This window comes from Cupriavidus sp. SIMBA_020 (assembly GCF_046535395.1).
Classification (GTDB): Bacteria; Pseudomonadota; Gammaproteobacteria; order Burkholderiales; family Burkholderiaceae; genus Cupriavidus; species Cupriavidus campinensis.
Genome location: NZ_JAWRWU010000006.1, coordinates 55,349 through 284,184 on the forward strand (window position 1 = coordinate 55,349; position 228,836 = coordinate 284,184).

Consider the following 228,836-nt stretch of genomic DNA (forward strand, 5'->3'; position numbering starts at 1 on the left):
CACGCATTGAGCGGCGTGACGATGGCCCCCGCCAGCAGCGCGCCGAAGAACGCCACCGGCCATTCCGGCAGGTTGCGCATGGCCACGGCCACGCGGTCACCCTTGCGCACGCCGTCCTGGATCAACTGGTGTGCCAACGCCGTGGCGGCCAGCGCGAATGCGCGGTAGCTGACGCGCTCTTCCTCATAGACGACGAAGGTCTTCTCGCCCCAGGCGGCGGCCACCAGGAACAGGTCGCGCAGCGTGGGCGGGGCGTTTTTCCAGACAGTCGTGGGAATGCCGCGGATCACGCGCGTCTCGGTTTCGAACGGCGCGCCGGGCGCGGTCAGGCGGGCGTGGGCTTCGGCGAGGGACATCACCGGCCACGCGGCGGTTTGCTGAGGATGTTGCGACATGACTGCCTCCGGGGCTGCATTGCAGGTGGACGTGCAGAAACGCGAGGGGCGGCAGGGGCCGGAGCCACCGCCGCCCGGGAGGGGTGTGGGTCAGATCGTGACGCCGCCGTCCACGACCATCGCCTGGCCGGTCATGAAGGTGCTGGCGGCCGAGGCCAGGAAGCAGGCAGCGCCGGCAATCTCGATCGGCTCGCCGATGCGGCGCAGCGGGGCGCCCTGGGTCGACTGCTTGTAACGCTCCGGATCTTCCCACAGCGCGCGCGCGAAATCGGTCTTGATCAGGCCCGGGGCGATGCAGTTCACCCGCACGTTATGCGGCCCGAACTCCACGGCCAGGTTGCGCGCGAGCTGGAAATCGGCCGCCTTGGAGACGTTGTAGACGCCAATCGTCGGGGAGCCGCGCAGGCCGCCAATCGACGACACGATGATGATCGAGCCCTCGCGGCGTTCGATCATCTGCGGCGCCACCATCTGGATCAGCCAGTGGTTGGAGATGACGTTGTTGTCCAGCACCTTGCGGAACTGGTCGTCCGTGACGCCGCTCATCGGCCCGTAGTAGGGGTTCGAGGCGGCGTTGCAGACCAGGACGTCCACCTTGCCGAAGGTGCGGTTGGTCTCGTCCACCAGGTGCTGGAGGTCTTCCTTCGACGAGATATTGGCCGGCACGGCGATGGCGGTGCCGGCGCCGTGGCGCGCGTTGATGGCGTCTACCACTTCGGCGCAGGCCTCGGCCTTGCGCGACGAAATGACCACCTTGGCGCCTTGCACGGCCATCTGCTCGGCGATGGCGCGGCCGATGCCGCGCGACGAACCGGTGATGATGGCAACCTTGCCCGACAGATCGAACAATGACATGGTGTCTCCTGAGGATCGCGGCGGTCCTGCCGTCGCTGGATATATGAGGTGCCGGCACATTATGGGGACGCCGCCCCCCTCAGTCCACCCGCAAAACGCCACGCCGGGGGTGGTATCAGCAAACTTTCTGCGGGCAATTCACGCGATGCATGACGCGTGCCGCAGCGTGGAACGCTCGGCCCCTTATGCCCCTCATGCCTCCTTGTCGGCGGCGAGCACGCGCGGCAGGGTGGCGGCCAGCGCACCGCGCAGCGGCGCGTCCAGGGGGATGCCGAAGCGGTGGATGAGCAGGTCGATGACGGCCTCGGCGTCGTCCAGTTCCTGCTTCTGGACGCTGCCGTCGGCGGCGCGCGCGGCGAACTGGCCGTTGCGAAGCGCCAGGCGCACCCCGTCCACCACCCGCGCCACCATCAGCGTCTGTGTGAACTGGCTGTCTGGATGGGTCGACACGTACCAGTTGCGCGCCACGTAATCGATCTTCGGCTGCGGGGTCAGGTCGAAGCGGTACATCACGCGCCAGTCGTCCGCGCCGGTGCCGTCATCGGACCGGAATTCGAGGTCGTAGGCGTGGAACGCGCTGCTGGCCGACTGCGCCGCCGGCGTGGGCACCAGCCGGAACGGCTGGGCCGGGTCGATCGGCAGAGACAGCGGCAGCGCGCGGTCGGGCGTGGTGCCGCCGAAGCCGACATCGGCGAGATAGCTCTCGTGCGCCACCTCCACGCGCAGCAGCATGTGCGACAGCCCGGTGGGCGGATGGTCCGGCGGCAGCTGCCAGCGCACGCGCGCGGCCAGGGGTACCACGGCATAGCCGAGCGCCTTGAGGGCGGCGCAGAACAGGGTATTGAGCTCGAAGCAGTAGCCGCCGCGCCCTTCGGTGACGAGTTTTTCGAACACGTCCGATAGATCGATCCGTACCGGGCGGCCCGTCAGCGGATTCAGGTTCTCAAACGGGATATGGGCGAGCTGGGCCGCGATCAACACGTCCAGCGCGGGGCGGTCCGGGGTGGCCGGCGCGGTATCGAGGCCGATCCGCGCCAGCCATGCCTGCAGCTGATCGGGCGAGAGCGGGGAGATTTCATCGACGGGAAGCATGGGTATCGCTGTCTCCGTAGGGGGGGCCGGCAGCGGCCCGACGGCGGTTGGTTTGGCGAGAATGCCAGGCTGCGCCGACGGATTCCGCTTGGATTCCGCTTGGATTCCGCTTTGTCAGCGGTGGGGTGGACCCGGGCCGGCGCGCCCACTACTATAAGTCCACAACGCCACCGGCACCGATGCCCCACGCATGACAGGGTCATCCTCAGCCGGGCACCTCTCACAGGAGACGCCCCGTGAAAACCCTGATCGAGCATCTGTCGCACTACGCGGCCTATCACCGCGATCGCCGCAACATCGTCACCCATTTCGTCGGCATCCCGATGATCGTGCTGGCGGTGACCACGCTGCTGGCGCGGCCCGCCATGCCGCTTGGCGAGGGGGCGGCGTTCCTTACCCCCGCCATGGTCGTGTACGCGCTCTCGTGCCTGTTCTACCTGCGGCTGTCGTTCGGCTTCGGCCTCGCCATGGTGGTCATTCTGGCCGTATTCCTATGGGTTGGGGCATGGATTGCCGCGCTGCCCACGGCGGCCTGGCTTGCCTCGGGCATCGGCCTGTTCGTGGTGGGATGGATCATCCAGTTCGTCGGGCACTACTACGAAGGGCGCAAGCCGGCCTTCGTCGATGACCTCGTCGGGCTGCTGATCGGCCCGCTTTTCCTGGTGGCGGAGACCGCGTTCGCGATGGGGCTCGCCCGCGACACGCACGACGCGATGGCCGCGCACGTGCACTGATCGGGTCAGATTCCGAATCTCCGGACACACGCCGCGCACGCCAAAGTGGGGGGACGTACCCCCTCTGCGCGTGCGCAAGGCCTGCTTGCAAGGCCGTTGCTGACGCAAAGCAGCGACAAAACCCGGGGTTTTCACTGGGTTTGACGTACCTCATGTACGAAAACCCCTTGACTTGCGGTACTTTCCGCTATGATTCAGTGCGTACCGGCACCCGTGATTCGCAACGTGCCACTGCGGTGAGACGCAGCGATACGCAGCGATACGCAGCGATACGCCGGGACACATTCTTCAACTCACGTATATCGATATGGCGACCAAAGCGAAACCGACCACGAAGACTGCAACCAAGCCCGCTGCCAAGAAGGCACCGGCAACCAAGGCACCCGTGAAGGCTGCCGCCAAGAAGGCCGCTCCGGCCAAGAAGGCTGCTCCCGCCGCTGCTCCGGCCCCGAAGCCGCTGAAGGACACCTTCAACAAGTCGAGCCTGGTCGCTCACCTGGTAGCTCAGACCCAGCTGGAAGCCAAGGCCGTGAAGTCGGTGCTGGCCCATCTGGAAAACACCATCGTCAGCGCGCTGAACAAGAAGGGCGCCGGCGAATTCACGCTGCCGGGCCTGCTGAAGGTGACCGCGCAGCAAGTGCCGGCCAAGAAGAAGCGCTTTGGCAAGGACCCGTTCACGGGTGAAGAGCGTTGGTTCCCGGCCAAGCCGGCCAGCGTCAAGGTCAAGGTCCGTCCGCTGAAGAAGCTGAAGGACGCCGCGGCCTGATCGCCACGCATCTTTGGTAGTCCTGAAAACCCCACCCGCTCCGGCGCGTGGGGTTTTTTGTTGCCTGGATGCCCGGACGATGAGGGCGGATCAGTACGCCTTGAAGTTGGCCGCCACGCGCTGGCGCAGGAAATCGCCTGCCGAGATGGCCGGGTACAGCCGCGCAGGGCCCTCGATCACCGCCTCGCGGTTGGCCTGGCAGAAGAACGCCAGGCTGTAGCGCGGGCCCATGTACTCGCCCGGCGCGGGGTTGCGCACACGGTGGAAGTTGGACGGCAGGCGGTCATCGCTCCAGCGCATCAGCATGTCCCCGATATTGCACGTGATGACGTCCTCGTCCGGAGCGATGGGCGTCCACGCCTGCGCCTCCATCTCCTTGCCCGGGCAGACCTGCAGGCCGCCCTGGCCCTGGCGCTGGAACAGCAGCGTCAGGCAGTCGAAATCCGTATGGGCGCCGGCGCGCCAGAGTTCGAGCTTGTCCTGCGCCTCGGGCGGAATCGCGTAGTAGTGGAGCAGCCGCAGCGTGCTCTGGTAGTCCGGCGCGGCCGGGTCGTGGGCGCGCGTGAAGAAATCCGGATCGAAACCGAGCTTGTCGGCGAAGCAGGACAGGATCTTCATGCCCACCTCCCAGCACTGGCGCTCGAAGGCCAGCATCGTGGCCTGGAAGCCGGCCAGCTCCGCCTCGCTGGGCCACAGCGGCGCCATGTGCGGGCGGGTAATCTGGTAGGACTCCTTCTGGTCCGGCGTGCCGGTGGACGGCCGCACCTGCGCGCGGGACTCCCAGCCCGCGTTGAGGGCCTTCTGGAGCGGATACTGGCCCTTCACGGCCTCCGGCAGCGCGAAGAAGCGTTCGGTCATGGCGAAGGCTTCGCGCACGGCGGCGAGGTCGATCCCATGGTTCGCTGCCTGGAAGAAGCCGACGTCCACGGCGGCATGCCAGAGTTCGTCGGCGATCTCGGCTTTGCGGCGGGGGTAGTCGGAGAGGTCGATGCGGCGGATCTCGCGCGCGCTGGTCTCGTGGCCTTGCGCACCCATGCGGGATTCGCGGGCCAGTTCGTGGAGGGAGGCGGTGCTGGTCATGATCGTTCCGGAGTCAGGAAAGGTTGGGTGCGGCCCTGCCTTTCGCGCGATGACTGCCGGGGGATCTGACCTGCGGACGATCTCTTGAGCCCCGGTGCCAGTCGCGCAAGGGCGGGGCACGGACGTCAAGAGCAATTTCCTGCCGCGCACCGGGGGTGGGCGGTTGAACGCTTCTACTCTTCGGGGGGTGAGATTGCAGGTTTCGGGCCAGGGGGATGGCGCCGATTTTGGGCCAATTGCGGGCCGATTTGCGCCGGGGTGGCGCACGCCATGCCGCAGGATGGTGCGGCGCGCCCAAAAAAACGCCGGCGCAAAGGCCGGCGTTCAGTTCTTTCCTCCCGCAGCGGGGAGGGCACCACATGACCGCTTACTGCGGTCCCAGCTTGCGGATCAGGGCGTCCAGCTTGCCCATTTCCTCTTCGTTCAGGTCCGTCAGCGGTGCGCGCACCGGGCCGGCGTCGTGGCCAACCAGCTTGGCGCCGGCCTTGACGATCGACACCGCATAGCCTTGCTTGCGATTGCGGATGTCCAGGTACGGCAGGAAGAAGTCGTCGATCAGGCGACCCACGGTAGCGTGGTCGTCCGCCGCGATGGCGCGGTAGAAGTCCATCGCCGTCTTCGGGATGAAGTTGAACACGGCCGACGAGTACACCGGCACGCCCAGCGCCTTGTAGGCAGCGGCGTACACCTCGGCGGTGGGCAGGCCGCCCAGGTAGGCCAGGCGGTCGCCGAGCTTGCGGCGCACGCGCACCATCGCCTCGATCTCACCCACGCCGTCCTTGAAGCCGATCAGGTTCGGGCAACGGTCTACCACGCGTTCCAGCAGGTCGGCGCCGATGCGCGAGTTGGCGCGGTTGTAGACGATCACGCCGCACTTGGTGGCCTTGCAGACCTCTTCAATATGGTTGGCGATGCCTTCCTCGCTGGCTTCGGTCAGGTAATGCGGCATCAGCAGGATGCCGTGCGCGCCCAGGCGCTCGGCTTCCTTGGCGTATTCGATGGCCACGCGGGTCGGGCCGCCGGCGCCGGCCAGGATGGGTACCTTGCCACGGCAGGTTTCCACCGCGGTGCGGATCACGTTCGAATAGTCCTGCTGCGTCAGCGAGAAGAACTCGCCCGTGCCGCCGGCTGCGAACAGGGCCGAGGCGCCGTACGGGGCCAGCCATTCCAGGCGTTCGATATAGGTCGATGGGCGGAAATTGCCCTGTTCGTCAAAGTCGGTCACGGGGAACGAAAGCAGGCCGTCCGAAATAATCTGCTTGAGTTCTTGCGGTGTAGTCATGTCGCTCATCCTGATCGCCACATGGCGAAAATGGTGTGGTTTGTTAATGGGGCAAGGCCCGTTCGATGACCTCGCACCCAACTGCTGAGTGGATTCGAGATAAGTCATCGTACAACTAACAACTTGACGGTGCAAGGGCTAAGGGCACGATTGAGGGAAAACCCCGGCATTTTTGCTGGCACCGGGGGCGGGCACGCGGGGGCTGGCGTCGCCTCGCCCAACCCGGCCGATCGCCCGCCAGACCGCAAGGAGATTGAAAGGGGCGGCAAGTGGCCCGATGCCCGAAAGCAGGGCGGTTCGCACCGTTCTAGGGTAAACGCGCACTGTGTCTGACGGAACCACGTCCCTATAATCGGAGTCGTACGACGACATATCACAAGCCGGTTCCACGCATCCTGCACCCGGTCCCCGGCTGTGAGGAGACCCGATGAACGCAAGCCCCACTTCCAGCGCCGCCGCCGCGACTTCCGCCGAAGGCGCGCGCCGCACCAACGTCCGCTACTGGATTCTCCTGCTTATCTTCATTGTGACCACGGTCAACTACGCCGACCGGGCCACGCTGTCGATTACCGGCCCCGCCATGCGCGAGGAGTTCGGCTTCAGCGCCGTGCAGATGGGCTATATCTTCTCCGCCTTCAGCTGGGCCTATGTGATGGCGCAGATCCCGGGCGGCTGGCTGCTCGACCGCTTCGGCGCCCGCCGCATCTACGCGGCCAGCATCTTCGTCTGGTCGTTCTTCACACTGCTGCAGGGCTGGCTGGGCGTGTTCGCCACCATCGGCTCGGCCATGACCGTGCTGTTCGCGCTGCGCTTCGCCGTGGGCCTGGCCGAATCGCCGGCTTTCCCGGCCAACGCCAAGGTCGTGGCCAGCTGGTTCCCCACCGCCGAGCGCGGCACGGCGTCGGCCATCTTCAACGCCGCGCAGTACTTTGCTGCCGTGGTCTTCACGCCGCTGATGGCCTGGGTCGTCCATAGCTGGGGCTGGCACCACGTGTACCTGTGGATGGGCCTGATGGGCATGGCGCTGGCGCTGGTATGGCTCAAGATCATGCGCAGCCCGGCCACGCACCCGGCGGTGAACCGCGCCGAACTCGCGCATATCGAGCAGGGCGGCGGGCTGATCCATATGAACGAGGGCGCCGGCCAGGGCTCCGAAAAGGCACCGGCGGGCTGGTTCTACGCCAAGCAGCTGCTTTCCAACCGCATGCTGGCCGGCGTGTACCTGGGCCAGTACTGCATCAACGTGCTGACGTACTTCTTCCTGACGTGGTTCCCGGTGTACCTGGTGCAGGCGCGCGGCATGTCGATCCTGAAGGCGGGCTTCGTGGCCTCCCTGCCGGCCATCTGCGGCTTCCTCGGCGGCGTGCTGGGCGGCGTGATCTCCGACAGCCTGCTGCGCAAGGGCTACTCGCTGACCTTCGCCCGCAAGCTGCCAATCGTGGTCGGCATGCTGCTGTCGGTGTCGATGATCGCCTGCAACTACGTAGACGCCGAGTGGCTGGTGGTCGGCATCATGGCGCTGGCCTTCTTCGGCAAGGGGATTGGCGCGCTGGGCTGGGCGGTGGTGGCCGATACGGCGCCCAAGGAGGTCATGGGCCTCGCCGGCAGCATTTTCAACACGTTTGGCAATATCGCCGGCATCGTGACGCCGATCGTGATCGGCTATATCCTCAGCGTCACGGGCTCGTTCAACGGCGCGCTGGTTTTCGTGGGCATCAACGCCCTGGTCACCGTGGTGAGCTACCTGGTGATCGTGAAGGACATCCGGCGCGTGGAACTGAAGCACGCCTGATATAGAGAGAAGACAAGGACCCCCAACATGTCTGAACAGGATTCCCCGGTGGCCGCCCAGGCCGTGGCTGCCGACCCCAAGCCGCTGTACATCCGCATCCACGCCGACGACAACGTGGCCATCATCGCCAATGACGGCGGCCTGCCCGCCGGCACGGTGTTCCCGTGCGGCCTGACGCTCGTGGAACGCGTGCCGCAGGGCCACAAGGTGGCGCTGGTGGACCTGAAGCAGGACGACGCGGTCATGCGCTATAACGTGGTGATCGGCTACGCGCTGAAAGACCTGCCGCGCGGCAGCTGGATCAACGAACGCGTGCTGCGCATGCCCGAGCCGCCGGGCCTGACCGACCTGCCGATCGGCACGCGGGTGCCGGCGCCGCTGCCGCCGCTGGAGGGCTATACCTTCGAAGGCTTCCGCAACCCGGACGGCTCGGTGGGCACCCGCAACATCCTGGCGATTACCACCACGGTGCAGTGCGTGTCCGGCGTGGTCGAGCACGCGGTGCGCCGCATCAAGGCCGAACTGCTGCCGCGCTACCCCAATGTCGACGATGTGATCGGCCTGGAGCACACCTATGGCTGCGGCGTGGCCATCGACGCCCCCGACGCCGTGGTGCCCATCCGCACGCTGCGCAACATCGCCCTGAACCCCAACTTCGGCGGCCGCGCGATGATGGTGAGCCTGGGCTGCGAGAAGCTCCAGCCGGAACGCCTGATGCCGCCCGGCACGATCCCCATCCAGACCGGCGCCGGCGAGGTGCAGGTGGGCGTGGTCTGCCTGCAGGATGACCAGCACGTGGGCTTCGGGTCGATGATCGACTCGATCATGGCCATGGCGGAATCGCACCTCGACGTGCTGAACGCGCGCCAGCGCGAGACCTGCCCGGTCTCGGAACTGGTGGTGGGCGTGCAGTGCGGCGGCAGCGACGCCTTCTCGGGCGTGACCGCCAACCCCGCCGTGGGCTACGCCACGGACCTGCTGGTGCGGGCCGGCGCCGCCGTGATGTTCTCGGAAGTGACCGAGGTGCGCGACGGCATCGCCCAGCTCACCGCACGGGCCGCCACGCCGGAAGTGGCCGAGGCCATGATCCGCGAGATGGACTGGTACGACCGCTACCTGGACCGTGGCCGCGTGGACCGCAGCGCCAACACCTCGCCCGGCAACAAGAAGGGCGGGCTGTCGAACATCGTGGAAAAGGCGATGGGGTCCATCGTCAAGTCGGGCAGCTCGGCTATCTCCGGCGTGCTGTCGCCGGGCGAGAAGCTCAAGCAGAAGGGCCTGATCTACGCCGCCACGCCCGCCAGCGACTTTATCTGCGGCACGCTGCAACTGGCCGCCGGCATGAACCTGCACGTGTTCACCACCGGCCGGGGCACACCGTACGGCCTGGCCGAGGTGCCGGTGATCAAGGTGGCCACCCGCAACGACCTGGCGCGCCGCTGGCACGACCTGATGGACGTGAACGCGGGCCGCATCGCCACCGGCGAGGCCACCATCGAGGATGTGGGCTGGGAGTTGTTCAACCTGATGCTGGACGTGGCCAGCGGCCGCAAGAAGACCTGGGCCGAGCACCACAAGCTCTACAACTCGCTCGCGCTGTTCAACCCGGCGCCGGTGACCTGAGCCGGCCTTACTCGCCGATGATCTGCTTGGTGAACACGGCGCGCTCCATCTCCTGCACGTTCACACTGACCTGCACGCTCTGGCCGGCGCCGGGGCGCACCGCATCGGTGAGGACACCGCACACGGCCTGCGCGATCTGCTTGCGCACGGCCTGCTCGCGCCCATCCAGAATCCAGACCGTGGCGTGCACGAAGGCGCGGTCGCGGTTTTCCGTACCCTGGCGGTAGGTGGTCAGCGTCACGCAGCGGGACTTGATGTCCGGCTCGCCAAACTGGCCGGTGGCCAGCAGCGCGGCGTTGGCTTCATCCAGCAGCTCGTCCTGCGAGCAGGTCAGGCGGGTGTTTTCGGTGATTTCGATGATCAGTTGCGGCATGGCGGGAGCGTCGAAGGATCGGAGGGAAAGCCAGCATCGTACGGCAAACCGGCGCCCTCCGGGGAACCCCTCGGCTCAGGCCGCCACGCCGAACGCGGCCTCGATGCGGCGAATGTGGTCGCGCAGCAGCGGCCGCACCTTTTCCAGCAGATGCGCCGGCGGCACGATGGCGTTCGGGCCGCTGCAGCTGAGCGTCATCGGCGGCAGGGACTGGCCGGGCCGGAAGGCGAGGGCGATGGAGTTGATGTCCGGCAGCCATTCGCCGAACGATGTGGTGCAGCCGAGCCGGCGCGCCTCGTCACGGCTGGCGGAGAGCACGCCCTCGGCGTGGGCCGCGCTGACGCGGTCGTCGGCGCGGAACGCGGTCAGCGCCTGGCGCTGCTCGGCCGGCGGCAGGGCCAGGAGGTAGGCCCGCCCGGCAGCCGTGTTGAGCCCCGAGACGCGGCTGCCCACGGCCACGCGCAGCGTGAGGTAGCTCTCCGACTGGCAGTTCTCGTAGATCAGCATGCGGCCCCGGTCGCGCACGATCAGCGAGGTCACCCCCTGCGAGAGGTCCGCCAGTTCCTGCATGTAGGGCCGCGCCACGGCCAGCACGTCGGCGCCGGGCTGGCCGGCCGGTACCAGCGCCAGCGCGGAACTGCCCAGCCGGTAGCGCACCGGCTCCGTGAGCGCCTGCAGGTAGCCGAGTTCGGTCAGCGTGTGCGTGAGGCGCGAGACGGTCGACTTCGGCAGCCCGCAGCGCTGGGCCAGTTCGGCATTGCCGAGCTCGCTGTCGAAGGCGCGGAAGCACGCCAGCACGTCGAGCCCGCGCGCCAGCGCAGTCACGAAATGGCGGTCTTCCTTGCGGTTGTCCGCCTTGGGCGCGGCGGGCGGGAGGTCGGAGAGGGAATCGGCCTGGCTATCCATGGTGCGTCGCTCAAAGGTTGCCGGCGGCAAGCTGCTCGCGCAGCTTCGCCTTGAGGATCTTGCCGGAGGGCGCCGCGGGCAGCTGCGCCACCACGCGGATTTCGGCCGGCATCTTGTAGGGCGAGAGGCGGTCGCGCAGGAAGGTGCGCAGCGCGGGCTCGTCCAGCGTCATGCCGCCGCGCACCTCGACGAAGGCGATCACTTCCTCGTTGCCCTCGGTAGCCCGGCCCACCACGGCCGATTGCAGCACGGCCGGGAACGCGTTGAGCGACTGCTCGACTTCTTCCGGGTACACGTTGAAGCCCGAGTGGATGATGATTTCCTTCGAGCGGCCGACGATGGACACCGCGCCGTCCGGGTCGATGCGCGCGAGGTCGCCCGTATGGAGCCAGCCGTCGGCATCGATGGTCTGCGCCGTGAGGTCCGGGCGCCGGTAGTAGCCCTTCATCACATTGGGGCCGCGTACCAGCAGTTCGCCGCTGCCGTCGGGCAGCGGGGAGCCCAGGCGGAGCTCCACATCCGGCACCACCGGGCCGACCGAGCAGTCGGTGCGCGGCGCATCCACACGGGTCTGGCACACGGTGGGCGAGGTCTCCGTCATGCCGTAGCCGTTGTGCAGCACGATGCCGAAGGCGTCCTCGAACGAGGCCTTGAGCGACGCCGTGAGCGGCGCGCCGCCCGACTGCGCCATGCGCAGCGACGGCGTGCGCAGCGATTGGCCCTGCGTGCGGCTCCATTCGATCACTTTCGCGTACATGGCCGGCACGCCGTGCAGCACGGTGAGCTGTTCCTCGACCAGCGTGCGCGCCAGCTTCTCCGGGCGGAAACGCGGCTCGTAGTAGACCGTGGCGCCGTTGGACACCGGGCCCACCAGCAGCACGGACAGGCCATAGACGTGCGAGATCGGCAGCACGCCATAGACGCGGTCGCCGGCCTGCACGCGGGCCTGCAAACGGTTGGAATGGCCGATGAACATCAGGTTGGCGTGCGTCAGCATCACCGCCTTCGAGGCCCCCGTGGTGCCCGTCGTATAGATCAGCGCGGCCACCTGTTCGCGGGCCTCGGCGGCCACCGGCTCGGCCACGGCGCTCTCGTCGATGGCGCTGACCAGCAGCTTGCCGACGTGCGGCCACGCCGCCGTATCGGCCCACTGCGCGCCGCGCGCCAGGCCGTGCTCGCGCGCTTCAGGGAAATCGTTGTCCAGATAGAAGGTCACGCGCGCGCCGGCGTGCTCGACGATATTGGCGATCTCGCGCGCCGACAGCCGGGCGTTGACCGGCACCGACCACGCGTCGATGGCGCTCAGCGCCAGTAGCAGCACGGCGCAGCCGACGCTGTTCTCGGTGACCAGCACCACGCGGTCGCCGCCGCGCACGCCGAGCGCGGTCAGCGCCTGGGCGGTCTCGCGCACGGCCAGGTCCAGTTCGCCATAGCGCAGCGCGCGGTGGGCATCCATCACGGCCACACGGTCAGGATGGCTGGCCACCCACGGCCCCATGGTCTGGTGCAGGCGCTGGAAGGCAGGGCGGAAAGCGTTGGATTGGGTGGGGGTGGACGCGTGACCAGAACGGTCCGCGGGCAAGGCGGTACTACGCATGCGTGTCTCCGGGCAAGGCTTCCGGCGTGAAGTCGCCGGTATTGATGCGTCGCATCGTCCCATCGATCCGCGGAAGCTGTCAACCGCAGCGTGGAATCATAGTTCTGCATAGTGGAATTTGCGTTTGGGCTTTTCGCGACATGTCTTCAATGTCTGCGCCCCCGGAACCCGCCAAAATGCGATGCCTGAAAGACAATGCGGATGAGAACGCTTATCATTGCGGCTTTTACGGGATTCGCAGCAACATGAAGCAGGGCATTTCGACCAGTTACCGCGTGGCGGTCGCCTCGCGGGCGATCGCCGGCATCCTGGGCGGCTACGGGCTCGCGGCACTCGCCACGGGCTGCGTCGCGCTCGCGCTGGCTCGCTGGACCGGCATGGCGCGCGCCGAAGCGGTGGTCGCCGCCTCCCTGCTGTCGTTCCTCTGGTACGCGCTGGCCGTAATCTGGGTGTTCGCCGTCGATTCGGCATGGCGCGCGTGGATCGGACTGGCCGTGCCCTGCGCGGTCCTGGGACTGGGCTGGCTGGCCCTGCGGAGCGCGTAATGGCCGAATTGCGAAAGGGGCAGGGGCTGCGCCAGTCGATGGCGTGGCTGCATACGTGGTCGGGCCTGCTGGTCTGCTGGGTGCTGTTCCTCGTCTTCTGCGGCGGCACCGCCAGCTATGTGAAGGACGAGATCACGCTGTGGATGAAGCCCGAGTTGCACGCGCGGCTGGGTGGCGACATCTCCGCCGCCACAACCAGCCAGGCCGCCGAGGGCGCCATCGCCTTCCTCCGCGAACAGGCACCGAATGCCGAGCGCTGGTTCATCAATCTCCCCGACGACCGCCGTTCCACCACCACGGTGTCCTGGCTGCGCCAGCCGCGCCCCGAGGATGCCGGCAAGGGCAACCGCGCCCGGCTGGAGATGCGCACGCTGGACGCGGTGACCGGCACACCCGTGCCCGGCGCCCGCGAGACGCGCGGCGGCGAGTTCCTCTACCGCCTGCATTTCGACCTCCACTACATGTCGGCGATCTGGGCGCGCTGGATCATCGGCTTCTGCACCATGTTCATGCTGGTGGCCATCCTGAGCGGCGTGATCACCCATCGGCGCATCTTCGCGGACTTCTTTACCTTCCGTAGCCGCAAGGGGCAGCGTTCGTGGCTCGATGCGCACAACGCCACCGCCGTCCTGGCGCTGCCGTTCCACCTGATGATTACCTACACCGGCCTCGTGACGCTGCTGTTCATGTACATGCCGTGGGGCGTGCAGGCGGTCTACCAGGGCGACCCGAAGCGGTTCGATGCCGAACTGGGCCTCCGCGCGCCGCGCGTGCAGGCGGCCGGCGTGCCGGCGCCGCTGGCCCCGGTGGGGCCGATGCTGGCGCAGGCGATTGCCCGGTGGGATGGCGTGGCCCCGGCACGGATCAGCGTGGAGCGCCCCAACGACGCCAACGCCATCGTCACGATGACCCGCGATGCGGGGCACAGCCTGTCTTCACTCCGTCCTACCGTCGTGTTCGCCGGCACCACCGGCGCATTCAAGGAAACCTTCGGTGACGATCCGGGCAATGCCAGCGCCACGCGTGGCGTGATGGTGGGCCTGCACGTCGCGCACTTCGCGCCGCCGCTGCTGCGCGCGCTGTTCTTCGCCTCCGGGCTGGCCGGCTGCCTGATGGTGGCGACCGGCGCGCTGCTCTGGGCCGTGAAGACGCGCCAGAGCCATGCACGCACGATTGCCGCCACCGGCCGCACGCCGTTCGGGCTGCGGCTGGTGGAAGCGCTCAACCTCGGCGTGATTGCCGGTCTGCCGATTGCGTTCGCCAGCTACTTCTGGGCCAACCGGCTGGTGCCGGTGGGTATCGCGCAGCGGCCCGACATGGAAATCCGCATGTTCTTCACGGCCTGGGCCATCGCGGCGCTGGTCGCCCAGATCCGCCCGACGCGCGGCATGTGGCGGGTGCTGCTGGGCACCGGCGCCGTACTGTTCGCGGGCCTGCCGCTGCTGAACGCGCTGACCGGCACCGCCCACCTGGGCGTGACGCTGCTGCATGGGCCGGCAGTACTGGCGGGCTTCGACCTGACCGTGCTGGCGATTGGCCTGGGGCTGGGCGCGGCGGCATGGTGGCTTGGGCGCCCGCGTCCCGCGGCACGTGGCGCCGGTGCGTCGGCGCGCACGGGCGCCATGGGGGAGGCGTCATGAGCGCACCCGCCATGTGGCCGGTCTGCGTGGCCGGCATCGGATTTGCCGTGGGCGGCTTTACCTGGCTGGCCCAGACCATCGACCGGCATCACGCCGACATCTTCGGCCGGGGCGTCGAGCCTCTGCCTTCCCGCGTGCGCCGCCTGCGCTGGCAGGGCTGGATCGCGCTCGCACTGGCGCTGGCCGCCTGCGTGGTGGCCCAGGGCTGGGCCTTCGGCGTGATCTATTGGGCCGGCCTGCTCACCGTCAGCGCCCTGACGGTGGTGGGCGCCTTCTCTTATGCACCGCAGGTCACGCCGCGCATCGCGCGCGGCGCGATCGGCATCGGTGTGGCTGCCGCGCTGGCCGCGATCCTGATCGTGCAGGCGTAGCAGTACGAACGAGCGCCGCCGTCAGAGCGACGCCACCATCCAGACGGATACGGGAAAAAACCCGCCCGCCGCGATCCGCGGCGCGGACGGGCATGAAATCGTTTTACTTTGGGAGTGTCACCTTGTCTTATTCCGTACCGCGTGCCGGACGTGCGTCCCGCACGCCGCTGCGCCATCTCGTGGCCGCATTGGCCGCTGCCGGCGTGTTGCCGACCATCGCCTTCGCCCAGGAGGCGGCCCAGCCAGCCGCCACGGCGGAAAGCGCCACGCTGCCCACCGTGACCGTGCATGCCGACGCCTCGGCAGACCAGTTGCCCGCCCCCTATGCCGGCGGCCAGGTTGCGCGCGGCGGCCACCTTGGCGTGCTGGGCAACCAGGACTTCATGGATGTGCCGTTCAGCGTGACGTCGTACACGTCCCAGCAGATCCAGAACCAGCAGGCGCGCAGCATTGCCGGCGTGCTGGCCGACGACCCGGCGATCCGCACCGCCTACGGCTTTGGCAACTTCGCGGACACCTTCGTGGTGCGCGGCTTCCAGCTGACGACCGACGATATCCAGTACAACGGCCTGTTCGGCATCGCGCCGCGCCAACTGGTGGCAACGGAAGGGCTGGAGCGCGTGGAAGTGTTCCGTGGCGCCAGCGCCTTCCTGAACGGCGTGTCGCCCGGCGGCACCGGCACGGGCGGCATGATCAACCTCGTGCCCAAGTACGCCACGGCGACGGACATCACGCAGGCGACCATCGACTATACGAGCGACTCGCAGGTGGGCGGCCATGTGGATGTGGGCCGCCGTTTCGGCAAGAACCGGGAATTCGGCGTGCGCGTCAATGCCATGGCGCGCGGCGGCGATACCCCGGTGGACAACGAAAGCCGCCAGCAGCGCCTGTTCACGCTGGGCCTGGACTACCAGGGCGACGCGTTCCGCGTGAATGCCGACTTCGGCTACCAGAAACAGCGCATCAACCAGGGCCGCAGCACGGTCCAGCTGTCGGGTACGGCCCTGCCGGCGGTGCCGTCCGCCTCGACCAACTTCGCCCAGCCCTGGACGTATTCCGAGCTGGAGGACACCTACGGCACGATCCGCGCCGAGTACGACGTCACCAGGGACTGGACCACCTACGCTGCCTTCGGCGCGCATCACACCAACGAGTTTGGCAGCTACAGCGGCGCGAACGTCGGCAACAACGGCTTTGGCACGGCCACGCGGCTGACCACCCCGTTCAAGCAGGATACGTACACCGGTGAAGTGGGCGTGCGCGGCCGCTTCGTGACCGGCCCGGTCAAGCACACGGTCAACCTGAGCTGGTCCGGTCTGGAGCAGGCGAAATCCAACGCCTTCCAGTTCTCGCCGTCGTTTGCGACCAATCTCTACAACGCGCCGACCGTGCCGTACCCGGCCGCCCCGACCACCGGCAATATGGCCGATCCGTACGTGACGGGCCGGGTCAACATCAATGGGGTGTCGTTCTCGGACACGCTGTCGTTCCTGAACGACCGTGTGCTGCTGACCGGCGGCGTGCGCCAGCAGGTGATGAACATCCGCGGCTACGCAACGGCCACGGGCGTGCAGACGGCGAACTACAGCGAGTCCGCCACGTCGCCGATGTTCGGCCTGGTGGTCAAGCCGCTGCAGAACGTCTCGCTGTACTACAACTACATCGAGGGGCTGGCGCAGGGCGGCACCGCGCCGTCCAATACGGTCAACGCCGGGCAGGTGTTCGCGCCGGCCAAGTCGAAGCAGCATGAAGTGGGCGCGAAGTACGACGCGGGCAGCTTCGGCACCACGCTGGCGTTCTTCCAGATCGAGCAGCCCACGGGCGTGACGCAAGGCAATGTGTTCGCTGTGCGCGACCAGCGCAATCGCGGCGTGGAGTTCAGCGTGTTCGGCGAGCCGCTGCGCGGCGTGCGACTGCTGGGCGGCGTGTCCTATATCGACTCCAAGGTGTCGAACACGGGCAGCGCCAGCACCGAGGGCAAGCCGGGTGTGGGCGTGCCGATCTACACGCTGACCCTGAGCGGCGAGTACGACCTGCCGTTCCTCCCGGGCGCGACGGTGTCCGGCCGCTATATCCAGACCGGCCGCCAGTCCGCCAACACCACCAACACCATCAGCCTGCCGTCGTGGAACCGCTTCGACCTTGGCGCGCGCTACACGTTCAAGGCCTCGCAGCTGCGCTATACGGTGCGCGCGGGCGTGGAGAACCTCGCGGACAAGGACTACTGGGCGTCGTCCAGCGGCGGCGTCCTGGTGATTGGCCAGCCGCGTACCTTCAAGCTGTCGATGACCGTGGATTACTGAGTCCGCAACCAGTCGCGCGGGGACTGGCCGACCTTGGCCAGGAACGCGCGCGACAAGGCTGACGGGTTGGCGTAGCCCAACTCGTCGGCCATCAGTTTCAGCGGCATGCCGTCGCGCAGGCGGGCCTGCGCGAGACTGATGCGCCAGTCGGCCAGATAGTCGGCTGGCGTCTGTCCCACCACCTCCCGAAACGTCGCCGCGAACGCGCTGCGCGACATCCCGGCACAACGCGCCATCGACTCCACGCCCCATGCTTCGCCCGGTGCCTCGTGTACAGCTACCAGTGCCCGTGCCAGGCGCGCATCGGACAAGCCCGTGATCAGGCCCGGCTGGATGCCGGCCTGCCCGGGATGGTCGAGCAGCCAGCGCAGCAGCTGGATCAGCACCACCTCGAACAGCCGGTCGGCCAGCAGGCGCTGGCCGCAGCGCACGCGCTCGGTCTCGGCGAACAGCAGCGCGAGCGCGGGATCGAGCCCCTCCACCTGTGCCAACGGCAGCACGATCAGCGGCGGCAGGGCGCGTGCCAGCGGATTCATTGCCCCGCCATCGAAATCGAGCGTGGCGCAGGTGAACTGGGAGCCTTCCGCCGGCGGATTGTGGAAGGTGTGGACGGTGTAACGCGGATAGAACAGCAGCGATGGCTCCTCGATCACCAGCCGGGTGGGCAGAGCGCTCGCGCCGTGGGTGACTTCGGTGCGCCCCTCGCGCAACACGTGGAGGAAGCCCCGCCCGGCTTCATCGAAGCGGGTGACACCGCAGAGTGGCCCGGCGTGGAACAGGTGCGCGCGGATGCGGAAGCGTTCAAGCAGCGCGGAGAGGCGATCGGGCTGGGATTCTGGCAGTGCGGACATGGGCCTGGACGAAAAGGATTGTTTCGTGGACGAATTGTATCCTTTCGTACGGCGTCTGCGCCCATAGTGGAGACACCCCGGAGGCAGGCGATGAAGCCGGCGCCCGGGAGCCAACCCACTCTTTCTCTATATATATAGGAGTTCATCATGACCGCACGTGTTTCCCTGCCCGACGCCAGCAACGCCCCCGCCGGCAGCACCGCCGCCCTGGCCCAGATCCAGGCCGCCTTTGGCGCGACCCCGCAGATGTTCCGCGCCGTGGCCAATTCGCCGGCCGCACTGCAATCGATGTGGGGCGCGTTCGGCGCGCTCGGCAGCGGTGTGATTCCGGCGCATCTTGGCGAGAAGATCGCCGTGGCCGTTGCCGACCGCAACCGTTGCGAATACTGCCTGGCCGCCCATACGGCCCTGGGCCGCAAGGCCGGCGCCACCGCCGAGGAGATGGTCGCCGCCCAGGCCGGGCGCGCCGAAGATCCCCGCACCGCCGCCGCGCTGACCTTCGCGCTGAAGCTGGTGAACGACCGGGGTCAGGTGACCGACGCCGACGTGGCCCAGCTGCGCGGAGTCGGCTTCGGCGACGAAGAGATCGTGGAAATCGTCGCCCATGTCGCGCTGAACCTGTTCACCAACTACATCAACGTGGCGCTGAACGTGCCGGTGGACTTCCCCAGCGTGAAGCTCAACCCGCGCTAAGCCGTTAAAGCGCGTCTAGCGCAGCAGATTCGACCGCGCCAGTTCGATGACCTCGTCGGCGCGGCCGTTCATCACGGCCTTCATCGCCCACAGGCTGAAGCCCTTGACCTGCTCCGCCTTCAGGGACGGCGGCATTGCCAGTTCCTGCGTGTTGGTCACCACGTCGAGCAGGGCCGGGCCGTCATGCGCGAGCATGGTGGCGATGGCCTCCGGCAGCAGCAGCGGGTCTTCCACGCGCTGGGCATGCACGCCGATGGCGCGCGCCATGGCGGCGAAGTCGGGGTTTTGCAGCGACGTGCCCGACTCCAGGTAGCCAGACGCCTTCATCTCCAGCGCGACGAAACCGAGCACGCTGTTGTTGACGATCACCACCTTGACGGGCAGGCCCTGCTGGGCAAGCGTCAGGAAATCTCCCATCAGCATCGCAAAACCGCCATCGCCGGACAGGCTGATGACCTGCCGCCCCGGATAGGCGGACTGGGCGCCAATCGCCTGCGGCAACGCGTTCGCCATCGACCCATGCGCGAGCGAGCCGATCAGCCGGCGCTGGCCGTTCATGCGCAGGTAGCGGGCGGCCCAGATCGTTGGCGTGCCGACGTCGAAGGTGAAGACCGCGTCCTCGGCGGCCTGCTCGCTCAGCAGGCGGGCCAGGTACTGCGGATGGATCGGCTTGCGGCCGCTGTCGCCGGTGGCCAGGTCGTCCAGTTGGCGGCGCGCGTCACGATAGTGGCGCAGGCTCGCCGCCAGATGGGCCTCGTCGGCCTCGTCGGCCTTGGGGACGAGGCGCGGCAGCAGGGCGTCCAGCGTGGCGCCGACATCGCCGACCAGCCCCATGTCCAGCCGCGTGCGGCGCCCGAGGTTTTCCGGGCGAATATCGATCTGCACGACCTGCGCGCCCTCGGGGTAGAACTGGCGATACGGGAAATCGGTCCCGAGCATCAGCAGCGTGTCGCATTCCTGCATGGCGTGGTAGCCCGAGCTGAAGCCGATCAAGCCGGTCATGCCGACGTCGTACGGATTGTCGTACTCGATGTATTCCTTGCCGCCCAGGGCGTGCACCACGGGCGCCTTCAACGTGGCGGCAAGTTGCACCACCTGGTCGTGCGCGCCGGCGCAACCGCGCCCGCACAGCAGCGTGGTGCGCTGGCTGCCGCGCAGCAGGTTGGCCAGCGCGTCGAGCGAGGCGGCGTCCGGCGTGACCACCGGCGGGCGCAGGGCGATTGCGGCGGGCGCGGACTCGGCGAACGTGCCCTCGCGCAGCGCCACGTCGCCTGGAATCACGATCACGGCCACGCCCCGGCGGCCCACCGCCGCGCGGATCGCGGATTCGAGCACACCGGGCAACTGCTCGACGCTGGTGACGAGTTCGCAGTAGTGGCTGCACTCCCGGAACAACTGCTCGGGGTGGGTCTCCTGGAAGTAGCCACGCCCGATTTCGGCGCTCGGGATATGGGCGGCGATGGCCAGCACCGGCACGCCAGACCGGTGGCAATCGAACAAACCGTTGATCAGATGCAGGTTGCCGGGCCCGCAGCTCCCGGCGCAGACGGCCAGCTTGCCGGTCAGGTGCGCTTCGGCGCCCGCCGCGAAGGCGGCGGTCTCCTCGTGGCGGGTGTGGATCCAGTCGATGTCGTCGCGCTGGCGCAGTGATTCGGTAATGCCGTTGAGGCTGTCGCCGACGACGCCGTAAATGCGTTCGACGCCCACCGCGTGCAGGACGCGGGTGATGAGGTCGGCTGCGTGGTTGGCCATGGTGCTCTCCTTGTGCGATCGGTGCCTGCGAGCGAGGCAGATTTCCAAGGTACAAGGGTAGGCGGTGAGCGACGGCGAGGATAGCGCGCGGGGCCGGTCCTGTCCGATCCGCACGGCGCATCATCGGACAGGACAATAAAAAAGGCCGCCATGGAGGCGGCCTTGCGGGGGCGCGAAGTGTACGTCAGGCGTGCAGCGCGGCCGGTTGCAGCGATTGGCCGGTCAGGCTGGCCACGGCGATGGCCATGGCCTGCTCGCGGGCCTCGGCGGCGGCCGGCGCGGGCATGAAGCGCTCGGGGGCTTCGCGCGCCAGTTGCTGGAGGTGGCGCAGCTTGGCCTGGAGGCCGGGTTCCACGCGCGAATCGGGCGTCACCGTCGACGGGCAGGCCACGCCGAGGATGTCCAGCGCCTGGCGGAAGTTCTCCACCGTCAGGCCCTCGGCCGGGTTCACCTGCACGAGATGGCGGCGCTGCGCTGCCGTCATCGAGGCCGGCGCGGCCGTCGACAGGATCACCCAGCTACCGGGTGCGGCGCGCTGCGTGAACCAGGCATCGATCTCGGCGCCATGACCGCCCGCCACGCGCGGGGTCATGCCTTCCACCTGGAGGTCGAGCTGTTGCAGGATCGCAGCGGGTGTGCCACGACGCCACGCGTCGGACACCACCACGCGGGCGCCGGCAATGCCGAACAGCCGGCGCAGGAAGCCCAGCGCGATCGGATCGAAGAAACGGACATCCCTCAGGGTGCCGCTCGTTGGCGTACCGCCCAGGCGGGCAGCGGAGCGGTCCGAGTAGAGGACGCCGGGTACGTCCAGCATGATGAGGCGTTCAGACATGATTTCCCTGTGGTAGTCGGTGCTGTTTTGGTCGAGACAAGCGTACTCGGCAATTCGGCCTCTGCGGCGCCACAAAACGTGCGTAAGTGCAACAGTTCTGTAACTTCTACACCGGAGGCGTAAATGCCCGTTACCCCTTGTTCTCAAATGTTTCTGCCCGACACACCTGCCTGATGCCGGGGTCGATTCCGGCGCGGATGCGGGCTCAATGAAGAAGAAAACGAGCGCACCTGCGCATCGGTTGACACAAGGCGATTAGGGGAATTACTAGGATTTACCCGAAGCGGGAAGGGGCGGTGGGAATGGCGTTGAAACCCGAGGGCGTGGCTTACCGCTTGCGCAGTAAACGCATTTCGAAATGCTCGAATGATTGCTGGCACGCTGCGCTGCAGAACAGCACGGCGGGGCCCACGGGCTGCTCGCAGCCATGGCAGGCGCCGCACGGCTTGAGCCGTGGCGCCCAGTCGCGGCCCGCCGCGTCCAGATCATCATCAAAGGACGAATCGTCCTGCACTGCCTTGCGTAGCGCCATGCCAGTCCTTGCTGTGCGTCTCGATTGAGAAGCAAGCGAACATGCTAGCCGGGCTGTGGCCCGGAAAGAATCAGCATTCGCTTATTTACGACAGCAAAGACCGGAAACTTTAACAATGGCGTGACATTGGTGCGGTGCAGCGTAGCCGGGCTACTGGAACTGGAAGCGGGACACGTCAGATTCGAGTGCGGCGGCTTCCTCGTCGAGCCGGTTGGCGTGCAGCGCCACGGTGTCCACCAGCGCGCCGTTCTGCGCGCCGGTCTGCTCGAGTTCCGCGAGGGCATCGCCCACGGTGCGGATGCCGGCGGCCTGTTCCTCGGCCAGCGCACGCAGATGCCCCGCGAGGCTGTGGCTGCGGTCGACGGCCGATTCGATCCCTTCCATCGCCGCCACCACGCTGCTGCTGAGGGTGGCGCTGCGTTCGATCTCGCGCGTGGCGTCGCCGACGATGCCGCTGATTTCGCGCGCGGCGTTGGCGCTGCGCTGGGCCAGCGCGCGTACCTCCTGCGCGACCACGGCGAAGCTGCGTCCCGCCGCGCCAGCGCGCGCGGCTTCCACGGCGGCGTTGAGCGCGAGGATGTTGGTTTGAAACGCGATGCCCTCGATCACCGTGACTACCTCGGCAATATTGCGCGAGTGGCCCAGCACGTTGGCCATGGTCCCGTTCATGTCGCGCACCACCGCCATGCCGGCGCCCGATGCGGCGCGTGCCTGGTTGGCCATCGTGCTCGACTCGTTGGCCTGCTCATGCACCTGTTCGACGAGCGCGGTCAGGCGCGTCATGCTGGCCGCCGCGTGGCGCAGGGCCGCGGCCTGCTGCGCGGTGCGCGCCGCAAGCTGCTGGTTGCCGCCGGCAATGTCGCCGCTGGTGGCTGTGATCTCGTGGGCGGATTCCTGAATGCGGGCCAGTACGCCGGCCAGTTCGTCGCGCATGCCGGCCAGGAAGTAGAGCAGGCTGGTCTGATCGTCCTTGCGCAGGGCGATATGCGCGGTCAGGTCGCCACTGGCGATGCGATTGGCCGCCGCTGCCGCGTCGCGCGGCTCGCCGCCGAGTTCGCGCGTCAGGCTGCGTGCCGCGAACCACGCCAGCGCGCCAGCCGCCACGAAACTGGCCACGAGCAGTGCGGCCATCAGCGTCTGCGCGCCGAGCTGGCTCGCGGCAACGCCGGCCACGGTGTCGGCAGCCTGCCGCTCCAGGCCGGCGCGCGTGGTTTCCATCAGCGCGCCGAGCTTTTGCAGTTGCTCGCCCAGGAAGTGGCCATCGACGGAGACGGCGCTGTCGAACTGGAGGGCGTCCAGCGGTTGCTTGTTGATCAGCGCCACATAGCCTTGCATCAGCTCGCCTGCCGCCGCGCGCTCCTTTTGCAGCGCCTGTGCCTGGCGCGGCGCGGCCTGGCGCACGCCGTCCACGGCGGCGTCGAGCTGGCGCATGGCCATCTGGATGTCCGTGCCGGCGGCATCACGCTCGCTGGTGCTCGTGGCCAGCGTCAGCGCGAGTTGCGCGCGGCCCAGTGTGGCCAGCGCGGCCTGCGCGCGTTCCGCCGAGATGGCGCCGCGCATGTCGCGTTGATACAGCGTGTCAGTGTCCTGCTTGAGGGAGACCAGATTGAGGATGCCAATCAGGCCGACCACGGCCCCGAAGACATAGACCAGAATGAACGCCGCGGACAGCCGCGCCGCCAGCGGCAGTCGCACCAGCCGTTGCCACACGGCTTCGCCGCGTGCGCGCGGCAGACTCAGTTGGATGGCTTGCAACACGAAACAGACTCCTGCCGGGATTGGCCCGGCCTTGCCATGACCCGATGCCCGCCGCGTGGCTGCCTGGCCGTGCCGCCCGGTTGTGGTCGGCCGGGGCATGTTCCCGTTGCGGTGCGCCGCCATGCTCGGCGAACGGTGTGACGCAGGCGTGACACCCTCGCACAAGCAGGGGAGAAGCACAGGCCGGGAGGGCCGGTTACGTCTGGAGCAGGGGCTGTCCGGGCGGGGCCGCCAGGTCGGCGCGGAAGGTCTGGTCGAGGATGTCGAGCCGGTAGCCCTGCGCGTAGACGACGTTCACGGTAACGCCGTTGGCCGGGCAGAGGTCGAGCGTGCGCCGCATGCGCGAGACCAGCCCCGCCAGCGCGCGCGAGAGCGGCGGCAGGTCATGGCCCCAGATCATGTGTTCGATCCGCTTGCTGGCCAGGATGCGGCCCGCGTTGGCAAACAGCAGCGTGGCCAGGTCGAACTCCTTCGGCGTCATGGCGATGCGGCGCCCGTTCAGGATGGCAAAGCGGCCCGGGCTGTTCAGCTCGTAGGGGCCGGCGCGCATCGGCAGGTTGTTGCGGAAGCGTGCGCCGCACATGCGCCTTCGCAGGGCGGAGATGCGCGCCAGCAGCACGCGGTTGCTCAGGGCTTCGAGCACGTAGTCGTCGGCGCCGGCGTCGAGCGCCTCGACGAGATCGTTGTCGTTGTTATGCTGCCCGCCGATCATGATGATCGGCATGTCGCGGGCCCGCACGGCGCGCACGGCACGGATCACGTCGATCGCGGAGATGTCGTGCAGGTCGCGGTCGACCAGCAGCATGTCGTAGCTGTCATGGCTGAGGCCGTGGATCAGGTCCCGGCCGGCAAGGAAGAGGGTGCACTGGAAACCCGCAAGGGAGAGCAGGTCCTGGATGGGGTGGAGGCGGGCCGCACGGCTGGCCAGCAAGGCGATGTTGGTCGAAACACTCATGCTACGACTACCAGAAAACTGAAACGGATTGACGGAGAGGAACCGTCAGAGCGTAGCGGCGGCATGCCGGGGCGGACAATCGTCATTCCCTTAAATGTGGGACCGCTGGGAACCGGGTCAGGCTTATCCACAGAACGTGTGGATAACTGGCAGGCGGCCGCAGGCACACCGGCGCCGGCGCGCCATTGCATCGGCGCGCCTAAAAATGAGGCAGGCCAACCGGCATATGGCGATCGGGGGATGCCCTCATGTGACGGGTATGCCAGAATACGGATCAATCCATGTACGGGCCCGCAGCGCCGAACCATCCGCCTATGTTGATGAGTCCTAGCGTGATCGCCGCAGTGATGGTCGCCTTCCATATCGTTGGCGTGATGGCCGCGCTGCATGCCGTGATGACGGTCCGCACCGCACCCGGTGCGATTGCGTGGGCGGGGTCGCTGGTGATGATGCCGTACTTCGCGCTGATTCCGTACCTGATCTTCGGCCGCAGCACCTTCGCCGGCTACGTCAACGCGCGCCGTTTCAATAATGACCGCCTGCGCGAGATCCGCCGTGGCATGACCGCGTCCGAGCGCGAGGCCCTGTCGGCCTGCGTGGTGACGGCACCGGCGCAGGCGTGCATGCGCGCGCTGCCCGGGCTGACCGGCATGCCGTGCCTGGCCAATAACGACGTACGCCTGCTGATCAACGGCGAGCAGACCTTCGAGGCCATCTTCGCCGCCATCGACGCCGCCACGCAGGTGGTGCTGGTGCAGTTCTTCATCGTCCATGACGATGAACTGGGCCGCGAACTCCAGCGCCGCCTGTGCGAGCGTGCCCGCGCCGGCGTGAAGGTCTATTTCCTGTTCGACAGCATCGGCTGCCACGGACTCGGACGCGCCTACATGCGCACGCTCCAGCAGGCGGGCGTGGAGGCGCGGCCCTTTGCCACACATCCCGGCTTTGTCAATCGCTTTCAGTTGAATTTCCGCAACCACCGCAAGCTCGTGGTCGTGGACGGCGCGCGTGCCTTCCTGGGCGGGCACAACGTCGGCAACGAATACCTGGGTGCGCGGGCGCCGCTCTCGCCGTGGCGTGATACGCATATCGAAATTCGCGGCGCGGCGGTGCTGGAGTTGCAGATGGCGTTCGCCGAGGATTGGTACTGGGCCGCGCGCGAGGTGCCGTACCTGATGCTGCCGCCGCAGGGCGATGTGGGCGAGATGATCTGCCAGGTGGTGCCCTCCGGCCCGGCTGACGCGCAGGAGACCTGCTCGCTGTTCTTCGTCGAGGCGATCCAGTCGGCGCAGAAGCGGGTCTGGATCACCTCGCCATACTTCGTGCCGGACGAGGCAGTATTTGCGATGCTGCGCCTGGCCGTGCTGCGAGGGGTGGACGTGCGGATTCTGATTCCGTCGCGCCCGGACCACCTCGTGGTGTACGCGGCGTCCACCATCTACGCCTACCAGGCGGTGTGCGCGGGCGTGAAGGTCTACCGCTACCAGCCCGGCTTCCTGCACCAGAAAGTCATCCTGATCGACGACGAGGCGGCCGCCGTGGGCACCGCCAATCTCGACAATCGCTCGTTCCGGCTCAATTTCGAGATGATGGTGATGACCGCGCATCCGGCATTCGCGCGGGACGTCACGCGCATGCTGGAGGCCGACTTTGCCGAGGCGCGCGAGATCAGCCGCGACGAGTTCCTGGCCTCGCCCGCGCTGCTCCGGGTGGCGATGCACGTGGCCAAGCTGTTCGCCCCCATTCTCTGAACGGCGCCGCTGCCGACGTTGTCCACGTTGGCGCTGGCGCTATTTGTGTACACTGTCTACTATACATAGCAGAATGAGTGGACGATGTCCACATGGGAGTTTGACATGAGCCGAGTCGCCGCCACGCCGCCCACGCGGAGCACTTATCGACATGGCGATCTACGGCGTGCCTTGCTCGAGGCCGGGATCGACCTTGCACGCACCGGTGGCCCGGAGGCCGTGGTGCTGCGCGAAGCCACGCGCCGCGCGGGCGTGGTGCCGAATGCCGCGTACCGTCACTTCGCAAGCCGGCAGGACCTGTTGCAGGCGGTGCGCGCCGCCGCGCTGTCCGGCCTGGCCATGGCCATGGAGACCGAACTGGCCACGCTGCCCGCCAATGCCTCCGCCGCCGAGCGCGCGCGCGGGAGCCTGCGCGCGGTCGGCGCGGGCTACCTCCGCTACGCACTGGCCGAGACCGGCCTGTTCCGCACCGCATTCTCGGTGCCGGACGACGTGGAGGATGACCCGGACCCCGCCAAGGCCGGTAACAGCGGCCTCAACCCTTTCCAGTTGCTGGGCGCCGCGCTAGACCTTTGGGTCGATGCGGGCCTGCTGCCTGCGGCCCGCCGGCCCGGCGCCGAGTATGTGGCCTGGTCCGCCGTCCACGGGTTAGCCATTTTGTTGATCGACGGCCCCCTGCGCAGCCGCGCGCAGGAACAGGCCGGCATCATCGGTGCGCGGCTGCTGGACATGGTGGAGAACGGCCTGACAGTGGCCTGAGACCAAAAAAAATGCCACGTGGCGGGGACCACGTGGCATCCAAGTAAAAGAATGCCAGCGAGGGGTCAACTCTGGCACTCCATCGGGTGCCTGCATTGCACAGGCGGGGCCAGTGTAAGAAGACGATTCTGATTCGTGAATAGGAATAGTCCGAAAATGGATTTTCGCCGCGCAAATACTGTCTAATCCCCATGGGGCGACGGTCGAAGTCGCCCTCGGCTTTGATGCAGGTCAATGGGAGTGCACGATGAATCGGGCGCGCGGTTGGATGATGGCGGGCATTGCGGGCGCCACATGGTTGCTGGGCGGCTGCGTGGCATATCCCGGCTATGACACGACGGGCTACTACAGCAGCTATCCGTCCGGCTATGCGTCGTCAGGGTATTACGGCGGCTATTCCAGCGGCTATCCCGCCTATGCCTACGGCTATCCGTATGGCGGGTATCCGTACTACCGGCCCTGGTATGGCGGCTTCTACGGCAGCGTCTGGTATGGCAGCGGATATCGCGGCTACTACGGGCGTGGGTATCGGGGCTATTACGGGGGCTACCGCGGCTACCGCGGGGGAAACGGTGGTTACCACGGCGGCTACCACGGCGGCTATGGCGGCTACCGTGGCGGTGGCCATGGCGGCGGAGGAAGAGGTGGCGGTGGCCGTGGCGGTGGCGGTGGCGGTGGCCGGCGCTGAGAGCCAGTGCCCCGGCGCGATCCCGCCTACGGCAGCTGCCGCAGCTGGCCGATCACGGACATCAGCCGCCCGTGCGCCACGATGACCGACGATTCATCCTGCAACGCCTCCTGATAGCGCTTGCGAAACGCCTCGTCCCCGCGCTCGCTGAACAGCTTCTGCGCGGCGCCGGCCACGGCCCGGCAGGTATCGTCATGATGTTCGTCGCCCTCGAGTTCCTCGTCGATCTCGATGATGAGGCGCGACAGCGGGTCCAGCCAGCGAAAGAAAGATTCCTCGGTGACCAGCTGCACGAACTGCCCGGCCGGAATCGGACCGTGCAGACGCTCGTATTGAACACGGTCGTAGCCGATGACTTCCTTGTGCACCTGGAGCAATGCCGCGCGCAGGGCGCGCAGGCCTAAGCGGCGGGTTTCCTGGGTGGCAAGGAACTGTTCGCTGGGCATGCCTTTTCTCCACATTCCTGTTCCGGGACAGGGCGTGTCGACATGACCCGTCGGCGGGGTCCTCCCGGGAACCGCCATCGCCTGCCCGATCGTTTTCGGTGTTGCATCGCCATGCGGCATGACATGGCGTCTGCGAGAGTCAAGTATAGGAAGCGAGCGTGGCGCAGACCAGCGCGCAAGCCTAGCGAGATACCCGTATTGCGGCCCTGCGGCAAACCGTGGCGGCCATGTGGGTGAGCCTGAAACAAGATGCCGATGCTGCGATGCAAGGCGCTGTTCAGGCACCCGGCTCCTGCAACGGTGCACCCGTTGTGGCGACGATTTCCTCGGGGGAAGGATGGGCGCGCGCGGTCAGCCGCAGGCGCGCGAGCAGCGGAAGATGATCGGACGCCAGGCGCGTCAGCGCGCTGCGATGGCCTGCCACCGACACCAGGTGCGCGCGTGGCGAAGTCCAGATCCGGTCCAGCGCGAGGAAGGGCCAGCGCGACGGAAATGTCGAGACATGGGGCGTGCGTTCGAAGTACGCATGCAGCCAGCGCAGCGGCCTTCCCCACAGGAACCACTCGTTCACATCGCCGAGCAGGATGGTGGGCTGCTCGGGCGCCTCCGCCAGCGCGGTGAGCAGGCGGCGCACCTGCCAGCGCCGCTCGCCGGGCATCAGGCCGAGGTGCGTGGCAATCACGCGCAGCGCGAAGGTGTCGTGCTCCACGGCGTTGCATTCGAGCATGGCGTCGATGGCGCCGCGCGGCTCGTGCCCCTTCACGCTGAGGTCGATATGGCGGATGCGCAGCGGCTGGTAGCGCGTGAGCAGGCCGTTGCCGTAGTCGCCGTCCTCGCGGACCAGCGTGGGGCCGGGAATGGCGTGCAGGCCGGTGTGCGCGGCGAGGAAGCGCAGCATGTCGAAGCCGGTGGTGCGCGACTCCACCTCCTGCAGGGCGATCAGGTCTGCGCGCAGTTCCGTCACCACATCCGCGATGCGCTTTGGCACGAAATGCCCATCGGTGCCCACCCCGCCGTGGATGTTGTAGCTGGCCACGGCGATGTCGGCATGCAGTGACCCCGAGGGGTCTTGGGGGAAAGGCAATGGCGCGTGCATCAGGCCCCCTCGCGCGAGGGCGCGCTGGTGCAGGCTGGCGGGTGCCGCGCCGCCGCAGTCGCAGTCGCAGTGGCTGCCGCATGGCGTTCGGCGTTGGCTGCGCGCTCCCGACGCTTGCGCCGCCGGCGCAGCAGCACCGCCACGGTGATCGGAATCAGCAGCACCAGCGCCAGCAGGGCGAAGGTGCCCGCGCCTGGGTCCTTGGCCACGGCGGCAATCCGGTCCACCAGCGAGGCGGTGATGAGAATGCCCGGCGTCATGCCGATGGCGGTGCCGAGCAGGCAATCCCGCAGCCGGATGCGCGACGCGCCCACCACCAGGTTGACCAGCGTGAACGGCGCCACCGGCACGAGCCGCAGCACCACCATCGCCAGCACGCCATGCTGCCGCACCTTGTGGCTCAGCCGGTTCAGCCGGCGTCCGCCCAGGCGCCGCACCGCATGGCGGCCCAGCAGGCGGCCCGCCGTGTAGCCACCGGCGGCACTCAGCACCGTGCCACACAGCGCCAGCACCGCGCCATACCACGGCCCGAACACCACCAGCGTGACCACGATCAACAGCGTTACCGGAAACATCACCAGTCCACCTGCCACGAAAGCGGCCATCATCGCGCCCGGGGCAAACGGCATGTCGCGCACGTGCTCGACCATGGTCAGCAGATGGCGGAAGTCGGCCCATTCGCGCAGCGGCGTGTAGCGCCACGCGAAGGCCATGCCGCCCAGCACGAGCACCAGCAGCACGAATACCGCCACGCGGTTGGCCGCGTGGGGGCGGGCCTCGTGGCTGACGAACTCGCCCATGATCTGATCGCTGTCAATGGGTTCGATGGGGTCCAGCAGCCGCGCATCGGGCAGCGCGGCGTCCACTTCGTCCGGCACGGTCGGCGAGAATCGCTCCAGCGTGCGGCCGTCGCTGCGGTGCAGGGTCTCGATGGCGGCGTGCAGGCCGCCGGCGTCCGCCAGCGCGGCGTCGAGCTCGTCCGGCGTGACGGCGAGGTGCTCGCTCAGCAGCTGCCCGCGCATCGCCCGGATGCCGGCAGCGATCTTGGGATCGCCATTGGCTTCCACCACGAGGTTGCATTCGGTATCGAGCCCGAACGAGCGATTGCTGAGATTGGCCGACCCGATCGTCAGCAGCTGGTCGTCCACCACCATGACCTTGCTGTGGACGTTGACACAGGCATCGCCAAGGTCCGGCACATGCGGGCAGTACAGGTGGAACCGCGCGTGCGCGTCCGCGCCGCGCAGGCGCCGGCAGAGCCGTGCGCGCAGCACCCCCATGCTCGCTTCCTCCAGCCAGCCGCTCTCGGTGCGCCGGGACACCAGCGCAATCTCGGGCCCCTCGGGCTCGCGCAGGCGCTTGGTGAACGCATCGGCAATCAGGCCGGAACTGAAATACTGGTTCTCGAGGTAGATGCCCTGGCGTGCCGCGCCGATGGCATCCAGATACAGCTCGCGGATCTCCGACACGCCGGGCTCGTCCTCGCAAGCCGGCGAGGTCCGGCTGATGCCGACGTCCACATTGGTCAGATCGGGTGCGATGCTCTCCGGCCACGCATCCCCCAGCGGCCGGTCCGGCACACGCGGCTGGCGGCCCGTGGCGCGCAGCCAGCGCGCCGCCGCCAGGTCGCCCAGCGCAGCGGCGGCATCGCCATCGACCACGCACTGCACGTCATGGAAGGGCGGGTAGGGCTTGCCGTCCAGATCCACGCGGCGCGGGTCGTCGCCCAGATGATGATGGGTGTCCCAGCGCCGGATGGTCAGGTCCAGCCCGCCCACGAAGGCCACCTGATGATCGACCACGACCACCTTCTGATGATGCGAGGCCCCGGGCGGATGGTTGCCATCGAGCCGGAAAGACAGCCGCCGATGGGTCTGCCAATGCATCTTGGCGGACGGCAGCCACTCGCGCTCCAGCGCGAACACCATCGCGAAATCCCAGCTCAGCACGTAGATCCGCAGGCCGCGCTGGCGTTTGCACAGCGCGTTCAGGAAGTCGCGCAGCGTGGGCGGCAGGCCATCGGCATGGTCCCCGCCGCCCGGGGTCATCACCATCCGGCTGTCGATATCCCAGCCGAGGATGAACACGCTGTGCGTGGCCTTGGCCAGCGCCTCACGGAGTGCGGAAAAGTACGCATCGGCATCCACCAGCATCGAAAAACGCTGGCACGGCTCCACCCGCCAGCAGTTGTGGCCGGGGCGCAGGAGCGGGGCATTGGGAAGGGCGTCGGGCATCACCCGGCCACAGGCGCAAGTTTTGTACCGGATGGGGCGTTGGCGCCAGGACTGGCTTCCGAGGGTGGCTGCCCGCTGTTGCCGGTGTGCGCCTTACTCGGCTTTGTAATTCTGACAATCGATGGCGAGCGCTTCAGCGCGCCGCGCCGCCTCACGCCAAGCCCCCGGCGGCAGGCCGAAGCGGCGGGCAAACGCACGCGTAAAGGTGGTCTGGTCGGGATAGCCGACGCCGAAGGCGATGTCGGCCAGCGGCATCGTGCCGGCCATCAGCCACTGCACGGCCTGATCCAGGCGCAGGCGGGTCTGGTAGCCGTGCGGGGTGTCGCCGAAGGCTTCGCAGAACAGCGTATGGAAGTGGCGGGCGCCCCAGCCGAAGCGGCTGGCGAGTTGGTCGGCGCGCGGCGGCTCGGCGAGGCTGGCGCGCAGGCAGGCGTCGATCGCCAACACCGGGAAGCGGGCGGCGTCGTGCCGGGCGAGATCCTGGCCGAGCGAGGTGGCCAGATTGCCAGCCAGGATGGCCGCGCGCTGCCAGTCGTGCTGCGGCGGGGCGCCCGGGCGGGTTTTGGGGATGGCGACGAGCGTGCGCACCTGGGCGGCGAGTGGGCCGTCCAGCGCAAAGGTGCGGGGGCGGGCCATCAGCCGGGCCGGGAGGGCCACGGAGCTGGCCGGGAAGTCGGCCACCAGTTGCAGGTTTTCGGTCAGGCCCACGCAGACATGGTGTTCGCCGCCGGGCACGACGAGGCCGTGTTCGGCATCCACGCGATAGGCGTGACCGTCGATCTCCAGTTCGATGGCGCCGTCCACGCCGAACAGCAACTGGTGGTAGTCGTGCGCATGGCCGAGCGGCTGCGGCTGGAACCGCCGGGGCTCGACCAGCGGGGCGGCGTGATCAGCGCGCTTCGGCACGTTGCGTCCGTCCCTGGGTCTGGCACAGCCACACGCCGGCGCCGGCCACCGCCATGCCGAGCCACTGGAGCGGCACCAGATGGTCGCCAAACAGCAGGGCGGCCTGCACGGCGGCCAGTGGCGGGGCCAGGAACATCAGCGCGGCGGCGTTGGCGGCGCGTCCGCGGCGCACCAGCGCCAGCAGCAGCCACGTGCCGAGTCCCGACAGCACCAGCGCGGCATAAGCCAGCGAGGCCCAGAGCGTGGCGCCTGGCTCCCAGTGCAGCGCACCCGGGCCGCCATTGACCATGACCAGCGTGCCGGCCACGAGCATCGCGCCGGCATTCTGCCAGGCCGAGCTGGCGCGAATGTCGGCCTTGGCGATAGAGGTCTTCTGCAACAGCGTACCCATGGTGATGGAAACAATGGCCAGCAGGCCGACCAGCACGATCCACGGCGACACCGCGTGTGGCGCGCCGGCCCGCATCGCCGGCAGCACGACCAGCCCCACGCCGGCCGCGCCGAGCGCGAGCCCGCGCCAGGTGCGCATCGAAGGTAGCTCTTTTAATAGGGGGATGGCAAGCAGCGCGGTCAGCAGCGGCTGCAGGGCGCCCAGCAGCGCCATCACGGACGGCGACAGGCCGTGCGCCACGGCGCCGTAACCGGCACACAGGTAGATGCCCTGCATCAGCGCGCCGGCCAGCAGGTGGCGCGGCACCTCGCGCGGGGCCGGCCACGCCGCGCCGGACAGCAGCGCCGCCAGCATAAACATCAGCCCGGCCAGCGCGAAGCGGGCGAGCAGGAACAGGCTGGTGTCGGCCACGGGCACGACCGCCTTGCCGACGATAAAGCCGGTGGACCAGATCAGGACGAAAGCCAGGCCAGGCAGCCAGGCGGGCAGGGGGCGCGACATGGGAGCAGTACTCGATCAGATTCCGGGGCGGCCGGCATTGGCCGCAATTGGGGGGATTGTCTGGCAGCGTAGCGGGGCGGAAATCGGCTGTCTTGGCGATTCCTGCAATCGGCGGCGGGCCGATGCCATCGATCATCGGACAAATCCGATAGACCTCATGGACAATAAGCGCCTCGTCCCCGTCTTTCGGCCCCGATTGGGCCGCTTCCTGCCATGCAACCGACCGCGCCCCATCACCGCCTGATCCAGGACCTCGGCCTTGTGCCCCATCCGGAGGGGGGATTCTACCGGGAGACGTACCGGGACGCCGCGCGGGTCCGCCGGGCCGATGGCGCGGCGCGCTCGGCCTCCACGGCCATCTATTACCTGCTCTGCGATGACGCGTATTCGGCGTGGCACCGCATCCGCGCGGACGAAGGCTGGCATTTCTACGCCGGCGGGCCGCTCGACGTGCATGTGATCGATGGCGCAGGCCGGCTGCACACCCACCACCTCGGCAACCCCCTGCACGACGCCGGCACCGCGTTTCAGACGGTGGTGCCGGCCGGCTGCTGGTTCGCGGCCGAGCGCGTGGCGGGCTACGCCGGCGGCTATTCGCTGGTGGGCTGCACGGTGGCGCCCGGGTTCGAGTTCAGCGAGTTCGAACTGGCCGACGCGGCGGCGCTGGCCGCCGCCCATCCGGACCACGCCGAGGTCATCGCCCGGCTGGCGCCCCGGCCCCCCAAGCAGCCCCCGTCGCGGCCCCCGTCGCGGCCACGGCAAGGCTGACCGCCTCGATCCCTACGTTCGCCGGCAAGTTTTACGCGTAGCAGGTGCGCCCCGCCCCCGCCGCGCGCCGATGTTGCGGCGCCGGGCGGGTCGGGAACGGCTTTTGCAGAACCGGTCCACGGACCCGTTTTCGCATGTCCGCTACCTACCCCGCAAAACCCCACAGAACGAGGAGTCATCATGGATAAATCCAAGATCCCGGTCGGCCAGCGCCCGGCCCTGAGCCTGTTGCTGGACGACCACCGCGCCGTCAAGAAGCTGTTCAAGCAGTTCGAGGAAGCCAAACAGGACAGCGCCAAGCAGTCGATTGCGGCGGAAACCTGCCACGCGCTGACCATTCACGCCCAGATCGAGGAAGAGATCTTCTACCCGGCCCTGCGCGGGGTTTCGGACAAGATCGACGACATGCTGGATGAAGCCAAGGTGGAGCACATGGTGGCCAAGGCGTTGATCGCGAAGATCGAGTCTGGCGACAAGGACATGCTCGACGCCAACTACAAGGTGCTGACCGAGTACGTCGGGCACCACGTGGAGGAAGAGGAAGGCGAGCTGTTCAAGGCCGTGATCCAGGCCAAGATCGACCTGAAGGCCGTGGCGGCGCAGCTTGAGGAGCGCAAGCACGAGCTGGAAGGCGTGACGGTCTGACCCTCGGCGCGGAGAGAAAAAGGCCCATCCATGACGGATGGGCCTTTCTTAGGGTTGCGATACGTGGTGTTTAATCCGCTTTTTCGCCTTCAACCCTGATTCGCGAGCAGATCGGCCAGCTCATCGGCGTGTTCTTCCTCCACGGCCAGGATCTCTTCCATCATGCGGCGTGTGGTCGGGTCCTTGTCGCCCAGGTACTGGACGATCTCGCGATAGCTGTCGATCGCGATCCGCTCGGCCACGAGGTTCTCGCGGATCATGCTGGCGAGGTCGTCCCCCTCGCTGTACTCCGAATGGCTGCGCGTCAGCAGGCCGTCCGGCGACAGGTTGGGCTCGCCGCCCAGCTGGACGATGCGCTCGGCGATCTGGTCGGCGTGGCCTTGCTCCTCGTTGGAATGTGCGAGGAATTCGTCGGCAACGCTCTTCGAGTTCGGGCCCTTGGCCATGAAATAGTGGCGGCGATAGCGCAGCACACAGACGATTTCCGTGGCGAGTGCGGTATTGAGCAACTCGATCACGGTGTTGCGGTCGCCATCGTAGCCCTCGGTGACGGCGCCGTCTTCGATCTTCTTGCGGGCACGTTCGCGCAGGGTCTTGATGTCGGTGAGGAAGGGTTGGGATTGCATTGTGATGGACTCCTTTGCCAACCGTGAGCGGGGACTTGTAGGGGGACAGACGTGGGGAATTGGTGCGTATCTATCTTAGAGTTCCGCACACGCCGCGCGGCGTCAGCCCGTGCCCCATTCTGCTATCGGGTTCGGTCCTACAACCCGCCAGCGGCCTGCCAATCGGCATGCAGTTCGGGGCGGGATTTGCGGGGAGTGGGAGATCAGTAGCCCGAACGGCTGTAACCCGGGTTGTAACCCTGGTCGTAACCCTGGTCGTAACCCCGCTGGTAGGGCGCGTACTCGACCTGCCCGTAGCCCACCGGGGCAGCCGGCGCGCATGGCACGTAGGCACGCTGGTAGTTGCTGTAGCAGTAGCCCGGCGGCACCTGCGGGGCGGCGTAGGCCACCGGTTGCGGCGGCGCGTAGACCGGCGCCGGCGCAGCTACCACGGGCTGGCTGTAGACCGCCGCGCCGATGGCCAGCGCCGCGATGGCGCCCACGGCCAGCGCAGCCACCGCGCCGTCTGACCCGCCGCCACCGTGATGGCGGCCGCGGGCCGACGCCGGCCCGGCGGCCAGCATGGCGGCGCAGAGAACGGCAATACCGGTGTAACGAATCGATTGGCGCATGTCGGGCTCCTTGTCGGCCGATGATCGGCCTTGCTCGATGGGAGCCATCATGCCCTGCGGCGCATTACAGTGGGTTACGCCATGGTGAGCAGATGTTACGGCTGCAACATCTGGCGCGGCTTTGGCGCGAGTTACTCGCTGGCTTCGGCCAGGAACCAGGCGCGGCGCTGGGCTTCGTCGATCCAGTTCTCCAGCAGGCTCGCGGTGGCCACGTCGCCGTGGTCGTCGCAGACGCCATGGGCGTCGAGCATGATTGCGGCCAGTTGCAGATTGTCGGCGCGAAGTTCCGCCAGCATGTCGCGCGGAGCCACGCGGTCGGCGTCGTTGTCGCGCAGGCGCTGCTGGCGGGTCACGTCGCCGATGGAGCGCAGCGTGGTGGTGCCGAGCTTGCGCACCCGCTCGGCGATGTCGTCGGTGATGGCGAAGATCTGCGCCGACTGCTCGTCGAGCATCAGGTGGTAGTCGCGGAAGTGCGGGCCGGACATGTGCCAGTGGAAGTTCTTGGTCTTCAGGTAGAGCGCGAAGACATCGGCGAGCAGCGGGTTCAGGTGCGCGGCGATGGCGGCGACGCCCTTGGCGTCCGGGACGGACGGGGCGACGGTGGCGGTGACGAGGGAGGGCGCGGGCATCATGGCTCCTGGCGATCGGGAAACATTCGGGGGAATCCGGGCAAGGCTCGGGGTGTCTTGCCGCCATGATCGGGCTGCATGCCGCGCCGCCGTTGCCGCCCGGCCCCGGAATTGTCGATAACGCACGCTGGCGCGCCGGGCCGGGGGGGAGCCGGGCCAGACTATACATACATATAGTTACGCCGCCGGAGCGGGCCTCGTATCATGCCTGCACGCATCCCGGCATGTCGCTCCGGGCATCGCTGCGTGTTTCAGTCGGGTCGAGGTAGTCGCTTTGCACAACAAACAGTTACTGGCCATCGTCGACGACGATGACTCTGTCCGGGTCGCCACATCGCGCCTGGTTCGCTCCCTGGGGTGGGAAGTCATCCTTTTCGACACCGCCACGGCGTTCCTGAACTCCGGCTGTGCGGCCGAGGTGGATTGCGTGATCTCCGATGTCCAGATGCCCGGCATCACCGGCATCGAGATGCATCGCCGGCTGACCGAAGCCGGCGTACACGTGCCCGTGATCTTCATCACCGCGTTTTCCGTGGAAGCCACGCGCAGGCAGGCGATGATGAACGGTGCGCTGTCCTTCCTCAGCAAGCCGGTGGACGGTGCCGCGCTGCAGGCGTGCCTGGACCGGATCGGCAAGGCGGCACCCAACGCATAAGTGCCGTACCCTGCCGTACGTCACTTCTGCCACCTGCTATGTATAATTCCTGCGCACACATCCAAGGTGGATCGATGGCACATCCGTGCCCGCCCGCACCACGACTGTGCACGCGACCGCCCCGCAAGACACTGCCGACGGCCAGCGGTAGTTGAAACCGCGAAGTCCCCCGAGGAGCCACCCCGAGCATGTCCCAGCCAACCGCCGTGCACAGGCCGAAATCCGAGAATCCGCGCGCGCTGCTGGCCCTGGCGGCCCTGCTGACGCTGGCGATTTTCCTGATCGATATCCTGACGCCGCTGACGATTGCCGTGGCGGTGCTCTATGTTGTGGTCGTGCTGCTGGTGGCCGCCACCGGCTCGCAGCAGGCCACGCTGTATTCGGCCATCGGCTGCGCCGTACTGACCATCTTCGCCTTCCTGTTTCAGCGCACGGTCACCGAGGACGCCGGCCCGCTGGCGCGCTGCGTGTTCAGCCTGCTGGCGGTGGCCAGTACCTCGCTACTGGCCATGCGCAATCTTGCCAAGACGGCCCAGCTGCAGGAAGAGATGCAGATCCGCGCCACGGCCGAGGCGGCGCTCGCGCGCAGCGAAGCCTTCCTGGCGGAAGCGCAGCAGCTGAGCCAGACCGGCAGTATTGCCATGCGCGTGCCCGACGACACCATGACGTGGTCCGACGAGGCCTACCGGATCTTCGGCTACGACCGCACCGTGACGCCCGCCGCGGACCTGATCCTGGCACGCGCCCATCCGGAAGACCTGCCGCTGGTGGTCTCAGTGCGCGACCAGATGCGCCGGGGCGCACCGCTGATCGACGTGCGGCATCGGCTGCGCATGCCGGACGGTACGATCAAGCACGTGCACCTGGTGTCGCGCCGGCGCGCGGCGGCGCCGGACTATACCGAATACGTGGGCGCGCTGATGGATATCACCACGGCCGTCCAGACCCAGCAGGCGCTGCAGCGCACCTCCACCGAACTCGCGCATGTGATGCGCATGACCACGCTGGGCGAGCTCGCGGCGTCCATCGCCCACGAGGTGACGCAGCCGATTGCGGCCATCGTCACCTGTGGGGATTCCGCGCTGCGCTGGCTGAACCGGCCGCAACCGGACGTCGGCGAGGCCACCCAGTCCATCGACCAGATGATCCGCGATGCACGGCGCTCCAGCGACATCATCCGGCAGATCCGCTCGATGGCGCAGAAGCGCGATCCGGTCTACGCCGAGACTGCGCTTGACAGCCTGGTGCGGGAATCGATCGAACTGATGCGCCGCGAGCTGCAGGATCACCATGTGGAATCGGTGATCGACCTGACGCTTCCGGACGCGATGATCTGCGGCGACCGCGTGCAGCTTCAGCAGGTGCTGATCAACCTGCTGATGAACGCGGTGCAGGCAATGGAAGGCGCTGGCCGTCCCCGCAGGCTCTGGGTCAACACCGCGCTGGCCGAGTCGCGCCAGGTGCAGGTCACCGTGCGGGACGCCGGCAAGGGCATCGCGCCGGAAGATGCCGACCGGCTGTTCAGCGCGTTCTTCACCACCAAGGCCGAGGGCATGGGCATGGGCCTGTCGATCTGCCGCTCCATCGTGGAGGCGCACGGGGGCCGCATCTGGGCCGACTCGCCGCCCGAGGGCGGCGCGGCCTTCCACATCATGCTGCCGTTGCATCTGGCCGATGCGGCGGACGGCGAATGCGCGGCGCTTCGGCACGCCGCGGAAGCAGGGAGCGAACATGGGCAATGAGTCGGGCGCCGCCAACGAGGTGGCAGGTGGCGTGGTCTATGTGGTGGATGACGACGAGTCGATGCGGGTTGCTGTGGCGATGCTGCTGCGCTCCGTGGGCCACCAGGTGCAGACATTTGCCTCCGCGCAGGAATTCCTGGCGTGCGAGCGGCCCGATACGCCAAGCTGCCTGATCCTCGATGTCCGGCTCAAGGGCCTGAGCGGCCTGGCCGTGCAGGAGCAGATCGGCGCGGGCCAGATCAGCATTCCCATCGTCTTCATGACGGCGCATGGCGACATCGCCATGTCGGTCAAGGCGATGAAGGCGGGCGCGACGGACTTCCTCGCCAAGCCGTTCCGGGACCAGGACATGCTGGACGCCGTGAACAGCGCCCTGGCGCGCGACGCGCAGCGGCGCGTGGCCGACCAGTCGAGCGCGGACTTGCGCCAGCGCTATGCCACGCTGACCCAGCGTGAACGGGAAGTCATGGCCCAGGTGGTGCGCGGGCTGATGAACAAGCAGATCGCGGCGAACCTGGGCCTGAGCGAGATCACGGTGAAGATCCACCGCGGCCAGGCCATGAAGAAGATGGGTTCGCGCTCGCTGGCCGACTTCGTGCTGAAGGCCGAAGCGCTCGGGATGACGTCCGACGCTTCGCAGTAAGCCGTCGCGTCAGGCCGGCCCCCACGCCGAGATCAGGGCCGCCATGCCGCAGCAGGCGGTGCAGACCCCAATCCAGCAGCAAATCAGCTTGCGTTCGCGCCACGTGATATGGGCGGGATAGGACACGTGCTGGGCGGGCATCGTCGAGGTCTGGATGGGCATGATGGGCTCCGGGGGCCTGGACTCAGGCGTCCGACTTCTCGGGCGAGGCCGAGACACCGGTCAGGTCGCGCCCGGCCAGTTGCAGCCTGGCGGCGGCATCCACGGATTGATCGAAGCGCGCGCCATCGGTGTACGGGTCGCGCGGCGAATCCACGCGGGCGCCATCGGTGTAGGGGTCGCGCGGCGAATCGACGCGGGCACCATCGGTGTACGGGTCACGCGGCGAGCTGACGCTGGCGTGGGCCACGGTGGCGAAGCTGCCGAGGCTGCCCAGCACGAGCAGGGCGGTTGCGGCGAGGGTGCGTTGGGTGCGTTGGGTGCGTGTGGTCATGGGAATCTCTCCATCAGTGAGGGTGCAGCTTTTGGTTTCCTGGCGGCGCGCCGCGCATTGCCGGCTGCCTGGAATCAAGCTTAGAGACTCACGCCCCGGAAATCATTTGTACATCCGTCGCCGCCGATAGCGCATTCGTTGCGCGGCCTCATCCTTAGGTTTAACTCGCCGCAACGGCGGCCACCACGGACTGCGCCAGCAGGACTTCGGCCAGGATCATCGCATCGGCATTGCGCGCACGGGGGCGCTGCGGCCGGGGCTTGTAGATGGCATCGCCGGGCTCGATCTCGCGGCCGCTCATGGCGCAGAAGCCCGCCACGCGCGCGAAGGCGGTGCCCCATTGCTGCTCGCCGTAGCGGCAGTGGGTGGCATCGTTCCACGACAGCACGGCGGTGTGCGCATCGGGCAGGTCGATGATGCGGATCAGCACGCCGGCCAGGTCCTGGCGGCCGCAGCGATGGTAGGACATGGCGCTGCCGGCGGGCTGGTCGGGCTGCGCAAACAGCAGCCCGAGTGCCTGCTGCCAGGGGTCGGGGCGGTTGCGCGTCGGCGCAACCTGGTCTGTCACGAGGTTGTCTGCAAGCATGATGGGGCTCCGGGTTGAGGGCGACGGCCGCTCAGGCGGCCTTGCGTTCCAGGCTGCGTTTCACGCGCCAGTTGTAGGGGGTTTCGCCCACAAAGCGCTTGAACACGGTGGTGAAGTGCGATTGCGAGCGGAAGCCGCAATGCATGGCCACGTCGAGAATCGTCTGGCCGGTGGCGGTCAGCAGCGACTGCGCGTGTTCCACGCGCCGCCGCAGCAGGTATTCGTGCGGACGCAGGCCGGTGGCGCGACGGAACTGCGCCGCGAAGTGCATGCGCGTGAGGCCGGTGCTTTGCGCGATATCGGCCAGGCCAATCGCTTCGGACAAATGAGCGTCGATGTAGTCGGTGGCGCGGCGCAGGCGCCACGGCGGCAGCGGCGCCAGGCTGCCGCCCGTGGCTTCCGTCGCACCGGCCTGGAAGTGCCGCGCCACCAGGCGCGAGACGATGGCCAGGCTCACGCTCTCCACGAAGATGCGGCTCGCGCCGGCGTCCTGCACCTGCGTCATCGCCAGGGCCTGGCCGAGCCGCTCGAGCGCCGGGTCCTGCAGCAGCCTGGGCGAGTCCAGCACGATGTCGCCGGCATGGGGGCGATCGAACAGGTCGGCGTGGCATTCGGCCAGCACCGCCTGCGTGGCATACAGGTGGAGCACGTCGGCGGGCGCCTGGAAGGTGGCGCGTACCGGTACGCCCGGCGCGGTCACCTGCACCGCGCCGGCGGTGATGCGCCCGTCCACCAGCGGCCGGCCTGCATGCACGAACGCCAGCGTGGTGCAGCGCAGGTTCATGGCGATGCAGTGGTGGGTGTCGGCGCCGGGGTGGTAGACCTGGAGCGGTTCGCTGGGCTCGAGCGTCCAGCGCGAGACCGGGATCTGGGCGCCCGTTTCGTGGGAGGGTGCGCGCCACTGCTGCTCGGCGCCGATGAGCCCTGGTGGCGCGGACGGGCGGGCGGTACTGACCGGGATGAGCGAAGCGTGATGCATGACGGCCCCTTTTGAACTGAACGTTGAAGCGGTTCCGGGCCGCTAGACCCAGCATGGCTTCAAGGTATATCAGGCAAAGAGGGCCGAATAGCCCTACAAACGGTTGCGCACGGTGTCAAATGGTTTGCGCAATTCATACCTTGGTTTAGTCGGCCAGGGGCGCTGGCCACCAAGAAAAACGGGCTTCCGAGGAAGCCCGTCGCCCGCTGGATAGTACGCGGTCTCGTGCGAAAGTGCTTTCAGGCGCTGACGGGCGCGCCGCCCGCCGCCGACTCCTTGGCGAACAGGCTCTTGGAGGCCGCCACATGGCTGGCCAGCACCGGCCGCAACACCACCACGGCCAGGAAAGCCGCCGTCAGATCCATGCATGCCACGGTGTAGAGCACCGTGGACCACGTGCCCGTGGCCTCCATCATCAGGTTGCCGATCGGCACGAACAGCGCGCCAATCCCCTTCGCCGTGTAGAGCACGCCGTAGATCTTGCCGATGTGCTTGGTGCCGAAGGCGTCGCCTGCCAGTGCCGAGAACAGCGAGTAGACCTCGCCCCAGGCCAGGAACACCACGGCGGACAGGATCAGGAACGCGTACGGGTTGCTGCCGAAATACCCGAGCGCGATGATCCCAATGCCCTCCAGCGTGAAGGCGATCACCATCGTCTTCTCCCGGCCGATATGGTCCGAGATCCACCCGAACAGCGGCCGCGAGATGCCGTTCATGATGCGGTCCAGCATCAGCGCCAGCGGCAGGGCCGCCATCACGAAGAAGTGGAGATCGACCTTGAAGTCCTTGACGCCGAGATCCTTGGCGATGACGCCGAGCTGGGCCACGGCCATCATGCCCCCGGTCACCACCAGGATGAACATCATGAACATCAGCCAGAACAGCTTGGTGCTCATGGCCTCCTTGAGCGTGTAGTCGCGCGTGGCCTGGGCCAGCTTGTGCGACGCCCGGGTTTCCTGGGCACGCGGCGAGCGCAGGAACCACGCGGCCACAAAGGCGATGGAGCCCTGCAGCACGCCGAAGAAGAAGAACGTGTCCTGGAAGCCGGACGACTCGATCATCGCCGCAATGGGCAGGATCGTGGCCGCCGAGCCCGCGCCGTAGCCGCCGGCGGTCAGGCCAACTGCCAGCCCGCGCCGGTCCGGGAACCATTTCAGGGCGTTGTTGATGCAGGTGGCATAGATCGACCCGACGCCAATCCCGCCCACTGCCGCGCCGAAGTAGAAGCCCGCCAGGGTGGTGGCCTGCGAGTTGATGATCCAGGCCGCGCCGATGAACAGCGCGCCGAACGCCACCATCAGGCGTGGGCCAAACTTGTCGATGAAGTAGCCCTCCACCGGCGCGAGCCAGGTCTGGACCAGCACGAACAGCGTGAACGCCACCTGGATCTGGGCGCGTGGCCAGCCGTAGGTCTGCTGGATTTCCGGCACGAACAGCGTCCAGGCGTACTGGATGTTGGCCGTGGCCACCATGCAGACGACGCCAAAGGCGAGCTGGATCCAGCGGGTCCGTTCCGATGTCTGCTGGTTCGGGGTGAGTGCGGCGGAGGATGGGCTAGTCATGGCGCGCTCCCTGGGTCGTTTGTTGTGGCATGTCCGGCTGCATGTTTGTCTCCTGTTTCCTGGTTGCGATGTGCGCTCGCGAAAGGAATAAATCGTATGCCAGCCCATTTATCGCTTGGGCGGTCAAATACAAAGTATGTGATATACCAGGGCAGCGCAAGATAAAGACGCAGCAGGGTTTTCACCAAATACAGTGATTATCGGAATCAATGCTGCCGGCTCAGATGAGGGAGGAATCAATAATGGCCAAAAAAAATGCCCGCAGGCGTCCCGGCGGGCGGAGGCACGTTGCGTGACACCAGTCCGCAGCATGTAGCTGCAGTTATACGCACAAAATAAAGGGCGCGTACGTGGTTTTCCGCCAAATGACAGAAATGTAATGCAGATAATCCACACGGTGCGATGGATTAATCTCAGGATTGACGCGATGCGGAAAAATGAAAATGTGTGGGAATAAGCGGCAGGACGCCGCCCGGGGATAAATGCCGCGAGTCTGATTGATGGATTATCTGCGGGGATGAATCAGATTAACTCATGAATCCGCGCGAAGGCCGCGCGGGATCGTACGGGGAAAATCAACCCCAGTGCCGCACCCGGCCGGTATCCATGTGCACGAAGTTGTCGCGCGTGTAGATGCCCACGCCGCCGCCGCCCAGCGACACCGCCGCATCGCGCAGGTCTGCCAGCGGCACGCCGGGCAGGCGGATGTCGATGGCCATGCCGTCCATGTGCAGGCTGCGCCGGGCCACGCCACCGCCCCGGGTCTTGCGCAGGCGCTCATTGGTGACCGGGCTGCGGTAGCCGGAAATTACCTCGAACGCCTGGTCGGCGCCCAGCACGCCGCGCAGGTCGGCGAGCAGTCCGAGCAGCTTCGGATCGATGTCGCCGACGTCGCCGGAGTAGTGGTCGCGCAGGAAGCGGTTCAGCGCCTGCTGGGCGTCCGGCAGCACGTGGTCGCCCATCGCGTAGACCAACGAGATCTGCTCGCCGGTATGCGTATGCGAGAACGACAGCGCCCGGGCCCCGGGCACGCTGGCCAGCGCCAGACGCGGCACCGCCAAGGCGGACAAGCCAGCGGCAAGGGCCACAGCGCTGGACTGGCGAAGGAAGCGGCGGCGGGCTGGCGTGTTGCGGGTATGCGTCATGGCGATGGGGGCGAAAGGGGGCGAAGGGGTCGATCCGCGCGATCGGTGGTCAGGAAGGACGCGCCGGACTGGCCGCAGCATCCGTCGTGGGGCTTTGCCGCCGCACGGCACGCTGCTGAAGCGCCTGTTCGAGCACTTTGTCCTGCCCATATATGTCAGCGAGGAAGTATACCCGGCCATCGGCCCGCGCAATCGCCGTGCCATAGGCCAGCACCACCGGCAACGGCGCCTGCAGGGACACCGTGTTCGAGCTGCCCTTGGTCATCGCCTGACGGATGCGCGCCTCGGTCCAGTCCGGCTGGTCCTGGAGGACAAACTTTGCGAGTTCGACCGGCGCCTCCACGCGGATGCAGCCATGGCTGAAATCGCGCCGGTCGCGCTCGAACAGCTGCGGCGACGGTGTGTGATGGAGGTAGATGTTCTGGTTGTTCGGAAACACGAACTTGATGTCGCCCAGCGCGTTCAGCGGCCCGGGCCGCTGGCGGATGCGCATCTTGCCGGCCAGCACCGCGCTCAGGTTGGCCTCGTTCAGCGTCGGCACGGCCGTCGTGCCGGACACGAATTCGAAGCCCTGCCGCGTGAAATAGCCCGGATCGCGCCGGAAGCGCGGCACCAGCTCCGCCCGCGCGATGGAGGGCGGCACGTTCCAGTACGGGCTGAACTCGATATAGCGCATGTCCTCCTCGAACAGCGGCGTGCGGGTGTCCAGCGCCTTGCCGACGATGACCTTCATCTCCAGCCGGATGTCGAGCTTGCCGTCGCGGTAGTCGTAGGCGCGCAGCACGAATTCCGGCACGTTGACCACGATCATGCGCGGGCCGTCGGCCAGCGGGGTCCAGCGCAGCCGCTCCATGGTCAGCGCGATCTGCCTGACGCGCGCCGCCGGCGGCGTATTCAGCTGGGCCAGCGTGCCCTTGCCGATTACGCCATCGGCGGTCACGCCATGACGGGACTGGAAGGCCTTCACGGCTTCCACCAGCGCGCCCTTGTAGCCGTCCGTCGCAGGCGTGCCCGCTGGCAGGTCGCCCAGTGCCGCCAGCCGCTGGGCCAGCTGGGGCAAGGCGCTGTAGGGCTGCCCCGGCGTCAGCTTGCCACCGGGCGGCGCGGGTAGCGGCGCAGCCCACAGCGGCTCGGCGGCTAGCGCGCGATAGCGGGCCAGCGCCGTGCGCAGCGTGCCATAGAGCGGGAACGACGGCGGCGCCTCGCGGATCGCGTCGGGCAGCCGGTCGGCCGCCAGCGCGGCGCGCAGGGTGGCGTCCGGATCGAACGGCTTTTCCTTCGAGACATCGAAGCCCGCATGCACCTTGCGCGGATCCACGCGTCCCCGGCGCAGGTCGGACAGAAAGTGTTGCATCGACTGGGTCAGTGCGCCGTCGATGCGCTCCACGGCCTCCGGCGCCAGCGCGGGGCCGGCAGCGGCCTGCGTGACCGCGCGGCCCAGCGATTCGGCGTCGTAATCCTGGGCCTCGAGCCCGTCCGCGCCGGCATCGCTCAGTGCCGTCACGGCCTGCCGCGCGGCCTGCGTCGGCTTGCCATCGACAAACCAGAGCGGCTCCGCCCATGCGCTGGCCGCGCCGCAGAGCAGCCACGCCACGCAGGTCGCGGCAAGGCGGTGGCGGGCACGGGAGGGGGAAGGGGCGGGCGGGATCGGCGGCGTTACGGCAAATGTCATCGTCATTGGCATGGGCGAGTGCATTGCGGGAACGGGGTATCGTACCCGATCGCCATGCGACGGTCGCTCACCCGGGCGGCAATCTCCTCGTCGTGCGTAACCAGCATCAGCGCCGCGCCGGTCTCCGCGCAGGCTTCGAGTATCAGCGCCAGGGTGTCTTGCTGCGTTACCGGGTCCAGCCGCGAGGTGGGTTCGTCGGCGAACAGGAAGGCGGGCGTCAGCAGCAGCGCACGCAGCAGCGCAAAGCGCTGGAGTTCGCCGCCAGACACCGCGCCCGGCCGCCGCGCGAGCAGGTGCGGCGCCAGTTTCAACCGTTTGAGCAGCGGCGCGATGCGCGTCCGGTCGATCCGGTGCAGCGCGGCCAGATCCTCCAGCGCGCGGCCAATGCTGGCATGTGGGGCGAACGCGCCGGCAGGGTCCTGGTAAAGCTTCTGATAACGCACTTTTTGGATCCGATCCGGCCGATGCACCGTCCCGGCGTCCGGCGCGACCAGCCCCAGCAGCACGTTGCCGAGCGTGGACTTGCCGCTGCCGCTGGGCCCGGTCACCGCCAGCCGCTCCCCGGCGTGCAGGGTGACGTCGAGGGACCGGAACAAGCTGCGGTCGCCGAATTGCTTGCTCACGCCGCACGCGCGCAGGATTTCATCGCCACCGGGCGACGGCGCGCGCACCGCCGGCCAGTTCGCCGGTTCGGCGGCCACCAGCGCGCGGGTATAGGCATGGCCGGGAGCGCCGAGGACCGCCGCGGCATCGCCCCGTTCGACCAGCCTGCCGTCGAGCATGACCGCCACATCGCCCCCCAGCGCGCGGGCCACGGCGATGTCGTGGGTGATCGTCAGCAGCGCGCAGCCTTCGCCCAGCGCCGCCTGCAACCGGGCCACCAGTTCATCGCGCCAGACGCGGTCGAGGCCCTTGGTCGGCTCATCGACAATCAGCACCGGCGCGCCGCCCGCCCGCGTGATGGCGAACGCCACCCGCTGCGCCATGCCGCCAGACAGCGTCGTCGGCCACGCCTGCGCCGCGTGCGCCATGCCCAGCCCGTGCAGGTCGTGCAAGGCACGGCGCCACGCCTGCGCGTTGCCGAGTCCGGCCAGCGCATGCGTCTCCGCCAGTTGCCGGCCCACCCGCATGGTCGGATCGAGCGCAAACCACGGCTCCTGCGGCAGTAGCGCCAGTTGGCGGCCCCACATTGCCCGCCGCGTGGCGGGGTCGGCGGCGTCGCAGCGGCGGCCATCGACGGTGAGCGTGCCGCCCGCGCGCAGGCCGCGCGGCAGCGTGCCCATCAGCGCATGCGCCAGCAGGCTCTTGCCGGAGCCGCTTTCGCCGAGCAGCGTCAGGGCGCGTCCCGCCTCCAGCGTGAACGACACCGGCGCAAGCAGCTGGCCATCGGCGCTGGCTACGCTCAGCGCATCCACGGCCAGCAGGGGATGGGTGTCGATGCGGGTCATGCGGCGGCCTCCGCCGGCGCGCCGGTCGATACCAGCACCAGCCCCAGGATGGCGAGGCCGAGCAGCAGGATCGGCCAGGCGATGATCCACGGCGCCTCCGCCGCGTAAGGGAGCAGCTCGGTCATCATCAGTCCCAGTTCAGCCGCCGGCGGCTGCGCGCCCAGGCCGACAAAGCCCATTGCCGCCAGCGCCAGCACCGCCGCGCCGGCGCCAAAACTCATCAGCGTGGCCAGCAGCGGCGCCAGTTCCGGCAGCAGGTGCCGCCGCACGATATAGCCCGGACCAAAGCCGAGCAGCCGCGCCGCTTCCACATGATGGCTGGCCAGCACCACGCGCGCCGTGGCCCGCGTCACGCGGTAGTACTCGACCCACAGCACCAGCGACAGGCCGACATAGAGCGGCCAGTAGTCGCCCGGCGCGAACGCGCTCAGCAGCAACACCAGCAGCAGGCCCGGCAGCGCCAGCACCGCGTCCGCCACGGCGCCGGTCAGGCGCTCGGTCCAGCCGCCGCGCCACGCAGCCAGCAGGCCCAGCAGCGTGCCCGGCACGGCGGCGGAGGCCACGCTCAGCAGCGCCAGCCCGAGCGAGAGCCGCGCCGCGCTGGCCAGCCGCGCCAGCATGCTGCGGCCCAGATGGTCGGTGCCGAGCGGCTCGGCCAGTTGCGGCACCTGGAGAATGCCGTAGAGGTTCTGCTCGAACGGCGCGCGCGGCGCCAGCCAGGGGCCGACGATGGCAAACAGCGCCAGCATCAGCAGCAGGGCGGCGCCGGCTTTGCGGCGGGGATGCCAGGTCATCGGCCCCTCCCGATGCGCACGCGCGGATCGATCGCCGCGCAGGCCAGATCCACCAGCGTATTGAGCGCCACGAACAGCAGCCCCATGACCAGCGCCGTGCCCTGGATCATCGGTACATCGCGCCCGAAGATCGCGTGCACCAGCGCATGGCCGATGCCGGGCCATGCGAACAGCGTCTCGATCACCACCACGCCCTCCACCAGAAAGACCAGTTGCACGCCGAGGTAGGCCACCAGCGGCACGGCGGCATTACGCACGCCGTGGCGCAGCAGCGCGGCCCGGTCAGAGAGCCCCTTGGTGCGCGCGAACAGGAAATACGGCGAGGCGGTCACCGTGGCCATCGCATCGCGCGCCACGCGCATCGCCGTGGCGGAGAGGCCCAGCCCCAGCGTGAGCGCCGGGGCGATCAGCGAGCCGTGCGCGGCATCGCCGCCGGCCGGAATCAGGCCGAGTTGCACCGCCAGCACGGCCACCAGCACGATGCCGAGCACGAACGGCGGCAGCGCGCGCAGCAGCACGGACAGCCACAGCGTCAGCCGGTCCAGCCGGCCAGCGGGCCGCAGACCCGCCGCGAAGCCGAGCGGCACGGCGATGGCGCACGACACCGCCAGCGCCGCCAGCGCCAGCGACAGCGTATGGCCCAGTTGATGGGCGATTTCGGCGGCCACCGGCGCGCCCGTCACCGCCGAGACGCCCAGGTCCATCCGCAGCAGGTGCCCCCACCACGCCACGAGGCTCTCGAACCACGGCAGGCCGAGTCCCAGCTCCATGCGCACCGCTTCGGCGGCCTGCGCGGTGACCATGTCGTAGCCATAGCGGCCGGCGGCGATCCGGAACGCCATGTCGCCGGGCAACAGCCGCATCATCAGGAAGCTCACCGTGCCGACCAGCGCGGCCACCACGAGCGCCTGCACGCCGCGCTGGAGCACGATGCGGGCAAGCTGGCGCGCCGTGTCGCGCCGGAAGGTGGCGGTAGGCTCGGCCACCGGGGCGGCGCCGGGCAGGGCGGCGCGGGTCAGGTTTTCCATTGCAGTTGCGTCAGCCGGTAGGAACGTTCGAAAGGATCGATGGACACCCCCGCCAGCCGGGGGCTGGCCGCCAGCGTCTGGCGATACCAGACCACGGGGATCAGCGGCATCGCGTCGTGCAGGGTGTCCGCCACCTGCCGGCGCAGCGCCTCGGCGCGCGGGCCTTCCGGCGTGGACGGCAACGCGGCCAGCGCCGCCGTCACCACCGGCGACGACCAGCGCATCGGCCCCCAATCCCCACCCTGGCCCGCAAAGTCCTGCGCCACCGCGCCGAAGGCGTCCGGCACCACGCCAAAGTTGCGCGCCAGCAGGCCCACTTCGAGCGTGCCGTCGCGATGCCCGAACGGAATGTCGCTCGAATTGCCCACCGCCACGCGCACCGCCACGCCCACCTGCCGCCACTGCTCCTGGATGGCGGCGGCGATCACCGGCAGCTCGGGGCGGTCCGGGAAGGTGCGCAGCGTCAGCGCGAGCCGATCCGGGCCGCGCCGCAGCAGGCCGTCGGCATCGGGCCGGAAGCGGGCCTCAGCCAGCAGGCCGCGCGCGGCGGCAGGGTCGTAGCCCAGCGCGGGCAGGCGCGGATCGTGCCAGGCGGGCAGGGCGGGCGGGAACAGCTGGCCTGCCGCCAGTGAAGGGTCCCGCAGGATGGCGCTGGCAATGCCGCGCCGGTCCAGCGCCAGTGCCAGCGCGCGGCGCACCCGCACATCGGCCAGCAGGGGATGGCTGGCATTGAGTTTCAGCAGCGTGGTCCGGGGAACGGTCACGGCATGCACGGCCACGGCGCGGCCACGCTGGAGCCGTGCGATGCTGCCCGGGTCGAGCCCATAGGCCAGATGGGCTTGTCCGGCCTCGGCCATCAGCGCGCGCATCTCGGCGCGGCCCACTGACAGATACTCGGCATGCGTCACGGCCGGCCGGGCGCCGTGCCAGCCGTCGAACGCCTCCACGGCGAAGTGCTGCGGCGGCGCGAGTTCGGTCACGCGGTACGGGCCCGATCCGATGATCGCGCGCACCGTGCCATCGGCGCCGAACGAGGCCGGCGCCAGCACCTGCGTGCTGCTATGGGAGAGCAGCGCCAGCAGGGGGGCGAAGGGGCGCGCGAGACGGATGTGGACCGCATCGGCCTCTGCATCGGCCTCTGCATCGATCCCCGCGATAGGCGCGGCACCCAGCACCCCGGCGGCGTGACGGGCGCGCCCGAGGGCAGCGACCACATCGGAGGCCATCACCGGCGTGCCGTCATGGAAACGCGCGCCCGGCCGCAGCGCGAAGCGCCATTGCAGGCCGTCTGGCGACATCTGCCAGCCAGCCGCCAGCCCCGCTACCGGCACGCCGGCCGCGTCGTAGTCGACCAGCGTCTCGGTGACCTGCATGCGCGAGAACAGATAGCCGTTGCGCAGCGGATCGAGGCTGGAAAGCTCCCATGGCCCGATCACGCGCAAGGTGGGCAGCGGCTGGGCGAACACGGCTTTCCCAGCGCCCACCGTCGACACAATCGGCGCCGCCAACGCAGCCTTCAGCAGCCGCCTGCGCTTCCCAATGTTCCCCATGGCGTCAGTAGCTGAGCCGCAGGCCCAGCCGCACCGTGCGGCCCGCGCCCGGCAGCACCCAGACGCTGCTGTACGAACTGGCGTACCAGGTCTTGTTGAACAGGTTGTCCACGTTCAGCGTCACGCGCACGGTCTTGCTGTACTGCCAGTAGGCCAGCAGGTCCGCCAGCGTGTAGGCGGGCAGCGAGAAGCTGTTCTGCGCATCGCCCGACCGCTTGCCGACGTAGCGCACGCCGCCGCCCACGCCATAGCGCTGCCCAATGGGCGCGGCGTCCTCGTAGACCGCCATCAGGCTGCCGCTGGTACGCGGGATATTGAGCAGCGGCGTGCCGGCGGCCAGCGTGCTGTCCTCGGTGATCTCCGCATCGGTATAGGCCAGATTGCCGCTCAGGCGCCAGTGCTTGCCAAGCTGCCCGGCCACGTCGAGTTCCACGCCCCGGCTGCGCGCCTCGCCGGCAGCCACCGAGTAGGACGGATCGACCGGGTTCGCGGTCAGCACGTTGCGCTTGCGGATCTCGTACACGGCCAGCGTGCCGCCGATGCGGCGGTCGTCGCTGTCCACCTTCACGCCGGCCTCCACGGCGCGGCCGTGCTCGGGCGAGAACGCGTTGCCTGCGGCGTCGCTGCCGGCGTTGGGCCGGAACGAGCGGCTGGCGTTGGCGAACAGCGACACATTGTGGCTGGCCAGATAGGTCAGCCCCACGCGCGGCGACACCGCCGTCTGGTGCTGGCTGGTCTCCGTGCCGCGCAGCCGGTTGTCGAGCGACTGATTGAACGTATCGAAGCGCACGCCCGCCAGCAGCCGCCAGCGCTCGCCCAGCCGCAACTGGTCCTGCGCATAGAGGCCGAGGCTGGTCTGGCGCTCGTAGGTGTCGGTGTTGGGGGCCAGCGCGGGCGGCGTCTGGCCGTACACGGGCTGGTAGATGTCGATGGCGTAGGGCGCGGCGGCGCTGGGGTTGCGCCGCAGCTGCACCTGCGTATTGGCGAAGCGGTAGGTGTCGAGGCCGACGATCACCTCGTGCCCGACCGGCCCGGTGGTGAACTTGCCGGTCACATCGGCCTGCAGCGACACATCGTCGGACTGATAGTCCCGATAGCGCCGCTGCCGCGTCAGCGTACGGTTGTCCGCCTGCAGCGCGCTCGCCTCGGTCGAATAGCCTTCCAGGCTGCCACCGCGATAGGCCACGGCCAGCCGGCCCTTCCAGTCGGGCGAGAACTGGTGCTCCACGCTCAACTGGTGCGACTGGCTGTCCAGCCGCATCGCGCCGTCATCGGGCTCGCCCAGGAAGCGCGAGCGCGGCACCGCGCCGAGCCGGCCCTGCACCGCCACCACGCCACGGTCCAGCGGCGTGGTGAAGCGCTGGAATTCGCCCGCGTACTGGACGATGGTGTCGGCGCCGAGCATCCACGTCAGGGACGGCGCCACCAGATAGCGCTGGCTGTCGATGAAGTCCCGCGTGCTGCCTTGGTGGTCGGCCACGGCCACCAGCCGGCCTGCCAGCGTCTCGGTAATCGGCCCGGTGAGGTCGGCGGCGGCGCGGTAGCCATCGCGGCTGCCCACCTCCAGGTCATAGGTCTGGCCGGGCTGGAAGCGCGGCTGCTTGGTGACGATGTTGAGGCTGCCGCCGGGCTCGCCGCTGCCATAGAGCGACGAGGTCGGCCCCTTCAGCACCTCCACGCGCTCGATGGTGGCGGCATCGCGCGGGGCGGTGAAGCCCCGGTTCGCCGTGAAGCCGTTGACCAGATAGGCCGCGCCGGTGTTCTCGTTGCCGGAGAAGCCGCGGATCGCGTAGTTGTCCCAGAGGCCGCCGAAGCTGTTCTGGCGCGCCACGCCGCTCGCGTAGTCGAAGGTCTGGTCCAGCCGCGTGGCGCCGATATCGTCCAGCAGCGCGCGCGGCAGCACCCGCACAGACTGCGGCACCTCACGCAGCGGGGTTTCGGTCCGCGTGGCGCCGCTGGCCAGCGCCGGCGCGTAGGCGTCGTCCAACTGGCTGACCACGGACACCTCGGGCAGGAGCGGGGCGTCGTCAGCCTCGGCGGCGGATGCCATGGCGGTTGCCGTGGCGGTGGTCGTGACAAGCGCGGCGTAGCGCAGCCGGTGGCGGCGGGCGGAAAAATAGCGGGTTCGCATCGATGAAAACGGTTTGGCGGAGCGGGCGGGGCGACTTCCTTTTTGCAACAGGGTTGCATTATAGGGAGGTTTGAGACGGATACGCCACCACTTTTTCCGCAGATCGACATGCGAAACGTCCGCAACAAAACTATTGAAAAGGCGCCCGAAAAAATTGACTTCAGCCGCGCGGGCCGGCGGCGTAGCCTGTGCGGATCCCTATCCTGACCGCCCCCATGCCCGAGCTGGCCGACCTCGTCACGCCTTCGCCGCCCTCGTGGATGCCGCAGACCACGGGCTGGCTCGTGGTGGCGTTGATCCTCCTGGCCGGCCTTGCCTGGCTGGGCTGGCGCGCCGGGCGGCGCTGGTACGCCAACCGCCATCGGCGCGCGGCGCTGGCGGAACTGGCGCGCTGGACGCCCCGGCTGGCTGGCGACGATCGCACCCGGGCCCAGGCCCTGCTGGCGCTGGCCGAACTGCTCAAGCGGGTGGCCCTGGCCGAATGGCCGCGCGAGGCCGTCGCGTCCTTGTCCGGCGCCAGCTGGCACCAATTCCTCCATGCCCATGCGGGCACCGCCACTGACGCCGTGCCCGGTCTCGCCGCGCTGGTCGATGACGCCGAGTACCGGGGCGCCGTCGTGCTGGCCGCATGGCCGCCGCAACAGGCCCATGCCACTGCCGATGCCTGCCGCCGGTGGATCGCGGCCTACCGTCGGGATAGCCGGGATAGCCGGGATAGCCGGGATAGCCGGGATAGCCGGGATAGCCGGGATAGCCGGGATAGCCGGGACTCGCCGCCCAAGCGCCGATGATCGTCTTCGCCTATCCGTGGCTGTTCACGCTATTGCCCCTGCCGCTGCTGGTCTGGTGGCGGCTGCCGCCGTACCGGGAGCGCAGCGCCTCCGTGCGGCTGCCGTTCTTCGAGGAAGTGGCCGATGCGGTCGGCCTGAAGCCGGCCACCGGCGCCCACGTGCCGCGCCGCAACCTCGTCCAGCGCGTATTGGCCCCGATTGCCTGGGCGCTGGTGGTGACGGCGCTGGCCCGGCCGCAGTTCCTGGAGCCCCCGCTATATAAGAAGGAGCCCGTGCGCGACCTGCTGGTGGCGCTGGACCTCTCCCAGTCGATGGATACCCGCGATTTCCGCGACACCGCCGGCGCGCTGGACACCCGCGTGCACGCCGTGCGCCAGGTGGTGGGGGATTTCGTCGCCCACCGCCCCGGCGACCGCATCGGCCTGATCGTCTTCGGCGATGCCCCGTACCCGCTCGCCCCCTTCACGCTGGACCACGCGCTGGTGGCTACGCTGATCGCGGACATGGTGCCCGGCATGGCCGGCGCCAGCACGTCGCTGGGCGATGCCATCGGCCTCGGCATCAAGCTGTTCGACCACAGCCACGCCGCCGAGAAGGTGATGATCGTGCTGACCGATGGCAACGACACCGCCAGCCGCATGCCGCCGGCGCAGGCCGCCGAGATTGCCCGCACGCGCGGGGTGGTGGTGCATACGGTCGGTATCGGCGACCCGGCGGCCACGGGCGAGGCCAAGGTCGATCTGGACATGCTCAAGCGCATCGCCAGCAGCACCGGCGGGCGTTATTTCTTTGGCGCGGACCAGAACGCGCTGGCGGCGATCTACGCCACGCTGGACCGCGTCACCCCGCATCAGGAAAAGACCCTGAGCTGGCGCCCGCGCCGCGAGCTGTTCATGTGGCCGCTCGGCGTGGCCGTGCTGATCGTGCTGGGCTACCAGCTGGCGATGGCCGCCTATGCGCGCTGGACCCTGCGCGGCGCCCGGCAGCCCACTCCGCGCACCACCCGGCAGGAGCCTGCCGCATGAGCGCGCTGTTCGAATCGCTCGCCCAGTTCCACTTCCTGCGCCCGTGGTGGCTGCTGGTGCTGCTGGCCGCCGTGTGGCTGCCGTGGGCGGTGGGGCGGCAGGGCGATGTGCGCCGGCGCTGGCGCGGCACCATCGCCCCGCATCTGCTCGATGCCCTGGTGGTGGGCGAGACCCGCCGCCGCGCAGTGCGCCCGGTGCATGGGATTGCCGCGCTGCTGGCGCTGGGCGCCATCGCGCTGGCCGGCCCCACCTGGGAGCGCGAGCGCCCGCCGTTCCTCGCCGACAAGGCGCCGCTGGCCATCGCCATCGACCTCGGCACGACCATGGACGCCATCGACGTCAGCCCCACCCGCCTGGAGCGCGCCAAGCTCAAGGTCAAGGCGCTGCTTGCCCACCGCGACGGCGGCCGCACGGCGCTGTATGCCTACGCCGGCTCCACGCATATGGTTCTGCCGCTGACGGATGACGCGGACCTGCTCCAAACCTTCGTCGATGCGCTCCAGACCCGCATCATGCCGGTGCCGGGCAAGGACACCGCGCAGGCCGTGCGCACCATCGACACGGCGCTCGCCAAGGAGCCGGTGCCCGGCACGACCCTGCTGCTGACCGATGGCGTGGAAGCCGGCGCCGCCCGTGCCATGCAGGCGCAACGCGGCAGCCGGCGCACGCAGGTGGTGGTGCTCGCCATCGGCACGGCGGAGGGCGGGCCGCTGCGCGCGGGGGACGGCACCGCGCCCGGGCTCGATGCCGACGGCCTGCACGCCTTGCGGGACAGCGGCATCCCGGTGGCCACGCTGACCACCGACAGCGACGCCGACGTGGCCTGGGTGCAGCGCCACGTGCAATCGCATGTGGAGCAGACCCACGCCAGCGACACGCAGCGCTGGCGCCACGCCGGTTGGCCGCTGACCATCCCTATCGCGCTGCTGGCCGTGCTGTGGTTCCGGAAGGGCTGGTCCGTGCGATGGATCGCCGGGCTGGCCGTGGCGATGGCGCTTGGCGCGCCGCCGATTCCCGCACAGGCCCAGGCTCCAGCCCAAGCCGCAGAGAAATCATGGACCTGGGCCAACCTCTGGCTCACCCCCGACCAGCAAGGCCGGCGCGCCTTCGAACGTGGCGATTACGCCACCGCCGCGCAGCGCTTCACCGATCCGATGTGGCGCGGCGTGGCCTACTACCGCAACGGCCAGTACGCGGAGGCCGCGCGCGCCTTCGGGCAGGTCAACACGACGGATGGACAGTTCAACCTCGGCAACGCGCTGGCGCGGCAGGAAAAATATAAAGAAGCCTCGGCGCGCTATCGGCTGGTGCTGCAACAGCGGCCCGGCTGGCAGCCGGCGCAGAAAAACCTCGCGCTGATGACGCAGATGCTGGCGCGCAAGCCGCCCCCGCAGAGCGACGAGGAGTCGCCCGACATCCCGCCAGACAAAATCGTCGACGACCCGAGCAAGCCCCCGCCGCCGCCCAGCGACCAGACCCAGCAGATGGGCCGCGTGCAGCAGAACGCCGAGATGTGGATGCGGGCGATCCAGACCTCGCCCACGGAGTTGCTGGCGCGCAAGTTCGCGCTCCAGGAGGGCAAGCCATGAGTGCGTGCCGGATGCGTCACGCCGTGGGCGTGCTCCTGCTGTGTGCCGCTACGCTCGCCCACGCGGCCGGGCCCAGCGTGCGGGTCAGGGTGGTCGGGCCGCAGCCGGTGGTGGCGGGCCAGTCGGTACAGGTGGAAGTCACCGTGCTTGCCCCGAACTTCTTCCTGTCCGCGCCGGCCTTCCCGGTGTTGCAGATCCCGGGCGCCGTGGTGACCATGCCGGACGACCGGGGCATCAACTCCACCGAGACCATCGACGGCGCCAGCTTCGCGGGCATCCGCAAGACCTACGTGGTCACGCCGCAGGGCGCGGGGGACTTTGCGCTGCCGCCCATCGAGTTCCGCTTCACCCACGCCGGGAACGATGGCAAACCGCAGACGGCCACCGTCACGCTGCCGCCGACGACGATCCACGCGAGCGGGCAGGCCGGCAAGAGCGGGCAGGGCACGCAGGACACCGTAGCACTGCCGGCTGGCGCGCTCCAGGTAACCCAGCAGTTCGACAAGCCCATCGACGACGACAGCAAGCTGCGCGCCGGCGACGCACTGGTGCGCACCATCACCATCGTCGCGCCGGGCACCCCAGCGATGATGATCGCCCCGCCGGCCCCGCCCGCCCTGCAGCCTCCGCGCGGCGTGCGGCAGTTCCGCGCTGATCCGGTCCTGCAGGACGACGCCTCCGGTGGGCGCCGCATCGAAACCATCACCTATGTGTTCGAGGACAGCGGGCGCCACACCTTGCCGGCGGTGCCGGTGAGCTGGTACGACGCCGCCACGGGCCGGCGCGCTGCCTCGACGGCCCCGGCGGTGACCGTGAACGTGGCGCGTGCGGCACCCGGGTTGGGGCTGTCGCCGTCGGGCGGGCTGGCATGGCGTGCGCCGGCGTGGCTCGACGACATCGACTGGCGCATGACCGGTGCGATCGTCCTCGTGGCGCTGGTGCTGGGCTACGGGCTTTGGCGATGGCGTAGGGAGCACGGTGCCGCGAGCGCCGCATGGCGCGCGCGCTGGCATCGCACCACGGAGACGTGCAGCAACCTCTGGCACCGCTCCGGCCTGCCGCCGCTGAATCCCGGCCAAGGTCCCGGCCAGGACTAGTTCTTTTCCGAAATCATTCAGATCGCACAAAAAAAGTTTGCATTCCTTTCGCTGCATGGAGCCTGCAAACTTCTCAGTGTTCACTGAAGTGCACTGGACGAGGGGTGGCATGTCACAGGGGCAGCGAGGGAAAGCTAAGTTGGGCGCGAAGGTGGCCCACGAATCCACATGGCGCGGCCGACTCTTGCTGGTGGCCCTGGCCGGCGCGATGGCGCTGGCTGGCGCGGGTGGCTCGTACTGGTATGCCTCGCGCAGCGGTCCGGGCCAGGGCAGTGGGGCCGGCGTATCGGCGGTCAAGCCGGGCGATGGCGTCAGCGGTCCGCTCGGCATGGTCCACGTGCCCGGCGGCGAATTCCTGATGGGCAGCGACCACAAGATGGCCCAGCCCAACGAGCGTCCGGCCCACAAGGTGCGCGTGCAGGGCTTCTGGATGGACCAGCACCACGTCACCAATGCCGAATTCCGCAAGTTCGTCACGGCCACGGGCTACCTGACCACGGCCGAGCGCGCGCCCGACTGGGAGACCATGAAGGTCCAGCTCCCGCCCGGCACGCCGCGCCCGCCCGATAGCGCGATGGTGGCCGGCGCGATGGTCTTCGTCGCCACCAACGGCCCGGTGCCGCTGCGCGAGAACTGGCGCTGGTGGCGCTTCGTGCCCGGCGCGGACTGGCGCCATCCCACCGGCCCCGGCAGCAGCATCGAGGGCAAGGACGATCATCCCGTGGTGCAGGTGTCCTACGAGGACGCGGAGGCCTACGCCAAATGGGCCGGCAAGCGCCTGCCGACCGAGGCCGAATGGGAATTCGCGGCGCGCGGCGGGCTGGAGCAGGCCACCTACGCCTGGGGCGACCAGTTCGCGCCCGATGGCCGCCAGATGGCCAACGTCTGGCAGGGCCAGCAGGTACAGCCGTTCCCGGTGGTCAGCGCCAAGGCGGGCGGGGCGGCGGGCACCAGCCCCGTGCGCACCTTCCCGGCCAACGGCTACGGGCTCTATGACATGACCGGCAATGCGTGGCAGTGGGTGGCCGACTGGTATCGCGCCGACCAGTTCCGCCGCGAGGCCGCCGAGATGAAGACCGTGGTGCTCAACCCGGCCGGCCCCCGCGACTCCTGGGACCCGAGCGAGCCCGGCGTGCCCGTGAAGGCGCCCCGGCGCGTCACGCGCGGCGGCTCCTTCCTCTGCAACGAGGACTTCTGCCTGAGCTACCGCCCCAGCGCGCGGCGCGGCACGGACCCGTACACCAGCATGTCGCACCTCGGCTTCCGGCTCGTGATGGATGACAGCCGATGGACGGCCCTGCGCAAGCAGCCCCCGCCCCAGGACAGCGCGATGCCCCTGTCCGCCCAACTTTCCTCAACCGGAGTCAATCGATGAACGCGAAAGGACTTCCCTCGCAGCGGGCCACGGCGCGCCGCTGGCAACTCGCGGCCACGGCCGTCGTCGCGGCGCTCGCGCTAGCGGGCTGCAAGCGGGCCGATGAGAACAAGCCTGCCGAGACGCAGGCCCCGGCCGCCCCGGCTGCTCAGGCCCCGGCCCCGGCTGCGCCACCGCCCGCGACATCGACGACACCTGCCCCCACCACCCCTGTCCCGGCCACAGCCCCGGCGCAGGGCGCCTCGCCAGTGGCCGCCGCGCCGGCTGGCGCGCGCGGCGGCAAGCCCAACATCGTCGTGATCTTTGGCGACGACGTCGGCCTCGGCAACGTCAGCGCGTTCAGCCACGGCGTGGTCGGCTACAAGACGCCGAACATCGACCGCATCGCCAAGGAAGGGATGATGCTGACCGACTACTACGCCGAGAACAGCTGCACGGCGGGCCGGTCCACCTTCATCACCGGGCAGACCGTGTTCCGCACCGGCCTCTCCAAGGTGGGCCTGCCCGGCGCGCCGGTGGGCCTGCAGGACCGCGACATCACCATCGCCCAGGCCCTCAAGCCGCTGGGCTACAACACCGCACAGTTCGGCAAGAACCACCTGGGCGACCAGGACCGCTTCCTGCCCACCAAGCACGGCTTCGACGAGTTCTTCGGCAACCTGTACCACCTGAACGCCGAGGAAGAGCCCGAGCGCCCGTACTGGCCCAAGGACAACCCCGACTTCCTCAAGTACTACAACCCGCGCGGCGTGATCCACAGCACGGCGGACGGCAAGATCGAGGACACCGGGCCACTGAACCGCAAGCGCATGGAAACCATCGACGACGAAACCACCGGCGCGGCGATCCAGTACATCCAGAAGCAGGCGCAGGGGGACAAGCCGTTCTTCCTGTGGATGAACTTCACCCGCATGCACCTGTTCACGCACGTGCGCCCCGAGTACCGCGGCAAGGCCGGGCTGGGCGGCGGCCACGAGTACGCGGACGGCATGTGGGAGATGGATCAGAACGTGGGCAAGCTGCTCAAGTCGATCGATGACGCCGGCATCACCAACAACACCATCGTGGTCTACACCACGGACAACGGGCCGAACTTCTTCACCTGGCCGGACGCCGCCAATACGCCGTTCCGCAGCGAGAAGGATTCGAACTGGGAAGGCGCCTACCGGGTCCCGGCGATGATCCGCTGGCCGGGGAAAATCCAGCCGGGCACGGTTTCCAACGGGCTGATGTCCGGGCTCGACTGGTTCCCCACGCTGCTGGCCGCCGCCGGTGATGGTGATGTGAAGGATCGGCTGGTCAAGGGCACTACGCTGGGCGGCAAGAGCGCCAAGGTGCACCTGGACGGCTACAACCAGTTGCCGATGCTGACCGGCCAGACCGATAAGAGCGCGCGCAACGAGTTCTTCTACTTCAACGACGACGCCGAACTCGTGGCCATGCGCTACGACGTGCTCACGCAGGGCGCCACCCAGCCCACGGCGTGGAAGGTGGTGTTCTGCGAGCAGCGGGCGCGGGGCGGTTTCGAGGTCTGGAAGGAGCCGTTCACCTGCCTGCGCGCGCCAAAGTACTTCAACCTGCGCATGGACCCCTACGAGCGCGCGGACACCGGGCCGACCAACCTTTACCACCAGCTCGAGACCGAGAACCCGTACCTGTTCATCGAGGGTAACCGGCGGGCCATCCAGTTCCTGCAGACCTTTGTCGACTATCCGCCCAGCCAGTTGCCGGCCAGCTTCACGATTGACCAGGCCGAGGCAAGCGTGAAACGCAAGGTGGCCGAGCAGATGGCCAAGGCGCAGTCCGCCCAACCGCAGAAGAAGTGACGGCGGCAGACCGGAAGCTGGAACCCGCCATGGGCGCGCGCCAGAGTCGTGGCACGCGCACCGCCGCCCAGGCGGCGGTGCGCGCCGGCACGGCCTGGCGGGTGCCCGCCGCGCTGCTGGTCCTGTCCGGCGCGGCCGGGCTGGTCTATCAGGTCCTGTGGGTCAAGCAGCTTTCGCTGGTGCTCGGCGTGGATGTGCACGCCGTCACCGTTGGCGTCAGCGCGTTCTTCGCCGGGCTGGCGCTGGGCGGCTGGACCATCGGGCGATGGGCCGACCGCGCTGCCTCGCCCTGGCGGCTCTACCTGTGGCTGGAATGCGCGATTGCCGTGCTGGCGCTGGGCGCCACAGTGGCGCTGGCCCACGCGGCGGCGCCGTTCGCGTGGCTGGAAACCCGCGCCGGGATCGTGGCGTGGGCCTTGCCCGTGCTGCTGGTGGCTCTCCCGGCCGTGGCCATGGGCGGCACCATGCCCGTGCTGCTGCGCGCGATCCGTCCTTCCGGAGAACTTGGCGCCCATGGCGGGCGGCTGTATGCCGCCAATACCGCCGGGGCGATTGCCGGCACGCTGCTGGCGGCCTTCGTCGCCATTCCGCTGCTCGGCGTGTTCGGCAGCGCCTGCACGGCGGCAGGGCTGAACCTGCTGGCCGGTGCCGGGGCGCTCTGGCAGAGCCGGCGGGTGCCGACTGTCGCTGTTGCCTCTCCTTCGCCATCCACCGCACCCACCCCGGTCCTCGCGCAGCGGCGGCTGGCGCTGGGGCTCTACGCCGTGGCGGGCGGCATCGCGCTGGGCTACGAAGTGGTCTGGTCGCAGGCCATCGTCCAGTTCCTGAGTACGCGGGCGTTTGCCTTCGCGGTGGTGCTGGCCACCTATCTCGCCGGGCTGGTGCTCGGCAGCGCGCTGGTGGCGCGGCGCGTGGACCGTTCGCGCGACCCGTGGAGCGCCTTCGCGCTGCTGGTGGTCGGGGCGGGGCTGGTGGCGCTGGTCGAATTCGCGTGGCTCGGGGAATGGCTGCCGGCCCTGCAATCCGCCGCCTATGCACGCGTGCTGGAGGGCACGGGCAACCTGCTCGCCGCCTCCAGCGCACGCTTTACCGTGGCGGCGCTGTGCATCGTCTTCGTGCCCACCGTGCTGCTGGGCGCGGCATTTCCGTACGCGGTGCGGCTGTCGGTCGATCCGGCGCGGGTCGGGGCCGGGCTGGGCGCCGTGCTGGCGCTCAACACGCTGGGCGGCATCGCCGGATCGGTGCTGGCGGGCGTGGTGCTGGTGCCGTGGATTGGTGTGGTGCATACGCTGGGCGTGCTCGCCGCCGCCAGTGCGCTGGTGGCTGTGCTGGCGATGGTCTTCGGCGATGGCGTCACGCGCCGTGCCCGCGTGGCGATTCCGCTGCTGGCCGTGGTCACGCTGATGGTGGCCGTGGCCACGCCCGCAGATCGTCTGGCCCGCCTGCTGGCACAGGCGCGCGGCGGCGAGCTGGTGTTCTACGAGGAAAGCCGGGGCGCCACGGTGGCCGTGGTCGAGCAGTCCAAGGGCACCCAGAGCTTCCGCCGGCTCTATATCCAAGGGGTGTCGAATTCGGGCGATACCATGACGTCGCTGCGCTACATGCGCCTGCAGGCGCTGTTGCCGCTGATCGTCCACAACGGCACGCCGCGCTCGGCGCTGGTGATCGGACTCGGCACCGGCATCACGGCCGGCGCGCTGCTCCAGTACCCGGGCCTCGAACACCGCGTGGTGGCGGAACTGCTGCCCGCCGTGGTGCGCGCCGCGCCAAGCTTCCAGGGCAATTTCGACGCCAGCCACGACAAGCGCATCGACATCCGCCTGCGCGACGGCCGCCGCGAGCTGCTCCAGGGCACCCAGCGCTACGACCTCGTCACGCTGGAGCCGCCGCCGCCGTCCGCCAGCGGCGTGGTCAACCTGTATTCGCGCGAGTTCTACCAACTGGCCGCCAGCCGCCTGCAGCCGGGCGGCATCGTCGCCCAGTGGCTGCCGCTGCCGACCCAGAATCGCGATGACACCCGCTCGCTGGTGCGCAGCTTCCTCGACGTCTTCCCGCATGCCTCGCTCTGGACTACCGAACTCCACGAGATGCTGCTGGTGGGCTCGGCCGAGCCGCTGGCGCTCGATGTGCCGACGATCGCCGCCCGCTTCCAGCAGCCCGAGGTCGCCAGCGCGCTGCGCGCCGTGGGCGTGGCCTCGCCGGCGGCACTGCTGGCCACCTACATCACCGACCGCGATGGCCTCGACTGGTTTGCCGGTGACGCGCCCGCCGTGACCGATGACCGCCCGCGCATCGAGTACACCGGCTGGGTGCGCCAGAAGGCGTTCGTGCCGGTGTTGCGCGAGCTACTGGCGCTGCAATCGGACCCGCCGCTCACCGGCGCCGACGATAGCCTGCAACAGGCCATCCGCCGGGAGCGTGACAACCTCCAGACCTTCTACGCTGCCGGCCTCGACGCCTACGAGGGCAACCGGCAAGCCTGGAGCCACCACATCACGGAGGCGATCCAGGCCGACCCCGACAATCCCTACTACCGCTGGTTCACCGGAGGCGGCCGATGAGCGCCCGCGACGACATCCTCACGCTGCAGGCCCGCATGGGCGAATCCATCGTCGGGCAGGCGCGCATGATCGAACGGCTGCTGCTCGGCCTGCTGGCCGATGGCCACCTGCTGGTGGAGGGCCTGCCGGGGCTGGCCAAGACCCGGGCGATCAAGAGCCTGGCGCGCCATCTGGACGCGCGGCTCTCGCGCATCCAGTTCACGCCAGACCTGCTGCCGGCCGACATCACCGGCTCCGATATCTATGTGACGGACGCTGGCCGGGGCGACTTCCGCTTCCAGGCCGGGCCGATCTTCGCCAACCTGATCTTGGCCGACGAGGTCAACCGCTCTCCGGCCAAGGTGCAGGCGGCGCTGCTGGAGGCCATGGAGGAGCGGCAGGTGACCGTGGGCGGCCAGACCCACAAGCTGGAGCCGCTGTTCCTGGTCATGGCGACGCAGAACCCGATCGAGCAGGAGGGCACCTATCCGCTGCCCGAGGCGCAGATGGACCGCTTCCTGATGCATGTGAACGTGGGCTACCCCGAGGCCAGCGCGGAGGCCGAGATCATCCGGCTGGCGCGCAGCGAGGAAGCGCCGCCGCCGCAGGCCGCTGGTGGCGCCCCGGCGGACAAGCTCTCGCCCGCGTCCGTGTTCGCGGCGCGGGCGGCCATCCACGGGATTGCCGTCAGTGAGCCGGTGGAGCGCTATATCGTCGCGCTGGTGCAGGCCACGCGCGACCCGGGCCGGTTCGACGATGACCTCAAGCGCTGGATCCAGGTGGGCGTGAGCCCGCGCGGGTCGATCGGGCTGGACAAGGTGGCGCGGGCCATCGCCTGGCTGCGCGGGCGCGGCCATGTGACCCCGGACGACGTGCAGGCCGTGGTGCACGACGTGTTCCGCCATCGGCTGATCCTGTCCTACGAGGCCCACGCCGCGTCCGTCAGCGCCGATGCGGTGATCGACCGCCTGCTGCAACGCGTGGCCGTGGCCTGACAGCTTCGCCGCCATGCCGCTCGATTTCGCCGCCCGCGACCGGGCCGCCACCGGCGCCGGGCCAGCACCCTCGACCGCCACGCCGGGCGTCAATGTCGACATGAACGCGCTGGCCGCGCTGGAGGCCACCGCCCGCGACTTCCATTTCCGCACGCGCCAGCCGGTGCACAGCCTGCTGTCCGGCCGCCACGGCTCGCGGGTGCGCGGGCGGGGGCTGGCCTTCGAGGAGGTGCGCGGCTACCTGCCCGGTGATGACGTGCGGACAATGGACTGGCGCGTGACGGCGCGCACCGGCAAGCCGCACGTGCGCGTCTATGCCGAGGAGAAGGAGCGCCCGGTGCTGCTGGTGGTGGACCAGCGCATGAACATGTTCTTCGGCAGCCGGCGGGCGATGAAATCGGTCGTGGCGGCAGAAGTGGCCGCACTGGCCGCGTGGCGCATCGTGGCCGATGGGGATCGCGTCGGCGGCATCCTGTTCGGCGATACCAACCTGACCGCCAGCGCGCCGCGCCGCAGCCGGGACGCCGTGCTGCACCTGCTGGGCGACCTCGTCGCCCATAACCGCCGCCTGCATGCCGAGGCCGAAGCCCGGCGCGGCGCCGGCCAGTTCAACGCGGCGCTGGAGCGCGCGGTGCGGCTGGCCGGGCACGACCATCTGGTCATCGTCATCAGCGACTTCGATGGCGCCGACGACCGCACGCGCCGGCTGATGCTGGCGCTGCGCAGCCGCAACGACGTGCTGTCGGTGCTGGTCTACGACCCCTTCCTGCTGGAGTTGCCCGATTCCGGCCACCTCGTGGTCAGCGACGGCGAGCTGCAGGTGGAACTGGGCTTCGGCCGCGCCGCGCTGCGCGACCAGATCGGCAGCTTCGCCAGCCAGCACAGCCAGGCGCTGTTCGACTGGCACCATGGCATTGGCGTGCCGCTGCTGCCGGTGTCCGCCGCCGAGGACGTGGCGGTGCAGCTGCGGCGGCTGCTGGGGTAGGCGGGACGGCGATTACAGCCCGTAATAGGGCCGGTTCGCCTCGATCCGCGCGCGCTCCGACTCCGGAAACGCCCCATCGGCGAGCAGCCGGATCAGCGCGGCGCGGCCCTGTTCCTGGGCGCCGATGTAGTAGGCGCAGACCGTCAGTTCGTCCAGCGCGCGCCAGCGGTAGACCGAGGTATCGACGAACAGGGCGTCGGCGGGGAGCGGCATGGCCGCCGCCTGCTGGGCGTAGAGGTGCCCGAGCGCGTATTCCCCGCGCTGGCGGTGCCAGCGGGCGAGGTCGCACAGCGGCTCGGCGCGGGTGGGGCGGGCCTGATAGGCGGCCAGGTAGGCCGCGGTCACCGTCTCGGCCGGCGCGCCGTCCAGCGCGAGCATCGCCGCGCACTGGTAGGTGGCGAACCACTGCTCCTCGTCCCATCCCCCCATGGCGGCCCGCGCGCGATAGTGGCGCAGGGCTTCCGCCGGCCGACCAGCGTCCCGGCAGCTTTGGGCGAGGTAGAAACGGTAGCGCGTGTTGTCCGGGGCGTCGGCCACGGCGCGCTCCAGTACCTCGATGTCGCGCAGATAGGTGTTCGGGTCGCGGGCCCGCGCGCCGTCGCGCGAGACCACGATGGCCGGGCCCTGCAGGTCGTCCCAGACCGCCGGGGTATCGCAGGTCAGGTATTCGTGGATCACGCCCTCCCAGCGCCATGGCACCCCCGCCCGCACCAGCGCGTTGCGCTGGTACTGCCAGCCGCTCAGCTCGCAGCGCAGCCGATAGCCATCGGTGCCGAGCGCCGGCCAGCGGAAGCCGTCCGGCACGCCCAGCGTTTCGTCGGCATCGATGAACAGGATGTAGTCGTCCGGCTGGCACTGCGCCCGGGCCAGGGTGAGCGCCTCGTTGCGGTTGTGGGCGAAGTCCTGCCAGGGCCGCTCGTGCACCGCGCCCGGCAGGCCCGCCATGCACGCGGCAATGCGCTGCTGCGTGCCATCGGTGGAGCCGGTATCGACGATCAGCCAGCTATCGATCCATGGGCGCACGGACGCGAGGCAGCGCGCGATCACCGGCGCCTCGTTCTTGACGATCATGTTCAGGCAGATGCGTGGCATGGGGATTGGGATGGACGGTGGGTAGTGTCTTGCGGCCACGGCGGCGTGGGCTGCCGTGGCCGGGGGCGGGCGGTGGCCCGTCAGTTCACCGTCAGATGCGCGACGGGTACAGGCCCTCGGTACAGATCATATAGGTCAGGTTCGCCGGCGCCTGGCCGGTCAGGTTCGGCAGGGCGAAGTTCGTCGTGCCGTCGCCGCCAAACGTGTTGCCGATGAGCGAGAACAAGGGCGCATAGAGCTGGATCGGCAGAAGCTGGCCCTTGGCCACCATGCCGCCCATGTCGTAGTTCTCCGGGTAGGGCAGGGCGGTCAGCCAGACGTCGCCAATCGTGCATACACCGCTCGCGCCGTCCTGGCCTTGATTGCCGGTCGGGCCTTGGGCACCCGTTGCGCCTGTGGCGCCGGTCGCCCCCGTCGCGCCGGTTGCCCCCGTGGCGCCGGTCGCGCCTGTGGCACCCGTGACACCCGTAGCTCCGGTGTTGCCGGTCGGGCCTTGCGGGCCGGACGGGCCGGTAATGCCCGTGGCGCCAGTGGCACCCGTAGCACCGGTAGCGCCCGTCGTACCCGTGGGGCCTGCGGCGCCGGTCGCGCCCGAGGGGCCGGTGCTGCCGGTTGCCCCGGTGGCGCCCGTGGCGCCGGTTGCGCCCGTGGCACCCGCGGCGCCCGGACTGCCCACATCGCCACGCGCCACATCCTGCGAGAGCGCGGCCAGCGTGGTCTGGCGGGCGGTCAACTGCGTGGCGAGGGCCTCGAGCGTGTCGTCATAGGCATCGCCGAACACCGGCTTGAACGGCTGGTTCAGCAGGCTCAGGCCGGTGGTGTTCACGCCCAGGTTGACCAGGCGGGCGCGCACGAGGTTGAGCGTGGTGGCCAGGTTGGACTGCATCAGGCTGGCCAGCGTGGCGTTGAACGCGTTGAACACCGTGGCGGTGTCGGGGTTCTGCGCGGCGGCGGCCACCACCAGTTCCGTGATCGGCGTGATGTTGGTCGTGCCCGGGCTCTGAATGTAGGAATGCAGCGTCAGCCCGGCGGGGCCGGTTACGCGCGCCACGCAGGGCAGGGCCAGACCGGCGGACGAGACCGACCATGCGCCGTTGGCGTCACTCGTGGTCGAGGCCGTGCCCGCGGCGCAGCGCAGGTCGATGGCGCCGTTCTGGACCGGCGCGCCGGTGGCCGCCGTGCCCGAGAGCGTGGCCGCCGCCGGGGCGGCCGCCACAGGGGCGCTGGTGCCCGCATCGTCGCCGCCGCCGCAGGCGGTCAGCAGTTGGGCCGTGGCCATGGAAAGGGCGAGCGCCCACCGGTTCTGTTTCATCGGATTCCCCTGGGAATGGCGCGTCGCCGGCGTGCGAGTCGCCGGTCCGGAGCCTGTTATGTATCGAATGGAAAAGAGGCCGAGACCAAACGGCCGTGGCGCTCGCGGGGTGGATTCACCCGGGATGCACCCGGGATTCCCCCGCTACGCCGGGCGTGATGATAAGTCAACATTGCCAGGTTTTCTGCCACCGATAAGGGGCAAGGGGAAGTGCTAGGACCTGCGGGAGGTCGGGGTCGCGCATGCGGGGCGTGTGATGTTTGGAGCGCTTTTCACAGCGCCCCGCATGGCTGGTGCGGATGACAGCGGGCTTACAAACGGGCTTAGACCGTGCTTACACCGTACCCATCGCCGGGTCGGTGATGGTGTGCTGGCCGGTTTCCACGCGGCCGGCAAAGCGGCGGTAGTACGCGGTGTCGCTGGGGGTCGTCACCGCGAAGTCGTACCACTGCCCGCTGTCCTTCAGCGACCAGTGCAGCGTCTGCGTGGCGCCGGCCGCCACCGTGGCTTCCCACGGGCCGTCCGTGCGATACGCCAGCGGCGCCACCCGGAAGGTGCAGGCCGCCTTGCCGGTGTTCATCAGATCGACATAGACGTCGCCATTGGCGATGTCGTAGCAGACGCGCACCTCCGGCACGCCCAGCGCGCCGCCCAGCACGGTGGTATCGCCCTTGAAATGGCGATGGAAACCGTTCGGGCCGAGCACCCACAGGTCGTACTGGCCCGGCGCGGCGGCCGACGTGCCCCAGCTATCGGACAGACTCTTGCCGGCCTCCACCATGTAGCGGCGCGGAATGCTGTTCAGGTCGTTGCGGTCGTACACGTGGAACACCGCCGCCTGCGTGCCCGAGTTGGCGAACAGGATCTCCACCTGGCCGTTGACGTGGGCGCGCGCGCTGGCGTGCAGCTCGTAGGGCAGGGCGCGCGACGGACGCGTGCCGGTGGCCTGCTCCGGCAGGTTGATGTCCGACGGCACGGGCACCGCCGGCAGCGCCTGCTGGGCCACGCGCAGGGCGTCTGCCGACGCGCGCGTGCCGCGGCCGGCCAGCGTGGGCAGCGCCTCGCTGTTCGGCGTCTTGAAGTTGAACGCCGAGGTCAGGTCGCCGCAGACCGCGCGGCGGAACGGGCTGATATTGGGCTCCTGCACGCCGAAACGGGTCTCCAGGAAGCGCAGCACCGAGGTGTGGTCGAACACCTGCGAGTTGACCCAGCCACCCCGGCTCCACGGCGAGATCACGAACATCGGCACGCGCGGTCCCGGGCCGAACACGCGGCCATCGCGGGGCGGCTGGCTGGTGCTGCCGTCCGGCGGGGACTGCGTGTAGTACTCGGCGGCGAGGTCGGCATCGGCCAGCGTGGTCTTGCCGGCCAGCGAGCTGTCGGCATTGCGCGACGGCGCGGACGGCGACGGCACGTGGTCGAAGTAACCATCGTTCTCGTCGAAGTTGACCAGCAGCACGGTCTTGCTCCACACCTCCGGGTTGGCGGTCAGCGCGTCCAGCACTTCCTGGAGGAACCACGCGCCCTGCACGGGTGTGGACGGCCCCGGGTGCTCGCAGTAGATCGACGGCGCGTTGATCCAGGAGACCTGCGGCAGCTTGCCATTGGCGATGTCCTGCCTGAAGGCGTCCAGGTACTGCTCCGGCTGGGTGCCCGGCAGCGTGTTGGCGATGCCCTTGTAGAGCGGATTGGCGGCGTTGTCGGTGGCCGCGTCGTAAGCCTTGTACGGCACGGCCTGCCCGGTGTTGGTGTACGGGGCGCCCGGCGAGCCGCCGCTGGACACCGGGAAGCCCGAGTTCAGGTTGGCGCGGCGGAAGGTCTGGAACGCGCCCAGCATGTTGTCGCCCCATTCGTCGGGCATGTTCTGGTAGCTGATCCAGTTGATGCCGGCTTCCTCGAGCCGCTCGGCGTAGGTCTTCCACGTGTAGCCGATGTTGGCGTCGGCGGCCACGCCGTTGATGGCATCCCACTCGTTGTTCACGAAGGCCCGGTTCAGCGGCATCGCGCCGTTGGTGCCGGAGATGTGGAAGGCGCGGTTGGCGTCGGTGCCGGTGTGCATCGAGCAGTGGTAGGCATCGCACAGCGTGAAGGCATTGGCCAGCGCGAACTGGAACGGGATTTCCTGTTCCTTGAAGTAGCCCATCGACGTGTCCGTCTTGGCCACCGGCCAGCGCGACATGCGGCCGTGGTCCCAGGCGGCCTGGCTGTCGGCCCAGGCGTGCGGCGTGCCCGCGGTGCGCTGGGCGTTGTTGGCGCTGCCGTTCAGGTGGTACGGCGTGATCAGCGAGCCGTTGGTGCGCGCCTGCTGCCAGACGTTGCGGCCATTCGGCATGGGGATGGTCAGGCGGTCGCCAAACCCGCGCACGCCGCTGAGCGTGCCGAAGTAATGGTCGAACGAGCGGTTTTCCTGCATCAGGATGACCACGTGCTCCACATCGGCGATGGTGCCGGTGGCGTTGTTGGCCGGAATGGCCAGCGCGCGGCGGATGCTGGGCGGAAAGGCGGCCAGGGCGGCGGCGGAGAAAGCCGTGCCCATGCTCGCCTGCAAGAACTTGCGGCGGGAGATCATTGTTCGGGTTCTGGGGAGTGTTGGGAGGAGGCGTGCCCGGCGGGGGCTCAGGGGGCGCAGCGCTTGTCCGGGGCCGGCGCGGAGGCGGGGGGCGGATCGCCGGCGGGCGGCTGGCTCGGGCTCGGCTTGTTGTCGTCACCGCCGCAGGCGGCCAGCAGCAGCGCGGCAAGGCACGCGGCCGCGAGGGCGGTCGTCAAACTGGCTTGTTTCATGGGGTCAGGGCTGGTTGGATCGGGTCTGCCACATCAGCAGACCCGTAAGCCTATGTGTCAGGGATGACACAATCGTGACCCTCGCTGCACTAAGTGATGTATGCAGCATGAGGAGGAGACGCCTACAACGGTCCTCGGAGTGACTTGAGTCCCACCCAGATGACCCCGATCACCAGGTTGATTGGCACGCTGAGCACGCTCGGCACGTAGAAGATGGCCGACAGCGCGGGCGCGCTCATCATGGTTTCGGCGATGCCGCCGAGGGCGAACAGGATCAGGCCGCACCAGAGCCAGCGCCGCATATAAGTGGGCAGCCAGTGGGCGCGCGACTGGTTGAAGCGCCACGCCGCGGAGCGCTCGAACAAGTCGCCCCGGCTGGCGTCCTTGAACAGCCAGCCGAAGAAGAAAAAACGGTATAGCAGCGTGCGGAACGCAAGCTCTTGCATGATGCGCGGGCAGCCGGGCTGCCAGGTTGCCGATTCAAGAAAACGGGGCTTCCTGACGTAATAGGCCGAATAGGCGGGTTTCGCAATATGGATGCGAGCCCGGATAAACGGCGCCCCAAAATGGGGACCGGGCCGGGCTGCAATCCGGTTTTTCCCGCCGGGCGCTGGGCGCTGGGCGCTGTGCCCGCCAGCCCCCCGCTTGTCGCCCCCCGCTTGTCGCCCCCCGCTTGTCGCCCCCGCTTGACCCTGCTTGTCCCCCCATTTGGGGACAGTCAAAACGTGACAGCGCTGTTACAGTCGCGCGCAATGCTCCGGTCGACAAGTCCGGGCTAAACATCAAAAAAACGGGTCGGGTCCATGTTTTCACACTTCTCCGCTGGCGCACGCGCGTTCGGCATGGCTTTGCTTGCCGCTGCGGTGCTCACCGCCTGCGGTTCCGATGACAACGCTGCGCCGGCCACGCAGCCCACGCCAGCGGCCACCAAGGTGGTGGTCGATACGAGCAGCGCCACGCCGGTTGCCGGCGGCACGCTGACGCTGAAGGCGACGCTGCTGGCCGCCGACGGGAGCGAAGTCAAGGGCGCCAGTTTCGCCTGGACGTCTTCCGATGAATCGGTGGCCGTGGTCACCGCGGCTTCGGACAAGGCGCCGGCGGGGGTGTCGGCCTCGGTCTTCGTCGGCACCTATGCCACGGTCCAGACCCGGAATGCCGGGGAGGTCGATATCACCGCCACGGCGACGCTGGCCGATGGCACCCGGGCCACCTCCGTCACCCATCTGGTGGTACAGGCCGCGCCGGCCAAGTCGTACACGCTGACCCTGTCGCCGGCCAACCTGACCCTGACCGCTGGCGCGGCTGCACAGACCGTGACGGCAGCGGTGCGGCGCTCGGATGGCGTGGATGGCATCGCCGACCTGACCAACTGGACATGGACCACCGCCGATGCCACCTTCCCCGTGACGCCGGCAGCAGACGGCCATTCGGCACAGGTCAGCAGCCCGTCTTCGGCCACGCTGGCCGGCTCCGCAGTGCTTGCCGCCTGCGCGGACGCGCCCACCGGCACCCGCCTGTGCGCCAATGCCGCGCTGGCCCGTCCGGCCGCGCCGCCGCCGCCGACCTACACCGTAGGCGGCACGGTGTCCAACCTGGCCGTGGGCAAGAGCCTGATGCTGGGCGGGCCCAACGGCGATACGGCGCTCGTCAGCGCCAGCGGGGCGTTCTCGTTCCCGACTGCGCTGGTCGCCGGGGTGCCGTACGCGGTCACCGTGACCGGCCAGCCCGCCGGCCAGACCTGCACGGTCCAGAACGGCAGCGGCACCATCGCTGCCGCCAACGTCACCAACGTGGCGATTACCTGCGTGCAGGCCCAGTTCGTGGTAGTGGCCAACCGCCATGAACTGACCCTGTCGGTTTATCGGACGCATCCGGAGACCGGGGCGCTGACGGCCGTGCCGGGCAGCCCGTTCCCGACCCTCGTGCCGGTCAGCGACATCGCCTTCCTGCCGTCCGGGCGGATCGGGTACGCGGTGATGGCGGACAACAACTTGATCTTCCCGTTCGAACTGAATGCCGCCACCGGCGCGCTCACGCCCATGCCCGGCGCCAGTGTCCCCAGCACGCCGGCGCCGCAGGTCGTCGCGGTGGACCCGACGGGCCGGTGGCTCTACGTCGGCGCCCTTGGAATGCTGACGAGTTATGCCATCCAGCCCCTGACGTATGGCCTGACCAGCACGTCTGTCATTCCCGCCAGCGTGCCGACGATGCCGGCTGGGATCGCCGTGTCCCCGAACGGGCAAAACGTCTATGCCACGAACATTGACCTGGGCCATGTGTGGCGTCTGGCGGTCGATCCGGCTACCGGTGGGCTGGCGTCAGGCTCCGCGCTGTCATCGTTCGGCGTGCAGCCGACGGGAGTGGCCGTGTCGCCCAATGGCAGCACGCTGTACTTCACCAACCTGGACACCGGCACCCTCGGCATCGGAACGCTCAATGCCGCAGGCGAAATCGTCAACGACTTCGTGATGCCGACTTGGGGAACGGCACCCATCGACATTGCACTCGCGCCGTCCGGTCAGTTTGGCTATGTGCTCGACTCGGCGAGCGGCCGCATCGAGACGTTCCAGCTTGGCGGCTCGGGCGCTCCGGTGTCGCTCGGCGTGACTAACGCCAGTGCCAACGGCCTGCGCCTGCGCATCACACCGGATGGGCGCTTCCTGTACACGCCGTCCTTCAACGGCACGCTGTACGGCTTTGCGATCAACGCGGCGAGCGGCGCGCTGACGCCGGTGCCGGGCAGCCCGTTCGTCACGGGCAATAACAACGTTGCCATGGCGATCGTGCAGCCGACGCCCTAAGCCAGTCGGATTCATCCATTCAACACAGATTACGGGTCGGGTCTCATGTTTCCACGCTTCTCCGCTGGCGCACGCGCGTTCGGCATGGCTTTGCTTGCCGCTGCGGTGCTCACCGCCTGCGGCTCCGATGACAACACCACGCCGGCCCCCTCGGCCACGCCAGCCGCTACCAAGGTGGTGGTCGACACCACCAGCGGCGCGCCGGTGGCGGGCAGCAACTTGACGCTCAAGGCGACGCTGCTGGCCGCCGATGGCAGCGAGGTCAAGGGCGCCAGCTTCGCCTGGACGTCTTCGGATGAATCGGTCGCCGTGGTCACGGCGGCGTCGGACAAGGCGCCGGCGGGTGTTTCCGCTTCCGTCTTCGTCGGCACCTATGCCACCGTGCAGACCCGGAATGCCGGGGAAGTCGATATCACCGCCACCGCTACGCTGGCCGATGGCAGCCGCGCCACCTCCGTCACCCATCTGGTGGTACAGGCCGCGCCGGCCAAGTCGTACACGCTGACGCTGTCGCCCGCGAACCTGACCGTGACGGCTGGCGCAGCGCCGCAGACCGTGACGGCAGCGGTGCGGCGCTCGGATGGCGTGGATGGCATCGCCGACCTGACCAACTGGACGTGGAACACCGCCGATGCCACCTTCCCCGTGACTGCGGCAGCGGACGGCCATTCGGCACAGGTCAGCAGCCCGTCTTCGGCCACGCTGGCCGGCTCGGCCGTGCTGGCGGCCTGTGCGGACGCGCCCACCGGCACCCGGCTGTGCGCCAACGCGGCACTGGCTCGCCCAGCGGCGCCGCCCCCGACCTACAGCGTGGGCGGCACCGTGTCCGGGCTGGCGGCGGGCAAGAGCCTGCAACTGGCCGGGGTGAATGGGGATGCGGCGGTTGTCAGCGCGGATGGTGCCTTCACGGTGTCCAGCGGGCTGGCCGATGCGTCGAACTACACGGTCACCGTGGCTGGCCAGCCCGCCGGCCAGACCTGCACGATCCAGAACGACAGCGGCACCATCGCCGCCGCCAACGTCACCAACGTGGCGATCACCTGCGTACAGGCGCAGTTCGTGGTGGTGGCCAACCGCAATGACCGGACCCTGTCGGTCTATCGGATCGACCCCGTTACCGGCGCGCTGGCCGCCGTGCCGGACAGCCCGTTCCCGACCGTGAATGAGGTCAACGACATCGCCTTCCTGCCGTCCGGGCGGGTGGGCTATGCGGTGATGGTGGATAACAACGCGATCGTCCCCTTCCAGCTGGATGCCGCCACCGGCAGGCTGACCATGATTGCGGCGGCGAGTGCCCCGACACCGCTCGCGCCTCAGGTCGTCGCGGTGGATCCGACAGGCCGGTATGTCTATGTCGGCGGCGTTGGTACGCTGACGAGCTTTGCCATCAATCCCGTGACGCAAGCCGCAGAGTTGACGTCAAGCCTGTCCGCAGGCGGGTCGGCCAGTGCGGGCGGGGTCGCGGTGTCCGCCGACGGGCAGAACGTCTATGCCACGAGCATCGCGGCGGACGCGTTGTGGCACGCCCCCGTCAGTGCGGCGACGGGCTCGCTTACGTTTGCCTACACCAGGTCATCGCTTGGCTTAGGGCCGATGGGGGCGGCCCTGTCACTCAATGGCAGCGCGCTGTACTTTGCCAACCGGGACACCAATAGCTTCGGCAGCTGCACGCTCGATGCCACAGGCGCGATTACGAGCGCCATGGACATGCTGATTGGGGTGTCGCGTCCCGTCGACGTCGCCGTCACGCCGTCGGGCCAGTTTGTCTATGTACTCGGTACAGGGAGCAACAACATCCAGACGATGCGGATCGACCCCACGTTTGGCCCCTTGCCGCTCGCCATCACCCCCGCCAGCATCAACGGCCAGCGCCTGCGCATCGAGCCGAACGGGCGCTTCCTGTACACGCCGTCGCTCAGCGGCACGCTGTACGGCTTCGCCATCGATGCGACGAGTGGCGCGCTGACACCGGTACCGGGCAGCCCGTTCGCCACGGGGAATATCAACGCCGGCATGGCGATTGTGCAGCCTACGCCATAAATCGGCGGTGTGACTAAGCCGTCCAGGCCTGCGCCGGGTTGCAGGCCAGGTAGCGCGCCGGTTCGGCAATGCCGAGCCGCGCGCGGGCCGCATCCAGCGGTTCGTGCAGCAGGGTTTCGTAGTCTTCCCCCAGCAGCCAGCCGGCACGGCGGCCCCGGCGGTAGCCTTCCAGCACCGCGCGGGCAAAGGCCGTGCTGCGGGAGACGCGCAGGCTTTTCAGGGCAGCGGCCACGGCGATGAAGGCCCAGCCGGTGCCGCCGGTCTGGGCGTAGCTGAAGGCCACCAGCGCCGCCTCGCCCAGGCTTTCGTCGGCGCGGTAGCCGGTCAGGACGTGCCAGATATCGTGGATGTCCCGCGTGCGGCGCCCAAACCACAAATAGGCGTCCTCCATCACCGGCTCCTGGTTCAGGTTCGACACCTTGGCCAGCCCGTCGGCGCTGTAGCCGGTTTTTTCCAGAAATTGCCGATAGGCGGCGCCCACGGTGCCCGGCGCGAAGCTGGCGATATAAGCCGGGTCGGTGAGACGCTCGGCCAGTTCGATGCGCTGGTAGGCCAGCCGCCGACCCTGCCGCGTACTGAGCAGGCGGCGGTAGTTCTTCGGCATGGCGGGGCCGTTCAGCGCCCGCATGATGAGGAAGACCTGCTCGGTGTCGTTGCCGTCCGCCAGCAGCTTGCGCACGGCGCGGAAGGCGGTGAGCAGGTCGCGCTGGTAGGGATCGGACGTGGTCGACGGGGAGGGGGAAGGCGAGGGGGAAGCAGAACTGGCCATGGCAGGCTCCTCGGTCATCACGGTCAGGCGGGCACGGCCGCGCGCAGGCTGGCGGCGGCGTTGCGCACGAAATCGACACTGGCCTCCACGGCCGTCACCGGCAGCATATGCCCGCCGGTCACCAATGTCAGCCGGGCTGCCGGCAGCTTGGCGACCAGCGCCTCGCCGTTCTCGCGGTAATCGAGAATGCGGTCCTCGCGGCCGAACAGGATGCTGACCGGCACCTTCAGATCGCCGTAGGTGGGCAGCAACGGCGGCAGGCTGTGCGCCACGCCGTGCAGGTCTTCGGACGCCCCGAGGAAATGGCCAGGCCGCAGCCCCAGCAGGCCGCCGCCGCGCGTGGGGAAGTCCGCCGGCGCCGCGTCCGGGCCGAAGACGATCTGCATGACCTGCTCGCGGTTGCGGATCGACATCGGAATCAACAGCGTCCAGGCGATCAGCTTGCGCATCAGCGCGCTCTGCATCGTCATGGCCTTGAATACCGGCGAGACCACCTCGGGCAGATGGGTGAGCGGGGCGATCAGCGCCAGCCCGCCCACGCGGGCCGGATGATAGGTGGCCAGCGCCAGCGCGATGGCGCCGCCGAGCGAATGGCCGACCACCAGCGGCTGCTCCAGCCCGAGCTGGTCGATCAGTGCGGCCAGCGTGTCGGCCTGCGCGCGCAGGTCCGCCGGCGCGCCGGGGGCGCGGGTGGAATACCCGGCGCCGGGGCGGTCCACCGCAATCACGCGGTAGTCGCGCGCCAGCGGCGCGATCATGCCGTAGTCGAAATTGGCGAGCTGGCCGGCCAGGCCGTGCACCAGCAGCACCGGCTGCCCTTCGCCACGCTCCACCACGTGCAGGCGGGCGCCGGGCACCTCGACGAACCGGCCGGTGGGCGGCAGGGCCGCCTCGATCTTGCGCGCCGTGCGCCAGGTGAAGAGGAACAGCAGTGCCAGCGGCACCCCTAGCGCTATCGCTAGGACAAGTACGAGGATCAGCAGCATGTTCATGATTGGGCTTCGGCGAGGGGGTCTGGGGTGGGCATCGTGGTGGCCTGCGTGGTGTCGAAGCGGAGCACGCCATCGTCGATGCGGCCATGGCGGATGGTCAGCATGTCCATCAGATAGTTCTGATACACGCGCCACGGCTTGCGGTGGCCCTGGCGCGGCAGCACGGCGGCGGCGCGCTGCACGTAGCCGGAACTGAAATCGAGGAAGGGCACGCGCTGCACGTCCGGCTCCACCTGCGGCAGGGCGTAGCGATGGCCATGGCGATCCATGTACTTGAGCAGCCGGCAGACGTACTCGGCGGTCAGGTCGGCCTTCAGCGTCCAGGACGCATTGGTATAGCCGAAGGCCAGCACCAGGTTCGGCACGTTGCTCAGCATCATGCCCTTGTAGGCAAGCAGCTCGGACGGCCGGCGCGGCTGGCCATCCACATGGACGGCGATGTCCCCGAGCATGTTCAGCTTGAGCCCGGTGGCCACCACCACCAGATCGGCCGGCAGCGTCTGGCCGGACTTCAGCACGATGCCATCGGCGGTAAAGCGCTCGATCTGGTCGGTGACGATGGAGGCGCGGCCATTGCGGATCGACTGGAACAGGTCGCCATCGGGCACCAGGCAGACGCGCTGGTCCCACGGGTTGTAGCGCGGGGTCAGATGCGTGGCGACGTCGAAGCCCGGCTGGAGCTGCGCGGCGGCCATGCTGACCAGCCGCTGCTTGACGCGCTCGGGCCGGCGGCGGGCGAGCTGGAAGAAGAACATCCCCAGCAGCACGTTTTTCCAGCGTGTGGCGCGGTAGGCCAGCCGCTCCGGCAGCACGCGCCGCAGCTGGTTGGCGATGGCATCCTCGCCGGGGCGGGTCACGATATAGGTCGGGGAGCGCTGGAGCATGGTCACGTGCGCGGCGGTCTCGGCCATGGCCGGCACCAACGTCACGGCGGTGGCGCCGCTGCCGATCACCACCACGCGCTTATCGGTGTAGTCGATCGACGGATCCCAGAACTGCGGATGCACCATCTGGCCCCGGAAGGTTTCCTCGCCGGGGAAGGCGGGGCGGTGCCCTTCGGCATAGCTGTAATAGCCGGCGCAGACGTAGAGGAAGCGGGCGCGCAGCCGTATGTGGGTGGCGTGGGTGCCGTCGGGCGCACGTTCGGCGTCAATGGTCCAGCAGGCGTCACGGCTGTCCCACGCCGCGCCCACCACCTTGTGGCCGAAGCGGATGTGGGGCGTGATGCCGGCTTCCTCGGCGGTTTCCTGGATGTAGCGCAGGATCGACGGCCCGTCCGCAATGGCCTTGGCGCCGCGCCACGGCTTGAAGCGGTAGCCGAGGGTGTACATGTCGGAGTCCGACCGGATGCCGGGGTAGCGGAACAGGTCCCAGGTGCCGCCCAGGGTCTCGCGGGCTTCGAGGATGGCGTAGCGCTTGTCGGGGCAGCGCTGCTGGAGCTGGCGGGCGGCGCCGATGCCGGACAGGCCGGCGCCGACGATCAGGACATCGAGGACTGCGTCATCGGAAGTGGGGGCGGTCATGACGGGCATCCGGATCTTGGGAGTTCTGACAACATAGGTTGTCAGACGCCATCTGACAATAGGGAATGTCATACTGGCGCCCATGACTGCCGAGCTGATCCCTGCCCGCCGCTATCGCGGCGCCGAAGCCGAAGAGCGCCGCGCCCAGCGCCGTGCCCAACTGATTGCCGCTGCCGTGCAGGTCTACGGCGAGCGCGGCTACCAGAACGCCACGGTCAAGGCCGTGTGCGAAGCCGCCGGCCTGACCGAGCGTTACTTCTACGAATCGTTCGCCAATAGCGAAGCGCTGCTGCTGGCTTCGTTTGAAACGGTCACGCATCGGCTGCTGCTGCGCATCGAGCAGGCGGGCGAGGATGCCGGCGGCGACGGCGAACATCGCGCGCTGGCCATCCTGCGTGCTTATTTCGGCACATTGCAGTGCGAGCCGCGCTCGGCCCGGGTGTTCCTGGTGGAGATCCGGGGTGTGAGCCGGCTGGTGGACGAAGCGCTGGGCCGGTCGCTGCGCGAATTCGGCGGACTGCTCGCCCGTACGCTGCTCCCGGGTGCCCCGGAGCCCGATCCGATGCTGCTGGCCGGCGTGGCGGGCGGCATCATCCACGTGGCGCTGCACTGGATTCGGCACGGGCACGTACCCGATGTGGACACCGTGGCGGCCACAGCGCTCCAGTTGGCGCTGGTACTGAGGGCAGGCGCGCGGAACTGAATCGGAATTTCTTGATTTATTTGCCTGGGGCAACAAATAATTTGCCTCAGGCAAATAAATCGTCCTCGACATGTCTCCCAATCCGCAAGTGCTGGCGCGCGCCGAAACCGTGCGCCGCTTCAATCGCTTCTACACCCGCCAGATCGGCCTGCTGCACGAGCATCTGCTGGAAAGCGAGTTTTCCCTCACCGAAGCCCGCATCCTCTATGAGCTGGCCCATCGCTCGGGCCTGACCTCGTCCGACCTGTGCCGCGAGCTGGGGCTGAACGCGGGCTACCTGAGCCGCGTGATTGCCGGCTTCGAGAAGCAGGGGCTGGTGGCCAAGACCCGCTCGCAGGCGGACGCACGCGTCAGTGAACTGGCGCTGACCGATGCCGGCCGGGCGACCTTCGAGGTGCTGAACCTGGCCTCGCGCAACGAGGTGACGGGGATGCTCGGCCGCATGACCGAGTCCAGCCAGCAGCAGTTGGTGGAGGCCATGACGCAGATCGAAGCCCTGCTAGGCGAATCGACCCCGAGCTACATCCTGCGCGACCCGCAGCCGGGCGACATGGGCTGGGTCGTGCGCCAGCAGGCGGTGCTGTACACGCGCGAGTACGGCTGGAATAGCGAGTTCGAGGCGCTGGTGGCGGAGATCGTCGCCAAGTACCTGCGCGACTACGACCCGAGCGGCGAGCGCTGCTGGATTGCGGAGAAGGACGGCAAGGCGGTGGGTTCCGTCTTCGTCGTGCGGCACGACGCGGAGACCGCCCAGCTACGCATGCTCTATGTGGATGCCAGCGCGCGCGGGCTGGGTATCGGCCATCGGCTGGTGGATGAGTGCCTGCGCTTTGCCCGGACGGCCGGCTACAAGCGGATGATGCTGTGGACCAACAGCATCCTGACCGACGCCCGCAAGATCTACGAAAAGGCCGGCTTCACGCTGGTGGAGGAGGAGGCCCATCACAGCTTCGGCAAGGATCTCGTCGGCCAGATCTGGGCGCGGGACCTGTGAGGGGCAGCCACTCGGCCATCGTCGCTGCCGCGCTGACCGGCATCCTGGTGGGGGCGGCGATGGTGTCGACCCGGGCGGTGTCCGCCGATGCGTCGCCGGCCACGCTGGCCTTCCTGCGCTATCTGATTGGCCTGTGCGTGCTGGCGGGGCCGGCCTGGCTCGGCACCCGGACCCCGACTCGATTCGCCCGGAAAGATGCGGCGGTGCTCGCCGCGCTGGGCGTGTTCCAGTTCGCCGTGCTGATCGTGTTGCTGAACCACGCGCTCGGCGTGCTCTCGGCCACCACCTGCGCGCTGGTGTTCTCGACCATGCCGCTGTTCACGATGCTGCTGGCCGTGCTGAGCGGGCAGGAGGCGTTCAGCCTGCCCAAGCTGACGGGGCTGGTTTGCGCCGTCTCGGGCGTGGCGGTGTTGCTGCATGGGGCGCCCCTCGGTGGCACCGCTGGCGTAGGCGGCGGCACGCATCTCGGGGCGATGGCCGCGCTGATCGGCGCGACCGTGATCGGCGCCGTGTGCAGCCTGCTGGTTCGGCCCTTGCTCCAGTGCTATCCCGCCTTGCCGACCAGCGTGCTGGCGATGTGCGCGGCGGTGGTGTTCCTGCTGGCGCTCTGCGCGACGACCGGGCAGCCGCTGTGGCCGTCCTTGTCGTCGACGCAGTGGGGGCATGTCGCCTTTATCGGGCTGTCCAGCGGCGTGGGGTACTTTTGCTGGCTCTGGGCGCTGACGCGGCTGGAGGCGAGCCGGGTCGTCGGCTTCCAGGCGCTGGGACCGGTGACGGCGGCGGTGCTGGAACTGCTGGTGGGCCGCCAGTGGCCCTCGTGGTCACTGCTGATGTCGATTGCGCTGGTGGTCAGCGGGCTGCTGATCACCCAGCAGGGCCGCCGCCCCTCAGGATCAGGTGCCCGCCGCCAGCCGGGCCTGCTCGAGGAAGGAGCGGATCACGCTGGCCCCGGGCGACGTCCGGCGCCATAGCAGGCCGAAGCGGCGCGGCTCCGGCTCGATCGGCAGATGGAGCTTGGCGATATGGAGCCCGGCGGTCAGCGGCGAGGCGATGTCCGGCACCAGCGATACCCCGAGCCCACGGTCCACCATCATGGCGATGGCCAGCAGCGAACTCAGCTCGAAGCGCTCCTGCGCGGGCGTGATGCCGGCGCGGCGCAGATAGTCGCTGGCCTGCTTGCCGCCGCCCAGGCTGCGGTCATAGCGGATCAGGGGCCGGGTGCGCAGGAGTTCGTGCGGATCGGCGTCGCGGTCCTGCGCGGGCGCCAGCACCACCAGCGGCTCCTGCCGCAGCAAATCCCAGGCGAAGGTCTTGGGGAGGGCGAAGGGCGGATGCAGGCAGACCGCGGCATCGAGTGACTCATCCTTCACCGCATCGAACAATTCGTGGGACAGCGCCGAGCGGATATGCACCGACACCCCGGGGTGCACCGCCGCGAACCGCGCGAGCGCGTCTGGCAGCAGGCTGTGCAGCGCGGTGTTGATCGTGCCGATGCGCAGTTCGCGCACGGCATCCGCCTGATTCACCCATCCCCTCAGTTCATCCACTTCCCGCAGCAGCGTTACGCAACGCGCCGCCAGCCTTCGCCCGGACTCGGTGGGCGCCACGGTACGGCCGGCCCGCCCCAGCAGCGTGGTGCCGAGTTGCCGCTCCAGCACCTGGATCTGCTGCGAGATCGCCGCCGGCGTCACATTGAGCCGCCGCGCGGCTTCTGCCAGCGTGCCGGTCTCCACCACCAGCGCGAAAGCTTTCAGGTAAGCGGTTTCCATAGAATTTCTAATGTACGAACGTAGTAAAGGATAGTTTATCTTTTTCATCGATTCACGGACACTGCCTGTCACCCCCACGGAGATACGGTATTCGCCATGAGAAGCAAGCTGTTCGTGCCCGGTTCCCGCCCCGAGTTTTTCGCCAAGGCGCTGGCCAGCGATGCCGACGCGCTGTCCTTCGACCTGGAAGATGCGGTGGCCGAGGAGAAGAAGGGCGAGGCCCGCGCGCTGCTCTCCGGCCTGCTGCGCGCCGCCGAGACGCGCGCCAGTACCAAGACGCTGATCGTGCGCGTGAATGGGCTCGATACGCCACATTTCGAGGCCGATCTGGCGGCGGTAGTCGTACCGGGTTTGCATCTGGTCAACCTGCCCAAGCCGGAGAGCGCCGATGACGTGCGCCGTGCGGCGGCAGCCATCGAGCAGGCCGAGCGGGCGAATGGGTTTGGCGATGGCCAGGGCACCGTTGGCAAGGTCGGGCTGCTGCTGAATATCGAAACGCCCCGGGCGCTGCGGCTGGCCGCCGAGCTGGCCGGCGCCCATCCGCGCGTGGCGGGCCTCCAGCTTGGGCTGGGCGACCTGTTCGAGCCGGCCGGCGTGCATCGACGCAACACGGCGGCGATTGCCTCCGCCATGTTCGCCGTGCGGATGGCGGCTGCCGAGGCCAATGTCTATGCCTACGACACGGTGTTCGCCAATATCCGCGACACCGAGGGCTTCCGTGCCGAGGCCGAGATGTCCCGCCAGATGGGATTCCTGGGCAAGAGCTGCATCCACCCGAGCCAGATTGCACTGGCCAACGAGGTCTACCGGCCGTCCGACGAGGAAATCGCCCACGCGCTGCGTGTGGTGGCCGCTGCCGAAGAGGCGGACGCCAAGGGCGTGGGTGCCTATGTGGTGGACGGCAAGATGATCGATCCCCCGTTTGTGCGCCGCGCGCAGGCGATCGTCGAGATTGGGCGGAGGCTTGGATTGATCCCCGCCTGATCGGATTCCCCCCGCATTCCTACATAAAAAACACAGGAGACAAACACCATGACGAATCCATCGTCGCTGCGTGCCGTGGTATGCCTTGGCCTGATCGCCGCAACCGCCTCTATGACCGCGCCGGCACAGGCCGCCGAGGGCGCCTACCCCTCCAAGCCCATCACCCTGATCGTGCCGTACCCGCCGGGGGGCTCGAACGACATCTTCGCGCGCATCGTGGCCAAGGAGATCGGCGAGGAACTGAAGCAGCCCGTGGTCATCGACAACCGGCCCGGCGCGAGCGGCAACACCGGCACCGGGCTGGCGGTCAAGGCCGCGCCGGACGGCTACACGCTCGTCGCGGTGTCCTCCAGCATGACCACCAACGCGGCCATCCAGAGCAAGCTGCCGTTCGATGCCGTGAAGAGCTTCGCGCCGGTGGCGATGGTGGCCCACGGGCCGTTCATCGTGGCGGTCAGCAATGACTTCCCGGCCAAGACGCCGCAGGAGTTGATCAACGCCATCCGCGCCAATCCCGGCAAGTACAACTACGCGTCGTCCGGCCCGGGCAGCGTGAACCAGTTCGGCACCGAGCTGCTCAAGGCGCAGGCCGGCAAGCTGGCCATCACGCACGTGCCGTACCGGGGCATGGGCCCGGCCGTGACCGACCTGATCGGCAACCAGACCCAGCTGCTGATTTCCAGCGGGCCCTCCCTGCTGCCGATGGTGCGCGCCGGCAAGGTCCGCGCCGTGGGTATTACCAGCCTGAGGCCGAGCCCGATTGCGCCGGATCTGGTGCCGATGGCCACCGCCGTGCCCGGCTACGAGTTCGAACTCTGGTGGGGCTTCCTGGCGCCCGCTGGCACCCCGCCGGCGATTGTCGCGCGGCTCAATGCGGCGGTGAATCAGGCGCTGGCCAAGCCCGCCGTCAAGGAGGCGATCCTGAAGGAAGGCGCCGAGGTCACGCCGGGCACGCCGCAGAAGTTCGGCGAGACGATTGCCGCCGATGTGACCCGCTGGAAGGCGCTGGCCAAGCAGCAGAACATCGTCGCGGATTGAGTATTGAGAGATTTTTCGGAGCAAGTATGCAACCCAACACCAATGGCCAAGCCACGAGCCAAGCCACGGGCTTCGGCACGCAGCGGGCAGGACAGCCCGGCCCGCTGAGCGGCGTGCGCGTGCTGGACCTGAGCGCCTATATCGCGGGGCCGTACGGCTGCTCGCTCTTGGCGGATCAGGGCGCGGACGTCATCAAGGTGGAGCCGCCCGTCGGCGACAACCTGCGCAAGTACCCGTCCACGCTGGAGTCGGAGTCCCGCGCATTCCTGGGCGTGAACCGCAGCAAGCTGGGCGTGGTGCTCGACCTGAAGGCCCCGGCCGATCTGGACCGGCTGCTGGCGCTGGTGCGCGAGTCCGATGTGCTGGTGCATAACTTCCGGCCCAGCGTGCCGGGGCGGCTGGGCATTGGCTACGCGCAGCTGGCCGCCGTCAATCCGCGCCTGATCTACTGCGCGGTCACCGGCTACGGCGAGGCCGGGCCGCTCAAGGACAAGGCCGGCTACGACCAGGTGCTGCAAACCATGACCGGCATGTGCACGCTGCAGGGCAAGCACGGCGGGCCGCCCGAGATCCTGTACGGCTCGGTGGTGGACTACTACGCCTCGGCGCTGGTGGCGGGCGGCGTGGCGTCCGCGCTCTATGAGCGGGAGAAGAGTGGGGTGGGGCAGTACGTGGGCGTGTCGCTGCTGCGCGCGGCGCTGACCATGCAGTCAGCCCGCATGGTCTGGGCCGACTCGGAGCCGCGCGACGTGGGGCGCGACATGCGCTCGGGCGGCATCACCGGCATCCATCCCACCCGGGACGGCTATCTCTACATCTCGGCCAACACCCCGCACTTCTGGCGCGCCCTGTGCGAGAAGACGGGTTTGGGGGAGTTGCTCTCGACCGACCGCTACGACAGCGTGCGCAAGCGCGCCCAGCATCAGGGCGAAATCCTGCCCAAGCTGCACGCGGCCCTGCAGCAGCGGTCGGCGCTGGAATGGGAGGCCGAGTTCGGCGAGGAAGTGCCCTGCGCGGCGGCGCGCTCGGTGGAAGACATGTTCGATTTCCCGCAGGTGCTGGCCGAAGAGATGGTGACCACGTTCGACCACCCGGTGGTGGGCCGCTATCGCGGCTTTACGCGCGCCGTGAAATTTGGCCGCACGCCGGGGCCGGAGCCGTTTGCCGCGCCGGCGCTGGACCAGCATGGGGACACCGTCCGCGAGGCGGCCGACCGGCTGGCCGGCCGTGGCTGAGGGGGAGACCGAGGCTGGCTTCCAGCCCGTGCCGAACAGCACGGCCGGCGCCGCGCCACGCAGCACGGCATGGCCGGACGCCTGCGACGCCCATCTCCATATCTACGACGCACGCTTCCCGGCCATCGCCCCGGCTGTGGCCAACGCCACCGTGGCGGACTACCGGCGGGTGCAGGCGCTGCTGGGCACGCGTCGCGCGGTGATCGTCCAGCCCCGCTGCTACGGCACCGATCACAGCTGCACCCTCGATGCGATCCGCCAGCTTGGCCTCGCCAACACGCGCGGCGTGGGGGTGGTGCGGCCCGATGTGTCCGATGACACCCTGCAGGCGCTCCATGCCGGCGGCATCCGGGGCATCCGCTTCTCGTTGTACACCCCGGCCCACGCCGTGGTGGGCTTCGAGATGGTGGAGACGCTGGCGCACCGCATCGCCGAACTGGGCTGGCATCTGCAACTGCACTGGACCGCCGACCAGATCGTCGCCCATGGCGACCTGCTGGCGCGGCTGCCCACGCCGCTGGTGTTCGACCATCTGGCCCGCCTGCCGCTGCCCGGTGGCACGGCGCATCCGGCGTTCGCGCTGGTGTCCGGGCTGCTGGCGAAGGGCCGTGCGTGGCTGAAGCTGTCCGGCGCCTATCTGGATTCGATGGTCGGCGCCGGCGGTGGGTATGCCGATATCGCCCCGGTGGCCCGGGCGTGGGTGCAGGCGGCGCCGGAACGGCTCGTCTGGGGCAGCGACTGGCCCCATTCCACGGAGCCGCACGCCAAGCCGGACGACGCCTTGCTGTTCGACCTGCTGGCCGATTGGGCCGGCACCGAGTCGGCGCGCCGCCGCATCCTGGTGGACAACCCCGCCGCGCTGTACGGATTCGAGGCGCCATAAACGCCAACACAATAAAACTTCGGAGACATTCATGAGCAAGACCCTGCAGCGCCTCGGCAAGGCCGTGGCCACCCTCGTCGCGGCCGTGCCGCTCGCCGCTTTCGCCTTCCCGGACAAGCCCATCCGCATGGTGGTGCCGTACTCGGCCGGCGGCGGGGCGGACAACACCGCGCGGGTAGTCGCCCAGAAGGTGGGCGAACTCCTCGGCCAGACCGTGGTGATCGACAACAAGCCGGGTGCCGGCGGCGTGATCGGTGCGGATGCCGTGGCGAAGGCCCCGGCGGATGGCTACACCGTGCTCTACGACGCCTCCGCCTTCGCCGTGAACGGCGCGCTGCGCAAGCTGCCGTTCGACCCATCGGCCGATTTCATCCCGATTTCGCTGGTCGCCACGGCGCCGCAGATCCTGGTGGTGGCCACCAACGCGCCCTACAAGACCGTGGCCGAGTTCATCGCTGCCGCCAGGAAGACGCCCGGCAAGCTGACTTACGCGTCCGCTGGCGCCGGCACGGGCTCCCACCTGGCCGCCGAGATGTTCAACGAGCAGGGCAAGATTGAACTGCTTCATGTGCCCTACAAGGGTGGCGCGCCGGCGCTGACCGATGTGATGGGCGGGCAAGTGGCGTCCTACTTCGGCAACACCGCCTCCACGCTCCAGTACGTGACGGGCGGCAAGCTGCGCGCGCTGGCGGTGACCTCGAAGACGCGCCTCAAGGCGCTGCCCGATACGCCGACGCTGGCCGAGAGCGCCATGCCGAACTACGAGGTGCTGGAGTGGAACGGCGTCTTCGTGCCCAAGGGCACGCCGCCGGACCGTGTGCAGGCCATCGCGAGCGCCGTGCAGAAGGCCGTGGCGGACCCGGCGGTGCGCGCCAAGCTCCAGCAGGCCGGGCTCGATCCGGTGGGCAACACGCCGCAGGCGTTCAAGAGCTTCCTCCACACCGAATCGACGCGCTGGCAGGCGCTGGTCAAGGCGCGCGGGATTCGGGTGGAGTAAGTTCCTGGCGCTCGGCTTCGGCAGCGGGCACGAAGCGCCGCTGCCGCATCCACTTCGTCGCCACCCATTTCTCGCCGGCCAGCACTTCGGCAGCCGCATGCAAGGTGCGGCCATCGAGTTGGCCGTGGTCGTCGCAGTACTCGAAGTACAGCGCATTGCCCTTGCGCGGCACCACGGACAGGCCGATCTCGGGGAAGAGCGTTTCCCCGCCCGCTGGCACGTCGTTCAGGTAGATCACCATCGTGCTCACGCGCTGCCCGCTGCGGGCGATCGACGCCTGGTTGGCGGCGTTGTTCGGCATCAGGAAGTCGAAGTGCGGGCGGCTCTGCGCCCCCGGCGCATAACGCAGCACCTGCAAGCCCTCGCCGTTCTCCATCGGCATCTGCATCAGGGCGGAGATGCGGGCGTCGAGGGTGGCCAGCCACGGCGCCTCGGCCAGGCGGAAGAACATGCCCTCGCTGGTGCGGTCCGGGCTCACGATGTGCTCGCCGGTGCGCGGATCGACCAGGGTCGATAGCGCGAGCCGCGGCCGTGCCTCGGCCATCAATGCATCGCACTCCTCATCACTGAGCACGCCTTCGAGCACGGCCACCACGGGGCGCTCGGTGCGGGACAGCACGGGTATGTTGCGGTCGCCGCCGTGCAGCACCGACGCGCGCGGCAGCCGGGGTTGGGCGGGCGTCGTGGCCGGGGCGGCGCGCGCCACCGTGATGCTGCCCTCCGGCATCGGCAGCCCCTCGCGCAGCACGCGGGCGAAGGCCTCCACCAGTTCCCGCGCCACGTCCGGCGCAAAGCGCTGCGCGGCCAGCGCGCGCACCAGCTCATCCGGGCGGCCGCCGCGCTGCAGGGCCTGGACGATCCAGTCGCGCAACTCGGCGGTGAAATGCAGCGTGGCAAGCTGGCGCGGCGGGGTGGCCGCAGAGTGAGCAGAGGCGGGTGCAGAGGCGGGGGCCATGGGTTGGGGCGAGGCGTGCATGGGACGGCATGGGTAGCGGGCGGCGCCAGTATCCCGGCATTGCATACGGGTTGCAACCCGTTGCCGGCTTGAAATTTTCTGTAACTTTCGCGTGGTGCCGGGGCAATCAAACGGTCATATTTGGCTCCTAGGATCAGAGCCGCTGCACACATGACGAGGGATCGCGTACAGGCTTTCCCCCGTCGAAAACTCCCTCGCGCAGGCGGCCCACCCGCTCGAACCATCGCGACGGGGCGGGCTTTTTGGGTGCGGCACGCCAACGATACCCACTACATATCGCCCTAGCCCGGCGAGCCAAAAAAACATGCACCCAAGACACCACAGCTTTGTTCCGTTACTCACGGCGCTGGCCGCAGCCGCCATGCTGGCCGCCTGCGGCGGCGATGGCGGCGGCACCCCGGCCGCGTCCAATCCCGGTGCCACCCCGGCCACGGTCAGCGGCAGCGTGATGGGCACGGCGCTCAAGAACCCCACTGGCGTCGCCATGTCGTCCGCCGCGGGCGTGGACTACGCCAAGAGCAGCACGGGCGATGACGTCCAGCAGACCATCGTCCCCATCGCCTACGCCAATGCCACCGTGTGCGCCGATACCAACGGCAACGGCGTGTGCGACAACGGCGAGGCCGCCACGCGCACCGGCGCCGATGGCCGCTTCACCCTGGCCACCGCAGCCGCCAGCCTGGTGGCCGTGGTCGGTACGGACGCCACCTACACCGACGCCAGCGGCGCCCCCGCCAAGGTCGCCAGCAAGCTGGTGCTGCGCAGCGCGGCCGAGCAGGCGGCAAATGGCGCTCAGGTAGTCATCAGCCCGTTATCGACGGAAGTGGTGCGCCTGACCGAAGCCGAATCCCTGACCGTGGCCGACGCCAAGACCGCCATCGCCAGCCGCCTGAGCCTCACCGGCGGCACGGCCGATGTCACGGTCAAGGCCGACGACGTACTGGCCCTGCCGGCCAGCGTGGCCGATGCCCACGCCGCCACGGCGCTGCTGACCGAGTCGAACACGCTCGCCGGCCGCTACACCCTGGCCTCGAAGATCCTGGACCGGGGCTTTATCAGCGATGCCGCCACCGATCCGGTCACCACGCTGAAGGCCGCGCAGGACGCCGCGTTCAACCCGGAAGGCATTCCGCGCTATGACCACCTGTTCGTGGTGGTGTTCGAGAACCACAGCAACCAGACCATCGACGATCCGGCCTACCCGAACTTCTACAAGTACCTGAACCAGGAGGGCAACAAGGCGGCCAACTATTTCTCCACCGGCAACCCCAGCGAGCCGAACTACATCTCGCTGGCCAGCGCCGACGACTGGGGCGTGGCCGACGACAACCCCTGGAACTGCCTGCCGGCGGGCGATACCGCCAACCAGCCCACCGACGTCTACCAGCCGCTGGCCGCCTGCAACGCCGACACCAAGGTCCACAACCTCAAGGGCCACCGCAACCTGTTCACGGCGATGTACAACGCCGGCATGGGCACGCGCGTGTACAGCGAGTCGATGGACCCGGGCCAGGACCCGCGCCGGGATGGTGCCGGCAACGCCACCATCACCGCCGTCAACGTGACCTCCGGCGCCGGTGCCACCGAGCCGATGATTTCCAGCCTGTACAAGACCAAGCACCACCCGGCGGTGAACTTCGACGAGGTGCGCAACCGTCCGGACTTCTTCAGGAACCTGAACCGTACCGTGGGCGGCGGCCAGTGGGATGCGGCCATCCAGACCTATGCGCAGGGCCATGGCATCACCTGGAACACACACCAGTTCGAGGATGACCTGAAGAGCGGCGACATCGGCGCGCTGAACTACATCGTCCCCGACCAGTGCGATGACATCCACGGTACCGGCTCGGCGGTGGCGGACTGCACCTCGGGCGTGCCGGGCATCAAGCGCGGCGACGCCTACGCCAAGTACCTGGTGGAGACCATCAAGGCATCGCCGGTGTGGCAGAACACCAGCCGCCGGTCGGCCATCGTCATGCTGTTCGATGAGGGTTCGAGCTTCTTCGGCAGTTCGTCGTGCTGCGGCTGGAACGTGGGCGGCGGCACCACCAGCGGCGCGCCGCTGGGCGAAGGCATCACCACGGCGATTCCGCGCTACAACGGCGGCAACAAGGGCGATGGTCCGACCATTTTCGGTCTGCTGACCAACCAGCCGGGCGCGCCGAAGCAGGTGATCGACTCGGACGCCTACAGCCACTTCTCGTTCGTGCGCACGATGCAGGACATGTTCGCGCTGGCCGACCCGGGCGTGCCGACGTCGTACATGAACCGCTCGAAGTACACCGAGCAGTACATCGCCCAGAACCTGGCCAACCTGGCCGAGTACTCGGGTAGCGCCAACACCCACTTCGATTCGGTGCGTCCGATGAACCACAACTACGTGGTCAAGGCCGGCGATATCGTCTCGGGCGGCGCCACGCCCGGTGTGAGCGGCAGCGGCACGCTGAGTGGCGGCAACACGGCCAGCGGGCCGGATGCCACGCAGACCAATATCTGGGCGATCAAGTCCTGATGTGGCGGGGCGCCGGGCGCGCGGCGCAGGCCGTCGCCCGGGGCCCCGATCTTCTTATGGTGCGCAACCGGGCCTGGCCCGACTGTGCGCCCGGCTGCCACCGCTGATCCAGACCATGTCCCACTCCATTCTTGCCGCCAGCCTGCTGGCGGCTGCGTGTGCTGTCACGCTAGTCGGCTGCAAGCCGGCGACCGAGACGGCGCCGCATGCTGCCACGCCAGCCCAGGCCGCCGTGCAGACGGTTGCCGCGCCGGCATCGGCGCCGTCATCGCCTCTGTCACCCGCCGCACAACTCGGCGCGAAGCTGTTTTTCGATCCCTCGCTGTCTGGCACGGGCAAGATGTCGTGCGCCACCTGCCACGACCCCAACCACGCCTACGCGCCGGCCAACGACCTCTCCGTGCAGCTGGGCGGCGCCGACGGCAAGGTGCCGGGCACGCGCGCCGTGCCCACGCTGATGTACAAGGAGTACACCAACGCCTACTCGGATACCTTCGAGAACCCCGACATGGTCAGCCCGCCCGGCCCCGGCGGCGGCCTGACCTGGGACGGGCGCGCCAACACCATCGCCGAGCAGGCCGCGATTCCGCTGCTGGCGTCCAACGAGATGGCCAATGCGAGCAAAGCCGCCGTGGTCGAGGCCGTACAGCACGGCGCCCACGCCGACGCCTTCCGCCAGACCTACGGCGCCACCGTGTTCGACGACACCGGGCGGGCCTTCACGCTGGTCGGCGCCGCCCTGCAGGCGTTCCAGGTGGAAGACCGCAGCTTCCACCCCTACAGCAGCAAGTTCGACCGCTACCGCAACAACAAGCTGGGCGGCGCGCTGACCGATGCGGAGATCCGTGGCCTGCGCGTGTTCCTGGACCCCAACAAGGGCAACTGCATGGCCTGTCACCTGATTGGCGGCGGCAACGACGGCAGCCAGGACATGACCAGCGACTACTCGTTCGCCGCGATCGGGGTGCCGCGCAATATGGAGATCCCGGCCAATGCCGATCCGAAGTATTTCGACCTCGGCCTGTGCGGCCCGCTGCGCACCGACCATCGCCCCGGCAAGGACAAGGGCGCGGCGGCCACCTGCGGCATGTTCAAGACGCCGGTGCTGCGCAACGTGGCTACGCGCCACGTGTTCATGCACAACGGGGTGTTCAAGTCGCTGGAGGAGGTGGTGCGCTTCTACAACACCCGGGATACCGCGCCGGAGAAGTGGTATCCGCGCGATGCCAAGGGCCGCGTGAACAAGTTCAACGACCTGCCGGCGCCATACCGCGCCAACCTGGACGACCAGATGCCGCTGGACCTGCGCAAGCCCGGCAGCGCCACGCCGATGACCGACCCCGAGATGCAGGACCTGATCGTTTTCCTGAAGACGCTGACCGATGGCTTCGTGCCGCCGGCGGGCACCGCCGAGAGCGGTCCGCAGGCCCACACGGTGGCGGAAGCCGCTGCCGTGAATGCGGCCGCGAACGCCGCGCACAAGCCAAAGACGCCATGACCCGTTATTTCACCGACACCCAGACCATGAAGCCCATTCTTTTCGCCAGCCTTGCCGCGCTGGCCGTGCTCGCCGGCTGCAGCGCCCCGGACGCCCCCAATGAGGCCAATTTCCGCGCCGCGCTGGAGAAGCAGCTCGAAGCGCACGGCGACCTCTGCATCGGCCGCCATCGCTGGCCGGTAGATGTGCCGGACCTGCCCGTGGCGGGGACACTGCGCGACGGCATCCAGATGCCCGCGCTCGAACATGCCGGGCTGGTGGCGCACACCCGCGCGGAAATGACGCTGCGCCACCAGAATGGCGAGACGGAAACCGTGAAGGCGCTGCGCTATGACCTGACCGACAAGGGGCGCGGCTTCGTCAACGCCCATCCCAAGACGGCTGCGAAAGGTGCGGACACCGCCGAGCCGGATCTTTGCTACGGCCACGTCCGCGTGAACAAGGTCACCGGCTGGGATACACCCAAGGCCAGCGGCAGCGGCAGCGACGACAAGCCGGCGCACGCCACCGCCACCGTCCGCTACACCTATATGCTCGATCCGGCCCCCTGGGCCAGTGATGCGGCGGTGCAGGGCGCCTTCCCCGTGCTGGCCCGCGTGGTGCGGGGCAGCGGCACGATGGCGCTGACGCAGCAGTTGGTGGCTACCAGCGGTGGCTGGCAGCCGATGCAATAACGAGGGATCAGGCGTTGACGACGCGGCGCGCGAAGCGCTCCAGGTAGTCCATCAGCCGCTCCGCGCCGTCGGCGGCTTCGGCTTCGTTACCGCTGGCGATGGCCTGCGCCATGACCAGGTGCGCCTGGGCGCCTTCGGCAATCTCGCCCTCGTGCTGATAGGCGTACCAGAAGCGCCGGCATTGCACGATCAGCGGGATCACCGCCTTGACCGCCGAGCGGTTGCGGCAGGCCGCGTGGTTCACGTGGTCCAGCGCCTGGTCGGCGGCCATGTATTCGTCGAGGTTGCCGCGCTGGGCGGCCTTGACCATCTTCTGGGCGCAGGCGATCAGCGCCTTGCGCTGGGCGTCGGTGGCGCGGCGCGCGGCGTTGGCGGCAATCAGCCGCTCCAGCACGCGGCGCGTGGCCAGCACGTCCAGATGGTCCATCACGTCGATGGTCGAGACAATCAGCCCGCGCCGGGGCTGCTGGAGCACCAGCCCCATCGACACCATGCGCACCAGCGCCTCCCGCACGGGCGTACGGCCCAGCCCGGTGAGTTCGGCCAGCTCGGCCTCCACCACGGGGCTGCCGGGGGCGATCTCGAGCTTGGAGATCAGCGTCTCGATGCGGTCGTAGGCCACGTCGGCGGCGCGGCGCTTTTCACGATTGTCAGTCTCGGCGCTCTGGTTTCTGGAAGGTGTCGGCATCTCGAACAGGTTGGCAGCGGGGGCGGCGGTCGACATTATGCCGTGACCGCCCCCGCGGGGCTCAGAGCGCTCAGGGCGCTTAGTGCGCTCAGTGCGCTTACAGCGTGGCGCCGATCTTGCGCAGCTCGGGAATCGCCGGGGCCTTGGCCACCCACAGGGCGTCGAACTTCTGGATTGCCGGCGCCGGGTCGTAGTTGGCCACGCTCTTGAAGTGGACCGACGACTGCTTGAGCTTCTCGATCAGCCCCGCCTCGGTGGTGACGATGTCGTTGATCTGCGCGGTCAGGGACTGCGTGACCAGCGCGCGCACGAGGTCCTTGTCCTTCGCGTCCAGCCCTTGCCAGATTCGGCCCGAGACCAGCGGCGCGAACGGCATGAACAGCGCGTTCATCGGCAGCAGGGACTTGGAGATCTTGTCGTAGCGCTGGTTCCAGGACAGTTCGATGTCGGCCTCCAGCCCATCCACCTGGCCGTTGGTCATGGCGTCGAACACAGCCGGGGTGGGGATCGGGGTGGGCGCGGCGCCCAGCATCGAATAGAAGTCGCGGTAGACCGGCGTGGGGTTGATGCGCAGTTTCATGCCCTTGAGGTCGTCCGGCGAATTGATGTCGCGCGTGGCGAACACCACCCGCATGCCGGTGATGCCCCAGCCCAGGCCGATGGTGCCGGTTTCGCGCGGCAGGGCGTCCAGCAGCTTCAGGGCCGCCGGAGTGCGCACCAGCTTGGCCACGCTGCTGGTGGAGCGCACCAGATAGGGCGCGTTGATGGCGGCCACGCTGGACACCCGCGAGCCGAGTTCGGCCGCCTGGATCCAGCCCATGTCGAGCGCGCCGGATTGGAGCTGCTGCATCATCGCGGACTCATTGCCGAGCTGGCCCGAGTGGAACACGGTCACGGTCAGGCGGCCGTCGGTTTCCTTCTTGAGCGACTCGCCGAAGGCCACGGCGGCCCGGTTCCACGAATGGCCGGCGGGCGTGATCAGGCCCAGGCGGAATTCCTTGGTGGTGGCGGCGCGGGTGGTGGAGGTGATGACCATGGGCGCGGCAACGGTGGCCAGCGCGGTGGTCTTGAGGAAACGGCGGCGGGTGATGAGGGTCATGGCGGCTCCAGTGCGGTTCGATGGGTAACGGCGAGGCGGATGGGACAGCAAGGGATCGGGTTGGATCGGGTTGGATCGGGCGGCTAGTCCAGCAGGCCGATGGACAGGCTCGGGAACAGCGAGAGCAGCACCAGGGCCACGCAGCTGATCAGGAAAAAGGGCAGCGTGACCATGAACATCTTCCCCGGCTTGGCGCCGGTGACGGCGGAGGCCACGAAGAAGCTCAGCCCCACGGGCGGGGACATCAGCCCGAGCACGAGGTTGATGACGATGACCACGCCGAAGTGGCGCGGGTCGATGTGGTAGACCTCGGTGGCGATCGGCAGCAGGATCGGCACGGTCATGATCAGCCCCGGAATGCCGTCGATCACCGTGCCGATGATCAGCAGGATCACGTTGGCCAGCAGCAGGAATTCGACCGGGCTGTGGGCGATGGTCTGGATCCAGGCCGCCACCATCTGCGGAATCTTGCCGTAGATCAGCAGCCACGAGAACACGGCGGCAGCCGCCACCAGGAACAGCACGATGGCCGAATAGATGGCCGAGCGCAGCAGGATGGCCGGCATCGTGCGCAGGTCGAACTCCTTGGTCACGTAGCGGCCGACCAGCGCCGCGGCCAGCGCGCCCACGGCGGCGGCTTCGGTGGGATTGGCCACGCCGCCGAGGATGGAGCCGACGATCACCACCGGAATCAGCAGCGTCGGGCTGGCCTGGATCACGGTGGTGGCACGCTCGCGCAGGGTCTTGCGCGCGCTGCGGGGGTAGTTGTAGAAGACCCCCATGATGGCGATGATGATGAAGAACAGCACCGTCAGCAGCAGCCCGGGCAGGATGCCGGCGATCAGCATGTCGCCCACGGCCACCTGGGCCAGCACGCTGTAGACCACGAACATCACCGAGGGCGGGATGATCGGCCCCAGCATGCCGCCGTAGACGGTCAGCCCGGCCGCGAAGGTCTTGTCGTAGCCCTGTTTCTCCATCTCGGGCACCATCACCTGCGACATGATCGCCACCTGGGCCGTGGCCGAGCCGATGATCGACGACACCAGCATGTTGGCCAGGATGTTGACGTAGGCCAGCCCACCCTTGATCGAGCCGACGAAGGCCATCGACAGGTCCACCAGCCGGCGCGTGATGCCGCCGCTGTTCATGATCTCGCCGATCAGGATGAACAGGGGGATGGCGATCAGGCCGTAGCTGTCCACGCCGGCGAACATCTGCGAGGGGAACGATTGCAGCAGCACGGTGGCGCCGGTGCTGAAGATGAACGCCAGCCCGGCCAGGCACAGGCAGATGCCGATGGGCACGCCAACCAGCATCACGCCGCAGAAGAAGAAGGTTGTCGGCATGTCAGTTCACCGTCTCGGAGTTGCCCACCTGGAACTCGGGAAAGGCGCGGCGCGGGGCGAGGTCCAGGTCTTCGAGCAGGTTGGCCAGCGCGTGCAGGCTCAGGGTGCAGGAGAACAGCGGCATGATCAGCTGGAGCACCCAGACCGGCCATTCCAGCGTCTGGGTGTGCTCGGTGTAGAGGAAGTTGAACGATTCGGCCGCGTACTCGCGGGCGTCGAAGCCGTAGCGGGCAATGCCGACCGGGTCCATCCAGACCCAGCACATCGCCAGCAGCGCCAGCCCGAACACCAGCACGCCGCCCGTGGCGATGGCCTTGGCGGCGCGGGCGGCCTTCGGGGGCAGGTGCTCGGTGAGCAGCCCCACGGCGAAATCGAGCCGCAGGCGCGTCATGACCGAGGCGCCGACGAAAGTCAGCCACACCACCGCGTAGACCGATGCCTCGTCCACCCAGTACAGCGGCAGCCCTGCGTAGCGCGTGACCACGTTGAGCAGGATCAGCAGCACCAGCAGCGTCATCAGGCCGCCGAGCACGTAGCGCTCCACGGCGAGCACGGCGTCCGAGGCGCGCAGCACCCAGCGTACCGGTCGCGCAACGGTGGCCGTGGCGGGCGCTTCGGCCGCGGTGAGGGAGGAAAGGTCAGGCATGGCAGGCAGACTCCAGGACGAAGGGCGGTCGTGACGATCGCGGACGCGACGGCTGGTGCAAGTTGGATGCCTGCGGCGGCACGGAACCGCCGCAGGCCCGCATCACACCACCGACTGGTACTTCGCCGGCCGCGTCTCCAGCGCCTGGCGCACCACGCGCTCGACGAAGGCGCGCTCCTCGCCCACCAGCGGCAGGCGCGGGCGGCGCATAAACTCGGAGCCCACGCCGACCAGGGTGTCGATCAGCTTGAGGTTCTGCACCAGCTTGTTGGAGACATCGAGGTGGAGCATCGGGGTCATCCACTGGTACAGCTTGAGCGCCTCGGCGAAGTTGCCGGCCTTCATCAGGTCGAACAGCGCCACGGTCTCGCGCGGGAAGGCGCAGCCCACGCCGGCCAGCAGGCCGTCGCAGCCCAGCGCCAGCCCTTCGTAGGCCAGGTCGTCCACGCCCATGAAGATCTGGTAGCGGTCGCCCAGGGTGTTGCGCAGGTCGGTCACGCGGCGGATGTCGCCCGTGCTTTCCTTGATCGCCGCCACCCACTTGCAGTCCGCCAGCTCCACCATGTGCTCGGGCTTGAGGTCCACCCGGTAGGCGACCGGGTTGTTGTAGACCATCACCGGCTTCTGGGCGGCTTCCGCCATGACGCGCACGTTCTGCATCGCTTCGCGGGCATCGGCCACGTAGATCACCGAGGGCATCACCATGAAGCCGGCCACGCCGAGCTTGTTCGCGCCGTCGATATAGCGCAGCGCGTCTCGCGTGCTGGTTTCGGAGACGTTGGCCAGCACCGGGATGCGGCCATCGGCGGCTTCCACGGCGATGCGCGCCACGTCGAGCTTCTCCTCGAGCGACAGCGTGCTGGCCTCGCCCAGCGAACCGCAGGTCACCAGCCCGTGGATGCCATTGCGGATCTGGAATTCGATGTGACGACTCGTGCCCTCGGCATCGATCCGCTCGTCGGCGTGGAACTTGGTGGTGATAGCGGGGAAGATGCCGGTCCAGCGGGGATTGGTGGCGTTGCTCGAATTGGTCGAATTGGTCACAGGGGACTCCTCGGTTGGGTCGGGTTGGGCTCGCAAATATCTGCTTAATATATTTAGGATATCTTCCAGCATTGGTCTAGCAAGAGCAATGCCAGTGAATACCCTGATAGCCGGCGCGCCCGGAATCCGGCTTGGGGGCTGGGATTGGGGGAATGAGGAGGGAAAAATGGACGGAAAGGGGGGAGGGGGGCGAACGGGTTCGCCCCGGCGCAGGGCATGCCTTGCACCGCCGGCGGGGCTGGTGCACCGGCACGGACGCGCCGCGTCAGCGCGTCAGGCGGTGCTCGCGGCCACGCGCGCTAGAAGCAGATTCGGTGTCAGCCCGCCAGCGCGAAGCCGTAGAGCGCGGCGGCATTGCGCCAGCGCAAGCCTTCCGTCAGATCCGGCCGCTGTGCGAACCAGGCCATCACCGCGCGGCACTCGTCGGCGCGCGCCGGGGCTTCGTGGTTGGTCCACGGCCAGTCGCTGCCCCAGAGCAGGCGGTCCGGTCCGGCGACTTCAGCCCAATGCGCGGCCAGTGCCGGCCACTGATTAGGGCTGGCCAGCCGGTAGGGCGCGCTGATCTTGATCCAGAGCGGGCGCCGCACGGCCACGGTGCGGGCCGTGTCGAAGACCGGGTCATCCACGCCGAGCGGGCCGGGGCGGCCGAAGTGATCGAGCACGATGGGGGCTGATGTTTCGCCCATCGCGATGTCGAGCGCGGCCAGCACCGTCGCGCCGTCGCCGTTGTTGGTGTGGAGCTCGACGTGCCAGCCCAGCGCCGCCACGCGCTGGAAGAGCGTGCGCCACGGCGCGGTGTCAATGCGGCGCCAGCCGGCATCGCCATACAGGTTCAGGCGGATGCCCCGGACCCCGGCGGCATCCAGCGTGGCGAGTTCGGCGTCGTTCACGGCGGGATCGACCACCGCCACGCCGCGCAGCCGCCCCGGCATGCGGCCCAGCGCGGCCAGCATGGCCGAGTTGTCGGTGCCCAGGAAGCTGGTCTGGACTACCACGCCGTAGGGGTCCACCGCGTCCACCGGGTCCACCGCCGGGTCGCCCAGCGCGCCGGCCATGGCCAGCCAGTCCGCCAGCGGCGCGGCATAGGGCGGCCGATAGCGCGCCGAGGCCACGGCCACGCCGGCATCGAAGACATGAAAGTGGCAATCCACCAGCGTCTGGCTTGTCGTCATCGGCACGATTCTCCTCTGTGCGGGTTAGCCCCGATATGGCGGGCTGGCCCGGTCCGGGTACTCTAGTCCTCTATAGGAGTGGAATCTAACACGGACACCAGATGCCAGACAATGCCACGCGCCAACCGGCAGCCGCCTCGGCAGGCATGAGCCGCTACGGGCAGATTGCCGCGCAATTGCAGCAGAAGATCGTCACGGGCGAATGGTCGCCGGGCACCGCCATTCCGGCCGAAAGTGCGCTGGCAGTCGAATTCGGCATCGCGCTCGGCACGATCCGGCAGGCGATTGCCGTGCTGGTGCAGCAGGGGCTGCTGGAGCGGGTGCAGGGCAAGGGCACCTTCGTACGCACCGGCCTGACCGGGGGGAGCGGCGCCAGCATGATGCGCTTTTTCCGCTTCCGCTCGGAGGCGGACGCCGATGCGGCGCCCACGGCGGTGCCGCGCTCGGAAATCCTGTCCTGCCGCAGCGTGCGGCTGGATAAGGGCATGGCCAGCCGCTTCGGGCTGGAGGCCGGCGCGCGGGGCCTGGCCATCTCGCGCCGGCGCTGGGTGGCGGACACCCCACGCCTGCTCGAATCGATCTGGCTGCCGTTGCCGCGCTGCGCGGCGTTGCAGGACACCCCGGTGGCCGAGTGGGGCGAGCTGCTCTATCCGCTGCTGAGCCAGCGCTGCGGCATCACCGTGCACCGGGCGATGGACGAGGTGACCTTCCGCCTGCTCGATGCCGAGGAAGCTGACCTGCTCGCGCTGCCGCCCTCCCACCCCTGTGCCCTGGTCACACGCCAGGCGTTCGATATCCAGGGCCAGTGCGTCGAATACCGGCTGACCCGGGGCGATGCCTATGCCTTCCGCTACACGGCCGAGATCCGCTGACCTCCCCCCAAAAACTGATTCGACGGAGACACCCCATGCGTTCCCTGATCCCTCTCACCCTGGCTTGCCTGGCCTTGCAGCCGACCCTGCTGCACGCCGCCGACCCCGCTCAGCCATGGCCCACGCGGCCGCTGACCATCGTGGTCACCTATCCGCCCGGCGGCGGCGCCGACCTGATGGCGCGGCTGATTGCGCCGGGGCTGGGCCGGGAACTCGGCCAGACGGTGATCGTGGAAAACCGCCCCGGGGCGGGCGGGCAGATTGGCGCGTCGTACGTGGCCAAAGCCGCGCCCGATGGCTACACGCTGATGGTGGACGCGTCCTCCTACGCGGTGAACCCAAGCCTCTATCCGCGCCTGCCCTACGACCCCGCCAAGGCGTTCCGGGCGGTGGGCGTGCTGGCGCGCTACCCCAATGTACTGGTCGCCAATCCCGCCTTCCCGGCGACGAACGTCAAGGACGTGCTGGCGCTGGCGAAGCAGAAGCCGGGCACGGTGGCGTTTGCCTCGTCAGGCAACGGCTCGGCGCAGCACCTGTCCGGCGTGCTGTTCGAGCAGCGCGCCAGCGTGGACCTGCTCCACGTGCCATACAAGGGCGGCGGCCCGGCGATGACCGATGTCATTGCCGGGCAGGTGCCGCTGTTCTTCGCCAACGTGGCTTCGAGCCTCCAGCACATCAAGGCAGGCAAGCTGCGGCCGCTGGCGGTGACCAGCCATACGCGCACGTCCGCGCTGCCCAACGTGCCGACCATGCAGGAAGCCGGCGTGGCGGGCTACGAGGTCTATGAATGGAATGCCGCCTTCCTGCCTGCCAACACGCCGGAAGCCGTGGTGGCGCGGCTGTCGGGCGCGCTCCAGAAGGTCATGGGTAGTCCGGAGATCCGCCAGCGCGTGGCCGAGCTGGGCGGCGAGGTGGTAGGCGCCCCGCCGGCCGAGGCGGCGCGCTTTATCGATACCCAGACGCGGCTCTGGGCCAAGGTCATCAAGGACGGCAACGTCAAGCCGGAATAAGCGCCGGCGCGACGTCGTAGAACATTCAAAACGAAGGAGACCCCCATGTCCGCAGATTCCCCCTTTGACGCCGAGCGCCGGCACCTGCTCGGGCTGATGGCCGCGCTGGGCGCCGGCGCGCTGGCGCCCACGCTGGCGCGGGCGCAGGCAACCTGGCCGTCCAAACCCATCCGGCTGGTGGTGCCGTTTGCGCCGGGCGGCAGTTCCGAGATCGTGGCGCGCTCCACGGCGGCGGAGCTGACCAAGCTGCTCGGCGTATCGGTATTCGTTGAAAACAAGCCGGGCGGGGCGGGCAATATCGCCATGGGGGAGGTGGCGCGGGCCGACGACAACCACACGCTGATCCTCGGCCACATCGGCACGCTGGCGGTCAATCCGTACATCTTCTCCAAGCTGCCGTACGACCCGAACAAGGACTTCCGGCCGATTTCGCTGCTGTCGAAGGTGCCCAGCCTGTACGTGGTGCACCCGGACCTGCCGGCCAGGAACCTCAAGGAATTCGTGGCGCTGGCCAAGAGCAAGCCGGGCAAGCTGAACTACGGCTCGGCGGGCAACGGCAGCGCCGGCCACCTGGCCTTCGAGTACCTGAAGGCGACCACTGGCACTTTCATTACCCACGTGCCGTATCGCGGCAGCGGCCCGCAGATCACCGACCTGCTGTCCGGGCGGCTGGACGCGGCGGCGGTGGGCGCGCCGGCCATCATCCAGTTCATCAAGACGGGCAAGGTGCGCTGTATCGCCACGGGTACGGCGCAGCGCATTCCGCAACTGCCGGACGTGCCGACGGTGGCGGAGCAGGGCTATCCGGGCTTCGAAATGACGCAGTGGTACGGGCTGCTGGCGCCGGCCTCGCTGCCGCAGCCGGCGGTGGCGAAGCTGGCGGAGGCCACGATCAAGGCGGTGAAGAGTCCCACCTCGGTGGAGCGGCTCAGTGCGGACGCGGCGCTGGTGGCGGGCAGCACGCCCGAGGAATTCGCCCGCTTCATCGCGGCCGAGCAGCAACGCTGGAAGCCGATCGTGGCGCGCGCAGGCATCAAGCCGGACTAGGCGTTGCCGCCGTCGCTCCTATACTTCAAGGCACCGGCCCCAGGCCGGTGTCAGGAGGCAATATGGGACGCAAGTACATCGATTGCCGCGACTATCCGAGCGAGAAAAACTGCACTGTGGCGCTTAGCGCCGACAATGAAGACGAATTGCTCGAGGCTGCGGTCCAGCATGCGGTGGCGGTGCATCAGCATCAGGATTCCCCTGAACTGCGCACGCAGCTGAAGTCCTTGTTCAAGGAGGGTGCCCCGCCGGCCTGAGCGCCGGCGGTGTCAAGCGAGAGGCGGGACCGGCCAGCGGCTGATCCCGCACTTCCGGCACGCGGCTAGCGATCCTGATAGGGGTCGTACCAGGCCCTGCGCAGGTGCACATCCCCATCCTGACGATGGATGTGCAACTCGGCGTTCTCGCGCCGGGCCATGTCCCAGCCGGCGGCAATGGCCGCTTCCATGGTCGTGAATCGCTGGGGCTTGAAATCGAGGCCATCAAACTGCAATAACCAGCCAGTCTCCGCGGGCAGAACGCGAATGATGCGCGATTGCATATCGCTTCCCTTTCCAGGATGTTCTTGTTTTCTCCGGACCGCTACGCAGCCCAGCGCAACTCCGCAACTCCGCAACTCCGCAACCCCGTATTCGCCGCTATTTTCTTTCGAGAAATTTATCGCTAGCCTAGATGCGTACCAAGGTACGGAGTCAAGCGCGATGCATCACACCATGACAATCGGGAAGCTCGCCAAGGCAGCAGGGGTTGGCGTGGAGACGGTGCGTTACTACCATCGGTGCGGGCTGCTGCCGGTGCCGGAGCGCGCCTTTGGCGCCGTTCGCCAGTATTCGGACGAGAGCCTGCAACGGCTTCATTTCATTCGCCGGGCGCAATCGTTCGGCTTCACGCTGGACGAAGTCCGCGTCCTGTTGCGCCAGGACGATGGCGACATGTGCGGCACGGCGCGCGCGCTGGCCGAACACAAGCTCGGGCTTGTGGAAGATCGATTGAAGGATCTGCTACGCCTGCGGGACGAACTGAAGACCCTCATCGCGCAATGCCATGCCAATGGCAGCGGGACGTCCTGCCCCTTGATCGATAGCTTGTCCAACGTCAAACGCTTACCTCCGCCACCCGGGCCCTGAGCCGGGGCGCGGCGAAGTCCAGGAAGGCGCGCAGCTTCAGCGGCAGCAGGCCCTGCCCGGTGTGGACCAGGCTGATGGGCCACGGCGGCGGCTCGAACGCTTCGAGCACGATCTGCAACGCGCCCGCGCGCAGGGCGCCCGCCATCTCGTATTCTCGATTTTTGGGAGGGTGATTCCCGATCGTGCCAGATTATCTTTATGGATGGAAGGATCTAGTATCGGGCGAACCCCCTCAATCTGGAGTCCCTCCCGTGTCGACGCTTTCGAACCCTCGCCCCCACACCCTGCGGAAATCCGCCTCCGTCAGGCACCTGCCCGTCAACCTGTTCGCGTCGGTGATGGGGATCGCCGGCCTGCTGGCGCTGGCTGTGTTCGTCGTGCTGGGCGCCGGTTATCTGGTCAAGGCGGTTCGACTACCCGGCGGCGGAGGCCAGCGAGTACCGGCACCCGGTGGCGGGGAATTTCTTCGGCACCATCACCATCGCCATCCTGCTGCTGTCTACGGTGGTCGCTCCGCTGAGCCAGGCGCTGGCCGAGGGGATGTGGACCGTGGGCACCGTGGCGACCCTCGCCATCTGCTTCGCCAGCTCCAGCCAACATGACCCAGCGCGTGGATACCTTCGCCGCCTTGCTGTTCTACTTCGGTCTGTTCATCTTCCTGGCGCTGGCGCCCAAGGAGTATCGCCATCGTGGTGCTGTTCGTCCGGACGCTGCACATCCTGGTCAACGGCGATTTGCTGGGCGGTTAATCCCGCGCCCGGGGGCTTGCCGGGCCCACTGGCATCTAGACTGATTCCGTTGCAGCTTAACTTTGCGCACTGCGCGAAAAGCCGGGGCCCAAGCAATGGAGGACCCATCATGCACACCGTCGTCAGAACGTATTCAGGAAGCGGCGCCAGCGAGCTATTCGACCTGCTGGCACAACACAAGGACGAGATCGAACCGTTGATGCGGGAAGTTCAGGGCCTGCTCAGCTACACGCTGGTGCGCGGAGACGCCGGCGGCTTTTCGGTGACCACCTGCACCGACAAGGCGGGCACGGACGAAAGCGTCAAGGTCGCCAAGACCTGGATCGCGGAGCACGCTACCGGAATCTCCGTGGGCGCACCGACGATTACCGAAGGTACGGTGATCGTGCAGTCGAAGTGATGGATAGGGGCAGGGTGCGGCGGTTCCTCGAAGGTAGAATCGCCGCCATGACTGGCCCCGATGACACCACCGAGTTCTGGCGCGACCCCGCCATGCCCTGCGTCGAGAGCCGCCGGGCGTGCCAGAGCCGTGCGGCCTATCGGCCGCATAGCCATCCGACCTGGTCGATTGGCGCCGTGGATGGCGGCGCCAGCGCTTTCACGGGCACCGGCCCCGCGCCGGTGACGCTGCACCCCGGAACGCTGGTGATTGTGCCGCCGGGCCACGTCCATGCCTGCAACCCGGCGCCGGACAGCGCCTGGAGCTACCAGATGCTCCATCTTGAGCCCGGCTGGGTCGCCGCGATCTGTGCGGAGGAGGGGGCGGATGCCCTTGGCGCGACGGTTCGGGTGACGCAGCGGCCGGCGCACTACCAGGCGTTCTGCCGGCTCAATGCGCTGCTTTTTTCCGCCGCCAGCATTCCCGAGAAGGAAGCCGCGCTGATTCTCTTTGTGGGCGACGCCCTGCGCCTGGCCGGGCAAGCCATCGACACGAACCCGCCCGGTGCGGCCGTCTGGCGCCAGCGGCTGGCCGCCGTGTTCGCCGCGCTGGCCAACTCGCCCGTGGAGGGCCATCAGCTCGCGGCACTGGCAGAGCTGGCTGGCCTGAGCCGCTACCAGCTGATTCGCGCCTTCCGCCGGGCCACCGGCATGACGCCGCACGCGTGGCAGGTCAACCAGCGCGTCAACATGGCCCGCGAGCACCTGCGGGCCGGCGAGGCGATTGCCGATGTGGCCTACCGGCTTGGTTTTGCGGATCAGAGCCACTTCCAGCGCGTGTTCAAGGCGCACGCCGCCGTGACGCCGGCCCGGTATCGGGCCTGATCGGGCCTGATCCCCCCAATCCTGCAATTTCCTTCAAGACGCGGCCCGTGCGGGGCGGCAGACTCCGCCGGTTTCCTCAGCGAGTCCGCGTCATGCACCTATTCCTCATCGTCGCCACGGCCCACTTTCTGGCGCTGCTGTCGCCCGGCCCCGACTTCTTCCTGATCGCCCGCACCTCACTGGCCGCCGGCTGGCGACGCGCCGCCGGGGCGTGTCTCGGCATTGCGCTGGCCAACGGCGTGTTCATCACCGGGGCATTCGCGGGGGTCTCGGCCATGCAACCAGACAGCGCGCTATTCGGCCTGACGCAACTGGCCGGCGGCCTGTACCTGCTCTATCTCGGCTGGCAGTTCGTGCGGTTCGCCGGGGCCACCCCGCTGGGTGCGGCGAACCAGGGTGGCGGAGCGGCCACCGGCTTGGCGCAGGCGGTGGCCAGCGGCTTCCTGTCCGGCATCCTCAACCCCAAGAACGCCTTGTTCTACGCCAGCCTGGCCGCCATGCTGAGCGGGCCGCACGCCAGCGCGCCGTGGAAGGTGGCGTACGGCGTGTGGATGTTCGCCGCGGTGCTGGGGTGGGACCTGCTGGTCGCGGTGTCCATCGGTCACGCGCGCGTGCTGCGGCGCTTCTCCCGGGCGCTGCCGAAACTGGAACGGGCGGCGGGCGGCATGCTGATCGTGTTCGGGGCGGGGGTGCTCGTGGTGGTGGGCCGGCGGGCAATCGGGGCGATGCAACGGCTTTAACTCGCTTTGCCAAAAGTTTCACTTGCCCGTCAGATTTGGCACTCCATACTGGTTCGACCACGTCTGACTATGGCACGGGAGACTATATGGGGCGGCCGGGACGTTGTGTGAGGACGCGGATCGCACTGGGCGCCGCAGCATTGTTCCCCTCGGCACTGCAAGCGCAGACGTCCATGTGCAGTACGAGTATCAGCGGAACGTTCTCGGTTGGCGTGTTCTGCCAGCCGACAGCGGGTACGGCGGCCAATATCGGCACCCTGACGGGCACCACGTTCAATACGACGGCCGGGGCCAGTATCCGGGCGACCACGTCCGCAGCCAACGCCACGGCAACCGTGGCGGGCACCACCATCATCAACCAGCCGGCGGCGGCCGCGAACGGCGTGACGGCCCAGGTCACCGGCACCGTCACTGCCGGCAATGCCGCCGCGATCCTCGACGGCGGCACCACGTCGATCACCATGCAGGGCGCTGGCCTGGACGGGGTTGGCGTAATCAACCTGAGCCCGGGCAGTTCGACGATTACCGTGACGCCCGGCACGACGCTCAACATCACGAACCGGGTCGGCGGGAACGAGCACGACGGCCTGGACATCACTGCCAACGGCGGCGGCAGCGCCGCCATCGTGCATCAGGGCAGCGGGACCATTTCGACGGTCGGCGGCCACGGCATGAACGTGAAGACTACGGCGACCAGTGCGGGCGCGGTCTCGGCGACGGTCGGCAGCGGCGTGACCTTCCTTATCGACAACACCACGGCAATCGAGGATCCGTCGGACCCGGGTCTCGAGGCGGGCCCCGCCAATCATGCCGGTATACGCGCCTACAGCCCCGGCAGCGGCGCCATCACCATCGACAGCAACGCCACGGTCCGGGCGACCGCGACCAATGCGTTCGGCATCATGACCGATGCCGGTACCGGCACCACCCGCATCCGCAACGGCGGCGCCATCACCACCGACGGGCTGAACGGCTTCGGCATCCGATCCAGCACGCAGGGCGGCGACGTCGCGGTGGTCAACGAGGGCGCCATTTTGGCCACGGGGCAGGCGGGGCATGGCATCTATGTCACATCGGGGCTGACCACATCGGGCTCGCTGTCGGTCGACAACCGGGCGCCGATCACGGTTGGCGCCACGGGGAATGCCGAGGGCTCACGCGGCATCTATATGATCGCCCGGGCTGGCGGGACGGCCACCGTCACGGGCACCGGTGACATTACAGTGTTCGGCAACGCTGCAACGGTGCGCGCCTTCGGCATTACCGTTGGCGCGGAAGCCGGGGCCGTCACCGTCGACTATTCGGGCAACATCACCACCTACGGCGACGGCTCGGCTGCCATTCGCGCGCATTCCGTCAGCGGCAATACGCAGGTGACCTACACCGGTGCCCGCCTCGAAACCTTCAACGGCAATGCCAACGGGATCTACGCCACCACGGGTGCGGCGACCAACACGGTCGGCATCACGGCGCAGGGCACGATCATCACGCACTCGGACAATGGCGGTGGAGAAGGATCCGGCGGCGGTTCGTTCGGTCTGCAAGGCACCAGTCTGGGCGGCGATGTCGACATCAATTTCCTGAGCGGCAGCATCGACGTGAATGGCAGCGGCGCGGCCATCGTGGCGGGCAGCGGCTACAACGGCGGCACTGGGCTGGGGAAAGTCACCGTGCAGAATGCCGGCACGCTGACGGCGCGCGGCAACGCCCAGCGTGGGATCGCCACGCTCTCGGGAACGGGCGCGCAGACCATCATCAATCGCGGCGCGATCCAGACGCTTGGCGCGATCGACGCGCAGGGCATCCTGGCGCGGGGCAGCGGCGCGGCAGCGATGTCCGTCGTCAATGAAGGGGCGATCTCGACCGTCGGGAACAATGCGTCGGGCCTGGAGATCACCTCGGTGGGCGGCGCGGTCGATGTGCAGAACCTCCAGCCGGTTCGGGCGGGATGGGGCACGAGCGCGGGCATCGCCACGGCCGGGCTGACACAGCTCGTGCGGAATGCGTCTTCCATCGAGGCCCTGAGCGATCAGGCCGTGCGTGCCGACAGCAACGGCTCGGCGGGATCGTTCCGGCTCGACAACACTGGCACGATGACGGGTGTTGTCTCGGCGGCAACGTCTGACGTCACGCTCAACAATAGCGGCACGTGGAACCTGCGCAGCTTCGCGGATAGCACGGGAAGCGGCTCGCGGGACAGCTGGAACGTGGCAATCGCCAACCTCGGCACGGGCCTGAACAACACGGTCGATAACGCCGGCACGCTTGCGCTGGCCGCGCAGCCGGTGTCAGGGGCGGGCGGCACGCGGCAACCGGCCGACGCCATCGTCACGTTCAACCCGGCCGGCGCTTATCTGCCGCTGGGCCAGACGGCCAACACGCCGGTAGCCGGCGGCGCGGTGCAGGGGCAGATCCTTGGCGTGCAGACGTTCACCAACAGTGGAACCATCGATCTGACAGGCGGCGGTACGGCGGTCGGCAACGTGCTCTTGATCGGCGGCGGCCAGACGGCGGGGCAGTACGGCGGGGGACGCTATGTCTCCAATGGCGGCACACTGAAGCTCAATGCCGTGCTCAATGAGGGCGGGCCTGCCTCGCGTGCCGACATGCTCGTTGCGGATGCCACGGCGACCGGCTCCGGCGGCGCCACGCGGATTCGGGTCAACAACGTCGGCGGACAGGGTGCGCTCACGGTCGCCAACGGCATTCCGCTCGTGGAAATCCTGAGTCCGGCGGCCAGCGACAGTGCGCCCGGCGCCTTTGCGCTGGATGGCCGCGCCGTGGCCGGCGCCTACGAATACCGGCTGTTCCAGGGCGCGCCGGATGGCAGCGCCGCAAACGTCTGGTATCTGCGGTCCGAACAGGACCCAGGCCCGACCCCGCCTCCAACGCCGGCCGGCGCGCTCTATCGCCCCGAGGTGGCGGCCTACCTGGCCAACCAGCGCCTGGCCGGGCAGATGTTTGTCCATAGCCTGCATGACCGGCTGGGCGAGCCGCAGTATGTAGAAGGACAGGATTTCGACCGCGAGAACGACAAGCCGCGCTCAGGCTGGTTGCGCGCGGTAGGCAAGTGGGAGGGCAGCCACAGCAGCAATGGCGTGTTCAAGACCAGCACGGACGCCTTCCTGCTCCAGGGCGGCGCCGAACTGGCCAAGTGGAAGGTCTTCGGCGAAGCCGCGCGCGCGCACCTCGGCCTGATGGGCAGCTACGGCAACGCCTGGACGGACGCGCAAGCGCAGGGCAACGCCTTCCGAGCCAAGGGGCGGGTAGAAGGGTGGAGCGTGGGCGCCTACGGCACCTGGTACCAGAATGACGAACACAAGCTCGGCGCCTACGTGGACACCTGGTTCCAGTACGGCTGGTTCACCAATCGCGTGGAGGGCGACCTGCTGCCGGTGGTCCGCTACCACGCGCAGGGCTTCGCCGTATCGGCGGAGGGCGGTTACGCCATGCCACTGCGCCACGATTGGGTCATCGAGCCGCAGGGCCAGTTGATCTACGTCGGCTACAGTGAGGACGACATCACGGAGCCGAATGGCACGCGCGTGAGCGGGGCGGATTCGCACGGCTGGATCACGCGGCTCGGGGCGCGACTGCATCGCACCTATGTGCGCGATGACGCGCGCAAATGGCAGCCGTACCTGACCCTCAACTGGTGGCATACCAGCGTGGGCAGCAACGTGTCGTTCAATCAGCTTCCCGTGGGGAGCATGTACCCGGACAATCGGTACGAAGTGAAAATCGGCGTCAATGTGGACTTCCGCAAGCGCTGGACCGGCTGGACCAATGTCTCGGGCGCGTGGGGCGCGCAGAGCTTCTACCAATATGTGGTGCGCGCGGGGGTGAAGTACACGTGGTAGGGGGTCTTCAGCCTCAAGACAGAATCATGATGATGACCATCCCCGAGATCGTGAGGAGCGTGTTGCCGACGGCATAGCACACCGTATAGCCGAGACCCGGAACCTGACTCTGTGCCACTTCGCAGATCATGCCCAGTGCCGCCGTGGTGGCCCGGGCGCCGGCGCAAGCCCCCAGCAGGATGGCCGGGTGAAAGCGGAATACGTACTTGGCCAGGAACATGCTGACCAGCAACGGCACAGTGGTAGCGAAGATGCCCCAGAGCAGCAGGCTGATGCCGAGCTTCTGCAGGCCCGCGATGAAGCCCGGACCGGCGGAGATGCCCACCACGGCGATGAAGACGTTCAGGCCGACCGAACTCATGAACCAGATCGTGGGCTCGGGAATCTGGCCGAACGTTGGCCGTATCGCCCGGATCCACCCGAACAGCAATCCAGCGATGAGCGTGCCGCCGGCGGTGGAAATCGTCAGTGGGATGCTGCCCAGCCTCAGCACGGCCGCGCCCACCAGCGCACCGATCAGGATGGCCAGCGACATGGAGGCCACATCCGTCACTTTGGTCGGGCGGTCGATGTAACCCAGTTGCCGGGCCGCAGCGTTGATGTCCTGGGTTCGGCCCACCACCGTGATCACGTCACCACGGTAAAGCTTGGTCTTCGGCAATAGCGGAATGCCGGTTTCGGTCGGCCCCCGCTTGATGTGCTTGAGAAACACCCCACGCGCTCCCGGCCAGCGGGCCAGTTCGCGGAGCGTGCGGCCATCCACCGCCTTGTTGGTGACATAGATGTCGACCCCCTCGGTCTGCACATCGAGGAGTTCGGCATCCTCGACCTCCAGGGACATCGGCCCCATCCGTTCGATCAGCTGGTCACGCTTGCCGCCAATTGCGACGATATCGCCGGGCGCCAGCTTTGTGTCCATCGCCGGTTCGATGATCCCGCCATCGCGCCGAATGCGCTCGATGAAGGCGCGATGGCCCTCCGGGGTGTGGGCTTCCAGGTCTGCAACCGTCCTGCCGATGAACGGACTGTCCGCCCCAACGCGATAAGCGCGGATCTCGAAGTCATGCCATTCCGTCCCCGCTTCGGCGGCTTCTCCTGCGCCGAGTTCCCGCTCGTAGTCCTTGCATGCGGCAACAAGATCGATTCCCAGCAGCTTTGGCCCGAGCTGCGCGAGGATCAGGGCTGACCCCACCGTGCCAAAGATATAGGTAACGGCATAGGCGATGGGCATGCTCTCCAGCAGTTCGCGGGTCTCGTCCGGCGGCAGGCCCAGGCGGTTGATGGCATCGGTGGCCAGGCCCATCGAGGCGGAGATGGTCTGCGATCCCGCGAACAATCCGGCCGCCGAGCCCAGGCTGTAGTGGGCCATGACCGCCGCCCCGGTCACGGCAGCCAGGGAGAGCAGGCATGACACGGCCGCAAAAATGACCTGGGGCACGCCGTCACGGGCGATGCCACGCACGAATTGCGGGCCGACGCTATACCCCACGGCGAAGAGGAACATCAGGAAGAACACAGCCTTGACGTTGGGTGAGATGGTGACGCCGAGCGTGCCGATGGCGATGGCGACGAGCAGGGTTGCAGTGACCGCGCCAAGGCTGAAGCCCTTGAAGCTCTTGCCCCCCACCCAGTAGCCAATGCACAGCGCGAGGAAGATGGCGATCTCCGGATACGCCTTTAACGTCGATGCGAGCCAGGACATGGTGATACTCCATTGTCAGCAAGGGATACGGCGTGGATTCCATCTCTTCGTCCAGAACCACGCGGGACTGTGCGCCGGCTCCCAAGCGACGCTCATTGGGCTCGAAGCGATTCGGCGAGCCGGAGGAGGTTGTGCGGGTCCACCCGGATCAGGCCGCCGCGCGGGCTATCGATGTCCGCGATCAGCATGAACGACGCCGCGACAACCAGTGGCAGCACGAACAGCATCCTTCGCTCCGAGCGCGACTTCCTGACTGCGTATCCGATGAGCACATTGCTGCAGATCGCAACCAGCAGCATGAACAACCACGCGGCACTCGGAATGCGGTTCCACCACGCTGCCTGCGTGTAGCCTTCGCTGTTCAGTACATCGTTCATTCCCGCCGCCACCAGCGCGAGGACCACATTTGGTTCGGCGATGGCGTTCCGCTGCACGATGGTCCAGAGCTGCGTCTGCAATGCCGAAGTCTCGGCATTGGCGTGTTGGAGTTGCGTAGCGTCACGGATCGTGTAAAAGCGCAGCCGCTGGTCCAGATACAGCCTGAGCAGGTTACGAGTCTTCTCTGCGTCCTCACCAGGCAGAAATCCCGCGCGGAGGAATTCCGTGCCGATGGCGTTGGCTTCCGCTTCCTCGTAGTTCTTGCGCAAATCGTAGCGATTCACCGCCATGGCGAAGCTGAAGCCAATCAGCAAGGCCAGCAGTGTCAGCACGGAACCCTGGATGACGCCGTCGCTCGAATCGGATCGCTCTGCTGCATCGCGCTCCTGAAACAGCAGGCGCGAGCCGAGCCATTCGGCCAACCATAACGTGATGAGTGTGATCAGGAACACCAGTAGCGGGTAATCCTTGACGACCAGTTCCACGGTCTTCTCCGATAAACGAGAGCGTCTCAGCGCGCGCGGGGAAACAGATTGACCACCCGATTGGCCAGGGCGCGTGCCACGGCGTACGGGAGGCAGATCAGTACTGGCCCGAGCACGGCCGCCGCACCGGGATGCACCACACCATAAATAAGCAGTTGCGCCAGGGCATCCAGCGTAATGCCCATGGCCAGCAAGTCGCGTACTGCAGACAAGCCGCTGCGCAGCAGATCCTTGCGATGCGCGGCATCGGTGACCAGGGCATGGATATAGGGGAGGCGTCCCGCATGAGCATCGCGCCACCCGGCACGAACGCCGAGAATGACGGCAATCAGCGGTTGCAGGACAAAACGCATCCGGCCAGGGCCCGTGAGACGTTGCGGCAGCTCCTCAAGAAACTGGTGCGAGAAGAGATAGATTCTCCCGGTCTCGAACGTCTCGCGCACGGCCGACGGCAGCGCAGCTACGAGGATCAGTACGGCGATGACAGTCAGAACAGTGCTGACCTTCCTGCGCTCGATATTCATAAGGCCTCGCCAGATGCGTAAGACTCCCCCTTCACAGATAAGGAAAGGCGATTATCTCCATCCGCCATTGCGCTATATCAACCTGTTCGCGCGAAGTGCGCTGGAATTGCTCAGTCGTCTTCTTGTCGGGTATCCGACACGCAAGGGCGAGCCGCCCTGCCTTTTTTGTTGATCTGCAGCAAGCATTTCAGTACGACATCACCTAGCGTGGACATTACCCAGTGGGCCGAGGGCGTAAGCGACTGTCGCGAGCGCGTGGCGCTGGACAAAAAGAATCCCGAAGGACGCTTCGTCCATTGGGTTAAGCGCTAAGCGAGGTGAATAATGGCCGTCATTTCAGACAAGGTTACCGCCTACGATGAATTCAATTTCAAGGTGCCCGATGATCAATTTCCGAAGGAGGGCATGTCAGCGCGTGCAGCGGCCGCGGTGGTAATCAGTGAAGAATGGACCGACGCGAATCCGATGCTGAATATGTCGTCTTTCGTGACGACGTGGGCGGAGCCGGAGGCGAGAGAGGTTGCTGCGCGCAACATCTTCAAGAACTATATCGACCACGATATGTACCCGCAGGTCTTCGCGAACGAGCAACGGATGGTGCGCTGGCTGCATCAGCTCTGGAACGGGCCCAAAGGTGCGGAGCCCTATGGCACGGCGACCGTCGGCTCGTCCGAGGCCTGCATGCTTGCGGGCCTCGCGCACAAATGGAACTGGCGGCAGAAACGCCAGGCGGAGGGCAAGGACGCCACGCGACCCAATATGGTGACGGGCGGCAACGTGCAGATTGTCTGGAAGAAATTCCTGCGCTATTTCGATGTCGAGCCACGCATCGTACCGCTCAAGCCAGGTAACTATCGGCTGACTGCCGAAGACCTTGACAAGTACGTTGACGAAAACACGATTGCTGTCGTCGCGATTGCTGGACAGACATTCACCGGGGAAGACGACGACATCCAGGCCATTCACGACTGGCTGGACGCCTACGAGCAGCGCACAGGCATCTCGGTGCCGATGCATATCGATGGGGCTTCCGGCGGCTTTGTGAACCCGTTCCTGTACCCCGATTACAAATGGGATTTCCGTCTGCCACGGGTGTTATCGATCAATGCCTCGGGCCATAAGTATGGGTTGACGCCGCCGGGGCTGGGATGGGTGATTTTCCGCGAGCGCAAGATCTTCAACGAGGATCTGGTCTTCTATGTGAATTATCTGGGCGGGGAGATGCCCACCGCCACGCTCAACTTCAGCCGCAACGCGTTCCAGGTCGCCGTGCAGTACTACCTCTTCCTGCATCTCGGCTTCGATGGGTATCGGCGGGTCATGAAGCACACCTTGGACAACGCGATTGCATTGCGCAAGGTTCTGGTCGAAAGCGGGTATTTCGACATCATGAACGAGAGCCAGCGCATTCCGGTAGTGGCTGTGACCCTGAACAAGAAGTTCAAGAATTTCAACGAATTCGACGTCTCGAACAAGGTAAGGGAGCGCGGCTGGGTATTGTCTGCCTATACGATGCCGCCGAACGCGGAGTCGGTGACGAGCCTGCGCGTTGTCATTCGGCCGCACATCAATCACACCGTGGCGATGTTGCTCGCGCAGGATATCGTCAAGGCCTGCCAATACCTCGAAAAGAATGGCGGCAATGCGAAGCCTCCCATGCTCCACGCCAAGGAGAAGACAACGCAGGTCAAGTGCTAGTGGGAGGAGTGGAGGGGCCTATTGGCCTCTCCCTGCCTATATTTCCTCCCTCTGCGCCTCGATGCGTCCGTCCCGGATGGCTGCGAGAAAGGCTCGATAATCTCCGCGATTCTGCGAGCAGTACTCTGTGGCGAATTCGCAGATGGCGTCGTCAAACGTTTGGCCGGAGCCCATGTATCCGGCGATCACGGCGGCATCCCCGGAGCGCGCATGGGCGCGGGCCAGCGCGTGGGCGCACATCCGTCCATACTGGCGAAGCATGCCGGTGTCCCAGTCTTCAATCACCGCGCTGAGTTTCATGTCGCGCAACTGTCGGACGAAGAAGTCGCGGCCGTTCTTGCCTCGGGTCCACCCAAGAAAGACGTCGCTGGCCGCCTGCATCAGGCGCTGCCCGGCGACGACGCGCTCGCCATGATTCTCATGCTGGCTCGCGCCCGCGTACGGTTCCAGCACCGATGCTCTTGCTTCCTTTACCTGCAGGAAGATGGGATCGTTATCGGACGCCAGGAACAGGGCGACGGCGCACATTGTGCCGACGCTGCCGACGCCAACCACCTTGACGGCAAGATCCACAAGGTGAAAGCGGTCGAATAGCACGCGGGTGTGGGCCGGCAGGCTGTCGCGATAGACCGACAGCGCCTCGGAGAAACCTGATGCCATGCCGGGCGCCAGTTCCTCTGTCGGATGGAAGATCAGCGGTGGCTCGTCCTTGATACGCGGCGTGGTGCCCGCATCCGTGACGAGCTTCGGATAGAGGTAGTCCGGAACCGATTTGCGTCGTTCCGCCTCGAGGCGCTCGGCCAGACGCTTGCGCGCCTGCGCAACCACCGCGGGGTCGCCATTACGATCCTCATACTTCTGCAGATCAATCCTGTCGTACCAGACGTCCAGCGATCGCATCCAGCCATAGTTGAACATGCGCTCGCGATACTCCCTGACCAGGTCGGTCACCACGCGGGCCGCGTCGGCCTTTGGCAAGGCAAGATGTTCGGCGGCGATGGCGGCGCTGGCCGCCAGACGCTTGAGGTCCCACTCGAATGGCGCCGGCAGCGTTTCGTCGAGATCGTTGATATCGAAGATCACGTTGCGCTCTGGCGTGGCGAACCCCCCGAAGTTCATGAGGTGCGCGTCCCCACACGCCTGCACGCGGATACCACTGGTCGGTGTGGTGCTGAGGTCCGCCGCCATGATGGCCGCCCCGCCTCGATAGAAGGCAAACGGGGAGGCCGCCATGCGGCCGAATCGGATGGGTACCAGCTGGAGGATCCGCCCCTCATTCGATGCCTTCAGGCACTCCACGGGATCGATGCGGTTTGGCGGGGGATGCCAACCGGCCTGCGATGCGCGCGGGGCCATGTCGCGCAGGGCGCGGCCTTTGGCGGCGCGTTCGTCCGCCGTCAGGTAACCCGCCGGATGTGTCGGGACTGCGGTACTCATCTGGCGTTTGTCTAGTTTCGTCATCCCGGACTCCTTTTCTCAAACCGGATCGCCCCGCAGCAAGGCCGGCTCGCGCTGCGCTGTTTCGTATCCATGATCGCTTTCCACGATATCGGCGACTGACGTCTGCCGGTCTATCTCGCCCACACTGTGGTCCAGCCCTTCCGCGCGAAGCAGGGTTCGCGCCTCGCCGAGTGCGCCTACGAGCCGTAGCTGTACGCCCGCCGCATGCAGCTCGTCGGCAAGGGCGGCCAGCATGCGTGCCCCCGCGATATCCACGGCGGGAGCGGCCGAGAGGTCGCAGATGACCCGCGACAACGGTCCTGCGAACTTGCGGCACTCTTCGCGAATGCGGGCACGGACGTGGTCGACGTTGAAATAGAGCAGCGAGGCCTCCGGGCGCAGCACGAGCGTGTGCGGCACGGGTTCGTTCTCTGGATGGCGCTCAGCGTCTGAAAATGCCCGCGTACCCGGTATCCGTCCCAGCACCGCAACATGCGGATGCGCGGCGCGCCGGATGATCAGCACCATTGAAACCAGCACCGCGATGATCACGCCTTTCAGGATGCCGAGCAGAAGCACGGCGGCGAACGCCACCATGGAGACCACGAACTCGAACCGGCTCACGCGCCAGACGTGGCGAAGCTCCGTCAAATTGACCAATCCCTTCACTGCCACCAGGACGATGGCTGCCAGCACGACGGTGGGCAGGTTTGCCAGCAGGCCCGTGAGGAAGATCAGGCACAGCGCAACCGCGATGGAGGCGAACACGAGTGCCAGTGGGGTCTTCGCGCCGGCCTGGTCATTGACAGACGACTGGGAGAGTCCGCCTGCGACCGGGTAAGCCTGGAACAGTCCCGCCGCCAGGTTCGCCGCACCCAGGGCCAATAGCTCCTGCCGCGCATCGATCTCATACTGATGTGCCTGCGCAAGTGCCCGCGCGGCCGATACGCTCTCTACGTAGGATAGGAGCAGGCATGCAAAGGCCAGCGGCACGATGCCGTCAACGTCCCGCAGCCGCAACTCCGGCACCCGAAATGCTGGCAGGCCCTGCGGTATGGCCCCCACCACCTTGAACCCTAGCGGCTCCAGCGAGGCGATCGACGCGATCACAATGGAGACCATGACCACGGCGAGTGCAACGGGCTTGCCGGGCAGGAATCGTTCCCCCAGCAGCAGTACCACGATGACTGCTGCGCCAAACGCCAGCACTGTGATGTTGGTATGTGGAAGCTGGGTGGCGAGGATTCCCACGCGCTCGAAGAAGAACTCGCCCCCGCCTTTGACACCAAACAGTTTTGGCAGCTGGGTCAGGGCGATGGTCAGGGCCGCGCCGGCCTTGAAGCCCAACAGGATGGTCTCGCTGATGAAATTGACGAGTGAACTGAGTCTCAACAGCCATGCCAGGAAACACATCACGGCGATCAGCACGGCAGTCAGCGCGCAAATGGAAGCCCAGCGCGCCGGGTCTCCGGCGGCCATCCCGGCCACGGTGACGCCAACCAGCATTGAAATGGCCGATGTCGGTCCAATCGCGAGCTGGCGCGATGTGCCGAATACTGCATAGAACAGGCCGCCGACCAGGTAGCAGTAGATGCCGTACTCCGGCGGCAATCCGGCAAGCGAGGCATACGCCAGGGATACCGGAATGCCATACGCGGCCAGCGTGACACCTGCCACCGCATCGTGTGGAAGATATCCCCACGAATAGTTGGACAGCCATTGCCATGGCGGAAACACAGCGCGCCAGCCAGTTGACGACGGCGCCGGTGGTTGCGATGCGTCTGGATTCGCGAGCTGCTCGCGCATGACGTCCTCCCCATCTTCGTGGAACCGACCCCGACGCGGCTCTGGCCTTCGGGTATATGAAGAGATCTGCGCTTTATTCGCAGGACGGGTTTAGCGGTGCTTCGGTACGATTGACAGCATCTAGCAGCAACTTGCTACGGGCACATAACAGGGTTTCGTCGAAGCGTGCCCTGGCATCGCTAAGGCCCGCCACGTCCTGGTGCTTCGCGCGTGGAGACTTAAGCAGCATATCGATCTCCGCATGAAGTTCGTCACCCAGATCGCGCACGAACTCCGGACGCAACATGCCCTGCGAGATCAGGTGAGACAACTGATAGAGGAGGGCGCTCAGACCCTCGGCGTCCGAGGCCGGGCCCTGCTGTCGAGGGCTGTTGCGCTTGTGCATACATCGTCTCCTGCCTGTGTTTCGCTACTGCAGCGTCGCCAATTGGCAAACAGACGTTCTGGTATGCATGTCATCTGCTGCGTTCGATCGGACGTCTGTCGAACAGTCGCGACTGCTTTCCATGAAAAGTAGGCGACATTCACAGGCTATCGTTGACGCAACGCAAGCCATCGAAGGGCGGCGGGAGACGTGGCTCATCCTTCCCGGACTAACGACCACGATCCGGGCTTCGGGCGTCGAAATGCGTCACCACGTGCTAGTGACGTGGAACGTACTCGTCGTGAGTGGATCCGCTGCGGGAGCTCCTGGTCAGCCCCTTCAGGCGCCGAACAGGATCTCCGCCACCTTCCCGGCTGCTGCCTCGAGCAGCGGGCGGCGTGCCAGCATCTCGTCAAGCGGCAGACGCGCGGTCGGCGCATGTACCGCCAGCGCGGCCAGCACCTTCCCCGATGCATCACGTACCGGTACGGCCATGGCATTGAGGCCGAGCGAGTCCTCTTCCTGGTTGATCGCATAGCCCTGGCCGCGGATGGTGGCCAGTGCGGCCTCGAGGTCCGGCACGGTGACCAGCGTGTTGCGCGTGAAGGCGGCAAGTTCCAGGCGCGGCAGCAGTTCCCGCCGCTGGGCGCCTGGCAGGTGAGCGAGCAGCAGTTTGCCGATGGCGGTGCAGTGCGACGGGACGCGGCTGCCGGGGCGCAACTGCACGCGCAGTGGCCAATGGCATTCCACGCGGTCGACGTAGAGCACCTGCTCGCCGTCGAGCACGCCGATATTGCAGGTCTCGCCGATCTCGGCTACCAGCTCGGTCAGGATCTGGCGTGTGGCCAGTGACTGGCGCGGTGCCGACAGTGCCGACACGCCGATCTGGCGCAGGCGCGCACCAAAGATAAAGCGGTCACTGCCGGTTTCACGTGCGATGAGCCCGAGCTCCTCAAGCTGGCGCACCACACGATGGACGGTCTGCTTGGGCATCGTCGTGAGTTCGGCGAGCTCGCTAAGACTTAGTGCGCGTACGTGTTCGCCCAGTGCTTCCAGAATGCCAACGGCCTTCTCGAGCGCTGAGCCTGTGGTGCGGGTGCGTTCGTTCTCTTCCATATCGATCATCAACAAAGGCCTATCGCCACAAGGGCGCCAGCGTCAGCAATGCTGACGCGCACAATACCAGCAGTACATACCTGCGAAAGCCATCGGCACCGCCTAGCGCAAACAGCCGCTCGCCGGCCATATGGCCCCCGATCATACCGACGCCAGAAATAGCGTAATCGCTCACGCTCATCACGCCAAACGCGCCGCGCATGCCGAGCGTGGTCACCGAGACCATGCCGAGAAGCAGGAATACCGATGTCGCGGTCAGCCGGGCCTGGCGTGGCTCCAGGCCGGGAGTCGCCATCAGGCCCGCCATCAGCGGCGGCCCCGATACGCCGGCCATGCCCTGTGCCACGCCGGCGCAGACACCCACCACCATGAGTCGGGACGGCGTCATTGTGCGGATCAGCCGCCGGCCCGCCACGATGATACCGATCGACAGTAACAGGATGGTTGCCAGCGCGACGCGCATTGCGGGCTCTGGCAACCACTGCATCAGCGCGAGGCCGGGCACCATGCCGACCACGCCTCCCGCACAGATGCGCGCCAGCAGCCGCCAGTCGAGCAGCCGATACTCGCCCGCCACGATTGGCAGCGTGCTCAACGTTTGGAACAGCACCGCGATCGCGACCGCCTGCGCCGGTGACCATACCAGCGACAGCAGCGGAACCGCTACCAGAGAGAAGCCAAGTCCCGATACCGCGCGCACGAGTGTGCCCGCGAATACGATCGCGGTGGTGGCCGCCAGCGGCATCCAGCTCGTGCTAGTCATTGGACCGTTTGCGCAAGATCGATTCGACGCGTGCGGCCGCTTGCAATAGCGCGGCATCCTCGCCAAGGCGGCCGACCAGTTGAACGCCAACCGGCAGGCCATCGCGCTCGCCGACGGGCAACGTCAGCGCGGGGAGGCCGGACAGTGTCCACAGGCGCTGGGGCGCACGCGAACCGGACCCCTCGGCAAGCAGCGGAGCCACGCCAATCGTGGCGGGCGCCAGCGCGACCTCGCCGGGACGCAGCATGGCATTGAGCCGCATGGAAATCGCGGCCTGCTGCGCGATGGCCTCATCGAAGCGCACGGCACTCACCTGATCGCCACGCTCGACCATTGCCATCAGCTTCGCCGACACCTGGCCTGCCGGCGCGGCGCGAAGCGTTGCGCCATGACGCTGGGCGAGTTCGTAGGTGAGCAATATATCGGTCAGTTCAGCCTCCACCGCCACGATATCGGCGTCGATCGTGAGTGGATCGAGACCGAAACCCGCACCGCGCAGGTACTGATAGCACGCATCGAGCGAAGACGATACCGGTGCCGATACCTCCTCCGGGAACCACGGCTGCAACACCCGCAGTGCCAACGGCGTGTTCCCGGACACTTCGGCCGGGCTATCGGTCAACACGTGGTCCGCCGCCATCACATCCGCCACGCTAGCGGCCAGCAGGCCAGGGTGGTCCAGCCGCGCGGACAGGCACAGCATGCCCGTGGTCGGGTAGCGCCCGAAACTCGGCTTGAATCCCACTACGCCGCAATATGCGGCGGGCCGGATGATCGAGCCGATGGTCTGTGTGCCCAATGCAAGCGGCACCAGGCCCGCGCCCAATGCCGCTGCCGAGCCGCTTGACGAAGCGCCCGGAGAGCGCAGCGCGTCGCGCGGGTGCACAGTGGCCGCAGCGGCTGCGAGCGCGTACTCGGTGGATGCCGTGATGCCAATCGGCACGGCGCCGGCATCTATCAGCCGCTGCAACAGCGCGGCATTCCCGGCGGGCCTTCGCCCGGCATGCAGTGGAGATCCCCAGGCGCAGGGCTGACCCGCCGCATCGATGACCTCCTTGACGGCCACCGGCACGCCATGGAGCGGCCCGTGCGCATCGGCGGAGAGGGCGTCTAGTTCGGCTGCGCGACGCATCGCGCCCAATGCATCGAGTTCGACAAATGCGCGTAGCGTACGGTTACGCTGCCGCGCGCGGACCAGCGCGGAAGCGATGCGCTCCTGCACGCTGGCCGGGGGGTACGACGAATTAAGGGATTCCATGTTCCTATCAGTCCGACACCATCGCGGGTGCGGTTCCATACGTCTTGCGCAACTCATCGTCAAGCGCGGTCAGGATGGTTGACTCCAGTTCACGGAAGCCGGGCGTGCCCAACGTCCGCGGGTACGGCAGGTCGACATGCTGGTCGAGCTTGATGCGGCCCGGCCGGCTGGTCATCACCACCACGCGCGTGGCCAGGAACAATGCCTCCTGCACCGAATGGGTCACCAGCAGCACGGTCTTGCGGTGCTCGCGCCAGATCCGCAACAGTTCCTGCTGCAGGAAGCCACGCGTCAGCGCATCGAGCGCGCCGAACGGCTCATCCATCAGGATCGTGCTCGGCTCCGTGGCAAACACGCGCGCCAGCGCCACACGCTGTTTCATGCCGCCAGAGAGCGCATCGGGCCGCGCGTTGCCGAATTCGCCGAGACCCACCAACTCGAGGTAGCGGTTGGCAATGGCTTCGCGCTCCTTGCGCGGCACGCCCTGCTGACGCAGCCCGAAAGCGATATTGTCCCGGATGTTGAGCCATGGGAACAACGCGTACTGCTGGAACACCATGCCGCGCCGCATATCGGGACGGGTCACCTTTTCTTCGTCCACAAGCACCGAGCCCGCGCTTGGCGCCTCGAAGCCGGCCACGATATTGAGCAAGGTGCTCTTGCCGCAGCCGGACGGGCCGATCAGCGCGACAAACTCGCCGGCGGCGATGTCGAGCGACACCGGCCGCAGGGCTTCGACCGCTTCACCGGCACGCGTGTGGTAAAGCTTGGAGACATTGTTGATGACCACGCCTTCACGGGTCGGGTTGGACACAGCCTGGTCCATGTTCACTCCTTGAAGCCCAGCCGATGGCCAAGCATGCGAAAGCCGGCATCGATCAGGATACCGAGCAGCGCGATGATCACCATGCCCGCCAGCACCTGGTCGGACCGCAGGATCTCCATGCCATTGGCGATCAGGTAGCCGAGTCCCTTGTTGGCGGCCACCAGTTCCGCCGCGATGATCGCGGCCCAGCCGATGCCGAACGAAATCCGCAGGCCCACGAGGATGGTCGGCATTGCGGCCGGCAGGATGACCTGCCAGAACAGCCGCGCGTCCGAATTGCAGCCGAGCACGCGCCCGGCACGCACGAGCACAGGATCGACGGCCTTCACGCCCGAGACCGTGTTCAGCAGGATCGGGAAGAAGGTGGCGATAAAGATGATGAAGACCTTGCCCGCCTCGCCGATGCCGAACCAGAGGATCGCCATTGGAATCCAGGCCAGCGGCGAGATCGGCCGGAACAGCTCCACCAGCGGTTCGAGCACGCTGGCAAGCCGCGGCCGCGTGCCCTGCAGCAGCCCCAGCGGAATCGCCACGAGCGCCGCCAGCAGCCAGGCCGCCAGCACGCGGCCGAGGCTGGCGCCGATGTCGCGGAAGATCGTGCCGGACGCGAACAGGTCATACAGGGTGTACGCGGTCAACTCCGGTGAGGGCAGTACCGCCGGACTGGGATGGGTCATGACCACCACGGCTTCCCATACCAGCACCACGGCGATCATCGCCGCAAGGTAAGGGAACACGCGGCTGGCCACGGACCGGGAAAGCGAAACCATCAGCGACTCCTTTGCGACGATGGACGATCAGGGCTTTTCGGCGGCCAATGCCTGGCGTGCCGGCTCGGGCGCGAGCTTTGGCTCGTCACCTTCCTGCAGGATGGAAGCCTGCCTGAGGAACGACGCGTAGACTTTCAGGGTTTCGGCATCCGGCACCATGTCGGTCGAATAGACCGAGATGCCTTCCTTCAACGAATACTCGATTACCTTCGGCGGAAAACCGATCTCCTTGGCCCACATCTCCACGGCCTTCTGCGGCTCCCTGTTGATCAGCTTGATGGCGCGGATCTGTGCGGCCATGATGTCGCGCACGAGGTCTGGGTGGGCATCGATAAATTCGGTACGGCCATAGAAGCCGTCACCCACGTAGTGACCACCCTTGAGCGGCAGGATTTTCTCGGCCTTGAGCAGCACGCGCGTCTTGCCGCCAGCGAGTGCCATCGAGATGTGTGGATCCCAGGTAATGCCGGCATCGACACTGTGCTGCTCCACCAGCGTGCCTACCTGCGAGCCCGAGGTCTTGAACAGTTGCACGTCGGACGCTTTCAGGCCCGCTTTCTGCAAGGCGTTGAGCAGGAGGGGATATTGCTGGGAGCCCTCCCCGGGATAGGCAATGCGCTTGCCTTTGAGGTCGGCGATTGTGCGCACCGGCGAGTCGGAAGGCACCACGATGGCGGTCTGTTCGAGAATCGTGATACCAAGCAGTTTGGCCGGCAGCCGCGCCGAGGCCACCACGGCCGGGCCCATGCCTGCCGAGGCGAGGTCGAGGTTGCCTGCCGCCATCGCCTGATTCTCGGGCGCGCCGTACGGGAAGCTGTGGAACTTGAACGTGACGTTGTACTTGGCTTCCAGCGGTGCCAGATAGCCGGCGGCCTTGGCGATATAGATGGGCTGCGTGGCGGGTTGCACACCGATATTGACAACTTGCGCAGCCCCTGCGGAGAACGTGGTGGCGGCAAGCGCCAACCCAAGTACGTCGCGTGCGCGACGGGTCACGGAACGGAGAAACATGCTGACTCCCTGGCGCACGTCAGTGGGGTGCGCAAATGGTTGAACGACTTTTTAAATTTTCGGGACCATGCGTCCCAAAAATTTGATTTTTCTTATGCAAAAGTCGGGCCAACCCGAAAACCACCGGGAGTCATTCCATCAAAGCGGCGGATTGGCGAAAAAAGCGGAGGACTGGTGCGCCACGGCCCATTTTTGGGGCCACGCTTTGGTGCATCGGCGGTTTGGCAAGCCGGTTGCGTTTCCCAAACGCCACATCGCATTACACCGAAGGACCGAACGATGACGAAGTACCTAATCTCCTTTCCTGGAAAGGCAATGGCAGTCCCCGCCGAGGAATTTGCCGCGGTGGGCGAAGCTGCGCGCGAGGTCATACGCGAGGCGAAGGCTGCTGGTGTATACGTGTTCGGGGGCGGCATCAACGCGGATGTCGCACCACTCATGGTCGCCCCAGACGGCACGGTCACAAGCGAAACCTATCCCCAGACGAAGGAGTTCGACGGCGGCTTCTGTGTCCTGGAGCTCCCGTCGCGCGAAGCCGCCATCCAGTGGGCCGCACGGATCGCCAAGGCTTGCCGCTGCGCGCAGGAACTCCGCGAGTTTGGGTATGACCCGGAGAGCTGACGGGCAGGGCCCGTATCCGCTGCGATCGCCAGGCGACCGGCTAGCTTCTGCGTTCGGCCAGTTTCGGCTATTCGCGGCCAGCTTCCAAATGGCCGGAGCGGTCAAGGAACCGCCGTCGGCAAGTGCCGTGCATGTCACACATCGATCACTGCGCGATCTCGCCGATATAGCGCCTGGAAGTACGTTTCTACCGCGAGAGCCATGATCCGGGGGCCGGGATGCGACATTTGAATTCATCCCAAGTACGACATTAGGAAAAACGGCCGATCTCCGTTGCACTGTCGGTCAAGTGTCCCCGTCCTGCATTCATTCAGCCGCCCCCTCCAGAACAGCGAGCGCCGCCGCGCAGGCCCCGCGTAGCTGCTCGCGCATCAGGTCCTGAACGTCGGCGGACTGCAGAACGATCGCGTCGCGAATGCGGACGGACTGGTCGAACGAGGCGCGCATGCGGCCCCCGCGAACCATGGCGATGCGGCGCAGCCGCCTGACCGGTCCCATCAGGCTCAGATGGGTTTCCTGCAGCGTTCGGTTGTCCGCGATCGCCATGATGATGGTGTAGAAACGGTCGAGCGCATCGACGTAGCTTGTCGCATCGCCCGCATCCACTGCCACGCGCATTGCGGTCAGGACATCATCGAGCTGGGCCGCGCCCAGCGGCGTGATGCGCGCCGCGGCTTCCTGTACCGCGAGGCATTCCAGCGCTGCCCGCACCGTATAGATTTCCTCCACATCCCTGCGCGTGACTGTTCGCACATGCGCGCCGACGCGAGGCAGGATCGTCACGAGGCCTTCGCGTTCCAGCTGGACGAACGCTTCCCGCATGGGCGTGCGGCTCACATTGAGCTGTTTGGCGATCTGCACCTCCGACAGCCGGCTGCCCGGCGACAGTACCCCCTCCACGATTGCCTCACGCAACGCAGGCACGACCAGAGCTTCACTCAACGAGTCGCTGAACCCCGCCGGCGTCCGCAGACGCTCGTGATACTTGCTCGCAATGGCTTCCAGCGTCAGCGCCTTCCCTTCGGTTCTCGATGCAGACATTGACTTCTCCCAGATCTTTGCATACCCTGTATACAGGGTATTCGAAGTATACACCATTGCACCTTTGGGGGCCATATGGCACCAGCATCGTTTTCACCGCCAGTGCTGATCGAACGCGCTGGCGGCGTCCTGACCTTCGTCCTCAATCGTCCAGAGGCGGGAAACGAAGTGTCGGCGCCCATGTTCGAGGCGATGGTGGCTGCGCTGCGCAGGGAAGTCGAACGACCGACCGCGCGCGTGTTGCGCCTCCGCGCGGCAGGCGAGGTCTTCTGTGCGGGGCGCGAGCGAGCGGGGCGCGACGCGGAGACCCTGCACGCCGAAGTCAGCCGCCTCATCGAACTGAAACGCTTGCTGCGCTCCACCTCGCTCATCTCCGTCGCGCAGGTACAGGGCGACGCGCTGGGATTCGGGTTCGGCATCGCGATCCTCTGCGACTTCACGCTGGTGTCGTCGCGCGCGTCCCTCGGCTTTCCCGAAATGCGCAAAGGCCTGCCGCCAGCCGCCATCATGGCCTACCTCGGCAACTACGGCCGCCCCAAGCAACTGTTTCCCATGCTGCTGTTCGGCGACGCCATGACGCCCGCCGACGCCCTGCAGGCGGGCCTGGTCACGCAGATCGCGGCGCCGGCACGCCTGCAGGCAGAGACCGACGCGCTGATCGCGCGCGTGGTCGGCATTGACGACGCCGGTGCGCGCCAGTGCAAGGCGTTTTTCCAGGCCGCGCAAGAAGGGTCGGTCGAGCAGAACTTCCGCTGTGCGACGGAACTGCTTACCGCTACGAGCCTCCGCATCATGCAGCGTGCCGGTCATTAAAGGATATTTCCATGGACTTCGACAATACATCGCGCCATGAGGCGCTGCTCTTCATCGATGGCGAGTGGGGGCAGGCCCCTGACGGACGTACGCTGGAGATCGTCAATCCGGCCACGGGCGATGCCATCGGCGTGCTCGCCGTGGCGTCTTCACACGATGTGGACCGCGCGGTCCGCGCGGGGCATGCGGCGTTCGAGAGCGGGGTGTGGCGCGACATGCCGATCCCGCAGCGGGCGCGCGTGCTCGATCGATTCGCGGACCTGTTCGAGGCGGACCTCGAACACCTCTATCAACTCGAAACGCTCAACAACGGCAGGCCGATCAACGAGACGCGCGCGCAGATCGCACGCCTGCCGCAGTTCTACCGATATTTCGCCGCGCTCGCACTCACGCGCCGCAGTGACGTCATTCCGGTCGAAAGTCCTTATCTCTGCTACACGCAGCGCGTACCGCTCGGCGTGGTCGCCTTGATGACATCGTTCAACCACCCGCTGATGATCCTGTCCAAGAGCCTCGCGCCCGCTCTGGCCACGGGCAACAGCGTGGTGATCAAGGCGTCCGAGCAGACCCCGCTCACCACCGTGCGGCTCGTGCGTCTGTTGAGCGAGGCGGGCGTGCCAGACGGCGTGGTGAATGTGGTGAACGGTGTGGGAAGTGAAACCGGCGCGGCGCTGGCCAGCCATCCGCTGGTGCGGAAAATCGTCTTTACAGGAGGCACGGAAGTCGGGCGCGCCATCGGCGAAGCGGCGGCGCGCAGCTTCGCCATGACGACGCTCGAGTTGGGCGGCAAGGGTGCCGCAATCGTGTTCGACGACTTCGATCTGGAGCGCGCGGTCAATGGTGCGGCGTTCGCCGCCTTTATCGGTGCCGGACAGACCTGCGTCTGCGGCGCCCGCATTCTCGTGCAGCGATCGATCTATCGCGCATTTCTCGAGCGCTTCCAGGCGAAGGTGGCCGCCATTCGCATTGGCGACCCGTCGGATGCCCAAACGCAACTCGGCCCGGTGATATCCGAACGGTCACGCCGGCGCATCCTCGCCATGCTCGACCGCGCGAAAGCGGACGGCGCGAAGGTGCTGACAGGCGGCTGCGCACCGGCCGCTTTCGCGCGAGGCTTCTATCTTGAACCGACGGTCTTCTACGACGCCGACCCGCAATCCGAGATCTGTCAGGAAGAGGTATTCGGGCCCGTGACGGTCGTGATGCCGTTCGAGGACGAGGCCGACGCACTGCGCATCGCCAATGGCACGCGGTTCGGCCTCGCGGCATCGGTGTGGACGCAGGACGTCGCACGCGCGCATCGGATCGCCGGCAAGCTCGAGTTCGGCCTGGTCTGGATCAACGACCATCACCGGCTCGACGCGGCCTCGCCGTGGGGCGGTTTCAAGCAGAGCGGTGTGGGTCGTGAGACCGGCGTCGAGTCGTTCGACCAGTTCAGCGAGCCACGTGCGGTCACGATCAACACCTCCGGGAAGACGACGGACTGGTATGCCGAAGATGGCGAACCGAAGCGCCTGAACTGACCGGACGACGACGCACGGCGACAGGCTTTCGAGGAGCACGCGTGGATATGGACCTGCTGGACGCATCCCCGGAGGATCGCCGCAAGCCAAGAGTGGCATGCCGGCGGCTCGCGCGCGAGGGCACGACGCTCGCACTGGCCCTGTTGCTCGGCGCGTGCGCCGTTGGCCCGGACTATCGCAGGCCTGCGGTGGAGATCCCGCAGAGCTTCAAGGAAGGCGTCAGCTGGCAGCGCGCTCAGGCGAATCCGGAGGCGTCGATATCGAGTACGTGGTGGCGCCAGTATCGGGACAACACGCTCGATGGACTCGTCGAGCGCGCGCTGGATGCCAACCAGTCCATCGTAGCCGCCGAGGCGGCGTATCGCGTGGCATTGGCGACTGTGCAGGTGAACACTGCCGCGCTGTTTCCGATCGTGACGGCGGGGGCGTCCGGCGCGCGCACCGGCACCGCTACGGGCGTGACCCAGGCCGGGGCAGGAACCTCATCGATCGGCAGGACGGCGAGTACCGGTGTCTTCAACAGCGTGAGCGCCAGCGCTTCGGTATCGTGGGAACTCGATCTATGGGGCGCGATCCGACGCCAGATCGAGTCGGCCAAGGCCAGCGCGCAGGCCAGTGATGCCCTGCTTGCCGGTGTGCGGCTGTCGATTGCAGCCAGCGTCGTGATCGACTATCTGGCACTGCGGCAGGCCGACTATGACATCCATTCGCTGGAGCGGCAGCAGGACATCGACCGCAGCATTCTCGACATCACACAGGCATCTTTCCGCGAGGGAGCGTCATCGAGCAATGACGTACTGGTCGCGCAGGACGTGCTCGATGCAGTGGTCGGGAACCTGCAGGCAGCAAGGATCGCACGCGAACAGGACGAGCATGCGATCGCCGTGCTGACGGGCGTACCGCCGGCCGCATTGTCGATCGCGCCGGACCCCGCGTACGCGTTCCGCGCACCGGATGTGCCGCTGGAACTGCCATCGCAGTTGCTGGAGCGGCGGTACGACGTGGTCAGTGCCGAACGCCTCGCCGCCGCTGCCAATGCAAAGATCGGCGCGGCGATTGCGGCGTTCTTCCCGACGCTGACGCTGTCCGCACAGGGCGGCTTCCAGAGCAATACGTTCGCGCGCCTGTTCTCATTGCCGAGCCACTTCTGGACGCTCGGTCCCGATGTCGCGGCGACGATCTTAGATGCGGGAGAGCGCAGTGCCGAGGTGAGCGTGGCACGCGCGAGCTACGACCAGCAGGTGGCCACGTATCGCAATACGGTGCTGACCGCATTCCAGAGCGTCGAAGACAGCCTGTCTTCGCTCAACCATCTCCGCGCGCAGGCGGCGTCCTCGGCGGACATACTGGCTCGCAACCGCCAGCTATTCGCCAGCGTGCAGGCGCAGCGCCGCATCGGCACCGCGAGCGTCGAGGATCTGCTCGATCAGCAGCTCACGCTGATCGAGGCGGAGCAGAGCTTGCGCGATACCCAGTCCGCGCTCGCGCAGAGCGAAGTCACCCTTATCAAGAACGTCGGCGGCGGTTGGGAGGCCTTGCCATGAAGTTGTCTCCATCCAGGGCGCTGGTACTCATTCTGGGCGCGGCCATGCTCGCTGCCTGTTCCCATAGCACGCCACCGGCACCGCCGCCTCCGACGGTGGACGTCCTGACCGCGCACGCGCAAAGCATCCCGCTGATCCGTCAGTTCGTTGGCCGGCTGTCCCCGTTCTACAGCGCCAACGTCACGGCGCGCGTGTCGGGCGTGCTGGACAAGCGCGTCTATGCCGAGGGCACGGCAGTGCGGAAAGGGCAGGTGCTCTTCGAGATCGACCCGTCGTTCTACAAGACGCAGCTCGACAGCGCCGTGGCGCAGCTCGCGCAGGACCAGGCGACCTATGTCGACGATCGTGTCACCGCCGAGCGTAACCGCGCGTTGCTGCCGGTGGGATCGATATCGCAGCAGACCGTCGATAACTCGGATGCGGCTGAGCGCGGTGCCGCCGCGCGCGTACAGGCGGATCGCGCGTCGGTGGAGAGCGCGCGCATCAGTCTCGGCTACACCCGCGTGACATCGCCGATCGCCGGTATTGCGGGGCAGCAGCTCGTGACGGCAGGCGCGATCGTCGGCAACGGCACCAACGATGCCGGTACGGCGGGCACGTTACTCACGACCGTCCAGCAGATCGACTCGGTCTACGTGAACTTCACCATGAGTTCGGCCGACCTGACGTCGCTGCGCCAGTCCGCAGACCATGGCGGCGTCGATCTGGTCAGCCAGAATGCGACGACGGTGCAAGTGAGCCTGCCCAACGGCGCGCCCTACGATCACACTGGCACGCTCGACTTCTCGGACGTGGCCGTGAACGCGACCACCGGCGCTGTCAACCTGCGGGCGCTGGTCTCCAATCCCCGGCACCTGCTGCTGCCGGGGATGTACGTCACGCTCACGGCAGACTTTGGCCGTCAGAACGATGTCTTCCTGATTCCACAGCCCGCGCTGCTGCGCGATACCCGCGGGGCTTACGTACTGGCGGTGGGCGCCAATGACAACGCAGTGCGCAAGGATGTCGAGACAGACGGCAGTCAGGGCACCGACTGGATCGTCACCAAAGGCCTCGCTCAGGGCGACCGGATCATCGTCACGGGTCTGCAGGCCGTACGCGAAGGCGGCCAGGTCTCGGTGCGCAAGTAGGAGGTATGCATGGCTGGCTTCTTCATCGATCGACCCGTATTTGCGTGGGTCGTCGCTATCCTGATCTCGCTGTTCGGTGCCATTGCCATGCGCAGTATGGGCATCGACTCGTATCCGGAGATCGCGCCGCCGCAGGTGACCGTCACGGCCAACTATCCTGGCGCCAGCGCGGCGACGATGGAATCGACGGTGACGCAGGTCATCGAGCAGCAGCTCACCGGCATCGACAACTTGCTGTACTTCAGCTCTAAATCGAGCGCCAACGGCCAGACCGTCATCACGCTGACGTTCGCCACCGGCACCAACCCGGACATCGCGCAGGTGCAGGTGCAGAACAAGGTGACGCTGGCCACGCCACTGCTGCCCGCGCAGGTAACCCAGCAGGGCGTCGTCGTGGCCAAGGCCAGTCCGGACATCCTGATGTTCATTGCCTTGCGCTCGAACAGTCCCGCGGTAGACGCGCCGCGGCTGAGCGACATCCTCGCGTCGCAGATCCAGCCGGTGATCGGGCGGATCAGCGGGGTGGGCAACACGACGCTGCTCGGCTCGGAATATGCGGCGCGCATCTGGATCGATCCCGACAAGCTGCAGGGCTATGGGCTGTCGACGACGCAGGTGCTGAACGCAGTCAATTCCCAGAACGCACAGTTCGCGGCGGGGTCGCTCGGTGCGGACCCGGCCGTGAAGGGGCAGGTCTTCACGGCAACGGTATCCGGCGACAGCCTGTTCTCATCGCTGCAACAGTTCCGCGACATCATCCTGCTGTCGAGAAGCGACGGCACGACGGTGCGGCTCTCCGACGTGGCGCGGGTCAGCTTCGGCGCGCAGACGTACGGTATCGCACCGGTCTATGACGGCAAGCCCGCCGGTGGGATGGCGGTCTTCCTGCTGCCCGGTGCCAACGCGTTGTCGGTCGCCAATGCGGTCAAGGCACAGATGGCGTCGCTTGCCCGGGATCTGCCCGCCGGGGTGACGTGGAGCGTGCCCTATGACACCACGCCATTCATCACGGCCTCGATCACCGATGTGGTTCACACGCTGATCGAAGCGATCGCGCTCGTGTTCATCGTGATGCTGGTGTTCCTGCAGAATCTCCGGGCCACCATCATTCCCACGCTTGTCATTCCCGTGGCGCTGTTGGGCACGTTCATCGGCCTTTCGCTGCTGCACTACACGCTCAATCAACTTACGCTGTTCGGCATGGTGCTGGCGATCGGTATCGTGGTCGACGACGCGATCGTAGTGATAGAGAACGTCGAGCGCATCATGAGCGAGGAGGGCACCGAGCCCAAAGCCGCCACGCACAAGGCCATGCGGCAGATCACGGGCGCCATCATCGCGATTACGGTGGTGCTGTCAGCGGTGTTCGTACCGTCCGCGCTGCAGCCAGGCGCGACGGGCATCATCTACGCCCAGTTTGCATTGACCATCGCCGTGTCGATGATCTTCTCCGCGTTCCTGGCCATGTCGTTCACGCCGTCGCTGTGCGCCGCCATCCTGAGGCCGGTCCACCCCGACAATAAAGGACTGGTCTTCCGCTGGTTCGATCGCGGTTTCGGGTGGATGTCGCGCACCTACATTGGCCACGTCAGCCGCGCCGTCCGTCATGCGCCGCGATGGATGATGGGCTTCGTGCTGTTCGTCGTGCTGGCGGGCTTCCTGTACACGAAGCTGCCAACAGGCTTCGTGCCGGACGAGGATCAGGGCTTCATCCTCGTGCTCGTGAACCTGCCGTCGGGATCGACGCTCGCCAGCACGAGACGCGTCATGGGCGAAGTCCGCGACAAGCTTCTCCACAGCCCGATCGGGAAGGACATCAATGCCATGTTTCAGCCGGTCGGCTTCAGCTTCGTCGGCACGAGCGAGAACGTCGGCATGACGTTCATCAAGCTGACCGACTGGAGCCAGCGATCGCAGAGCGCGATGGCGCTGATTCCGCAGGTCAACCAGATCCTGCATGGCGTCACCGAGGCGCAGATCTTCGCGACCGATCTGCCGACGATCCGCGGATTGAGCCAGTTTGGCGGCATCGACATGTACCTGCAGGCGAGGAGCGGGCAGTCGCGTGACCAACTGGAGGCCGCCGAGAAAACACTGCTCGAGGAAGCCGGCAAGAGCCCCGATCTCTACGGCATCCGCGCCAATTCGCTGCCGAGCGCGCAGCAATTGCACATCGCGGTGGACCGCACGCAGGCGGAGTCCATGGGACTGTCGCTGACGGATGTCTACAACACGATTCAGATGGAACTGGCGCCGTTCTTCGTGAACCAGTTCACGTACGGGGGCCGCGTCAAGCGCGTGTACATCCAGGCGGACGCGCCATTCCGCATGGGCATCGATGCGTTCCGGCACCTGTTTACGCCCGCGCCTAACGCTGCCGGCACGACGAACGCCGGCTCGCCCGCCACAGCGGCGACGCATGCACCGGTGAACCCATCGGCGGCCAACACGCTGGTCAGTCCTTACAACATCGTCCCGCTATCCAGCGTGGTCAGCACCAACTGGGCGGTCGCACCCACTGTGCAACCGCGCTATGACGGCTATTCCGCTATCGAAATCGTGGGCAATCCGGCATCGGGCTATTCGACAGGGCAGGCCATGCAGGTGCTCCAGAACATCATCGACCAGAAGCTGCCGCCGGGCTTTTCTGCGGACTGGACGGGGCAGTCCTATCAGGAGCTGCTGGCTGGATCCTCCGCGACCACGCTGATGGCGCTCTCCATCGTCGTGGTGTTCCTGTGCCTCGCCGCGCTCTACGAGAGCTGGTCGATCCCTGCCTCGGTACTGCTGGTAGCCCCCATCGGGATGCTCGGCATGCTGGTCTTCTGCCTGTGGCAAAACGTGCCGAACGACATCTACTTCAAGATCGGCCTCGTCACCGTCATCGGCCTCGCCGCGAAGAACGCCATCCTGATCGTCGAATTCGCAGTCGAAGGACAGGCTCGCGGACTGAGCCTTTATGACGCGGTCGTCGCTGCGGCAAGGCTGCGCCTGCGCCCGATCCTGATGACCTCGATGGCGTTCATCCTCGGTGTGTTCCCCCTCGTGGTATCGACGGGCGCCGGCGCGGCGTCCCGCCATGAACTCGGCATCGGCGTCATCGGCGGGATGCTCGCGGCGACGGTACTTGGACTGCTGTTGATTCCTGTGTTCTATGTCTCGGTCAGGCGAGTGCTCGGAGACAAGCTCGACACGCCTGCCGGAACGCGCGAGGACGCTTGACGGGAGGTCCCGGAAGCGAGCGGACTTTGGCGCATTGCCCGCCAGATCCCGCGGGTAGGAAACGTGGTGTGCTTCGTCGGAATCGTGGGCGAGTCCATCTCGCTCGACGAGGCGCGTCGTACGGCAGTGGCGTCGACGCTGCGCGCGCTGGCGCTGATCAAAAAAAAACTGCGGCACGCTCGACGCCATCCAAGCCGTGCCGCGCATCAACGCATTCGTGCAAAGCGCGCCGGACTTCACGATACAAAGCGAAGTCGCCGACGGCGCCTCCGACGTCTTGTATTCGGTGCTGGGCGAGGTCGGCATACATACGCGCTCGTCCATCGGTGTCCTGCAATTGCCGTAGGGCGCATCGGTGGACGTGGATTTCATTTGCACCGTGCGGCCGGCATAGCGCAGGGGATCGGACAAAACGCGGCAGGGCACGGCGCAAGCGCGCCGTCCATCTCGGAATGCATCGTGATCTTGCATACGAGGTTGCAGCGTCGAGGGAATATTGCCCCCCCGTCAAGTGTTTACAGGAGGGAGCACGATCTTTCGACAAGGAGTCGCCGTGCACGCCTTTTCGCTCTGGTCCTATGCTGCCCGACGGCGCGTGATCGCCGGGATCGTCTTTGCCACGTTTTCCTTGCTGGCAGGAGCCGTCGGTCAGGCGCGACCGACCGACGTGGGCTTACTGCCGGCGCATTATGTCCTGCAGCGTGCAAACGTCTTCTTCGATGTGAACGTGTCCCACAAACCGCTCCGGATGCGCTTTACGCGCGTGGACGCGCAACTGGAGCGGGGCGTCAGCGGTGACTATGCTCAGGTGGCGGTCAAGATCGACGTCGCGAGCGTAGAAACACGCCCACGCTTCCTGTCACCCATCGTACGGGGCAGTGGCATGCTTGACGAGGCTCACTACCCCGAGATCCGCTTCGTCAGCACTCGGTTTGTGCGAGATCAGGCGGGCAGTGGCTGGCTTCACGGAGACTTGACGATGCACGGTGTCGTGTGCCCGGTAGATTTTTTGGTTACGCAGGTCCCCAGCGCCATACAACCACCGAACGATGGCCCGCTGGAATTCGCGGCGTCCGGAGACATCAGCCTGCAGAAGTTTGGTCTGTCGACGTGGTTCCCTGGAGTAAGCGACGCCGTACACGTGACGATTGACGTCGCGTTCGCACAGGCGCCTTGAGGCGTTCTAGGGCAGTGGGCGTCGGACATCGAGCTGATGCCGCGCAGCCGCAACGTTCGCCTGCCCTTTGACTTGAGCGGATTCGTAGATGAGCTGCTCCGCCATTTCCAGGGCATCATCGACCTCGATGCCCAAATATCTCACCGTGCTCTCGATCTTCGTGTGACCAAGGAGCAACTGCGCGGCGCGCAGATTCTTTGTCCGCCGGTGGATGGCTTGGCAGGTCTTCAAGTGGTCGAATCATTGGCAAAATCGTTCCCGGACTTTGAGTTCCCGTTCGGCGACATCTACACGCGAAAAGGGCTTGGCTTGCGCGAACGGGAATTGGCCACAGTCGCAGCGCTATGCGCACTGGGAAATGCGTTACCCCAACTTCGTATGCATGTACATGCCGCATTGCATGTGGGTTGCAAACCTGGTGAGGTGGTTGAGGTGGTGATGCAGATGGCGGTCTACGCCGGTTTTCCCGCCGCGCTAAACGGATTGGCCGTCGTGCGCGATTTCGCAGAGGCAGGGATCCAGCTCCCGCTCGATTGAGGTTCCGGGGCCGGGGCGGGACCAGCCTGTCTTTGCCCTCGGCCGCGCGGGTACCGGAGGCAGCCACCGACCCCGAAGCGGCCATCGCGCGTACCGCGTGGCTGTTCGCGCTCTCAGGCGAACAGGAGCGGGCACGTTATGGGTGGATCGACTGCGCTACTATTATCAGGGCGACGAACGCAACCAGTTCGCCACGCTCGCGCGTAACTGCGAGGAGTTGAGCGAGGGCAGCAAAGCCGAGATGCAGCCGCGCGGGTTCTGCACGTGGATACGCGCGAAGTCCCGGCGCTGGTCCGGCAGCTTACGCCAAAAGAAAAGCGCGCCGAAGCGCGCTTGCCAACCAACCAGCCTAACCAACCAACCGAACTTCAGCGCATATAGCCGGGCGGCGGAGGCGGCGGGTAGTACGGCAGGTAGTTCGGCGGCGGCACGGCAGCCGCGCGGCGCGGTGTCATCTGCGATGCCATGGTGCCGTACACCGGCACACGATTGCCGCTCGCGTACATGCATTGCGTGTACGCCGAGTCGTAACGCTGCTGCGTGCCGTAGCCCGACTGGTACGAGTTGCCCGCACCAACCGCGGCACCCGTCAGCAGGCCGACGCCGGCACCGACCGCAGCACCAGAGCCGCCACCGAATGCGGCACCGGCTGCGGCGCCCAGCGCGGTACCGATCGCCGCGCTACCGACTGCACTGGCGTTGGCGTTGTCCTGCGCCGTGGTGCCACCCACCTGTCCGAACGCATACCGACGACAGTTGTAGTCCTCAGACCGAAACTGATCGAAATTCTTGCCGGTGCCCGGTAATGCCATCACGCTTGGGCCCGACGGCAGCACCGCGCAGGCGCCGAGCGCGAGCGTGGAGGTCAGCAATAAAGCGATGGAACGCGTATTCATGATCGTTTCCTCCCTGTCTCAGGACCCGGCCGGAGGATGCGCGGGCACCTGTTCCCAGGCGCCTGGGCAGGTCTTCACATACGGGTAGTAGCCTTCCGGCCGCGTGCAGTGGTACCAGAACTGATTCGGATTCTCATTGTTCCCGGCAACCGGCGCGCCGCCGGCACCGCCAGCTGGCCCCCCATAACCACCACCCAGGCCCGGGGCGGCTGGTGCAACGATCGGATTGCCGTCGGCACCCTGCTCGATGTACTGCGGCGGCTGCGTTGGCACGGCAACCACGGCTGGCGGTGGATAGTAGCCGGGGTAATCCGGATAACCCCAGCCACCACCCCATCCCGGACCCCAGCCAGGGCCGACAAACACGCCCACGCCAAAGTGCCTGTGCCCGTACCCGTACCCATGCCCGTGGTACCCATGCCCGTACCCATGTCCAAATCCGCGCGCCTCCGCGGTGCCGCTTCCGAGAAGTGCCGCGGCTGCCGCCACTGCCACAACGATAAGGCCAAGCTTGCGTCCGCTCATGATAAATACCCCAACGTGTCGTGCCTGCCGGTGGAGCCACTGCCGGGCTCCTGCCGCAAAGAGCTGTTGCTGGAAAACTGGTAGCGCTGTCAAGTATTTAACGCCAATTTGCCTTAGCCGGCCGACCGCAAGCCGCTTTAGAAATGTGACGTTACCTTTATTACGGGGCGGACAACGGCCGTGATGAACGCTGTAAGCGTCGCGTGCTGACGACGAAAGGCGCCAGACAGCCGGGTGACGTGGCTGACGAGCCGGAGAGTAGCCTACATCTGGCGCTTGTTGAGCATCTGGTGAGCAAGTACATCGACAGCGACTCGAATACCCAGCTCGTTTGCACGACGCAGGGTATGCATCTGATGGTGTCGTTGCATGAATCAACACTGAAGATCGACCGCGTGGCTTTTGTGATCGAAAGTATCCGAGCGAGAGGGCGATGGGGCAGATCAGACGAGCTCGTTCATCGAATATGCAGATGCGCTTCGAGCATCTGTGCCAGCACATTGACCTTCGGCGTCAACTGCCGCGCGACCGGCCATAGCAGGCTGAGCGGTAAGCCATCTGTTGCGGTTTGATCAAGGATAGTGACGAGGCGGCCGGCCTTCAGATCATCCGTCACCAGCCACGTCGCGAGCTGCGCGATGCCAAGTCCCGCCCGTACGAATGCGAGTTGTGCCTCAGCGTCGCCTGCCACGATGCGTGGACGCATGACGCATTGCCCGACTTGCCCGTCCGCCAGGGCATACGACCAAGGTGACTGCGTGCCGTCGGGCCGTCCGTACACGATACAGGCATGATTTTGCAGTTCGTCTATCGTCTGCGGTATCCCGTTTTTCTCGAGATAGACTGGCGCCACGCAGAAGACCAGCCGTTCGCGGCCTAGAAAGCGCCGACCGAGCGACGAGGGCACATCCGGCGGCCCTCCGATGCGCACGGCAAGATCGACGCCTTCTTCGGCCAGGTCGATGAAGCGGTCCGCAAACAACAACTGCGGCCGCACGTCCGGATACTGCGCGGAAAAGCGGGACAGAACCGGCACGACGCGCAGACGGCCGAACGAGGCCGGCAATGCAACGCGCACGGTGCCGACCGGCTCGCGCCGTTGCGCGGCGAGAACGGCTTCCGCCTCTGCAAGCTCCGTCAGGATGCGCGTGCAGGTTTCCTGAAACGCGCGCCCCGCGTCGGTGAGCGCGAGACTGCGCGTCGTCCGCTCGAACAGCACGACGCCGAGCCGCCGTTCGAGCCGGGCGACACTCTTGCTCACCGCCGAACTCGTCAGGTTCAGCCTCTCTGCCGCAGCCGTGAAGCCACCCGCGTCGGCGGCGTAGACGAACGGAATGATGCCCTTCAGGCGTTCGGTCGCTAAGGTAGCCAATTGATGATCTAAATTCGGTCTAATGAAGAAATATTATCGCATATGGGAATTGAGATCTGAAGTATGCTCGAGCCACGGACCAAACTAGGCTTACCAATGAATCATCGAGCACTCATCGTCGGCGCCAGCGGCATTGTCGGGCGAGCCTTGGCGGATCGTCTGCTGTCGGCGGGCTGGACCGTTTTTGGACTGTCGCGCGGACTTAATGCCGGGGTGCCGGGGTGCCGGTCCGTGGTGGCCGATCTCGCGTCCGCCGAATCCGTCGCGGCTGCGACGGCGAGCGTCGACGTTAGCCACGTGTTTTTCACCGTCTGGGCGCGGCAGGCGAATGAGAAGGAGAACATCCGCGTCAACGGCGCGATGGTCCGCAACGTCCTCGATTCGCTGGGCCGACGCGCAAAGCTCGAACATGTGGCGCTGGTGACCGGGCTGAAGCACTATCTCGGCCCGTTCGAAACCTATGCGTCTGGTGCCGTTCCGGATACGCCGTTTCGGGAATCGCAGGGACGTCAGCCGGTCGAGAATTTCTATTACGAGCAGGAGGACCGGCTCTTCGACGCGGCGGCGCGCGACGGCTTTACATGGAGCGTGCATCGCCCGCACACGGTCATCGGCTTTGCGCCCGGCAACGCGATGAACATGGGGCAGACTCTCGCCGTCTACGCGACGCTGTGTCGGCATGCTGGGTGGCCTTTCGTGTTTCCAGGGTCCGCTGCGCAGTGGAACGGCCTCACGGACATGACCGATGCCCGCCTTCTTGCACGGCATCTTGAATGGGCGTCGACGAGCGAAGCGGCGCGAAACGAAGATTTCAATGTGGTAAACGGCGACGTGTTCCGCTGGAAGACGATGTGGGGGGAACTGGCCGGTTATTTCGGCATCGAAGCGGCGCCGTTCGACGGCATCGTGCGACCACTCGAGGGTCGGATGCAGGATGCCACTGATCAATGGCGCGAGGTTGCCGCCAAGTACGGGTTGGCGGAGCCGGACATCTACCGGCTTGCTTCGTGGTGGCACACCGACGCCGATCTCGGACGTCCAATGGAAGTCGTGACGGACATGACTAAAAGCCGCAAGGCCGGTTTCCTCGATTACCAAGGTACGCCAGATGCGTTCTTCGATCTTTTCGAGCGACTGAAGGCAGAACGTCTCATTCCCGGTTGAAGGGTGGCGAACGACTGCTGTGGAGGGCGATGAGCACATCCGAGTATCGACCCCGCTATGTAACGGGAAGACAAAAATTGCTTTCCAGCTTCGCGTGGCCAAGCAACAATTGATGCTCGAGGGTTCTTAGTGCGACGGTAGATGAGCGATGCTTTGGTTCGCCGCATAGTGTGGGTGCCGTACGCGGTGTCGTCTAAGCCAATTACGCAATCCAGCGATGCACGATCCTGGCGTACTGACGAGTTGACAGGGGCCGAAGCGTGGTTCCGATTTGGAAACGAGGGGTCGGATGAAGGCAATCCGCGGTCGGCGATCCATGCCTCAAGACTTGAACGGGTCTGCTCCGTAATCTCGACTGGACCGGCCTGTGCGTCTTCTGCTAGATAACCATCGCTCGAGCACCGACGCGGCTGCCTTGACAAACGTCTCGCACGTGTAGCCTCGTGAGATCGCGTGCTCGAAGCTTGCTGTCGATCACGAGATTGAACAGCGCGAGCTCACAATGGTTCGACGACATTTGCAGCGTTGTGCGAATCGCCCAGATCTCGCAGAGCTTCAGCGGTGGCTTTTGTCCTGTGAGCTTACCCTTGTTCCACCGGACCCGCGGCGTGGCAGGTGAACTCGACGTCTCCATGATCCTCTCCTTTCTGAGGAAGGGAGGGCCAGTTTGCTCGCGCGTGTCTCGCCACTCCTTCAATCAGCCGCTCGCTCCAATACATCCAGCGCCGCCGCGTAGTTGCTCGCGCATCAGTTCCTGGACGTCGGCTGACTGATGAACGATCGCGTCGCGAATACGCACGGACTGGTTGAACGAGGCGCATGCGTCCCCCACGAACCATGGCGATGCGGCGCAGCCGTCGGACGGGTCCCATCAGGCCCAGATGGGTTTCCTGCAGTGCGCGGTTATCGGCAATCGCCATGATGATGGTGTAGAAGCGATCAAGCGCGTCCAGGTAGCCTGTCGCATCGCCGGCATCCAGTGCCACCTGCATCGCCGTCAGGACGTCATCGAGCTGAGCCGCTCACAGAGGCGTGATGCGCGCCGCGGCTTCCTGCACCGCGAGGCACTCCAGCGCTGCCCGCACTGTATAGATTTCCTCAACATCCCGGCGCGTGACGGTACGTACGTGCGCGCCGACGCGCGGCAGTATCGTCGCGAGGCCTTCGCGCTCCAGCTGGACGAACGCTTCGCGCATGGGCGTGCGGCTCACATTGAGCTGCTTGGCAATCTGTACCTCCGACAGCTGACTGCCCGGCGGCAGCACCCCCTCCACGATCGCTTCGCGCAGCGCGGCCACGACCAGCGCCTCGCTCAGTGAGTCGCTAAATGCCACGGGTGTCCGCAGACGCTCGCGATACTTGCTCGCAATCGCTTCCAGCGTCAGCTGGCCGCGCTGAGCCCGTGTGTTGTTCGCTGCGCCCTCAGTAGACATTGACTTCTCCCTGATCTATGCATACTGTGTATACAGGGTATACTAAGTATACGTCATTTTTGGGGAGCCCATGGCACCAGATCCGTTTTCGCCACCCGTGCTGATCGAACGCACCGGTAGCGTTTTGACCTCCGTCCTCAATCGGCAAGAGGCGAGGCGGGTAACGAGGTATCGGCTGCCATGTTCGACGCAATGGGGGCGGCGCTGCGAAATGAAGTCGAACAGCCTGCCTAGACATCCATTTCAAAATCGGCCTGGTCACGGATATCGGCCTCGCCGCGAGGAACGCGATCCTGACCGTCGAATTCGCGATCGAGGGACAGGCGCGCGGACTGAGCATCTACGAAGCTGTAGCCGCCGCCGCGAGGTTGCGGCTGCGTCCGATCCTGATGACCTCGATGGCGTTCATCCTCGGTGTGCTCCCACTCGTGGTATCGACCGGTGCCGGCGCAGTGTCTCGCCATGGACTCGGCATCGGCGTCATCGGCGGCATGCTCGCGGCAACCGTACTCGGGCTGCTGTTGATCCCTGTGTTCTATGTTTCGGTCAGGCGGTTACTCGGGGACAAATTGGATGCCGGCGCTGGGCATCGGCAGGAGCCCTGACGCCAGCGGGAATGGGTCGATCATGCGGTCAGGGAGCCGAACTTCAATGGATCCTACATGCAGGATGATTTTCTGTAGCAAGCGCCTCAAATCACGGTGCTGGTCGATGTTCATCCGGGTTAAAGCTATTCTGTCGCGCCCCATGGGGCGACATCCCGGCCTACCAATGTCTCTTCTCGGGAGTCCATCCATGTCATTCCTTCAACGCTCGTTCGTAGTCGGCGCCGTATCGTCCGCCATCGTTGCATCCTTCGCCGTCGCGCTGCCGGCGCAGGCGCAATCCGCCCCAATCACCGCGCTGCGCGGCAAGATCACGGCCGTCAGCGGGGACCAGATGAAGGTCCATACCCGCGCCGGCCAGGACGTCGACGTGCAGCTGAACAAGGAGACGGTGGTGCGCGTGGTGGAAAACGCCGATCCGAAGGACATCGCGCCGGGCAGCTATATTGGCACGGCGGCCGTGCCGCAGGCCGACGGTAGCCTCAAGGCGCTGGAGGTCCATGTGTTCCCGCCGAGCATGGCGGGCACCGGCGATGGCCACCGTCCGTGGGATCTGGGCAACAACAGCTCGATGACCAACGGCACGGTCGGCAACGTGCTGGTCAGCAATGGCCGCACGATTACGGTCAAGTACAAGGGCGGCGAGAAGAATATCGTCGTGCCGACCGACGTGCCCATCGTCAAGCTGGAACCGGGTGACCGCTCGCAACTGAAGGCCGGCACGAACGTGGTGCTGTTTGCCAGCAAGCAGCCCGATGGCTCGCTGGCCGCTCGTGCGATCTCCGCGGGAAAGAACGGGGTCGTGCCGCCGATGTAAAGGTGTTGTCAACCATGCGAGTCATCATTCATCCACGCTTTGTTCGCATCACGCACTGGCTCAACGCGATCGCCATCGTCTGCATGGCGTCCAGCGGCTGGGCCATCTACAACGCGTCGCCAATCTTCCCGTTTTCGTTTCCCGCGCGGCTGACACTTGGCGGGTGGCTGGGCGGCGCCATCGCGTGGCACCTGGCGGTGATGTGGCTGCTGGTGACCAACGGGCTGGTCTACCTGGCTTGCGCGCTGGCCAGTGGCCACTTGCGGCGCCGGCTCTTGCCGCTGCATCCGAGCGCCATCCTGCGCGACGGGGCGCTGGCATTGCGCTTTCGCCTGTCGCATGACAGCGGCGAGTACAACGCGGTGCAGCGACTGCTCTATGTGGGCGTGCTGCTGGTCGGCGTCGTGGTGGTGCTGTCCGGGCTGGCTATCTGGAAGCCGGTGCAGTTGCAATGGCTCACGGCGCTGATGGGCGGCTATGACAGGGCGCGCGTGGTCCATTTCGTCGCGATGGCAGCCATCGTGGCCTTTGTCGTCGTGCACTTGGTCCTGGTGTTCATGTTCCCCCGGACACTGGTGTCGATGGTGACCGGTCGCGACAATCACCGGAGTGCGCATCAATCATGAGTCAAGATCCAAGGGACAAGAAGCGGATGGAAGCCGAAGCCCCGGAGGGGTTGCATCACCCGCCACAACAGTTGCCTCGTCGCGCTTTGCCGGAAGGCATCGCCGAGGCCGATTTTCGTCCGCAACTGGTCCGCTTGCAACGCCGCATGTTCCTTCGCTCGTCGCTATCGCTGGGTGCGGTGGCGATGTTGTCCGGCTGCACGTTGCAGGATAGGGACAGCGTGGACAAGGTCCTGTGGGCGATGTCGCGCTGGAACGACCGCGTGCAGGGATGGCTGTTCAGCGGCACGCGGCTGGCGCCCACCTACACGCGTGCGCAGATCACCAATCCATTCCCTTTCAACGCGTTCTATCCCGAGTACGACGTGCCGGACATCGACGGCAGCGACTATCGACTGGAGGTCTCCGGACGCGTCCGAGACAAGCAGCCGTGGTCGCTGGAGATGCTGCGCAAACTGCCGCAGACGGGGCAGATCACGCGCCATGTCTGCATCGAGGGCTGGAGCGCCATTGGGGAATGGTCAGGCGTGCCACTGAAGACGTTCCTGCAGCACGTGGGCGCGGACCTGTCGGCGCGTTATGTGGGCTTCAAATGCGCAGACCGTTATTACTCCAGCCTCGACATGGCCTCGGCGCTGCATCCGCAAACCATCCTGGCGCTGGACTACGGCAGCGATCCGCTGCCGCCCAGGTACGGGTATCCGCTGAAGGTACGGGTGCCGACCAAGCTCGGCTTCAAGAGCCCCAAGCACGTGGCGGCGTTGTTTGTCACCAACGAGAATCCCGGTGGGTATTGGGAGGACCAGGGGTATAACTGGTTCAGCGGGCTGTAGGGCGTATGGTGGCAAACCATCAGGAGTGGTTCATAAACGGGGCGACAGGCCGCCATCGACTCGCAGACTCATGCCCGTCGTGTATCCCGCAAGTGGACTCGCAAGAAAGGCGATGGTGCCCGTGATCTCGTCGAGTCGGCCAACCCGGCCGACCGGCACCTGCGCAAGCATTGGCAGGACTGCATGCTCGATGATCTCACAGGGCGCATCCTTAACTGCCAGGCCACGATCTACGTCGACTTCACGGAACCGGCTGTTGAGGTCGGCACTATGTATCGTGCCGGGAGAGACGGCATTGACGGTAACCCCGTCGGCCGCTGCCGCCTTTGCTGGCGATACGGTCATGGAGTTCAAGGCTGCCTTGGAGGCCGAAAGCAGATCGTACTCATCGGAAATGAAACTCGTACTCCCCATAAGATTACGGACACCAGAAGCAGCCCCCACACCGTTCTATTTTTTTGTTCACGAAGCGACCCAATGGTTGTGGTCAGAGTCAGCTCGTGACTACAAAACAGACGCTCGAGATTCTATCGTCAATGTCTGCTCTTGGCCGGGTGCAGCCCTGCAGCCCTAGGCCGGAAAGGACAGGCCGACGATGGGTGCGGTGGAGATAAAACCCTCATCCGCGGATTTTGAGGTGTTCGTTCAGACTTCCCGTACCGTAGTTCCGGAATCCCAGTTTCAATCTCGGCGCGCAATGACCCCGTGAGTCGTCCGGCCATATAGACAACCTGCTCGGCCCCCGAATAGCCATCACTGATTTCCTTCACCTGGTAGCCCTTGGCTGCAGCAAGTTGGATGGCACGATTGATTGCTTCGGACTTGGTTTGTACGGTCATTGCCTGTTCCATTGTCCCTTTGATTCTGTGTCTGGCCGCATGGCAACAAGCATACCTGAATGATTCCTTGTGGGCTGCGACGGAAGCCCGCTCTATTAGGCAACCGGCAAACTAAGCCGCAAGAGCGTGAGGGACCCACTCTCCGTCACGACGAGCGAGCACGCATGTCGACAGCGCGTACCTCTTCTCAGGAAAATCTCTACTAGTCATGTCCTGCATGAATGGCAGTGCGCCTTCCCATCCAGAAGCCGACACGAACAACAGATCGCGCGCGGGAACTGCAGCGAGAATTTCGCCAGGCAACTGTTCCTCGACCTGCTCCCATAATGATTCCAAGAGCAACAACGTCGCCTCAAAACTCCCCCCTGCGGTGACCATGTAGCGAGGCGCCTCGCCATGAAACTCAATCTCGGGTAATCGCATAGGCAAATTGCGAAGGGCAACTGCATGCAACTCTTCCTCTGAAATCGAGGCGTCCGTGAGTTCTCGATAGGTAACGAAACGGAAGTGAGTTGGCAAGTCGATTGCGTACATGACGATCAAGTCCGCCGCAAACGGCCTCGTGACAGGCGACTCGTCGCGAGCGAGCACTAAGACGTCATCAGAGGGGTCGGCCGGCTCCATCACTTTGAGGATGGGGACTACCAGGCTAAGGTCCAGGCAGTCTGCTGCGCTGGAGCGTGAAGTCAAGGAACTGCGCAAGGCGAATGAGATCCTGAAGCTGGCCAGCGCGTTTTTCGCGCAGGCGGAGCTCGACCGCCGATTGAAGTGATGAGAGCCTTCATCGACAAGTACCGCGACAGCTTCGGGGTCGAGCCGATCTGCAAGGTGCTGCGGATCGCCCCGTCGGGCTATTCGCGTTACGCGGCGCAGCGGTGCAATCCCGCCCTGCGCAGTGCCAGAGCCCGGCGTGACGATGTTCTGATCGCGCATGTCGAGCGCGTCTGGCAAGCCAACATGCAGGTCTATGGCGCCGACAAGGTCTGGAAGCAATTGAACCGTGATGGCATTCCGGTGGCCCGTTGCACCGTCGAGCGGCTCATGCGCCGCCGAGGGCTGCGCGGTGTCGTCCGCGGCAAGGTGGTGCGCACGACCACAAGCGATACGCGAGCGCCGTGTCCGCTTGATCGCGTCAATCGACAGTTCAAGGCCGACCGACCCAATCAGCTTTGGGTTTCCGATTTCACCTACGTCTCGACCTGGCAGGGCTGGCTGTACGTGGCCTTCGTCATCGACGTGTTCGCCCGGCGCATCGTTGGTTGGCGGGTCAGCAGTTCCATGAACACCGATTTCGTGCTCGATTCCCTGGAGCAGGCACTGTACGCCCGGCAGCCTGAACCGGAGAATGCCTTGATCCACCATAGCGACAGGGGTTCGCAATACGTATCGATTCGCTATAGCGAACGCCTGGGCGAAGCCGGCATCGAGCCTTCAGTGGGCAGCAGGGGCGACAGCTACGATAATGCGCTGGCCGAGACGATCAACGGCCTGTACAAGGCCGAGTTGATTCACCGCCGTGCTCCGTGGAGGACCCGGGAATCGCTTGAGCTGGCAACGCTGGAATGGGTGTCCTGGTTCAACCATCACCGGCTGCTCGGCTCCATCGGGTACGTGCCGCCGGCCGAGGCCGAAGCAACGTATTATCGGCAACTTACCGAACAGGCCGCCACGGCCTGACTTAAACCAACCAGCCTCCACGAAAGCCGGGGCGGTTCAATAACCCGCGAACCTGTCCATTAGAGCGGGGCCCGCTCACTATCCCGACGCGGAATGGTAGTTCAACGGGCGAACCGGCAGACCGCGAATGGGCGGAATTTGCCTCTGTCGCCAGGGCGACCGTCACGGAGAGAGCGACGGCGGAGACGGGCCGCAGCGGACATTGAGACTCTCACCCAGATTCGTGGCCATGGACCGGCGGGGGCTAGACGCCATCTCCCTACCGAGGAGCTTGCCAAAGTTTCGTGTCGTGCTGGCAACGGCCAAATATGAGTGGTGATCTAGCTACCTTCCTGAACTGCCCCCGAAGTGCGGGGCGCCTCGAAGGAGAGCCGGACAATGCGCGCCGGGATATGTTCGATCTGTAGCCGCGCCCCGAACTCGCGTGCAAAAGCTTCGCAGCTTGCCATCCCGGACGCGTCGACGGCGTACCTCTCGTCCCGCCGATCCGATATCTTTTGACCCGCGATGGCCAGTTGTACGGCCAGCAACCCGGTACTGCGGACCGTGGCCTGAAGGGTCACCCGTAGCGAAGCCTCGGTGCGCATAGAGACTGTATTGAGGGCGCTTCGGACCAGCTCTCTGTAGAGCGTGCGATTTACCCAGACCGGCAGGCGCACCGCCCCTTCAGCCTGCCACTCGAGCACCGGGCTTGCCTTCCCCCGATCATGCCAATCCTTGACAATCGCCTGTGTTTCCGTGTCCAGGCACACCTGCGACAGGGCCGGCGCCTCTTTCTGCATGGTCAGCAGGTTCCGGGCATCGTCGAGCTGTTCACGAAACCTCGCCCACAGCGCCCCTGCGCTTTCCGCTTGCACCGCAGCCGTTGCAGCTGCATCCACGTTGAAGATTTCTGTCAATATGTCAGCGGTCCGCGAAAGCGCCCCGTAATGATCAAGCAGAAGGGTATGCCTCGCTGCGTCGAATGCCGTGGCCCGAGCGGCTTCGTCGCGCAGCGTGACAAACAACGCTTCGCGCGGCGTAACATCGATGGTTCCACATAACATGGCGACCCTCTCGCCATCGGCGTTGTGGACAGGAGCACCCCAATGGTGGGCAAGGAATACTCTGCCGTCGTCGCGGATGCCTCCCCACTCCAGACCGTATGCAGCATCGTGCTTCACCGCTTCCGTGAAACGCCGGGTTAGAAGTTCCGACTGGCGCGCATCGTTGCTGAACTGGGCAAGCACTTCCTCGAGCGAGGTTCCCGTCAGTTCCGCATGTTCTCCCGCCGCGAGACGCGCCCGATCGTTCGCATAGAGCACACGTCCTGCGCTATCACGCAGCGTCGCAGGCACCGGCAACGCATCGACCACGCTGCGCATTTCCATTCCCCCTGACGATGACATGTCGCCACCACTGACCTGTCCTGCCGCTTCACCAGTTTCATAGCGCCGCACGAGTTCGCCGAGTTCGATCAGTGTGCGCACGTTCAGCTTCTTCATCAACCGCGTCTTGTAGGTACCGATGGTTCGATCGCTTAGCAGCAACCGTTCCGCGATCTCGGTCATGCGCATGCCCTCCGCCAGGTAGCGCATCACGGTCAGTTCGCGAGGAGACAACGCGAGCAAACGCTCGGCTTCCGGGGATGGCGCCGCGCCGGCAGATTCCGACATCGGGAAGTAAGTTCGACGCAAACCGAGCGCCCGCACGCCTGCGACAAGTTCTTCGGGCGCGCCGGCTTTGCTGACAAAGCCGGCGGCGCCGGCTTCCGTGGCCAGCGCAATGGAAGCCGCACTGTCGATCGCGCTGTAAACCAGGCTATGTACCGCGCTGGCGTAATGCCGCAGGCGGCGTAGTACCTCCAGGCCATTCAGGCGGTGGAGACGGAGCTCCAGGATGAGGATCTCTGCCTGTAACTGGCGAACGTGACGGATGGCATCGAGTCCATCGGCGGTTTCCGCGAGTACCTCGTGCCCCGCTCGCTCGAGCAGCAAACGGGCGCCCTGCCGTATCAGGGGATGTGGATCAGCAATAACAATGCGGCCCATTCGACACTCCGTTAGGTGACCCGGCACGCGCGGCGTGGTGAAGGGAGTGTAGTGGTTTCCTGACACGAAAATCGTGGTTCCCTTATTTTGGCGGCTTCCGGCGATTTCCATACTTTCAGTGTTCCCAATCACTGCATCGAGGGAGAAGCCATGAACAAGATCTTCCATACCGTCTGGAATGCGGCACTTAACGCATGGGTCGCCGTCAGCGAAATCGCCACGTCGCATAGCAAGGCCACGTCGTTGCTCACGGGTGCCATGCTGATTGCCGCAGCACCGGTGGCGCATGCCGCACTGCCGTCGTGGCAGGAGCTTGGGACCTATTACTACGACAACGGCACCTATCAGACCTACCTGGGCGGGCAGGGAGACAAGACATGGGTTCCCAACGCTACGGGCACCTACGGCAACTTCGCTGCGCAGATTCGCGGTGACAACGTGTTCCGCGAGAACGGCGGCGAACTGAACTTCGCCGGGGGCTACTACCGCAATACCGGCCGGATCATCGTGCTCGACGGCGTGACCGGCAAGATCACCGGCGGCGGTGGCGACGTCACCCCCAACATCCTGTCAGACCCCGCAAAATCCGCAGCCAATATCCTGTTGTACAACCCGAACATAAAGAATCCCCCCTACCAGCTCATCATCGGCGACAACGCCACGCTCGAAGTCGCCCTGCGCGGTACCTCCAGCACGCCGTGGGGCAAGAACTACATCATGTTCACCAACAACGGCAACTACAGCAATAACGGATCGAACTACCTGCTCGGCACGAACGCCCATGTGATGGTCACCTCGGGCGGGTTCCGCCTCGACCCGTACACCCACGATCGCTTCAATCTCTCGAACATCATCTTCAACGGCGGGTACTTCTCCACCCGTGACGGCGATGACACCGTCTATGCGGACGAGAACGGCCAGGCTGTGGGCTATGTCGAGCTGGGCAAGGGCGCGGACCAGTTTATCGTGCTGCCCGGTGTCAGTATCGTCGGCCATGCAAAGGGCAACATGGTCAAGATGTACGAGACGCAGACGGGCGACAAATGGAGCGCGCACCTGACGGGCAGCCAGAATGACAGCTCCGCCCATGACAACCCCGACGACCTCGTGGAACTCCGAGAAGGTTCGACAGCCTCGGGCATCAACTTTTCCTTCGGCCAGTACAACGACACGATGATCCTCGCAGACGGCGCTAGGCTACTGGGAGGCACCGTCGACATGTTTAGCGGCAACGACACCCTCGTGGCGCATGCGGATCCCTCCAGCGGCCCGGGCATCGACCTGACCGAGGGCGCCTCCATCGATATGGGCGCCGGCAACGACATTCTTACGCTACACGGCACCACATTGCATGCGGTCGGAACCGCCACGGCGGCAGCCGTACGCATGGGCGCCGGCGACGACACCATCGACCTTAACAAGCAAACGGTGCTGGGCACGACAGGGCGGACGACCATCGACCTTGGGGCCGGCAATGACACCCTCAATATCGCGGACGCGACGCTGCGCGACACCACAGTCAACATGGCTTCCGGCAACGACACCGTGAACGTGCGGGCTAGTGCCGCCGCAGGACAGAGCGTGTTCGATGGACAAATCGCCTTCCTCCGTGGCAACACTGCAGCCGACAACCAGTTCCACGTCACAGACGCCGCAACGCTGACGCTGACGCACGGCAGTTCGCTGGACTTCGCCGGACGGATTCACGTCGATGAAGGAGGCATCCTGCGCGGCGAGGGCAGCACCAGCGTGGTCGCCGAAAGCGGCACCGACATCCGCGGGACCGTGCAGATGGACAACGTCGGTGTCGGCGGCACCGGCACCTTGACGCTGGCAGGTGGCGCCACCAACGGCGGGATCGTGATCTTGGCGGGCCCATCCACCAGCATACCTGGCAACACCCTGATCGTTCGGGACGGCTACGCTGGCGACGATGGTCGCATCGTGATCCGTACGGTAATGGGCGACGACGACTCTCCCACCGACAGGCTTGTGCTGGAGGGCGGCGACGGCACGGGTCAGACCGGACTTGTCGTGAAGTCGGCGGGCGGCGGTGGCGCATTGACCAACCAGGGCATCCGCGTCGTGGAAACGCGCGACGGCGCCACCACGGCCGATGGCGCATTTCATCTGGACCCGGCTTCGGACGGATACCGGCAGGGCATTGGCTCGTTGGCAGTTGGCGCCTACGACTATCTACTGGCGCGTGGCGGCAATGGGGGCATCGCCGAGGACTGGTACCTGATCTCTCGGACAGAAGCCGGCAACACCACGCCTGTGGATACACACCCGGCGGTGCCGGAGGACCCGTTGAATCCTGGTGCGCCGCAGGACACCACCCTACCCACGGTATCGGACACTCTCCCAGCCGCCCCCGCTTACCGCCCCGAAGTCGGCGCCTATCTCGGCAACAGGCAGGCCGCCGCGACAATGCCCGTCCATACCCTGCATGAACGCCAGGGCCAAGCACCGGGGCTGCGCGACCCCGACTCGGACCATCCCGGCGACTCGTCGGCATGGGCGCGCGCGATGGGAGCCACCAGCCACCACGACGGGGCGAATGACTTGCACGGCGCCAATACCGGCTACATCGTCCACGCTGGTAGCGACGTGCTGCGATTCGCCGATGGGAAAGACGGCAGCATCCGCCTCGGTGTCATGGGCCTATACGGCAGTACATCCAGCCGCACCGACAATGGCACCATTGGCGCGCGTGGCACCGTTGACGGTTATCAGGGCGGCATCTATGGCACATGGTACGGCCGTCCCGACATCCTTTCCGGTCCCTATGTCGATACCTGGCTGCTCCTGGGCACGCAAACCAACACGGTGATGGGTGACGGCCTGCCATCCGAGTCATATCGCTCCCACACCTTCACCGGCTCGCTCGAGGGCGGATACTCGTTCCTGATTCGCGATAGCGGCCGCACGCAAGTCTATGTCGAACCCCAAGCGCAGGTCGTGCTGCAACGCTACCGCGCCGGCGACCATGCCGAAGCCGGCGGCACCGTGGTGACTTCCGCGAGCGATGACTGGCTGACCACCCGGCTCGGTGTGCGCTTGCACGGCAACGTGATGAACGATGAGGGCCTGCCACGCTACCGCCCGTTCGCCGAATTCAACTGGTGGCACGGTCCCGGGTCCCAGACGCTGCAATTCAATAGCGATGTGGTGCGCGATGCCTTGCCGGCAAACCGCTACGAAGTGAAAGCGGGCGTCCAAGGGAATATCACACGGCGGACGTCGGTATGGGGCAGCGCCGGCGTCGAAACGGGTTCCGGCGGCTATCTAGGGGGCAAAGCGGCGATCGGTGTCAAATACAACTGGTAGCGCGACGCGCACCGCCGGCCGACATGAGCCTTCGTACCGGTGTAAGCCGTGCGGATCTCCCCATCGTCCGCTAAGGGATCGATAGCGGTCCATCACAACTGGCTGATTCCACATGGCGCGGCCGTATTTAACCTCTACACCCGACTCTGCGTCGGACAGTCGCCGCCGCTGCTCCATCGCCACCTTGCAATACACAGGCCGTGGTGGACGTCTCAACAGGAGCCATTGATCCTTGTGCCGAGTGGACGGGCCCCTTAATTGACCACTTCGAGATCCGGTAACTTCCACGTCTTGTCGAAGAACGGTTTTTCAGGCCCATACAGCCGGAAAAGCACCTCGAAACGTCCGGCCCGGCTCGTGGGAATCCAGTTGATTTCCTTGCCCGCGGGTGGAGTCGGCCCGAAATAGATGTCGACAGAACCATCAGCGTTTGAACGCAGGCCAGGGGACGTAGAGGAGCGGCTCGCCCAGCGCATGTTGCGAATCAGCGCGTGGGTGCGTCCATCGTAGACCGTGGCTGACCAATAGAGTTTGACCGGCGCGTTTGCCGGTACGGTCAGCCGATAGGATTTCCGGCCATCGAGCCTGTTTCCATTCTTGTCCTTGATAGTCATCAGATAGAACTGGCCTGTTCCGATCCGCTTCGCGCTGAAGTAGGCCATCGAGTACGTAATAGCGCGCCCATCTATAGGATAACTATCCGGCTTCGCAAAAAAGTTCGGCATCCCTTCGGCAACTTCGGAAGACGCCGGCAAAGCCCAATGCGTGCCTTCGTTGAATGGCGGAATGAAGACCTTCTCGTATTGGACATCAATGTACGCGCGTGCTTCTCGCGCTGCCGACGCAAGGATGGCATTCGCCTTCGCGTCAGGGGTGAAACGCTTGCCTTGCCGAATGCCAATCGATGTCAGGATGTCGATCATCACTTTATCGCGCGTCAGCCAAGGTTCGGCCTGCACGAAGCGGTCAAGTGCGTCGAAATATGTCGCATCGTAGGGGATGGTTGAATCGAAGACCTGATCATAGGCATCGACGAACTTGGTCTGCTCGTGGGCAGAAGACAATGGGTAGAACTTGATGCGCTTTCCATACGTAACTGCCTTCTCGATGTCGGCATCGCTGCCCGATTGCAAATTCGAGCGAAGAATGGCAAAGCCACGATACGTATCGGACCGAACGGGCCGGTAGCCGTCGGGAACGGCCTCTTTGTAATCGGGTGGCATGATGAGGTATTTGCCACCGTTGCCCTTGTCCGCGCCGGCCGGACCCACGTCCTCGAGCGCGTTTTGCCACGCATCGTCGATACTTCCGGTGATTGAGCCATCCTCGGCCGGCGGAATTTCAAGAACCATGGGCCCTTGCCGTACATCGTAAAACGGCATGAGATAGATCGTATCCGGATTGGGTGTGAGTGTTTGGTTCTTCCAATTTAGCGGTCGGGACCAGTACGCGACCTGGTTAGACGCTCCGCCAAGCCTTTGGAATGCGTCCAGCATCAACTGGAAGTTGACCGCTGGCATGCCCCAGAGAACCGCCTCAACGGCACGCCTCTCCATCATGCGTTCTGCAAGCTCTCGATTCGGCCCCTTTGCGGCTGGCGGAGCGGCCCACGACGAATGCAAGGACAGTATCAGGATGAGGGTGCCGAGCACCATCTTTGTCATTCTCGTCATCACGTTCTGCGCTCCATATTGGACGGGTGGTCAGCTGGCGAGCTCATGCCCTACCTCCCGAATGTCATGTTCAGGCCTGCAAACACGGTCCACTGGGGAACGCCATTGCCGTCGTGTGCCACCGTGTACTGGGGTTCGATAAAGGCGTTGAAGATAGTTTTCCCCTCTTTCCATGCCTTGCCTGCCCCCATGCCGATTGGGATGTAATAACTCCCACGTTGGAGGTCGAAGCTCCACACGCCGGTGGACCGAATGTACCAACCACCTGGAAGGTTAAAGATGCCAAATGGCTGGACAGTCAAGCCTTGCACCGCAGGTCGGCTGCTTTGCCCAGCGAAAGAATGTTGCCACTGGATCAATGCGCCAATCAACCGGGCAGGTGTCGGATCGACGATCACCGCTGCGACGCCCGCCTGCCATTTCCCGGTCCCCAAGCTCGCATCCGTGGCAGTGGGCATGGTCAGCAACGGTCCCACGCCAACTTGCACGCCAGTTTGCTTGAGCAGAAATATATCGAACAGATTGATGTCGCCAAGCCCCGTATCGTATGTGCCATCCGATCGAGGGCGGGTGCTCAACGGAGCGGTTACACGCAGGATTTGCGGCACCCCGACTAAGCCGCGGGGAAGAATAGGCAGCGTACCCCGGAGCAGAAAGTCATTGGTATGGGCGTCGCTCCCAAACAAGCGTGGCGTGTAGTAATTTTGCAAATTGAGCGACGGAGCGGGGTTGAGCGGATTATTGCTCGCGTTCGCCTCTTCGGTAGAAACCTGTGCGTTGCACTGCCCGCCCCACGTGACAAGTGCTAAAAAAGCCGCACACGCGGCCCCCGCCAACGTACGACGAATCGTCATCGCGAACCCCAATTGTTCGGCGGCAGCTCGCCCGCCACCAAAGTTAGTTGAAATTGGAGTACTAAGTTTGACGCGTCAGGACCAGCCGTAGAAGTTAAATTTTTCGATGGCGATATAAAAAAATATGAGAGCTGTGGCGTTTCCACGTGTACTTGACCCCAAGCGCAGCCTTCGTCTGAAAGGAGATCGTCATGGAATTAGTGAATTCGTCTGTTCGCTATCGTGTGCCGTGGAATAAGGGCTTACCGGACAAAAGCCGCCATTGAAACTCAGCGAGGTCTGGGCTATTCGCACGAGACTGCAGATGTCTGCAAACATCCGCGATCTAGCTATGTTTAATCTCGCAATTGATAGCAAGCTGCGAGCTTGCGACTTGACTCGTCTTCGCGTGCAAGACATCTGCCATGGTAACCAAGTGGCCATGCGAGCGACGGTACTGCAACAGAAGACTCAGCGACCCGTTCAGTTCGAGATCACCGCCCCGACTCGTGAGAGCGTGGAAGCTTGGATCAAGGATCGAGGATTGAAGCCAACGAACTTCCTATTCCCCAGCAGACTGCTTTCATCGCCGCACCTGTCCACCAGGCAGTATTCTCGATTAGCCCATGGCTGGGTTGCCTCCATCGGCCTTGACGATACAGCTTACGGCACACACAACATGCGACGCACCAAAGTCGCATTGATCTACCGCTGCACCAAGAATTTGCGCGCCACACAGTTGCTTCTGGGTCATGTATCGTTTTCCACACACCAGATATAAAGGCAGTTGAAATCAGATACGCACTTGGTTGCCATCCGCTCGGCAAGCGGTCCTGTGGGACTCGCTAAGCTGTCGCCGCTAGCAAACGCCCCAGCGACGGCATCCCGACCAATATCTGTCATTGACGAGGTGGTAGCCCAATGACCCAGAAGGGTCGTAAGGCGCCACTATGCGGTGGGCGGCTTCGGAGGACCCCCTCTGCTGAATCGTCGTTCAATGCGGGGGAAAGAGGGTGATGTTGCATCGCCCGCTCCAGATCGAGCCAATTCACCAGCCGCTGTCGCTTGACGTTCAGCGGTACCGTTGCGGGCCGCGGGGGCTCGCCGTGGAAGGTGCGGGAGGGCGCGCCGAAACGGCGGTTGTCGCGCAGCGACTGCACCTCGGCCGCAATGGCCAGTGCGTGACCCAAGCGCTTGTTCTCAACGATGGCGCCCTGGTCGACCTCCGGGAACCGGTCGTAGGTGGTGTAGGGCAGGGAAGTGCCATCCGCCCACAGCTCGATGCGCCCGTCCGGATACTCGGCCACCTCGATGTAGCGATGGATCAGGCGGCGGTGTTCCGGAAGATCCTCCAGCAGGTATAGCACCTTGGCGTACTGCAGCGTCAGACTCTGTGAGACCTTGCGCCACTCCCGCCAGCTGAAGATCCGCGCCAGGTCCTCGTCGCCGCGCAGCGGCCGGTGTGCGTCGAAGTCGCTGCGTGGCACCCTGGCGAAGCGGGTATTGAAATCGGCCATGAAGGCCGGGGCATAGGCGTTGGCTGCGTCCATCGTGCGGATCCCGCGCAGGCGCAGCTCCTTCACCAAGCGGTCCTGCAGCGTGCCATTCATCCGTTCCACACGGCCCTTGGCCTGGCCGTACTGCAGCGTCAGACTCTGCGAGACCTTGCGCCACTCGCGCCAGCTGAAGATCCGTTCCAGGTCTTCGTCGCCACGCAGCGATCGATGGGCGTCAAAGTCGCTGCGCGGCACCTTGCCGAAGCGCGCGTTGAAGTCCGCCATGAAGGCCGGCGCGTAGGCGTTGGCGGCTTCCATGCTGGAAATCTCCCGCAGCCGCAATTCCTTGACCAACCGGTCCTGCAGCGTGCCATTCATCCGTTCCACGCGGCCCTTGGCCTGGCTCGTGTTGGCGCACAGGATGTCGATGTTCAGCTCGAACAGCGCCCGCCCAAACTGCGTATAACCGCGTTCCTCGGGCGATGGCGGCCGGTTCGAACGGAAGATCCCGGCCTTGTCGGAATAAAAGGCCATCGGCTTGCCGTGGCACCCGACATAGGCCCGTGTCGCCATGAAGTACGCCAGCGTCGATTCGGTCGGCACGAACAGCAATTGCATCAGGCGGCCCGTGACGTCGTCAACAAACACCAGCAGCGTGCACGCCGGCGCGCGGTCCTCGAACCACGCGTGATCGCTGCCGTCGATCTGCACCAGCTCGCCCAGGCAGGCCCGGCGGTTGCGCTGCTGGTGGACCTTGGGCGGGCGCAGCTTCCTTGGCACCCAGAAGCCGGCGTCAATCATGATCCGGCGCACGCATGCCGGCGAGATCTCGATGCCATGGCGCTCGCGCAGCTTCTCGCAGGCCAGTGTGGGGCCGAAGTCGGCGTAGCTGTCGCGGATCAGGCCACGGACACGGGATTCCACGCCCGGAGGCAGTTGCCGGTTGCTGGAACGCCCGCGTTTGCGCGAAACCAGGCCGGTGGGTCCGTCTTCCAGAAGCCGCAGAACCAGCCGCCTGACATGCCTGCAGCTGAGGCCCAGACGTTCGGCAGCCCGCCAGCGCGCCAAATGGCCGTCGGCCACCGCCTGGATCACCTTCATGCGGTCCACCTCGCGCATGCTCATGGTCACCAATCCCTGTCCGTGCATCGCTGCCTCCCGAAGCGCCCGGCGAACTTCGGAGCCTACGGGGAGACAGCCTCAGGTGACATCTCTATTCATCGCAAAGGTGACATTACTAATAATGGCCAACATGAACTGTCCACATAATCTATCTTATGTTAAATATAGGCTGCACTTTGTTGCCCCCAAACCATCCGATCAACAGTCAGTCCTGTCTAGCTTCTATCTTTCCTGCGGTAGGACGCACGCTTTGCCCTCAGATCTTCAATATGTCTGGCAACAGCCGTTCGAACTCTCGCTTCACGACCGCGTAACACTCACATACGCGCTGCTCCAACCCCGCCCGGTCGAGTACCGCAATATGCCCATGGCTGTAGCGAATCAGCCCCGCGGCCTGGAGCTTTAGAGCGGCCTCGGTGACGCCGGAGCGCCGCACCCCGAGCATGTTGGCAATGAGTTCCTGCGTCATCGTCAGGTCGTTTGAGGGCAGGCGGTCAATACTTAGCAGCAGCCATCGGCACAATTGCTGGTCGATGGAATGATGGCGATTGCAGACCGCTGTCTGCGCCATTTGTGTGATGAGTGCTTGCGTATATCGGAGCAACAGATGCTGGAACGACCCGCCCCGTACGAATTCCTGCTTAAGGATCGCTGCGCTCAAGCCGTATGCGTACCCCGCGCTTTGCACAATGGCGCGGCTCGGGGTTGTTTCCCCGCCCATAAAAATCGCGATGCCGACCACACCCTCGTTGCCAACGATTGCGATCTCGGCAGACGCTCCGTCTTCCATCACATACAGCAGAGAAATGATCGCATTGGTTGGGAAATAGACAGAGCGTAGTTGATCACCCGACTCGTACACGACGTGGCCTAATGGCAACTCCACCAACATTAGGTACGGTGCGAGGCGCTCCCGGTCCGCCGCGGGGAGTGCGGCGAGAAGATGGTTCGATTTCGGATCCTGCATGATGCTCATGACTGCACCTCCCCGGCCAGAAAGGTTGAAAACGGTGACGTCTGACATCGATCTGTGCCCAGGATATTGAACCGCCCACAAGGCGACACAAGATCACTTGCTTTTAAAATATAGATCGGCGGACCGACCAGGCAAGTGCCGTAACGATTGCAGTACAAGTCGCGCTCGCGGCATCACCTTCGCACTATCTCCGTCCCGTCAGAACGGCTTGCGCACAACGGAATAAATGCCAGGTTCGACGCCCTGCGGACGGCACTTCTCCGCTGATAGCACGCTAGCGTACCGACAGATCGCCGGCATCCGTCGATAGTCGGGCCAGATGTGACCCTAGTACGAGGGATAGCTGTTCAGAAGTTCCGCCCCCATCCCACCGGACTGCGGAGGGTCCATCGCAAACCGTGGCATGGAGGATGTAATGCAAGCTAAGAGTGATGGCCACAGCGTGATCGTTTTCCCCGATCTTGTCGGTGGCTGGTACTTCGTAGAAATAGAAGGGAAAGCCGTCTATCGCTTTGGGCCCTTCGAGTCATACAAAATCGTTAGTGATCTAGTGCCAGTTCTGTTCCCTAAAGTTCCCAAGCTGGAGATCTTGGAACCCGCAGAATTCGACGACGATGCGCTGATGATTCTTGGCAATGGCGAACGCGTGGGGGAAATATCCAGGGAGTAGGCCAATCTTTCCGTGAGTGGGCGCCCGGCCCAGGCGCCCCTGACATGCTTGTAAAGGCCGAGCCGGATATCGCTGCGCACGCGTAGCGCAGTGCCAGACACAGTTCATTCCAATGATCGCTCGACAGCGACCAGCGAAACAACGAGCTGCAGGGCTTCCTCGACAGGCTAACCGCCCCCTAGGGGCCCCGTGTGTCACTGATTTGTAAGGGCTCTAGGTTGGGAAACCTATAACACCTATTCTTACGAGGTGAAACGTCCTGCACCGCTGTTCCCGGATTTCCCGAACTCTTCCAGACGCCCCCGCCCCTCCCCTGCATGCGATACCCGCCTTTCGTCATTGCATGCGCGGCCCTTCCCGTTCTCTGTTTGCCAAAACGCTTGCTGAGGCGAGGCGGCCGAATTGGTGCGCCTGGGCCTTCTTGATGCATCGCTTCTGCTTCTAGCTGAAATGGATTGTCTCCGTCCAATTTAACGGGGGCCTCACCACGATTCGATGGAACGCCCGTCTGGTCAAGCTCCAGCGGAAAATATGATGGAACCTGCAGAGGATCTTCACGAGCGGCTCGCGCAACTGAGCCGCCCCGCCGGCGACCTACTGGCGCCGAGCTTGCACACGAAATCCGAGTAGTTCAATGCGCCGCGCCCATGCGAGGAATTCATGTCTTCTTTCAAGAATAAGTCAAGTCAAACTTCAGTTGGCACCGCCGGTGCCCTTGCCGGAATAGGGATGGCGCTGGCCGGAGGGGCAACCGCACTATGGGTGCGAAGGCAAGCTCGCAAGGCGCAACACGACAATCCTCCGCTCGGGCAGTTTGTCGAGGTGGATGGCGTGCGCCTGCACTACGTCGAGAAGGGTGCTGGCCCACCCGTCCTCTTGCTCCATGGAAACGTATTCCAGCTAGAGGACTTCATCGCCAGCGGATTACTGGAGGTGTTGGCGCGGCACCATCGGGTGATTGTGTTCGACCGCCCCGGCTTTGGTCACAGTGACCGCCCCCGCGACCGCCAGTGGACGCCAGAGGCGCAGGCCGCGCTGATGACCGCGGCCCTGGCGAAGCTGGGTGCGGACCCACCCGTGGTAGTCGGGCATTCGTGGGGCGCGCTTGTAGCGCTCGGCATGGCGCTCGATTTCCCCACAGCAGTGCGCGGCCTGGTGCTGATAGGCGGCTACTACTACCCCACTGCCCTGGCCGAAGGCCCCTTGGCCGCGCCGGCGGCCATCCCTGTGGTCGGTGATGCCATGCGCTACACGGTAGCGCCGCTCGCCGGCCGCTTGTTCCTGAAGCAGGCGGTGCGCAAGATGTTTGCACCCGCGCCTATGCCACCCAACTTCTTCGAAGTGGTACCGCGTGAAATGCTGCTCAGGCCGTCACAGATCAAAGCCGCTGCAGAAGATGCCGCGACCATGACCCCAGCGGCGAAAAGGTTTCGAGATCGCTACGCCAGCATGGAGATGCCGGTAACCATCGTCGCAGGCGCGGGGGACAAGATCGTTGACGTCAAGGCGCATGCGTCCCGCCTGCATGATGAGCTGCCTCGCAGCACGCTCGTGATCGCGCCAGGGGCGGGTCACATGGTTCATCACGCGGTGCCGGGAGACATTGCCCAAGCGGTCGAGTCCATGTCGCGTGGCCCGGGCTCGTTGCGGCTTGCGCAGGCGGGACCATCTTCCTCGCCTGACGACGCCGGGGATGAAGTGGCCGAGGACGCCCGCACAACCCCGTGACGTCCTTCGCTCGCTGCCCCGCCTCTGGCCGGGAGAATGCGGAGTTGATGCGAAAGAACCTCTAGACACGTCCGGGTTAAATCCGGCTTCACAGGAATTCCGCTATGGCACTGAACTTCCCTAACCCCAGCCGCATCTACGACGCGTCGCGGCACTGCGTGTGTTTCTGGGGCTACGACAACGCACGCGAAGTCACCTTCCAAGTCTCCGACGATGTCCTTGCACACCTAAGCAAGGAAACCACCTCCGAAGAAGCCGCCTTTCTATCCACATTCGACCAGCATCGCGAGCAGATACTTCTGCTGGCAAGGGAACTCTACACGCCGGGCATGCGCAACACATACTCCATTTGAGCACTCTCAATCAACACTGTCTTACAGCGCAAGGGTCACCACGCGCAACGTAGTGTCGTCGGGACACGGTATGTCGGCGAATCCCAAATGGCGAGCCAATCGCCGCATCGCGGTGTTCGATGACAGGACATAGCCTTCCATGGATCGATACCCGCGGCGGCGAGCGGTGTCGATTAGCACGCTCAGCAATCGGCTGGCAAGGCCAAGCGCCTGCCAGTCATCGACGATCGTGACCGCAAACTCGCAAGTATCGTTGCCGGGTGCCGCGGCATAGCGCGCGCCCCCCACAATGGACGGCGCCTTGCCTTTGGTGGCAATTGCCACCAGGACAAGCTCGCACTCCGCCGACGGATGCGTCGCGTGCTCAAGCATTGCTTCGGGTAGCTGTTGCATGGCGGCCATGAATCTCGTGTAACGCGCGTCGGCGGAAAGTCTGTCGAACGCCGCCAGCAGGCCAGCCTTGTCGTCTTCGGCAATCTCCCGAACCAGCACCTCCCGTCCGTCGCGCAGCGACACGCTGAACGGCACGAATGTTGTTGTGTCAGATTTGTCTTGCATGGCAACCGTGTCGTAAGGGAAAAGGACGGGTTCGATGCATTCGCCTCGTCGCATTTCATACTAGGTGACCCGGCGCAGTTCGCCGGAGTTGGAGTCAGGCCGCCAGGCCCGGCATCGGGACCCTCAGGTTTTCCCGGACTTCCCGAAAAGCAAAATGCATGTCCCGGAATGTCAAACCGTACGCATCTGATACTAGATACTTGCTTCGGTTGCGACCGGACGTTGGCAAGCGCCATGGAAGGAAGCGTCAACGCCTCGGCTCAGGTGGCCGGGAGTCGTCAAAGTGTTCCCTCTGAGGTATTCATGCTCGAACGTTCCACATTTCCCACCCTGGCAGCAGATCCAGCCAGGCCAGTCGGACTCCACTACTACTCGTGGGTAGTGTTCGCCCTGGGCTTTGGTCTGCTGCTGTCAGACTACATGTCGCGCCAGGTGCTCAATGCGGTATTTCCGCTGCTGAAGCACGAATGGGCGCTGACTGATACGGAACTGGGCGCGCTCGGCGGCATTGTTGCGCTGATGGTGGGGATCCTGACATTGCCGCTGTCTGTCCTCGCCGACCGCTGGGGCCGGGTCAAGAGCCTCATGCTGATGGCCGGCTTGTGGAGCCTCGCTACACTCGGCTGTGCAGTGGCGACGAACTTCGGCGAAATGTTCATCGCCCGGCTGTGCGTGGGAATCGGCGAAGCTGCCTATGGCAGCGTGGGCATTGCCATGGTGCTGTCGGTATTCCCCCGCCGCTTGCGCTCCAGCCTGAGCGCCGCGTTCATTGCCGGCGGCCCATTCGGATCGGTGCTGGGAATGGCCCTGGGCGGCACCCTCGCCGCTCATCTCGGGTGGCGCTGGGCGTTTGCCGCGATGGCCATCTTCGGCCTGACACTCGTAGCAGTGTTTCGCTTCGTGGTAACGGAACCGCGCCTGAAGGCGCAGCGCGCGCGGATTGGTGAGGACAAGGGCGACGCGGCAACACCCAAACGCCTGGCATTGCGGCCCCTGGTATCCGCCCTGTTCTCGGCCCCTTCGATTCTTTATACCTATGTCGGCAGCGCCATGCAGTTGCTGGTCACGGGCGCCCTGCTTGCGTGGATGCCGAGCTACCTGTCACGCTACTACGGCATGGCGACGGATCGTGCAGGCCTGACAGCCGCAGGCTTCGTGCTGGCGGCCGGCGCAGGCATGATTGCCTGCGGTGCGCTGACCGACTGGGCCGCCCGCAATGCCCCCACCCGCAAGTGGCTGATGGCCATTGCCTACAGCACCACCAGTTGCGTGCTGCTCGTGGCGGCCTTCCACACGCCGGCGGGCACAACGCAAATGGTCCTGATCTTTGCCGGCATGTTGCTGGTGGGCGGTACGGCCGGACCGGCGAGCGCAGTGGTAGCCAACCTCACGCATCCCGCCATTCACGCGACGGCCTTCGCCACGCTCACGCTCGCCAACAACCTGCTGGGCCTCGCGCCCGGTCCCTTTGTGACGGGACTGATCGCCGACAGAATCGGCTTGCTTGGCGCCCTGCAGATCATTCCGCTGGCCGGCCTGTGCGCCACATTGTGTTTCGGGATCGGGCGCAAGTACTACGCCGCCGATCTGCGTCGCATCGAGAGCGAGCGAGCCTCGCAGGCACAGACCTGACCGCCCTCCCCGCACTCTCCTACCTTGAGTTCCAAGGGAGGGGCCGACGCGGCATCTCCATCCAAGACAATGAGAGGAAGAGGTGGCCCCCCGGAATCCGGGGGGCCACTGCGTCAGGCCTGAGGCTGACGCAGGAAACGCAGCACCACCGGTGCCGCTTCGCTGATGCGAGTCAGGAGGAAGAGGTGCCCATCCTCGAAGACGTGGAGCGCTGCATGCCGAATGCGCGAAGCGAGGATCCTGGCATTGACCAGGGGCACGATGGGATCGTCGGAGCCGTGCATGACCAGCGTGGGCTGGCTCAGCGCGCCGAGCCACAACAGGCTGCTCCATCCCCATGCCGCCAGCAACTGGTACATATAGCCGCGGCCGCGCGGCGGATGCATATGGCGGCCGTGCGCGTCCAGCAATGCGGGATCGTCGCGGAAGGCACCGCCATAGATATCGGCGCCCACGCGCCGCAGGTAGTCCGGGTCGGTATAGCGGCGCGCGCCGATCATCTTCGAGAGGACCGACACGCTACCCGGCACCATGATCACGCCGGGCGACGTTGCCGCCAGCACAAGGCGCCGGCAGCGCATCGGATAGAGATGCGCGAACTCCTGCGCGAGCGCCCCACCCCAGGAAACGCCGAGCACATCGACCTGCCCTTCATAGCCGAGATGACCAAGCAGTTTGTCAGCGAGCACGCACAGGTTGGACAGGCGATAGGGAAGCAGCGGCGCGGGAGAACCGCCAGCGCCGGGGACATCGAAAATGATCACTTCGACGCCATCGAGCGCATCGACGAACGGTTCGACGAGTTCCAGATTGGCGCCGATACCGTTGAACATAAGCAGCGGCGGCCCCGCATCGTTACCGGGCCGGATGCCGACCCGCAGCACCTGTCCATCCAGGTCTACGGTCCGGATTGCCATCTTGTGGCCAGATTCAACGCTGGCACCGTTTATTGTCATCAAGTCGTCCTGGAAGCATTGCCCTGAAACGGGCGGGACGGCACGACCTGGTGAGGCCGTGCCGGGTGCCTTACGGCTTGGGGCGCAGGATGCTTTTCACTTCTTCCACATTCTCCGCGAAACGCTTGCCGACCACAGCGAAGCTGTCGGCTTGCGTCTTGTACACGGTGTCGGTCAGGCCGCGCAGGCCGGCCACGGCCTTGTTCAGGCTGAGCGGCAGCAGGTCGGTCACGCGCACAGGCGAAGCCTTGGCTTCATCGCCCAGCTTCGCCGTGCCGAGCGACTGCAGATCGGCGGCGGTGCCACACAGGTACTCGGCCTGCAGACGGACCAGCGATTGCAGGCCGCTCAGCAGCGTGAGATTGACGCCGGCCAGCGCCTCGATGTCCTTGCGACGGGACTCCAGGATCGCCACCGGATCCAGGCGGTTGTGCTTGACGAAGTCAAACAGCTTCTTGTGCGGGGCGAAGGCGCCCGCGGTATTGGTCGATTCCATCTTCATGGTCTCCATTCAGGTTACGTTGAAAAACTGGAAAAAGCTGCGGTATGGCCGGGCGTCAGGCTTCCATTACGTAGCGTCCGGGGGCTTCGCCGCACGGCGCGTGGCGTGCGTTGCCAGGCGCCGAGGGGGCTTTGCGCTTTGGGCCGGACCGCTGCTTAAGCCACTGGCTCCAGTGGTTCCACCACGAATCGGACGTGGCCTCGGCGCCGTCCAGCCAGGCTTGCGGGTCGGTCGTATCGTCGCCGTTTACGAAGAACTTCGCCTTCGCATTCCCGGGCGGGTTGATCAGGCTTTGAATGTGGCCGCTGGAGCTCAAGACGAATTCGGTCTGTCCGCCAAAGGCACGTGCGGAGCGGTACACGCCCTGCCACGGGGTGATATGGTCGGTCATGCCGGCCAATACGAATTTGTCGCAGGCGACCTTCGACAGATCGATGGGCTCGCCCATCACCGCCAGTGCGCCCGGAGTGGCAAGCAGGTTGTCCGAGAGGATGTCGAGCAACTGGCAATGGAATCCTGCGGGCAGCCGTGTCGTGTCGTTATTCCAGTACAGGACATCAAACGCCGGCGGCGCCTTGCCAAGCAGGTAGTTGTTGACCCAGTAGTTCCACACCAGATCATTGGGCCGCATCCATGCGAATACCCGGCCCAGTTCCTCGCCGTCGAGCACACCCCTGGCCTGGCTGCTTTGCCGCGCGGTGGTAACGGCCTCCGGCGTGGCGAACAGGCCCAGCTGAGATTGCTCGTCCAGGCTGAAGACGGACACCATCAGCGTGGCGGCATTCACCAGTTTCTCGCCACGGCTTGCGCAATAGCCCATCAGTGCCGCCATTGTCATCGCGCCGGCGCAGGCGCCATGCAGGTTCACGTCGTCACTGCCGGTGATATCGCGAATGGCATGGATCGCTTCGATCAGCGCCGCCACGTAGGTGTCGAGATTCCACTCGCGCTGCGCCGCAGTCGGATTGCGCCAGCTCACCATGAACACCTGGAATTCCTGCCCCACCAGGTACTCGACGATGCTCTTGCCCGAAGCGAGGTCGAACACATAGAACTTGTTGACCTGTGGCGGCACGATAAGTTGCGGGCGGGCGTGGACTTTGGCCGTGACAGGCGTGTACTGGATCAGTTCGAGTACGTCATTGCGGAAGACCACCGCTCCCTGCGTGCTCGCCAGATCATTTCCAACACGAAACGCGCCCTTGTCGACCTGGGAAGGCATGCCCTGATTGGTCAGGGCATCGGTCAGCAGGTTGGTCATTCCGGAGAGCAGGCTGAGACCGCCCGATTCGAACGTCTCCCTGAGCGCCGCCGGGTTGCCCAGCAGCATATTGGTCGGCGCCAGCGCGTCGAAAACGAGGGATGTGAAGAACTGCGCGCGTTCCTTGCTGCGCGCATCCATGACAGAGCGGCTGACAAAGCCGGCCGCGGCATCCCGCCACGCAACGTAGCCCTGCAGCGGCATGCGGAACAGTGGGTTGTCGTGCCACTCCCGGTCCGCGAAGCGACGGTCGCGGGCTGGCGGGGCACTGGCCGTGCCGGCGATCACGCGCAGCAGGTCATGCGCCAGTTGCGTCTGCTGCTCCAGCAGCAGTGCGGGCTCCTGAACGCATTGCGTGCCGATCTGGTGGGCGGTGGAAGCCAGATCCTCCGGGCGCAGGCCCACAAAGGGATTGGGGACGGCGGCGATCGATCCACCGCTGTCGGGCACGGCCGGCCGATTGGCCTTGGTTGGCTTGCCGGCCTTGCCTGTACGTTGCTTCGTCATTTCCATGGCGTCTCTCCTCAGGCCACCAGCAGTGCCAGCGACTCGGCAACCAGGGCCGGCCGGGCCTGGCCTTCGATTTCCATGGTGTTCTCCGTCCTCAGCATGATGCGGCCTTCACCTTTGTCCTCTGCCGCGAGCAGCTTCACACGATTGCGCACCCGGGCGCCGGCCCTCACTGGCGTCAGGAAGCGCGTTTTTTCGAGCCCGCAGTTCACGGCCGCTTTCGCATCGACCGGAACGATACCCATGCGGGTCAGCTGGCCGCCCAGCAGCGAAAGCGTGAGGAAGCCGTGCGCGACGGTGCCGCCAAACGGGCTTTCGCGACCCGCCCGGTCCACATCCACGTGGATCCACTGGTGGTCGTCCGTGCAGTCTGCAAATGCATCGATGCGCGCCTGATCCACCTCGACCCATTCCGATACGCCCAACTCCTGGCCGACGAACGCGCCAAGCGTCGCCATGCTGTAACCGTCGATTTTCATGCTGCTGTCCTTCAAAGTTTTTGGGTCTGGGCTGACTGCGTCAGAACTGCGCGTCGTTCAAGGCAAGGAATCCGTCCGTGCCGACGACACTGGTGATCGCCGCCTCCATGGCCGGCGCGCGCACCAGGATATGGTTGGCAAAGAACTCCGCGGTGGCGATCTTGGCGCCGTAGAAGGCCTCGTCCTCGTGATGCTTATCGATGGCAACGATGAGTGCCCGCGCCATCTGCCAGCCGGTCAGCACAATGCCAGCCATCTTCAGGTAGGCCACGCTGGCACCGAACACGGCGTTGGCATCGGTACGCGTCTTCGCGACGACGAACTCGATGACGTTTGCCAGTGCGGTGTGCGCTGCGCTCAGACGCTTGTACATTGCGCGGCATGCCGCATTGGCGCCACGCTCCGCGAGCGCGGCAAGCGTGTCATCGATCTGCGCGAGGATGGCCCGTGCGGTGGCGCCGCCGTCGCGGACGGTCTTGCGGCCAATCAGATCGTTGGCCTGGATGGCGGTGGTGCCTTCATAGATCGGCAGGATGCGCGCATCGCGGTAGTGTTGCGCTGCACCTGTTTCCTCGATAAAGCCCATGCCGCCGTGCACCTGCACGCCTAGGCTGGTGACCTCCAGCGACATCTCCGTGCTCCATCCCTTGATGACGGGCACGAGGTATTCGTAGACCGCGGCATACTGTGCGCGCGTCTCGGCATCGGCAGCGGCATGCGCGATGTCCGAGTAGCCCGCTGCCACCAGCGCGAGCGCCCGCGCGCCTTCGGTCAGCGCCCGCATTTCGGTCAGCATGCGGCGAACGTCGGGATGCCGGATGATCGGGACGGGTTCCTTTGCCGTGCCGTCCACGGGGCGGCTCTGCACCCGATCCTTCGCGTAGGCGACGGCCTGCTGGTATGCGCGATCCGAGATCGCGATGCCCTGCACGCCCACGCCAAAGCGCGCCGAATTCATCATGACGAACATGTATTCGAGGCCGCGGTTCTCTTCCCCGATCAGGTAGCCGATGGCGCCACCGTGATCGCCGAACTGAAGCACGGCGGTCGGGCTGGCCTTGATGCCAAGCTTGTGCTCGATCGACACGCACTGGACATCGTTGCGCGCCCCCAGCGAGCCGTCATCGTTGACGAGAAACTTCGGCACCAGGAACAGCGAGATACCCTTCACGCCTTCGGGCGCATCCGGCGTGCGTGCCAGCACCAGATGCACGATGTTCTCGGCCATGTCGTGCTCCCCGTACGTGATGAAGATCTTGGTGCCCGATACCTTGTAGGCGCCGTCCGCCTGGCGCACGGCGCGCGAGCGGACCAGCGCGAGGTCGGAGCCGGCCTGCGGCTCGGTGAGGTTCATCGTCCCGGTCCATTTGCCTGCGATCAGGCGCGGCAGGTAGCGCTGCTGCAGTTCGTCGGAGCCCGCCGTGAGCAGTGCCTCGATGGCGCCGTCGGTCAGCAGCGGACACAGCGCAAAGGACATGTTCGCCGCGTTCATCATCTCGATGCATGGCGTGGCGACCAGCTTGGGCAATCCCTGTCCGCCGAATTCGGTCGGATGGACGACGCCTTGCCAGCCGCCATCGCCGAACTGGCGAAACGCCTCCTTGAAGCCGGACGTGGTCCGCACTTCGCCGTCGTGCCAGCTGCTCGGGGCCTTGTCCCCTGCCGCGTTCAGCGGCGCCAGTACCTCGCCGTGGAATTTCGCGGCCTCGTCGAGAACCGCCTCGACCGTCTCCGGAGTGGCGTCCTCGAAACCGGGAAGCGTGGCAATCTTTGTCAGTCCGGCCAGATCCCGGATGATAAACAGCATGTCCTTGGTGGGTGCGGTATAGCTCATCTCTTGCCTCTTTATCTTGAGATGCAGCGCCCGCGGCTCGGTAGCCTGCTGCGCTGCGACATTGACGGAGTGATCGTAATGTCGGGCAGCGCAAAGCGGATTACCCGAACCGGCCCATTCGCTGACAAATCGTGCCGCTTTCCGCCTTGAACGGGCGCATGCACCCGGCGGACGGGATGAGTGTCGCCTGAAGTGGCAGGATTTGTTAGTCGACGGCCAGGATTGACAGTCCGTGTCGATCGACGCCAGCTGGCGCCAATCAACGGATCAGAGTGGGCGGCGGTAGGCGTTGGGGGTGCTACCCGTCCAGTGCCGGAATGCCCGATGGAAGGCGGTGGGATTGTCGAAGCCCACGTCGTAGGCGATCGCGGCAATGGGATCTTCGGAGCGCGTCAGGCGCTGGATGGCAAGATCGCGCCGCACCTCGTCCTTGATGGCCTGGAACGTCGTGCCTTCCGCCGACAGTCGCCGGCATAAGGTGCGCACGGAGTGGTGGAGTGCCTGCGCGACAGCATCGATGGTCGGCGAAGCAGGCAGGCATTCGGCAAGGTGCTGGCGCACGCGGTGGCAGGTCAATTGCTCGGCGAACGCGACGAAGATCCAGTCTTCGGGCGCGCGTGCTAGAAATTTCTCGAGGTCAGGCTTGCGTTGCCTGACAGGCAAGTCAAGGTAGGCCGCGTCGAAACTGATCTGCGTGCGTGCGCAGTCAAAGTGGACCGGGCCTGGAAACAGATAGAGATGATCGCTGCTCTGCGGCGGGAGCGGAAAGGCGAACTCGGCGCCATTGAGCAGGATTCTATGGCGGATGAGCCACGAGGCCATCCCATGCACCAGCTTCAGCATCAGTTCGCAGCCCAGCACGCTCACGCCCGGGCCATCCGGGTTCGCCACCAGTTCGACATACCCGTTCCCACCCTCACGCCGTAACGTCAGACGAAATTCATCAAGGATCAGGTGGAAGAACTGGCCAAAGCGATGCAGGGCAACCTCCAGCCTTGGCGCGTCGAGCAGACTGAGACCCAGGAACTTCAGCACGCCATTGCGCAGCGGACGGCTGAAGATGCCAGGCATTTCATCGTCAAGCTCCATTGCCAGCAGCCGATAGAGCGTGGCGAACTGTTCCTGGGTGACCCGCGCGGCGGGCTCCTGCAGAAGTTCATGCGCAATCCCCGAGCGTTCGGCAAGCCGCGCGATAGCAGCCGGGTCCGCGCCCGACAGGAAGCCGTTGACGACGGATATAGGGACGGTAGCGGACAGGCCTGTCAAGTGAGGGGGCAGGCAGTGAATGCCGGTCTGGGGTGATGACGCTACATTCTGGCACAGCCGTGGTGCCTTGAAAACGTGATATGGCTGCAAGGCCGCGTGGGGCAGCGATGCCCATGTGATGGAACGGTTCGGTTGCGTCGGCGTCGGGGTTCTCCCGGGCCCAGTCGTCCACCGAGCGCTTCGAGATGGCCCGACTGGGTTGTCTCCTGCCTGTGCGATTCGTCATAGCGCCGTCGCCGCCTCACTCCGGCTGGATTCCTGCGTCCTTGATAACCTTCGTCCACCGGACAACCTCGTCATCGAAGAACTTCTTGTGGCCTGCAGGAGAGAGGCGATCATCGGATATGACGGTGATGCCCAGCGCCTCCTCGCGCTTGATCAGGCTGGGATCCTTCAGTGCTGCGCGAAGCGCCTTGTTGATTTTATCGAGCACGGCTTGCGGCGTAGCCTGAGGGGCATATACGCCATGCCATACCGTGAAGTTGAAGCCGGGAAGCCCCGCCTCGATGAGCGTCGGGATTCCTGACAGCGCCGGCACCGCAGAGCGCTGCGCGCTGGTGACAGCGTAAGCCTTGACCTTCCTGGCTTCGATCTGCGGGGTGCTGTTGGTTGCCTGTTCGCACATGAGGTCGACTTGGCCTCCCATGATGTCGGACATCGCCGGTGCGGTTCCCTTGTAGGGAACGAACGTCATGTCGCTCTTGAGCATGTTCTGCAGCAGCAAGCTGCAGAGATGCGAAGCCGACCCCACCCCGGCATTCGCGAGATTCAGCTTGCTACCGCTGGCGCTGATGAGCTCTCGGAGCTCGGCGAAATTATTCGGCGCCAGAGCCGTTTTTCCGATGAGCGTCGACGGCGCCTCGTTGATGAGGCCAACGAAGGCCAGATCCGATGTCTTGTATCCGAGCTTCTTGTAAAGTGCGGGTGCGGTGGCCAGCCCGATATGGTGGACGAGCAACGTATAGCCGTCAGGCGCGGCGCGAGCCACACGTGCCGTGCCGATGGTGCCGCCCGCGCCCGCCGTGTTTTCGACGACGACGGTAGTGCCGAGCGTCTTGCGCAACGACTCGGCAACGTCGCGGGCGATCTTGTCGCTCGGGCCACCAGCCACGAACGGGACAACCAGGGTGACAGGCTTTTCTGGATACTCGGCGTTGGCGTGACCCGCACCGATAGCCAAGCCACTGACAAGGCAAAGGGTTGCGGCCCGTCCGGCCGCTTGTCTGATCCACATGGTTGTCTCCGTTTGTGTATTTTTTTTGATGTCTGCCGCTTAGTTCGACAGTTGCTGCATCACGCTGTACAGGTCCGACTTGCCTTCGAAGCCGATACCCGGCAGGTCCGGCATCGTGAGGTAGCCTCTCTCCACCTTGACCCCGTCGGGGAAGCCACCGAACGGCTGGAAGAGATCGGGATAGCTTTCGTTGCCACCCAGGCCGAGGCCGGCCGCGATGTTCAGCGACATCTGATGGCCGCCGTGCGGAATGCAGCGGCGCGCCGACCAGCCGTGCTCCTTGAGCATGTCCAGCGTGCGGAGGTACTCCACCAGGCCGTAGCTCAGCGCGCAGTCGAACTGCAGCCAGTCTCGGTCAGGACGCATGCCCCCATAGCGGATGAGATTGCGAGCGTCCTGCATCGAGAACAGATCCTCTCCGGTCGCCATCGGCTTGTCGTAGTAGTTGCGCAGCGTGGCCTGCAGCTCGAAGTCCAGCGGGTCGCCCGGCTCTTCGTACCAGAAGAGGTCGTATTGCGAGAGCGCCTTCGCATACTGGATCGCCGTATCGAGGTCGAACCGACCATTGGCATCGACCGCCAGCTTCTGCCCGTCCTGCAACACGCTCAGAATGGAGTCGATACGACGCAGGTCCTCGTCGAGCGATGCGCCACCTATCTTCTTCTTGACCACCGTATAGCCGCGGTCGATGTAGCTGCGCATCTCGTCCTTCAGCTTGCCGTGATCCTGGCCCGGATAGTAGTAACCACCCGCCGCGTAGACGAACACCTTGCGGTCCGCCTGGCCATTGCCGTATCGGTCAGCCAGCAGCTGGAACAGCGGCTTGCCCTCGATCTTGGCCACGGCATCCCAGATCGCCATGTCGATCGTGCCGATGGCGACAGACCGCTCGCCGTGGCCGCCGGGCTTCTCGTTCTTGAACATGGTGTCCCACACCTTGTGCGGGTTCAGGTTGTTTCCGGTGCTGTCGACGAGCGATTCCGGGTCTGCTTCCATGATGCGGGGGATGAACCGCTCGCGCATCAGGGTGCCCTGTCCATAGCGACCGTTGGAATTGAAGCCATAACCCACCACCGGCTTCCCGTCGCGGATCACGTCGGTGATCACGGCGACCAGGCTGAGGGTCATCTTGCTGAAGTCGATGTAGGCGTTGCGGATGGGCGAGCTGATTGGGAAGGTCTTCTCGCGGATTTCTACGATTCTCACAATGTGTCTCCTGATACACAGAACGCTCACGCCCATCGGCGTGGTAGTGCGTAGCATAGGTGCGGAACACTGTTCTAGAATTGAATCAAAATCACAACATTATTAAATCAAAGTGAAAGCTGACCTCGCCACGGAACTTGAGTTCTTCGTCCTCGTCGCCAAGCTGGGCACCCTCTCCGGCGCCGCGCGCGAACTCGACCTGACGCCTCCCGCCGCCACCAAGCGCCTTGCGCAAATGGAGAGCCGTTTGGGTGTGCGCCTCGTCAACAGGACCACGCGAAGTATCAGCCTCACGACGGAAGGCGAGACGTATCTCTCTTACGCGACGAGAATTCTGGCGGATCTTCAGGAGATGGAGAATGTCGTCTCCAGCAGTGGGTCGGAGCCGCGCGGACTATTGCGCGTGAACGCGACGCTCGGCTTCGGTCGAACGACGATAGCGCCTCTCGTTTCTGAATTCGCCAAGCGGTACACGCACGTTGAAGTCCAACTGGAAGTGACAGACCGGCCGGTCGACCTGGTCGATAGCGGGATCGATCTGGCAATCCGATTCGGCGCCCTTCCCGACCGCCGGCTCTCTGCGCGCCGCATCATGTCGAACCGGAGGTTTATCTGCGCATCGCCGGGATATCTCGAGCGGTTCGGCACCCCCAAGACCCTCTCCGATCTGATGCACCATCGCTGCATCATCCATCGTCAGAATGACAGTGCCTACGGCGTTTGGCGCTTTGAACATGATGACCGTCACGAGACCGTCAAAGTCAATGGCGCGCTATCCAGCAACGATGGAGACATTGTCTTGGGGTGGGCTCTCGACGGCCACGGCATACTGATCCGCTCCGAATGGGATCTGGCCAAGTATGTGGAGAGTGGCCGGCTGAGAATTCTGCTGCCCGAGTACAAGCTGCCATCCGCTGACCTGTTCGTGTACTACTCGCAGCGGCGAAACCAGACGGCACGAGCGCGCGCCTTCATCGATTTCGTCACCGAGAAGCTCAAGGGGACCGGCATTAGGAAGAAGCCTAAGGCAGACCGCACCAGTTGAGCGGCCAGAGTGCCGGGCCATCGCGCCCGAACAGACGCCCAGGTAAATGACTGGCATGGAGAATGGATTCGAGAACCATGACCGATCCCGTCTCCAACGCCGGCACGATTCCGGCGCCGCCCCGCTCCAGCAGCAGCCGCGACACCTCGCCTCGTTCGAGATGGCGATGGCAACTGCGTGTCGCTGACACATTCGCTCGCCATGCCGGCCGGGGCGATTACACCCTGACTGGGGTTTATGTACGACGGCTGCATGGGTGTGTTCGATCCCCGGCCCGGTCGGGCCGGGAGCATTGCGCCGGGCAAGCGCTGCTTCACGTCGTTTTGCCCGACGATTGTGTTCCGGGACGGCAAGCCCGAGATTGTGCTTGGCGCGCCCGGAGGCGGTGTCGGCACCCCGGTTCTCGTCGACCAGCAACGCCATCGACATCTGCAACCGGGTACCCCTGGCAGTGGCTCGTGCCGGTCTCCGAGTGCCGAAGACCGGCCGTCCTTGCCGCGTTTGCCGCTTCCGCCAGTATGCAATGTCCGAACTCGAGCAGTTCCATCTGAAGTAATGAGCGTGCGCGTGAAGACCACTGCACTGCGACGAGCCTATGGCATTGATCGTCGTCAATGCCTGCGGTGATTCAAGGCCGGATCGGGCGGTATGTGGCTATCGTATTAGGAAAATTACTACGACCCACGCTTCTTTCGTCGTTCGGAGACAGCCCATGTTGAGCGCCCATGAAATTGCTGCGCTAATGGTTCTCGATTCTCGGGGATCAGGCGCTGGCATTGACGTCACGGATCTCGCCGAGTTGGCGCAACGCCGACTGATCGATCTTCAGCAGCCTCAGCCATCAGGCCGCCCCATCCGCCTCACACGCGAGGGATACCGGCTTCTCGGCGCCATGACGAGGCCGGGCGGAGAGCGTACGAGCCTCGCGTCGGCTTCAGGAAATTAGCACTGGGCGCCGCCTAGGCCCGCAACCGCGAATTGTGCTGGCGCCGACGTGCCTAGCGTTGGCGAAGCGAATGCGCCGCAAGCGCCCCCGCGGCCGCTGCAAACGCAGCAACGATGCTCATGCTTCGCCACGGGTGCTCATGGGCATAGCGGTCAGTCGCGTCAACCCACTGGCCGACCTGCACCTCCTGTTCGCGCCGCAGGGAGGAAAGCCGGGCCTGCAAGGCATGCAGGCGTCCCGCAATTTCATCCCGCGTGCGCTCGGATCTGTTGTCCACTTCGGCGACGATATCACGCAGGAGCGCTTGGATATCGGCGATCAGCATGCTCGAATCCCGACGCAGTGCCTTTCTGTGCTCGATGAAATCAGACTTGATCTCGTTCATGTTCCTTGTCCTTTCCGGGAGTCGCTTTGGCCCGCTGGGGGCGGACGCTGAGTCGACTATAGGCGGCCCGGATCTCCGATACTTGATCGAGGACAAGGCAAAAGGTGCGCTGCAGAAGGGGGCCTGCTCGCTCGCCACGGTCGGGCGTGTCCATCAGCGCTACATCACCGGCGCATCGCCATGCCTCGCCCGTTGCCTGCCACTCCGGGTGCACCCTTTGTCCAGTTCCATCACCATAGTCAGCGTCATGGCGACGAGCGCCAGACTGATCCATGCGTTGAGCGACACCGGGATAAGATGCACCGCCTCACTCAGCCCCGGGATGTACATCGCCGCCATATGCAGCGCCTGAGCGGCAAGCACGCTCACCACCAACATCGGATTCGAAAAGAAGCCCAGTCGCAGCACAGACTGGCGCTCCGACCGACTGTTGAAAGTCTGTACGTTCTCGAAGAGCACAAACAGCAGAAGGAGAAGGTTGCGGGCCTCCTCCTCCGGATAGCCGTGCTTGAGCATCCAGTAAAAGGTCACGAAGCCGCCTGCGCCCATCACAAGTGTCGAATAGCCGATGCGACGGATCATCACGCGGTCGAAAATGGGTTCCTGAGGCTTTCGGGGGGGATACGACAGCTCATCGCCTTCGGCATGCTCCGCGGCCAGCGCTACGTCCTGAATGCCATTGGTCACCAGGTTGAGCCAGAGGAGTTGCACCGGCAGCAAAGGCATTGGCAGCCCGAGAGGGATCGCCAACATGAACAGCGTGACCTCCGCAGCGCCCGTGGATACCAGCATGAAGATCACCTTGCGGATGTTCGCGTAGGCTACCCTGCCCTCGCGGATGCCACTAACAATCGACGCAAAGTTGTCGTCTGCGATGACGATATCCGCGCTTTCCTTGGCCACTTCGGTACCCTTGCGCCCCATCGCTACGCCGACATGGGCATGCTTGAGCGCAGGCGCGTCGTTCACCCCATCGCCAGTTACCGCGATGAAATGCCCCGCCCTTGCCAGCGACATCACAATCGCCAGCTTCTGCTCAGGACTCACTCGCGCATAGATCCGCGCATGCCGCGTCAAGTCGTCGAGCGCTTTCTCGCCGAGTTGCTCGGCCTGGCGAACCTGGCCCCCCGTCACCACCTGTTCAGCACTGAAGCGTATCCCTGCCTCGGTGGCTATCGCACTGGCGGTGACCGGGTCGTCACCTGTCACCATCGCGATCTCGATGCCGGCGTTGTAGCATTCTCGAATCGCATCCGGCACCTCGGGTCGAACCGGGTCCTGCATGCCTGCCAGCCCCAGGAAGGTCAGATTGACCAGATGCCCGTGGCCGTAGACCTCGTCCGGCTCGGCGCCGATGGTTCCCTCGGCGAATGCCAACACACGCAGTCCTTGCGCGGCGAGTGCCTCCTTCTGTTGCAGCAGCACTTCCCGCTGAATCGGCGAGACGCTCCCCCGCACATCCACCTGGTCGCACATTGCGATCAACGTCTCTGGTGCGCCTTTGACGAAAACGCGGATCCGGTCTTCGTGCCGGTGGAACGATGCCGCATATCTCAGGTCGGGCTCATAGGGAATGCGTGCGACAAGCGGATACCGCTGCCTGACCTCGTGAACAACGGTGCCGCCCTTGTGCGCCGCAGCCAGAAGCGCGATGTCCACGGTGTCCCCGGTACCGGACCAGCCCTTCGCCTCCCTGGCGAGCTGCGCCTCGTTGGGCAGTGCCGCCGCCCTCAGCAAGGCTGACACGCGCGTCCTGGCCTCCTCATCGGTGGTGTCCGCGGTGTGGATGGCGCAGCGGTCCACATCCGGGCCAACATCGCAAGATAGCGCAGTCCCATCAGGTAGCCGGATGTCTGTCACGACAAGCTCGTTCATCGTCAACGTGCCAGTCTTGTCCGTGGCAATCATCGTGCACGAGCCCAGCGATTCCACAGCGGGCATCTTGCGCACGATGACGTTGGCCTTTGCCATCCGCCGCATGCCGATGGCCAACGCCACCGAGATCGCCACGGGCAGCCCTTCAGGAATCGCGCTTACCGCCAGCCCCACTGACATCATGAAGAGTTCGGACAACGGCATGCCGCGCAGCAAGCCCACCGCTACCAGCAGGGCCACGGCAACGCCTACCGCCAGGGCGATCAACCGCGAGAAGCGTTCAAGTCGGATGAGGAGCGGGGGACGTGATACCGATTTTCGGTTCAGTTCACGGGCTATTCGTCCGAACTCGCTTGCTGCACCTGTTGCCACCACGACGCCCCGGCCCCGCCCCCGGTTCACCACGGTGCCCGCGTAGGCACGGCACAAGCGATTGTGAGCCTCGTCATCGGCACATTCGTGCATTGCGCGCTTTCGTACAGGCAGGGATTCGCCGGTTAGCAGCGATTCATCGCACTGCAGATCTGACGCTTCCACGAGTTCAAGATCTGCCGGCACCCTGCCACCTGCCTCCAGCAGCACAATGTCACCCGGCACCACACTGCGCGCCTCGATACGCTGCTGCGCGCCATCGCGGATGACAGTGGCATCCGGCTGCTCCATCTTGGAAAGTGCGGCGGCAGCCTTGTCCGCAGAATGCTCCTGCGCGGTGCCGACGACCCCGTTGATCAGCAGCACGACAGCGATGAACAAGGCGTCCCTCGGCTCGCCAAGGGCAAGCGATACCGCTGCTGCGGCGAGCAGAATGTAAATGAGCGGGCTCAGAAACTGTCGCAGGAATACTGCGACGATCGACGGCGGCTTTGGCCGCGGTAGCGCGTTGGGGCCTATCTCGACCAGGCGCTGGGCCGCCTGCGCGGTGGTCAACCCGAGTTGGGCCATTGTGGGACGCGCCCCGCTTTGGCGACTGCCATCTCCTTGGGCGGGACGGTCGGCCTCTGCGGCACTGGACCGGTCCACAGGAGAGTCTTCGCCGTTTGTCCGGTGCATGTCGGTCGCGTCAAAGTGATGTTGGGGACAGCGGAAAAATTTCGAAGAAGGCGTCTTTGACGGCCTGACTCGCCCACTGATCGTCATCTAGCATATTTGAGCGCATCCGGACTCAATTGACGTGGATCAAGTGACGGTTGGCCGCCGTCCGGCACGCCCCGTGAAGCTGGCTTGATGCAACGCAAACCACGGCTAGACGCAACACCTACATTCGTCCTACCGAGGCCTCCCCAAAGTGGAGCGGCATTCTTGGCAACATTGTGAGCATCCTATGGACGAACTCAAATTTATCCCCTACCAGCCCATTAGGGGCCTGCTGCCACGCACCGCCTCCGGCACGACCGGGCGGGTAATCGCCCTGCCACAGCCGGACCGCACAAATGGTCTGCCGCTGATGGGGGCGTTGTGGCAGCGCATGAGTACCCGTGAGTTCGACGAGCAGCCGCTGCCGTTGCAGCAACTGAGCGAATTGCTGTGGGCCGCAGCAGGGATCAATCGCTCGCAAGGCGGCGGGCGTACCGCCCCCTCGCCGCACGGCGAGGCCGTCATCGACGTCTACGCAGCGCTGCCCGCCGGCCTCTACCGCTACGACCCAGTACACCATTGCCTGGCGCTGAAACGCGCGGCGGACGTGCGCAGCATGACCGGCTATCAGGATTTCGTCGGCATGGCGCCGCTGGACCTGGTCTACGTGGCCAACCACGGCCGGATGCAGGATGTCCCACCCACGCTGCGCGACACCTTTGCCGCCGCCGCGGCTGGCGCCATGGTCCAGAACGTCTATCTCTACTGCGCCTCGGCCGGGCTGGGCGCCGTAGTGCGGGGCTGGATCAACCGGCGTCAGCTGGCAGAGCATATGTCGCTTAACGAGGACGAGGAGCCGATCCTGTCGCAGACCATCGGACGTCCGGCACTGCCCCACCGATCGCCAACCTAGACGCCCTGGCCGAAGCGCCACTGAGAGAAATCAGGAGACACAACCATGATCAGGAACTTCGGCAGTGCGGATGAGATCCGCAACGAAATCCTGCGCCGCCTGCAGGAGAACGCCGACCTTGGCGATGACTGCCGCGACTGCGACATCCCGTTGCCGCAGCGTGTCGACGCTGCTGCCAACGGCGGCTGCAATTGGACTATTGAAGCCTTCCCGGCAGTCAGGCCGTCGTGCCTGCCCACGATCAAGGCCGTTACGACAGAGATGATGCGCGAGTACGAACTCCGCTAGCCAGTCTCCACAGCGTCTTCGGACGATTGCCAGGTGCGACAACAGGGGTAAAGCATGAAATCAGATCATCAGATCCAGAAAGACGTCACCGAGGAACTAGACTGGGACCCGGCCATAGACGCGGCGTCCATTGGCGTGGAGGTCCACAAGGGAATTGTCACACTGAGCGGACACCTATCCAGCTACTCGGAGAAGCTCGCCGCCGAGCGCGCCGTGGAACGAATCTCTGGCGTACGTGCCGTCATCATCAAGCTCGACGTACATCCGCCCGGCGCACTCCTTGACGAAGCCGTTGCCGAGGCAGCCCGCGAGGCCCTGCAATGGCACGTGCATCTGCCCGCAGATGCCATCAAGGTGCGCGTCGAGCGCGGGTGGGTGACGCTATCGGGCGATGTCGATTGGGGCTACCAGAAGCACCTGGCGGAACGCACGGTAAGCCAGTTGCGCGGTGTGATCGGCGTGGTCAACAGCATCCGGATGCACGAGAAGGCAGCGTCCCCCGACGTGGAGAAACGCATCGAAGAGGCGTTGCGCCGTCATGCCGTGCGCGAGGCCCATCATATAACTGTGAAGGTCGAGGGCGGCACGGCCACGCTGAGCGGGCACGTGGACTCCCTGGCCGATCGCCGCGCCGCTGTCGGCGCCGTATGGTCGGCCCCGGGCATCTCGGCGGTCATCGACCAACTCGAGACGCGGCCGTAACCATGCATGAAGCAAAACGGTCGTACAAGGGGTTCCAGATCATACTCTTTGTCCCCGACGCCATTGCTGCGGGCCACCCCGGCGGCAGTATCCATATTGGCGCCCCGGAAGGCGGCATCGGCATTCGGTTTACGCCTGACTGGCCCGCCCCACCCGAGAGCGTGGAACAAGCCGAGTCATGGCTGTTCGCCTATGCTGCGGGGATCGTCGACTGCGAACTTGCGGGTGGCTTCGGCATCGACCTGCGCCACGATTGAGTTATGCCGGGCCAGGAAGACGCCGCCTGCGTTTGCTCGAGGCCCGTGGGAGCGAGCGCAACCGCGCGCGGCCTCGGGGGATGCAGCGGGTTGCGCGCCGAGGAACATCCGGCACAGAACGGCACCAGCGCGCAAGCGGCGAGCGCCCACCATCGCCCCCGCCTTGCCTGTTTTGCCTGTTTTGCCTGTTGGCACGAGCGCAAGTACTTCTCCATGGCGTACCTCCAGGCCCTGTCCGGCTTTACAACGCGAAGCGGAAATGGCCACTGTGCAGCACGATATGCCGCGCTTCCGTCATCTCGAACAAGGCGCCCGCAACGCGCTCAATGTCTTGGCGGTTGCTCATGAATGCCGGCAGCAGATCCTCGCTGAGGTATGAGCGGGCGCCAAAATGATCCTCGAGCGCCTCGGCGGTAATCTCATATGTCGCAGGCACACCGTCCACTGTTGCTGAGCATTGCAGACTGGGACCGGTCGGGTAGTAATCCGGCATTTCGCCGGCAAATTCGATCTTGTGCATAGGTATCCGCCATCCGACGGCCGTGTCGGTCTTTCCAAGGTAGGGGCCACCAGGACTTGCAGGTTGACCCCAGTCAATGAAGTGCCATTAGCTTCCCCATGACATGCATCAACTGGCAGCCGCATCCCGCACCTATGCTGAAGCGGCGTCTATCTACCCGCACACCGGTACCGCTTAACCGGCGTCCTTCCAAGGGGACCATGTCATGTATCAGACCATCCTCGTCGCCATCGATGGCAGCGACTGCGGCAATCTCGCCCTGGACGAGGCCATGCGCCTCGCGGCAATGTGCAATGCGACCCTGCATATTGTTCACGTGATCGACAACAGCTATCTCAAGTACGACATGGGCTACGGCAATCTGGGAGACTTGCGCCCCGCCTTGCTTGAGGGCGGACGCAAGCTGCTGACCGAGGCCGAGGCGAGGGCTCATGCTGGTCATGTCACATGCCGCGCGGAACTGCTTGACGAACTGCTCGGGCTCGGCGACGTTGCCACGATGATCAACGCGGCGGCGCAACGCGCCCACGCCGACGTGGTCGTACTTGGCACGCACGGCAGGCGCGGGGTGCGGCGCCTGGTAATGGGCAGCGTGGCAGAGGGTCTGGTGCGGGAATCGAAGGTGCCGGTGCTACTGGTGCGCGCCCCTTAGGCAGCGAGCCATCGCGGAAGGCCCTCTACTTCGTGAACGTCGCGGCGTCGCAGGACGCGCCAGGCCAAGGCACTATTCCCAGGCACTACCCCCAGGCACGGCCCCATAAGCCATTCCCACTAACTTTGGCCACCTTTGGTGCGGGCTGCAGAAATCGCGGTGTCGCGTTCCTGCGCAGCGGCCTTCTTCGCCTCATTAAACACGCCCTTCGCCTCCTTGACTTTTCGATCATATTCCTTTCGTGCGGATTGAATTTCCAACCGCATCTGAACCAACTGATCATTCGTTGCGGAACTTCCGGGGCTGGCCTGCTGAGCCCACGCCATCGTCGAGATGGTAGCCGTCAGCAAAATGAGGGTAGCGATCTTCTTCATGTGCGTGCTTCCAGTTGATGAGAGAGGTATGAATCCCGATGCTACGGGCATTCCATCTGCGGCAGATCCGGAGAATGGGCCCGTGGGATAGGCGAGTGCTGCGGTTGCCAAGCCAATATAGAGGGGCAGCTGGACCGCAGCCTGATCTACATCAAGCATCCGCGAGCACGCACCCGCTCCCTGTTGGCGCGAACAGTGGCCTCGCCCTGCGGCTGATCGAGCATATCTGCTACCAATCGCCGCACCAACTCAACACGTCCGTTTCCTCAATGCGCATCCGCAGACGGTGCCTTCGGTGCGGCCACCTTGCGCATCAGCGGCACCATTGCCGTGGCAATGCCGAAGCACACCAGAATCAACAGGTAGATGTCGCCAAAGGTTTGCGTCTGGGCCTCGCGCCAGGCCAGTCCCCATAGTTGCCGCAGCGCGGCGGTCTGTGCATCGAGGGCGTCGTGGCCGGCTGCCATGAACCGCTCGCTGACGCTCTGCAGCAGGTTACCCATGGCTTCATTGCGGATGTTGAGATGCTCCGCCTCGCGCAGGAAGTGCATATTGCCGCGATCGTTGAGCACCGTGGCACACGCCGCGATGCCGATAGCGCCGCCCAGGTTGCGCATCAGATTGAACAGCCCCGATGCCAGCCTGAGCCGCTCCGGCGGCAGACTGCCGAGCGTCAGCGTAACCGTAGGCGCCACCGCAAACTGTTGCGCCATGCCGCGCAGCGCCTGGGGCAACAGCAGTTCTGCCGATCCCCAATCGTGCGTGATAGGTGCGAAGTACCACATCGAGATGCCGAACATCGCCAGGCCGAACATCATCAGCCAGCGCAGGTCCACCCGGTTGGCCAGGAAGGCATAGAGCGGGATCGACGCCATCTGGAACACACCCGTGGAGAATACCGCCAGCCCGATATCAAGCGCGCTGAAGCCGCGCACGCGCCCCAGGAACAGCGGCGTCAGGTAGATGGTGGCGAAGATGCCGATGCCGGTGACGAAGGAGAAAAAGCAGCCGAGCGCGAAGTTGCGCTCCTTGAGCGCGCGCAGGTCCACCACCGGATTGGCATGGGTCAGCGAGCGCCAGATGAAGGCGGCGCCCGCCAGGCCGGAGATCCAGGCGGTGGCCAGGATGACGTTGTCGCCGAACCAGTCCCAGCGCGGGCCCTCTTCCAGCGTGTATTCGAGGCAACCCAGGAACACCGCCATCAATCCCATGCCGAGGTAATCCGCCCCGCGCAGCAGCGACCAGTTGGGCCGGTCGACCTTGACCAGCAACGGTACCGCCACGGTCACGAAGATGCCGGGCACGAGGTTGATGAAGAACAGCCAGTGCCACGAGAAATGGTCGGTGATCCAGCCGCCAACCGTTGGCCCCAGCGTGGGCGCCAGCGAGGCCAGCGCGCCGACCGTGGCGGCCGCGATCACCCGCTGCGGCCCGCTGAAGAATGCGAAGGCCGTGGTGAACACCATCGGGATCATCGAGCCGCCCAGGAAACCCTGCAGCGCGCGAAACGCGATCATGCTCTGGATGTCCCACGCCATGCCGCACAGCAGGCTGGTCACCGTGAAGCCTGCCGCGGAGGCGGCAAACAGCCAGCGCGTCGACATCACACGCGAGAGCCAGCCTGACAGCGGAATGACGATAATCTCGGCGATCAGGTAGCTGGTTTGCACCCAGACCGTCTCATCGGCCCCGGCGGAGAGCGCGCCGCCGATATCGCGCAACGATGCAGAAACGATCTGGATGTCCAGCAAGGCGATGAACATGCCCACGCACATCGTGCCGAAAGCAAGCACCTTGGCGGCGGTGGACATCTGTCCCGGAGGCGTGTCCGCCACGGCGCGCGACGAGCTGGTCAGGCCGGCAGCCGTCATCACTGCACCTGCTTCGGCGGCAGCGTATTGACCTGCGCGACGACCGAGAGGCCCGGGCGCAGCACGCCAAGCCGGGCATCCTGCTCATCCAGCTGCACCCGCACCGGCACGCGCTGGACGATCTTGGTGAAGTTGCCGGTGGCATTCTCCGGCGGCAACACGCTGAACTGCGCGCCGGTGGCAGGCGCCAGGCTTGCCACGTGGCCATGGAAGACACGGCCGGGCAGCACATCGGCCTCGATTTCCACCGGCATGCCGGGGCGCATGTGCGCGAGCTGCCCTTCCTTGAAATTGGCATCCACCCACAGCCCGCCCGCCGGCACGATGGCCAGCAACTGGCTGCCGGCGCCCGCAAAGGCGCCCACCCGGGCGCGCCGGTTGCCCACGGTGCCGTCCACGGGCGCACGCAACGCCGTATAGCTCAGGTTCAGTTTGGCGATGTCCCGCTCGGCAATCGCCTGCGCCAGCGCCGCCTGGGCCTGCTGCTTCTGTGTGCCGATCACGTCCAGCTGACGCTGCGCGGCGAGCAGCGAGGCACGTGCGCGCTCGCCGTTGGCCTGCGCCTGCTTGTAGTCCGAATCCGCCTTTTGCGAGCTTTGGATGGAAACGGCGGCCTTGGCCACGAGGCTCGCGTAGCGCAACTGATCGTCGCGGGCCCGCACGGTGTCGGCATTGGTCGACGCTATCCCGGCCTTGGCCTGCCCGATCACGGCCTCCTGGAGGCGCGCGGTTGCATCGAGGTTGGCGAGCAACGCCTGCTGGGCCGCCACGGCGCCCTCGGCCTTGGCGAGTGCGGCGCGGTAATCGCGGTCGTCAATGCGTACCAGCAGGTCACCAGCCCGGACGGACTGGTTGTCCGTCACCGCCACTTCCGCGATATATCCGCCCACCTTGGCGCCAATCACGGTGATATCGCCACCGACGTAGGCATCGTCGGTGCTTTCCACGAACCGGGCGGATGTCCACCAGTGGTAGCCGTAGCCCACCCCGGCGAGTCCGGCCGCCACCAGCAGGCCAGTCGCCAGCAACCGCTTGGCGCTGACCTTGGATTTCGTCGCGGGAATGGAGTCGGCTCCGACCCGTTCAGTCAGCGTATCGCTGCTCATGGCACTTCCTCTCTGCATGCGGGGATTTCCCGCTGCCTGCGCAGCGGTGTGGGTAAAAGGGGGCAAATCAGGTGGGGCGACTCAGGCTTCGGCCGAGCGGTCCAGTCGCTGGCGCAGGCGCTCGGTGGCGGCCGGGCCGGGCACAACGTGGAAATCGGCCCCGGTAACGGGGCGCCCGCTGGCGGCGTCAACCAGCACGGGCTCCACACGCTCGCCGGTCTTGCGGTCCGCCAGTTGCACGCTTTCGCCTTCGGGCGCGAGATGCTTGTTGCCCCAGGCCAGCATCGCCAGCAGCACCTGGCGGAAATCCCGGCCGCGCTCGGTCAGGATGTATTCGAAGCGCGGCGGGCGTTCGCAGTACTGCCGCCGCTCCAGCATGCCCTCCTCGACCAGCGAGTTCAGGCGGCGGGTCAGCATATTCGGGGCGATATCCAGGTTCTGCTGGAACGCATCGAAGCGCGTGATTCCGTAGAACGCCTCACGCAGGATCAGCACGCTCCAGCTATCGGCGACCCGGGCGGCCGTGCGGGCGATGGGGCAAGGCGTCTCCCCAAGCGGCTTTTTCTGCATCTCCGGACTCCTTGAAATACACGTTGCTATCAATTTGAAAGTTAGTCTAGACTAGTCACTATCATCATGCAAGTTAGTTGATGCAATGTTCCTGGTTGCTGTCGAAAGGTGTCCGCAATGCCGCTTCATACGCCCCACCCTGCCCGCGCCGGTCTCCCGCGCCTTCTGTCCACGCTGATCGCCGCCGGTGTCGTCACCACCCTGGCCGCCTGCGCCGCCGGCCCGGACTACCACGCGCCCGCGGCGGATATGCCGGCGGTCTACCCGCATGCCGCAGCACTGGCCGCCCGAGAAGCCACCCAACCGGCACCGTCACTGGATAGTTGGTGGCTCGGCTTCAACGATCCCGCGCTGACACGGGTCATCCAGCGCGCGCTGGAGCAGAACCTGGATCTCGCGGCTGCCATCGCCCGTGTGGATCAGGCCCGCGCCGCCGCGCGCCGGGCCGGCGCCGAGTTGCTGCCGCAGGGGGCGTTCTCCGCCAGCGTGGGCAAACAGCGCCAGTCGCTGGAAGGACCGCAAGGCCGGCTCGGCAGAAACCTGCCGGGCTATGACCGCGACCAGACGCTGTACAGCACGGGCGTGGGGGCAAGCTGGGAAATCGACGTGGCCGGCGGCCTGCGTCGGGGCGCCGAGGCGGCGAGCGCGGAAGCCCAGGCCGCCGAAGCCGAGCACTTGGGCGTGCGCGTGCTGGTGGTGGCGGAAGCCGCCGATGCCTACTTCCGCGTGCGCGGCGCGCAGCAACGCATCGCCATTGCACAGGAGCAGGTGCGCACCAATGCCCGGCTGTTGGAACTGGTGCAACTGCGCCTGGCCGATGGCATCGGCGCCGAGCGCGAACGGGCTCAGGCAGAAGCGCAGCTCGCACAGACCCGCGTCACCCTCCCACCGCTGCAGATCGAACTGGAAACCCAGCTCAACCGCCTCGACGTGTTGATGGGCGCGCAGCCCGGCACCTACGGCGCAGAACTGGCGGTGCCCACCGAGCGCATGACCGTGCCGCAGATCTCCGTGGCGCAGGGGCCGGCCAACCTGCTGCAACGTCGCTCGGACGTGATGGCGGCTGAGCGCCGCCTGGCGGCATCGAGCGCCCAGATCGGCGTCGCCACGGCGGAGTACTACCCCAAGGTGTCGATCTCCGCCCTGCTTGGTTTCGAGAGCCTGACCGCCAGCAAGCTGTTTACCGCGTCCGCATTCCAGCCCGCCGCCATCGCGGGGCTGCGCTGGAGACTGTTCGATTTCGGCCGGGTGGACGCCGAAGTTGCGCAGGCCAAAGGCGCCAACGCCGAGGCCCTGGCGAACTATCGCAGGTCCATGCTGCGCGCCACCGAGGACGTGGAGAACGCGATCATCGCGCTGACCCAGCTGGAGGTGCAAAGCCGGGAACTGGCGGTGGAAGTGGCGGCCCACGCCCGCTCGCGCGGCGCCGCAGAGGAAGCCTACAAGGGCGGCGCGGTCAGCCTGTTCGAAGTCCTCGAAGAAGACCGATTGCTATTGGCAGCGCGTGACCAGCAGGCCAGCGTACGCGCCGACAACGCCCGCGCAGCCGTGGCAACGTTCCGTGCGCTGGGCGGGGGGTGGATGCAATGAGAACGGGGCGACACCAGCCGCGTCAGCCCACGCCTGCAGGGTCAGCCGGCGGATCGAGATAGTCATCCACCGCGCTGCCCACGGTGGGATGAAAGCGATCATGGCTGTAGATCTCGGTCAGCTCGAAGCGCTTGAGCTTGTCGCGGACGGGGTCCTTCATCTCGGCGAAATGCAGCGCAATGCCGTCCGCGCCCAGGGCCAGGCCCAATTCGCGCAGCATGTCCGCCGAGGTGACATCGACACTGGTGACCGGCTCGGCGGCCACCACCACGCGGCGCACCGGGGTGGGCGAGTCCGCCACTGCCTCGGTGAGCCGTTGCTGGAACAGCTCGGCATTGGCGAAGAACAGCGGCGCGTCCCAGCGGAACAGCACCAGTCCGTCGATCCTTGCGGCGTTCGGATAGCGCTTTATGTCGTGATAGCCGCGCAGCCCGGGCACCCGGCCCAGCACCGCGAAGTGCGGCCGCCAGCCGTCCCACAGGAACTCGATCACGGCGACCACCACGGCGAGACAGATGCCGGGAATCGCCCCAAACACGGCTACGCCCGCGAAGCACAGCATTGACAGCCAGAACTCCCATTGCTGGATGCGAAAAATGCGCTGCAAGTCCCTGAATTCGAACAGGCCGATGGCCGCGGCGATGACCACGGCGGCCAGGGCGCTGGTGGGCAGGTAGCGCAGCAGGTTGGGGGCGAACATCAGCAGCGCGGCTACGGCGATGGCGCCGACCACGCCGGTCAGTTGCGTGCGCGCCCCGGCCGCCTCCGCCACGGGGGTGCGTGACGCGCTGCTGCTGATCGGAAAGCCCTGGAAGAAGCCCGCCGCCAGATTGGCGGCGCCGAGCGCCACCATCTCCTGGTTCGGATCCACGCGCATGTGCGAGCGCGCCGCGAAGGTGCGCGACAGCACGCTGGTATCGGCAAACGCGATCAGCGCCACGGCGCCGCCGCCGAGCACGATCTTGACCAGATCGGCCTCGCTAAGCCAGGGCACCGCGAACGCCGGCAGCCCCTGCGGAATCTCGCCCAGGATCTTCACGCCGAGGGTATCTAGATGGAACACGCTGACCGCCAGCGTGGCCAGGATCACGGCGATCAGGATGCCGGGAACCCGGTCGAAACGCTTGAGCAGCAGTATGACGGCCAGGCTGGCTGCCCCCACTGCCAGGCTGTACGCGTGGGTCTGGCCATCGGCAATCGCCCGGGCCAGTTCCCACAACTCGCGCAGCGGACCGGCATCCTCGATCGGGATGGCGAACAGCTTCGGCAACTGGCTGACCAGTACGGTCAACGCAATCCCATTCATATAGCCGTAGCGGATGGGCTTCGACAGCAGTTCTGTGATGAACCCAAGGCGCAGCAGCCCCAGCACGATGCAGAACAACCCGGAAACGATGGCCATCAGGCTGGCGGTGGCGATGGCGCGCGCGGGATCGCCGGCGGAAGCGGTGATGACGACGGCGAGGATCGGCGCCGCCAACGCGGAATCCGGCCCCAGCACCAGGATCCGGCTCGGACCGAACAGCGCATAGGCCAGCAGGGGGACGATGGTCGCGTACAGGCCGTACACGCCGGGCACGCCCGATGCCTCGGCATAGGCGATGCCCACCGGCACCAGCATCGTGGTCAGCACCAGTCCGGCAGCAAGATCCCTGGGAAGCCACGCAGGCTGATAGGCCGCGAGGGTTACCAGTCCGGGCAACCAGCGCCGCCATAGGGAGGAAGGGGCGTCACGCGGGGCAGATGCGTTGGCCATGGAGGGGTGGGCAGGCACGCCGCATGCGGCGCGATGCTTCAGCATAGGCCGGAAGTCCGCAAAGGGAAATAGGTCCTAGGCCCATGCCCAGCGCGCGGCGTGCCCGCCGGGATGGGGCGCCGGGAAACTTCCCCGGCCGCCCCACCCCGTTGGCCGGTCAGAACCCGGCGCGTGCCTGAATGTAGACCATGCGCGGTGCGCCCACCAGACGGCCAGCATTGCTGTCCGTGGTACGCGTGTAGTAGCGCTTGTCGAACACGTTGTTCAGTCCGATGGTGATGTCGGTGCGCTTCATCTGCGGCACCTTGAACATCGCCTGGAGATTCCAGGTGCGGAAGCCCGGAATACGCCCCACGCTGCCATCCGCCGACTCGGCCACGGTGTTCGCCAGATCCGCGTACTGCGAGCTCTGGTGCGTGGTGGAGATGTTGAACGTCCAGCTACGCCAGTCGTAGCGCGCACCGATGGTGTCGGTATTGCGCGAGTAGAACGGCACGTCCAGGCCGGCCGTGGGGCCGGACTTCTGGATCGCGCGGGTGTAGGTGTAGTTGGCGTACAGGTTCAGGCCGCCGAGCAGGCTGGCGCGGTCGAAGGTGTAGTCGATCGCGGATTCCACGCCATCATGGTCGGTGGCGCCGATGTTCTGGAACGTGGCCGGGGACAGCCCAGGCACCTGCTGAATCTGGTTGTCGAACTTGATCTTGAACGCGGTCAGCTCGGCACGGATGCGGCTGTCGGTCCAGCGCGTGCCCAACTCGAAGGTGCGGGCCACTTCCGGCTGCAGCGGATTGGAAGGCGTCTGGGAGTTGAGCTGGATGTTCTGCACCGGGCCGAACGATGTGCTGTAGTCCGCAAACACGGTCCACGCATTGTTCACCAGGTACGAGACGTTCACCGACGGCAGCGCCTTGTTGTTGATGCTCTCGAACTGCGTGTTGGTGCCGCGTTGCTGGCGGTTGGTGTCGATGTGCTCGAAGCGCACGCCCGGCACAAAGCGCCAGTTGCCGTAGGCGATGCGGTCGTCGATGTAGACGGCATGGGCATCGGTGGCGTTGTCAAACGAGGTGGTCGGGCCCGACACGCCCGTCACCAGGCTCTGGTTGTACGCGTTGTCGTCGCCGCGCTCGCGGATATAGCGGTAGCCGACGGTGATGTCATGCTGGGTCGGCCCCAGGGACACGCGCTGCGTGTAGCGCGGCTCGATCCCGAAGGTGGTGTAGTTGCGCGGCTGGTGCGCAATCTGGGTGGCGCTCTGCTGCAGCGTGCTCTGGCGATAACTGTCGTTGAAGAACGTACGGATCTCGAACTCCTGGTTGGCGGAGATCGTGTTCACGTAGCCCAGGTCGAAGCCGGTGCGATTGCCGCTCCAGTAGTCGTTCGGCCGGGTGTTCTGGAACGGGTCGGCATTGTATTGCGCCACGGACAGGCCGCCCGGCGTACGCGAGCGCACGTCGTAGTACGAGAACTTGCCGTAAACCTGCTGCGACGGGGTGATGTCGTAGGCGAACTTCAGCGCCACGTCGTTGACGTTGTCGTCGCTGCCCTTGCGCCATTCGCGGCCAGTCATGCCCGAGTACAGGAAGGCCAGGCCCAGGCCGCTCTCGAGTGTGGTGCCCACGAAGGCGTCGTACTGGGTATTGCTGCCACCGCCCTCGGTGTAGATGTTCTGGCGGATCGAGGCGTCGCCGCTAATACCCGGCCCGGTGGGAATCGGCTTGGTGGTGAAGTTGATGATGCCGCCCACGTTCTGCGGGCCGTAGCGCACCGCGCCGCCGCTGCGCACCACGTCGATGGTTTCGATATTGCCGAGGCTCACCGGCGCGAAGGACAGCTGCGGTTGCCCATAGGGCGCCACCGCCATCGGAATGCCGTCGAGCAGCACGGTGGAACGCGGGGAGTACCGGCCGGTCAGGCCGCGCACACCAATATTGAGCGAAATCGCGCTGCCGGCGGTGCCCGAGTTATCGGTCGATTGCACACCGGGGATGCGACGCATGACATCGCCGATGCTGGACGCGCCGCTCTGCTCGATCTGCTTTTCGTTGACCACGGTGCGGGCGCCCGGGAAGGTCTTGACGCTGTTCTGCAGCCCGGTGCCGAGCCAGTTGCCGCTGACCTGAACCGTCTCCAGCATCCGCTCGTCGTTGCCGCTTTGTCCGGCTTGCCCGGTCTGGCCCTCGGCCTGCTGCGCGCGAGCCATGCCCGGCGTCAGACTCAGGATGGACACCGCAAGCGCCGTGGCGCACAGCGCGATCTGGGGTGCGGCAGGCAGCTTGCCGCAACGGCTCGACTTCATGGCTTTGATCCCTTGTATCAACAACTTTACAAAGCCAATGAATGTAAATGATAACGGTTATCGGTACGAGCTTTCTGTCTGGGACCGGTATGAAATTCGGGGACTTCCCAGGCAAAGTGTTGCCGCCGCACGACAATGCCTTTGGCGCGGCAAGGCTTCAGGTCTGGATGAAATCCCCGTGGGCAGGCGCAGCACTTTTGGGGGCTTCGCCGATCATCTCCAGCACCGTGGACTCGATCATGTACGACATGGCGGTCAGCGCCAGGTCGTTGGGTTCCTCGCCGAACGGCTCCTCGATCTCGGCGCTGAGGGCCTCCAGCGCAAAGAACGTGTAGGCGATGAAGCACACGATCACCGGCGTCATCAGCCCTATCGAATCCAGGAGGCCGAACGGCAGCAGCATGCAGTACAGATAGATGCACCGATGGATGATGACCGAATAGGTGAAGGGGATCGGCGTGCCGGCCAGCCGCTCGCAGCCGCCCAGTGCCGTGCTGAGTTGATTGAGCGACATTTCCATCGACTGGGCCAGCGGCGGCGCCAGTTGGCCGGCGCGGAGCCGCTCGCCCACCCATTCGCCCGCCATCAGCAGCGCAATGGCGGGTTTGAACCTGGCGGCCTTGAGGCGGGCCGCATCGGCCTGGTCGAGGAACGGCGCCACGTCGGGCCATGCGTCGCTGCCCCGCAACTGATGGCGTAGCGCGTGCACGAATGCGCAGAGCCGGTAGGCCAACTGGCGGGCGTCGCGCGGGTCGGCCCCCAGCGTCAGCGCCTGCCGCGTCAGCGAGCGCGCTTCATTGAGCACGCTGCCCCAGAGCGTGCGCCCCTCCCAGAATCGCGCGTAGCTGGTGCTGTTGCGAAAACCGAGGAAGATCGCCAGCGTCAGGCCGATCAGCGAGAACGGCACGAAGTTCAGCGATACCTTCCAGTCGCCAATCCTGCCGTGGAAGGTGGTGATCAGGGCGGCAAACAGCGTGATGGTGATGAGCTGCGGGGCGATCTTGGGTAGCACCGAGCCTCGCAGGACAAACAGCATCCGGAACCAGTGCAGCGGCGGGCGGGTAATCATCTCAGGGCGCCTCGCGCAGCCGCAGCGCCGCCAGCGCCAGCGGTTTCGCCAGGACGGTCGTGGCGAGAGCCATGAGCAGCAGCCCGGAGAATGCCGCCGCGCCGATCAGGCGATTCTCGAGCAGGATGGCCAGCACCACCACCTCCATCAGCCCCTTGGTCTGCGCCAGCGCGCCCAGCGTCCAGGCGTCGCGCCGCCCCAGGCCAGCCATCCGCGCCGGCAGCGCCGTGCCGGCCATCTTGCCCACCACGGCCACGACGGTGGCCACGGCAAATACCACCAGGGCGTCGCCGCCGGCCGTGGTCAGGTCCGTACGCAGGCCAGTCATCAGGAAGAAGAACGGCATCAGCACCACTACCGTGGTGGGCTCCAGCTGCCGGCCGATATCAGCCGCCGCGCCGCGCGGCAGCACCACGCCGGCCAGGAATCCGCCCAGGATGTAATGCAGGCCGATCATCTCCGAGGCGCAGGCCGAGCCGAAGATCAGCACCACCACCGCCGCCAGCCGCGCATCCGTCCCGCGCAGGCGCGGCAGCCCCGCCGCCAGCAGCGGCCGCACGATCAGGAACATGGCGGCCACGTATGCACCGCCAGTCAGCACCAGCCGCAGCGGCGCCTGGGCCGCCTGCCCGGTGCTGGCGAGGATGCACGAGAGCACGATCCAGATGGCGGCATCGCTGACCGCCGCGCAGGCCACCGCAAGCCGGCCGGCCGTGGAATCGCTCAAGCCCATTTCCCGCAGGATGGCGCCCAGCACCGGCAGCGCGGTCACCGCCATCGATACCCCCACGGCAATCGCAAACTGCCACAGCGTGGCGGCGTCGCCAAGCAGCCCGGGCCGGTACTGGCCGAGACCCAACCCGGCGCCCACGCCCAGCGCAAACGGCACCAGCACGCAGCCCAACGCGGCGCTGATCGCGATCTTCCGCAGGCCGCGCGCCTCGCCGCCGCCAATATGCAGGCCGGACAGGAAAGCGAACAGCACCACCGCCAGCCATTGCAGGCCGGTCAGCGCGGTCAGCCGTGTGGCGCCGAACAGCGCCTGCCAGCTATCCGGCCAGAAGGCCCCGAGCAGCGACGGCCCGAGCAAAATGCCGCCCACGATCTGCATGACCACGAGCGGCACGATGCCGCCCATGCGCAAGCCGCGCCACAGCAGGAGCGGGGTGCCGACGACCAGACAGGCCTGGGCGAAGAAGATCGAGGTGGGATTCATGGCTGAGCGAGTTGGCGCGATGCAGCGGCGATGATACCTCGCCGGCGTCACGCGCCCACCGCTCGGGGCGGTGTCTTGGGGCAGGCAAGCGCGAAGCGGCCCCCAATAGCAAGGGCATCATAGAGCACATCGTCCAGCGGCATTCGGTCGCAGCCGCAAACGCCACCCGGACGGTATCCTTGGCCCACGTTTGTTTCGCACGCGCCATGCCCCCTATCGCTCCCCGGCCCGCCCCCCGGCCCGCTCCCACCGCAAGCGCGGACGCCTCGTACCGCATGCTCTGGCGCTGGCATTTCTATGCCGGCCTGTTCGTCATGCCGTTCCTGATCGTGCTGGCCGTGACCGGCACGCTCTACTGCTTCCAGCCGCAGATCGAGCCCCTGCTCTACCCGCACTTGCTGAAAGCCGAGCCGTCCGGCGATCGGCTACCCCCCCAGCGGCTGCTGGACCGCGCGCGCGTGGCGGCGCCCGCCGGGGCAACGGTCACCAACTACACGCTCAACACCGATCCGCGGGCGAGCGCCGAGTTCGTGTTCCGCCTGCCTGCAGGCGGCAGCGACAGCGTCTACCTGAACCCCTACACCGGCGCCTACCTAGGCAGCCTGAGCGTGGAAGACCGGTTGATGAAGCAGGTGCGCATGCTCCACCGGGCCTTGCTCGTCGGCAAGCCGGGCGAGTTGCTGATGGAACTGGCCGCATGCTGGGTGCTGGTGATGATCGCCACGGGCCTGGCGATGTGGTGGCCGCGCCTGCGCCAGCGCGGCGCGCGCGCCTTCGTGCCCGGCCCCGCCACGGGATCACGCGGCGGGTGGAAGGAAATCCATCTCGCGCTGGGCGCATGGCTGGCGGTGGGCGCCGTGGCGTTCATCCTCTCCGGGTTGCCGTGGACGGGCTCATGGGGCAAGCAGTTCAAGGCGCTCGCCACGGCCGCCAATCTCGGCCGCCCGGCCGATGGCCAGGGCGACATGCACGCGCATGCCGCGCCCCCGGCCAGCGGCGCCGATCACATGAAGCACCACCACACGATGGAATCGCTGCCGCTGGCGGACATGCCCTGGGCCGTCGGCCTGACCACCGTGCCCAGCGTAGCCCCGGCGAAGACCGCGCCGCTGACGCTGGATCAGATAGTGGCCGTGGTGGCCGCCCAAGGCATCACCACCGGCTGCCAGGTGGTCTTCCCGAAGGCCCCCGGCGGCGTCTACACCGCCTCCTGCTTCCCCGCCGATCCACGCGGCGAGCGCACGCTCCATATCGACCCCGCCAGCGGGCAGGTCGTCAAGGATCTCCGCTTCGCCGACTACGGCCCCGTGGCGCAGGCCATCTCCTACGGCACCTCCCTGCACATGGGGCGCTACTTCGGGCTGGCCAACCAGCTCATCTGCGCGGCGATTTCCCTGGGCCTGATGGCAATGGCTGTGACCGGCCTGGTGATGTGGATCCAGCGCAAGCCCGCGCGCAAGCTCGGGGCACCGGGCCATCCCGCCGCGTTGCCGCCGATGCGCGCCTGGGCCATCGGCCTGGGCCTGCTCGGCGCCGTGTTCCCGATGATGGGCGTCACGCTGCTTCTGGTCTGGCTGCTGGACCGCCGCATCGCCGGGGCGGGCGGCGTGCGCACCGCGCCGACGGTGTGACAGGTCGGGCCGGGGCATTGGGGGAATTTGGGAGAATTTGGGGGTAAGATCGCTGCACTCCCCAGCCTTGCATCCACCGTGGAAGACGCTCCGTACCTTGATTTCGACGCCTTGCAGCAACTGGCGCAGCACACCGACCACGTCACCGCCGACTGCGCCTGTGCCACTGACGCACTCCTTGGCTGGGCCAGCCTGCCGATTTCGTTTCCCGAGCCACAACTGAAGAAGATCGGCACGCTGGTCGCCAGCGCCTATGAGGAAGCGACGTTCCAGGAGTACGACCCCGACAGCGTCGGCTTCTGGTCGCCGGACGCCCCCGTGGCACCGCTGTACTACCCGGCCAACCGCTGCGATGTCTGGGCGTGCACGGTCTGCAGCCGCGCGTTCCTGCGCTACGTGGAAGGCGGCGGCTACTTCGTCGATCCACGCATCCGGCGGCTCACGGGCCGCGTGCTGGTGGATGCACGTCTGGGCTGAAGCGCCCGCCTAGCGCGCGCCTCATTGTCAAAGGCGCACGATGCTTCCATGACTGCATGCGGCGGCGTCCCTTCACCCGATCGACAAAGGAATACACCCGCCGGCGGTTCGTCTGACTGAAGACAGCGCATCACGCTGCATTTCACTCTCCGCCTGATCAAAAGGACAGACCATGAACCTCCACCGTACCCTCCCGGCCACACTGGCCGCACTTGCCGCTCTCACCCTCGCCTCCGGGGCCATGGCGCAGACGCCTTCGCCGGCCAACACCGTCCCCGTCAAGAACATCGTGCTGGTGCACGGCCTGTATGCCGATGGATCGAGCTGGGAAAAGGTCATTCCGCTGCTGCAGGCGAAGGGCTACCACGTCACATCGGTGCAGAACCCCACCACGTCGCTGGACGCGGATGTCGACGCCGTCAAGCGCACGCTCGCGCTCCAGGACGGCCCCACGCTGCTCGTGGCGCACTCCTATGGCGGCATGGTCATCAGCCAGGCCGGCGACGACCCGAAAGTGGCCGGGCTGGTCTACATCGCCGCCCGCGCGCCAGATGCCGGAGAGGACTATCCCGCCCTGACCCGCAGGTTCCCCGCCGCACCCGCCTCCGCCGGCCTGCAATGGGGTGCGGACGGCTATGGCCGATTGTCCGAACAGGCGTTCCTGCACGACTTCGCCGGAGATCTGCCCGAGACCCAGTCGCGCGCCTACTACGCCGTGCAGCAGCCGATGGGCAAGGCCATCACCATGGCGAAGACCACCGTCGCGGCATGGCGTGACAAGCCCACGTGGTACGCGGTGTCCACCGAGGACCGCACCATCAACCCGGATCTGGAGCGCTTCATGGCCAAGCGCATGGGCGCGCAGACCGTGGAGATTCCGGCGAGCCATGTCTCGCTGCTGTCGCGCCCGCAGGATGTGGCCAGCCTGATCCTGCAGGCCGCTGCCGGCAAATCTGCCGGATAAAAACTTCCGCGCCACTGCATCCAAACGCTCCGCTGGTGTGTAGCCCCTGTGCAGCCTCCGGGTTCGCACCGATCCACGACACACCAAGGAGCCCCACCATGATCCGCACCTCCCTTCTTGTTCCCGTCTCCGCCTGCCTTGCCCTGACCGCCTGCGGCGGCATGCACCAAGCCGGTCCGATGCCCGCGCCCATGCCGGTGGCCGACGCCATCAAGGTGCCAGACGGCCACAAGCTCGCCATGCAGACAGTTGGCGTGGGCGAGCTGCGCTACGAATGCCGGCCCAAGGCCAACGCCGCCGACCAGTTCGAATGGGCCTTCGTCGGCCCCACCGCCACGCTGAACGACCGCAGCGGCAAGGCAGTCGGCAAGTATTACGGCCCGCCCGCGACGTGGGAGGCCATGGACGGCTCGAAGGTCACCGCCACCCAGGTCGCCGTGGCGCCGGCCGGCGATGGCAATATCCCCCACCAGCTCGTGAAAGCGAATCCAGCGACCGGCAGCGGCATGATGAGCGGCGTCACCTTCATCCAGCGCGTGGCCACCCGTGGCGGCGTGGCGCCGGCGGCGGCCTGCAGCGCGGCCAATCGCGGCGCGGCGCAGATGGTGCGTTACCAGGCGGACTACCTGTTCTGGAAAGCGGCGGCCTGAGCGGGCTGGCGCGCGCGGCATTAGGGAAAGCCCAGCGGGCCGCTGCCGACTGTCGGGCGTAAGATGTGCGCTCGGGCGCCCCCAGCCCGCCGCCCCTTGCAGCCCTGCAGCCACCAGAGAGCCCGCTCTTGACCGCCGCCCTGCCCTCCGTCAACGACCATTTCGACTACGAATCCGCGCTCGCCGGTTGCGCCGCGCGGGACGTGACGGCCTTGCGCCGTCTCTACGAGCATGCAGCCCCGTACCTGTTGGGCGTGGCGGTCCGTATCGTGCGGGACCGGGCCCTGGCGGAAGACGTGCTGCACGACGCCTTCGTCAAGGTCTGGAGCCATGCCCATACGTTCGACCCCGCACGCGGCGCGGCGCGCGGCTGGCTGTTCAGTCTGGTCCGGCATCAGGCGCTCAACCTCGTGCGTGACCGCCTGCGGCTGGTGCTACCCGACGAGGAGATGGCGCAGGCCATCGAGGACGAGGCAGCCCTGGCCGCCATGGCGGGCGCGGCCCCGGCCGGCGAGACCCGCGTGATGCTCGGCCGGCTGGCCATCTGCCTCGACCAACTGGACCCGCCCAAGCGCGACAGCATCCTCTATGCCTATGTCGATGGCTGCTCGCACAGCGAGATCGCCGCGCGGCTCGGCGCGCCGCTGGGCAGCGTGAAAGCCTGGGTGCGGCGCGGCCTGCAGGCGCTGAAGGAGTGCATGCAATGAGCGTCGATGCCGGAGATCCGCACCGCGGCGATTGGGATGCGCTGGATGAACTCGCCGCCGGCTACGTGCTGGGCACGCTTTCCGCCGCCCAGCGCGAAGACGTGGCGCGCCGCCTGCCCCAGGAGCCCGGCCTGCAAGACCGTGTCGATGCCTGGGAAGCGCGCCTGCATGCCTTGTCGGCCCTGGCCGAGCCGGTCACGCCCGCGCCCCGCGTCTGGAGCGCCATCGCGCGCAGCATCGGCCATGCCGAACAGCGCCCCACGTCTGCCACGTCTGCCACGTCTGCCACGTCTGCCACGTCTGCTACCGTCAGGCCCGGATGGTGGCATTCGCTGGCGCTGTGGCGCGGCATTGCGTTCGGGGCGACGGCCTGCTCGCTGCTGCTGGCCGCCATGCTGGGCCTGCGCGCGTTCGCGCCGCCCGCGCCGCCGCGCTATGTGGTAGTGCTGGCCGCGCCTCAGGACAAGACACCGGGCTGGCTGATCCAGGCCTCCAGCCCACGCCGGCTGAAGCTGATTCCGCTCGGCGCGCAGGCCGCGCCAACCAACCGGGCGCTGCAGTTCTGGACCAAGGCGGACGACTGGAGCGGGCCGGTCTCGCTCGGTCTGGTGCAGGCCAACCAGTCGCTCGATGTCGCGCTGGACCGCCTGCCAGCCCTCCAGGACAACCAGTTGTTCGAGATCACGCTCGAGCCCGCCGCCGGGTCGCCCATCGGGCGCCCGACCGGCCCGGTGCTCTACATCGGCCGCGCGGTGCTGGTGCGCTAGCGCGCTTACGGTGCTACCGTCACGCTGCGGAATCCCTGCCGGGCTGCCGGCAGGCGCTTGCATTCCACGCCGTCGCGCAGCACGCCACCATCGTCGCTCAGAATGCGCAGGCGCTGCGTGCCGGGCATCGTGAAGATGGCTTCCGGCTTCAGCGTGGCGATAGCCGACTGGCCGAACGCCACGGGCCGGTCACTGGCGGCGCCGGACCATCGATACAGCGCAAAGGTGCCGTCATCGGCCACCGGCCCGGCCGCGATCACATAGCCGTGCGCCACGCGCTCGATGCTGCGGATGCCCCGTCCGCCCAGATCTAGCAGTACCGGGCTGCCAAACTTCGCCGGCTTGGCGTCGATCAGCCCGTCGGGGTTCTCCAGCGGCACGAGAATGGCCTTGCCATCGACCAGCGGATTGCGGAAGCCAATCAGCAAGCCGCCGTCCGCCGCCGCGAGCCCTTCGATATTGAGCCCGCCCGGGCTTTCCGGCGCCCGTTCGGCAGCCGCCTTGAGCGGCAGCGACGCCAGCGCCGGAGCCGCCACGAGATCCTTCAGCAGATCCTGGTAGGGCCGGCCCACCGGCTTGAGCGACAGCCGGCCCGGATCAAGTTCCACCGCGAAGAACCGATGCCGGCGCCCCTGCACCTTGCCCTTGGCATTGCGCCCGTGCGACGAGATGACGTAGGCGCGCTGGCCGACAACAGCCGCGCCTTCGAGGTCCGACTCGCCATCGTCATCGGTGCCGAGGAAGTTGCCGAGCGTGAAGGTCTTGACCGCGCGCGCCTGACCGGGCTGGTACACCGTCAGCACATTGCGCTCGTCGCCCACCACCACGAAGTGGTCCGGGCCGAGGGAAAAGCCGGCCGAGGCGTCGCAGAGTCCCGCGTAGGTCTCCACGGCATCCGCCGGCCCAGCGGCCCCGGCCCCCCCAGCCGCCGAGGCCCCGCCCGCGCCAAGCATCAGGCATAGCGCCAGACAAACCATGCTGCGTCGGGGGATTCGCATCGTCGGTTCTCCTTCAGGGTGGGGGCTGCGACACCACGCCGGGCCGGGCCCAGCATACGCGCACCGGAAGCCCGCGTCGCTCGGCTGTGGGAATCTGGCTACAGGATCGTACACGTGCCGCGTTGCGCGGGACGCTGATACATGTCGAGCGAGAGGCCGCTGCTGGCATCGACGTATGGCGTGACCTGGCCGCAGATTTCGGCAAAGTCATACAGAATGCCGCCGAAGTTGCCGGCGTCGGGGCTTCCGACGATGCGGAGGCGCCTGACCGTGTCGTCGAGGTCGATGCCCAATATGCGCTCCTGTCCGCCGAAGTGGACCACCGCCAGCAACGCCACGGTGTGCATGCCGGTGTAACGAGACCCGGGCATCGTCACGTTACAGCCGCTCAGCAACAACGGGCCGTGCGCAAGTTCGGCGCGCAGTGCGTCGTCGTCCAGCCCGCAGCCGCCACGGCGCAGCGGCTTCACGCGGCCATTGGCGATGCCTGCTGCCGCAAGCACTACGCGGCTGTGGTCGAAATAGCATTGGCCCGGCTGTTGGGGCTTGAGCATCCGCGCCGCAAGGAGCCGGGCGACAGGCGCGTAGGATTTGAACAATTGCAGGGAGGCAAACTTTGGCATGACGGATTCCTGAAAGGCGACCATGCGTCGCATGATGCGCAAGTCGAAGGAATCTATCAGCGCCACCGCGCCCCGCCTCTGATGCCGGACAAGCCCGCGTGGCGCCGAGGCATTCTCGTACAGTTTCGCCAGGGGGGCGGGCGCCGGCTGTTCGATGCGCTCAGCGGGGTGCCGCTGGGGGAGGCCGTGTCCGCCAGCGGCACCGTGCCGGGCGTCAGGCCGCCAGTGCAGATCGGCGATGCCTTCTATATAGATGGCCCGCGCGCAAGCGTTTCGACGGCTCGCTTCAGCGCGGCACGCTCGGTCTGCATACGCTCACGCATGGCGCTCACATCACTTCGCGCCGCGCTCAAATCGGCCCGTTGGGCCAGAACCTGCGCCTGTACCAACGCGGGCGACGGCCCGCCGGCGGCAGTGCGTGCAGCCACGCCAGATTCCGGGTCGAGGCTGCGCGCCACGGCCTCGGCGGACAGGTGCACGGCGCGGCCTGTGTGGCGCAGCGCCGCCGCATCGACCATTGCCGAATCGATCTCGCTGGCCGGCAGATGGCGGTCCAGCGCGTCGCGCACCACCGCGCCCACCACGTGGTGGGCCTCGCGGAACGACATGCCGGCGCTGCGCACCAGCGTGTCGGCCAGATCGGTGGCCATCGAAAAATCCCGGCGGGCGCGCGCCAGCATGTGACTGGCCTGCGGCGTGGCATGGCTCAGCACCAGCCGCAGCAGGGCCACGCAGCGCTTGCACTCGTCCGCCGCCTCCCAGAAACCGCGCATGCTTTCGCGGTTGCCGTCGCCGCTGTGCGTGAAATGGCTGCCCTTCAGCGCCGCCAGCGAGGCCGTGAGCAGGCCGATCATGTGACCGCCCTTGCCCTTCAGGTATTCGAGCACGACCGGGTTTTTCTTCTGCGGCATGATGCTCGACGTGCCCGCCACGCTGTCCGGGAAGTCGATCAGCCCGAATTCCGGCGTCGCCCAGACATAGAGATCCTGCGCCACGCGGCCCCAGGTGACTGTGCCGATGGTGATGGCGGCGAGGATTTCCCACGCAAAGTCGCGCGAGGCCACGCCGTCCAGCGAATTGGTGGTCGGGGCGGAGAAGCCGAGCCAGCGCGCCGTGGCCGTACGGTCGATCGGGAACGCCGTGCCGGCCAGCGCTCCGGCGCCAAGCGGGCAGGCATCGAGCCGGGCCAACGCCTGCCGCAGCCGGGCGATGTCCCGCCCCAGCGACTCGGCCACGCCGGCCAGGTAATAGCCATAGGTGATCGGCTGGGCCGATTGCAGGTGGGTGTAGCCCGGCATGACGGTGCCGGCATGCTCGGCGGCGCGGTCCAGCAACACCGTGCGGGTGGCCAGCAGTTCGTCGAGGATGGCCAGCGCCGCGTCACGGGCGCGCAGGCGGTCATGCGTGGCCAGGATGTCGTTGCGGCTGCGCGCCACGTGCAGCCGCCCGCCCACGTCGGCGCCGGCCAACGCCATCAGCCGGGCCTCGTAGTTGAAATAGGCGTCCTCGCGGGCCGGGTCCAGCGGCACGGCGTCCGGGCCCTCGGCCTCGATGCGCACCAGCGCCTGCGCCAGTTGCGTGGCCACCTCGGCCGGCACCAGCCCGGTGCCGTGCAGCATCAGCAGGTGCGCCTGGTTGATATCGCTCAAATACGGGAAGCCACTGCCGAATTCGCGCGCCAGGCGCGGCAGGTAGATGTGTTCGCAGACCTCGGGGGCGGTAGCCTGGGTCAGGCGGCGGCTGACTTTCGATTCCATACGTGTGTTGTTCTCCGGTACGTTGGAGCCAAGTATGGAAATACGGTGGTCATATCGTCAAATCAGTTATTTCGGCCTGTGCATACGGATTTGATATACCATCGCCCGCATGAATTTCAAACAGATCGAAGCCTTCCGGGCCGTGATGGTGACCGGCTCGATGACGACCGCCGCCACCCAGCTGCACACCTCGCAGCCGAACATCAGCCGCGTGATCGCCCAGCTGGAGCGGGAGACGGGATTCAAGCTATTTGCGCGGATTGCCGGCCGGCTGACGCCGACCGTGGAGGCCGAAGCCCTGTTCCGGGACGTGGAGCGCTCCTTCCTCGGGCTCGACAGCCTGCGCGCCTCGGCGCGGTCGATCCGGGAGGTGGGCGTGGGCACGCTGCGCATCGGCACCGTGCCGTCGATTGCCATGAGCGTGATGCCGCAGGCCATCGCCCGGTTCCGGGAGCAGCACCCGGACGTGCCTATCGCCGTGCATACCAGCGATTCGCCAACCGTCGCCAAATGGACGGCGAACCAGTTCTGCGACTTCGGACTGGTGTCTTACGTGGTGGAGACGGCGGGCATCGACAGCGCGCTGCTGCGCGACGAGCCCGGCGTCTGCATCGTGCCCGCCGAGCACCGCCTGGCGCGCAAGCGCGTCGTCCACGCGGCGGACCTGGACGGCGAGCGCTTTATCTCGCTCACCCATGGCGATGGCACGCGCGCCATCGTCGATGCCGCCTTCGCGCCGGACCGGCGCGTGCTGACGCTGGAGACGCCCTACGCCGCCACCATCTGCACGATGGTGGAGATGGGCCTCGGCGTCAGCGTGGTGAACCCGGTGGTGGTGCGCAGCCTGAAGCTGCCCGGCGTGCGCGCCATCCGCTTCGAACCCGCCATCCCGTTCGAAAGCTACGTCCTGCACAACCAGCAACGCCCGGTGCCAGCGCTGGCGCAGGCGTTCCTGGACTGCCTGCCCGCGGCCGACGCGTAGTGGCTTAATACATCCCAGCCTGATCCAGTTCCCGCGCGCGGCGGGCGTCCTCGGCGTGCACGTAGATCGAGGTGGTCGCCAGCGAGGCATGGCCCAGCTGGTGCTGCACCACGTCCAGCGCCACCCCGCGTGCAATCGCGTGCGAGCCGAAGGTGTGGCGCAGCCAGTGCGCGCTGGCCTGCCCGAGCCGCGCCGCGCCGGCGGGGTCTTCCGCGGCCATGGCCTGCGCCGCCTGCGCGAAGAAGCCCTTCCAGATCGCATCGAGCTGCGCCACGGACAGCCGGCCCACGGCGCCATCGTCCTTCACCCGCCCGATCAGCGGCGTGGACGGGTGCAGCCGCTCCAGCTCGCGCCCCAGGCCGCGCGCTTCCAGATAGTCACGCAGCGCCTCGATCACCGGGCCCGGCACATGCACCTCCCGGGCGCGCGTGCCTTTGCCGACGAACGAGAGCGTCCACACGCCACGCTGGTCGGCGGCCAGGTCCTGCTGGGCGAGGTCGCCCACGGTCACCTGCGCCTGCTCGGAAATCCGCAAGCCGGTGGCATAGACGAAGCGCAGCATGAACTGGAGCCGTGCCGTGCGCGGGTCATCCGCCGGCAGGCCCGCCGTGAACTTGCGCAGGAACTGCCACTGGGCGTCGGTAAAGCTGCGCGCCACCTTGATTCGGCCCTGCCCCGCCGCCTTGGGCTTGGGCAGCAGCTCGAACGGGTTGTAGCGCAGGTACTGCGCGTTGACCAGCCACGCGCACAGCGATTTGACGATGGTGAACGCCTGCCGCACGCTACCCGCCGACAGCGGTCCCTCGAATGGCCGCCAGTCGTGGCGATAGCGCGGCGTGCCGCGCGGGCCGACCCACTGGGCGGCCGGTTGCGGATCGGCCAGGAAGGTCAGGTAGGCGCTGCAATCCTCGACAGTCAGGTCGGACAGGGCCTTGCCGCGCGCGAACACGGCCCAGAGCAGGAAGCGCTCGGCCTGCGTGCGATAGGCGCGCCAGGTGTGGCCGCCCACGGGCGGATGCACGCCCAGCCAGGCGTGGATGGCCATCAGGTCGTTCTGGGCCGAAATGCGGGAATCGACGCCGGGCGGCGTACGGTTGTGGCCCTGCCGGCCGTCCAGCGCGGGCGGCAGCAGCAGCGATTCGAGTGGCGCCACCGCCGCTGCCGGCGCACGCAGGCTCGCCAGTTCGGCGGCCGTGGCGGTGCGGCGTGGCACCAGCGCGGCGGCGGGAATCGCGCCGATATCGTCGGCCTGATCGGCCAGCCATGCTTCGATGCGCCGGGCGGTATGGTCGCCGATGCGCCGCGCATGGCGGTGCCAGCGCGGGCCCTCATGGCCGATCACGGCTTGCAGCGCGCCGAGCGTGGCCCAGCCCGCCTCGACCAGCCGCTGGGCGATGGCCGGCGCGAACCAGCCAGTTACGGCGTCGTCACGCGTGGGGCGGGAAACCAGTTGGGGCTTGAGCGCGTCAAGCACGCGCAGCAGCTTGCGGCGACGGTTCTGGCGCGCGGTGGCGCTCTCCTCCGCCGGCGTGCGGAACAGGCCCAGCCAGGCGCGCTCGGAGATGGTCGGCTGCCCGTCGGCACGGGTTTCCAGCCGCTTGACGCCGCGCGCCAGCTCGGATTCGATCCAGCCGATGGTGGTGCGGGCCACGCGCAGGTCCAGCCCGGTCTCCAGATAGCGGTCGGCCAGCCGGGCGAGGTCGATCCCCTCGAGGTAACCGCGATAGAAAGCGAAGTGATGCGGGCCAAGCAGCCGCTCCGGGGCAACGGGCGGGCGCTGCCGGCGACGGACGGCAGTACGTTCAGGGTCAGACAAGGTGCAATGCGGACATCAAGGCGAAGGGCGCGATGATACCGCTGTTTGTTTTTCGCCCCTCTCCCGCTTCCAGGAGAGGGGAAAACCACCCCTTACAGAAACGTCTGTGCCTTGATAATTACCATTATCTCGACCCGGCGTTTAACGCCGCAAACTCAGCTACCTACCGTCACGAACCCACCGTCACGAACACCGGGTTCGAGTAGAACCAGAGGTCGTTGTAGTTGCGGGCGTTGATGGCGTTGAAGCGCGCGGTGTCCTCGGTGACCGTGGTCTTTGCGTCCGGCAGCGGGTTGCCGTTCTGGGTCTCGCCCGCCACGTTCATGCCGAGGTTGGTGCCGCGCAGGCGGAAGTACTGGTTCTTCGCCGCCGTGTAGGTGTAGGTCACGGCGTAGTACCCGTCCGAATCCAGCTTCCAGTCGGCCGATGTAAAGGTGGCGATCACCTTGGTCGAGTCGTTGGTTTCCTTGCTGTAGCCCGGCGTGCCAGCCGCGGCGCGAGGCGTCACGTCTCCGGCGATCAGGTCGATGTGGTCCACCGTGGGGCGCACGTTCACGTTGATGCCGCTGTTGATCGGGTACTCGTAGTGGTTACGGTCCGGGCTCTTGAAGCGGATGCTCACCGTCACGGTCTCGCCGGCCTTGGCCTTCAGCTCGCCGCCCATCTCGCCCTTGCCGGCGGCGCCGGCCACGTTGAAGTCGAGCGCGTTGATCAGGTCGCCGAACACCGAGAACATGCGGCCCGAGCGCACGCCTTCCAGCACGCCCTTGATCCCCGTGTACTGGTTTTCGATCCAGACATAGGTCTTGGCGTACTCACCCGGAAAGTAGCCGCTGCTGTTCGCGCCGATGGTCTTGAAGTGGTGGTCGGAGTCGGCCACGTTCCAGAAGCGCCGGCCGTCACCGAGCAGCGCGTCCCAGATGCCGCCGACCTGCGCCACCACGTAGTCCACCCCGCCGTAGACGCGGTTCTTGAGGTTGGCGTCCACGTAAGCGGTGGTGTAGCCGCCGCGGTCCGGCTCCATCTGGTTGCCGACCATGCCTTCCACGCCGAAGACGATGTTCGGGGCGGTGTCGTTGAACTCGCGGTAGTCGGCGGCGGTGTACTTGCCGGTGTTGCGCGAGGGGTGGTTGATCAGCGCGTAGCTGGTGTCGGGATAGTTGTCCCGCAGCCAGGCCACGGCCTTCACGGCGTCCGCGTGCGTGGTGTAGGCGCGCGGGCCCTTGGCGTTCCAGTTGGTCACGTCCACCGGATCGAACTGGGTGTCCGGGCGGTTCGTGAAGAAGTATTCGAACTCGTTGGCCGCCTTGGTGGCCGTGCCCAGCGGCGCGCCGCCGAAAATGCCCACGTTCATGTGGTCATGGGTGGGCATGTCCCATTCGAAGGCCGAGAAGATCAGCTTGTTGACGTACGCGCCATTGACCTGCATCTGGCGCACCGCCGGCATCTCGTACTGCGCCATGGCCTGCGAGAACGGCAGCGGGCCGCCGACGATGGCGGTGCCGTTCTGGTCGCGCGTGGACGGGCGCAGGTGGTTGGAGATGGCGGTCCAGTCGAGGCTGTTCTTGACCAGCGCCTCGTCCAGCACGCTGGCGAGCAGGCTCTGGGCATCGTCCGATTCCACGGTGTGGACGTGCAGGTCGCCGGTGGTCCATTTGCCCGTGGCTGCGGCGGGCGTCGGGTTGACCGGGGTGCCGGGTTCGGTGGGGCTGGTCGGGCCGGACGGCGTGGCCGGGTTCGATGCCGGGGCATCGTCGCTGCTGTTGCAGCCGTAGAACAAGGCGGAGACAAGCACAGCTGCCGCGATGCCGATCGCGGAGTGGGTATAACGCATTTCTGACTTCCCTGATTTCTAGTTTGAGCGCCGATGGTGCCGGCGATTCATGACAGGAAAGTGATAGTCGTGCGTATTTTCAGAAAATCATTGCGCAGGATGGAATACCCGCTACAGCACCAGTGTGACAGTCGCCATGAATGTGGAGGTACTGTCGAGCCGGTTCTTGCTGCTCACCGTCGGCACCCAGCGCAGCCCGAACGAGAGCGGATGCTTGCCGCCGAGCCTGGTGTCGTAGGTAACGATCGGCCCCATGGCAAAGTCGTGGCCGTGGAAGCCGTGCAGCAGGTCTGCCGTGGGGCCGCTATCGCCGCCGAGCTGCTGCACCGTGCCCATGACCAGCCCCACGCCCCACGGCCCGAAGCGCTTCACGCCCATCACGTCCAGCGTGAACAGCGGCGCGTTCTGGTAGTCGGTGGCCGTGTTGCGCGTGTAGAACTGGAACGCGCCGACGGCGTTGAATTCCAGCCCGTACTGCGGCATCAGGTGGGTGAAGGCCACCTGCGGGACGAAGGTCCAGTTGTTCAGGCTCGGATTGGCCAGCGCGTCCTTGTTGTACTGGCCGGTGGGCGCCCAGACGTTGAAGCTCAACGCCATGTGGCTGGTCTTGGAGAAGTGATAGCCGGCGATGATCGGGGCGAAGTAGATATCGAACAAGTTCGAAGCCCGGTCCGACGTGCCGGTCGAGAAGTTGCCCAGCGCGCCGCTGGCGCCGGCCGTGGCGTGCACGGTGGTCCAGACATAGGGCAGCGTGAAGCTGGAGGCGAAGTTCCACGCGCCGGGGCCGGTGTCCCAGACCTTCATGGCGGTGGCCAGCGTGAAGGCAATCTTGGCTTCCACACCGAGCGTGGTCCGACCGCCGATGGGCACCTGCCGGTCGCCGCCCACGGAGCCGTTCAGGTAGATCTCGCCGAAGTTGACCACCCAGACCGGCTCGGGCGGCACCACGCCAGCGTTGGCCTGCACGCTGGTGCCAGACACCGGGCGGCCCAGCGCCCCTTCCGTGGCCTGCGCGGCCAGCGGGAGCAGGCCCGCGCCGCACGCCACCGCGCCGTACAGAAGCGACTTCCCGACCATTGACTGCCTCCATCCCGTATCTGCCAGCATGCAGGCATGCTGACAGAATCCATACGGAATGGAATTCAGTTTTCTCGTCGGCGAGTTGAAACTTTTCAGCGATTTTCGATCAATATCGAGAATCAGACCGCGCCGCGCGTCTCCACGTACAGCGCGTACAGCGAGTGGCTGGACGCCATATAGAGACGGTTGCGCTTGGGGCCGCCAAAGCAGAGGTTCGGGCAGCGTTCCGGCAGGTGGATATGGCCGATGGCCTTGCCCTGCGGATTGAACACGCGCACGCCGTCCAGCTTGGCCGGGTCCGCGCCGGGCGCCCCGCTACTCCCCCAGCCGGCCCAGATGTTGCCGTCCACGTCGCACTTCATGCCGTCCAGCGCGCCGGGGCCATTGGCGTCGATCAGCTTGGTCTTGTTCGACAAACCGCCGTCCGCTGCCACGTCATAGGCCCAGACCACGCGGTGCGGCTGCGCACGCGCCTCGATCACGTAGAGCTTCTTCTCGTCCGGCGAAAAGCACAGGCCGTTCGGGCCGTTGAGATCGGCAATGACCTGCGTAACCGCGTTGTCTTTCGGATCGATCCGATAGACAGCGTGCGGCAGTTCTGGCGTGGCCTTGTCCCCCTCCCACTCGCCGCCGATGCCAAACGGCGGATCGGAGAACCAGAGCGAGCCGTCGGACTTGCAGATGATGTCGTTGGGGGAGTTGAAGCGCTTGCCCTGGTAGCGGTCTGCAAGGACCGTGATGGACCCGTCGTACTCGGTGCGGGTGACGCGGCGCGTCAGGTGCTCGCAGCTGACCAGCCGGCCCTGCTTGTCACGGCAGTGGCCATTGCTGAAGTTGGCCGGCTGGCGGAACACGCTCCACTGGTTGGCGGCTTCGTCGTAACGAATGATGCGGTTGTTGGGGATGTCCGAAAACAGCAGGTAGCGGCCGTCGCCGAACCAGACCGGCCCTTCCACCCAGCGGAAGCCCGTGGCGAGCTGCTCCACGGTGGAGCTGAACAGGCGGTATTTGGCAAAGCTGGGGTCGAGGATCTCCACGGCCGCGTCGGGATAGCGCTGGCTCGGCTTGAATTCGAAAGCCTGGGCGAGAGCCACGCCGCTGGCAGCCGCCGCTGCGGCCGCGCCGCCGGCTTTCAGCAGCGTCCGCCGCCGTGCGTCGATTGGGGTGTCTTGCATCGATTGTCTCCGTCCTCGTTATAGTTATCGGACATCATATGAGAACAAAAGCGGCGCCGCAAGCATTCGGTTAGAGGATGTTGGCGACAATTGCCTTGGTTGTACGATGACAAAGACATCCAGGCGAGGGGGCACCGCGAGTGCCCAGCCATGCCCACTTCATGAGCACGGGTAAGGGACAGTGATAAGGTGAGCGCATCGGCGCGCCAGCTCCTCAGTTCCTCATGGCCGCGCGCCCGGCAGCATTCCCAACCTCCCTGACCTTCGGCAGACCCTCATGGCCACCGCCATCCTCCTAGAAAATATCCACGCCAGCGCCCAGCAGATGCTGGGGCGCCATCAGATCGACGTCGCCACGCAGGGCAAGGCCCTCGCCGGCGAACCCCTGCAGCAAGCGGTGCAGGGGCACGAACTGCTTGGCATCCGCTCCGCCACCACGCTCACGGCGGAAACCTTCGCCCAGCCCGGCAAGCTGCTGACGGTGGGCTGCTTCTGCATCGGCACCTCGCAGGTCGACCTCGGCGCGGCGGCCCACGCCGGCATTCCGGTGTTCAATGCCCCGTTCTCCAACACGCGCTCGGTGGCGGAACTGGTGATCGGCCAGGCGATCATGCTGATGCGCCGCATCCCCGAGAAAAGCCGCGCGGCCCATCTGGGGGAATGGCAGAAATCCGCCAAGGGTTCGTTCGAGATTCGTGGCAAGACCATGGCCGTGATCGGCTACGGCAATATCGGCGCGCAGGTTGGCATCCTGGCTGAAGCCATGGGCATGCGCGTGGTGTTCTACGACATCCGCCCGCGTCTCTCGCTCGGCTCGGCCATGCCGGCCCACACGCTGGAAGACGCGCTGGCGCAGGCCGATGTGGTCACGCTGCACGTGCCCGCCACCCCGCAGACGCGCGGCCTGATCAACGCCCGGGCGCTCTCGGCCATGAAACGCGGCGCCATCCTGCTCAACGCCTCGCGCGGCACGGTGGTGGATATCCCCGCCCTCGCCCAGCATCTGGACGATGGCCACCTGGCCGGCGCCGCCATCGACGTGTTCCCGGAAGAGCCGCGCAGCAACACCGACCCGTTCGTCACGCCGCTGCAAGGCAAGCCCAATGTCATCCTGACCCCGCACGTGGGCGGCAGCACCGAAGAGGCGCAGGAGAATATCGGCGTGGAAGTGGCAACCAAGCTCGCCAACTTCCTGGAAACGGGCGCGACCATCGGCGCGGTGAACCTGCCCGAAATCCAGCCGAACCCGCTCGAGGCCCCGGCGCGCATCCTCAACATCCACTACAACCGCCCCGGCACGCTGTCGCACTTCAACCAGGCGCTGGCCGAGATTGGCGCCAATATCGTGGCGCAGCAGTTGCAGACCGCCGGCGATATCGGCTACGCCATCACCGATATCAGCCTGGTGCCGCCCGCCGGCTGGGCCGAGGCGCTGATGCGTGACGAGGCCTTCATCCGCACCCGCGTGATCGCCGCCTGACATTCAGCGGGCAGCGCTCCTCACCGCCCCCACCGGCGCCTCCGGACTTACCCGGAGGCGCCAATGCAGCCGGCGCATGACGTCGATGAAATCGACGGATAGCGGGCTCGCACCCCCTGCAAGGCGCCCCGCGCGCCCTGTCTCCCGGTCATACTGCGGCAGATGTATTGCCAGCCGGACAACCACGATCCGGCGTGATGAACCCAAGGAGACAACATGCAACGTCGTACCTTTGTCCGCTTCGCCATGGCCGGCGCCGCCGTGGCCGCCACGGGCGCCGGCATCCTGCCGGGCGTCGCCCAGGCCGCCGATGAATTCCCCACCCGCCCGATCCGCCTGATCGTGCCCTACGGCGCCGGCGGCGTGACCGACCAGGTGGCCCGCGCGCTGGCCGATGCGGCTGGCCGAGAACTGGGCCAGACCATCGTGGTGGAGAACAAGCCGGGCGTCAGCGGCACACTGGGCGCCACGCAGATGGTGACCACCGAGCCGGACGGCTACACCCTCAGCATGGCGCCGGTGGTGATCTTCCGCCTGCCGCACGTGCAGAAGATGCGCTACGACCCGCTCAAGGACCTGACCTACGTGTCGATGATCGCGGACTACAACTTCGCGGTAGCGGTGAAGAAGGACGCCAAATGGCAGACCATGCAGGAGCTGATTACCGAGGCCAAGGCCGACAAGCGCGGCATCAGCTACGGCACCACCGGCATCTATGGCAGCCAGCATCTGACGATCTCCGAGCTGGCGCGTGTTACCCAATCGAACTGGACCCACGTGCCCTATAAGGGCGACGCCGAGGCCATCACCGCCCTGCTGAGCGGCTCGTCGGACGTGGCCGTGCTGTCCAACACCCTGCTGCCTTACGTCCAGAGCGGCCAGATGCGGGTGCTGGCCACGCTGTCGGAGAAGCGCGCGGCGGACTTCCCGGACGCCCCCACCCTCAAGGAGATCGGCTATCCGGTCTGGTCGAACTCGCCGTTCGGGGTGATCGGGCCGGCCGGCATGAAGCCCGCCGTGGTCAAGCGGCTGGACGATGCGTTCCGCAACGCGCTCAAGGACCCCAAGTTCCTGAACGTGACGCGCCAGTACGGCATGGTGACCAACTACATGGGCCCCGAGCAGTATTCGGCCTATGCGCAGAAGGCATTCAAGAGCGAGGGCGAGATTATCGCGCGGCTGGCAGCGGCGATGAAGAACCAGTAAGGCAGGATCGGGCGATGGTGGGCCGGGGGTGTCAGAACCGGTCCAGCACGTCCTTGATGCGCGCCTTGCGCAGCTGCGTGGCCGCCGCGAGGTGGTCCGCATCGAGCGTGGCCACCAGATCGGCATAGACCAGGACCGGCGGCGCCAGGTCTGTGCGGCCCGGTGCCGGCGTCTCCCCGCCCTCCACCGATGGGTCCCAGAACGCTTCCAGCACTTCCACCATGCCGTCCGGGTCCGGCCGCAGCCGGTGTTTCTGGGTCAGCACCTGCAGCGCGCCCGCCATCCGTGCAGGGGCGATATAGAGCGTCTGGCTGGCCGGACGGATCCCGCCGACCATCGCCGCCGCCGCGACCTCGCCACTCCAGTAGCCCCCCAGTTCCGCCGCGTTGACGGCCTGCCACCAGTCGGCCGCCGGCGCGCTGAAGCGGCGCGGCTGCAACCGGTGGCGCAGGATGGTCGGATAGTTGGCCACCCATTCATCGAGCAGCCGGTCCGGCGCGGTCAGGCGGCGTCCCTCGTCCTCGCGCGTTTCCAGCAGCCAGCCGCGCGCGGAGAGGCCGTTGAACACCGCCCCCACCGAGCCCAGCGCAATGCCGCTGACCCGGGCGATCTCCCGGTACGTGGCCTGGAGCAGTTCCGGCTGGCACAGCAGCGCGAACACCATCCGTTGCGAACTCGGATTGCCGCTGATGCGCACGGCGGGCCGCACCACGCTGTCCGGCGGGGTCTGGCCGATGACGAAGACGAACAACTCCGGGGCGTCGAGGAAGGTATTGCCGGCCGTGTCGAGGAACTGGAGCCCCATTTCGCGGCATTGCCCGGCCAGCGCCGGCGTCAGGTAGGTGGTAACGAGCAGGCCCGGCGCGCGCTCCTGCAACTGGGCGCGCACCACGGAGAGGTCCGCCACTGTGCGCACCGAGCGCCGGCACTCCACCGCGTAGCGATGGGCGGCGTCGCCGCGCCGCAGGGAAATGGCGGCCACCGGCGCCTCGCCGCCGGGGTCACGCCGGCCATGGCGGATGCGGGCCTGCATGCCGGTGGTGCGGTGCAGGGCCACCAGCGCGGCCTCCACCCAGTCGATATCGCCCGCCTTCTGGTCCATGGCTGCGTCCTCCGGGTCGCCGAACGGGAATCGGGAAAGGTAACCCCGATCATGGACCAAAGGACGCCGCTGTTCAACTTTTCGCGCTGTTCAGCCCGGTTGAACAGGCGGCGAAACATGAACATGGCGGGCGGCTGACCCTGCCCCCCGCCGCCCGCATCACACGCCACGCGGCGGCCGCCGACAGCCCTGTCAGACAAACGCCGATTCAGCGTGCCGGGGTCGCCATCCGAGAATATTGGCAGTCCGCGAGGAGACGGACCTCTCATCATTCGGGAAGCGACCAGGAGCACTTTCACCATGCCGAAGAATTTTCACATCGTGTTGAACGACGGCTTTTGGGATCTGCGGGCGGACGGCGTGCCGCGCGCCATCAGCCGTCACAAGACCCGGGACGAAGCCATCCGGGTGGGCCGGGCGGCGGCGGAACGCCTGAAGGTCTCGCTGCGTGTGGAGGACGAACAGGCTGAGGAAGCCGAAGCGGTAGCCGAGGTGGCAGAGGTGGCGGGCGCGGGGCAGGCCGATACGTCCGGCGGCCCCCCCACGTTCAAGGCGGATTGCGGGATTGCGCGCATGGCCGCGGCCTGAGCCCCGTCCAGCCCCGTGCAGCCCCGCCCCGTTCCTGTGACAACGCCCCCTCGGGGGCGTTGTTGCGTGGGGGTGGCGTGTCAGGAGCGATTGTCCACCGGCGGCGCGTCGGGGTCCCGGCTGCCCGGGTCATGGAGGTCCTGCTCGTCCTCGCCGGGCGACGCATTGCCCCGCCCTTCCTGCTTGCCCCGCTCCGCCAGCGGGTTTGATTGTGGGCCCGACTGCGGGCCGGACTGCGGACTCGACTGTGCGCCGGACTGCGCGCCGGACTCCGTGCCGGACTGCGGGGCCTGCGGGTTGTCGCCGCGCTGGCCGGCATCCGCGGAAACCGCATCATGGTTGCGACGGCGGTCCCGATTGCGCCGGCGGCGTGTTCCTGCATAGGCGAATGGCATGGGCGTCTCCTTCTTCTTGCTGTGATGCGGATGGTCGTCCTGCGTTGCAACGTCCGGCTGGGGTGTCTCCGTCTCCGCTAGCGGCCTGCCCCGGTTCGGTCAGGCGCCACGCGGACGCGGTTCTCCACGGCGCGCACGCCGGGAATGTGGTCGATGGCGTCCTCGATGCGCGCGCGGTCTGCGCGGGTGCCGATGGCGCCTTCCAGCGTCACCGCGCCTTCCCGCACGGTCAGCGACACCTCGCTGACATCAATCCCGCTGCGCCAGAGGCGTTCGCAGAGCAGGTCATGCAGCGATGCATCGGAGCGCACGCGCGTGGCGCGCTGGCTTCCGGGCGCCGGGTTCAGTTCAGTCATGGTGGCTCCTGGGTTTGGGGGGACCGCCGCATCGCGGCGCTGCGGCGGCGCGATGCGGTGCCGGCGGTCAACTAGACGCTAAGGTCGATGCTCAGGTCGATGCTCAGGTCGACGATTTCCCCGGCGTGGTCGAGTCAAGGTGCTGCTCAATAGCAGCGGGCGCCTTGCCGCTCTTGCCGGCCTCCAGCCCGCCCGTATAGCTGCTGGCGGAGGATCCGGTGGCGCTGCCCGAGCTGCTCATCCCGCTGAGGCGGCTGCCGGATTGGGTGCCCGATTGGCTGTCCGATTGCCTATCCGATTGGCTGCCGGACTGTGCAGCCCCCTCGCGCCGGACCCGCAACTGGTTCTGCACGTCCTTCACGCCGAACACGTCGTCGGCAATATCCTCGATGCGGTACTTCTGCTGACGGTCCATCACCGACCCGCTCAGGGTGACCACGCCGCCGGACACCGTCACCTCCACGTCGCGGACGTTGAGGCGGCCGTTGTGAGTCAGACGCTCGCAGAGGTCTTCGCGAATGCGTTCGTCGGAGCGCTGGTAACCCTTGGGCGCCACGCGCTGGGCACGCGCCACCGCCGAGCCGCCCGCGCCGCCATAGCCGCGATTGAGCGAACTGCGCTCGTTGGCGCCGGTGAACTGCTCGTAGGCCCGGTCGTCGCGGTCATAGCCGGCCCGGTCGACGCCGGCCGAGCGGCTGGCGCCGCCGTAGCCGCCGTACCCACGTGAACCGGCAGCCGGGCCACCCCAGTTGCGGGTGCCCTGCTGACCGCCGGACGGTTCGTAATCGGACACGCCATAGGCGCCGGGATAGTGAGTACGCATGTCCGGTGAACGACTCGGCTCATCCCACGGCGCGCCGCCGCTGCGCGACGTGTCGGGCCACTGCCCGCTCATCTGGCGGCTGCGCTCCTGCATGCGGGGGGACTGCTCCTGCATGCGCCGGTTCGGCTGCTGGTTCGACCATTCACTGGCACGTCCCGCACGGCCTTCCTGATGCCAGTCGCCCCAGCGCTCACGTTCGCCCGCACCCACAAAGCGCTCGCGGGATCCGCGCTGCTGGCCTTCGCCATACTCTCCGTAGCGGCCTTCGCCATAGCCACTGGGGCCGCCCAGATCGCGCCCGCCGCCGGGGTTCCAGCCCTCGCCAGCGCGGTTGCCGCCGTAGCGGTGGGCTTCCATGCGGCGCGGGTCGCCGCCATAGCCGCTGCGCTGGCCGTAGAGGGTCGAAGACGACTCATCGTCACCATAACGTTCACGCTCGCCCCGGCTGCGCTCGTTCTGCTCATTGCCGTAGCGCTCGGCCTGACCCTGATAACCGCTGTAGCCGCTTCCCGTCCGCACGGAGGATTCCGGCGACGATGACCGGTCCGCACCTTGCTGGCCGCTGCCCTGCCAGTCGTTGCCGCCGCCGTGCTGCTGGCTGGCGCGTCCTTGCCAGTCCGAACCACCGCCTTGCTGCTGGTTCCCTTGCTGCTGATGGGACAGCCAGCCGCCGCTGTCGGCCTGTTGCTGGCGCTGCTGCGGCCAGTGGTTGCCGCCCTGATCCTGCCAACCGGCGCGCTGGACACTGCCGCGTTGGTCGCGTTGGTCGCGTTGGTCGTCGGTGTTGCGATCGTCGTCGCCGTCACTGCCGTAGCCGCCCGAGGCGCGGTCGTCCGACCCGCCGCCCCCGTAGTTGCCCCTGTAGTTGCCCCTGTAGTTGCCCTGGTTCATGTCGATCTCCGGTTGATCGTCGATCGCGGCGCTGTCGTGCCGCGCCACGCGGTTGCCAATGACCAGGGACGCAAATTCCATACCGCACGCCGCAACGGGGCTCGTGCGCGCCACGGCGCACGCCGGGCGTGCTTCCCCATCCCCCTTTTACATGCCGATATAAAAGGTGCAAAACCCTGCACCGGCGCGGCGGCCAAGTAGTCGATGTCCTACATGTGTTTCAGGCATCGCCCCCAAGTGGCCGGCGGTCGTCCCGAATATCGTGGAAGTACCGTGAGGACACAATCTTGGAGAAACCGACATGAAACGTACGCTTACCGCCACCGCCCTCGCCCTCAGCGCACTGATCGCGATGCCCGCCATGGCCCAGGGGGGCGGACAGGCCCCCGTCTCGCCGAACGTGCCGAATCCGAGCGCACCCCCGGCCCCTGAAGGCCCCAGCACGCAACGCGGCACCCTGCCTTCCGCCACCCAACCCGGCGGCAGCGGGACGATGAGCAGCGGCTCGACCATGCAAAAGGACAGCACCACGACCAAGAAGGATCCCACGGCACGCTCGAAGAAGCCGCGTGAGCAAGGCGCCCCGGCCGTGCCGACTGCCGATGCACCATCCGGCCCGAAGGGTGACTCGCCGGACCCGGCCCCGGGCACCAAGCGCTAATCCTCAACAAGCCCGCCGACCGGCCCCGCGCCGCCCAACTGCGTCTTGCAGCGGGGCGGCGCGTTGGCGCTTGCGCGTGTTGCGCGCGTGTTGTGCGTGTGTTGCGCGTCTTGCATGCGTGCAAGACTGATCTGCACGAAATTTCAGGGAGATATGGATCGGCCTTTCGTCCCGGAGCGGCTGCGGTCTCCTACAGTGAGACATGACAAGACAACCGCAAGGACATGACGGAGACGTTGATGGATGCATTGACTACTACACTCGCTCGACTGAGCCGCCATGCCCAGTCGTGCGCAGAGTCGTTGTCCGCCGTGGCCGCCGCGGCGTCTGACCCGCAGATGCGCGCCGTGCTGGCCCATCGCGCGAACATGCAGCGCTGTGCGGCGGCCGAGCTGGCCGTCCGGGCCGGGGCCAACCTGGGCGACGGACACGGTACTTCGCACGGGTCTCCCGTGCCCCCGGCACGCCGCGATGCGCCGGGTAGCCCCGGCATGCCCTCGGCGGACGCGGGCGAGTTGCTGCTGCTGCGCCACGCTGCGCAACAGGCCGGCCGCGCCGCCAGCGCCTATGGTGCGCTGCTGCGCGAGCCGATCGACGATCCGGACCTGCGGCTGCTGCTCGCGCATTACTACCGGGGCGCCACGGAACTGCAGCGGCTGCTGGAACAGCGCGTGGCCGAGTTCTCCCCGGCGCGGGCTGCGGGCATGACGTCACGGCGCATGAGTCCGCCGCTGCATTAGGAGGATGGCGGCGTCCTAGCCTTGCGGATAACCGGCGCGCAGCAGCCCCGCCTGGCGCGGCGCGGTCAGCTCCTGCTGCGGCTGGTAGGGCCGGATCACCAGCGCCACGTAGTCGTCGTTCTTGGGCGACACCACCAGGTACACCAGACCCGACATGACCAGGGCCACCTCGCCCAGCTGCGCGGCGATGCGCGCGGCAATGAAGCGCTGGAGCAGCACCGGATCCACCGTGGCGTCGATGGCCAGCGCGGCCGTGCAGATCGTCATCAGGCACTGTTCCACGGCGCGGCAGACCACCACCACCTCGTCGATGGCGTACCCGGTGTGGGCGGCGCGCACGAGCACGGAAATGCCCTCGCTGGTCGTGGCGCGATGCCAGCCGGGTTTGGCGCGGAAGTCGGGCAGCGCGAGGCGAGACCCGGCGCCCGTGGCCACCGCGTTGAACTGGTGGGCAAAGTCGCGCGGACTGATCGAGAGGAGTTGTTTTTCCACGGGCGTGGAGGAGACGGCCACCGATGAGGCGAGGCTCATCGTCACCAGGATGCCGGACAAGTTCATCGTGATCTCCCTGGCTGACGCCCGGCGGTGCCCTGCACCGCGTGGGTCACGCAGCCCACCATCCCTGAGCAATTGGCATTCCAGCCTCTGGCGGGCGGTCTGCATGGCGCCTGTGTGTCGCGGTCCCCTGCCTGAAACTATAGGCGGCGGCGGGTCTTGGTGAAAACCCTCATCCGTGCCGTAGCGCATGCTGGCCGCCCTGCCGCCCGGGATGTGCCGACTGGCACGCAACTTGCCGCCCTTCCTAGTCGAAGGACATGTGAAAACGATCATCAGGAGCCCCATCATGAGCAAAAGGTCCCGCCATCCGCATGACACGCCGCCCCGACGAGCGGACCAGACCGGCGCCAGCGACCCCGCAAGCATCCCGAGCACGCTCGACCCCAACCTCGACACCGATGCCGGCGACCTGGAACGCGAGCTGGAACTCGAAATGGGACAGACCGAGCGCGACCTCCACGTTGCCACCGAGGAAGACAACCCCGAGGACGAGATCTCTGAGGAAGTACAGCGCGCCGCCGAATCCCTGCCGTCCGACACCCCGGTCGACCGCGCCGACCAGACCGACAAGCGCATGGAGAATCCGCCCAACGGCAGCGATCTGTAGGTCGCGCTCCCGGCCATGAAAACCCGCCATGAAAAATGCCCCGGCAGACCGGGGCATCGTATTGGGGCGTGGGGCCGGCTTATTCCGAGGCCAGCACGCCATACGGGCGAATGTGCAGCTTGTTGATCACATCCGTCACGCCAAAGGTGTCGTCGGCGATGTCTTCCACCTCATACTTGGTACGCCGATTGTCCACCGAGCCAGTCAGGGTGACGATGCTGCCCATGACGGTGACATCCACCTCGCTCACGTCCAACCCAGACTCATGGGCCAGCCGTTCGCACAGTTCCTCGCGGATGCGCTCGTCGCTGCGCGTGTAGTTCTTCGGCCCCACCCGGCGTGAATAGCCATAGGGTGACCGCTCCTGGCCGAATGACTGGTCGCCGCGTGAGCGCTGGCGGTAGTTGCGGCCGGCGTCTGCCTCGTAGCCGCGCGGGGCTGGTAGGGCTGGTGTGGCTCGTGCGGCTGCGACTCGTGTGGCGGCGGATAGGAGTCGGCGCCCCGGGCGGGTACGTCTGCCGGGGAGCGCGAGGCAGCCTGATAGCCATCCTCATAGCCGCTGCTGTAGGCGGTGACGTAGCCCCGGTTGTGGGGCGCGCTCTCGTCGCGGTTCTCGTCGAAGGTGGAGCGGGCCGGATAGTAGACCGGGCCCCCACGCGCCTGGTTGCCCTGGCGACCCCACTGGCTCCCCTCCGTGCGGCCGCGTCGCCAGGCGCCGCCATCACGCACGCTGTCCTCGGGCGCGTTCCAGGCGTTGTCGCTGGCGTCATAGGGGTTGCGGTCGCGCGTGTTGCCATACCGGCCGCCCGACAGGTCCCGTCCCCGCCAGTTCCGATCATCGCCCGGTACGTGACCGTAGCCTTGCTCCGAGCCGCCGTAACGCTGGTCCGGCCACCGGCGTTGGCCATAGTCGTCTAATCGCTTCATTGCGTTCCTCCATGGACTGGGGCGCGAGACGCGGCCCCGATACGGAAGAAGCGGCAAGTTTCATACCGAGCGCGGCTGGCGTCCGGTGTGGCGAATCATCCACTCACGGCATGCAGTTTCTACAAGCTGTGCGCGCACAAAGCGGCGCCGCTTATTTGCCCGCTTATTTGCCCGCTTATTTGCCCGCTTATTTGCGGGAGGCCCGCATGGCGGCGCTGTCCGCGCTGTCCGCACTTTGCGGCGTCACCAGCCGCAGGCCGCTGGCGATGGCCGCCAGACCGGCAAAGCCGGCGCCGAGCGACAGCGCCAGGGTCGGGCCATGTTCGCCGGCAATGCTGAAGGACAGCGCCACCAGCGCAGCGCCCATGGCCTGGCCGATCAGGCGGGCCGTGGCAATCACCCCGCTCGCACCGCCCGAGCGCTCGCGCGGCGCGCTGCCCATCAGCGCCTTGAGGTTCGGCGACTGGAAGAAGCCGAAGCCGGCCCCGCAGATCGCCATGCGGATGCCAATGTTCAGCGCGCTGGCGTCCGCCGGCATCATCGCCAGCGACGCCATGCCGGCCGCCATCACGGCCAGCCCCACCCCGCCGAGCAGGCCAGGCGGATAGCGGTCAGACAGGCGCCCCGCCAGCGGCGCCATCAGGGCCACCACCGCAGACCAAGGCGTGAGCAGGAAGCCGGTTTCCACCGGGTTGCGCCCCAGCACATGCTCGAAATAGAACGGCAGCGACACGAAGGCCAGCCCCTGCGCGGCAAACGAGCAGACGGCGGTCAGCGTGGAGAGCGCGAACATCGGCCGGCGGAACAGGTCCACCGGCAGCATCGGCGCCGGGTGGCCGCGTTCGCGGCGCAGCAGCAGCACGAAGGCGATGGCGAACACCGCGGCGGCAGCCACCACGTATTCCACCGGCTCGCGCTGCACGCCCTCGCCGAGCGCGAAGATCAGCGCCGCGAAGGTGATGACGTTGAGCACGGCCGCCACGGGGTCGAAGCCATGCGTGCTGCGCTTGCTTTCCGGCAGCGAGCGCCAGCCGATGGACAGCGCCAGCAGCCCGATCGGCAGGTTCACGGCGAACAGCCACGGCCAGGTGCCGAACGAGAGGATGACGGACGCCACGGTCGGCCCGACGGCGAACGACACCCCGACGATCAGCGCGTTGAGCCCCAGCCCGCGCCCGAGCCGGTGCATCGGAAAAATCGCGGAAATCAGCGCCGTGTTCACGCTCATGATGGCGGCGGCGCCGATGCCCTGCAGCGCCCGCGCGGCAGCCAGCGACGGCAGCGACCACGCCATGGCGCAGATCACCGACGAGATGACGAAGACGATCACCCCGCTCAGATACATGCGCCGGTGACCGACGATGCCGCTCAGCGCGGCGAACGGCAGCAGCGTGGCCACCATCGCCAGTTGGTAGGCGTTGATGATCCAGACCGAGGCCTGCGGGGTACTGCGCAAGTCCGCTGCGATGGCCGGCAGCGCAGTGTTGGCGATGGCCGTATCGAGCGTGGCCAGCGCCACGGCGATCATGATCGCCGCCATGCCGCGCTTCTCGCGGGGCGTCATGGCGTTGTCGAGCGGGGGCTGCGTGGCGGGATTGGGCTGCGCGGAGGACGGCTGGCTGGCGGGGGTCTGCACGGTCGGATTACCAGTAGGGGCGATCGGGGGCGAAGGCGCCGGACGGGCTTGACCCCATCGGGGGCCGTCCTTGTCGCCAGATCGAGACAATACGGGAAAACACGCGGGCCTGCTGAAGGCGCTTCAGCATCCGCTTAATAGATCAGGGGGAAGTTGCCGGGAGATCGCAGCCGATGGGGAGGGGTTCCCCACCGTTACGGACGCGATGTCAGCGAGATGCTGGATAAGTCAACGAATCAGCACCAACGAATCAGTACCGCATCTGCACGTCGTCCACGCGGCTGGTGCGCGTGTTGAACAGGCAGGTGTAGCGGAAGGCCATGGCCGCGTCGGAGGCGTCGGGCTCGAAGGTGCCCTCGCCGGTAACGCCGGTCTGTGTGCTGCTCTGCTGATAGATCCGCTCGCGGTCCGGCATCATCATCACGCTGCCGGGTTGCGGATAACGCTGCTTGACCGCGCTGGTCACGGCTTTTTCGCAGGCGTTGCCGGCGGCTTCCATCTGCGAACGGCTCAGGCCACCGGCTGCGCCATAGGCGCCGCCCGGCGCCGGCGTGATCGTGGTGGTGGGTGGGGCCGGCATCCGCTGGGGTGGCGCCGGAGGCGGCGTGGTGCAGGCTGCCAGCAAGGCGACCGTGGCCAGCCCGAGGCTGGCCATCGGCAAAGCAGAGGAACGGAAACAGAGGCGCGAGAGAGAGCGTGACGAAAATCGGGGCATCGGGTCGGTTCCGGTATCGGCTACGGACCGTCGGATGACGGGGATATCGGAACGACTCTATGCCAGGAATGCAGTGGGAGCAACCTGGATAATGTCGCTTTCGTCACTCTCGCTCTTATTCGACCGTCATTAGACCGCAATCCCCCGCTTTTCCTGCTTGGCGCCATCTTGTGGTTCGCGCGCCAACACCGGCACCAGCGCCGCGCCCGTGTGGCTGGCCGCGATCCGCACCAGCGCTTCCGGGTCCGCCGCGCCAACGATAGTGCCGCCGGCCGCCCCGCCTTCCGGGCCGAGGTCGATGATCCAGTCCGCTTCGGCAATCACGTCGAGGTCATGCTCGATCACCACCACGCTGTGGCCGCCATCGGTCAGCCGGTGCAGCACGCGAATCAGCCGCGCCACATCGGCCATATGCAGGCCCACGGTCGGTTCATCGAGCACATACAGCGTATGCGGCGCCTTCTGGCCCCGGCGCGTGATGTCATCACGCACCTTCGACAGCTCCGTCACCAGCTTGATCCGCTGGGCCTCCCCGCCAGACAGCGTGGGCGATGGCTGCCCCAGCGTCAGGTAGCCCAGGCCCACATCCTTCATCAGTTGCAGCGGATGGGCGATCTGCGTGATGGCGCCGAAGAACTCCACCGCCTCGTCGATCTCCATGGTCAGTACATCGCCGATGTTCTTGCCGCGCCAGGTCACCGCCAGCGTCTCCGGGTTGAAGCGCTGGCCATGGCAGACGTCGCACAGCACCTTCACATCGGGCAGGAAGCTCATGCCGATGGTGCGCACGCCCTGGCCCTCGCAGGCCGGGCAGCGCCCGTCGCCGGTATTGAACGAGAAGCGCGAGGCGCTGTACCCGCGCGCCTTGGCCTCCAGCGTCTCCGCAAACATCTTCCGGATCGCGTCCCAGACGCCGATATAGGTGGCCGGGCACGAGCGCGGCGTCTTGCCGATGGGGGTCTGGTCGACCTCCAACACGCGATCGATGGACTCCCAGCCGCTGATCGACGTGCAGCCATGCCACGCATGCGCCACATTCAGCGCGCGCGTGGCCGTAGGCTTGCCGGCCTTCTCGGCGGCAGCCCGGGCCCGGCGCGTGGCCGGCGACGACATTACCGAGCGCCCCACGGCGTCCAGCAGGTTGGTCATCAGCACGTCCCGCGCGAGCGTGGATTTGCCCGAGCCGGACACCCCGGTAATCGCCACCAGCCGCGCCAGCGGAATCCGCGCCGTGACATGGCGCAGGTTGTGCAGATGGGCGCCCTCCACGGTCAGCCACTGCGCCGGCTCGGCTTCCCGACCCGCGCGCGCTGGCCGCACCGCGCGGCGCGGTTGCAGCGGATGGATGATCGGCCGCGCCAGGAACTGCCCCGTGGTGGAATCCGGCGCGGCGGCCAGCGCCGCCACCCCGCCCTGCGCGACGAGATGCCCGCCGCGCTTGCCGGCGCCGGGGCCTATATCGATGATGTGGTCGGCACGGCGGATGGTGTCTTCGTCATGCTCCACCACGACCAGCGTGTTGCCCTTGTCGCCAAGCTTGCGCAGGGCGTCCAGCAGGATCTGGTTGTCGCGCGGATGCAGGCCGATGGTCGGCTCGTCCAGCACATAGCACACGCCCTGCAGGTTGCTGCCGAGCTGCGCTGCCAGACGGATGCGCTGCGCCTCGCCGCCCGAGAGGCTCGGCGCGGCCCGGTCCAGGCTCAGGTAGCCCAGCCCCACTTCCTCCAGGAATTGCAGCCGGCTGGCGATTTCCGACACCACGTCGCGCGCGATCTCGGCATCGCGGCCCTTGAGCCGCAGGCCGTCCACCCAGCGCCGCGTATCGGACACCGTCCATTGGGCGACGTCGGTAATCGCGCTGGCCTCGAAGGTCACCGCGCGCGCCACCGGGTTCAGCCGCGTGCCGCTGCAATCGGCGCAAGGCGTATCGCCCACGCCTTCCGGCTCCTGCTCTTCGGACGGCAAGCTCTGCTCGCGCCCGCGATTGTCGTCGGCGCCCAGCACCGTGTCGTCATATGCCGCGCGCTGCTCGCGTGTCAGCGCCAGCCCCGTGCCCACGCAGGTGGTGCACCAGCCGTGCTTGCTGTTGTACGAGAACATGCGCGGATCGAGTTCCGGGTAGCTCGTGCCGCAGACCGGGCAGGCGCGCTTCGTCGAAAAAACCTTGGTTTCGCCGACGTGGCCCGTGCCACGGCCACCGTGGATGGCGTCTTGCAGCCCGTCCAGCGGTGCCAGCAGGTGCATCACGCCCTTGCCCACCTCCAGCGTCTGGTCCAGCAGCGCGCGCAGCGCCGCCTCGTTATCCGCCGAAATCACGAGGTCGCCCACCGGCAGTTCGATGGTGTGCTCGCGGAAGCGGTCCAGGCGCGGCCAGGGGTCTACGGGCAGGAATTCGCCGTCCACACGCAGGTGGGTGTTGCCGCGCGCCTTGGCCCATTTGGCCAGATCCGTATAGACGCCCTTGCGGTTCACCACCAGCGGCGCCAGCAGGCCCACGTGCTGGCCGCGATGGTCGCGCAGCAGCTGCGCCACGATGGACGCCGCGCTCTGCGAGGTCACCGGCGCGCCGTCATGCACGCAGTGCTGGATGCCGAGCTTCACGTACAGCAGGCGCAGGAAGTGCCAGACCTCGGACGTGGTCGCCACCGTGCTCTTGCGGCCACCGCGCGACAGCCGCTGCTCGATGGCCACCGTCGGCGGAATGCCATAGACCGCGTCCACCTCCGGCCGCCCGGCCGGCTGCACGATCGACCGCGCATAGGCGTTCAGCGATTCCAGATAGCGGCGCTGGCCCTCGTGGAACAGGATGTCGAAGGCCAGCGTGGACTTGCCCGACCCCGAGACGCCCGTGATCACGTTGAACTTCCCGTGCGGGATATCGACATTCAACGATTTCAGGTTGTGCTCATGCGCGTTGACGATGCGCACCACCCCCTCGCCCTCGATGGCCCGGCGCGCGCGTTTGGCCTGCAGCGCGGCTTGCAACGGCAGGCCATGCCCGGCCATCTCGGCGCGCTCGGCGGCCAGCGTGCCGGCCTCACCCATGGCCTTGTCATACTGAATCAGCGCATGGCCGGTATGGGAGTGTTCGCAGCCCTTGACGTCCTCGGGCGTGCCCACGCACAGCACCTCGCCGCCGGCGTCGCCGCCCTCCGGCCCAAGGTCGATCAGCCAGTCCGCCGCGCGAATCACGTCCAGGTTGTGCTCGATCACGATCAGCGAATGGCCGCCGTCCAGCAGCTTGCCGAACGCGCGCATCAGCTTGGCGATGTCGTCGAAATGCAGGCCGGTGGTGGGCTCGTCGAACATGAACAGCCGCCGGGGCAGGATTACCGCCTTGCGGTTCTTCACCGGCTGGGCCTGCGCGGTCTCGGCCAGGAAGCCGGCCAGCTTGAGCCGCTGGGCCTCCCCGCCGGACAGCGTCGGCACGGGCTGGCCCAGCTTCACGTATTCCAGGCCCACGTCGGCAATCGGCGCCAATACGCGCAGGACGGCGGCATCGTCGGCGAACAGCGCCGTGGCCTCGCTGACGGTCAGCTCCAGCACATCGGCCACGCTCAACTGGCGCGGCGGCTGGCCGCGCACGGCGCGGGCGATTTTCACCTCGAGCACCTCGGCGCGGTAGCGCGTGCCGTCGCAATCGGGGCAGCGCAGGTAAACGTCGCTCAGGAACTGCATCTCCACGTGCTCGAAGCCGGAGCCGCCGCAGGTCGGGCAGCGCCCATCGCCCGAATTGAAGCTGAAGGTGCCGGCCGTGTAGCCGCGCTGGAGCGCCAGCGGCGCGCGGGCGAACAGCTTGCGGAGCTCGTCGAACGCGCCCACGTAGCTGGCCGGGTTGGAGCGCGCAGTCTTGCCGATGGGCGACTGGTCCACGAAGACCACGTCATTCACCTGTTCGGCGCCGATCAGGTCGCGGAACGCGCCCGGGGACTCGGTGGCCTTGCCGAAATGGCGCGCCATGGCCGGGTACAGCACGTCCTGCAGCAGCGTGGATTTGCCCGAGCCGGACACGCCGGTCACGCACACCAGCCGGTTCAGCGGAATCTCCACGCTGACATCGCGCAGGTTGTGCTCGGTGGCGCCTTCCAGCCGGAGGCGCGGGGTGTCCGCATCGACCTTGCGTGGCTGCCAGTGCGACGCATCCGTCACAAGGCGCCGACCACCGAGGTAGTCGCCCGTCAGCGTGCGTTCATGGCGGATGGCCGCCGGCGTGCCGTCGAAGACGATCTCGCCGCCGCGCTCGCCGGGCCCGGGGCCCATGTCGATCAGGCGGTCGGCGGCCAGCATGACCGAGGGGTCGTGCTCCACCACCACCAGCGTGTTGCCGGCGTCGCGCAGGCGGTGCATCGCCTCCACGATCCGGTTCAGGTCGCGCGGATGCAGGCCGATGCTCGGCTCATCCAGCACAAACAGCGTGTTGACCAGCGAGGTGCCCAGCGCCGTGGTCAGGTTGATCCGCTGCACCTCCCCGCCAGACAGCGTGCGGCTCTGGCGGTCCAGCGTCAGGTAGCCCAGGCCCACGTCGCACAGGTACTTGAGTCGCGTGCGCACCTCGGCCAGCAGCAGCTTGAGGGCGTCGTCGAGCAAGGCGCTCGGCAGCGTCAGATCGTCGAAGAAGCGGCGGATGCGGGCAATCGGCATCAGCATCAGGTCGTGCACGGTCAGGCCCGGCAGCGCTTCCAGCTGGGTGCGGTCCCAGTCCACGCCGCGCGGCAGGAAGCGGTGGCCCGGCTGGAGCACGGCGTCGGCGTTGGCCTTGTCGCCCAGGCGCCAGAGCAGCGATTCGGTCTTGAGACGGGCGCCGCCGCAGGTTTCGCAGGGGGTGTAGCTGCGGTACTTCGACAAGAGCACGCGGATGTGCATCTTGTACGCCTTCGACTCCAGGTAGCTGAAGAACCGCATCACGCCGTACCACTGCTTGTTCCACTGGCCGTTCCAGTCCGGCGAGCCGTGGATGACCCAGTGCTGCTCGGCCTCGCTGAGCTGGTTCCACGGCAGGTCACGCGGAATGCCGGCGCGGGCGGCGTAGCGCATCAGGTCGTCCTGGCATTCCTTCCAGGCCGGCGTCTGCATCGGCTTGATCGCCCCGTCGCGCAGCGATTTGCGGCTGTCGGGAATCACCAGGCCCAGGTCTACGCCGATGACCCGGCCGAAGCCCCGGCAGGTCTCGCAGGCGCCATAGGCGGAATTGAACGAGAACAGCGCCGGCTGCGGGTCCGCGTAGCGGATATCGCTTTCCGGGCTGTGCAGGCCGGTGGAGAAGCGCCAGACCGGGCCATCGCCGGCATCGGTCACCACGTTTACGCTGACGCGCCCGCCGCCGCGCTTGAGCGAGGCCTCGATGGCCTCCACGGCGCGGACCTTCTCCACATTGGCGATGCGGAAGCGGTCTGCCACCACATCCAGCACCTTGCGGCTACCGGTGGCGGACTCGACCACGCGCTGGCCGTGCACGCGCGTGTAGCCGCTGACGGACAGCCATTGCGCCACCTCTTCCTCGGTGGCCGAGGCCGGCAGTTCCACGGGGAAGGTCACCACCAGCCGGGCATCGGCAAACGGCTGGCCGGGCGCGGTGCGGGCGGCCAGTTCGGCGTAGATGGTCTCGGGCGAGTCATGCCGCACCGGCAGGGCCGTCTGGCGGTCGAACAGTTCGGCGGCCCGCGCGTAGAGCAGCTTCAGGTGGTCGTTCAGCTCGGTCATCGTGCCGACGGTGGACCGCGAGCTGCGCACGGGGTTGGTCTGGTCGATGGCGATGGCGGGCGGCACGCCGTCCACCTTGTCCACCTGCGGGCGGTCCATGCGGTCCAGGAACTGGCGCGCGTAGGCGCTGAAGGTCTCCACGTAGCGGCGCTGGCCTTCCGCGTAGAGCGTATCGAAGACCAGGCTGGACTTGCCCGAGCCCGAGGGGCCCGTCACCACGGTCATCTGGCCCGTGTGCAGGTCAAGGTCGATATTCTTGAGATTGTGCTGACGGGCGCCGCGGATGCGGATCAGGCCATGGTCGGACAATTTTGCCTCGCAAATCAATGGGTTAAGCGCAATGCAGGGGGCGGTCGCACCGCCAGAGCCCACCATCGTACTCCGATCGGCTCGGCGATTTACGATGGCTTGGCAGGCCCCGGCAGGGTCTCGTGTGGCGCTACTATACTGTATAAACGTACAGTGCGTGGAGCGCGGTGGCTGCGGCAGAGGGCGCAGCGGAGGGCGATGGGAATTCCGGCTGGGGAATGGCTACCCCACCCGGTAGGCCAGTGCGACGATGATGGGGCCGAGTACGGGAAGCATCACATTGGCGATGGCATAGGTCACCGTATAACCAAGCAGCGGCACCGAACTCTGGCTGGCCGCCAGGATAGCGCTGATCGCCGGCGTGCTGACGTGCTGGCCGGCGATGGCGCCAATCAGCAACGGTCCCTCGATCTTCAGGAACACGTGGCCGATCCACAGGGACAGGCAAGCTGGCACCAGCGACACGGCAAGGCCCACCAGCGGCAGCATCGCGCCATGCTCGCGCACCAGCGTCATGGCATCGGGGCCTGCAGACAAGCCCACGCTGGCGACGAATACCGCGAGCCCAAGGTCCTTCAGCAACTGGACGCCAGCCGGCGGCATGTCACCCAGCCCGGGCCGCTTGAAGTTGATCCAGCCGAACACCAGCCCGCTCAGCAGCGCCCCGCCGCCGCTGCCGAGCGAGATCGGAATCCCGTACACGGTCACGGACAGCATGCCCACCAGCAGACCCAGCAGGATCCCCACGCAGAGGAAGACGAGATCGGTGGTGTCCACGTGGCGCACGGCCGTGCCCAGCTCCTGCGCGGCTGCGCTCAGCGCCGGGTCCGTGCCGACCAGGGTCAGGCGATCGCCGTGCAGCAGCTGCGTCGCCGGCGTGATTGGCAGGCTCATGCCGGAGCGCACGATCTGCTGCACCCAGACGAAGCGAAGGTGCCGTTGCGTGGCCATCCGGGCGAGATCGCCCAGCGTGCGGCCGTTGAGGCCGGGCTTGTTGACGATCACCTGGCGCTCGTCGAGCTGGAGCACATCGTGGTGGGCGGACGGCGGCAACACCTCCACGCCGACCCGTTCGCCCGCATTGACCAGCCGCTCGCGCACGCCGATCAGGGCGACGATGTCGCCGGCCTCGATCTTCTGGTCCGGGTCCGCAGAGAGGGATTCATTGCCGCGAAACAGGCCCGCGACGAGGGTGCGCCCGCCAATCTGGCGTTCAAGCTGGCCGACGGTCAGCCCGGCGGCCCCTTCGGCGCGATAGGCGCGGCCTACCAGACGCGGGAGCGCCGGTTGCGTGGCCACGTCGTCATCCGAGGCGGCCTCCAGCCGGGTGGCGAGCTCGCGGGACGCCGTCTTCAGGTTGAGCCGCAACAGCATCGGCGCGACCTGACTGGTGAAGAAGACAATGCTGACGAGGCCGACCAGATAGGTCAGCGTATACGCGGTGGCGATGTTCGATTCCATCCGCGTGGTTTCCGCCGCGCCCAGGCCAAGGTGCTTGAGCGCTTCGGCCGCCGTGCCGACCACGGCCGATTCCGTCGCGGCGCCGGCCGCGAGCCCTGCCGCGGTGCCGGCGTCCAGGCCCATCATCCGCGTGGCGGTGAGTACGATGGAGATGACGGCAACCGCCTCGATCAGGGGCAGCACCATGAACCGCAGGCTGGAGCGGTTCAGGTTGGCGAAGAACTGCGGGCCGCCGGAATAGCCCATCGCGAAGATGAACAGCGCGAAGGCCACCTCCTTCAGCTCCCCGTGGAGCTGGCAGCCGGTCTGCCCGATCAACAGCGCCACGATCAGCGTGCCGCACACCCCGCCGAGCCCGATCGGCCCGATCTTGAGCTTGCCAACCGCATAGCCGAGCCCGACGGTCACGAACAGGACCGCCATGGGCACGTCGTTGAAGACTCCGACCGAACATTGCATGGTGACCTCTCTTGCGGACGGCCATTTCAACAACGGCCCAGCCGGGGTCCACGGCCTGCGGCGCCGCGTCCCCGCTGACTTCCCTTCGCGTCAGTTCAGGCTGCCCGGATCACGCGCGGCTTTTTGCTGCTTGGCTCTCGCCGCAAAGTAGGCGCCGATCTGCTTCTGCGTGATGCCGTTGGTCTTCTTGGTGTCGATCTTGTCGTAGTTCTTGTAGACCTCCGGCATGCCAGCCTCAGCCTCCTCGCGGCTCAGCTTGCCGTCCTGATTGGTATCGGCGGCCTTGAATTTCGCGGCGAAGGCAGCCTTGGCCTCCTGTGCGTTAGCCGGCTTTTGCTGCTGCGCACTGGCGGCCGTGGCCGTGAAAGCGGCAATCGCCGCAAGGCACGCGGCTGCTACG

The 228,836-nt window shown here is 66.6% G+C and carries 201 protein-coding genes, 7 pseudogenes and 1 other annotated feature (2 of these 209 running past the window's edge); of the genes and pseudogenes, 91 read left to right on the plus strand and 117 right to left on the minus strand.

Annotated features, from left to right (window positions below):
• The 3 genes from SB751_RS13630 to SB751_RS13640 all read right to left on the minus strand — a co-directional run.
• A protein-coding gene (locus SB751_RS13630) for a class I adenylate-forming enzyme family protein (RefSeq protein WP_410748124.1) crosses the window boundary here: on the minus strand, positions 1-395 show its 5' end (the start). The gene continues 1,366 nt to the left of window position 1, outside the view; the window shows 395 of its 1,761 coding nt (coding positions 1-395); it begins with the start codon at positions 393-395; its stop codon lies off the left edge, out of view.
• Between the two features lie 90 nt (positions 396-485).
• Positions 486-1,250: an SDR family oxidoreductase gene (locus SB751_RS13635; RefSeq protein WP_144198258.1), complete on the minus strand. Its 765-nt coding sequence runs from the start codon at positions 1,248-1,250 to the stop codon at positions 486-488.
• 192 nt (positions 1,251-1,442) lie between these two features.
• Positions 1,443-2,342: an arylamine N-acetyltransferase family protein gene (locus SB751_RS13640; protein ID WP_211942650.1), complete on the minus strand. Its 900-nt coding sequence runs from the start codon at positions 2,340-2,342 to the stop codon at positions 1,443-1,445.
• A 236-nt stretch (positions 2,343-2,578) separates the two neighbouring features.
• On the opposite strand from SB751_RS13640, the gene SB751_RS13645 reads away from it, so the two are divergent.
• Both SB751_RS13645 and SB751_RS13650 read left to right on the plus strand, forming a co-directional pair.
• Entirely contained in the window at positions 2,579-3,076 is a 498-nt protein-coding gene (locus tag SB751_RS13645; RefSeq protein WP_211942649.1) for a DUF962 domain-containing protein, read from the plus strand.
• Between the two features lie 307 nt (positions 3,077-3,383).
• A complete protein-coding gene (locus SB751_RS13650) occupies positions 3,384-3,842 on the plus strand; it encodes an HU family DNA-binding protein (protein WP_092296638.1) in 459 nt (152 codons plus the stop codon).
• Positions 3,843-3,932: 90 nt separating this feature from the next.
• On the opposite strand, the gene SB751_RS13655 is transcribed toward SB751_RS13650, so the two are convergent.
• Together SB751_RS13655 and kdgD are read right to left on the minus strand one after the other, a co-directional pair.
• On the minus strand, positions 3,933-4,922 hold the full coding sequence (locus tag SB751_RS13655) for an isopenicillin N synthase family dioxygenase (protein ID WP_410748125.1): 990 nt from the start codon (positions 4,920-4,922) through the stop codon (positions 3,933-3,935).
• Between the two features lie 367 nt (positions 4,923-5,289).
• A complete protein-coding gene (gene kdgD, locus SB751_RS13660; RefSeq protein WP_144198262.1) occupies positions 5,290-6,204 on the minus strand; it encodes a 5-dehydro-4-deoxyglucarate dehydratase in 915 nt (304 codons plus the stop codon).
• A 427-nt stretch (positions 6,205-6,631) separates the two neighbouring features.
• Between kdgD and SB751_RS13665 the strand changes: the two genes are divergently transcribed.
• Both SB751_RS13665 and garD read left to right on the plus strand, forming a co-directional pair.
• On the plus strand, positions 6,632-7,996 hold the full coding sequence (locus SB751_RS13665; protein WP_144198263.1) for an MFS transporter: 1,365 nt from the start codon (positions 6,632-6,634) through the stop codon (positions 7,994-7,996).
• Positions 7,997-8,023: 27 nt separating this feature from the next.
• Positions 8,024-9,619, plus strand: coding sequence for a galactarate dehydratase (garD, locus tag SB751_RS13670; protein ID WP_144198264.1), 1,596 nt, complete (start codon positions 8,024-8,026; stop codon positions 9,617-9,619).
• Between the two features lie 7 nt (positions 9,620-9,626).
• Here garD and SB751_RS13675 read toward each other — a convergent pair whose 3' ends face one another.
• From SB751_RS13675 to SB751_RS13685, 3 genes are all read right to left on the minus strand, one after another.
• The gene (locus SB751_RS13675; protein WP_144198265.1) at positions 9,627-9,992 is read right to left on the minus strand and encodes a 5-carboxymethyl-2-hydroxymuconate Delta-isomerase; all 366 of its coding nucleotides are present in this window, start codon (positions 9,990-9,992) and stop codon (positions 9,627-9,629) included.
• Between the two features lie 75 nt (positions 9,993-10,067).
• The gene (locus SB751_RS13680) at positions 10,068-10,898 is read right to left on the minus strand and encodes an IclR family transcriptional regulator (protein ID WP_144198266.1); all 831 of its coding nucleotides are present in this window, start codon (positions 10,896-10,898) and stop codon (positions 10,068-10,070) included.
• A 10-nt stretch (positions 10,899-10,908) separates the two neighbouring features.
• Positions 10,909-12,495, minus strand: coding sequence for a class I adenylate-forming enzyme family protein (locus SB751_RS13685; protein ID WP_410748126.1), 1,587 nt, complete (start codon positions 12,493-12,495; stop codon positions 10,909-10,911).
• A gap of 176 nt (positions 12,496-12,671) precedes the next feature.
• On the opposite strand from SB751_RS13685, the gene SB751_RS13690 reads away from it, so the two are divergent.
• The 4 genes from SB751_RS13690 (at position 12,672) to SB751_RS13705 (ending at position 17,354) form a co-directional block, all read left to right on the plus strand.
• Complete coding sequence (locus SB751_RS13690; RefSeq protein ID WP_313817088.1) at positions 12,672-13,040, plus strand: DUF3649 domain-containing protein; 369 nt, start codon at positions 12,672-12,674, stop codon at positions 13,038-13,040.
• Positions 13,040-14,680 carry a PepSY domain-containing protein gene (locus SB751_RS13695; protein WP_410748127.1) on the plus strand — a complete coding sequence of 547 codons (1,641 nt, stop codon included), beginning with the start codon at positions 13,040-13,042 and terminating at the stop codon, positions 14,678-14,680. Before SB751_RS13690 ends, SB751_RS13695 begins: the two co-directional genes overlap by 1 nt.
• The gene (locus SB751_RS13700) at positions 14,677-15,051 is read left to right on the plus strand and encodes a DUF3325 domain-containing protein (RefSeq protein ID WP_244844436.1); all 375 of its coding nucleotides are present in this window, start codon (positions 14,677-14,679) and stop codon (positions 15,049-15,051) included. The genes SB751_RS13695 and SB751_RS13700 overlap by 4 nt, the downstream gene beginning before the upstream one ends.
• A gap of 122 nt (positions 15,052-15,173) precedes the next feature.
• Positions 15,174-17,354, plus strand: coding sequence for a TonB-dependent receptor (locus tag SB751_RS13705; RefSeq protein ID WP_410748128.1), 2,181 nt, complete (start codon positions 15,174-15,176; stop codon positions 17,352-17,354).
• Here SB751_RS13705 and SB751_RS13710 read toward each other — a convergent pair.
• Entirely contained in the window at positions 17,348-18,205 is an 858-nt protein-coding gene (locus SB751_RS13710) for an AraC family transcriptional regulator (protein ID WP_144198269.1), read from the minus strand. The genes SB751_RS13705 and SB751_RS13710 overlap by 7 nt on opposite strands.
• Positions 18,206-18,352: 147 nt before the next feature.
• Here SB751_RS13710 and SB751_RS13715 point away from each other — a divergent pair, with 147 nt between their 5' ends.
• A complete protein-coding gene (locus SB751_RS13715; protein WP_211942632.1) occupies positions 18,353-18,898 on the plus strand; it encodes a carboxymuconolactone decarboxylase family protein in 546 nt (181 codons plus the stop codon).
• Between the two features lie 15 nt (positions 18,899-18,913).
• On the opposite strand, the gene poxB is transcribed toward SB751_RS13715, so the two are convergent.
• From poxB to SB751_RS13740, 5 genes are all read right to left on the minus strand, one after another.
• Positions 18,914-20,650, minus strand: coding sequence for a ubiquinone-dependent pyruvate dehydrogenase (poxB, locus tag SB751_RS13720; protein WP_410748129.1), 1,737 nt, complete (start codon positions 20,648-20,650; stop codon positions 18,914-18,916).
• A 184-nt stretch (positions 20,651-20,834) separates the two neighbouring features.
• Positions 20,835-21,485, minus strand: a complete 651-nt coding sequence (locus SB751_RS13725) for an HAD domain-containing protein (protein WP_144198272.1) — start codon at positions 21,483-21,485, stop codon at positions 20,835-20,837.
• Between the two features lie 328 nt (positions 21,486-21,813).
• Positions 21,814-22,017: a hypothetical protein gene (locus SB751_RS13730; protein WP_144198273.1), complete on the minus strand. Its 204-nt coding sequence runs from the start codon at positions 22,015-22,017 to the stop codon at positions 21,814-21,816.
• A 150-nt stretch (positions 22,018-22,167) separates the two neighbouring features.
• Complete coding sequence (locus tag SB751_RS13735) at positions 22,168-23,775, minus strand: methyl-accepting chemotaxis protein (protein ID WP_186296846.1); 1,608 nt, start codon at positions 23,773-23,775, stop codon at positions 22,168-22,170.
• Positions 23,776-23,971: 196 nt separating this feature from the next.
• Positions 23,972-24,730, minus strand: coding sequence for a response regulator transcription factor (locus tag SB751_RS13740; protein WP_144198275.1), 759 nt, complete (start codon positions 24,728-24,730; stop codon positions 23,972-23,974).
• Between the two features lie 314 nt (positions 24,731-25,044).
• Between SB751_RS13740 and cls the strand changes: the two genes are divergently transcribed.
• From cls to SB751_RS13755, 3 genes are all read left to right on the plus strand, one after another.
• Complete coding sequence (gene cls, locus SB751_RS13745) at positions 25,045-26,481, plus strand: cardiolipin synthase (RefSeq protein WP_410748130.1); 1,437 nt, start codon at positions 25,045-25,047, stop codon at positions 26,479-26,481.
• Positions 26,482-26,586: 105 nt separating this feature from the next.
• Positions 26,587-27,240, plus strand: a complete 654-nt coding sequence (locus tag SB751_RS13750) for a TetR/AcrR family transcriptional regulator (RefSeq protein WP_144198277.1) — start codon at positions 26,587-26,589, stop codon at positions 27,238-27,240.
• Between the two features lie 247 nt (positions 27,241-27,487).
• Positions 27,488-27,928, plus strand: a complete 441-nt coding sequence (locus SB751_RS13755) for a hypothetical protein (RefSeq protein WP_410748131.1) — start codon at positions 27,488-27,490, stop codon at positions 27,926-27,928.
• Between the two features lie 26 nt (positions 27,929-27,954).
• Here the strand turns inward: SB751_RS13755 and SB751_RS13760 are convergent, their stop codons facing one another.
• From SB751_RS13760 to SB751_RS13780, 5 genes are all read right to left on the minus strand, one after another.
• Complete coding sequence (locus tag SB751_RS13760; RefSeq protein WP_144198279.1) at positions 27,955-28,374, minus strand: hypothetical protein; 420 nt, start codon at positions 28,372-28,374, stop codon at positions 27,955-27,957.
• 277 nt (positions 28,375-28,651) lie between these two features.
• Complete coding sequence (locus tag SB751_RS13765; RefSeq protein ID WP_410748132.1) at positions 28,652-29,458, minus strand: endonuclease/exonuclease/phosphatase family protein; 807 nt, start codon at positions 29,456-29,458, stop codon at positions 28,652-28,654.
• Positions 29,459-29,469: 11 nt separating this feature from the next.
• Positions 29,470-31,704: a VTT domain-containing protein gene (locus SB751_RS13770; protein WP_410748133.1), complete on the minus strand. Its 2,235-nt coding sequence runs from the start codon at positions 31,702-31,704 to the stop codon at positions 29,470-29,472.
• Positions 31,705-31,797: 93 nt separating this feature from the next.
• Positions 31,798-32,610: a helix-turn-helix transcriptional regulator gene (locus tag SB751_RS13775; protein ID WP_211942627.1), complete on the minus strand. Its 813-nt coding sequence runs from the start codon at positions 32,608-32,610 to the stop codon at positions 31,798-31,800.
• On the minus strand, positions 32,594-33,502 hold the full coding sequence (locus SB751_RS13780) for a DMT family transporter (RefSeq protein WP_211942626.1): 909 nt from the start codon (positions 33,500-33,502) through the stop codon (positions 32,594-32,596). The genes SB751_RS13775 and SB751_RS13780 overlap by 17 nt, the downstream gene beginning before the upstream one ends.
• A gap of 213 nt (positions 33,503-33,715) precedes the next feature.
• Between SB751_RS13780 and SB751_RS13785 the strand changes: the two genes are divergently transcribed.
• Together SB751_RS13785 and SB751_RS13790 are read left to right on the plus strand one after the other, a co-directional pair.
• The gene (locus SB751_RS13785) at positions 33,716-34,270 is read left to right on the plus strand and encodes a cupin domain-containing protein (protein ID WP_144198284.1); all 555 of its coding nucleotides are present in this window, start codon (positions 33,716-33,718) and stop codon (positions 34,268-34,270) included.
• A gap of 180 nt (positions 34,271-34,450) precedes the next feature.
• Positions 34,451-34,915, plus strand: coding sequence for a hemerythrin domain-containing protein (locus SB751_RS13790; RefSeq protein WP_144198285.1), 465 nt, complete (start codon positions 34,451-34,453; stop codon positions 34,913-34,915).
• Between the two features lie 89 nt (positions 34,916-35,004).
• On the opposite strand, the gene SB751_RS13795 is transcribed toward SB751_RS13790, so the two are convergent.
• The 3 genes from SB751_RS13795 to SB751_RS13805 all read right to left on the minus strand — a co-directional run bounded on the left by SB751_RS13795 (position 35,005) and on the right by SB751_RS13805 (position 36,781).
• Entirely contained in the window at positions 35,005-35,541 is a 537-nt protein-coding gene (locus tag SB751_RS13795) for a bacterioferritin (RefSeq protein ID WP_410748134.1), read from the minus strand.
• A 203-nt stretch (positions 35,542-35,744) separates the two neighbouring features.
• Positions 35,745-36,152 (minus strand): mechanosensitive ion channel protein MscS, encoded by a 408-nt coding sequence (locus tag SB751_RS13800; RefSeq protein WP_410748135.1) that lies wholly within the window; start codon positions 36,150-36,152, stop codon positions 35,745-35,747.
• A gap of 131 nt (positions 36,153-36,283) precedes the next feature.
• Positions 36,284-36,781 carry a Dps family protein gene (locus tag SB751_RS13805; protein WP_211942674.1) on the minus strand — a complete coding sequence of 166 codons (498 nt, stop codon included), beginning with the start codon at positions 36,779-36,781 and terminating at the stop codon, positions 36,284-36,286.
• Between the two features lie 274 nt (positions 36,782-37,055).
• Here SB751_RS13805 and SB751_RS13810 point away from each other — a divergent pair, with 274 nt between their 5' ends.
• From SB751_RS13810 to SB751_RS13820, 3 genes are all read left to right on the plus strand, one after another.
• Positions 37,056-37,436 (plus strand): response regulator transcription factor, encoded by a 381-nt coding sequence (locus tag SB751_RS13810; RefSeq protein WP_211942624.1) that lies wholly within the window; start codon positions 37,056-37,058, stop codon positions 37,434-37,436.
• 188 nt (positions 37,437-37,624) lie between these two features.
• Entirely contained in the window at positions 37,625-39,178 is a 1,554-nt protein-coding gene (locus SB751_RS13815) for a sensor histidine kinase (RefSeq protein ID WP_144198290.1), read from the plus strand.
• Positions 39,168-39,821, plus strand: a complete 654-nt coding sequence (locus tag SB751_RS13820) for a response regulator transcription factor (protein WP_144198291.1) — start codon at positions 39,168-39,170, stop codon at positions 39,819-39,821. Before SB751_RS13815 ends, SB751_RS13820 begins: the two co-directional genes overlap by 11 nt.
• 9 nt (positions 39,822-39,830) lie before the next feature.
• Here the strand turns inward: SB751_RS13820 and SB751_RS13825 are convergent, their stop codons facing one another.
• The 12 genes from SB751_RS13825 to SB751_RS13880 form a co-directional block, all read right to left on the minus strand.
• Complete coding sequence (locus tag SB751_RS13825; RefSeq protein WP_186296848.1) at positions 39,831-39,983, minus strand: hypothetical protein; 153 nt, start codon at positions 39,981-39,983, stop codon at positions 39,831-39,833.
• A 22-nt stretch (positions 39,984-40,005) separates the two neighbouring features.
• On the minus strand, positions 40,006-40,314 hold the full coding sequence (locus tag SB751_RS13830; RefSeq protein ID WP_144198292.1) for a hypothetical protein: 309 nt from the start codon (positions 40,312-40,314) through the stop codon (positions 40,006-40,008).
• A 160-nt stretch (positions 40,315-40,474) separates the two neighbouring features.
• A complete protein-coding gene (locus tag SB751_RS13835; protein WP_144198293.1) occupies positions 40,475-40,900 on the minus strand; it encodes a DUF3331 domain-containing protein in 426 nt (141 codons plus the stop codon).
• A 31-nt stretch (positions 40,901-40,931) separates the two neighbouring features.
• Positions 40,932-41,879 carry a helix-turn-helix domain-containing protein gene (locus tag SB751_RS13840; RefSeq protein WP_410748136.1) on the minus strand — a complete coding sequence of 316 codons (948 nt, stop codon included), beginning with the start codon at positions 41,877-41,879 and terminating at the stop codon, positions 40,932-40,934.
• A 239-nt stretch (positions 41,880-42,118) separates the two neighbouring features.
• The gene (gene oxlT / locus SB751_RS13845) at positions 42,119-43,441 is read right to left on the minus strand and encodes an oxalate/formate MFS antiporter (protein ID WP_144198295.1); all 1,323 of its coding nucleotides are present in this window, start codon (positions 43,439-43,441) and stop codon (positions 42,119-42,121) included.
• 575 nt (positions 43,442-44,016) lie between these two features.
• On the minus strand, positions 44,017-44,586 hold the full coding sequence (locus SB751_RS13850; RefSeq protein ID WP_313817119.1) for a YcbK family protein: 570 nt from the start codon (positions 44,584-44,586) through the stop codon (positions 44,017-44,019).
• 49 nt (positions 44,587-44,635) lie between these two features.
• Entirely contained in the window at positions 44,636-46,258 is a 1,623-nt protein-coding gene (locus tag SB751_RS13855) for a murein L,D-transpeptidase (protein WP_246118967.1), read from the minus strand.
• Positions 46,259-46,260: 2 nt separating this feature from the next.
• On the minus strand, positions 46,261-47,706 hold the full coding sequence (locus tag SB751_RS13860) for an ABC transporter ATP-binding protein (protein WP_211942622.1): 1,446 nt from the start codon (positions 47,704-47,706) through the stop codon (positions 46,261-46,263).
• Complete coding sequence (locus SB751_RS13865; protein WP_144198299.1) at positions 47,703-48,500, minus strand: ABC transporter permease; 798 nt, start codon at positions 48,498-48,500, stop codon at positions 47,703-47,705. The genes SB751_RS13860 and SB751_RS13865 overlap by 4 nt, the downstream gene beginning before the upstream one ends.
• Positions 48,497-49,528, minus strand: a complete 1,032-nt coding sequence (locus SB751_RS13870) for an ABC transporter permease (protein ID WP_410748137.1) — start codon at positions 49,526-49,528, stop codon at positions 48,497-48,499. The genes SB751_RS13865 and SB751_RS13870 overlap by 4 nt, the downstream gene beginning before the upstream one ends.
• Positions 49,516-51,078, minus strand: coding sequence for an ABC transporter substrate-binding protein (locus SB751_RS13875; protein ID WP_410748138.1), 1,563 nt, complete (start codon positions 51,076-51,078; stop codon positions 49,516-49,518). The genes SB751_RS13870 and SB751_RS13875 overlap by 13 nt, the downstream gene beginning before the upstream one ends.
• Before the next feature lie 4 nt (positions 51,079-51,082).
• Positions 51,083-53,209, minus strand: coding sequence for a TonB-dependent siderophore receptor (locus SB751_RS13880; protein ID WP_410748139.1), 2,127 nt, complete (start codon positions 53,207-53,209; stop codon positions 51,083-51,085).
• Between the two features lie 188 nt (positions 53,210-53,397).
• Between SB751_RS13880 and SB751_RS13885 the strand changes: the two genes are divergently transcribed.
• From SB751_RS13885 to SB751_RS13925, 9 genes are all read left to right on the plus strand, one after another.
• The gene (locus tag SB751_RS13885) at positions 53,398-54,000 is read left to right on the plus strand and encodes a DUF4381 domain-containing protein (protein ID WP_410748140.1); all 603 of its coding nucleotides are present in this window, start codon (positions 53,398-53,400) and stop codon (positions 53,998-54,000) included.
• A complete protein-coding gene (locus tag SB751_RS13890) occupies positions 53,997-55,025 on the plus strand; it encodes a vWA domain-containing protein (protein ID WP_144198303.1) in 1,029 nt (342 codons plus the stop codon). The genes SB751_RS13885 and SB751_RS13890 overlap by 4 nt, the downstream gene beginning before the upstream one ends.
• Positions 55,022-56,614, plus strand: coding sequence for a vWA domain-containing protein (locus SB751_RS13895; protein WP_410748141.1), 1,593 nt, complete (start codon positions 55,022-55,024; stop codon positions 56,612-56,614). Before SB751_RS13890 ends, SB751_RS13895 begins: the two co-directional genes overlap by 4 nt.
• Positions 56,611-57,711, plus strand: coding sequence for a BatD family protein (locus tag SB751_RS13900; RefSeq protein ID WP_410748142.1), 1,101 nt, complete (start codon positions 56,611-56,613; stop codon positions 57,709-57,711). Before SB751_RS13895 ends, SB751_RS13900 begins: the two co-directional genes overlap by 4 nt.
• A gap of 208 nt (positions 57,712-57,919) precedes the next feature.
• On the plus strand, positions 57,920-59,086 hold the full coding sequence (locus SB751_RS13905; RefSeq protein WP_410748196.1) for a formylglycine-generating enzyme family protein: 1,167 nt from the start codon (positions 57,920-57,922) through the stop codon (positions 59,084-59,086).
• Entirely contained in the window at positions 59,083-60,912 is a 1,830-nt protein-coding gene (locus SB751_RS13910) for an arylsulfatase (protein WP_144198306.1), read from the plus strand. The genes SB751_RS13905 and SB751_RS13910 overlap by 4 nt, the downstream gene beginning before the upstream one ends.
• A 29-nt stretch (positions 60,913-60,941) precedes the next feature.
• Positions 60,942-63,473, plus strand: a complete 2,532-nt coding sequence (locus SB751_RS13915; protein ID WP_144198307.1) for a fused MFS/spermidine synthase — start codon at positions 60,942-60,944, stop codon at positions 63,471-63,473.
• Positions 63,470-64,447: an AAA family ATPase gene (locus tag SB751_RS13920; protein WP_410748143.1), complete on the plus strand. Its 978-nt coding sequence runs from the start codon at positions 63,470-63,472 to the stop codon at positions 64,445-64,447. The genes SB751_RS13915 and SB751_RS13920 overlap by 4 nt, the downstream gene beginning before the upstream one ends.
• Positions 64,448-64,460: 13 nt before the next feature.
• Complete coding sequence (locus SB751_RS13925; protein ID WP_410748144.1) at positions 64,461-65,432, plus strand: DUF58 domain-containing protein; 972 nt, start codon at positions 64,461-64,463, stop codon at positions 65,430-65,432.
• Between the two features lie 12 nt (positions 65,433-65,444).
• Here the strand turns inward: SB751_RS13925 and SB751_RS13930 are convergent, their stop codons facing one another.
• From SB751_RS13930 to SB751_RS13950, 5 genes are all read right to left on the minus strand, one after another.
• Positions 65,445-66,524, minus strand: a complete 1,080-nt coding sequence (locus SB751_RS13930; protein ID WP_313817144.1) for a glycosyltransferase — start codon at positions 66,522-66,524, stop codon at positions 65,445-65,447.
• Positions 66,525-66,615: 91 nt separating this feature from the next.
• Positions 66,616-67,836 (minus strand): tail fiber protein, encoded by a 1,221-nt coding sequence (locus SB751_RS13935; protein WP_244844424.1) that lies wholly within the window; start codon positions 67,834-67,836, stop codon positions 66,616-66,618.
• A gap of 334 nt (positions 67,837-68,170) precedes the next feature.
• On the minus strand, positions 68,171-70,405 hold the full coding sequence (locus SB751_RS13940; RefSeq protein WP_144198311.1) for a phosphocholine-specific phospholipase C: 2,235 nt from the start codon (positions 70,403-70,405) through the stop codon (positions 68,171-68,173).
• A gap of 47 nt (positions 70,406-70,452) precedes the next feature.
• Complete coding sequence (locus SB751_RS13945; protein WP_186296850.1) at positions 70,453-70,602, minus strand: hypothetical protein; 150 nt, start codon at positions 70,600-70,602, stop codon at positions 70,453-70,455.
• 137 nt (positions 70,603-70,739) lie between these two features.
• Positions 70,740-71,063, minus strand: coding sequence for a hypothetical protein (locus SB751_RS13950; protein ID WP_144198312.1), 324 nt, complete (start codon positions 71,061-71,063; stop codon positions 70,740-70,742).
• Positions 71,064-71,459: 396 nt separating this feature from the next.
• On the opposite strand from SB751_RS13950, the gene SB751_RS13955 reads away from it, so the two are divergent.
• Together SB751_RS13955 and SB751_RS13960 are read left to right on the plus strand one after the other, a co-directional pair.
• Positions 71,460-73,418, plus strand: coding sequence for a lactonase family protein (locus SB751_RS13955; RefSeq protein ID WP_250025405.1), 1,959 nt, complete (start codon positions 71,460-71,462; stop codon positions 73,416-73,418).
• An 84-nt stretch (positions 73,419-73,502) separates the two neighbouring features.
• Complete coding sequence (locus SB751_RS13960) at positions 73,503-75,458, plus strand: lactonase family protein (protein WP_410748145.1); 1,956 nt, start codon at positions 73,503-73,505, stop codon at positions 75,456-75,458.
• Between the two features lie 13 nt (positions 75,459-75,471).
• On the opposite strand, the gene SB751_RS13965 is transcribed toward SB751_RS13960, so the two are convergent.
• Genes SB751_RS13965 through SB751_RS13975 form a run of 3 tightly spaced genes read right to left on the minus strand, consistent with a single transcriptional unit; the run spans position 75,472 to position 78,742 of the window.
• Complete coding sequence (locus SB751_RS13965; protein WP_410748146.1) at positions 75,472-76,227, minus strand: Coq4 family protein; 756 nt, start codon at positions 76,225-76,227, stop codon at positions 75,472-75,474.
• Positions 76,228-76,250: 23 nt separating this feature from the next.
• The gene (locus tag SB751_RS13970; protein ID WP_410748147.1) at positions 76,251-77,219 is read right to left on the minus strand and encodes an alpha/beta fold hydrolase; all 969 of its coding nucleotides are present in this window, start codon (positions 77,217-77,219) and stop codon (positions 76,251-76,253) included.
• Positions 77,216-78,742, minus strand: coding sequence for an NAD(P)/FAD-dependent oxidoreductase (locus tag SB751_RS13975; protein WP_313817155.1), 1,527 nt, complete (start codon positions 78,740-78,742; stop codon positions 77,216-77,218). The genes SB751_RS13970 and SB751_RS13975 overlap by 4 nt, the downstream gene beginning before the upstream one ends.
• A gap of 73 nt (positions 78,743-78,815) precedes the next feature.
• Between SB751_RS13975 and SB751_RS13980 the strand changes: the two genes are divergently transcribed.
• From SB751_RS13980 to SB751_RS13990, 3 genes are all read left to right on the plus strand, one after another.
• Entirely contained in the window at positions 78,816-79,445 is a 630-nt protein-coding gene (locus SB751_RS13980) for a TetR/AcrR family transcriptional regulator (RefSeq protein ID WP_144198318.1), read from the plus strand.
• Between the two features lie 70 nt (positions 79,446-79,515).
• Complete coding sequence (locus tag SB751_RS13985) at positions 79,516-80,439, plus strand: GNAT family N-acetyltransferase (RefSeq protein WP_410748148.1); 924 nt, start codon at positions 79,516-79,518, stop codon at positions 80,437-80,439.
• Positions 80,436-81,410 carry a DMT family transporter gene (locus SB751_RS13990; protein WP_410748149.1) on the plus strand — a complete coding sequence of 325 codons (975 nt, stop codon included), beginning with the start codon at positions 80,436-80,438 and terminating at the stop codon, positions 81,408-81,410. Before SB751_RS13985 ends, SB751_RS13990 begins: the two co-directional genes overlap by 4 nt.
• Here the strand turns inward: SB751_RS13990 and SB751_RS13995 are convergent.
• Positions 81,333-82,208 (minus strand): LysR substrate-binding domain-containing protein, encoded by an 876-nt coding sequence (locus tag SB751_RS13995; protein ID WP_144198320.1) that lies wholly within the window; start codon positions 82,206-82,208, stop codon positions 81,333-81,335. The genes SB751_RS13990 and SB751_RS13995 overlap by 78 nt on opposite strands.
• A 96-nt stretch (positions 82,209-82,304) precedes the next feature.
• Between SB751_RS13995 and SB751_RS14000 the strand changes: the two genes are divergently transcribed.
• Genes SB751_RS14000 through SB751_RS14020 form a run of 5 tightly spaced genes read left to right on the plus strand, consistent with a single transcriptional unit; the run spans position 82,305 to position 87,345 of the window.
• Positions 82,305-83,192 carry an HpcH/HpaI aldolase/citrate lyase family protein gene (locus tag SB751_RS14000; protein WP_144198321.1) on the plus strand — a complete coding sequence of 296 codons (888 nt, stop codon included), beginning with the start codon at positions 82,305-82,307 and terminating at the stop codon, positions 83,190-83,192.
• Between the two features lie 48 nt (positions 83,193-83,240).
• Complete coding sequence (locus tag SB751_RS14005) at positions 83,241-84,230, plus strand: tripartite tricarboxylate transporter substrate binding protein (protein ID WP_410748150.1); 990 nt, start codon at positions 83,241-83,243, stop codon at positions 84,228-84,230.
• A gap of 26 nt (positions 84,231-84,256) precedes the next feature.
• The gene (locus SB751_RS14010) at positions 84,257-85,465 is read left to right on the plus strand and encodes a CaiB/BaiF CoA transferase family protein (protein ID WP_144198323.1); all 1,209 of its coding nucleotides are present in this window, start codon (positions 84,257-84,259) and stop codon (positions 85,463-85,465) included.
• The gene (locus SB751_RS14015) at positions 85,416-86,348 is read left to right on the plus strand and encodes an amidohydrolase family protein (RefSeq protein ID WP_410748151.1); all 933 of its coding nucleotides are present in this window, start codon (positions 85,416-85,418) and stop codon (positions 86,346-86,348) included. Before SB751_RS14010 ends, SB751_RS14015 begins: the two co-directional genes overlap by 50 nt.
• A gap of 31 nt (positions 86,349-86,379) precedes the next feature.
• Positions 86,380-87,345, plus strand: a complete 966-nt coding sequence (locus SB751_RS14020; protein ID WP_144198325.1) for a tripartite tricarboxylate transporter substrate binding protein — start codon at positions 86,380-86,382, stop codon at positions 87,343-87,345.
• On the opposite strand, the gene SB751_RS14025 is transcribed toward SB751_RS14020, so the two are convergent.
• Positions 87,317-88,300 (minus strand): 2OG-Fe(II) oxygenase, encoded by a 984-nt coding sequence (locus SB751_RS14025; protein WP_410748152.1) that lies wholly within the window; start codon positions 88,298-88,300, stop codon positions 87,317-87,319. The two genes, SB751_RS14020 and SB751_RS14025, sit on opposite strands and share 29 nt — an antisense overlap.
• A gap of 325 nt (positions 88,301-88,625) precedes the next feature.
• Here SB751_RS14025 and SB751_RS14030 point away from each other — a divergent pair, with 325 nt between their 5' ends.
• From SB751_RS14030 to SB751_RS14040, 3 genes are all read left to right on the plus strand, one after another.
• A complete protein-coding gene (locus tag SB751_RS14030; RefSeq protein ID WP_410748153.1) occupies positions 88,626-90,833 on the plus strand; it encodes an alkaline phosphatase family protein in 2,208 nt (735 codons plus the stop codon).
• Between the two features lie 115 nt (positions 90,834-90,948).
• Entirely contained in the window at positions 90,949-92,331 is a 1,383-nt protein-coding gene (locus SB751_RS14035; protein ID WP_211942601.1) for a cytochrome-c peroxidase, read from the plus strand.
• A complete protein-coding gene (locus SB751_RS14040) occupies positions 92,328-93,005 on the plus strand; it encodes a hypothetical protein (protein ID WP_144198329.1) in 678 nt (225 codons plus the stop codon). Before SB751_RS14035 ends, SB751_RS14040 begins: the two co-directional genes overlap by 4 nt.
• Positions 93,006-93,012: 7 nt before the next feature.
• On the opposite strand, the gene SB751_RS14045 is transcribed toward SB751_RS14040, so the two are convergent.
• From SB751_RS14045 to SB751_RS14070, 6 genes are all read right to left on the minus strand, one after another.
• Complete coding sequence (locus SB751_RS14045; RefSeq protein ID WP_144198388.1) at positions 93,013-93,693, minus strand: GntR family transcriptional regulator; 681 nt, start codon at positions 93,691-93,693, stop codon at positions 93,013-93,015.
• A gap of 97 nt (positions 93,694-93,790) precedes the next feature.
• The gene (locus tag SB751_RS14050; RefSeq protein WP_211942599.1) at positions 93,791-94,792 is read right to left on the minus strand and encodes a TRAP transporter substrate-binding protein; all 1,002 of its coding nucleotides are present in this window, start codon (positions 94,790-94,792) and stop codon (positions 93,791-93,793) included.
• 83 nt (positions 94,793-94,875) lie between these two features.
• The gene (locus SB751_RS14055) at positions 94,876-96,141 is read right to left on the minus strand and encodes a TRAP transporter large permease (RefSeq protein WP_144198330.1); all 1,266 of its coding nucleotides are present in this window, start codon (positions 96,139-96,141) and stop codon (positions 94,876-94,878) included.
• Position 96,142: 1 nt separating this feature from the next.
• On the minus strand, positions 96,143-96,787 hold the full coding sequence (locus SB751_RS14060; RefSeq protein ID WP_410748154.1) for a TRAP transporter small permease: 645 nt from the start codon (positions 96,785-96,787) through the stop codon (positions 96,143-96,145).
• 102 nt (positions 96,788-96,889) lie between these two features.
• Complete coding sequence (locus SB751_RS14065; RefSeq protein WP_244844420.1) at positions 96,890-97,831, minus strand: dihydrodipicolinate synthase family protein; 942 nt, start codon at positions 97,829-97,831, stop codon at positions 96,890-96,892.
• A gap of 317 nt (positions 97,832-98,148) precedes the next feature.
• Positions 98,149-99,003: an amidohydrolase family protein gene (locus tag SB751_RS14070; protein WP_144198333.1), complete on the minus strand. Its 855-nt coding sequence runs from the start codon at positions 99,001-99,003 to the stop codon at positions 98,149-98,151.
• Positions 99,004-99,104: 101 nt separating this feature from the next.
• On the opposite strand from SB751_RS14070, the gene SB751_RS14075 reads away from it, so the two are divergent.
• The 4 genes from SB751_RS14075 to SB751_RS14090 all read left to right on the plus strand — a co-directional run bounded on the left by SB751_RS14075 (position 99,105) and on the right by SB751_RS14090 (position 102,189).
• Positions 99,105-99,875 (plus strand): GntR family transcriptional regulator, encoded by a 771-nt coding sequence (locus SB751_RS14075; protein ID WP_211942596.1) that lies wholly within the window; start codon positions 99,105-99,107, stop codon positions 99,873-99,875.
• Between the two features lie 35 nt (positions 99,876-99,910).
• Positions 99,911-100,885 carry a tripartite tricarboxylate transporter substrate binding protein gene (locus SB751_RS14080; protein WP_211942595.1) on the plus strand — a complete coding sequence of 325 codons (975 nt, stop codon included), beginning with the start codon at positions 99,911-99,913 and terminating at the stop codon, positions 100,883-100,885.
• A gap of 45 nt (positions 100,886-100,930) precedes the next feature.
• Positions 100,931-101,932, plus strand: a complete 1,002-nt coding sequence (locus SB751_RS14085; protein WP_144198336.1) for a Bug family tripartite tricarboxylate transporter substrate binding protein — start codon at positions 100,931-100,933, stop codon at positions 101,930-101,932.
• 62 nt (positions 101,933-101,994) lie between these two features.
• Positions 101,995-102,189: a DUF1059 domain-containing protein gene (locus tag SB751_RS14090; protein WP_092296395.1), complete on the plus strand. Its 195-nt coding sequence runs from the start codon at positions 101,995-101,997 to the stop codon at positions 102,187-102,189.
• A 65-nt stretch (positions 102,190-102,254) separates the two neighbouring features.
• Here SB751_RS14090 and SB751_RS14095 read toward each other — a convergent pair whose 3' ends face one another.
• Positions 102,255-102,473: a DUF2188 domain-containing protein gene (locus SB751_RS14095; RefSeq protein WP_211942593.1), complete on the minus strand. Its 219-nt coding sequence runs from the start codon at positions 102,471-102,473 to the stop codon at positions 102,255-102,257.
• Between the two features lie 160 nt (positions 102,474-102,633).
• On the opposite strand from SB751_RS14095, the gene SB751_RS14100 reads away from it, so the two are divergent.
• Complete coding sequence (locus SB751_RS14100; RefSeq protein ID WP_144198338.1) at positions 102,634-103,059, plus strand: MerR family transcriptional regulator; 426 nt, start codon at positions 102,634-102,636, stop codon at positions 103,057-103,059.
• Here the strand turns inward: SB751_RS14100 and SB751_RS14105 are convergent.
• Together SB751_RS14105 and SB751_RS14110 are read right to left on the minus strand one after the other, a co-directional pair.
• Positions 103,028-103,204, minus strand: coding sequence for a LysR family transcriptional regulator (locus SB751_RS14105; protein WP_144198339.1), 177 nt, complete (start codon positions 103,202-103,204; stop codon positions 103,028-103,030). The genes SB751_RS14100 and SB751_RS14105 overlap by 32 nt on opposite strands.
• Positions 103,205-103,472: 268 nt before the next feature.
• Positions 103,473-103,634 (minus strand): hypothetical protein, encoded by a 162-nt coding sequence (locus SB751_RS14110; protein ID WP_250025396.1) that lies wholly within the window; start codon positions 103,632-103,634, stop codon positions 103,473-103,475.
• Between the two features lie 283 nt (positions 103,635-103,917).
• Between SB751_RS14110 and SB751_RS14115 the strand changes: the two genes are divergently transcribed.
• From SB751_RS14115 to SB751_RS14130, 4 genes are all read left to right on the plus strand, one after another.
• Entirely contained in the window at positions 103,918-104,208 is a 291-nt protein-coding gene (locus SB751_RS14115; protein ID WP_092296383.1) for a hypothetical protein, read from the plus strand.
• Positions 104,209-104,255: 47 nt separating this feature from the next.
• Positions 104,256-105,071 (plus strand): AraC family transcriptional regulator, encoded by an 816-nt coding sequence (locus tag SB751_RS14120; RefSeq protein ID WP_144198340.1) that lies wholly within the window; start codon positions 104,256-104,258, stop codon positions 105,069-105,071.
• A 92-nt stretch (positions 105,072-105,163) separates the two neighbouring features.
• Entirely contained in the window at positions 105,164-105,811 is a 648-nt protein-coding gene (locus SB751_RS14125) for a LysE family translocator (protein WP_144198341.1), read from the plus strand.
• A gap of 173 nt (positions 105,812-105,984) precedes the next feature.
• Positions 105,985-109,671 carry an autotransporter outer membrane beta-barrel domain-containing protein gene (locus SB751_RS14130; protein ID WP_244844415.1) on the plus strand — a complete coding sequence of 1,229 codons (3,687 nt, stop codon included), beginning with the start codon at positions 105,985-105,987 and terminating at the stop codon, positions 109,669-109,671.
• A 13-nt stretch (positions 109,672-109,684) separates the two neighbouring features.
• Here the strand turns inward: SB751_RS14130 and aspT (SB751_RS14135) are convergent, their stop codons facing one another.
• The 3 genes from aspT (SB751_RS14135) to SB751_RS14145 form a co-directional block, all read right to left on the minus strand.
• Positions 109,685-111,373 (minus strand): aspartate-alanine antiporter, encoded by a 1,689-nt coding sequence (aspT, locus tag SB751_RS14135; RefSeq protein ID WP_211942592.1) that lies wholly within the window; start codon positions 111,371-111,373, stop codon positions 109,685-109,687.
• 92 nt (positions 111,374-111,465) lie between these two features.
• Complete coding sequence (locus SB751_RS14140; protein WP_244844414.1) at positions 111,466-112,236, minus strand: hypothetical protein; 771 nt, start codon at positions 112,234-112,236, stop codon at positions 111,466-111,468.
• A 26-nt stretch (positions 112,237-112,262) separates the two neighbouring features.
• Positions 112,263-112,760 carry a hypothetical protein gene (locus SB751_RS14145; RefSeq protein WP_186296862.1) on the minus strand — a complete coding sequence of 166 codons (498 nt, stop codon included), beginning with the start codon at positions 112,758-112,760 and terminating at the stop codon, positions 112,263-112,265.
• A gap of 324 nt (positions 112,761-113,084) precedes the next feature.
• Here SB751_RS14145 and SB751_RS14150 point away from each other — a divergent pair, with 324 nt between their 5' ends.
• Positions 113,085-114,458: a glutamate decarboxylase gene (locus SB751_RS14150; protein ID WP_144198345.1), complete on the plus strand. Its 1,374-nt coding sequence runs from the start codon at positions 113,085-113,087 to the stop codon at positions 114,456-114,458.
• Between the two features lie 36 nt (positions 114,459-114,494).
• Here SB751_RS14150 and SB751_RS14155 read toward each other — a convergent pair whose 3' ends face one another.
• The 9 genes from SB751_RS14155 to SB751_RS14195 all read right to left on the minus strand — a co-directional run bounded on the left by SB751_RS14155 (position 114,495) and on the right by SB751_RS14195 (position 123,812).
• Complete coding sequence (locus SB751_RS14155) at positions 114,495-115,919, minus strand: DUF2252 domain-containing protein (RefSeq protein WP_144198346.1); 1,425 nt, start codon at positions 115,917-115,919, stop codon at positions 114,495-114,497.
• 15 nt (positions 115,920-115,934) lie between these two features.
• Positions 115,935-117,704, minus strand: coding sequence for a SulP family inorganic anion transporter (locus SB751_RS14160; RefSeq protein ID WP_410748155.1), 1,770 nt, complete (start codon positions 117,702-117,704; stop codon positions 115,935-115,937).
• A 73-nt stretch (positions 117,705-117,777) separates the two neighbouring features.
• The gene (locus SB751_RS14165; RefSeq protein WP_144198348.1) at positions 117,778-118,089 is read right to left on the minus strand and encodes a hypothetical protein; all 312 of its coding nucleotides are present in this window, start codon (positions 118,087-118,089) and stop codon (positions 117,778-117,780) included.
• 318 nt (positions 118,090-118,407) lie between these two features.
• A complete protein-coding gene (locus tag SB751_RS14170; protein ID WP_144198349.1) occupies positions 118,408-119,193 on the minus strand; it encodes an IclR family transcriptional regulator in 786 nt (261 codons plus the stop codon).
• 10 nt (positions 119,194-119,203) lie between these two features.
• Entirely contained in the window at positions 119,204-119,947 is a 744-nt protein-coding gene (locus tag SB751_RS14175) for a sulfite exporter TauE/SafE family protein (RefSeq protein WP_250025395.1), read from the minus strand.
• Positions 119,940-121,205 carry an amidase gene (locus SB751_RS14180; protein WP_410748156.1) on the minus strand — a complete coding sequence of 422 codons (1,266 nt, stop codon included), beginning with the start codon at positions 121,203-121,205 and terminating at the stop codon, positions 119,940-119,942. The genes SB751_RS14175 and SB751_RS14180 overlap by 8 nt, the downstream gene beginning before the upstream one ends.
• A 7-nt stretch (positions 121,206-121,212) precedes the next feature.
• Entirely contained in the window at positions 121,213-122,031 is an 819-nt protein-coding gene (locus tag SB751_RS14185) for an ABC transporter ATP-binding protein (RefSeq protein ID WP_144198352.1), read from the minus strand.
• Between the two features lie 2 nt (positions 122,032-122,033).
• A complete protein-coding gene (locus SB751_RS14190) occupies positions 122,034-122,801 on the minus strand; it encodes an ABC transporter permease (RefSeq protein ID WP_144198353.1) in 768 nt (255 codons plus the stop codon).
• A gap of 27 nt (positions 122,802-122,828) precedes the next feature.
• Entirely contained in the window at positions 122,829-123,812 is a 984-nt protein-coding gene (locus SB751_RS14195) for an ABC transporter substrate-binding protein (RefSeq protein WP_410748157.1), read from the minus strand.
• 315 nt (positions 123,813-124,127) lie between these two features.
• Here SB751_RS14195 and SB751_RS14200 point away from each other — a divergent pair, with 315 nt between their 5' ends.
• Positions 124,128-124,433, plus strand: coding sequence for a YciI family protein (locus tag SB751_RS14200; protein ID WP_144198390.1), 306 nt, complete (start codon positions 124,128-124,130; stop codon positions 124,431-124,433).
• A 306-nt stretch (positions 124,434-124,739) separates the two neighbouring features.
• Here SB751_RS14200 and SB751_RS14205 read toward each other — a convergent pair whose 3' ends face one another.
• Complete coding sequence (locus tag SB751_RS14205; RefSeq protein WP_144198355.1) at positions 124,740-125,474, minus strand: GntR family transcriptional regulator; 735 nt, start codon at positions 125,472-125,474, stop codon at positions 124,740-124,742.
• A gap of 75 nt (positions 125,475-125,549) precedes the next feature.
• Here SB751_RS14205 and SB751_RS14210 point away from each other — a divergent pair, with 75 nt between their 5' ends.
• The 8 genes and pseudogenes from SB751_RS14210 (at position 125,550) to SB751_RS14245 (ending at position 135,420) form a co-directional block, all read left to right on the plus strand.
• Positions 125,550-126,287, plus strand: a complete 738-nt coding sequence (locus SB751_RS14210; protein WP_144198356.1) for an enoyl-CoA hydratase/isomerase family protein — start codon at positions 125,550-125,552, stop codon at positions 126,285-126,287.
• A gap of 11 nt (positions 126,288-126,298) precedes the next feature.
• Positions 126,299-127,810, plus strand: coding sequence for an aldehyde dehydrogenase (locus SB751_RS14215; RefSeq protein ID WP_410748197.1), 1,512 nt, complete (start codon positions 126,299-126,301; stop codon positions 127,808-127,810).
• A 47-nt stretch (positions 127,811-127,857) separates the two neighbouring features.
• On the plus strand, positions 127,858-129,354 hold the full coding sequence (locus SB751_RS14220) for an efflux transporter outer membrane subunit (protein ID WP_144198358.1): 1,497 nt from the start codon (positions 127,858-127,860) through the stop codon (positions 129,352-129,354).
• Positions 129,351-130,484, plus strand: a complete 1,134-nt coding sequence (locus SB751_RS14225; RefSeq protein WP_250025393.1) for an efflux RND transporter periplasmic adaptor subunit — start codon at positions 129,351-129,353, stop codon at positions 130,482-130,484. Before SB751_RS14220 ends, SB751_RS14225 begins: the two co-directional genes overlap by 4 nt.
• Before the next feature lie 9 nt (positions 130,485-130,493).
• Entirely contained in the window at positions 130,494-133,706 is a 3,213-nt protein-coding gene (locus tag SB751_RS14230) for an efflux RND transporter permease subunit (RefSeq protein ID WP_144198360.1), read from the plus strand.
• 33 nt (positions 133,707-133,739) lie between these two features.
• Positions 133,740-134,052: pseudogene (locus tag SB751_RS14235) on the plus strand (RidA family protein); the annotation flags it as partial.
• Positions 134,053-134,259: 207 nt separating this feature from the next.
• Positions 134,260-134,883, plus strand: coding sequence for a YceI family protein (locus tag SB751_RS14240; protein WP_410748158.1), 624 nt, complete (start codon positions 134,260-134,262; stop codon positions 134,881-134,883).
• A gap of 162 nt (positions 134,884-135,045) precedes the next feature.
• Positions 135,046-135,420 (plus strand): carboxymuconolactone decarboxylase family protein, encoded by a 375-nt coding sequence (locus SB751_RS14245; RefSeq protein WP_410748159.1) that lies wholly within the window; start codon positions 135,046-135,048, stop codon positions 135,418-135,420.
• A gap of 368 nt (positions 135,421-135,788) precedes the next feature.
• Here SB751_RS14245 and SB751_RS14250 read toward each other — a convergent pair whose 3' ends face one another.
• Together SB751_RS14250 and SB751_RS14255 are read right to left on the minus strand one after the other, a co-directional pair.
• On the minus strand, positions 135,789-136,316 hold the full coding sequence (locus SB751_RS14250; protein WP_410748160.1) for a hypothetical protein: 528 nt from the start codon (positions 136,314-136,316) through the stop codon (positions 135,789-135,791).
• 982 nt (positions 136,317-137,298) lie between these two features.
• Complete coding sequence (locus SB751_RS14255) at positions 137,299-138,213, minus strand: LysR family transcriptional regulator (RefSeq protein WP_144198365.1); 915 nt, start codon at positions 138,211-138,213, stop codon at positions 137,299-137,301.
• A 96-nt stretch (positions 138,214-138,309) separates the two neighbouring features.
• On the opposite strand from SB751_RS14255, the gene SB751_RS14260 reads away from it, so the two are divergent.
• Positions 138,310-139,377 carry an SDR family oxidoreductase gene (locus SB751_RS14260; protein ID WP_313819184.1) on the plus strand — a complete coding sequence of 356 codons (1,068 nt, stop codon included), beginning with the start codon at positions 138,310-138,312 and terminating at the stop codon, positions 139,375-139,377.
• Positions 139,378-139,432: 55 nt separating this feature from the next.
• Here SB751_RS14260 and SB751_RS14265 read toward each other — a convergent pair.
• The 3 genes and pseudogenes from SB751_RS14265 to SB751_RS14275 all read right to left on the minus strand — a co-directional run bounded on the left by SB751_RS14265 (position 139,433) and on the right by SB751_RS14275 (position 140,810).
• Positions 139,433-140,011, minus strand: a pseudogene (locus SB751_RS14265) (tyrosine-type recombinase/integrase).
• Positions 139,959-140,363 carry an FCD domain-containing protein gene (locus SB751_RS14270; RefSeq protein WP_410748161.1) on the minus strand — a complete coding sequence of 135 codons (405 nt, stop codon included), beginning with the start codon at positions 140,361-140,363 and terminating at the stop codon, positions 139,959-139,961. The pseudogene SB751_RS14265 and the gene SB751_RS14270 overlap by 53 nt, the downstream one beginning before the upstream one ends.
• 36 nt (positions 140,364-140,399) lie before the next feature.
• Positions 140,400-140,810, minus strand: a complete 411-nt coding sequence (locus tag SB751_RS14275) for a GntR family transcriptional regulator (RefSeq protein ID WP_410748162.1) — start codon at positions 140,808-140,810, stop codon at positions 140,400-140,402.
• 233 nt (positions 140,811-141,043) lie between these two features.
• On the opposite strand from SB751_RS14275, the pseudogene SB751_RS14280 reads away from it, so the two are divergent.
• The 4 genes and pseudogenes from SB751_RS14280 to SB751_RS14295 all read left to right on the plus strand — a co-directional run.
• Positions 141,044-141,415, plus strand: a pseudogene (locus tag SB751_RS14280) (efflux RND transporter permease subunit); the annotation flags it as partial.
• Positions 141,416-141,605: 190 nt separating this feature from the next.
• Positions 141,606-142,232 (plus strand): DUF5666 domain-containing protein, encoded by a 627-nt coding sequence (locus SB751_RS14285; RefSeq protein ID WP_244844395.1) that lies wholly within the window; start codon positions 141,606-141,608, stop codon positions 142,230-142,232.
• A 14-nt stretch (positions 142,233-142,246) separates the two neighbouring features.
• Complete coding sequence (locus SB751_RS14290) at positions 142,247-142,858, plus strand: cytochrome b/b6 domain-containing protein (RefSeq protein WP_410748163.1); 612 nt, start codon at positions 142,247-142,249, stop codon at positions 142,856-142,858.
• A complete protein-coding gene (locus tag SB751_RS14295; protein WP_410748164.1) occupies positions 142,855-143,691 on the plus strand; it encodes a molybdopterin-dependent oxidoreductase in 837 nt (278 codons plus the stop codon). Before SB751_RS14290 ends, SB751_RS14295 begins: the two co-directional genes overlap by 4 nt.
• Before the next feature lie 30 nt (positions 143,692-143,721).
• Here SB751_RS14295 and SB751_RS14300 read toward each other — a convergent pair whose 3' ends face one another.
• From SB751_RS14300 to SB751_RS14310, 3 genes are all read right to left on the minus strand, one after another.
• Positions 143,722-144,105, minus strand: coding sequence for an SDR family oxidoreductase (locus tag SB751_RS14300; protein ID WP_410748165.1), 384 nt, complete (start codon positions 144,103-144,105; stop codon positions 143,722-143,724).
• A 119-nt stretch (positions 144,106-144,224) separates the two neighbouring features.
• Positions 144,225-144,530 carry a hypothetical protein gene (locus SB751_RS14305; protein ID WP_144198370.1) on the minus strand — a complete coding sequence of 102 codons (306 nt, stop codon included), beginning with the start codon at positions 144,528-144,530 and terminating at the stop codon, positions 144,225-144,227.
• Between the two features lie 111 nt (positions 144,531-144,641).
• Positions 144,642-145,064: a DUF1444 family protein gene (locus SB751_RS14310; protein WP_410748166.1), complete on the minus strand. Its 423-nt coding sequence runs from the start codon at positions 145,062-145,064 to the stop codon at positions 144,642-144,644.
• 97 nt (positions 145,065-145,161) lie between these two features.
• Between SB751_RS14310 and SB751_RS14315 the strand changes: the two are divergent.
• Positions 145,162-146,207 (plus strand): annotated as a pseudogene (locus SB751_RS14315) (IS3 family transposase); the annotation flags it as partial.
• Positions 145,260-145,376 (plus strand) — a sequence feature (AL1L pseudoknot). It overlaps the preceding pseudogene by 117 nt.
• A 1,070-nt stretch (positions 146,208-147,277) precedes the next feature.
• On the opposite strand, the pseudogene SB751_RS14320 reads toward SB751_RS14315, so the two are convergent.
• Positions 147,278-148,465 (minus strand): annotated as a pseudogene (locus SB751_RS14320) (response regulator); the annotation flags it as partial.
• Here SB751_RS14320 and SB751_RS14325 point away from each other — a divergent pair.
• Positions 148,388-151,567 (plus strand): autotransporter outer membrane beta-barrel domain-containing protein, encoded by a 3,180-nt coding sequence (locus tag SB751_RS14325; RefSeq protein ID WP_410748167.1) that lies wholly within the window; start codon positions 148,388-148,390, stop codon positions 151,565-151,567. The pseudogene SB751_RS14320 and the gene SB751_RS14325 overlap by 78 nt on opposite strands.
• Positions 151,568-151,821: 254 nt before the next feature.
• Here SB751_RS14325 and SB751_RS14330 read toward each other — a convergent pair whose 3' ends face one another.
• Both SB751_RS14330 and SB751_RS14335 read right to left on the minus strand, forming a co-directional pair.
• The gene (locus SB751_RS14330) at positions 151,822-153,222 is read right to left on the minus strand and encodes a DUF1254 domain-containing protein (RefSeq protein ID WP_410748168.1); all 1,401 of its coding nucleotides are present in this window, start codon (positions 153,220-153,222) and stop codon (positions 151,822-151,824) included.
• Positions 153,223-153,290: 68 nt separating this feature from the next.
• On the minus strand, positions 153,291-154,094 hold the full coding sequence (locus SB751_RS14335) for a hypothetical protein (RefSeq protein ID WP_244844392.1): 804 nt from the start codon (positions 154,092-154,094) through the stop codon (positions 153,291-153,293).
• Between the two features lie 191 nt (positions 154,095-154,285).
• On the opposite strand from SB751_RS14335, the pseudogene SB751_RS14340 reads away from it, so the two are divergent.
• Positions 154,286-154,854: pseudogene (locus tag SB751_RS14340) on the plus strand (tyrosine-type recombinase/integrase).
• Between the two features lie 118 nt (positions 154,855-154,972).
• Here SB751_RS14340 and SB751_RS14345 read toward each other — a convergent pair.
• Entirely contained in the window at positions 154,973-156,718 is a 1,746-nt protein-coding gene (locus tag SB751_RS14345; RefSeq protein WP_410748169.1) for an ISNCY family transposase, read from the minus strand.
• 229 nt (positions 156,719-156,947) lie between these two features.
• Positions 156,948-157,667, minus strand: coding sequence for a Crp/Fnr family transcriptional regulator (locus SB751_RS14350; protein WP_211942578.1), 720 nt, complete (start codon positions 157,665-157,667; stop codon positions 156,948-156,950).
• 415 nt (positions 157,668-158,082) lie between these two features.
• Between SB751_RS14350 and SB751_RS14355 the strand changes: the two genes are divergently transcribed.
• From SB751_RS14355 to SB751_RS14365, 3 genes are all read left to right on the plus strand, one after another.
• Complete coding sequence (locus tag SB751_RS14355; protein WP_211942577.1) at positions 158,083-158,337, plus strand: hypothetical protein; 255 nt, start codon at positions 158,083-158,085, stop codon at positions 158,335-158,337.
• A gap of 660 nt (positions 158,338-158,997) precedes the next feature.
• On the plus strand, positions 158,998-160,065 hold the full coding sequence (locus tag SB751_RS14360; RefSeq protein ID WP_410748170.1) for an alpha/beta fold hydrolase: 1,068 nt from the start codon (positions 158,998-159,000) through the stop codon (positions 160,063-160,065).
• Between the two features lie 104 nt (positions 160,066-160,169).
• Entirely contained in the window at positions 160,170-160,418 is a 249-nt protein-coding gene (locus SB751_RS14365; protein WP_144202160.1) for a DUF1488 domain-containing protein, read from the plus strand.
• Positions 160,419-160,439: 21 nt separating this feature from the next.
• Here the strand turns inward: SB751_RS14365 and SB751_RS14370 are convergent, their stop codons facing one another.
• A complete protein-coding gene (locus SB751_RS14370) occupies positions 160,440-160,976 on the minus strand; it encodes a GNAT family N-acetyltransferase (RefSeq protein WP_144202162.1) in 537 nt (178 codons plus the stop codon).
• Positions 160,977-161,279: 303 nt separating this feature from the next.
• Between SB751_RS14370 and SB751_RS14375 the strand changes: the two genes are divergently transcribed.
• Positions 161,280-162,608 carry an MFS transporter gene (locus SB751_RS14375; RefSeq protein WP_410748171.1) on the plus strand — a complete coding sequence of 443 codons (1,329 nt, stop codon included), beginning with the start codon at positions 161,280-161,282 and terminating at the stop codon, positions 162,606-162,608.
• 113 nt (positions 162,609-162,721) lie between these two features.
• Here the strand turns inward: SB751_RS14375 and phaZ are convergent, their stop codons facing one another.
• From phaZ to SB751_RS14415, 8 genes are all read right to left on the minus strand, one after another.
• The gene (gene phaZ / locus SB751_RS14380; protein WP_144202166.1) at positions 162,722-163,564 is read right to left on the minus strand and encodes a poly(3-hydroxyalkanoate) depolymerase; all 843 of its coding nucleotides are present in this window, start codon (positions 163,562-163,564) and stop codon (positions 162,722-162,724) included.
• Between the two features lie 70 nt (positions 163,565-163,634).
• Positions 163,635-164,060 carry a phasin family protein gene (locus SB751_RS14385; RefSeq protein WP_144202168.1) on the minus strand — a complete coding sequence of 142 codons (426 nt, stop codon included), beginning with the start codon at positions 164,058-164,060 and terminating at the stop codon, positions 163,635-163,637.
• A 61-nt stretch (positions 164,061-164,121) separates the two neighbouring features.
• Entirely contained in the window at positions 164,122-165,840 is a 1,719-nt protein-coding gene (locus tag SB751_RS14390) for an alpha/beta fold hydrolase (protein ID WP_410748172.1), read from the minus strand.
• An 11-nt stretch (positions 165,841-165,851) separates the two neighbouring features.
• A complete protein-coding gene (locus tag SB751_RS14395; protein WP_144202170.1) occupies positions 165,852-166,316 on the minus strand; it encodes a MaoC family dehydratase in 465 nt (154 codons plus the stop codon).
• A gap of 40 nt (positions 166,317-166,356) precedes the next feature.
• Positions 166,357-168,150, minus strand: coding sequence for an acyl-CoA dehydrogenase (locus SB751_RS14400; protein ID WP_410748173.1), 1,794 nt, complete (start codon positions 168,148-168,150; stop codon positions 166,357-166,359).
• A gap of 267 nt (positions 168,151-168,417) precedes the next feature.
• A complete protein-coding gene (locus tag SB751_RS14405) occupies positions 168,418-169,416 on the minus strand; it encodes an AraC family transcriptional regulator (RefSeq protein WP_144202174.1) in 999 nt (332 codons plus the stop codon).
• A 241-nt stretch (positions 169,417-169,657) separates the two neighbouring features.
• The gene (locus SB751_RS14410) at positions 169,658-170,650 is read right to left on the minus strand and encodes a tripartite tricarboxylate transporter substrate-binding protein (RefSeq protein ID WP_144202176.1); all 993 of its coding nucleotides are present in this window, start codon (positions 170,648-170,650) and stop codon (positions 169,658-169,660) included.
• Positions 170,651-170,689: 39 nt separating this feature from the next.
• Positions 170,690-171,856: a mandelate racemase/muconate lactonizing enzyme family protein gene (locus tag SB751_RS14415; RefSeq protein WP_144202178.1), complete on the minus strand. Its 1,167-nt coding sequence runs from the start codon at positions 171,854-171,856 to the stop codon at positions 170,690-170,692.
• A 112-nt stretch (positions 171,857-171,968) separates the two neighbouring features.
• On the opposite strand from SB751_RS14415, the gene SB751_RS14420 reads away from it, so the two are divergent.
• Positions 171,969-172,901 carry a LysR family transcriptional regulator gene (locus SB751_RS14420; RefSeq protein ID WP_144202181.1) on the plus strand — a complete coding sequence of 311 codons (933 nt, stop codon included), beginning with the start codon at positions 171,969-171,971 and terminating at the stop codon, positions 172,899-172,901.
• A 123-nt stretch (positions 172,902-173,024) separates the two neighbouring features.
• Positions 173,025-173,364 (plus strand): annotated as a pseudogene (locus SB751_RS14425) (gamma-glutamyltransferase); the annotation flags it as partial.
• A 535-nt stretch (positions 173,365-173,899) separates the two neighbouring features.
• On the opposite strand, the gene SB751_RS14430 reads toward SB751_RS14425, so the two are convergent.
• Both SB751_RS14430 and SB751_RS14435 read right to left on the minus strand, forming a co-directional pair.
• Positions 173,900-174,232, minus strand: a complete 333-nt coding sequence (locus SB751_RS14430; protein WP_410748174.1) for a YqjD family protein — start codon at positions 174,230-174,232, stop codon at positions 173,900-173,902.
• Positions 174,233-174,391: 159 nt separating this feature from the next.
• A complete protein-coding gene (locus SB751_RS14435) occupies positions 174,392-177,049 on the minus strand; it encodes a cation-translocating P-type ATPase (RefSeq protein WP_410748175.1) in 2,658 nt (885 codons plus the stop codon).
• Positions 177,050-177,428: 379 nt separating this feature from the next.
• On the opposite strand from SB751_RS14435, the gene SB751_RS14440 reads away from it, so the two are divergent.
• From SB751_RS14440 to SB751_RS14455, 4 genes are read left to right on the plus strand one after another with little or no spacing between them, the layout of a single operon-like run.
• Positions 177,429-178,094 (plus strand): SagB/ThcOx family dehydrogenase, encoded by a 666-nt coding sequence (locus tag SB751_RS14440; RefSeq protein ID WP_410748176.1) that lies wholly within the window; start codon positions 177,429-177,431, stop codon positions 178,092-178,094.
• A gap of 45 nt (positions 178,095-178,139) precedes the next feature.
• Positions 178,140-178,382 carry a hypothetical protein gene (locus tag SB751_RS14445; RefSeq protein WP_144202189.1) on the plus strand — a complete coding sequence of 81 codons (243 nt, stop codon included), beginning with the start codon at positions 178,140-178,142 and terminating at the stop codon, positions 178,380-178,382.
• Between the two features lie 54 nt (positions 178,383-178,436).
• Positions 178,437-179,084: a BON domain-containing protein gene (locus SB751_RS14450; protein ID WP_144202191.1), complete on the plus strand. Its 648-nt coding sequence runs from the start codon at positions 178,437-178,439 to the stop codon at positions 179,082-179,084.
• A 2-nt stretch (positions 179,085-179,086) separates the two neighbouring features.
• Positions 179,087-179,341 carry a hypothetical protein gene (locus tag SB751_RS14455; RefSeq protein ID WP_144202193.1) on the plus strand — a complete coding sequence of 85 codons (255 nt, stop codon included), beginning with the start codon at positions 179,087-179,089 and terminating at the stop codon, positions 179,339-179,341.
• A 241-nt stretch (positions 179,342-179,582) separates the two neighbouring features.
• On the opposite strand, the gene SB751_RS14460 is transcribed toward SB751_RS14455, so the two are convergent.
• The gene (locus tag SB751_RS14460; RefSeq protein WP_144202195.1) at positions 179,583-179,861 is read right to left on the minus strand and encodes a DUF1488 domain-containing protein; all 279 of its coding nucleotides are present in this window, start codon (positions 179,859-179,861) and stop codon (positions 179,583-179,585) included.
• Between the two features lie 205 nt (positions 179,862-180,066).
• Between SB751_RS14460 and SB751_RS14465 the strand changes: the two genes are divergently transcribed.
• Positions 180,067-180,513, plus strand: coding sequence for a universal stress protein (locus SB751_RS14465; protein ID WP_144202196.1), 447 nt, complete (start codon positions 180,067-180,069; stop codon positions 180,511-180,513).
• 119 nt (positions 180,514-180,632) lie between these two features.
• Here the strand turns inward: SB751_RS14465 and SB751_RS14470 are convergent, their stop codons facing one another.
• The 4 genes from SB751_RS14470 to SB751_RS14485 all read right to left on the minus strand — a co-directional run bounded on the left by SB751_RS14470 (position 180,633) and on the right by SB751_RS14485 (position 184,434).
• A complete protein-coding gene (locus tag SB751_RS14470; protein WP_144202198.1) occupies positions 180,633-180,887 on the minus strand; it encodes a hypothetical protein in 255 nt (84 codons plus the stop codon).
• Positions 180,888-181,153: 266 nt separating this feature from the next.
• On the minus strand, positions 181,154-182,758 hold the full coding sequence (locus tag SB751_RS14475; RefSeq protein ID WP_410748177.1) for a DHA2 family efflux MFS transporter permease subunit: 1,605 nt from the start codon (positions 182,756-182,758) through the stop codon (positions 181,154-181,156).
• The gene (locus SB751_RS14480; RefSeq protein ID WP_144202202.1) at positions 182,758-183,864 is read right to left on the minus strand and encodes an HlyD family secretion protein; all 1,107 of its coding nucleotides are present in this window, start codon (positions 183,862-183,864) and stop codon (positions 182,758-182,760) included. Before SB751_RS14480 ends, SB751_RS14475 begins: the two co-directional genes overlap by 1 nt.
• 81 nt (positions 183,865-183,945) lie before the next feature.
• Positions 183,946-184,434 carry a winged helix-turn-helix transcriptional regulator gene (locus SB751_RS14485; RefSeq protein ID WP_144202204.1) on the minus strand — a complete coding sequence of 163 codons (489 nt, stop codon included), beginning with the start codon at positions 184,432-184,434 and terminating at the stop codon, positions 183,946-183,948.
• A 117-nt stretch (positions 184,435-184,551) separates the two neighbouring features.
• On the opposite strand from SB751_RS14485, the gene SB751_RS14490 reads away from it, so the two are divergent.
• The gene (locus SB751_RS14490; protein WP_410748178.1) at positions 184,552-186,024 is read left to right on the plus strand and encodes an efflux transporter outer membrane subunit; all 1,473 of its coding nucleotides are present in this window, start codon (positions 184,552-184,554) and stop codon (positions 186,022-186,024) included.
• Positions 186,025-186,046: 22 nt separating this feature from the next.
• Here SB751_RS14490 and SB751_RS14495 read toward each other — a convergent pair whose 3' ends face one another.
• The 4 genes from SB751_RS14495 to SB751_RS14510 form a co-directional block, all read right to left on the minus strand.
• Positions 186,047-187,780: a SulP family inorganic anion transporter gene (locus tag SB751_RS14495; protein WP_211942574.1), complete on the minus strand. Its 1,734-nt coding sequence runs from the start codon at positions 187,778-187,780 to the stop codon at positions 186,047-186,049.
• Between the two features lie 157 nt (positions 187,781-187,937).
• Positions 187,938-190,076 (minus strand): TonB-dependent receptor family protein, encoded by a 2,139-nt coding sequence (locus SB751_RS14500; RefSeq protein ID WP_250025942.1) that lies wholly within the window; start codon positions 190,074-190,076, stop codon positions 187,938-187,940.
• A gap of 157 nt (positions 190,077-190,233) precedes the next feature.
• Positions 190,234-191,145, minus strand: coding sequence for a bestrophin family protein (locus tag SB751_RS14505; protein ID WP_410748179.1), 912 nt, complete (start codon positions 191,143-191,145; stop codon positions 190,234-190,236).
• Position 191,146: 1 nt separating this feature from the next.
• The gene (locus tag SB751_RS14510; RefSeq protein WP_144202214.1) at positions 191,147-192,361 is read right to left on the minus strand and encodes a cation:proton antiporter; all 1,215 of its coding nucleotides are present in this window, start codon (positions 192,359-192,361) and stop codon (positions 191,147-191,149) included.
• Positions 192,362-192,567: 206 nt separating this feature from the next.
• On the opposite strand from SB751_RS14510, the gene SB751_RS14515 reads away from it, so the two are divergent.
• The 6 genes from SB751_RS14515 to SB751_RS14540 all read left to right on the plus strand — a co-directional run bounded on the left by SB751_RS14515 (position 192,568) and on the right by SB751_RS14540 (position 197,557).
• Positions 192,568-193,992 carry a PepSY-associated TM helix domain-containing protein gene (locus SB751_RS14515; RefSeq protein ID WP_410748180.1) on the plus strand — a complete coding sequence of 475 codons (1,425 nt, stop codon included), beginning with the start codon at positions 192,568-192,570 and terminating at the stop codon, positions 193,990-193,992.
• Between the two features lie 78 nt (positions 193,993-194,070).
• On the plus strand, positions 194,071-194,469 hold the full coding sequence (locus tag SB751_RS14520) for a hypothetical protein (RefSeq protein ID WP_144202218.1): 399 nt from the start codon (positions 194,071-194,073) through the stop codon (positions 194,467-194,469).
• Between the two features lie 172 nt (positions 194,470-194,641).
• Positions 194,642-195,433 (plus strand): alpha/beta hydrolase, encoded by a 792-nt coding sequence (locus tag SB751_RS14525; RefSeq protein WP_144202220.1) that lies wholly within the window; start codon positions 194,642-194,644, stop codon positions 195,431-195,433.
• 98 nt (positions 195,434-195,531) lie between these two features.
• A complete protein-coding gene (locus tag SB751_RS14530; protein ID WP_144202222.1) occupies positions 195,532-196,083 on the plus strand; it encodes a DUF3455 domain-containing protein in 552 nt (183 codons plus the stop codon).
• 128 nt (positions 196,084-196,211) lie between these two features.
• On the plus strand, positions 196,212-196,790 hold the full coding sequence (locus tag SB751_RS14535; protein WP_244844387.1) for a sigma-70 family RNA polymerase sigma factor: 579 nt from the start codon (positions 196,212-196,214) through the stop codon (positions 196,788-196,790).
• Positions 196,787-197,557, plus strand: coding sequence for an anti-sigma factor domain-containing protein (locus SB751_RS14540; protein WP_144202225.1), 771 nt, complete (start codon positions 196,787-196,789; stop codon positions 197,555-197,557). The genes SB751_RS14535 and SB751_RS14540 overlap by 4 nt, the downstream gene beginning before the upstream one ends.
• A 5-nt stretch (positions 197,558-197,562) precedes the next feature.
• On the opposite strand, the gene SB751_RS14545 is transcribed toward SB751_RS14540, so the two are convergent.
• From SB751_RS14545 to argH, 3 genes are all read right to left on the minus strand, one after another.
• Positions 197,563-198,555, minus strand: a complete 993-nt coding sequence (locus SB751_RS14545; protein ID WP_211942568.1) for a DUF3616 domain-containing protein — start codon at positions 198,553-198,555, stop codon at positions 197,563-197,565.
• 98 nt (positions 198,556-198,653) lie between these two features.
• Entirely contained in the window at positions 198,654-199,244 is a 591-nt protein-coding gene (locus SB751_RS14550) for a hypothetical protein (protein WP_250025938.1), read from the minus strand.
• Positions 199,245-199,423: 179 nt separating this feature from the next.
• Positions 199,424-200,935 carry an argininosuccinate lyase gene (gene argH, locus SB751_RS14555; RefSeq protein ID WP_144202231.1) on the minus strand — a complete coding sequence of 504 codons (1,512 nt, stop codon included), beginning with the start codon at positions 200,933-200,935 and terminating at the stop codon, positions 199,424-199,426.
• 109 nt (positions 200,936-201,044) lie between these two features.
• Here argH and SB751_RS14560 point away from each other — a divergent pair, with 109 nt between their 5' ends.
• Positions 201,045-201,917: a LysR family transcriptional regulator gene (locus tag SB751_RS14560; protein ID WP_144202233.1), complete on the plus strand. Its 873-nt coding sequence runs from the start codon at positions 201,045-201,047 to the stop codon at positions 201,915-201,917.
• A 4-nt stretch (positions 201,918-201,921) separates the two neighbouring features.
• On the opposite strand, the gene SB751_RS14565 is transcribed toward SB751_RS14560, so the two are convergent.
• The 4 genes from SB751_RS14565 to SB751_RS14580 all read right to left on the minus strand — a co-directional run bounded on the left by SB751_RS14565 (position 201,922) and on the right by SB751_RS14580 (position 207,822).
• On the minus strand, positions 201,922-203,733 hold the full coding sequence (locus SB751_RS14565) for a tyrosine-type recombinase/integrase (protein ID WP_410748181.1): 1,812 nt from the start codon (positions 203,731-203,733) through the stop codon (positions 201,922-201,924).
• Between the two features lie 169 nt (positions 203,734-203,902).
• Positions 203,903-205,567 (minus strand): S-layer protein, encoded by a 1,665-nt coding sequence (locus SB751_RS14570; RefSeq protein ID WP_410748182.1) that lies wholly within the window; start codon positions 205,565-205,567, stop codon positions 203,903-203,905.
• A gap of 111 nt (positions 205,568-205,678) precedes the next feature.
• Positions 205,679-206,644 carry a transporter gene (locus SB751_RS14575; protein ID WP_250025935.1) on the minus strand — a complete coding sequence of 322 codons (966 nt, stop codon included), beginning with the start codon at positions 206,642-206,644 and terminating at the stop codon, positions 205,679-205,681.
• A 122-nt stretch (positions 206,645-206,766) separates the two neighbouring features.
• Positions 206,767-207,822 (minus strand): SMP-30/gluconolactonase/LRE family protein, encoded by a 1,056-nt coding sequence (locus tag SB751_RS14580; protein ID WP_144202258.1) that lies wholly within the window; start codon positions 207,820-207,822, stop codon positions 206,767-206,769.
• 277 nt (positions 207,823-208,099) lie between these two features.
• Here SB751_RS14580 and serA point away from each other — a divergent pair, with 277 nt between their 5' ends.
• Together serA and SB751_RS14590 are read left to right on the plus strand one after the other, a co-directional pair.
• Positions 208,100-209,302: a phosphoglycerate dehydrogenase gene (gene serA, locus SB751_RS14585; protein WP_144202260.1), complete on the plus strand. Its 1,203-nt coding sequence runs from the start codon at positions 208,100-208,102 to the stop codon at positions 209,300-209,302.
• A gap of 216 nt (positions 209,303-209,518) precedes the next feature.
• Positions 209,519-210,508, plus strand: a complete 990-nt coding sequence (locus tag SB751_RS14590) for a tripartite tricarboxylate transporter substrate binding protein (RefSeq protein ID WP_144202262.1) — start codon at positions 209,519-209,521, stop codon at positions 210,506-210,508.
• 31 nt (positions 210,509-210,539) lie between these two features.
• Here the strand turns inward: SB751_RS14590 and SB751_RS14595 are convergent, their stop codons facing one another.
• Positions 210,540-211,610, minus strand: a complete 1,071-nt coding sequence (locus SB751_RS14595) for a type IV toxin-antitoxin system AbiEi family antitoxin (RefSeq protein WP_144202264.1) — start codon at positions 211,608-211,610, stop codon at positions 210,540-210,542.
• Between the two features lie 300 nt (positions 211,611-211,910).
• On the opposite strand from SB751_RS14595, the gene SB751_RS14600 reads away from it, so the two are divergent.
• Positions 211,911-212,198, plus strand: a complete 288-nt coding sequence (locus SB751_RS14600) for a DUF2188 domain-containing protein (protein ID WP_250025933.1) — start codon at positions 211,911-211,913, stop codon at positions 212,196-212,198.
• A gap of 80 nt (positions 212,199-212,278) precedes the next feature.
• Here SB751_RS14600 and SB751_RS14605 read toward each other — a convergent pair whose 3' ends face one another.
• The 3 genes from SB751_RS14605 to SB751_RS14615 form a co-directional block, all read right to left on the minus strand.
• The gene (locus SB751_RS14605) at positions 212,279-212,593 is read right to left on the minus strand and encodes a hypothetical protein (protein ID WP_144202268.1); all 315 of its coding nucleotides are present in this window, start codon (positions 212,591-212,593) and stop codon (positions 212,279-212,281) included.
• Between the two features lie 77 nt (positions 212,594-212,670).
• Positions 212,671-212,949, minus strand: a complete 279-nt coding sequence (locus SB751_RS14610; RefSeq protein WP_144202270.1) for a BON domain-containing protein — start codon at positions 212,947-212,949, stop codon at positions 212,671-212,673.
• A gap of 103 nt (positions 212,950-213,052) precedes the next feature.
• Positions 213,053-214,744, minus strand: a complete 1,692-nt coding sequence (locus SB751_RS14615; RefSeq protein ID WP_410748183.1) for a BON domain-containing protein — start codon at positions 214,742-214,744, stop codon at positions 213,053-213,055.
• A gap of 220 nt (positions 214,745-214,964) precedes the next feature.
• Here SB751_RS14615 and SB751_RS14620 point away from each other — a divergent pair, with 220 nt between their 5' ends.
• Together SB751_RS14620 and SB751_RS14625 are read left to right on the plus strand one after the other, a co-directional pair.
• On the plus strand, positions 214,965-215,324 hold the full coding sequence (locus tag SB751_RS14620; RefSeq protein WP_410748184.1) for a hypothetical protein: 360 nt from the start codon (positions 214,965-214,967) through the stop codon (positions 215,322-215,324).
• Positions 215,325-215,563: 239 nt separating this feature from the next.
• Positions 215,564-216,064 (plus strand): hypothetical protein, encoded by a 501-nt coding sequence (locus SB751_RS14625; protein ID WP_144202274.1) that lies wholly within the window; start codon positions 215,564-215,566, stop codon positions 216,062-216,064.
• A 15-nt stretch (positions 216,065-216,079) separates the two neighbouring features.
• Here the strand turns inward: SB751_RS14625 and SB751_RS14630 are convergent, their stop codons facing one another.
• On the minus strand, positions 216,080-216,622 hold the full coding sequence (locus tag SB751_RS14630) for a malto-oligosyltrehalose synthase (protein ID WP_144202276.1): 543 nt from the start codon (positions 216,620-216,622) through the stop codon (positions 216,080-216,082).
• Positions 216,623-216,908: 286 nt separating this feature from the next.
• On the opposite strand from SB751_RS14630, the gene SB751_RS14635 reads away from it, so the two are divergent.
• Positions 216,909-217,229, plus strand: coding sequence for a hypothetical protein (locus SB751_RS14635; protein WP_144202278.1), 321 nt, complete (start codon positions 216,909-216,911; stop codon positions 217,227-217,229).
• 79 nt (positions 217,230-217,308) lie between these two features.
• Here the strand turns inward: SB751_RS14635 and SB751_RS14640 are convergent, their stop codons facing one another.
• The 6 genes from SB751_RS14640 to SB751_RS14665 all read right to left on the minus strand — a co-directional run.
• Positions 217,309-217,563 carry a BON domain-containing protein gene (locus SB751_RS14640; RefSeq protein WP_186296968.1) on the minus strand — a complete coding sequence of 85 codons (255 nt, stop codon included), beginning with the start codon at positions 217,561-217,563 and terminating at the stop codon, positions 217,309-217,311.
• A gap of 780 nt (positions 217,564-218,343) precedes the next feature.
• Complete coding sequence (locus SB751_RS14645; protein ID WP_144202369.1) at positions 218,344-219,720, minus strand: MFS transporter; 1,377 nt, start codon at positions 219,718-219,720, stop codon at positions 218,344-218,346.
• Between the two features lie 322 nt (positions 219,721-220,042).
• Positions 220,043-220,447, minus strand: coding sequence for a short-chain fatty acid transporter (locus SB751_RS14650; protein ID WP_144202282.1), 405 nt, complete (start codon positions 220,445-220,447; stop codon positions 220,043-220,045).
• Positions 220,448-220,636: 189 nt separating this feature from the next.
• Positions 220,637-226,516 (minus strand): excinuclease ABC subunit UvrA, encoded by a 5,880-nt coding sequence (gene uvrA, locus SB751_RS14655; protein WP_410748185.1) that lies wholly within the window; start codon positions 226,514-226,516, stop codon positions 220,637-220,639.
• 222 nt (positions 226,517-226,738) lie between these two features.
• On the minus strand, positions 226,739-228,436 hold the full coding sequence (gene aspT, locus SB751_RS14660; protein WP_211942561.1) for an aspartate-alanine antiporter: 1,698 nt from the start codon (positions 228,434-228,436) through the stop codon (positions 226,739-226,741).
• A 90-nt stretch (positions 228,437-228,526) separates the two neighbouring features.
• Positions 228,527-228,836: the 3' portion of a calcium-binding protein gene (locus SB751_RS14665; protein ID WP_144202288.1), read on the minus strand. The gene runs 14 nt beyond the window's last position; 310 of the gene's 324 nt are visible here — the last part of the coding sequence; the start codon falls outside the window, past its right edge; its stop codon occupies positions 228,527-228,529.

Excerpts from the sequence above, each read along its gene's own strand:
- SB751_RS13640 (WP_211942650.1), bottom strand. The coding sequence starts at position 2,342 with ATGCTTCCCGTCGATGAAATCTCCCCGCTCTCGCCCGATCAGCTGCAG.
- SB751_RS14015 (WP_410748151.1), top strand. The coding sequence starts at position 85,416 with ATGGGGACACCGTCCGCGAGGCGGCCGACCGGCTGGCCGGCCGTGGCT.
- SB751_RS13770 (WP_410748133.1), bottom strand. The coding sequence starts at position 31,704 with ATGCCCGACGCCCTTCCCAATGCCCCGCTCCTGCGCCCCGGCCACAAC.
- SB751_RS14530 (WP_144202222.1), top strand. The coding sequence starts at position 195,532 with ATGATCCGCACCTCCCTTCTTGTTCCCGTCTCCGCCTGCCTTGCCCTG.
- poxB (WP_410748129.1), bottom strand. The coding sequence starts at position 20,650 with ATGGCCAACCACGCAGCCGACCTCATCACCCGCGTCCTGCACGCGGTG.
- SB751_RS14485 (WP_144202204.1), bottom strand. The coding sequence starts at position 184,434 with ATGCAGAAAAAGCCGCTTGGGGAGACGCCTTGCCCCATCGCCCGCACG.
- SB751_RS13790 (WP_144198285.1), top strand. The coding sequence starts at position 34,451 with ATGGATAAATCCAAGATCCCGGTCGGCCAGCGCCCGGCCCTGAGCCTG.
- SB751_RS13635 (WP_144198258.1), bottom strand. The coding sequence starts at position 1,250 with ATGTCATTGTTCGATCTGTCGGGCAAGGTTGCCATCATCACCGGTTCG.
- SB751_RS13780 (WP_211942626.1), bottom strand. The coding sequence starts at position 33,502 with ATGTCGCGCCCCCTGCCCGCCTGGCTGCCTGGCCTGGCTTTCGTCCTG.
- SB751_RS14595 (WP_144202264.1), bottom strand. The coding sequence starts at position 211,610 with ATGGACCAGAAGGCGGGCGATATCGACTGGGTGGAGGCCGCGCTGGTG.
- SB751_RS14180 (WP_410748156.1), bottom strand. The coding sequence starts at position 121,205 with ATGGAATCCCTTAATTCGTCGTACCCCCCGGCCAGCGTGCAGGAGCGC.
- SB751_RS14195 (WP_410748157.1), bottom strand. The coding sequence starts at position 123,812 with ATGTTTCTCCGTTCCGTGACCCGTCGCGCACGCGACGTACTTGGGTTG.
- cls (WP_410748130.1), top strand. The coding sequence starts at position 25,045 with ATGTTGATGAGTCCTAGCGTGATCGCCGCAGTGATGGTCGCCTTCCAT.
- SB751_RS14145 (WP_186296862.1), bottom strand. The coding sequence starts at position 112,760 with ATGAATATCGAGCGCAGGAAGGTCAGCACTGTTCTGACTGTCATCGCC.
- SB751_RS14200 (WP_144198390.1), top strand. The coding sequence starts at position 124,128 with ATGGCAGTCCCCGCCGAGGAATTTGCCGCGGTGGGCGAAGCTGCGCGC.
- SB751_RS14515 (WP_410748180.1), top strand. The coding sequence starts at position 192,568 with ATGCCCCCTATCGCTCCCCGGCCCGCCCCCCGGCCCGCTCCCACCGCA.
- SB751_RS14155 (WP_144198346.1), bottom strand. The coding sequence starts at position 115,919 with ATGACGAAACTAGACAAACGCCAGATGAGTACCGCAGTCCCGACACAT.
- SB751_RS14035 (WP_211942601.1), top strand. The coding sequence starts at position 90,949 with ATGTCCCACTCCATTCTTGCCGCCAGCCTGCTGGCGGCTGCGTGTGCT.
- SB751_RS13985 (WP_410748148.1), top strand. The coding sequence starts at position 79,516 with ATGTCTCCCAATCCGCAAGTGCTGGCGCGCGCCGAAACCGTGCGCCGC.
- SB751_RS13970 (WP_410748147.1), bottom strand. The coding sequence starts at position 77,219 with ATGAACATGCTGCTGATCCTCGTACTTGTCCTAGCGATAGCGCTAGGG.
- SB751_RS14095 (WP_211942593.1), bottom strand. The coding sequence starts at position 102,473 with ATGCAATCGCGCATCATTCGCGTTCTGCCCGCGGAGACTGGCTGGTTA.
- SB751_RS14050 (WP_211942599.1), bottom strand. The coding sequence starts at position 94,792 with ATGACCCTCATCACCCGCCGCCGTTTCCTCAAGACCACCGCGCTGGCC.
- SB751_RS13975 (WP_313817155.1), bottom strand. The coding sequence starts at position 78,742 with ATGACCGCCCCCACTTCCGATGACGCAGTCCTCGATGTCCTGATCGTC.
- SB751_RS14125 (WP_144198341.1), top strand. The coding sequence starts at position 105,164 with ATGCACCTATTCCTCATCGTCGCCACGGCCCACTTTCTGGCGCTGCTG.
- SB751_RS14120 (WP_144198340.1), top strand. The coding sequence starts at position 104,256 with ATGACTGGCCCCGATGACACCACCGAGTTCTGGCGCGACCCCGCCATG.
- SB751_RS14150 (WP_144198345.1), top strand. The coding sequence starts at position 113,085 with ATGGCCGTCATTTCAGACAAGGTTACCGCCTACGATGAATTCAATTTC.
- SB751_RS13760 (WP_144198279.1), bottom strand. The coding sequence starts at position 28,374 with ATGCCCAGCGAACAGTTCCTTGCCACCCAGGAAACCCGCCGCTTAGGC.
- SB751_RS13795 (WP_410748134.1), bottom strand. The coding sequence starts at position 35,541 with ATGCAATCCCAACCCTTCCTCACCGACATCAAGACCCTGCGCGAACGT.
- SB751_RS13655 (WP_410748125.1), bottom strand. The coding sequence starts at position 4,922 with ATGACCAGCACCGCCTCCCTCCACGAACTGGCCCGCGAATCCCGCATG.
- SB751_RS14230 (WP_144198360.1), top strand. The coding sequence starts at position 130,494 with ATGGCTGGCTTCTTCATCGATCGACCCGTATTTGCGTGGGTCGTCGCT.
- SB751_RS13710 (WP_144198269.1), bottom strand. The coding sequence starts at position 18,205 with ATGTCCGCACTGCCAGAATCCCAGCCCGATCGCCTCTCCGCGCTGCTT.
- SB751_RS14005 (WP_410748150.1), top strand. The coding sequence starts at position 83,241 with ATGACGAATCCATCGTCGCTGCGTGCCGTGGTATGCCTTGGCCTGATC.
- argH (WP_144202231.1), bottom strand. The coding sequence starts at position 200,935 with ATGGAATCGAAAGTCAGCCGCCGCCTGACCCAGGCTACCGCCCCCGAG.
- SB751_RS14645 (WP_144202369.1), bottom strand. The coding sequence starts at position 219,720 with ATGACGCCCCGCGAGAAGCGCGGCATGGCGGCGATCATGATCGCCGTG.
- SB751_RS13830 (WP_144198292.1), bottom strand. The coding sequence starts at position 40,314 with ATGACCACACGCACCCAACGCACCCAACGCACCCTCGCCGCAACCGCC.
- SB751_RS14480 (WP_144202202.1), bottom strand. The coding sequence starts at position 183,864 with ATGAGCAGCGATACGCTGACTGAACGGGTCGGAGCCGACTCCATTCCC.
- SB751_RS14330 (WP_410748168.1), bottom strand. The coding sequence starts at position 153,222 with ATGGTGCTCGGCACCCTCATCCTGATACTGTCCTTGCATTCGTCGTGG.
- SB751_RS13715 (WP_211942632.1), top strand. The coding sequence starts at position 18,353 with ATGACCGCACGTGTTTCCCTGCCCGACGCCAGCAACGCCCCCGCCGGC.
- SB751_RS13815 (WP_144198290.1), top strand. The coding sequence starts at position 37,625 with ATGTCCCAGCCAACCGCCGTGCACAGGCCGAAATCCGAGAATCCGCGC.
- SB751_RS13870 (WP_410748137.1), bottom strand. The coding sequence starts at position 49,528 with ATGGAAAACCTGACCCGCGCCGCCCTGCCCGGCGCCGCCCCGGTGGCC.
- SB751_RS14500 (WP_250025942.1), bottom strand. The coding sequence starts at position 190,076 with ATGAAGTCGAGCCGTTGCGGCAAGCTGCCTGCCGCACCCCAGATCGCG.
- SB751_RS13855 (WP_246118967.1), bottom strand. The coding sequence starts at position 46,258 with ATGACATTTGCCGTAACGCCGCCGATCCCGCCCGCCCCTTCCCCCTCC.
- SB751_RS14075 (WP_211942596.1), top strand. The coding sequence starts at position 99,105 with ATGCCAGACAATGCCACGCGCCAACCGGCAGCCGCCTCGGCAGGCATG.
- SB751_RS13730 (WP_144198273.1), bottom strand. The coding sequence starts at position 22,017 with ATGGCGCTACGCAAGGCAGTGCAGGACGATTCGTCCTTTGATGATGAT.
- SB751_RS13930 (WP_313817144.1), bottom strand. The coding sequence starts at position 66,524 with ATGCCACGCATCTGCCTGAACATGATCGTCAAGAACGAGGCGCCGGTG.
- SB751_RS14445 (WP_144202189.1), top strand. The coding sequence starts at position 178,140 with ATGATCAGGAACTTCGGCAGTGCGGATGAGATCCGCAACGAAATCCTG.
- SB751_RS14210 (WP_144198356.1), top strand. The coding sequence starts at position 125,550 with ATGGCACCAGCATCGTTTTCACCGCCAGTGCTGATCGAACGCGCTGGC.
- SB751_RS14260 (WP_313819184.1), top strand. The coding sequence starts at position 138,310 with ATGAATCATCGAGCACTCATCGTCGGCGCCAGCGGCATTGTCGGGCGA.
- SB751_RS13740 (WP_144198275.1), bottom strand. The coding sequence starts at position 24,730 with ATGAGTGTTTCGACCAACATCGCCTTGCTGGCCAGCCGTGCGGCCCGC.
- SB751_RS14435 (WP_410748175.1), bottom strand. The coding sequence starts at position 177,049 with ATGGCCCAACTCGGGTTGACCACCGCGCAGGCGGCCCAGCGCCTGGTC.
- SB751_RS14085 (WP_144198336.1), top strand. The coding sequence starts at position 100,931 with ATGTCCGCAGATTCCCCCTTTGACGCCGAGCGCCGGCACCTGCTCGGG.
- SB751_RS14580 (WP_144202258.1), bottom strand. The coding sequence starts at position 207,822 with ATGCAAGACACCCCAATCGACGCACGGCGGCGGACGCTGCTGAAAGCC.
- SB751_RS13940 (WP_144198311.1), bottom strand. The coding sequence starts at position 70,405 with ATGATCTCCCGCCGCAAGTTCTTGCAGGCGAGCATGGGCACGGCTTTC.
- SB751_RS14080 (WP_211942595.1), top strand. The coding sequence starts at position 99,911 with ATGCGTTCCCTGATCCCTCTCACCCTGGCTTGCCTGGCCTTGCAGCCG.
- SB751_RS13875 (WP_410748138.1), bottom strand. The coding sequence starts at position 51,078 with ATGGGGAACATTGGGAAGCGCAGGCGGCTGCTGAAGGCTGCGTTGGCG.
- SB751_RS14310 (WP_410748166.1), bottom strand. The coding sequence starts at position 145,064 with ATGTACGCAATCGACTTGCCAACTCACTTCCGTTTCGTTACCTATCGA.
- SB751_RS13755 (WP_410748131.1), top strand. The coding sequence starts at position 27,488 with ATGAATCGGGCGCGCGGTTGGATGATGGCGGGCATTGCGGGCGCCACA.
- SB751_RS14360 (WP_410748170.1), top strand. The coding sequence starts at position 158,998 with ATGTCTTCTTTCAAGAATAAGTCAAGTCAAACTTCAGTTGGCACCGCC.
- SB751_RS14000 (WP_144198321.1), top strand. The coding sequence starts at position 82,305 with ATGAGAAGCAAGCTGTTCGTGCCCGGTTCCCGCCCCGAGTTTTTCGCC.
- SB751_RS13860 (WP_211942622.1), bottom strand. The coding sequence starts at position 47,706 with ATGACCCGCATCGACACCCATCCCCTGCTGGCCGTGGATGCGCTGAGC.
- SB751_RS14220 (WP_144198358.1), top strand. The coding sequence starts at position 127,858 with ATGGACCTGCTGGACGCATCCCCGGAGGATCGCCGCAAGCCAAGAGTG.
- SB751_RS13865 (WP_144198299.1), bottom strand. The coding sequence starts at position 48,500 with ATGACCTGGCATCCCCGCCGCAAAGCCGGCGCCGCCCTGCTGCTGATG.
- SB751_RS14560 (WP_144202233.1), top strand. The coding sequence starts at position 201,045 with ATGAATTTCAAACAGATCGAAGCCTTCCGGGCCGTGATGGTGACCGGC.
- SB751_RS13995 (WP_144198320.1), bottom strand. The coding sequence starts at position 82,208 with ATGGAAACCGCTTACCTGAAAGCTTTCGCGCTGGTGGTGGAGACCGGC.
- SB751_RS13725 (WP_144198272.1), bottom strand. The coding sequence starts at position 21,485 with ATGTCTGAACGCCTCATCATGCTGGACGTACCCGGCGTCCTCTACTCG.
- SB751_RS13785 (WP_144198284.1), top strand. The coding sequence starts at position 33,716 with ATGCAACCGACCGCGCCCCATCACCGCCTGATCCAGGACCTCGGCCTT.
- SB751_RS14345 (WP_410748169.1), bottom strand. The coding sequence starts at position 156,718 with ATGCACGGACAGGGATTGGTGACCATGAGCATGCGCGAGGTGGACCGC.
- SB751_RS14460 (WP_144202195.1), bottom strand. The coding sequence starts at position 179,861 with ATGCACAAGATCGAATTTGCCGGCGAAATGCCGGATTACTACCCGACC.
- SB751_RS14205 (WP_144198355.1), bottom strand. The coding sequence starts at position 125,474 with ATGTCTGCATCGAGAACCGAAGGGAAGGCGCTGACGCTGGAAGCCATT.
- SB751_RS14045 (WP_144198388.1), bottom strand. The coding sequence starts at position 93,693 with ATGCCGACACCTTCCAGAAACCAGAGCGCCGAGACTGACAATCGTGAA.
- SB751_RS14355 (WP_211942577.1), top strand. The coding sequence starts at position 158,083 with ATGCAAGCTAAGAGTGATGGCCACAGCGTGATCGTTTTCCCCGATCTT.
- SB751_RS14370 (WP_144202162.1), bottom strand. The coding sequence starts at position 160,976 with ATGCAAGACAAATCTGACACAACAACATTCGTGCCGTTCAGCGTGTCG.
- SB751_RS13680 (WP_144198266.1), bottom strand. The coding sequence starts at position 10,898 with ATGGATAGCCAGGCCGATTCCCTCTCCGACCTCCCGCCCGCCGCGCCC.
- SB751_RS13890 (WP_144198303.1), top strand. The coding sequence starts at position 53,997 with ATGATCGTCTTCGCCTATCCGTGGCTGTTCACGCTATTGCCCCTGCCG.
- SB751_RS13750 (WP_144198277.1), top strand. The coding sequence starts at position 26,587 with ATGAGCCGAGTCGCCGCCACGCCGCCCACGCGGAGCACTTATCGACAT.
- SB751_RS13935 (WP_244844424.1), bottom strand. The coding sequence starts at position 67,836 with ATGAAACAGAACCGGTGGGCGCTCGCCCTTTCCATGGCCACGGCCCAA.
- aspT (WP_211942561.1), bottom strand. The coding sequence starts at position 228,436 with ATGCAATGTTCGGTCGGAGTCTTCAACGACGTGCCCATGGCGGTCCTG.
- SB751_RS14495 (WP_211942574.1), bottom strand. The coding sequence starts at position 187,780 with ATGGCCAACGCATCTGCCCCGCGTGACGCCCCTTCCTCCCTATGGCGG.
- SB751_RS14575 (WP_250025935.1), bottom strand. The coding sequence starts at position 206,644 with ATGGTCGGGAAGTCGCTTCTGTACGGCGCGGTGGCGTGCGGCGCGGGC.
- SB751_RS14335 (WP_244844392.1), bottom strand. The coding sequence starts at position 154,094 with ATGACGATTCGTCGTACGTTGGCGGGGGCCGCGTGTGCGGCTTTTTTA.
- SB751_RS14305 (WP_144198370.1), bottom strand. The coding sequence starts at position 144,530 with ATGACCGTACAAACCAAGTCCGAAGCAATCAATCGTGCCATCCAACTT.
- SB751_RS14160 (WP_410748155.1), bottom strand. The coding sequence starts at position 117,704 with ATGCGCGAGCAGCTCGCGAATCCAGACGCATCGCAACCACCGGCGCCG.
- SB751_RS13695 (WP_410748127.1), top strand. The coding sequence starts at position 13,040 with ATGGCCGAATTGCGAAAGGGGCAGGGGCTGCGCCAGTCGATGGCGTGG.
- SB751_RS13685 (WP_410748126.1), bottom strand. The coding sequence starts at position 12,495 with ATGCGTAGTACCGCCTTGCCCGCGGACCGTTCTGGTCACGCGTCCACC.
- SB751_RS14300 (WP_410748165.1), bottom strand. The coding sequence starts at position 144,105 with ATGGGGAGTACGAGTTTCATTTCCGATGAGTACGATCTGCTTTCGGCC.
- SB751_RS14385 (WP_144202168.1), bottom strand. The coding sequence starts at position 164,060 with ATGGAATCGACCAATACCGCGGGCGCCTTCGCCCCGCACAAGAAGCTG.
- SB751_RS13825 (WP_186296848.1), bottom strand. The coding sequence starts at position 39,983 with ATGCCCATCCAGACCTCGACGATGCCCGCCCAGCACGTGTCCTATCCC.
- SB751_RS14440 (WP_410748176.1), top strand. The coding sequence starts at position 177,429 with ATGGACGAACTCAAATTTATCCCCTACCAGCCCATTAGGGGCCTGCTG.
- SB751_RS13665 (WP_144198263.1), top strand. The coding sequence starts at position 6,632 with ATGAACGCAAGCCCCACTTCCAGCGCCGCCGCCGCGACTTCCGCCGAA.
- SB751_RS14510 (WP_144202214.1), bottom strand. The coding sequence starts at position 192,361 with ATGAATCCCACCTCGATCTTCTTCGCCCAGGCCTGTCTGGTCGTCGGC.
- SB751_RS14400 (WP_410748173.1), bottom strand. The coding sequence starts at position 168,150 with ATGAGCTATACCGCACCCACCAAGGACATGCTGTTTATCATCCGGGAT.
- SB751_RS13900 (WP_410748142.1), top strand. The coding sequence starts at position 56,611 with ATGAGTGCGTGCCGGATGCGTCACGCCGTGGGCGTGCTCCTGCTGTGT.
- oxlT (WP_144198295.1), bottom strand. The coding sequence starts at position 43,441 with ATGACTAGCCCATCCTCCGCCGCACTCACCCCGAACCAGCAGACATCG.
- SB751_RS14450 (WP_144202191.1), top strand. The coding sequence starts at position 178,437 with ATGAAATCAGATCATCAGATCCAGAAAGACGTCACCGAGGAACTAGAC.
- SB751_RS14275 (WP_410748162.1), bottom strand. The coding sequence starts at position 140,810 with ATGTCTACTGAGGGCGCAGCGAACAACACACGGGCTCAGCGCGGCCAG.
- SB751_RS13840 (WP_410748136.1), bottom strand. The coding sequence starts at position 41,879 with ATGCATCACGCTTCGCTCATCCCGGTCAGTACCGCCCGCCCGTCCGCG.
- SB751_RS14620 (WP_410748184.1), top strand. The coding sequence starts at position 214,965 with ATGAAACGTACGCTTACCGCCACCGCCCTCGCCCTCAGCGCACTGATC.
- SB751_RS14600 (WP_250025933.1), top strand. The coding sequence starts at position 211,911 with ATGCCGAAGAATTTTCACATCGTGTTGAACGACGGCTTTTGGGATCTG.
- SB751_RS13955 (WP_250025405.1), top strand. The coding sequence starts at position 71,460 with ATGGCTTTGCTTGCCGCTGCGGTGCTCACCGCCTGCGGTTCCGATGAC.
- SB751_RS13905 (WP_410748196.1), top strand. The coding sequence starts at position 57,920 with ATGGCGCTGGCTGGCGCGGGTGGCTCGTACTGGTATGCCTCGCGCAGC.
- SB751_RS14010 (WP_144198323.1), top strand. The coding sequence starts at position 84,257 with ATGCAACCCAACACCAATGGCCAAGCCACGAGCCAAGCCACGGGCTTC.
- SB751_RS14390 (WP_410748172.1), bottom strand. The coding sequence starts at position 165,840 with ATGGAAATGACGAAGCAACGTACAGGCAAGGCCGGCAAGCCAACCAAG.
- SB751_RS14630 (WP_144202276.1), bottom strand. The coding sequence starts at position 216,622 with ATGAACTTGTCCGGCATCCTGGTGACGATGAGCCTCGCCTCATCGGTG.
- SB751_RS14110 (WP_250025396.1), bottom strand. The coding sequence starts at position 103,634 with ATGGCGAGGGTCGCCACGGTGCCCACGGTCCACATCCCCTCGGCCAGC.
- SB751_RS13910 (WP_144198306.1), top strand. The coding sequence starts at position 59,083 with ATGAACGCGAAAGGACTTCCCTCGCAGCGGGCCACGGCGCGCCGCTGG.
- SB751_RS14570 (WP_410748182.1), bottom strand. The coding sequence starts at position 205,567 with ATGCGTTATACCCACTCCGCGATCGGCATCGCGGCAGCTGTGCTTGTC.
- aspT (WP_211942592.1), bottom strand. The coding sequence starts at position 111,373 with ATGTCCTGGCTCGCATCGACGTTAAAGGCGTATCCGGAGATCGCCATC.
- SB751_RS14295 (WP_410748164.1), top strand. The coding sequence starts at position 142,855 with ATGAGTCAAGATCCAAGGGACAAGAAGCGGATGGAAGCCGAAGCCCCG.
- SB751_RS13965 (WP_410748146.1), bottom strand. The coding sequence starts at position 76,227 with ATGGCCAGTTCTGCTTCCCCCTCGCCTTCCCCCTCCCCGTCGACCACG.
- SB751_RS14130 (WP_244844415.1), top strand. The coding sequence starts at position 105,985 with ATGTGCAGTACGAGTATCAGCGGAACGTTCTCGGTTGGCGTGTTCTGC.
- SB751_RS14610 (WP_144202270.1), bottom strand. The coding sequence starts at position 212,949 with ATGACTGAACTGAACCCGGCGCCCGGAAGCCAGCGCGCCACGCGCGTG.
- SB751_RS13880 (WP_410748139.1), bottom strand. The coding sequence starts at position 53,209 with ATGCGAACCCGCTATTTTTCCGCCCGCCGCCACCGGCTGCGCTACGCC.
- SB751_RS14490 (WP_410748178.1), top strand. The coding sequence starts at position 184,552 with ATGCCGCTTCATACGCCCCACCCTGCCCGCGCCGGTCTCCCGCGCCTT.
- SB751_RS14060 (WP_410748154.1), bottom strand. The coding sequence starts at position 96,787 with ATGCCTGACCTTTCCTCCCTCACCGCGGCCGAAGCGCCCGCCACGGCC.
- SB751_RS14165 (WP_144198348.1), bottom strand. The coding sequence starts at position 118,089 with ATGCACAAGCGCAACAGCCCTCGACAGCAGGGCCCGGCCTCGGACGCC.
- SB751_RS14250 (WP_410748160.1), bottom strand. The coding sequence starts at position 136,316 with ATGAATACGCGTTCCATCGCTTTATTGCTGACCTCCACGCTCGCGCTC.
- SB751_RS13800 (WP_410748135.1), bottom strand. The coding sequence starts at position 36,152 with ATGCGCCAATCGATTCGTTACACCGGTATTGCCGTTCTCTGCGCCGCC.
- SB751_RS13915 (WP_144198307.1), top strand. The coding sequence starts at position 60,942 with ATGGGCGCGCGCCAGAGTCGTGGCACGCGCACCGCCGCCCAGGCGGCG.
- SB751_RS14185 (WP_144198352.1), bottom strand. The coding sequence starts at position 122,031 with ATGGACCAGGCTGTGTCCAACCCGACCCGTGAAGGCGTGGTCATCAAC.
- SB751_RS13820 (WP_144198291.1), top strand. The coding sequence starts at position 39,168 with ATGGGCAATGAGTCGGGCGCCGCCAACGAGGTGGCAGGTGGCGTGGTC.
- kdgD (WP_144198262.1), bottom strand. The coding sequence starts at position 6,204 with ATGACTACACCGCAAGAACTCAAGCAGATTATTTCGGACGGCCTGCTT.
- SB751_RS14055 (WP_144198330.1), bottom strand. The coding sequence starts at position 96,141 with ATGCCGACAACCTTCTTCTTCTGCGGCGTGATGCTGGTTGGCGTGCCC.
- serA (WP_144202260.1), top strand. The coding sequence starts at position 208,100 with ATGGCCACCGCCATCCTCCTAGAAAATATCCACGCCAGCGCCCAGCAG.
- SB751_RS14430 (WP_410748174.1), bottom strand. The coding sequence starts at position 174,232 with ATGAACGAGATCAAGTCTGATTTCATCGAGCACAGAAAGGCACTGCGT.
- SB751_RS14325 (WP_410748167.1), top strand. The coding sequence starts at position 148,388 with ATGAACAAGATCTTCCATACCGTCTGGAATGCGGCACTTAACGCATGG.
- SB751_RS14590 (WP_144202262.1), top strand. The coding sequence starts at position 209,519 with ATGCAACGTCGTACCTTTGTCCGCTTCGCCATGGCCGGCGCCGCCGTG.
- SB751_RS13675 (WP_144198265.1), bottom strand. The coding sequence starts at position 9,992 with ATGCCGCAACTGATCATCGAAATCACCGAAAACACCCGCCTGACCTGC.
- SB751_RS14465 (WP_144202196.1), top strand. The coding sequence starts at position 180,067 with ATGTATCAGACCATCCTCGTCGCCATCGATGGCAGCGACTGCGGCAAT.
- garD (WP_144198264.1), top strand. The coding sequence starts at position 8,024 with ATGTCTGAACAGGATTCCCCGGTGGCCGCCCAGGCCGTGGCTGCCGAC.
- SB751_RS13650 (WP_092296638.1), top strand. The coding sequence starts at position 3,384 with ATGGCGACCAAAGCGAAACCGACCACGAAGACTGCAACCAAGCCCGCT.
- phaZ (WP_144202166.1), bottom strand. The coding sequence starts at position 163,564 with ATGACAATAAACGGTGCCAGCGTTGAATCTGGCCACAAGATGGCAATC.
- SB751_RS14225 (WP_250025393.1), top strand. The coding sequence starts at position 129,351 with ATGAAGTTGTCTCCATCCAGGGCGCTGGTACTCATTCTGGGCGCGGCC.
- SB751_RS14100 (WP_144198338.1), top strand. The coding sequence starts at position 102,634 with ATGCATCACACCATGACAATCGGGAAGCTCGCCAAGGCAGCAGGGGTT.
- SB751_RS14545 (WP_211942568.1), bottom strand. The coding sequence starts at position 198,555 with ATGCGAATCCCCCGACGCAGCATGGTTTGTCTGGCGCTATGCCTGATG.
- SB751_RS14525 (WP_144202220.1), top strand. The coding sequence starts at position 194,642 with ATGAACCTCCACCGTACCCTCCCGGCCACACTGGCCGCACTTGCCGCT.
- SB751_RS14635 (WP_144202278.1), top strand. The coding sequence starts at position 216,909 with ATGAGCAAAAGGTCCCGCCATCCGCATGACACGCCGCCCCGACGAGCG.
- SB751_RS14470 (WP_144202198.1), bottom strand. The coding sequence starts at position 180,887 with ATGAAGAAGATCGCTACCCTCATTTTGCTGACGGCTACCATCTCGACG.
- SB751_RS14190 (WP_144198353.1), bottom strand. The coding sequence starts at position 122,801 with ATGGTTTCGCTTTCCCGGTCCGTGGCCAGCCGCGTGTTCCCTTACCTT.
- SB751_RS14505 (WP_410748179.1), bottom strand. The coding sequence starts at position 191,145 with ATGATTACCCGCCCGCCGCTGCACTGGTTCCGGATGCTGTTTGTCCTG.
- SB751_RS14285 (WP_244844395.1), top strand. The coding sequence starts at position 141,606 with ATGTCATTCCTTCAACGCTCGTTCGTAGTCGGCGCCGTATCGTCCGCC.
- SB751_RS14625 (WP_144202274.1), top strand. The coding sequence starts at position 215,564 with ATGGATGCATTGACTACTACACTCGCTCGACTGAGCCGCCATGCCCAG.
- SB751_RS13895 (WP_410748141.1), top strand. The coding sequence starts at position 55,022 with ATGAGCGCGCTGTTCGAATCGCTCGCCCAGTTCCACTTCCTGCGCCCG.
- SB751_RS13925 (WP_410748144.1), top strand. The coding sequence starts at position 64,461 with ATGCCGCTCGATTTCGCCGCCCGCGACCGGGCCGCCACCGGCGCCGGG.
- SB751_RS13690 (WP_313817088.1), top strand. The coding sequence starts at position 12,672 with ATGCGATGCCTGAAAGACAATGCGGATGAGAACGCTTATCATTGCGGC.
- SB751_RS14410 (WP_144202176.1), bottom strand. The coding sequence starts at position 170,650 with ATGTGGATCAGACAAGCGGCCGGACGGGCCGCAACCCTTTGCCTTGTC.
- SB751_RS13700 (WP_244844436.1), top strand. The coding sequence starts at position 14,677 with ATGAGCGCACCCGCCATGTGGCCGGTCTGCGTGGCCGGCATCGGATTT.
- SB751_RS13950 (WP_144198312.1), bottom strand. The coding sequence starts at position 71,063 with ATGCAAGAGCTTGCGTTCCGCACGCTGCTATACCGTTTTTTCTTCTTC.
- SB751_RS14040 (WP_144198329.1), top strand. The coding sequence starts at position 92,328 with ATGACCCGTTATTTCACCGACACCCAGACCATGAAGCCCATTCTTTTC.
- SB751_RS14215 (WP_410748197.1), top strand. The coding sequence starts at position 126,299 with ATGGACTTCGACAATACATCGCGCCATGAGGCGCTGCTCTTCATCGAT.
- SB751_RS14105 (WP_144198339.1), bottom strand. The coding sequence starts at position 103,204 with ATGGCGGGCGCCCTGCGCGCGGGCGCGTTGCAGATCGTGCTCGAAGCG.
- SB751_RS14290 (WP_410748163.1), top strand. The coding sequence starts at position 142,247 with ATGCGAGTCATCATTCATCCACGCTTTGTTCGCATCACGCACTGGCTC.
- SB751_RS14025 (WP_410748152.1), bottom strand. The coding sequence starts at position 88,300 with ATGGCCCCCGCCTCTGCACCCGCCTCTGCTCACTCTGCGGCCACCCCG.
- SB751_RS14375 (WP_410748171.1), top strand. The coding sequence starts at position 161,280 with ATGCTCGAACGTTCCACATTTCCCACCCTGGCAGCAGATCCAGCCAGG.
- SB751_RS14615 (WP_410748183.1), bottom strand. The coding sequence starts at position 214,744 with ATGGAATTTGCGTCCCTGGTCATTGGCAACCGCGTGGCGCGGCACGAC.
- SB751_RS14020 (WP_144198325.1), top strand. The coding sequence starts at position 86,380 with ATGAGCAAGACCCTGCAGCGCCTCGGCAAGGCCGTGGCCACCCTCGTC.
- SB751_RS14350 (WP_211942578.1), bottom strand. The coding sequence starts at position 157,667 with ATGAGCATCATGCAGGATCCGAAATCGAACCATCTTCTCGCCGCACTC.
- SB751_RS14605 (WP_144202268.1), bottom strand. The coding sequence starts at position 212,593 with ATGCCATTCGCCTATGCAGGAACACGCCGCCGGCGCAATCGGGACCGC.
- SB751_RS14455 (WP_144202193.1), top strand. The coding sequence starts at position 179,087 with ATGCATGAAGCAAAACGGTCGTACAAGGGGTTCCAGATCATACTCTTT.
- SB751_RS14175 (WP_250025395.1), bottom strand. The coding sequence starts at position 119,947 with ATGACTAGCACGAGCTGGATGCCGCTGGCGGCCACCACCGCGATCGTA.
- SB751_RS14170 (WP_144198349.1), bottom strand. The coding sequence starts at position 119,193 with ATGATCGATATGGAAGAGAACGAACGCACCCGCACCACAGGCTCAGCG.
- SB751_RS13960 (WP_410748145.1), top strand. The coding sequence starts at position 73,503 with ATGGCTTTGCTTGCCGCTGCGGTGCTCACCGCCTGCGGCTCCGATGAC.
- SB751_RS13835 (WP_144198293.1), bottom strand. The coding sequence starts at position 40,900 with ATGCTTGCAGACAACCTCGTGACAGACCAGGTTGCGCCGACGCGCAAC.
- SB751_RS14070 (WP_144198333.1), bottom strand. The coding sequence starts at position 99,003 with ATGACGACAAGCCAGACGCTGGTGGATTGCCACTTTCATGTCTTCGAT.
- SB751_RS14395 (WP_144202170.1), bottom strand. The coding sequence starts at position 166,316 with ATGAAAATCGACGGTTACAGCATGGCGACGCTTGGCGCGTTCGTCGGC.
- SB751_RS13805 (WP_211942674.1), bottom strand. The coding sequence starts at position 36,781 with ATGCCCGCGCCCTCCCTCGTCACCGCCACCGTCGCCCCGTCCGTCCCG.
- SB751_RS14475 (WP_410748177.1), bottom strand. The coding sequence starts at position 182,758 with ATGACGGCTGCCGGCCTGACCAGCTCGTCGCGCGCCGTGGCGGACACG.
- SB751_RS14115 (WP_092296383.1), top strand. The coding sequence starts at position 103,918 with ATGCACACCGTCGTCAGAACGTATTCAGGAAGCGGCGCCAGCGAGCTA.
- SB751_RS14030 (WP_410748153.1), top strand. The coding sequence starts at position 88,626 with ATGCACCCAAGACACCACAGCTTTGTTCCGTTACTCACGGCGCTGGCC.
- SB751_RS14650 (WP_144202282.1), bottom strand. The coding sequence starts at position 220,447 with ATGGCCAGCCTCGGGCTGGCCACGGTCGCCTTGCTGGCAGCCTGCACC.
- SB751_RS13850 (WP_313817119.1), bottom strand. The coding sequence starts at position 44,586 with ATGACGCATACCCGCAACACGCCAGCCCGCCGCCGCTTCCTTCGCCAG.
- SB751_RS13920 (WP_410748143.1), top strand. The coding sequence starts at position 63,470 with ATGAGCGCCCGCGACGACATCCTCACGCTGCAGGCCCGCATGGGCGAA.
- SB751_RS14090 (WP_092296395.1), top strand. The coding sequence starts at position 101,995 with ATGGGACGCAAGTACATCGATTGCCGCGACTATCCGAGCGAGAAAAAC.
- SB751_RS14365 (WP_144202160.1), top strand. The coding sequence starts at position 160,170 with ATGGCACTGAACTTCCCTAACCCCAGCCGCATCTACGACGCGTCGCGG.
- SB751_RS14540 (WP_144202225.1), top strand. The coding sequence starts at position 196,787 with ATGAGCGTCGATGCCGGAGATCCGCACCGCGGCGATTGGGATGCGCTG.